185 protein-coding genes, 7 tRNA genes, 9 pseudogenes and 1 riboswitch (2 of these 202 only partly in view) are annotated in these 230,686 nt (G+C 35.4%); of the genes and pseudogenes, 104 read left to right on the top strand and 97 right to left on the bottom strand.

Annotation, left to right across the window (positions count from 1 at the left end):
- Positions 1–261, bottom strand: the start of a protein-coding gene (gene gltX / locus ACFZP3_RS06935; protein ID WP_386086978.1) for a glutamate--tRNA ligase. Its footprint begins 1,170 nt before the window's first position; the window shows 261 of its 1,431 coding nt (coding positions 1–261); it begins with the start codon at positions 259–261; its stop codon lies off the left edge, out of view.
- A 149-nt stretch (positions 262–410) separates the two neighbouring features.
- Here gltX (ACFZP3_RS06935) and ACFZP3_RS06930 point away from each other — a divergent pair, with 149 nt between their 5' ends.
- Together ACFZP3_RS06930 and ACFZP3_RS06925 are read left to right on the top strand one after the other, a co-directional pair.
- Positions 411–1,163, top strand: a complete 753-nt coding sequence (locus tag ACFZP3_RS06930; RefSeq protein WP_253309461.1) for an ankyrin repeat domain-containing protein — start codon at positions 411–413, stop codon at positions 1,161–1,163.
- Between the two features lie 72 nt (positions 1,164–1,235).
- Positions 1,236–3,314, top strand: a complete 2,079-nt coding sequence (locus ACFZP3_RS06925) for an acetyl-CoA carboxylase biotin carboxylase subunit (protein WP_386086979.1) — start codon at positions 1,236–1,238, stop codon at positions 3,312–3,314.
- Here the strand turns inward: ACFZP3_RS06925 and ACFZP3_RS06920 are convergent.
- Genes ACFZP3_RS06920 through ACFZP3_RS06895 form a run of 6 tightly spaced genes read right to left on the bottom strand, consistent with a single transcriptional unit; the run spans position 3,297 to position 7,870 of the window.
- A complete protein-coding gene (locus ACFZP3_RS06920; protein WP_253309463.1) occupies positions 3,297–4,295 on the bottom strand; it encodes a COX15/CtaA family protein in 999 nt (332 codons plus the stop codon). The two genes, ACFZP3_RS06925 and ACFZP3_RS06920, sit on opposite strands and share 18 nt — an antisense overlap.
- A gap of 23 nt (positions 4,296–4,318) precedes the next feature.
- A complete protein-coding gene (locus tag ACFZP3_RS06915) occupies positions 4,319–5,875 on the bottom strand; it encodes a glycosyltransferase family 2 protein (protein ID WP_386087115.1) in 1,557 nt (518 codons plus the stop codon).
- Positions 5,876–5,889: 14 nt separating this feature from the next.
- Positions 5,890–6,366: a hypothetical protein gene (locus ACFZP3_RS06910; protein WP_064125097.1), complete on the bottom strand. Its 477-nt coding sequence runs from the start codon at positions 6,364–6,366 to the stop codon at positions 5,890–5,892.
- Between the two features lie 8 nt (positions 6,367–6,374).
- A complete protein-coding gene (locus ACFZP3_RS06905; protein WP_264688424.1) occupies positions 6,375–6,854 on the bottom strand; it encodes a hypothetical protein in 480 nt (159 codons plus the stop codon).
- A gap of 3 nt (positions 6,855–6,857) precedes the next feature.
- Positions 6,858–7,085, bottom strand: a complete 228-nt coding sequence (locus ACFZP3_RS06900) for a F0F1 ATP synthase subunit C (RefSeq protein ID WP_250294934.1) — start codon at positions 7,083–7,085, stop codon at positions 6,858–6,860.
- A 59-nt stretch (positions 7,086–7,144) separates the two neighbouring features.
- Positions 7,145–7,870, bottom strand: a complete 726-nt coding sequence (locus ACFZP3_RS06895) for a F0F1 ATP synthase subunit A (RefSeq protein ID WP_253309466.1) — start codon at positions 7,868–7,870, stop codon at positions 7,145–7,147.
- A 347-nt stretch (positions 7,871–8,217) separates the two neighbouring features.
- On the opposite strand from ACFZP3_RS06895, the gene ACFZP3_RS06890 reads away from it, so the two are divergent.
- Both ACFZP3_RS06890 and pheT read left to right on the top strand, forming a co-directional pair.
- Positions 8,218–8,388 (top strand): hypothetical protein, encoded by a 171-nt coding sequence (locus ACFZP3_RS06890; RefSeq protein WP_341812316.1) that lies wholly within the window; start codon positions 8,218–8,220, stop codon positions 8,386–8,388.
- 120 nt (positions 8,389–8,508) lie between these two features.
- Entirely contained in the window at positions 8,509–10,905 is a 2,397-nt protein-coding gene (gene pheT, locus ACFZP3_RS06885) for a phenylalanine--tRNA ligase subunit beta (RefSeq protein WP_265016522.1), read from the top strand.
- Here pheT and ACFZP3_RS06880 read toward each other — a convergent pair.
- The 4 genes from ACFZP3_RS06880 to hemJ all read right to left on the bottom strand — a co-directional run bounded on the left by ACFZP3_RS06880 (position 10,899) and on the right by hemJ (position 19,393).
- A complete protein-coding gene (locus tag ACFZP3_RS06880; protein ID WP_253309469.1) occupies positions 10,899–13,586 on the bottom strand; it encodes a hypothetical protein in 2,688 nt (895 codons plus the stop codon). The two genes, pheT and ACFZP3_RS06880, sit on opposite strands and share 7 nt — an antisense overlap.
- A 68-nt stretch (positions 13,587–13,654) precedes the next feature.
- The gene (ileS, locus tag ACFZP3_RS06875; protein WP_386087116.1) at positions 13,655–17,041 is read right to left on the bottom strand and encodes an isoleucine--tRNA ligase; all 3,387 of its coding nucleotides are present in this window, start codon (positions 17,039–17,041) and stop codon (positions 13,655–13,657) included.
- 334 nt (positions 17,042–17,375) lie between these two features.
- Positions 17,376–18,695 (bottom strand): tRNA (N6-isopentenyl adenosine(37)-C2)-methylthiotransferase MiaB, encoded by a 1,320-nt coding sequence (miaB, locus tag ACFZP3_RS06870; RefSeq protein WP_264688421.1) that lies wholly within the window; start codon positions 18,693–18,695, stop codon positions 17,376–17,378.
- 269 nt (positions 18,696–18,964) lie between these two features.
- Positions 18,965–19,393, bottom strand: a complete 429-nt coding sequence (gene hemJ, locus ACFZP3_RS06865) for a protoporphyrinogen oxidase HemJ (protein ID WP_253302778.1) — start codon at positions 19,391–19,393, stop codon at positions 18,965–18,967.
- Positions 19,394–19,458: 65 nt separating this feature from the next.
- Between hemJ and pdhA the strand changes: the two genes are divergently transcribed.
- The 4 genes and pseudogenes from pdhA to ACFZP3_RS06845 all read left to right on the top strand — a co-directional run bounded on the left by pdhA (position 19,459) and on the right by ACFZP3_RS06845 (position 22,579).
- Positions 19,459–20,439 (top strand): pyruvate dehydrogenase (acetyl-transferring) E1 component subunit alpha, encoded by a 981-nt coding sequence (pdhA, locus tag ACFZP3_RS06860; protein WP_386086980.1) that lies wholly within the window; start codon positions 19,459–19,461, stop codon positions 20,437–20,439.
- Between the two features lie 161 nt (positions 20,440–20,600).
- Positions 20,601–20,831 (top strand): hypothetical protein, encoded by a 231-nt coding sequence (locus tag ACFZP3_RS06855; protein WP_264688224.1) that lies wholly within the window; start codon positions 20,601–20,603, stop codon positions 20,829–20,831.
- Positions 20,832–21,135: 304 nt separating this feature from the next.
- Positions 21,136–22,151 (top strand): annotated as a pseudogene (locus tag ACFZP3_RS06850) (IS110 family transposase).
- A 293-nt stretch (positions 22,152–22,444) separates the two neighbouring features.
- Positions 22,445–22,579, top strand: a complete 135-nt coding sequence (locus ACFZP3_RS06845) for a hypothetical protein (RefSeq protein WP_265017381.1) — start codon at positions 22,445–22,447, stop codon at positions 22,577–22,579.
- 545 nt (positions 22,580–23,124) lie between these two features.
- Here ACFZP3_RS06845 and ccmA read toward each other — a convergent pair.
- Both ccmA and ACFZP3_RS06835 read right to left on the bottom strand, forming a co-directional pair.
- Complete coding sequence (ccmA, locus tag ACFZP3_RS06840) at positions 23,125–23,748, bottom strand: heme ABC exporter ATP-binding protein CcmA (protein ID WP_253309471.1); 624 nt, start codon at positions 23,746–23,748, stop codon at positions 23,125–23,127.
- 3 nt (positions 23,749–23,751) lie between these two features.
- Positions 23,752–24,183: a hypothetical protein gene (locus tag ACFZP3_RS06835; protein WP_253309472.1), complete on the bottom strand. Its 432-nt coding sequence runs from the start codon at positions 24,181–24,183 to the stop codon at positions 23,752–23,754.
- A gap of 195 nt (positions 24,184–24,378) precedes the next feature.
- On the opposite strand from ACFZP3_RS06835, the gene aspS reads away from it, so the two are divergent.
- Complete coding sequence (gene aspS / locus ACFZP3_RS06830; protein ID WP_253309964.1) at positions 24,379–26,181, top strand: aspartate--tRNA ligase; 1,803 nt, start codon at positions 24,379–24,381, stop codon at positions 26,179–26,181.
- A gap of 35 nt (positions 26,182–26,216) precedes the next feature.
- Positions 26,217–27,479, top strand: a complete 1,263-nt coding sequence (locus ACFZP3_RS06825) for an MFS transporter (RefSeq protein WP_253309473.1) — start codon at positions 26,217–26,219, stop codon at positions 27,477–27,479.
- Positions 27,480–27,486: 7 nt separating this feature from the next.
- Here the strand turns inward: ACFZP3_RS06825 and ACFZP3_RS06820 are convergent, their stop codons facing one another.
- Positions 27,487–28,446, bottom strand: a complete 960-nt coding sequence (locus ACFZP3_RS06820; RefSeq protein ID WP_253309474.1) for an RluA family pseudouridine synthase — start codon at positions 28,444–28,446, stop codon at positions 27,487–27,489.
- A gap of 175 nt (positions 28,447–28,621) precedes the next feature.
- Here ACFZP3_RS06820 and ACFZP3_RS06815 point away from each other — a divergent pair, with 175 nt between their 5' ends.
- Positions 28,622–29,917 carry a Na+/H+ antiporter NhaC family protein gene (locus ACFZP3_RS06815; protein WP_386086981.1) on the top strand — a complete coding sequence of 432 codons (1,296 nt, stop codon included), beginning with the start codon at positions 28,622–28,624 and terminating at the stop codon, positions 29,915–29,917.
- Positions 29,918–30,957: 1,040 nt separating this feature from the next.
- Here ACFZP3_RS06815 and ppdK read toward each other — a convergent pair.
- Positions 30,958–33,693: a pyruvate, phosphate dikinase gene (ppdK, locus tag ACFZP3_RS06810; RefSeq protein ID WP_386087117.1), complete on the bottom strand. Its 2,736-nt coding sequence runs from the start codon at positions 33,691–33,693 to the stop codon at positions 30,958–30,960.
- A 210-nt stretch (positions 33,694–33,903) separates the two neighbouring features.
- Here ppdK and ACFZP3_RS06805 point away from each other — a divergent pair.
- Positions 33,904–34,754, top strand: a pseudogene (locus tag ACFZP3_RS06805) (Rpn family recombination-promoting nuclease/putative transposase).
- Between the two features lie 106 nt (positions 34,755–34,860).
- On the opposite strand, the gene ACFZP3_RS06800 reads toward ACFZP3_RS06805, so the two are convergent.
- Positions 34,861–36,216, bottom strand: coding sequence for a phosphomannomutase/phosphoglucomutase (locus ACFZP3_RS06800; RefSeq protein ID WP_386086982.1), 1,356 nt, complete (start codon positions 36,214–36,216; stop codon positions 34,861–34,863).
- A 131-nt stretch (positions 36,217–36,347) separates the two neighbouring features.
- On the opposite strand from ACFZP3_RS06800, the gene ACFZP3_RS06795 reads away from it, so the two are divergent.
- The gene (locus ACFZP3_RS06795) at positions 36,348–38,540 is read left to right on the top strand and encodes a hypothetical protein (protein ID WP_386086983.1); all 2,193 of its coding nucleotides are present in this window, start codon (positions 36,348–36,350) and stop codon (positions 38,538–38,540) included.
- Positions 38,541–39,220: 680 nt separating this feature from the next.
- Here ACFZP3_RS06795 and ACFZP3_RS06790 read toward each other — a convergent pair.
- The 6 genes from ACFZP3_RS06790 to ACFZP3_RS06765 form a co-directional block, all read right to left on the bottom strand.
- Complete coding sequence (locus ACFZP3_RS06790) at positions 39,221–40,516, bottom strand: cbb3-type cytochrome c oxidase subunit I (RefSeq protein ID WP_309166004.1); 1,296 nt, start codon at positions 40,514–40,516, stop codon at positions 39,221–39,223.
- Positions 40,517–40,701: 185 nt separating this feature from the next.
- Entirely contained in the window at positions 40,702–43,152 is a 2,451-nt protein-coding gene (lon, locus tag ACFZP3_RS06785; RefSeq protein WP_386086984.1) for an endopeptidase La, read from the bottom strand.
- A gap of 15 nt (positions 43,153–43,167) precedes the next feature.
- Entirely contained in the window at positions 43,168–44,445 is a 1,278-nt protein-coding gene (clpX, locus tag ACFZP3_RS06780) for an ATP-dependent Clp protease ATP-binding subunit ClpX (RefSeq protein ID WP_253309481.1), read from the bottom strand.
- Positions 44,445–45,071 (bottom strand): ATP-dependent Clp endopeptidase proteolytic subunit ClpP, encoded by a 627-nt coding sequence (gene clpP, locus ACFZP3_RS06775; RefSeq protein WP_253309482.1) that lies wholly within the window; start codon positions 45,069–45,071, stop codon positions 44,445–44,447. The genes clpX and clpP overlap by 1 nt, the downstream gene beginning before the upstream one ends.
- 11 nt (positions 45,072–45,082) lie before the next feature.
- Positions 45,083–46,417: a trigger factor gene (tig, locus tag ACFZP3_RS06770; RefSeq protein WP_264688507.1), complete on the bottom strand. Its 1,335-nt coding sequence runs from the start codon at positions 46,415–46,417 to the stop codon at positions 45,083–45,085.
- 158 nt (positions 46,418–46,575) lie between these two features.
- A tRNA-Leu gene (locus tag ACFZP3_RS06765) sits at positions 46,576–46,657 on the bottom strand.
- Positions 46,658–46,797: 140 nt separating this feature from the next.
- On the opposite strand from ACFZP3_RS06765, the gene ACFZP3_RS06760 reads away from it, so the two are divergent.
- From ACFZP3_RS06760 to ACFZP3_RS06735, 6 genes and pseudogenes are all read left to right on the top strand, one after another.
- Entirely contained in the window at positions 46,798–47,388 is a 591-nt protein-coding gene (locus tag ACFZP3_RS06760; RefSeq protein WP_264731345.1) for a BON domain-containing protein, read from the top strand.
- 60 nt (positions 47,389–47,448) lie between these two features.
- On the top strand, positions 47,449–48,378 hold the full coding sequence (gene gshB, locus ACFZP3_RS06755; protein ID WP_264688409.1) for a glutathione synthase: 930 nt from the start codon (positions 47,449–47,451) through the stop codon (positions 48,376–48,378).
- 104 nt (positions 48,379–48,482) lie between these two features.
- Positions 48,483–49,713 (top strand): annotated as a pseudogene (locus tag ACFZP3_RS06750) (IS256-like element ISWpi15 family transposase).
- A gap of 256 nt (positions 49,714–49,969) precedes the next feature.
- Complete coding sequence (gene proS / locus ACFZP3_RS06745) at positions 49,970–51,238, top strand: proline--tRNA ligase (protein WP_264688213.1); 1,269 nt, start codon at positions 49,970–49,972, stop codon at positions 51,236–51,238.
- Entirely contained in the window at positions 51,235–51,606 is a 372-nt protein-coding gene (locus ACFZP3_RS06740) for a holo-[acyl-carrier-protein] synthase (protein WP_386086985.1), read from the top strand. The genes proS and ACFZP3_RS06740 overlap by 4 nt, the downstream gene beginning before the upstream one ends.
- A gap of 449 nt (positions 51,607–52,055) precedes the next feature.
- Positions 52,056–53,552, top strand: a complete 1,497-nt coding sequence (locus tag ACFZP3_RS06735) for a proton-conducting transporter membrane subunit (RefSeq protein WP_386086986.1) — start codon at positions 52,056–52,058, stop codon at positions 53,550–53,552.
- On the opposite strand, the gene ACFZP3_RS06730 is transcribed toward ACFZP3_RS06735, so the two are convergent.
- The 5 genes from ACFZP3_RS06730 to ACFZP3_RS06710 all read right to left on the bottom strand — a co-directional run bounded on the left by ACFZP3_RS06730 (position 53,549) and on the right by ACFZP3_RS06710 (position 57,162).
- On the bottom strand, positions 53,549–54,220 hold the full coding sequence (locus tag ACFZP3_RS06730; protein ID WP_253309488.1) for a VirB8/TrbF family protein: 672 nt from the start codon (positions 54,218–54,220) through the stop codon (positions 53,549–53,551). The genes ACFZP3_RS06735 and ACFZP3_RS06730 overlap by 4 nt on opposite strands.
- A 58-nt stretch (positions 54,221–54,278) precedes the next feature.
- On the bottom strand, positions 54,279–55,073 hold the full coding sequence (locus ACFZP3_RS06725) for a hypothetical protein (protein WP_253309489.1): 795 nt from the start codon (positions 55,071–55,073) through the stop codon (positions 54,279–54,281).
- A gap of 73 nt (positions 55,074–55,146) precedes the next feature.
- Complete coding sequence (locus ACFZP3_RS06720) at positions 55,147–55,968, bottom strand: DNA polymerase III subunit delta' (protein ID WP_253309490.1); 822 nt, start codon at positions 55,966–55,968, stop codon at positions 55,147–55,149.
- A gap of 17 nt (positions 55,969–55,985) precedes the next feature.
- Entirely contained in the window at positions 55,986–56,573 is a 588-nt protein-coding gene (locus tag ACFZP3_RS06715) for an L-threonylcarbamoyladenylate synthase (protein WP_253309491.1), read from the bottom strand.
- A 118-nt stretch (positions 56,574–56,691) separates the two neighbouring features.
- Positions 56,692–57,162 carry a hypothetical protein gene (locus ACFZP3_RS06710; protein WP_386086987.1) on the bottom strand — a complete coding sequence of 157 codons (471 nt, stop codon included), beginning with the start codon at positions 57,160–57,162 and terminating at the stop codon, positions 56,692–56,694.
- Positions 57,163–57,237: 75 nt separating this feature from the next.
- Between ACFZP3_RS06710 and miaA the strand changes: the two genes are divergently transcribed.
- Positions 57,238–58,131: a tRNA (adenosine(37)-N6)-dimethylallyltransferase MiaA gene (gene miaA / locus ACFZP3_RS06705; RefSeq protein ID WP_253309493.1), complete on the top strand. Its 894-nt coding sequence runs from the start codon at positions 57,238–57,240 to the stop codon at positions 58,129–58,131.
- A 3-nt stretch (positions 58,132–58,134) separates the two neighbouring features.
- Here miaA and ACFZP3_RS06700 read toward each other — a convergent pair whose 3' ends face one another.
- The gene (locus ACFZP3_RS06700; protein ID WP_386087118.1) at positions 58,135–59,073 is read right to left on the bottom strand and encodes a hypothetical protein; all 939 of its coding nucleotides are present in this window, start codon (positions 59,071–59,073) and stop codon (positions 58,135–58,137) included.
- 257 nt (positions 59,074–59,330) lie between these two features.
- Here ACFZP3_RS06700 and recG point away from each other — a divergent pair, with 257 nt between their 5' ends.
- Positions 59,331–61,370, top strand: a complete 2,040-nt coding sequence (recG, locus tag ACFZP3_RS06695) for an ATP-dependent DNA helicase RecG (protein WP_386086988.1) — start codon at positions 59,331–59,333, stop codon at positions 61,368–61,370.
- Between the two features lie 112 nt (positions 61,371–61,482).
- Here recG and ACFZP3_RS06690 read toward each other — a convergent pair.
- From ACFZP3_RS06690 to murC, 4 genes are all read right to left on the bottom strand, one after another.
- A protein-coding gene (locus ACFZP3_RS06690; RefSeq protein ID WP_386086489.1) for an IS630 family transposase occupies positions 61,483–62,344 on the bottom strand; the annotation gives its coding sequence in 2 pieces (ribosomal slippage) (positions 61,483–62,020 and positions 62,019–62,344; 864 coding nt in all).
- 585 nt (positions 62,345–62,929) lie between these two features.
- Positions 62,930–63,952, bottom strand: coding sequence for an Obg family GTPase CgtA (gene cgtA / locus ACFZP3_RS06685; RefSeq protein WP_264688220.1), 1,023 nt, complete (start codon positions 63,950–63,952; stop codon positions 62,930–62,932).
- A complete protein-coding gene (eno, locus tag ACFZP3_RS06680) occupies positions 63,940–65,205 on the bottom strand; it encodes a phosphopyruvate hydratase (RefSeq protein WP_253309496.1) in 1,266 nt (421 codons plus the stop codon). The genes cgtA and eno overlap by 13 nt, the downstream gene beginning before the upstream one ends.
- 4 nt (positions 65,206–65,209) lie before the next feature.
- Entirely contained in the window at positions 65,210–66,733 is a 1,524-nt protein-coding gene (murC, locus tag ACFZP3_RS06675; protein ID WP_265016471.1) for a UDP-N-acetylmuramate--L-alanine ligase, read from the bottom strand.
- 26 nt (positions 66,734–66,759) lie between these two features.
- Here murC and ACFZP3_RS06670 point away from each other — a divergent pair, with 26 nt between their 5' ends.
- From ACFZP3_RS06670 to ACFZP3_RS06660, 3 genes are all read left to right on the top strand, one after another.
- Positions 66,760–67,434, top strand: coding sequence for a septal ring lytic transglycosylase RlpA family protein (locus tag ACFZP3_RS06670; RefSeq protein WP_253309498.1), 675 nt, complete (start codon positions 66,760–66,762; stop codon positions 67,432–67,434).
- 363 nt (positions 67,435–67,797) lie between these two features.
- On the top strand, positions 67,798–69,219 hold the full coding sequence (locus tag ACFZP3_RS06665; RefSeq protein WP_386086989.1) for an AAA family ATPase: 1,422 nt from the start codon (positions 67,798–67,800) through the stop codon (positions 69,217–69,219).
- Between the two features lie 265 nt (positions 69,220–69,484).
- Entirely contained in the window at positions 69,485–69,664 is a 180-nt protein-coding gene (locus tag ACFZP3_RS06660) for a hypothetical protein (protein WP_386086990.1), read from the top strand.
- 443 nt (positions 69,665–70,107) lie between these two features.
- On the opposite strand, the gene glyA is transcribed toward ACFZP3_RS06660, so the two are convergent.
- Both glyA and ACFZP3_RS06650 read right to left on the bottom strand, forming a co-directional pair.
- Positions 70,108–71,385: a serine hydroxymethyltransferase gene (gene glyA / locus ACFZP3_RS06655; protein WP_386086991.1), complete on the bottom strand. Its 1,278-nt coding sequence runs from the start codon at positions 71,383–71,385 to the stop codon at positions 70,108–70,110.
- Positions 71,386–71,431: 46 nt separating this feature from the next.
- Positions 71,432–72,637 carry an MFS transporter gene (locus tag ACFZP3_RS06650; protein WP_386087119.1) on the bottom strand — a complete coding sequence of 402 codons (1,206 nt, stop codon included), beginning with the start codon at positions 72,635–72,637 and terminating at the stop codon, positions 71,432–71,434.
- A 488-nt stretch (positions 72,638–73,125) separates the two neighbouring features.
- Between ACFZP3_RS06650 and ACFZP3_RS06645 the strand changes: the two genes are divergently transcribed.
- Together ACFZP3_RS06645 and ACFZP3_RS06640 are read left to right on the top strand one after the other, a co-directional pair.
- Positions 73,126–73,614: a hypothetical protein gene (locus tag ACFZP3_RS06645; RefSeq protein WP_253309502.1), complete on the top strand. Its 489-nt coding sequence runs from the start codon at positions 73,126–73,128 to the stop codon at positions 73,612–73,614.
- Positions 73,615–73,696: 82 nt separating this feature from the next.
- A pseudogene (locus ACFZP3_RS06640) lies at positions 73,697–74,399 on the top strand (transposase); the annotation flags it as partial.
- A gap of 228 nt (positions 74,400–74,627) precedes the next feature.
- On the opposite strand, the pseudogene ACFZP3_RS06635 reads toward ACFZP3_RS06640, so the two are convergent.
- Positions 74,628–75,643: pseudogene (locus ACFZP3_RS06635) on the bottom strand (IS110 family transposase).
- Positions 75,644–75,866: 223 nt separating this feature from the next.
- Between ACFZP3_RS06635 and ACFZP3_RS06630 the strand changes: the two are divergent.
- The 3 genes and pseudogenes from ACFZP3_RS06630 to ACFZP3_RS06620 form a co-directional block, all read left to right on the top strand.
- Positions 75,867–76,070: pseudogene (locus tag ACFZP3_RS06630) on the top strand (transposase); the annotation flags it as partial.
- Positions 76,071–76,135: 65 nt separating this feature from the next.
- A protein-coding gene (locus ACFZP3_RS06625) for an IS630 family transposase (protein WP_386086489.1) occupies positions 76,136–76,997 on the top strand; the annotation gives its coding sequence in 2 pieces (ribosomal slippage) (positions 76,136–76,461 and positions 76,460–76,997; 864 coding nt in all).
- 12 nt (positions 76,998–77,009) lie between these two features.
- Positions 77,010–77,354 (top strand): annotated as a pseudogene (locus ACFZP3_RS06620) (transposase); the annotation flags it as partial.
- 19 nt (positions 77,355–77,373) lie between these two features.
- Here ACFZP3_RS06620 and ACFZP3_RS06615 read toward each other — a convergent pair.
- Positions 77,374–78,657, bottom strand: coding sequence for a M16 family metallopeptidase (locus ACFZP3_RS06615; RefSeq protein WP_253309213.1), 1,284 nt, complete (start codon positions 78,655–78,657; stop codon positions 77,374–77,376).
- A 1-nt stretch (position 78,658) separates the two neighbouring features.
- Positions 78,659–79,267, bottom strand: coding sequence for a superoxide dismutase (locus ACFZP3_RS06610; protein ID WP_386087086.1), 609 nt, complete (start codon positions 79,265–79,267; stop codon positions 78,659–78,661).
- A 958-nt stretch (positions 79,268–80,225) separates the two neighbouring features.
- Between ACFZP3_RS06610 and ACFZP3_RS06605 the strand changes: the two genes are divergently transcribed.
- From ACFZP3_RS06605 to dapA, 11 genes are all read left to right on the top strand, one after another.
- Positions 80,226–80,963: a hypothetical protein gene (locus ACFZP3_RS06605; RefSeq protein ID WP_264735927.1), complete on the top strand. Its 738-nt coding sequence runs from the start codon at positions 80,226–80,228 to the stop codon at positions 80,961–80,963.
- A gap of 191 nt (positions 80,964–81,154) precedes the next feature.
- Positions 81,155–81,445: a GIY-YIG nuclease family protein gene (locus tag ACFZP3_RS06600; RefSeq protein ID WP_253309210.1), complete on the top strand. Its 291-nt coding sequence runs from the start codon at positions 81,155–81,157 to the stop codon at positions 81,443–81,445.
- Positions 81,446–81,679: 234 nt separating this feature from the next.
- Complete coding sequence (gene tsaD, locus ACFZP3_RS06595; protein WP_253309209.1) at positions 81,680–82,687, top strand: tRNA (adenosine(37)-N6)-threonylcarbamoyltransferase complex transferase subunit TsaD; 1,008 nt, start codon at positions 81,680–81,682, stop codon at positions 82,685–82,687.
- A 558-nt stretch (positions 82,688–83,245) separates the two neighbouring features.
- The gene (locus tag ACFZP3_RS06590; protein ID WP_386087085.1) at positions 83,246–84,991 is read left to right on the top strand and encodes a type I secretion system permease/ATPase; all 1,746 of its coding nucleotides are present in this window, start codon (positions 83,246–83,248) and stop codon (positions 84,989–84,991) included.
- Positions 84,984–85,109 carry a hypothetical protein gene (locus tag ACFZP3_RS06585; RefSeq protein WP_264687919.1) on the top strand — a complete coding sequence of 42 codons (126 nt, stop codon included), beginning with the start codon at positions 84,984–84,986 and terminating at the stop codon, positions 85,107–85,109. Before ACFZP3_RS06590 ends, ACFZP3_RS06585 begins: the two co-directional genes overlap by 8 nt.
- A gap of 206 nt (positions 85,110–85,315) precedes the next feature.
- The gene (locus ACFZP3_RS06580; RefSeq protein ID WP_253309206.1) at positions 85,316–86,755 is read left to right on the top strand and encodes a hypothetical protein; all 1,440 of its coding nucleotides are present in this window, start codon (positions 85,316–85,318) and stop codon (positions 86,753–86,755) included.
- Between the two features lie 4 nt (positions 86,756–86,759).
- Positions 86,760–87,368 carry a hypothetical protein gene (locus tag ACFZP3_RS06575; RefSeq protein ID WP_253309205.1) on the top strand — a complete coding sequence of 203 codons (609 nt, stop codon included), beginning with the start codon at positions 86,760–86,762 and terminating at the stop codon, positions 87,366–87,368.
- A gap of 4 nt (positions 87,369–87,372) precedes the next feature.
- Positions 87,373–88,188, top strand: coding sequence for a hypothetical protein (locus tag ACFZP3_RS06570; protein WP_386087084.1), 816 nt, complete (start codon positions 87,373–87,375; stop codon positions 88,186–88,188).
- 110 nt (positions 88,189–88,298) lie between these two features.
- Positions 88,299–88,372, top strand: a tRNA-Arg gene (locus tag ACFZP3_RS06565).
- A gap of 67 nt (positions 88,373–88,439) precedes the next feature.
- Positions 88,440–88,913 (top strand): single-stranded DNA-binding protein, encoded by a 474-nt coding sequence (gene ssb, locus ACFZP3_RS06560; RefSeq protein ID WP_096616007.1) that lies wholly within the window; start codon positions 88,440–88,442, stop codon positions 88,911–88,913.
- Between the two features lie 9 nt (positions 88,914–88,922).
- On the top strand, positions 88,923–89,855 hold the full coding sequence (gene dapA, locus ACFZP3_RS06555) for a 4-hydroxy-tetrahydrodipicolinate synthase (protein ID WP_386087083.1): 933 nt from the start codon (positions 88,923–88,925) through the stop codon (positions 89,853–89,855).
- Here the strand turns inward: dapA and ACFZP3_RS06550 are convergent.
- Positions 89,845–90,390: a hypothetical protein gene (locus ACFZP3_RS06550; protein ID WP_265017317.1), complete on the bottom strand. Its 546-nt coding sequence runs from the start codon at positions 90,388–90,390 to the stop codon at positions 89,845–89,847. The genes dapA and ACFZP3_RS06550 overlap by 11 nt on opposite strands.
- Before the next feature lie 167 nt (positions 90,391–90,557).
- Positions 90,558–91,451, bottom strand: coding sequence for an Rpn family recombination-promoting nuclease/putative transposase (locus ACFZP3_RS06545; RefSeq protein ID WP_386087063.1), 894 nt, complete (start codon positions 91,449–91,451; stop codon positions 90,558–90,560).
- A gap of 388 nt (positions 91,452–91,839) precedes the next feature.
- On the opposite strand from ACFZP3_RS06545, the gene ACFZP3_RS06540 reads away from it, so the two are divergent.
- Positions 91,840–92,701 (top strand): IS630 family transposase gene (locus ACFZP3_RS06540; protein ID WP_386086489.1). Its coding sequence is split into 2 segments (ribosomal slippage): positions 91,840–92,165 and positions 92,164–92,701, totalling 864 coding nucleotides; the frame shifts between segments, so codons are not numbered across the junction.
- A 36-nt stretch (positions 92,702–92,737) separates the two neighbouring features.
- On the opposite strand, the gene ligA is transcribed toward ACFZP3_RS06540, so the two are convergent.
- Positions 92,738–94,735, bottom strand: a complete 1,998-nt coding sequence (gene ligA, locus ACFZP3_RS06535) for an NAD-dependent DNA ligase LigA (protein ID WP_386087082.1) — start codon at positions 94,733–94,735, stop codon at positions 92,738–92,740.
- Between the two features lie 229 nt (positions 94,736–94,964).
- Here ligA and gltX (ACFZP3_RS06530) point away from each other — a divergent pair, with 229 nt between their 5' ends.
- A complete protein-coding gene (gltX, locus tag ACFZP3_RS06530) occupies positions 94,965–96,287 on the top strand; it encodes a glutamate--tRNA ligase (RefSeq protein ID WP_264687925.1) in 1,323 nt (440 codons plus the stop codon).
- A 163-nt stretch (positions 96,288–96,450) separates the two neighbouring features.
- The gene (locus ACFZP3_RS06525) at positions 96,451–97,332 is read left to right on the top strand and encodes an Rpn family recombination-promoting nuclease/putative transposase (RefSeq protein WP_386087081.1); all 882 of its coding nucleotides are present in this window, start codon (positions 96,451–96,453) and stop codon (positions 97,330–97,332) included.
- A 9-nt stretch (positions 97,333–97,341) separates the two neighbouring features.
- Here the strand turns inward: ACFZP3_RS06525 and ACFZP3_RS06520 are convergent, their stop codons facing one another.
- From ACFZP3_RS06520 to ACFZP3_RS06510, 3 genes are read right to left on the bottom strand one after another with little or no spacing between them, the layout of a single operon-like run.
- Positions 97,342–97,737, bottom strand: coding sequence for a cytochrome c-type biogenesis protein CcmH (locus ACFZP3_RS06520; RefSeq protein ID WP_264735675.1), 396 nt, complete (start codon positions 97,735–97,737; stop codon positions 97,342–97,344).
- Positions 97,721–98,761 (bottom strand): hypothetical protein, encoded by a 1,041-nt coding sequence (locus ACFZP3_RS06515; RefSeq protein WP_264687927.1) that lies wholly within the window; start codon positions 98,759–98,761, stop codon positions 97,721–97,723. Before ACFZP3_RS06515 ends, ACFZP3_RS06520 begins: the two co-directional genes overlap by 17 nt.
- A gap of 2 nt (positions 98,762–98,763) precedes the next feature.
- Positions 98,764–99,123 carry a ferredoxin family 2Fe-2S iron-sulfur cluster binding protein gene (locus ACFZP3_RS06510; RefSeq protein WP_064125547.1) on the bottom strand — a complete coding sequence of 120 codons (360 nt, stop codon included), beginning with the start codon at positions 99,121–99,123 and terminating at the stop codon, positions 98,764–98,766.
- A 919-nt stretch (positions 99,124–100,042) separates the two neighbouring features.
- Here ACFZP3_RS06510 and murD point away from each other — a divergent pair.
- From murD to ACFZP3_RS06495, 3 genes are all read left to right on the top strand, one after another.
- On the top strand, positions 100,043–101,449 hold the full coding sequence (gene murD, locus ACFZP3_RS06505; RefSeq protein ID WP_265016666.1) for a UDP-N-acetylmuramoyl-L-alanine--D-glutamate ligase: 1,407 nt from the start codon (positions 100,043–100,045) through the stop codon (positions 101,447–101,449).
- Positions 101,450–101,455: 6 nt separating this feature from the next.
- Positions 101,456–102,055 (top strand): COQ9 family protein, encoded by a 600-nt coding sequence (locus ACFZP3_RS06500; RefSeq protein ID WP_264329272.1) that lies wholly within the window; start codon positions 101,456–101,458, stop codon positions 102,053–102,055.
- 89 nt (positions 102,056–102,144) lie between these two features.
- Positions 102,145–103,503, top strand: coding sequence for a hypothetical protein (locus ACFZP3_RS06495; RefSeq protein ID WP_265016665.1), 1,359 nt, complete (start codon positions 102,145–102,147; stop codon positions 103,501–103,503).
- On the opposite strand, the gene rsmD is transcribed toward ACFZP3_RS06495, so the two are convergent.
- From rsmD to ACFZP3_RS06455, 8 genes are all read right to left on the bottom strand, one after another.
- Positions 103,500–104,048 (bottom strand): 16S rRNA (guanine(966)-N(2))-methyltransferase RsmD, encoded by a 549-nt coding sequence (rsmD, locus tag ACFZP3_RS06490; RefSeq protein ID WP_253309159.1) that lies wholly within the window; start codon positions 104,046–104,048, stop codon positions 103,500–103,502. The genes ACFZP3_RS06495 and rsmD overlap by 4 nt on opposite strands.
- Positions 104,049–104,168: 120 nt before the next feature.
- On the bottom strand, positions 104,169–104,801 hold the full coding sequence (locus ACFZP3_RS06485; RefSeq protein WP_253309160.1) for a hypothetical protein: 633 nt from the start codon (positions 104,799–104,801) through the stop codon (positions 104,169–104,171).
- Positions 104,785–108,159, bottom strand: coding sequence for a type IV secretion system protein (locus ACFZP3_RS06480; RefSeq protein ID WP_386087080.1), 3,375 nt, complete (start codon positions 108,157–108,159; stop codon positions 104,785–104,787). Before ACFZP3_RS06480 ends, ACFZP3_RS06485 begins: the two co-directional genes overlap by 17 nt.
- Before the next feature lie 90 nt (positions 108,160–108,249).
- A complete protein-coding gene (locus ACFZP3_RS06475; RefSeq protein ID WP_386087079.1) occupies positions 108,250–111,243 on the bottom strand; it encodes a type IV secretion system protein in 2,994 nt (997 codons plus the stop codon).
- The gene (locus ACFZP3_RS06470; RefSeq protein WP_253309163.1) at positions 111,240–113,639 is read right to left on the bottom strand and encodes a type IV secretion system protein; all 2,400 of its coding nucleotides are present in this window, start codon (positions 113,637–113,639) and stop codon (positions 111,240–111,242) included. Before ACFZP3_RS06470 ends, ACFZP3_RS06475 begins: the two co-directional genes overlap by 4 nt.
- A 33-nt stretch (positions 113,640–113,672) precedes the next feature.
- Positions 113,673–116,225: a type IV secretion system protein gene (locus tag ACFZP3_RS06465; RefSeq protein WP_386087078.1), complete on the bottom strand. Its 2,553-nt coding sequence runs from the start codon at positions 116,223–116,225 to the stop codon at positions 113,673–113,675.
- Positions 116,218–118,623 (bottom strand): VirB4 family type IV secretion/conjugal transfer ATPase, encoded by a 2,406-nt coding sequence (locus tag ACFZP3_RS06460; RefSeq protein WP_386087125.1) that lies wholly within the window; start codon positions 118,621–118,623, stop codon positions 116,218–116,220. Before ACFZP3_RS06460 ends, ACFZP3_RS06465 begins: the two co-directional genes overlap by 8 nt.
- A gap of 9 nt (positions 118,624–118,632) precedes the next feature.
- The gene (locus ACFZP3_RS06455) at positions 118,633–118,929 is read right to left on the bottom strand and encodes a type IV secretion system protein VirB3 (RefSeq protein ID WP_253307377.1); all 297 of its coding nucleotides are present in this window, start codon (positions 118,927–118,929) and stop codon (positions 118,633–118,635) included.
- A 116-nt stretch (positions 118,930–119,045) separates the two neighbouring features.
- Here ACFZP3_RS06455 and ACFZP3_RS06450 point away from each other — a divergent pair, with 116 nt between their 5' ends.
- Positions 119,046–120,581, top strand: coding sequence for a lysine--tRNA ligase (locus ACFZP3_RS06450; protein ID WP_386087077.1), 1,536 nt, complete (start codon positions 119,046–119,048; stop codon positions 120,579–120,581).
- Between the two features lie 33 nt (positions 120,582–120,614).
- Here ACFZP3_RS06450 and ACFZP3_RS06445 read toward each other — a convergent pair whose 3' ends face one another.
- Together ACFZP3_RS06445 and ACFZP3_RS06440 are read right to left on the bottom strand one after the other, a co-directional pair.
- On the bottom strand, positions 120,615–121,211 hold the full coding sequence (locus ACFZP3_RS06445) for an RDD family protein (protein WP_386087076.1): 597 nt from the start codon (positions 121,209–121,211) through the stop codon (positions 120,615–120,617).
- 24 nt (positions 121,212–121,235) lie between these two features.
- Positions 121,236–121,318, bottom strand: a tRNA-Leu gene (locus tag ACFZP3_RS06440).
- Positions 121,319–121,425: 107 nt separating this feature from the next.
- Here ACFZP3_RS06440 and ACFZP3_RS06435 point away from each other — a divergent pair.
- From ACFZP3_RS06435 to ACFZP3_RS06425, 3 genes are all read left to right on the top strand, one after another.
- Positions 121,426–122,877, top strand: coding sequence for a replicative DNA helicase (locus tag ACFZP3_RS06435; protein WP_253309169.1), 1,452 nt, complete (start codon positions 121,426–121,428; stop codon positions 122,875–122,877).
- A 124-nt stretch (positions 122,878–123,001) separates the two neighbouring features.
- Entirely contained in the window at positions 123,002–123,418 is a 417-nt protein-coding gene (locus ACFZP3_RS06430; RefSeq protein WP_386087075.1) for a hypothetical protein, read from the top strand.
- Positions 123,396–124,487 carry a hypothetical protein gene (locus ACFZP3_RS06425; RefSeq protein ID WP_386087074.1) on the top strand — a complete coding sequence of 364 codons (1,092 nt, stop codon included), beginning with the start codon at positions 123,396–123,398 and terminating at the stop codon, positions 124,485–124,487. Before ACFZP3_RS06430 ends, ACFZP3_RS06425 begins: the two co-directional genes overlap by 23 nt.
- On the opposite strand, the gene metG is transcribed toward ACFZP3_RS06425, so the two are convergent.
- Complete coding sequence (gene metG, locus ACFZP3_RS06420) at positions 124,484–126,061, bottom strand: methionine--tRNA ligase (RefSeq protein WP_386087073.1); 1,578 nt, start codon at positions 126,059–126,061, stop codon at positions 124,484–124,486. The two genes, ACFZP3_RS06425 and metG, sit on opposite strands and share 4 nt — an antisense overlap.
- A 157-nt stretch (positions 126,062–126,218) precedes the next feature.
- Between metG and ACFZP3_RS06415 the strand changes: the two genes are divergently transcribed.
- Positions 126,219–126,671: a TrbC/VirB2 family protein gene (locus tag ACFZP3_RS06415; protein ID WP_386087072.1), complete on the top strand. Its 453-nt coding sequence runs from the start codon at positions 126,219–126,221 to the stop codon at positions 126,669–126,671.
- Between the two features lie 25 nt (positions 126,672–126,696).
- Here ACFZP3_RS06415 and ubiG read toward each other — a convergent pair whose 3' ends face one another.
- Positions 126,697–127,866: a bifunctional 2-polyprenyl-6-hydroxyphenol methylase/3-demethylubiquinol 3-O-methyltransferase UbiG gene (ubiG, locus tag ACFZP3_RS06410; RefSeq protein ID WP_386087071.1), complete on the bottom strand. Its 1,170-nt coding sequence runs from the start codon at positions 127,864–127,866 to the stop codon at positions 126,697–126,699.
- Between the two features lie 175 nt (positions 127,867–128,041).
- On the opposite strand from ubiG, the gene dnaG reads away from it, so the two are divergent.
- Together dnaG and ACFZP3_RS06400 are read left to right on the top strand one after the other, a co-directional pair.
- A complete protein-coding gene (gene dnaG / locus ACFZP3_RS06405) occupies positions 128,042–129,790 on the top strand; it encodes a DNA primase (RefSeq protein ID WP_264735691.1) in 1,749 nt (582 codons plus the stop codon).
- 184 nt (positions 129,791–129,974) lie between these two features.
- A complete protein-coding gene (locus ACFZP3_RS06400) occupies positions 129,975–131,057 on the top strand; it encodes an efflux RND transporter periplasmic adaptor subunit (protein WP_264687940.1) in 1,083 nt (360 codons plus the stop codon).
- Between the two features lie 73 nt (positions 131,058–131,130).
- On the opposite strand, the gene grxD is transcribed toward ACFZP3_RS06400, so the two are convergent.
- The 3 genes from grxD to ACFZP3_RS06385 form a co-directional block, all read right to left on the bottom strand.
- A complete protein-coding gene (grxD, locus tag ACFZP3_RS06395) occupies positions 131,131–131,454 on the bottom strand; it encodes a Grx4 family monothiol glutaredoxin (protein WP_164224629.1) in 324 nt (107 codons plus the stop codon).
- Positions 131,455–131,469: 15 nt separating this feature from the next.
- A complete protein-coding gene (locus ACFZP3_RS06390) occupies positions 131,470–131,688 on the bottom strand; it encodes a BolA/IbaG family iron-sulfur metabolism protein (protein WP_253309175.1) in 219 nt (72 codons plus the stop codon).
- Positions 131,689–131,766: 78 nt separating this feature from the next.
- Entirely contained in the window at positions 131,767–133,089 is a 1,323-nt protein-coding gene (locus tag ACFZP3_RS06385; protein ID WP_386087070.1) for a malic enzyme-like NAD(P)-binding protein, read from the bottom strand.
- 126 nt (positions 133,090–133,215) lie between these two features.
- Between ACFZP3_RS06385 and pgsA the strand changes: the two genes are divergently transcribed.
- The 13 genes from pgsA (at position 133,216) to ACFZP3_RS06320 (ending at position 145,710) form a co-directional block, all read left to right on the top strand.
- Complete coding sequence (gene pgsA / locus ACFZP3_RS06380) at positions 133,216–133,758, top strand: CDP-diacylglycerol--glycerol-3-phosphate 3-phosphatidyltransferase (RefSeq protein WP_253309177.1); 543 nt, start codon at positions 133,216–133,218, stop codon at positions 133,756–133,758.
- A gap of 100 nt (positions 133,759–133,858) precedes the next feature.
- The gene (locus ACFZP3_RS06375) at positions 133,859–134,080 is read left to right on the top strand and encodes a hypothetical protein (protein WP_386087069.1); all 222 of its coding nucleotides are present in this window, start codon (positions 133,859–133,861) and stop codon (positions 134,078–134,080) included.
- A 43-nt stretch (positions 134,081–134,123) separates the two neighbouring features.
- Positions 134,124–134,840, top strand: coding sequence for a hypothetical protein (locus tag ACFZP3_RS06370; protein WP_386087068.1), 717 nt, complete (start codon positions 134,124–134,126; stop codon positions 134,838–134,840).
- Between the two features lie 60 nt (positions 134,841–134,900).
- Positions 134,901–135,608, top strand: a complete 708-nt coding sequence (locus ACFZP3_RS06365) for an outer membrane protein assembly factor BamD (RefSeq protein ID WP_253309179.1) — start codon at positions 134,901–134,903, stop codon at positions 135,606–135,608.
- Between the two features lie 59 nt (positions 135,609–135,667).
- Entirely contained in the window at positions 135,668–136,408 is a 741-nt protein-coding gene (locus ACFZP3_RS06360) for a YebC/PmpR family DNA-binding transcriptional regulator (RefSeq protein ID WP_386087124.1), read from the top strand.
- Positions 136,405–137,343 (top strand): M23 family metallopeptidase, encoded by a 939-nt coding sequence (locus ACFZP3_RS06355; RefSeq protein WP_386087067.1) that lies wholly within the window; start codon positions 136,405–136,407, stop codon positions 137,341–137,343. Before ACFZP3_RS06360 ends, ACFZP3_RS06355 begins: the two co-directional genes overlap by 4 nt.
- 7 nt (positions 137,344–137,350) lie before the next feature.
- Entirely contained in the window at positions 137,351–138,196 is an 846-nt protein-coding gene (locus ACFZP3_RS06350) for an SPFH domain-containing protein (protein WP_264688468.1), read from the top strand.
- 76 nt (positions 138,197–138,272) lie between these two features.
- A riboswitch (TPP riboswitch) is annotated at positions 138,273–138,375 on the top strand.
- Positions 138,364–138,606 carry a SemiSWEET family sugar transporter gene (locus ACFZP3_RS06345; RefSeq protein WP_253309181.1) on the top strand — a complete coding sequence of 81 codons (243 nt, stop codon included), beginning with the start codon at positions 138,364–138,366 and terminating at the stop codon, positions 138,604–138,606. (Overlaps the previous riboswitch by 12 nt.)
- Before the next feature lie 13 nt (positions 138,607–138,619).
- Positions 138,620–139,309 carry a thiamine diphosphokinase gene (locus ACFZP3_RS06340; RefSeq protein WP_253309182.1) on the top strand — a complete coding sequence of 230 codons (690 nt, stop codon included), beginning with the start codon at positions 138,620–138,622 and terminating at the stop codon, positions 139,307–139,309.
- Positions 139,310–140,194: 885 nt separating this feature from the next.
- Positions 140,195–141,598: a malonyl-CoA decarboxylase gene (locus ACFZP3_RS06335; RefSeq protein WP_386087066.1), complete on the top strand. Its 1,404-nt coding sequence runs from the start codon at positions 140,195–140,197 to the stop codon at positions 141,596–141,598.
- Positions 141,599–141,677: 79 nt separating this feature from the next.
- On the top strand, positions 141,678–143,474 hold the full coding sequence (lepA, locus tag ACFZP3_RS06330; protein WP_253309184.1) for a translation elongation factor 4: 1,797 nt from the start codon (positions 141,678–141,680) through the stop codon (positions 143,472–143,474).
- A 477-nt stretch (positions 143,475–143,951) separates the two neighbouring features.
- A protein-coding gene (locus tag ACFZP3_RS06325) for an IS630 family transposase (RefSeq protein ID WP_386086489.1) occupies positions 143,952–144,813 on the top strand; the annotation gives its coding sequence in 2 pieces (ribosomal slippage) (positions 143,952–144,277 and positions 144,276–144,813; 864 coding nt in all).
- A 555-nt stretch (positions 144,814–145,368) separates the two neighbouring features.
- Positions 145,369–145,710, top strand: coding sequence for a TrbC/VirB2 family protein (locus tag ACFZP3_RS06320; RefSeq protein ID WP_386087065.1), 342 nt, complete (start codon positions 145,369–145,371; stop codon positions 145,708–145,710).
- Between the two features lie 43 nt (positions 145,711–145,753).
- Here ACFZP3_RS06320 and ACFZP3_RS06315 read toward each other — a convergent pair whose 3' ends face one another.
- Positions 145,754–146,767 (bottom strand): pyruvate dehydrogenase complex E1 component subunit beta, encoded by a 1,014-nt coding sequence (locus tag ACFZP3_RS06315; protein ID WP_253309186.1) that lies wholly within the window; start codon positions 146,765–146,767, stop codon positions 145,754–145,756.
- Between the two features lie 301 nt (positions 146,768–147,068).
- Complete coding sequence (locus tag ACFZP3_RS06310) at positions 147,069–147,191, bottom strand: hypothetical protein (RefSeq protein WP_264687946.1); 123 nt, start codon at positions 147,189–147,191, stop codon at positions 147,069–147,071.
- 292 nt (positions 147,192–147,483) lie between these two features.
- Here ACFZP3_RS06310 and topA point away from each other — a divergent pair, with 292 nt between their 5' ends.
- Positions 147,484–149,934, top strand: a complete 2,451-nt coding sequence (topA, locus tag ACFZP3_RS06305) for a type I DNA topoisomerase (protein WP_386087064.1) — start codon at positions 147,484–147,486, stop codon at positions 149,932–149,934.
- A 164-nt stretch (positions 149,935–150,098) separates the two neighbouring features.
- Here topA and ACFZP3_RS06300 read toward each other — a convergent pair whose 3' ends face one another.
- On the bottom strand, positions 150,099–150,926 hold the full coding sequence (locus tag ACFZP3_RS06300) for a rhodanese-related sulfurtransferase (protein ID WP_265017441.1): 828 nt from the start codon (positions 150,924–150,926) through the stop codon (positions 150,099–150,101).
- Positions 150,927–151,055: 129 nt separating this feature from the next.
- Here ACFZP3_RS06300 and ACFZP3_RS06295 point away from each other — a divergent pair, with 129 nt between their 5' ends.
- The gene (locus ACFZP3_RS06295) at positions 151,056–152,654 is read left to right on the top strand and encodes an ABC transporter permease (RefSeq protein ID WP_264687949.1); all 1,599 of its coding nucleotides are present in this window, start codon (positions 151,056–151,058) and stop codon (positions 152,652–152,654) included.
- A 10-nt stretch (positions 152,655–152,664) separates the two neighbouring features.
- On the opposite strand, the gene ACFZP3_RS06290 is transcribed toward ACFZP3_RS06295, so the two are convergent.
- Both ACFZP3_RS06290 and apaG read right to left on the bottom strand, forming a co-directional pair.
- Positions 152,665–153,558, bottom strand: coding sequence for an Rpn family recombination-promoting nuclease/putative transposase (locus ACFZP3_RS06290; protein ID WP_386087063.1), 894 nt, complete (start codon positions 153,556–153,558; stop codon positions 152,665–152,667).
- A gap of 331 nt (positions 153,559–153,889) precedes the next feature.
- Positions 153,890–154,291 (bottom strand): Co2+/Mg2+ efflux protein ApaG, encoded by a 402-nt coding sequence (gene apaG / locus ACFZP3_RS06285; RefSeq protein WP_253307374.1) that lies wholly within the window; start codon positions 154,289–154,291, stop codon positions 153,890–153,892.
- Positions 154,292–154,387: 96 nt separating this feature from the next.
- Here apaG and ACFZP3_RS06280 point away from each other — a divergent pair, with 96 nt between their 5' ends.
- Positions 154,388–155,452, top strand: a complete 1,065-nt coding sequence (locus ACFZP3_RS06280) for a 5-(carboxyamino)imidazole ribonucleotide synthase (protein ID WP_386087062.1) — start codon at positions 154,388–154,390, stop codon at positions 155,450–155,452.
- A gap of 535 nt (positions 155,453–155,987) precedes the next feature.
- Here the strand turns inward: ACFZP3_RS06280 and ACFZP3_RS06275 are convergent.
- The 4 genes and pseudogenes from ACFZP3_RS06275 to ACFZP3_RS06260 form a co-directional block, all read right to left on the bottom strand.
- A pseudogene (locus ACFZP3_RS06275) lies at positions 155,988–156,200 on the bottom strand (toprim domain-containing protein); the annotation flags it as partial.
- A gap of 87 nt (positions 156,201–156,287) precedes the next feature.
- Positions 156,288–158,192 (bottom strand): hypothetical protein, encoded by a 1,905-nt coding sequence (locus ACFZP3_RS06270; RefSeq protein WP_386087123.1) that lies wholly within the window; start codon positions 158,190–158,192, stop codon positions 156,288–156,290.
- 72 nt (positions 158,193–158,264) lie between these two features.
- Positions 158,265–158,549, bottom strand: a pseudogene (locus tag ACFZP3_RS06265) (DnaJ domain-containing protein); the annotation flags it as partial.
- 1,426 nt (positions 158,550–159,975) lie between these two features.
- Positions 159,976–161,010: an aspartate-semialdehyde dehydrogenase gene (locus ACFZP3_RS06260; RefSeq protein WP_386087061.1), complete on the bottom strand. Its 1,035-nt coding sequence runs from the start codon at positions 161,008–161,010 to the stop codon at positions 159,976–159,978.
- Between the two features lie 140 nt (positions 161,011–161,150).
- Here ACFZP3_RS06260 and ACFZP3_RS06255 point away from each other — a divergent pair, with 140 nt between their 5' ends.
- Positions 161,151–161,597, top strand: a complete 447-nt coding sequence (locus ACFZP3_RS06255; RefSeq protein ID WP_253307368.1) for a hypothetical protein — start codon at positions 161,151–161,153, stop codon at positions 161,595–161,597.
- 8 nt (positions 161,598–161,605) lie between these two features.
- Here ACFZP3_RS06255 and ACFZP3_RS06250 read toward each other — a convergent pair whose 3' ends face one another.
- Complete coding sequence (locus ACFZP3_RS06250) at positions 161,606–162,883, bottom strand: APC family permease (protein ID WP_253307367.1); 1,278 nt, start codon at positions 162,881–162,883, stop codon at positions 161,606–161,608.
- 122 nt (positions 162,884–163,005) lie between these two features.
- Here ACFZP3_RS06250 and ACFZP3_RS06245 point away from each other — a divergent pair, with 122 nt between their 5' ends.
- Entirely contained in the window at positions 163,006–164,424 is a 1,419-nt protein-coding gene (locus tag ACFZP3_RS06245) for a hypothetical protein (protein ID WP_265017439.1), read from the top strand.
- A 1,035-nt stretch (positions 164,425–165,459) separates the two neighbouring features.
- On the opposite strand, the gene ubiA is transcribed toward ACFZP3_RS06245, so the two are convergent.
- From ubiA to ACFZP3_RS06220, 5 genes are all read right to left on the bottom strand, one after another.
- Positions 165,460–166,317, bottom strand: a complete 858-nt coding sequence (ubiA, locus tag ACFZP3_RS06240; protein ID WP_253307364.1) for a 4-hydroxybenzoate octaprenyltransferase — start codon at positions 166,315–166,317, stop codon at positions 165,460–165,462.
- A 3-nt stretch (positions 166,318–166,320) separates the two neighbouring features.
- Positions 166,321–166,737 carry a ribosome-binding factor A gene (locus ACFZP3_RS06235; protein WP_164225054.1) on the bottom strand — a complete coding sequence of 139 codons (417 nt, stop codon included), beginning with the start codon at positions 166,735–166,737 and terminating at the stop codon, positions 166,321–166,323.
- Between the two features lie 9 nt (positions 166,738–166,746).
- Positions 166,747–169,071 (bottom strand): translation initiation factor IF-2, encoded by a 2,325-nt coding sequence (infB, locus tag ACFZP3_RS06230; RefSeq protein WP_386087060.1) that lies wholly within the window; start codon positions 169,069–169,071, stop codon positions 166,747–166,749.
- Between the two features lie 9 nt (positions 169,072–169,080).
- Positions 169,081–170,643, bottom strand: a complete 1,563-nt coding sequence (gene nusA, locus ACFZP3_RS06225; RefSeq protein ID WP_386087059.1) for a transcription termination factor NusA — start codon at positions 170,641–170,643, stop codon at positions 169,081–169,083.
- A gap of 88 nt (positions 170,644–170,731) precedes the next feature.
- Entirely contained in the window at positions 170,732–173,806 is a 3,075-nt protein-coding gene (locus ACFZP3_RS06220; protein ID WP_386087058.1) for an efflux RND transporter permease subunit, read from the bottom strand.
- A gap of 175 nt (positions 173,807–173,981) precedes the next feature.
- Here ACFZP3_RS06220 and ACFZP3_RS06215 point away from each other — a divergent pair, with 175 nt between their 5' ends.
- Positions 173,982–174,545: a hypothetical protein gene (locus ACFZP3_RS06215; RefSeq protein WP_386087057.1), complete on the top strand. Its 564-nt coding sequence runs from the start codon at positions 173,982–173,984 to the stop codon at positions 174,543–174,545.
- A gap of 3 nt (positions 174,546–174,548) precedes the next feature.
- On the opposite strand, the gene ACFZP3_RS06210 is transcribed toward ACFZP3_RS06215, so the two are convergent.
- Positions 174,549–175,286 (bottom strand): glutamine synthetase, encoded by a 738-nt coding sequence (locus tag ACFZP3_RS06210; RefSeq protein WP_386087056.1) that lies wholly within the window; start codon positions 175,284–175,286, stop codon positions 174,549–174,551.
- Between the two features lie 326 nt (positions 175,287–175,612).
- On the opposite strand from ACFZP3_RS06210, the gene dnaA reads away from it, so the two are divergent.
- Positions 175,613–176,995: a chromosomal replication initiator protein DnaA gene (gene dnaA / locus ACFZP3_RS06205; RefSeq protein ID WP_386087055.1), complete on the top strand. Its 1,383-nt coding sequence runs from the start codon at positions 175,613–175,615 to the stop codon at positions 176,993–176,995.
- A 27-nt stretch (positions 176,996–177,022) separates the two neighbouring features.
- Here dnaA and ACFZP3_RS06200 read toward each other — a convergent pair whose 3' ends face one another.
- A complete protein-coding gene (locus ACFZP3_RS06200; RefSeq protein ID WP_386087054.1) occupies positions 177,023–178,288 on the bottom strand; it encodes a metallophosphoesterase family protein in 1,266 nt (421 codons plus the stop codon).
- Positions 178,289–178,478: 190 nt separating this feature from the next.
- Between ACFZP3_RS06200 and ACFZP3_RS06195 the strand changes: the two genes are divergently transcribed.
- The 8 genes from ACFZP3_RS06195 to ACFZP3_RS06160 all read left to right on the top strand — a co-directional run bounded on the left by ACFZP3_RS06195 (position 178,479) and on the right by ACFZP3_RS06160 (position 186,747).
- A tRNA-Leu gene (locus ACFZP3_RS06195) sits at positions 178,479–178,566 on the top strand.
- 31 nt (positions 178,567–178,597) lie between these two features.
- The gene (locus tag ACFZP3_RS06190; protein WP_386087053.1) at positions 178,598–179,680 is read left to right on the top strand and encodes a GTP cyclohydrolase II; all 1,083 of its coding nucleotides are present in this window, start codon (positions 178,598–178,600) and stop codon (positions 179,678–179,680) included.
- Between the two features lie 72 nt (positions 179,681–179,752).
- Positions 179,753–180,433 (top strand): virB8 family protein, encoded by a 681-nt coding sequence (locus ACFZP3_RS06185; protein ID WP_253309360.1) that lies wholly within the window; start codon positions 179,753–179,755, stop codon positions 180,431–180,433.
- On the top strand, positions 180,420–181,220 hold the full coding sequence (virB9, locus tag ACFZP3_RS06180) for a P-type conjugative transfer protein VirB9 (RefSeq protein ID WP_253309956.1): 801 nt from the start codon (positions 180,420–180,422) through the stop codon (positions 181,218–181,220). The genes ACFZP3_RS06185 and virB9 overlap by 14 nt, the downstream gene beginning before the upstream one ends.
- A gap of 16 nt (positions 181,221–181,236) precedes the next feature.
- The gene (locus tag ACFZP3_RS06175; RefSeq protein WP_253309359.1) at positions 181,237–182,733 is read left to right on the top strand and encodes a TrbI/VirB10 family protein; all 1,497 of its coding nucleotides are present in this window, start codon (positions 181,237–181,239) and stop codon (positions 182,731–182,733) included.
- A 1-nt stretch (position 182,734) separates the two neighbouring features.
- Positions 182,735–183,727, top strand: coding sequence for a P-type DNA transfer ATPase VirB11 (virB11, locus tag ACFZP3_RS06170; protein ID WP_253309358.1), 993 nt, complete (start codon positions 182,735–182,737; stop codon positions 183,725–183,727).
- A 30-nt stretch (positions 183,728–183,757) separates the two neighbouring features.
- Positions 183,758–185,773, top strand: coding sequence for a type IV secretory system conjugative DNA transfer family protein (locus ACFZP3_RS06165; RefSeq protein ID WP_386087052.1), 2,016 nt, complete (start codon positions 183,758–183,760; stop codon positions 185,771–185,773).
- Between the two features lie 122 nt (positions 185,774–185,895).
- Entirely contained in the window at positions 185,896–186,747 is an 852-nt protein-coding gene (locus ACFZP3_RS06160; protein WP_253309356.1) for a P44/Msp2 family outer membrane protein, read from the top strand.
- A gap of 171 nt (positions 186,748–186,918) precedes the next feature.
- On the opposite strand, the gene prmC is transcribed toward ACFZP3_RS06160, so the two are convergent.
- Entirely contained in the window at positions 186,919–187,758 is an 840-nt protein-coding gene (prmC, locus tag ACFZP3_RS06155) for a peptide chain release factor N(5)-glutamine methyltransferase (protein ID WP_386087051.1), read from the bottom strand.
- Positions 187,759–188,354: 596 nt separating this feature from the next.
- Positions 188,355–189,683 carry a 2-C-methyl-D-erythritol 2,4-cyclodiphosphate synthase gene (gene ispF / locus ACFZP3_RS06150; RefSeq protein WP_253309354.1) on the bottom strand — a complete coding sequence of 443 codons (1,329 nt, stop codon included), beginning with the start codon at positions 189,681–189,683 and terminating at the stop codon, positions 188,355–188,357.
- 84 nt (positions 189,684–189,767) lie between these two features.
- Between ispF and ACFZP3_RS06145 the strand changes: the two genes are divergently transcribed.
- The 7 genes from ACFZP3_RS06145 (at position 189,768) to ACFZP3_RS06115 (ending at position 196,357) form a co-directional block, all read left to right on the top strand.
- Entirely contained in the window at positions 189,768–190,676 is a 909-nt protein-coding gene (locus tag ACFZP3_RS06145; protein ID WP_386087050.1) for an alpha/beta hydrolase, read from the top strand.
- A gap of 49 nt (positions 190,677–190,725) precedes the next feature.
- Positions 190,726–191,799 (top strand): AI-2E family transporter, encoded by a 1,074-nt coding sequence (locus ACFZP3_RS06140; protein ID WP_386087049.1) that lies wholly within the window; start codon positions 190,726–190,728, stop codon positions 191,797–191,799.
- 129 nt (positions 191,800–191,928) lie between these two features.
- Positions 191,929–192,564 carry a DnaA ATPase domain-containing protein gene (locus ACFZP3_RS06135; protein WP_253309351.1) on the top strand — a complete coding sequence of 212 codons (636 nt, stop codon included), beginning with the start codon at positions 191,929–191,931 and terminating at the stop codon, positions 192,562–192,564.
- Between the two features lie 373 nt (positions 192,565–192,937).
- Entirely contained in the window at positions 192,938–193,924 is a 987-nt protein-coding gene (locus ACFZP3_RS06130; protein ID WP_386087048.1) for a tyrosine recombinase, read from the top strand.
- A gap of 55 nt (positions 193,925–193,979) precedes the next feature.
- Positions 193,980–194,705: a lysophospholipid acyltransferase family protein gene (locus ACFZP3_RS06125; RefSeq protein ID WP_319604560.1), complete on the top strand. Its 726-nt coding sequence runs from the start codon at positions 193,980–193,982 to the stop codon at positions 194,703–194,705.
- A gap of 51 nt (positions 194,706–194,756) precedes the next feature.
- Positions 194,757–195,026: a 30S ribosomal protein S20 gene (rpsT, locus tag ACFZP3_RS06120; RefSeq protein WP_006279236.1), complete on the top strand. Its 270-nt coding sequence runs from the start codon at positions 194,757–194,759 to the stop codon at positions 195,024–195,026.
- Between the two features lie 80 nt (positions 195,027–195,106).
- Entirely contained in the window at positions 195,107–196,357 is a 1,251-nt protein-coding gene (locus tag ACFZP3_RS06115; RefSeq protein ID WP_386087047.1) for a citrate synthase, read from the top strand.
- A 312-nt stretch (positions 196,358–196,669) separates the two neighbouring features.
- Here ACFZP3_RS06115 and ACFZP3_RS06110 read toward each other — a convergent pair.
- Positions 196,670–197,531, bottom strand: a protein-coding gene (locus tag ACFZP3_RS06110) for an IS630 family transposase (protein WP_386086489.1) whose coding sequence is annotated in 2 segments (ribosomal slippage) — positions 196,670–197,207 and positions 197,206–197,531 — 864 coding nt in all. Because the reading frame shifts where the segments join, the coding sequence is not laid out codon by codon here.
- Positions 197,532–198,424: 893 nt separating this feature from the next.
- Here ACFZP3_RS06110 and ACFZP3_RS06105 point away from each other — a divergent pair.
- Genes ACFZP3_RS06105 through ACFZP3_RS06095 form a run of 3 tightly spaced genes read left to right on the top strand, consistent with a single transcriptional unit; the run spans position 198,425 to position 202,350 of the window.
- Positions 198,425–198,622, top strand: coding sequence for a hypothetical protein (locus tag ACFZP3_RS06105; RefSeq protein WP_386087046.1), 198 nt, complete (start codon positions 198,425–198,427; stop codon positions 198,620–198,622).
- A 36-nt stretch (positions 198,623–198,658) separates the two neighbouring features.
- Complete coding sequence (polA, locus tag ACFZP3_RS06100) at positions 198,659–201,223, top strand: DNA polymerase I (RefSeq protein WP_264687966.1); 2,565 nt, start codon at positions 198,659–198,661, stop codon at positions 201,221–201,223.
- A gap of 59 nt (positions 201,224–201,282) precedes the next feature.
- Positions 201,283–202,350: a hypothetical protein gene (locus ACFZP3_RS06095; protein WP_406719585.1), complete on the top strand. Its 1,068-nt coding sequence runs from the start codon at positions 201,283–201,285 to the stop codon at positions 202,348–202,350.
- Positions 202,351–202,387: 37 nt separating this feature from the next.
- Here ACFZP3_RS06095 and ACFZP3_RS06090 read toward each other — a convergent pair whose 3' ends face one another.
- From ACFZP3_RS06090 to ACFZP3_RS06070, 5 genes are all read right to left on the bottom strand, one after another.
- Positions 202,388–203,167 carry an exodeoxyribonuclease III gene (locus tag ACFZP3_RS06090; RefSeq protein ID WP_386087045.1) on the bottom strand — a complete coding sequence of 260 codons (780 nt, stop codon included), beginning with the start codon at positions 203,165–203,167 and terminating at the stop codon, positions 202,388–202,390.
- Entirely contained in the window at positions 203,167–203,874 is a 708-nt protein-coding gene (locus ACFZP3_RS06085) for a uroporphyrinogen-III synthase (protein WP_386087044.1), read from the bottom strand. The genes ACFZP3_RS06090 and ACFZP3_RS06085 overlap by 1 nt, the downstream gene beginning before the upstream one ends.
- A 152-nt stretch (positions 203,875–204,026) precedes the next feature.
- Complete coding sequence (locus ACFZP3_RS06080) at positions 204,027–204,410, bottom strand: hypothetical protein (protein WP_386087043.1); 384 nt, start codon at positions 204,408–204,410, stop codon at positions 204,027–204,029.
- A gap of 81 nt (positions 204,411–204,491) precedes the next feature.
- The gene (locus ACFZP3_RS06075; protein WP_264688469.1) at positions 204,492–204,965 is read right to left on the bottom strand and encodes a hypothetical protein; all 474 of its coding nucleotides are present in this window, start codon (positions 204,963–204,965) and stop codon (positions 204,492–204,494) included.
- Positions 204,966–205,035: 70 nt separating this feature from the next.
- Positions 205,036–205,120, bottom strand: a tRNA-Leu gene (locus ACFZP3_RS06070).
- 62 nt (positions 205,121–205,182) lie between these two features.
- Here ACFZP3_RS06070 and tldD point away from each other — a divergent pair.
- From tldD to ACFZP3_RS06050, 4 genes are all read left to right on the top strand, one after another.
- Positions 205,183–206,601, top strand: a complete 1,419-nt coding sequence (gene tldD, locus ACFZP3_RS06065; protein ID WP_253309342.1) for a metalloprotease TldD — start codon at positions 205,183–205,185, stop codon at positions 206,599–206,601.
- A 1,111-nt stretch (positions 206,602–207,712) separates the two neighbouring features.
- On the top strand, positions 207,713–208,822 hold the full coding sequence (locus ACFZP3_RS06060; RefSeq protein ID WP_386087042.1) for a PQQ-binding-like beta-propeller repeat protein: 1,110 nt from the start codon (positions 207,713–207,715) through the stop codon (positions 208,820–208,822).
- The gene (lpdA, locus tag ACFZP3_RS06055) at positions 208,815–210,203 is read left to right on the top strand and encodes a dihydrolipoyl dehydrogenase (RefSeq protein ID WP_253309340.1); all 1,389 of its coding nucleotides are present in this window, start codon (positions 208,815–208,817) and stop codon (positions 210,201–210,203) included. The genes ACFZP3_RS06060 and lpdA overlap by 8 nt, the downstream gene beginning before the upstream one ends.
- Positions 210,204–210,205: 2 nt before the next feature.
- Positions 210,206–211,138 (top strand): tyrosine recombinase XerC, encoded by a 933-nt coding sequence (locus tag ACFZP3_RS06050; RefSeq protein ID WP_253309339.1) that lies wholly within the window; start codon positions 210,206–210,208, stop codon positions 211,136–211,138.
- Here the strand turns inward: ACFZP3_RS06050 and ACFZP3_RS06045 are convergent.
- From ACFZP3_RS06045 to ACFZP3_RS06010, 8 genes are all read right to left on the bottom strand, one after another.
- Positions 211,083–211,319: a hypothetical protein gene (locus tag ACFZP3_RS06045; RefSeq protein ID WP_386087041.1), complete on the bottom strand. Its 237-nt coding sequence runs from the start codon at positions 211,317–211,319 to the stop codon at positions 211,083–211,085. The two genes, ACFZP3_RS06050 and ACFZP3_RS06045, sit on opposite strands and share 56 nt — an antisense overlap.
- A gap of 5 nt (positions 211,320–211,324) precedes the next feature.
- Positions 211,325–212,186 (bottom strand): IS630 family transposase gene (locus ACFZP3_RS06040; RefSeq protein ID WP_386086489.1). Its coding sequence is split into 2 segments (ribosomal slippage): positions 211,325–211,862 and positions 211,861–212,186, totalling 864 coding nucleotides; the frame shifts between segments, so codons are not numbered across the junction.
- A 57-nt stretch (positions 212,187–212,243) separates the two neighbouring features.
- The gene (locus ACFZP3_RS06035; RefSeq protein ID WP_386087040.1) at positions 212,244–212,837 is read right to left on the bottom strand and encodes a hypothetical protein; all 594 of its coding nucleotides are present in this window, start codon (positions 212,835–212,837) and stop codon (positions 212,244–212,246) included.
- A 27-nt stretch (positions 212,838–212,864) separates the two neighbouring features.
- On the bottom strand, positions 212,865–213,605 hold the full coding sequence (locus tag ACFZP3_RS06030; protein WP_386087039.1) for an ankyrin repeat domain-containing protein: 741 nt from the start codon (positions 213,603–213,605) through the stop codon (positions 212,865–212,867).
- Between the two features lie 236 nt (positions 213,606–213,841).
- The gene (gene trxB, locus ACFZP3_RS06025; RefSeq protein ID WP_386087038.1) at positions 213,842–214,780 is read right to left on the bottom strand and encodes a thioredoxin-disulfide reductase; all 939 of its coding nucleotides are present in this window, start codon (positions 214,778–214,780) and stop codon (positions 213,842–213,844) included.
- The gene (locus ACFZP3_RS06020) at positions 214,767–215,366 is read right to left on the bottom strand and encodes a peroxiredoxin (RefSeq protein WP_253309335.1); all 600 of its coding nucleotides are present in this window, start codon (positions 215,364–215,366) and stop codon (positions 214,767–214,769) included. The genes trxB and ACFZP3_RS06020 overlap by 14 nt, the downstream gene beginning before the upstream one ends.
- A 616-nt stretch (positions 215,367–215,982) precedes the next feature.
- The gene (locus ACFZP3_RS06015; RefSeq protein WP_264687976.1) at positions 215,983–216,738 is read right to left on the bottom strand and encodes an SDR family oxidoreductase; all 756 of its coding nucleotides are present in this window, start codon (positions 216,736–216,738) and stop codon (positions 215,983–215,985) included.
- Entirely contained in the window at positions 216,725–217,540 is an 816-nt protein-coding gene (locus ACFZP3_RS06010; protein ID WP_253309333.1) for a YihY/virulence factor BrkB family protein, read from the bottom strand. The genes ACFZP3_RS06015 and ACFZP3_RS06010 overlap by 14 nt, the downstream gene beginning before the upstream one ends.
- A gap of 134 nt (positions 217,541–217,674) precedes the next feature.
- On the opposite strand from ACFZP3_RS06010, the gene ACFZP3_RS06005 reads away from it, so the two are divergent.
- Entirely contained in the window at positions 217,675–218,004 is a 330-nt protein-coding gene (locus ACFZP3_RS06005) for a TrbC/VirB2 family protein (RefSeq protein WP_264687977.1), read from the top strand.
- A 329-nt stretch (positions 218,005–218,333) separates the two neighbouring features.
- Here the strand turns inward: ACFZP3_RS06005 and ACFZP3_RS06000 are convergent, their stop codons facing one another.
- From ACFZP3_RS06000 to ACFZP3_RS05985, 4 genes are all read right to left on the bottom strand, one after another.
- Positions 218,334–218,486 (bottom strand): hypothetical protein, encoded by a 153-nt coding sequence (locus ACFZP3_RS06000; protein ID WP_264687978.1) that lies wholly within the window; start codon positions 218,484–218,486, stop codon positions 218,334–218,336.
- Positions 218,487–219,008: 522 nt separating this feature from the next.
- Entirely contained in the window at positions 219,009–219,860 is an 852-nt protein-coding gene (locus ACFZP3_RS05995; protein ID WP_386087037.1) for a ParB/RepB/Spo0J family partition protein, read from the bottom strand.
- Entirely contained in the window at positions 219,857–220,699 is an 843-nt protein-coding gene (locus ACFZP3_RS05990; protein ID WP_264687980.1) for a ParA family protein, read from the bottom strand. The genes ACFZP3_RS05995 and ACFZP3_RS05990 overlap by 4 nt, the downstream gene beginning before the upstream one ends.
- A gap of 90 nt (positions 220,700–220,789) precedes the next feature.
- Positions 220,790–223,270, bottom strand: coding sequence for a response regulator (locus ACFZP3_RS05985; RefSeq protein WP_253309329.1), 2,481 nt, complete (start codon positions 223,268–223,270; stop codon positions 220,790–220,792).
- A 160-nt stretch (positions 223,271–223,430) separates the two neighbouring features.
- Between ACFZP3_RS05985 and hemF the strand changes: the two genes are divergently transcribed.
- From hemF to sucD, 7 genes are all read left to right on the top strand, one after another.
- Positions 223,431–224,255, top strand: a complete 825-nt coding sequence (hemF, locus tag ACFZP3_RS05980; RefSeq protein WP_253309328.1) for an oxygen-dependent coproporphyrinogen oxidase — start codon at positions 223,431–223,433, stop codon at positions 224,253–224,255.
- Between the two features lie 406 nt (positions 224,256–224,661).
- Positions 224,662–224,733: transfer RNA gene (locus ACFZP3_RS05975), tRNA-Glu, on the top strand.
- 28 nt (positions 224,734–224,761) lie between these two features.
- Positions 224,762–225,448 carry a 16S rRNA (uracil(1498)-N(3))-methyltransferase gene (locus tag ACFZP3_RS05970; RefSeq protein ID WP_386087036.1) on the top strand — a complete coding sequence of 229 codons (687 nt, stop codon included), beginning with the start codon at positions 224,762–224,764 and terminating at the stop codon, positions 225,446–225,448.
- A gap of 225 nt (positions 225,449–225,673) precedes the next feature.
- A tRNA-Pro gene (locus ACFZP3_RS05965) sits at positions 225,674–225,747 on the top strand.
- Between the two features lie 155 nt (positions 225,748–225,902).
- A complete protein-coding gene (gene rpsU / locus ACFZP3_RS05960) occupies positions 225,903–226,103 on the top strand; it encodes a 30S ribosomal protein S21 (RefSeq protein WP_064125049.1) in 201 nt (66 codons plus the stop codon).
- A gap of 29 nt (positions 226,104–226,132) precedes the next feature.
- Entirely contained in the window at positions 226,133–227,284 is a 1,152-nt protein-coding gene (sucC, locus tag ACFZP3_RS05955; protein ID WP_264687983.1) for an ADP-forming succinate--CoA ligase subunit beta, read from the top strand.
- Between the two features lie 3 nt (positions 227,285–227,287).
- Positions 227,288–228,160, top strand: a complete 873-nt coding sequence (gene sucD, locus ACFZP3_RS05950) for a succinate--CoA ligase subunit alpha (RefSeq protein ID WP_386087035.1) — start codon at positions 227,288–227,290, stop codon at positions 228,158–228,160.
- Between the two features lie 841 nt (positions 228,161–229,001).
- Here sucD and ACFZP3_RS05945 read toward each other — a convergent pair.
- Positions 229,002–229,478, bottom strand: coding sequence for an RDD family protein (locus ACFZP3_RS05945; protein WP_253309324.1), 477 nt, complete (start codon positions 229,476–229,478; stop codon positions 229,002–229,004).
- Positions 229,479–229,500: 22 nt separating this feature from the next.
- Positions 229,501–229,980 (bottom strand): RDD family protein, encoded by a 480-nt coding sequence (locus ACFZP3_RS05940; protein ID WP_264687985.1) that lies wholly within the window; start codon positions 229,978–229,980, stop codon positions 229,501–229,503.
- Between the two features lie 143 nt (positions 229,981–230,123).
- On the opposite strand from ACFZP3_RS05940, the gene icd reads away from it, so the two are divergent.
- On the top strand, positions 230,124–230,686 hold the beginning of the coding sequence (gene icd / locus ACFZP3_RS05935; protein ID WP_253309322.1) for an isocitrate dehydrogenase. It continues 856 nt past the right edge of the window; 563 of the gene's 1,419 nt are visible here — the first part of the coding sequence; the start codon lies at positions 230,124–230,126; the stop codon falls past the right edge of the window.

The raw sequence follows: 230,686 nt of genomic DNA, 5'->3' as shown, positions 1-230,686 counted from the left end.
TGCTACTTCTTTATGCCGCTCTATTCTTTTTGACTGATATACTATTTCTCCATCATAACTCACACCGAGCCATTTTAGCCCTTCTATAATTGCATCAATTGCTTCTTGTGTTAAACGTTTTCTGTCGGTGTCCTCAATCCTTAGCAAAAACCTGCCACCATGGTGCCTCGCGTAGAGCCAATTAAATAAAGCAGTACGAGCCCCTCCAATGTGTAAAAACCCTGTTGGTGATGGAGCGAATCTAGTGACTACGTCTGGCATATTTGTCTATTACAGTAATGTAAATGATGATAGCTAAAATTTATGCTTGCAACAATGTGGAATTTATTTATTCTGAGAGATAAAATTTACTTGTTTTTCATAAGTTATGTTGTATAATTTATTATTGGTTGAATATAGCGAGGTGAGTTATGGATGGACTTGTAGATATAGCAAAATTGCTTTCAGATAATGAAGCTACTGTCAGTTGGCGTTACACCGGCCCTTTTGATAAAACAAAACAAATAGTACGGGCAGATAATCTCTTGCATCTAGCTGCAAGAATACCAAAAAAAGATAAATTTGTAGACATTTGCAGGAAGAACATTGCTTCTGTAACTGCGCATAATGAATATGGAAATAATCCATTTCATGAAGCAGCAAGGAGTGGGATTTTGCTGCCTGCAGTAAAAGAGATTGTGCATTACTTAGAGACGGAAGCTGATAACAAAATTACAAAAGCAGAAGAAGCTGGAGATCGGAAAGAAGTAAGCAGATTGAAAGAGGAACTCAAATGTAATAAAAAATATATTAAAGATGCGCTCTGCAGTAAAGACCATGCTTTTAATAAGAAAAGGGAAACTCCTCTTTATTACTTAGATGCTGCACAACAGAAAGAAATTAAGCAAATCGCAGACATAAAAGACAGCTTTATATGTAATCAGAAGTTTCACCTGTGTTTATATATAGTAGGGGCTATAGCGTGTATTGCTGCCTTGTGTTTATCTTTATATTTTCTGTATCTATCTTCTCAGACTTTTGCACTAAGCTCGATGGTTGCAATAGCTTCTGGCGGAGTCACATACCTGTCAGTTAAGGCATGTAACGAGATACATGCCTTGCATAACGAAAGCACTTTAGTGGAAACTAATGTACAACTTGCAGGAGAAGGTTTGGGTGTTTGATGAAGCTAGAAATTACTTGCAGGCAATGATATAGAAATTTACTTTCTTAACTTAAGAAAGTATACTGATACGATGACGGAAAAGAAGTACAGTAAGATTTTAATAGCAAACAGAGGAGAGATTACTTGCAGGATTATCAGAACTGCCCATAAGATGGATATATCTTGTGTATGCGTATATTCGGATGCGGATATAAATTCTGTGCATGTAAGGCAAGCAGATGAGTCGAGGTATATTGGCCCTTCGCCATCTTGCCTCAGTTACTTAAACATCGAAAAAATATGCGAGGTAGCAGTTGAAACAGGTGCACAGGCAGTTCATCCTGGTTATGGGTTTTTAGCGGAAAATCCAGATTTTCCACGTGCTCTTCAAAAACATAATATAGACTTCATCGGTCCCAGTGCAGAAACAATAGAAGTTACAGCCAATAAAATAACGGCAAAAGAAGAGGCAAGAAAGGCTAGAGTAAATGTAGTACCAGGATATATGGGCAAGATTAAAGATGTCGCTCATGCAGCCATCGTTGCTGAAGAAATTGGCTTTCCGGTTATGCTTAAAGCTGCATCAGGCGGTGGTGGCAAAGGAATGCGAATTGTAAATTCCAAAAAAGAAATTGAACTAGCGTTCACATCAGCAACAAATGAAGCAGAGAAAAGTTTTAAGGATGGCAGTATCTTTATAGAGAAATATATAGAACTACCAAGACATATTGAAATACAAATCATAGCAGATAAATATGGCAATATAGTGTGTCTTGGAGAAAGAGAATGCTCGATACAAAGGAATAACCAGAAAATAATGGAAGAAACGCCAAGTCCATTCATTAGTGAAGAAGTAAGACAAAAAATGTATGTCCAATGTGTTTCTCTGGCAAAGCAAGTTGGCTATTTTTCAGCAGGCACTGTTGAGTTTGTTGTAGATAAAGACCAAAACTTCTATTTTCTTGAGGTAAATACGAGATTGCAAGTTGAGCATCCAGTAACAGAATTTATAACTGGAATAGACATAGTAGAAGAAATGATTAGAACTTCCTGTGGAGAGAAATTGAGATTCAATCAGGATGATATTAAACTTACTGGTTCTGCAATAGAAAGTAGAATTTGCGCTGAAGACCCATCGAAGAAATTTTTCCCTTCCAGCGGAAGAATAAAATATTACGATAAACCGGATGAAAATGATTATGTAAGAATAGATGATGGAGTTGCTGCAGGTTCAGAAATTAGCACGTTCTATGACTCAATGATTGCAAAAGTTATAACATATGGAAAAGATAGAGTAGAAGCGATCAGTAGAATGCAAAAAGCATTGTCTGAATGCTATATAGAAGGAGTAACAAATAATATAGAATTTCTAGAATCCATCTTCCATCACCCAAATTTTATTGCAGCAAAGCTCCATACGAGATTCATTCCAGACCATTACCCTAGTGGGTTTCACGGCGATTTTGTTACAGAGGAGTATATTAAAATATTTATTTTCACTGCGTTATATGTTCATTTGGAAAATGAAGAAAGGTACCATCATAAAGCAGTGAATGAAACACCTCAGGTGTCATTCCAGTGCGTGACACTGGAATCTAGTAAAAAAGAAGGGGCACCAGTATCAGCTACTCGGATGGCAGGTGACCGTGCAAGAGATTTATTCATAGTGAATATAAATGACAATGAGTACTCCGTAAGTGCAAGATATCAAGATAATATATTAACAACAGTATATAACCACAATACATACTCTGTAGTAGGCAAGTGGAAATCAAGTCATAAGTTACTATATATTACAATTAATGATGATGCTGATATAACATTTAAAGTAGAAAAACAAGGCAGCAAATACTTCATAAGACATGCAGGCATGAAAGCTGAGTGTTGTATATTTAAGCCTCATGTAGCTGAATTAAGTAGGTTAATGCTAAATAATGAAACAGAAGGGATTTCAGCAGATGCTGTAAAATCCCCAATATCTGGCTTATTAGTTAAGTTGCACGTAAATATAGGAGATCAGGTGGAAATAGGACAACCTTTATTTGTGGTGGAGGCAATGAAAATGGAAAATATCATATGTGCTGAAGCATCAATGGTGATAAAAAATATTCTCGTTCAAGAAGGAAAAAATGTGCAGATTGGTGATGTAGTATTAGCTCTGCTTTCTTAAATAACACAAGAAGTATAAACTTGACCCAAACAAGATAAATGAAAACACTTGATGAGCTATGGCAATGGCTATTGGTATGTGCAATAATAGAGTAATTACACCCAAAATGATCTGAATGATAACGGAGAGCAGCATAATATATACCGGTTTTACGCTAGCATTTTTTACTGTGAGTATTACTACCAAAGCTAGTATTAGCAATGCCAGTGCTCGATGTATAAATTGCACTGTTGCTCTGTTCTCAAAGATATTCAGCCATATAGGGTGTAAGAAAAATAAATCTTCTGGAACGATTTGTCCGTCCATTAGTGGAAAGGTATTGTAAATCAAACCAGCATTTAATCCCGCAACAAACGCACCGAAAATTATTTGTATTACAATTAGGGCCAAAATCATCCCTGTGTAGTATATAGTGTCACTACTAATCTTAAGTTTAGTTTGCTTTGGCCTGATTTGGTAATCAAAAAATTGATATGACAATAATGCAAAGACAATTAATGCTAATAATAAGTGAAGTGCAAGCCTATAGTGGCTAACATGAGGTTCAGTTACTAAACCACTTTTAACCATATACCAACCAGCAAAAGCTTGTAAAGCTCCAAATAATAATGCCACAAATAGCCTTATTACTACCTTTTTAGATATTTTTCTTCTTAATGTAAAATATATAAATGGCAGGACAAAAACTAAACCTGTTAGTCTTGCAACCAATCTGTGTACATATTCTATTAAGTATATAGCCTGAAATTCCTCCATACTCATACCATAGTTGAATGCTTTATACTCAGGTGTAGTTTCATATTTTAATTTTTCTTGTAGCCAATCTTGTCCACTCAGTGGTGGCAATGTTCCAGTGATGGGTTTCCACTCCGTGATTGACAATCCTGCTTTTGAAAGTCTGGTAAATCCACCAATCCCCACCATGAGAATTACCATAATACAGCAGAGAAAAAGCCAAATAGCTACAGGTTTTGATTCCATAAACCATGCTGAGTTTTGTTCCATCACTCAGGGTAAAGAATAAATTCCCATAAGGCAAGAAAAGCTGCAACACTATGTAGCAGACTATAGACCGGAAAAAATATCGATACTATATAAAAATAAAAAGGCATCTTTTGCTGTTTGACAGCTATTACCAAAAGAATCAGGTTAGTAACGTATACCACTACAAAGTAGTACAAAAATAATTCATTTAAAACTTTAGTTAATATCAATGAAAGCAGTAAAAATGGAGTAGTAAAAAATATAAAAGCTGCAGAGCCAACAAAAAGATTCAATAGCAAAATTCCCTTAAATCCAGTGTGTTTATAAAGTGACTTTATATTTTTTAAATGAACAATATAAGTTTGCATATAGCCTTTGATCCAGCGCGCTCTTTGCTTAATCCAAGCAAATACAGCAATTGGTGACTCTTCCAATGTTTCTGAGTCAATCATCCTGGTTTTATATCCCATTTGCGCAAGTCTCAAACCAAGGTCAGCATCTTCGGTAACACTATAAGCATCCCAGAAAAACAATTTTTTTAGAATTTTTACTGAAAAATGATTACTGCTACCACCCAAAGGCATTGGCATGTTCATTTTTTGGAATCCAGGCAATAAGTATTGAAACCAGTTCATATACTCCAGAGAAAAGGATTTTGTCAGAAAATTATGATCATAATTATAGTAATTCAACCTTGCCTGTACACAGGCAAGCTTATCGTCGCCCTTATTAAATTCAATCAGTGCTTTTTTTAACTGCAATGGGTCTGGTTTATCATCCGCATCATATATTACTGCATACTTTCCTCTAGCAAAGCTCATAGCATAATTGCATGACTTGGCTTTTGTTCTAGGCAAAGAATGAGGCACTTTTATTACTTCAAAATACTGTGGTAAAGTGTACTTTTCTATAGCTGCTAGCGTTTCCTGGTCATCACTTTCTACCTGAAGCTTCACATCTAATTTCGATTTTGGATAATCCAAACTTTCAATGCTTTCGATCAATTGCTCTATCACTGCACTTTCTTTAAAAGCAGGCAATAAAATAGTATATATAGGAAAATCTTCTTCATTCAGCTTACTATAATCCACTTTTTGGTTGGAGGTTTCACATAAGTTAAAAATTGTAGCTATAAACTTGAATAAATAACTAGAACATCCGATTATAAATATCAACATCAAAGCAAAATATGTATATTTCTCTGTTAGTGTTAAAATTGAAGTTACAATAAAGAAAGAAGCAAAAAATATTGAGCTTAGTTTAATGCTTTTAGCTGAAAAATTAGCATTCTTGTAATATAAGTAGTTGCTTGCAAATTCTGAAATACCAAAGTGCGAGTTAAGAAGATTTAAAATCTGTTCGCTATCCACTTTTATTAATACATAGTCAATACCGTAATGAGCTTCGACCCAACGGTTGATATCTCGGCTTGTGTCTTCAACCATAAAAAAAGTAGTATCATTTAATTTTTGCCAAGGAATTATATTAAATTTATAGTAAAAAAGTTTCTCTTGCTCTTTGCATAAACTAGAATCAAACTTAATTTTTTCTACATTATCAGCTTGAAGTATAGGCAATTGTTGCATTAAACCTAATGCAATTTTTTATTTAAGTCACGTGAAAATGAAGATATGACCTCGCTACTACGCTTATCATCTTTACGTTCATGCATTATTTTTTTTACAGCATCAGCAGCTATATTCGCTGTGTTAGCCTGTAAGTCTCCAAGAGCTTTTTCAACTTGGTCAGTGACTTTCTTCAAGTTAGAATGGGCATTGTCATCTAATGTCTGATCTAGCTGCTGTCTATTGTGCTTAATGATACTATTAGCTTTATCAAGTGCTTCATTCATCATTTTATTAACTTCTGCATCTAATTCTTTGTATTTTTCAGAAGATTTTTTGTAATACTCCAACATATCTTTCCTGAATTTTTCAGTTTCTTCACTTGAAAATTTGCTTTTGTTACGCTTATTGTTAAGCGCATTTTTTATCACTTTCTTTAGCAATTTATACGAAAGGACAAAACTTACCAAGAAGGCAAGACCGATAATCAGTGATGTAGACATAAAAACCCCTAAAATTCTTTGGACACCAAGTCAGCAACAAACTCCTCTTCAATTTCAGAATTGGTCAATTTAGTATAATAAATTAAAGCAATACTAGTAGCCATTTGTTTTAACTGATCAGTATATTCAGATTTAAATTCTGCCACTTTTTCTTCAATAAGCTTGCTCATTTTTTTGTCTTCCTCTTCTAATATATTCTTAACATTAGCTCTCATTTCTTCTACCTGAGCAAGTGCATCATCTATGATCCTTTTTGCCTGTATTCTAGCTTGGTTTAAAGCGGCATTATACTTGGCAATCTGCTCTTCCGTGAGTCTTAAAAGATGAACAGAACTATTAAAAGAATCCAATACTTTTTTACTTCTAGTGCTTATTATTTCATCTAACTTTGGTAAAAATAAACAACTTACTACGAAAAAAAGTGAAGAGAAAAAAATTAAAAACCAAAAAACTTGAGAAAAGAAGTTTGAAACATCAAGCTGTGGCATGTGTTAAGCAACAAATATTAATAATACTGCAAGTAAAAACGCAAGCAATCCCATTATTTCAACCATAGCAGCACCAATATAAACGTAAGTTTTCATTTTACCTTCCGATTCAGGATTCCTCGCAATCCCATTCAGCATAGCAGAAAAGATATTAGCTATACCTAAACCAGCACCGAGCATTCCAAACGCAACTAAACCAATTGCTATAAATTTTAAAGCTACTAAATCCATATATTACCTTTAAACATTTCTTTATAGTATAATTGTAAAATATTCTGCAAGGAAGTCAATTACTTTACTGCATCTGACAAATATACACATGTTAATATAGTAAATATATAAGCTTGTAAAACTGCAACAAATACTTCAAACCCTATCAATGCAATTATGAACAAAAACGGCGCAGGAGTGAGAAATATGTTCATATTTACAATAAACCCTGCTATCACTTTGATAATTGTATGACCCGCAATCATATTTGCTGCAAGCCTTATTGATAGGCTAATCGGCCTTACTAAATAAGCAAACAACTTAATAATAATTATTATAGGTGCAAGCCACGAAGGAGTTCCTTTTGGTAGCAATATGCGTAAAAATTCTACTCCCCTTTCTTTAAATCCAACAATCGTTATATAAATAAAAACCACCATCGATAAAGCGAAGGTGACTATCACATGACTTGTGACCGTGAAACTATAAGGAAGAACACCAACCAAATTACATGATAAAATGAAAATAAACACTGTAAATATCAATGGAATGTGCTGCAAGCCTTTGCTTCCAGTGTTACTTTCTATTATTGAAACAACAAAATCATATACATATTCAACTGCAGCTTGCAAATATCCTGGTATTACTGACCCCTTCTTTATTCCAAAAAGCAAAAAGAGTATCACCAATATCACCGAAATCATCATGAAAAGAGATGAATTGGTAAAGCTTACGTCATACCCAAATAACCTAGGTAACTCTATTATTGTATATACTTTAAACTGTTCCAGTGGATTTAATGCCATTTTAATCTGAACTATAAACAGTAAATAAAGTATGAATTTTATAGGACAAAGTCAAGAATTAAGATAAAGCCCTGTATCATTATAACATTGATACATTAACAAAATATGTAATTAGAGTGTTAATTACAGTCAGCTCTGTATTTTAAAACTTACTAATCTTATTAAATAATTCAATATCTTGACTTAACATCTTATTTTAATTATAATTTAATTTTTAGTGAGGTATTATTACGAACAAAATAGATTTTATTAACACTAATCATCCTTTAAATTTAGAGCAGGAATTTGGTAGTGGATACATTAAACTAACAGATGGCTCCTTTAACGAATATAATGGCCATTATCAAATGGGAAGCGAAATACTAGATAAAAGCCATAATATGATAGGAAACTTAACTATTGATGGTTACATTCATAACTTCCATGAAGATAACCACAATATGAATCTTAAGCTCTCTATGGAGATAGATTTAAAAGGTGATATCGAGAAGATAAATTCTCTCTACAATAATATATAAAATTACAAAAACTTCTGCATCCTTGTTTATGATGTAGAAGTTACCTTTTATTCCATTACAAAAAGCTTTAAAAGCACTACATTTTATATTACAATAACTCTTTTATTTCTTTAAAGGTTCATGAAATTCACATTATCTTGGTTATTAGAACACTTAGAAACCAATGCTAGTTTAGAAGAAATTACCGATAAATTAACTCACATAGGGTTAGAAGTAGAAGATGTGATCGACAATACCAAATTAGCTGGTTTTATTGTTGCAAAAGTATTAGAAGTTGCACCTCATCCAAATGCCGATAAATTAAAATTATGTAAAGTAGATGACAGAAGTAAAACTCTACAAATAGTTTGCGGAGCAAACAATGTTAGAGAAGGTATGAAAACTGTGCTTGCATCTCTTGGTAGCACATTGCCAGAAAGTGATTTCACAATCAAGCCTACAAAAATACGAGGAGTGCTAAGTGAAGGGATGCTCTGCTCTGCTTCTGAACTTGCGCTAGTTCAAGAGGAAAGTGAAGGAATAATCGAGCTTTCCGATGATTATAAAGTAGGGGATAAATTTTTCAATTGTGACCCTGTAATTGATATAAATGTTACTCCAAACCGTGGAGATTGCTTAGGCATTTATGGAATAGCTCGCGACCTTGCTGCAACTGGAATTGGGACATTAAAGACTTTAAGCATTCCACAACTTACCAGCTCCATAAATTCACCAATCGATGTTGAAGTGACTGACGGAGAAAGTTTTATTAGTGGAATATACATCGCCAATGTAAAAAATCAAGAAAGCCCAAAGTGGCTAAAAGATAAATTGGAATCGATAGGAATGCGCTCCATTTCTACAATAGTTGACATTACTAACTATATTATGATATCTTTTAATCGTCCAATGCATGCGTTTGATGCAAACAAAGTAGATGGCAAACTTACAATAAGAAAAGCAAATGATGGAGAAAGCTTCTTTGCTTTAAATGGTAAGGAATATTTACTGGACAATAATATAAACATTTATTCTGATAGTAAAAATATTCATGGAGTTGCTGGAATTATAGGTGGAAAGTGCAGTGAATGTACTCTTGAAACCACCAATATTTTTTTGGAATTAGCTTTGCTCGATCCAATCTCTATCACTAAATCTTCAAGACAGCTCAGCATCTCCACAGACGCTAGTTACAGATTTGCACGTTCAATCGATCCTGGATTTACCCTTGATGGACTCAATCTTGCAGCCAAAATGATTTTGGATTTATGTGGTGGAGAAGTCTCAAGCGTAGTGTCTGCCGGTAATCTAGATAAAGAATACACCTCTGTCATCCAAGTAGCTGACACTGGGATCCAGAAAAAACCATGCCGGAATGATGCTAAGATAAGCCTTGATTACCAAGATATAAACAAGTTTGGAAGTGTATCTGTATCACCTGATGAGACGTTCGATATCTTAACGAAACTAGGGTTTAGTATTGATAAAAAAACCGAAGGCAATTGGAATGTACAAGTACCAAGCTGGAGACCGGACGTGACTATACCTGCTGACCTAATTGAAGAAGTAACAAGAATATACGGCTATGACAAAATAAAAGAAGAACCACTACCAAATAATGTTGAAGAAGTAGATAGTACATACGACAATTTGCGTATTTTGATGACAAACAGAGGGTTTCATGAAGTGCTAACCTGGTCATTTATGAGTGAATCAACAGCTGAAAAATTTGGTTACTCGAATAAGTTATTTATCATCGATAATCCGTTTAACAATAACTTTAATATGATGAGACCAAGTATTATGCCAAATTTATTGCAAGTCACTGCTGATAATATTGCCCATGGAGTATCTGATCTTGCAATCTTCGAAATTGGGCCGATTTACGATGGTGAAGCTCAGTCTAAACATGTCTTAAGTGGAATAAGAACAGGAAATAATTTACCGCGAAACCATTATAATATTGATAGGAAAGTAGATGTTTTTGACGCAAAGGCTGATTGCATAGCAGCTTTGGAGTTTTTTAACGTCAATTGCGATAATTTAACGATAGAGAGAGCAGAAAAAGAACATTACCACCCAGGAAAGTCAGGCACTCTCTCTTTTAAGAATAAAGTAGCAGGTTATTTTGGAGAGTTGCATCCTAATATATTAGATCTTTTTGACATCAAGCAAAAAGTTGTAGGTTTTGAGGTAATACTAGAAAATATTGAAAATTTACCTGTAAGTAGAAAGAAATTTATCGATTATAAATACCAAAGTGTAAAACGTGATTTTGCATTTATTGTAAATAAGGATGTGGAAGTAGGTAACATAATCAATGTGGTAAAAAAAAGCTCAGAGCTCATCACAGAAGTTTTAGTATTTGACGTATACCATGGAAACAATATAGAACCGAATAAGATGTCTATAGCATTGTCAGTTACTTTCTGCTCTCCAATCCACACTTTAACTGAAAAAGAGATCCAAAAAGAATCAAGTGCTATAGTCAATTTGGTATATGAAAATACCGGAGGAACTTTGAGAACTCATCATTGAGTCACAATCATAGTGTTCTGCTTTTGCTGTGTCACACTTACTTCATCCAATCTATTCCCAATCTTGAATTCAACATCCTTAAAAAATCTATTCCACATTCCATGCAAATGCTCTTCTACTTTAGGCCATACATCATTTTTAAATGTTTTCCCATCATCAGAAAATACATCACCTATCAAGGCTCCTACTTCTTCATAACTTGATTCGAAATGTTGAAGAAATGTCTCTATTTCCTTATGAGTATCATGTGCCACACTCAACGCTTTTCCTTCTGTGCTCTTATCTTTGTTTACGGTAGCTGACCATCCAATCACATTATAATTAAAACCAACTTTAAGAGAGTTCCAAATCTTCCACAAACTATTCCCATTATCTTTTGGTACATTATTTATTATGAGGTTCGCTAACCTGTCTACCAGAGGAGACAATAAATCTTGACAAAAATGTTTGATATTATCTTTCGTTTTAATCACAGGATATTTGATGCATCTTTCTGCCAAATAGTACTCAAGTTCCGCTTCCTCTAATAATCTCTTAATTGCTTCTTCGTTAAAAGTTTCATGCTCGAACGCTTTCAGTAAATCATCTTCTATTATTGCAAATTTTATTTTTTCACGAGATTCCAGCTCTTCTCTATAATTATTTTTTGTTTCTTCATTTATCAACAATCCTTCTTTTTTTAACTCTAATTGCTCTAATGCTTCTAAAATTTCTTGGTTATTTCGCAAGCATAACTCTATTAACTCCATACTTGAAGATTTCTCTTCTTTACTATTTTTCTCAACATCCAAATCCTCATTCTGCTTTCCTATTATTTCCTTCAGTCTTGTAGGTTGCGTAAAATATTCTCCAATTTCTTTTCGATAAGAAACAATCTTGTTTACTAGACGTTTTTCATCTTCTCCATTGAATAGCATGTCCTTATTATCTTCTACATTCTTTATACTTTCCCCTTGCTTTTCAAATAACTCTTGAATTCTACATCTTGTTATTTCTAAATACATCTTCTCTACAAAGTCATTCACTTTATCCGAAGTCCTTGTTTCCTTTAATTCACTAAAATCTTCTGCTAAAGATTGCTTTATTTTTTTATCTGACTTACTCAGTAGAGTGTTAATAGTCCTTATTCTCGATTCTATTAGCCTTTCCTCAACTTTTTGATCATCATATTCAAATTTAAAAAGATCTTCTAATTTCCTTTTTAAAGCACCATCTTTTAAGTTACCGTTTTTCCTATTTTTATGCATCTCTTTTAATTTTTCACATATCCCATTATATCTTTTCTGTCCTATTTCTCTTAAATCCTTAATCTCTCTTTCAGCATTATCTAGAGCTTTCTTTGTTTCTTGAGGGTACATATCTTCATAAGTATTAATTATTGTCCTTTCAGCTATTTTCCCTTCTTTTATAAGCTGTTTCCATTTTGCTTTAAACATAGGAAGCCCTCTATCGTCCAAGTCATCTGGTACTTTTGCTCCTGCTTTTTTTAGATCTTCTAGTATCATTTCCTTTTCAGTCGGCAATTCCTTACCTTGGCTTTTCAGTTCTTGCTCCACTAATACCTCTTTCAGTCTTTCTTCTAATGAAAAATCTTCCTTTTCCTCTCTTCTTTTTTGTGCAAATTTAATTGCTTGTATAAAAGCAACTCGATAAGCATTTTGTATTAAGTAATTCACCAGTTTAGAATCTACACTATCCACCACTTTCAGTCTGAATTCGTTCAACAGTTCCTTCAGCTTATCATATGTAATATCTTTTCCTTCTAGCTTCATTAGCTCTTCCATAGTCTTTGCGAATTCCTGAATCGAAATTGCAAGCACATTCTTGATCTCATTACGTAAAGGCCTAAGGCCGTTTTTTAAATTGATATTAGCTGATAATTTCAGTATGGTATTATGTTCTGAATCACGTGCAACATTAAACCAACTACCATCTTTATCTTCATATAAATCTCTAAGTAATTGTTCAAATTGCGGTGGAAACTTAACTTCCATATCCCACTTAATGTCCGACTTACCAGCATCTATTTCACGAAAAGACACTTCAATATTCTGGTGTTCATTCTGATATAACCCATTACTTATTTTTAGAGCAGCAACCAAAGAATGAGATAACTTTCTGTTTGTAAGATAAAAAGTAGCTAAGGCGGGTGTTGCAGGAATAATTAAGGCTATAAGCACAGCTATATCAACAAGAATTGCAATTGCAGCAAGAACGCCATATGCCAATCTTTTTGCTGTACTTACCTCACTCTTTTTTGTTTTACTTTCCTCTGAACTGGTTTGTGTTTTACTGTTTGTTTTATATATAACTAACCCCAATGCAACAGAAGCAACATAAGGAAACATTAAAACTGATAGAGCTGAATTTAATACTTTCTTCTCCAGGCAAGCTCTGTTTATTTCCTTAAATATTTCGCTTGATATATTATACCAGGAAGTAAAAAAATCGGAGCCGTAACCTTTATAATGAAATATACTTAGTGGAATGCTAAAATCAGCACCTATTTTTTTTAAATTACTAACAGATTCTTGCTCTTCCAAAGTAGCAACAGGTCCTTCCTGTTTTTCTGAAGTAGCAAAAGATTCTCTTTGTAAATTAGGTTGTCCATTTAATGCATCTAAATCACCACTATTGTTATTTAAGTCAACAACTTCCTCACAACCTACAACAGCATTCATACCATAACCTTGTCCAATTACCTTAAGTATAGCATAAATACTGACAATCTTGCAACTTTATTAAAAATCTAACGCTCAATGCTAACATTTAAATCCTGATATTCCTTAGAATAAAAGTTAGTTCCAACTTCTGTATTAATGTCCAAAGATAAGGCAAGGGTCTGCTCTTTTATATATTCAATCCACGTATTTATTGCTTCCTTAATTTTCTCATCTTCTGTTTTGATTATTACTCTGATTCTATCGGACATATGAAAATCAGCTTGTTTCCTAGTTTCCTGAATGAGCCTCACTACATCTCTTGCAAGCCCTTCTAGAATCAATTCATCATTTAAAGTAGTGTTTAGGATAACAACCCCTTTGTTGTTATCAAATACAGAGGAGAATTCACTGTTTGCTTTTAATAATAGTTCATATTCGCCTTTTTCTATGATATAATTTTCTGACTCGTCCCCCAAAAATATGAGACCTCTTTCTGTCATTCCAGCGCGTGACGCTGGAATCTGCGTCTGGATCCCAGTGTCAGCTACTCGGATGACACCGGATTCAACTTGTTTCCACTTTCCTTGTTTAACATATTGAACCAGTGTCTTAATCTTCTCCGGAATTCTTTTTCCAAGCACAGGGAAGTTGAGTTTTAACTCTAGTGATGCAATATCTTCAAGTCTGTTTACTAACTTCAGTTTTTTTACATTTACCTCATCTTTTATCATCTCTTGGTACTCATTTGAGTTTTCAGCACACTGGATCCCAGTGTCACGCACTGGGATGACAGAAAACAGCTCACCTTCAAGAAAACTACAGGAAGACTGATGATAAATGATCATACTGCCAAGTGGCTGTCTGATACGTATATTAAAAGTGTTTCTAATAGAGAGTGCAGAGTTACATATCTCTCTCACTAGATCCATTTTGGCAATGAGCTGACTATCAAACTTCTCTAATTGTGGGAAATCAGCCAAATGAACAGATGTTTCTTCATACTTAAGCCCTTGCCATATATTCTCTGTTATAAGTGGCAACAAAGGGGCTGCAGCTCTTAGTATGTAATAAAAAACCGTATATAGAACATTATAAGCATCAGTTTTATCCTGATCCAAATCACTTTTCCAAAAACGCTCGCGACTGCGACGAATATACCAATTATTTAGCACTTCAAAAAAGTTCATCAAAATTTTGCAAGCCTCTTGGGAGTTATAGCTGTTCATAGAAGTTTGGATACTTTCTACAGCTTCAAAACATTTGGAAATCATGTAGCGATCAATAGTACTTTGATAATCCTTACAAACTTCAGCTTTAATTCCATCTGCATTTGCATACATGGTAAAAAAGTGATAACTGTTCCAAATAGGTTTTATTACGTTTTTCAGAACGTCTCGTACTAAATTCCCTTCTTTATCAAGTAGCAAATTACCACCACAAACAATAGATCCAGAAAGCATAAGAAAACGCAGTGCATCAGAACCGTATCTATCAAAAACCTCCATTGGATCTGCATAGTTATTCAAATGCTTGGACAATTTTTGCCCTTTTACATCCAAAACAACACCGTGGCATATGCAGTTCTTAAATGGTTCCCTATCAAACAAAGCAGTGGACAATACAAAGAGCGTATAAAACCACCCCCTGGTTTGCGCTATGTATTCAGTGATAAAATCTGCAGTTTCAAACCACTCCTTATTTTCAAACGGATAGTGGACTTGTGCGAATGGCATCGAGCCAGATTCAAACCAGCAGTCAAATACGTCAGGCACACGACGCATAACTGATTTTCCTGTTGGATCATCAGGATTTGGCCTCGTTAAAGTATCGATAAATGGTCTGTGCAAATCATCTACTTTAACATTAAAATCTCGCTCTAGTTCTTCTATCGAACCATATACATCCACTCTTGGATATCTTGTATCATCTGATTGCCACACAGGAATCGGAGTACCCCAGAATCGATTGCGTGAAATTGACCAGTCGTGTGCCCCTTCAAGCCATTTTCCAAATTGACCATCTCTAATGTGGTTTGGTATCCAATTAACTCTCTTATTTAGCTCTACCATTCTGCTTTTGAATTTTGTAACGGCAACATACCAAGAAGGCATAGTGCGATAGATCAAAGGAGTGTCAGTTCTCCAGCAGTGTGGATAATTGTGAATATATTGTTCAGTTTTGAACCAGTTTCCTTGTTCTTTCAATTTTTTTATTACTGTATCATTGGTATCAAAAACATGAACCCCTGCCAAATCTGAAACTTCAGCAGTAAATTTTCCACTGTTATCAATTGGACAAATAACTGGAATATCATGGCTTTGGCAAAGGTAAAAATCTTCCTCACCAAATCCAGGAGCAGTGTGTACAACGCCAGTACCATCTTCTCCTGTAACATAATCAGCAACAAAAACACGGAATGCATTCTTTGTATCTTTAAAGTAATCAAACAGCGGCTTATAGGAAAGGCCTGCAAGATCATTCGCTTTAAGTTTTATATTGCAGTTTTCATATGGAATATTGTTTTGTTCAGAGTGGCTGATAAATTTTTCTAGGTAGCTTTCAGCGAAAATATAAATTTCACTCTTCACTGAACTCCTTTCATTAACTTCTGTCATCCCAGTGCTTCGACACTGGGATCCAGAAATAGATTCCAGCGTCACGCGCTGGGATGACACCAAAGAGTGGACTGACACTGCACAATACTTGATGTCCTTTCCTATCGCCAATGCCAGATTGCTAGGAAGAGTCCAAGGAGTTGTAGTCCAAGCAAGTAATTTACATTTTTGTTTAACACTTTTAAACTGCTGTGGGTTTTCTAAAAGCTCAAATGCAACAGTTACAGCTTTGCTAGTCTTTTCTCTATATGCGTTATCAAGCCTTGTTTCAAAATTGGATAATGGAGTTTCGCACGCCCAGCTATATGGAACAACGCGTACTGATTCATACACTAGACCCTTATCATAAAGCTGTTTAAATGCCCACATGACCGACTCCATGAATGATTTATCCATGGTTTTATAGTCATTATGAAAATCCACCCACCTTGCCTGCCTATTGACATATTTTTCCCACTCTGATGAAAATCTCATTACAGAAGTACGACAATGGTTATTGAATTTTTCAATGCCGAATTTTTCTATCTCAGTTCTACCAGATATTCCAAGTTCTTTTTCTGCACCCATCTCAGCCGGTAATCCATGGCAATCCCAACCAAATCTACGTTCAACCCTTTTTTGAAGCATAGTTTGATATCTTGCAAATGCGTCTTTGATGAAACCAGTGAGTAAATGTCCATAATGTGGAAGTCCATTTGCAAACGGAGGCCCATCATAAAACACAAAACAATTATCCTTGGAACGTTCTCCAACTGACCGCTCAAAAACTTTATTTTCCTGCCAAAATTTTATGATTTCTTTTTCTAACGACGAAAAATCAGGACTACTTACTGTATCAGGATAATGCTTTGACTTCATGTTCATTTTGACCGGATAAAGCCAAAGAATACAGGGCTTTCTAGAAAATTACAAATGCAAAAAGAAACAAACTTATTCCTGCACCCCACACCCTATAGCTAACACAATCCCACGTCATACCGCGATTCATTCGCGGTATCTCAGCTTAACCGTCATATCGTCACGGTATCTCTAGATCCCGCTAACAAGTAGCGGGATGACGGTTGTCGGTAAACCTAAATTACTTTAGCTATAGTTGATAAACTTGAAATAAACTACGTGAAGTACTTCTATCTTGTTCTATAGGGGTACTTTCTCTCAATCAAAATAATTCTCTGACGGATGTCCAACAGAGCTATCCTGCACCACACCCCAACAAACTATTCTGCCGAGCTTCCAATACCTTCACATTTACTATTTTATCTCTATACTTCCCTTCAGGATCATCAATGCACACTGATTGCATATATGGGCTTTTACCAATAATTTGGTTTTGGTGTTTGCCTTTTTTATCACTGAACAAAGCAGGTATAGTTTTGCCTACCATACTCTGGTTAAACTCAAGTTGTTGCTTACTAATTAATTTCTGTAAACGAAGAAGGCGTTCTGTTTTAACCTCTTCTGGTACTTGATCTTTTCTTTCTGCTCCTGGTGTACCTGGTCTTGGGCTATATTTAAAGCTATAAGCCTGAGCATATCTAATTTTTTCTACTAATTTTACAGTTTCTTCAAAATCTTTTTCGGTTTCTCCAGGAAAACCAACAATAAAATCAGAAGAAAATTCGATTTCAGGTTTCAATTTGCGAAATCTGTCTATTATTTCCAAATACTCCTCTGCAGTGTGCTTTCTGTTCATCGCGTGCAATATTTTATTCGAACCTGACTGCACAGGCAGGTGAATAAATGGCATGAGTTTTGGCTCTTCCGCATGTGCCAAGTAGAGAGATTCATGCATATCTCTTGGATGAGAAGTTGTATAACGAATCCTCTCTAGCTTTTCAATTTTAGCAATATGACTAACTAATTTGCCTAAATCCCACACTTCCCCTTCGCATTTCCCATGGTAAGCATTGACATTCTGACCAAGCAAATTGATTTCCTTCGCCCCATTTGCAACTAATTTCAATGCTTCACGAAATATTTCATTCACTGGCCGTGAATACTCAGCTCCACGAGTATATGGTACTACACAAAACGTACAAAATTTATCACAACCTTCTTGTATGGCAAGAAACGCAGAAGACCCCTGGCTATTGCCATAGCATTCATCTGGCAATTTATCAAACTTTGCAACTTCAGGAAAATCAGTGTTTATTACATGACCTTTACTTCTGCTTGCTTTGACTATCAGCTCCGGTAAGGTAGCGATACTCTGCGGACCAACAACAATATCAACAAAAGGAGCCCTTCTGAATACTTCTTCTCCCTCTGCTTGCGCTACACATCCAGCCACCACTATAGTAATTTCTTTTCGTGACGAATGAATCTTCCCGAGCTCAGAATAAAGCTTTTCTGCTGCCTTCTCTCTAATGTGACAAGTGTTCAGTATCACCAAATCAGCTTTTTCTGCATCACTAACAACGTTGAACCCCAAAGGTTTAATTATATTTTCCATTAAAACGGAGTCATAAACGTTCATCTGACAGCCGTAAGTTTTAATATATAGGCCTTTCATATTTGGTATGTCTTTTTCAAAACCCTACATATAATCACATTAAATGTCCAACAGACCAGCGCGTGACGCTAGTGAACTTGCTAGCACAATAGATTTTTATAAAATTGGATCCCAATGTCAAGCACACAGCTATTGCAACTCGACTTCACCAGTATCCCTGTAAAAATCATTGGTAAACCTCAGTAACTTTAGCTTATGTTATTTTCAAAAAAGTCAAAAATGAAAATAGAAGAGTAGCTGAGCTTTCTGCTTTTTCTGGGTAAGGTCAGTCAAAAAGGTTTTACAACAACCATAATAACTATAACTATTATCAATACTGTAACTGCTTCATTTAAAACACGAAAATAAACGTGTTTTTTTTCATTTGAACCCATTGCAAAATTTTTCCTATATTTTGCAAGTAGCATATGAATAATTAACATCAAAAGTATTGCAAATGCTTTTACATGAAACCATCCTTCACGATATGCTTCCCTAATAACCATTAATGTGATTCCAAGACCAAGTGAGAAAAGCATTGCAGGGTTTATGATATATCTAAGTAGCCTCTTTTCCATTGTTTGAAGCAAGCTATCATTTTCCGATCCCGGTTTTACAGTTGCGTGGTAGACATAAAGCCTGGGTAAATAAAGCATACCTGCCATCCACATAATGGCGGAGATAACGTGAAAAGCTTCAAGCCAGTGGTAGTAATCCATTGAGATTTATTACAAAATGTTAAAAATTTCTGATATTATTTTAGTTTAATGAAAAAGAAATCGATATGAAAGCAGAAAATTTCACTAAAGAACAGATAATTGGATTCTACATGAAAATGCTACTCATACGCAGATTTGAAGAAAAAGCAGGACAATTATATGGAATGGGATTAATAGGTGGGTTCTGTCACCTATCAATAGGGCAAGAAGCAGTTGCAGTTGGAACTCAAGCTGCATCAAAATTAGGTGACGCTTTTATCACAAGTTATAGAGACCATGGCTTAATGCTCGCATGTAATTCTGATCCAAATGTTGTAATGGCAGAACTCACTGGCAAAGAAACAGGATGCTCGAAAGGTAAAGGTGGTTCGATGCACGTATTTGACGTTGCAAAAAAATTCTTCGGCGGACATGGAATAGTGGGGGCACAAGTTCCAATTGGCACAGGAATAGCATTTGCTAATAAATATAAGAAAAGAGACAACGTGGTATTCACGTATTTTGGTGACGGTGCTGTAAATCAAGGGCAAACATATGAATCATTTAATATGGCAGCTTTATGGAAGTTACCTGTAGTTTATATTATAGAGAATAACGGATATGCAATGGGTACTTCTGTAGAAAGATCCACTTTGGTAACTGAGCTATATAAAAAAGGAGAAAGTTTTGGTATTCCTGGAAAACAAGTTGATGGAATGGATTTTTTCTCTGTTTATGCGGCTACAAGCGAAGCAGCGGAACACACACGCAGCGGAAAAGGGCCTATCCTGCTTGAAATGAAGACATATCGATATCGCGGCCATTCGATGTCAGATCCTGCTACTTATCGCTTAAAAGAAGAAGTTGAAGATATGAAGCAAAATCATGACCCTATAGGCACTTTAAAGAAATACATGATAGATAATAAAATTGCTTCAGAAGAAGAATGTAAAGTAATTGATAAGGAAGTACGTGATTTAGTAAAAAAGTCGGAAGATTTTGCCAAAAATAGTAAAGAACCAAGCGTTGATGAGTTGTATACTGATGTTTATAAATTTGTTAGCTAAGTAGGCTTCTTTTTTTTTATCCAGGTGGCAACTAACTGTACGAACATTGTATAGTAAACGATGTCATTCAAGTAGCTCCTTCTCCCGTCATCTAAGTAGCCTTCTTCTTGTCATCCGAGTAGCTGAAACTGATTCCTTTATGACGGCCCAGTGCCCTCTTCTTGTCATCCCAGTGCCCTGACTACTTGGATCCAGGAAAAAGAATGGTGTCATCCCAGTGCCCCGACACTGGGATCCAGAAAAGTTTGCTTGTAAGCAAGCAAACTAGCATAGAAAGTGGTTACAACATTTTCGATGAGATTATATGGAAAACTGGATCCCAGTGTCTGGGCACTGGGATGACAGCAGTCCTACGTCATACCGCGATTCATTCGCGGTATCTCTTAACATAGATCCCGCTAACAAGAAGCGGGATGACGGTTGTCAGGGTGTCATCCGAGTAGCCTCTTTCTTGTTATCCGAGTAGCCCCTTCTTGTATCTTGTCAAAAGCATCTAATGTTTTAAGCTTAAGCATTAGGTGGAGAAGGGAGGAACTCTGTGCTTCTTCTTAGATATAAAATCTGTAGAGGAGATAAGAATTCCCTTCTCAAAAGTATAGGCTGGAAGGTATCGTAGAAAGACCTGAATGGTTCTAATTCTGTATTCACAAGACTAGCCTTACTTTTCATTTTTAATGGTAACGTATGGGGTTATATATGATCAACAACTTTTTGGGCATAGATATATCAAAAGATCGCTTTGATGTTTTTCTCTCATTTATAAGCAAAAAAGGAAAGCGTGAAACTAGAAAAAGAAGCTTTAAGAACGATGGTTTCAAAGTCTACTGAATTTTCTACACAAACATAATGTAGAAAAAGTAAAAACCTGCATGGAATCTACTGGTTGTTATAGCGAAGCACTGGCTGAATTTCTACACAATGCTGGACATTTTGTAAGTGTTGTAAATCCTTATTGCATAAAATCTTATGCAAGGAGTAAGCTGATACGACAAAAGAATGATCAGACCGATGCAGAAGTTATTGCTGATTATTGCCAAAGACAGGAACCTTCTAGTTGGACACCACCTTCTCCTGAAATGAAAAAATTAAAACATCTTTATCGTTGCTCAGTTGCGTTAAAAGATGAGTTAACATTAGTAAATAACCACTTAGAAAAAAAAGAGAGACTGCCTAAAGAAGTTGCAAATGCTTGGGAAGACCTTGCAATGAATATAGCTCAAAAAATAGAAACAATAAAAAACTCCGTACGTGAACTATTAAATCAACACAAAGAATTGTTGGAAAATTTTCAACTTCTATTGACTATTCCAGGCATAGGAGAAGAATCAGCAATAGCTATTTTAGCTGAAGTTTCTGATATAGAGGTTTTTAGAGATGCCAGGCAATTGGCAGCATATACAGGAGTTATACCACGAAATATGACGTCAGGTTCCTCTGTATATGCCAAACCCAGATTAAGTAAATCCGGTTCACAAACATTACGTAAGGCACTTTTCTTTCCTGCCATAGTAGCTAAGAATCACAATCCTATCATTATGAGCTTTTGCCAAAGATTAAAGGAAAAGGGTAAGCATAATATGGCCATCGTTGGTGCTGCAATGCGTAAGCTACTCCATATCATTTTCGGTATTCTGACATCCAAAAGTGCTTTTGATCCTAACCATATCAAAAACTACAGGGCTAGGAGGTTGACTGAAGGTTTAGTACTTTAAAATCAAAAATGCTTCCTATCTATCTTATGTAAAGTGGTATCTTACACAAATTTATTGAATGTTGTTGGTTAGTGGATATGTTGATAAGTAAACTTCATCTGTTTTGTGCGTATAAAACTAATTTACTTATCAACATATCCACTAACTATAATCTGTGTACTGTTACACAATTGGAAGTATTTTTTGATTTTATGATGCAACTTGGGAAATTTTTATAATTTTTTTGTTGACTAACAAGACGGTATCTCCTGTCATCCCAGTGCTCTTTTTTTGTCATCCGAGTAGTCCCTTTTTTGTCATCCCAGTGCCCCGACACTGGGATCCAGAAAAGTTTGCTTGTAAGCAAGCAAACTAGCATAGAAAGTGGTTACAACATTTTCGATGAGATTATATGGAAAACTGGATCCCAGTGTCAAGCACTGGGATGACAGCAGTCCTACGTCATACCGCGATTCATTCGCGGTATCTCTTAACATAGATCCCGCTAACAAGCAGCGAGATGAAGATTATCGTTTAGCTATAAATATTTAAGAAATTTACCAAACGAAAAAAAAGGCAAAAGAAGCCCTAGTCATTGTCTATTTTCAGTATTTGGCGTTTTTTAAGTCTTAAACACTGCAACTAACCTACGCTGCAAATGTTTAAGAAATTTACTAAGCAGAAAAAAAGGCAAAAGAAACCCCGTGTTAGCTAGTTGTCACTCTCTAATCCTGCAAATTGGCGTACTATACTGTCTTAAACGACTTATAAGCGCGTTTCAGCTTATATAGGTAAAAACCCAGAAATGTTGTGAAGAAATAAGGTGCACATAGTGCAAAAAATTAAAAATAAGACGCCAACTACGTTGTTTTCTTGCTGTTTAATCTGCACAGATGAAGATAACTGAATACCTTCACTATCATGATAAGGGGGATGGCGGAGTTTGTCAAGGAAGTTTTTTCGTTTCTAACGGTTCTTAACGTGCTGCCAAAAACTATGCAAGAAGTCTATTGAAATCGCGTATATCAATCGTTGTAAAATCACACAATTGCTCTGTAGAGCTATGCCCTGTAATAATTACTATACCATTTTGCTCAGAGCGTATTGAGATTAGGTTCAGCACTAATTCACACGTTGCACTATCAAGATTACAAAATGGTTCATCTATCAGCCAAACGTTTGCATTAGAAATCAAGAGGCGAGCAAGTGCAACTCTTCTTCTCCAGCCTGCAGAAAGTTCGCCATATCTAATATTAATTACAGGCTGCAACTGCAAGCAACAAATAGCTGCCACAATCAATTCCCTAGTATTTCGTATTCCTGCCCAGAATTCTATGTTTTGGGCAACAGTTAAGCTATCTTTACAGGCATTCTTATGCCCTACGTAGACCATAGAAGGTATATAGGATTTTGGATCATCATATATGTCTTTTCCGCAGTACCTTATATTGCCTGATACCGGCGGTAAAAGTCCAGATAAACTTCTAATTAAGCTGGTTTTACCACTACCATTTGGACCAGTGATTAGAATCTTTGATTTTGGCTCAGCTTTAAAACTGAGATGTTTAAATAATACTTTGTTATTACGAGCGCAGGATAAATTTTCACATTCGAGCATGAATTATCTGCCCTTCCCCTTATGTTTACCTTGAGTTGAAGCCTGAGCTTTTACAAATAGCTCCCAAAATCCTTTCTTTCCGCCTTCTCTATGTATCAATTGTGCAAAACGCTGCATTAAACCATTACCCATCATAACCATCTTTGTCCATTTACCTACCGGTTTTGCTATGTCAACTATTTCTAGATCTTCTTTATAAACCTGTATATCTTTTTGCTTTTCGCGTAGCATTTCCTGTTGTTTCATCAACTCTTTTTGCTTATTTTTTTGATATAATTCGTTGAATTTTCTGTCTTCTTCCCACTCTTCTTTAAAAACTTTTCTAGGAAATATGATTTTTCTAATGCGATTTTTGTATATTTTTCTCAAAAAGAGAAATACTGCAGCTACAGCAAGTAATGTTACGCTATATAATATGATCTGTGTAAGTGGCATTTCCTGTATCTAATTCATTAAAAATACCCTTACTATTATACCATAATTATAGAAATTGTGCAATTTCTTTGCGGGTAAAGACAGTATAAAAGTAATACTGCTCTATTTCGTAAATTGGACAAATATCTGAGAATGGGCTTGTATGTAGTAAGGTTTATTTCTATACTTTTTAAAGAATTTAGAAGTAAAACAAATATGAACTGCTATAAAACTCACACGTGTGAAGAATTAAGGAAGAACGACGTAGAAAAGGAAGTTACCCTCTCTGGATGGTTATATCGTAAGCGCGATCACGGTAACTTAATTTTTGTTGATTTAAGAGACTTCTATGGAATCACTCAACTAGTATTTAATAATGATAAAGACTTTTTTGATGAGACATCAAATTTAAAATTGGAGAGTATAATTACTGTTACAGGAATAGTTGAAGCTAGAACTGAAGATACGGTAAACAGCTCTATCGCAACCGGAGAAATTGAGGTTGTAGTTAGCAATTTACACGTTGAATCAGAAGTTGAGTTCCACTGTGATGAAGAAATAGCAAAAGAAGAAAGAAGTATATTAGCGAGCATTGCTGGCGAACAAGAATACCCAGAAAATATGAGATTTAAATATCGTTTTCTTGATTTAAGGCGAGAAAACACCCGCAACAATATTATTCTGCGCTCACAAATTATTGCAGAACTCCGCAAGCTCATGATAGAGCAAGGGTTTTTGGAAATTCAGACTCCAATACTTACTGCTTCGTCCCCTGAAGGTGCACGTGATTATTTGGTGCCAAGCAGACTAAATCTTGGTAAATTTTATGCATTGCCGCAAGCTCCACAGATTTTTAAGCAATTGCTCATGGTTTCAGGGTTTGATAAATATTTTCAAATTGCACCGTGTTTCCGTGACGAAGACGCAAGGGCTGACCGTTCTCCGGGGGAGTTTTATCAACTAGATCTTGAAATGTCTTTTGTGACTCAAGAAGACATCTTTCAGATTATTGAGTCTACCTTATATAAAGTGTTTGCCAAATTTTCTTGCAAATCAGTTGATAAAGATTTTCCGCGCATTACATACAAAGACGCAATGCTCAAATATGGATCTGATAAGCCAGATCTGCGCAATCCATTATTAGTCAGCGATGTTACAGAAATTTTCCGTGATTCAGAGTTCAATATTTTCAAAAGCAATATTGAGCGCGGTATGGTAGTGAGAGCCATCCCTGCTCCTAAAACAGCAGAAGAACCACGCAGCTTCTTTGATAAAAAAATAGAACATGCGCAAAAAGAATTCGGCGCTAAGGGGCTTGGGTATATAACATTTGATAAGGACGGCATCGCAAAAGGGCCAATTGCTAAATTCCTTGATGAAAACAGGCTAAATTCTATAAAAGAAATAACGGATGTAAAGCCTGGAGATAGTGTATTTTTTGCTTCTGATAAGGAAAATGAAGCAGCAACAATTGCAGGGAAAGTGCGCACTCTTTTAGGGTCAGAACTCAGTCTTATAGATGATAATATCTTCAAGTTTTGTTGGATCATTGATTTTCCCTATTTTGTATATGACGATAAAAGTAAAAAAATCGATTTCTTTCATAACCCATTCTCCATGCCACATGGTGGCTTGAAAGATTTAGAGGACAAAAATCCACTGGATATCCTTGCTTACCAATATGATCTTGTTTGCAATGGAATAGAACTGTCAAGCGGGGCGATTCGTAGTAACAAGCTGGATATCATGTATAAGGCCTTTGCCATTGCAGGCTACAGCAAAGAAGAAGTTGATACAAAATTCGGTGCGCTCGTGCGTGCATTCAGGTTCGGAGTGCCGCCTCACGGCGGTATAGCACCAGGGGTTGACAGAATGGTTATGCTGCTTGCTGATGAGCCAAATATTCGTGAAGTAATCTGTTTTCCTATGAACCAGCAAGGTGAAGATGTTCTAATGGGTGCTCCTTCTGAAGTGGACAATAAACATTTACGTGAATTATCCTTAAAGGTTATTGAATAAAAATTTTTATAGCGGAGTGTGGTAAACCGAAAATCATGAACGATATTCAAAAAGCAATACTATCAAGCATAATCTGCAATATGATTATATGGTATGAAGTAACTCTATTTGGAGTTTTAACACATATAATAAGCAATGTTTTTTTTCCTTCAGAAAGCGATTATTTAAGCACAATCAAATTTCTTGGTAGTTTTGCAATTGGATTTGGATTTAGACCGCTTGGTGCGTTTATTTTTGGTTGCATTGGAGATAAGTACGGTAGGAGGAAAGTTTTGCTGACTTCCGTAATATTAGCTTCGATATCATCTACTGCAATTGCGGTCATACCAGGATTTAAAGAAATAGGAATATTTTCTCCTATATTACTTCTGCTTTGTAGAATAATACAAGGAATGGCAACAGGAGGGGAAACGAGTATCAATTCAGCCTTTTTAATAGAGCATTCAAGCGATAAAAAAAATCTAGGCTTTTTAGGTAGCATGAAAGCTTTTAGTGGTGCTCTTGGTTCTATTACATGTTTTGTAATGATAGCTATTTGCAAAAAATTTACAGGTGAAAATTATGAAATTTGGGGCTGGAGGTTGCTCTTCTATTTCTGCTTTATTATGGGCATAATAGGCTTCTTAATAAGATACATAATGGAAGAGAGCCTAGCATATAAAATTCATGATCAAAATAGAAGCTTATCTGATTCTCCATTTTTAGAATTAATCAGGGACTATAAAAAGGCATTTGTGCTAGCAATTGGGCTTGGCGTTGCCCAAAATGCAATCGTTTATTCAGCAATCATGTTTTACAACATATCTGTAAAAGAACTTATTCTCTCAGGCATCAATATTAAAAATGTAGTAAGGATTATAGTTGAAATTACATTTGGAGCGTCTGCAGTGCTGTTTGCAATACTGTCTGATAAAGTTGGAAGAAAAAATGTAATGATTCCTACATTAGTAGCTCTAGCTTGCGCCGGTTTGCCGGTACTTTCGCTATTATCGTATGATAATCACTATGTTATAACGCCCACTTATTGGCTAATAACCATACCAATAAGTGCATCTTTTGGAATATATAATTCTCTTGCTTGCGAGTTATTTCCAACGAAAGTTAGGTGCACGGGCTTTAGCCTCGCACATAACATATCTGCAGGAATATTTGGTGGCCTTTCTCCATCCATATGCATGTGGCTTATAGAAAAAACCGAAACAAAACTTGCAGCAGGCATTTATCTTACTGCCTGCGCATTAATTAGCCTAATATCTGTGCTTCAAATTAAAGCCAAAGACAGAAAAGTTGATTGGTGAAATCGTTTCAGTCGAAAAATAGCGCTTCAATGGATTTTTCGATGTGTTTAGTGATAGGAGCGGTGATAGTGATTTCTTTATTGTTTGGCAGTTTTAAAGATAAAGAATGCGAATGAAGGTGAATTTTATTTGCTATCCCATCAATAAAAGCTTTTTTACCACCATATTTACCGTCACCAAGAATAGGGCAATTTATATGAGCTAAATGTGCACGTAACTGATGGGTTCTGCCGGTAATTGGTTGTAATTTTAAATAAGCAACATTGTGTTTGGATTTTGCTATAATTGAAAAATGCGTAGTGGCATTCTGAGGTGAATTTTCATCAACGACCACTTTTTCTTGACCTGAAACATATTTTTTCACCAATGGATAGTCTATTGTTCCACTATCCTTGCTCGGTATGCCAGAAGTTAATGCTAAATAAGTTTTTTTTACTCTTCGTCCTTTAAATTCTTCCATAAGGTATCTGGCAACATTAGCGTTGCGTGCGAATATTATCACTCCACTCGTATCTCTATCTAGCCTATGGACAATTTTAAATGTTTCTCCCTCTCTTATTTGGTCAAGCAAATCACTCATGCTAATCTTTACTTTTACGCCACCTTGAACGATGACCCCTGCGGGCTTGTTTATAGCTAGTATATATTCGTCTTCATATAATATGTTCTCTCTTAGTAGATTCACTAACTTTTCATTATATTTGCGATCAGAATTAGCGTTCTCAATATAATTCAAGTGCTTCAGCGTTATAGTTTGTCCAGAATTTACTCTATCACTAGACTTTGCTTTGCAATCATCAACTTTGATTAACCCTTTCCTTAAAGATTTTTCAATTACAGATTGCTTTAGATCAGGAAAGATTCTTCTGATATACCTATCCAGCCTAACGTTATCGTCTTTTACTGATATGGTTTTTATATTCTCCATTACTTTATTTGGATGTATGCTAATATCAACTGTTTGCATGACATAAAATAAAGTATAGCACAAGATATAAACCCTTCGGCTACATGTGCTATTTATTTAGTAGATTAAATATGAAGTTTAAAACTCTGCTGTCAACTTCCTGCAAAACTAGTGAAAACCAAACTTGCTTAAAACCACTTAATTAGTTATAGTCGTAAGTTTGAGGTACAGTAAAATGACAGCTTTTGTCCCTTTGATTGTTTTTTTAATCTTGTACCTTGGAAGTGGTGCTTATTTTTCTTTTATCGGAACTGATAATCCACTTCATCAGGTTTCACCAGTAATCTGCTTGTTACCAGCGCTATTTTTTGCTGTCTCACGTGGTACAAATAAAATTCAGCATAACATCGATACTGTTATCAAGGGCATGGGTGACAAAAATACCCTTACTATGTGTTTAATTTTTTTATTTTCTGGAGCATTTTCTGCGGTTACTCAATCAATTGGTAGCGCAGACACTGTTGCTAATTTAATTCTTAATTTCCTTCCAGCAAGATTAATGCTGCCTGGAGTATTTTTGGCTTCTGCTTTTATTTCAACTGCAATTGGTACATCTATGGGAGTTGTTGCGCTGATGGTACCTATAGCTGTTAATCTGGCAAAAAGTGGAGCTTTTGGCCTTGAAATAGGAACTGCAACTGTAGTAGGTGGTGCCGTGTTTGGTGACAACCTCTCAATGATATCTGATACCACCATTGCATCTGTTTCTTCACAGGGAGCTTCAGCAAAAGATAAACTTAAAATAAACTCTAAGGTTGCATTTACTGCAGGTATTATAACACTCACCTATCTGGCAGTGATTTCAAGTAGTACAAAAATTATTTCTATATCAAATTTAGATTATTATTCTATAATAAAAATTATTCCTTATATTTCTTTAATAATCATGGGGCTGCTTGAAGTCACCACTTTAGTAACAATAACTGTAAACATAATTATTGCTGGTGTGCTAGGAATAGCTTTTTTTGATTATGCCATCGTTCAATTTCCTCATGACGTGTACGACGGTTTCAAAAAAGTAAACGAAATAGTAATATTTGCTCTATTTATCGGTGGGTTGAGCCATATCATGTACAAACAAGGTCAAAAAGCGTTGCATAAACTCATCGATGAAAGCAATATCACAAAAACTAAAGCTGAATTTTTGATAGCAGGAATTGCGTCTATGTTTACTACCTTAGTTGCCAATAATACCATTGCTATTTTACTAAGTGGTGGCATTGCAAAAAGACTCGCACAGAAACACGATATTGTACCATACCGCAGTGCATACTTATTAGATATTTTTGCTTGTGCTACAAAAGGCATCTTACCTTATGGTTCTCAACTATTGCTGGCAGGTAGCATCGCCTTTGTATCACCTGTTTCTTTATTAACACAGGTATATTACTGCTTTATTTTAGCAGCAGTTACAATAGGCGAAATAATCATCAACAGCAGAAAAGAGAAACATCGTGCGGCTGCAACTTAGAGTTTCTCTTTTTTTTACCCATAAGGAACGGAATTACTTGACAAACTCCGCCAGCCCCCTTATCATGAAACTGAACGTATTCAGTTATCTTCATCTGTGCAGATTAAACAGCAAGAAAACAACGTAGTTGGCGTCTTATTTTTAATTTTTTGCACTATGTGCACTCTATGTCTTCACAACATTTCTGGGTTTTTACCTATATAAGCTGAAACGCGCTTATAAGTCGTTTAAGACAGTATAGTACGCCAATTTGCAGGATTAGAGAGTGACAACTAGCTAACACGGGGTTTCTTTTGCCTTTTTTTCTGCTTAGTAAATTTCTTAAACATTTGCAGCGTAGGTTAGTTGCAATTAAAAGCAGCTAAATTGCAGTGTTTAAGACTTAAAAAACGCCAAATACTGAAAATAGACAATGACTAGGGCTTCTTTTGCCTTTTTTTTTCATTTGGTAAATTTCTTAAATATTTATGGCTAAACGACAACCGTCATCCCGCTACGTGTTAGCGGGATCTCTTGTTAGCGGCTGAGATACCGCGAATGAATCGCGGTATGACGGTTAAGTATCCCGCTACGTGTTAGCGGCTAAGAGATACCGCGGCGGTATGACGGTGTAGATAGTAATTCGTCATCCCGCTACTTGTTAGCGGGATCTCTTGTTAGCGGCTGAGATACCGCGAATGAATCGCGGTATGACGGTTAAGTAGGGTGTCATCCCAGTCTGGAATCTAGTCTTGATTATGCAGCCACTTATTTAAAGTTAAGTTTCCTGGATCCCATTGTCTGGGCACTGGGATGACGAGAAAGGAGCACTGGGATGACAGAAGAAGGAGGCTACTTACATGACATCATTCTTTTTCCTGGATCCAAGTAGTCTGGGCACTGGGATGACATCATAGAGGCGCTGGCCCTGACAATCGTCATCCCGCTACGTGTTAGCGCCGCGGCGGTATAACGGTTAAGTAGGGTGTCATTCCAGTGCTTGACACAGTTGTCTAAGTGAGGAAAGTCACCAGTGGTTATATTATTGCTATATTTCTCACTTACCCAACAAACTTAGATTTTACACTAAACTGTGCTGCCACTAACTTTGCAACCGGTACTCTATAGGGTGAGCATGAAACATAATCCACCCCTGATTCGATGAGAAACTCTATAGATTTTGGATCTGCTCCATGCTCTCCACATATACCTAGTTTTATTTCTTTTCGGGTTTTTTTGCCTCTTTCAATGGCTATCTTGATTAACTCCCCTACCCCTTCGATGTCCAGCACTTCAAATGGATCATTGTCAAATATATTGCTTTCCTTATAAGAATCGAGGAAATTAACTGAATCATCTCTTGAAAGTCCCATGGTTGTTTGCGTTAAATCATTAGTGCCAAAACTAAAAAACTCTGCATGTTTTGCTAACTTATCAGCAATCAGTGCTGCTCTTGGTAGTTCTATCATCGTTCCAATTGAATAAGCCTTGTCTGATGTCATTCCAGCGCGTGACGCTGGAATCTGCGTCTGGATTCCAGCTGAGATGACAGAGGATTCTTTCTTTGCTAGCTCGCATATCAGAATAAATTCTTTCTCATTCATTATAAAAGGGATCATGATCTCAGGCTTGATTTCTACACTTTTTTCCTTTTTTAGCTCATTTGCAGCACTAAGTATTGCCCTAATCTGCATGCTATATATTTCAGGATGAGAAATGGCAAGTCTACAACCTCGATGGCCAAGCATTGGGTTCTTTTCTGACAACTGTGCTATTTTATTTTTTACTGATTCAACTGACTTACTAAGTGATTTGGCGATTTTTTCTATAGTAGACTGATTATTGGGTAAAAATTCATGTAAGGGTGGATCAAGCAACCGTATAGTGACTTCCCTACCCTCCATAATAGAAAATATTTCTTTGAAATCAGACTTTTGCATTTCTTCCAGTTTAATGAGCGCATTTGCCCTTTCATTTTCATCGTCAGCTATTATCAACTTTTGAATGAATTCGATTCTATCACTAACGAAAAACATATGTTCTGTGCGACATAAGCCTATACCTTCTGCACCGAATTCTTTTGCAATTTTTGCATCTTTTGGAGTATCAGCGTTCGCTCTCACTTTGACCGTTTTGATTTCATCTATCCAGTTGATTATCGTTTTGAATTCTTGCGATAATTCAGGTGAAATTGTAGGAAGAATGCCAAGCATAATCTCCCCTGTTCCTCCGTTGATGGTAATTGGTTCACCTTTATTTACTTTTGTATCCCCCACAGAAAAGAAAGTTCCATCTTTATCGATATAAAGTCCACTTACACTGCAAATGCATGGCTTACCCATTCCACGGGTTACAACAGCAGCATGCGAGGTCATCCCTCCCCGTGCTGTTACTATGCCACTTGCAGCATTTATTCCATTAATATCTTCAGGACTCGTTTCTGACCTTACTAAAATCACTTTTTTACCCTGCTCTGCAGCTTTTTCAGCATCACTTGCACTAAACACTACATATCCAGAAGCAACCCCTGGAGAAGCCGGCAGTCCCTTCCCTATTACTTTTTGGTCACTCTTAACGTCAAGAACTGGATGCAATAAATTGTCAAAAGTTTTTGGATCAATTCTCAATATTCCTTCTTCTTTTGTAATCGTTCCTTCGTTTACCATATCAACTATTATGCGAATAGCAGCTTCAGCCGTGCGCTTGCCAGATCTAGTCTGCAAAATCCATAACTTACCGTCCTGCACAGTAAATTCGATATCCTGCATGTCTTTATAATGCCTTTCAAGTTTTTCACATACCACACATAATTCTCGGTAGACACTTGGCAGCAACTTCTCCATGGTGTTTTCTTGCTCTCCGTCAATTGGCATAGGAGTATAAACACCAGAAACCACATCCTCACCCTGAGCATTAACCAAAAACTCACCAAAAAGCTTTTTTTCTCCAGTTGAAGGATTTCGTGTAAATATCACACCAGTTGCAGAATTATCATTTAAATTACCGAAAACCATTGCTTGCACGTTGACCGCTGTTCCAAGGTTTTCAGGAATGTTATGTATTCTTCTATAGGAAACAGCCCTATCATTTTTCCAAGAGGTAAATACTGCATTAACTGAGTTTAACAATTGCTCTTCAACGTTCTGCGGAAAATGTTTTCCTGTTTTTTCATGTACTATCCTTTTGAAATTGTTAACAATTCTCTTTAAAACATCAACATCAAGATCAGCTAAGCTTTTTGCTCCACTCTTTTGCTGCTTATTATCAACAACATCTTGAAATAGGTGATGGTCAAGCTGTAGTACAACATTGGAGTACATCATAATGAAGCGGCAGTAGCTATCGTAAGCAAAACGTTCGCCACTTTTTTTTGCAAGCCCAACAACGGTTTCATCATTTAGACCAACATTTAAAATAGTATCAAGCATGCCCGGCATTGAACTAACACTACCAGAGCGTATTGAAACTAATAAGGGATTATTTAAATCCCCAAACTTACAACCGATGTCATTTTCGAGCATCGCCATGTAGTTTTTGATTTCACTACATATGTCATTCCAGTGCGTGACCACATTTTTTTCTGGATCCGAGTAGTCAGCTACTTGGATGACAGAAGATCTATTGTCTTGATAATAGACTTTGCAAGCAGAGGTGGAAATTGTGAAACCAGGTGGAACAGGAATGCCAACATTGCACATTTCTGCTAAATTTGCCCCCTTTCCTCCCAGCAGATTTTTCATTTCTGCATTGCCTTCGCATTTACCCTGGCTAAAGTAATGTATTAACTTTTCCCCCATCATTTTCTCCGGATTTTCACTGATAAACACATTGTACATATAGTTCCAATAAACCTGTGAAGACTTGAAACCTTAGGATAATAAATTTTACAAAATTTTGCAACAACGTTCCTTCTGGCAACATCAGTAAAGTCAACAAAAAAGATGACAAATTATTGAATTATTATCAATAAGAATATATAATATAAAGATACATTTAAAAATTTTTTTATGGCTCTTTCTAAATTTCTCGACCCAAGAATGATGTTGCGTTCCGGCGTATTTTTGGTACTGAAAAAAATAAAGACATCCTCATTCACTTTCTCAATGATATTTTGGGGTTCACTGGCAAAGATGAAATAAAAGAAATAGAATTCCTCAGCACTATTCAAGATGCTGAAATTGCCTCTAAAAAACAAAGTATCGTTGATGTACTCTGCAGGGATGAAAATGGGGTGCAAGTAATAGTCGAAATGCAAGTTGCCAAAACTAAAGGCTTTGAAAAACGCGCTCAATATTACGCTGCTAAAGCTTATTCAAGGCAAGCTGATAAAGGTGATCAATATCATAATCTTAAAGAAATTATCTTTATTGCTATTGCTGATTGTATTCTCTTTCCTAATAAATCTGAGTATAAGTCAGATCATGTAATGTTAGACAAAGATAGCTATGAACATGATTTAAAAGATTTTTATTTTACATTTATTGAGTTACCAAAATTTCCTAAAACTAAAGAAGACCAATTGGAGAGTATAGTTGAAAAATGGATCTATTATTTTAAATATGCAGATGAAACTAGCGAAGAAGAATTGGAAAAGATAATAGGTAGTGATGTAATAATTAAAAAGGCATATGAAGAACTAAATAGATTCAACTGGTCAGAGAAAGAATTTATTGCCTACGAACAGGAAATAAAACGTATTCGTGATGAACGGGCTGTTCTTGAACAAAAACTTGATGATGCTAAAAAGGAAGGAAAAATTGAAGTTGCAAAAACAATGCTGGCTAATAATGTTGATGTCACCACTATTGTTAAGTTTACTGGCCTCTCCATGAGTGAGATCAAAGAATTGCAGAATTAAGTGGACCCGCAAACGGTTACACGAAATAATGCTGCAGCCTGACCAGGTGATAAGTACATTTAGCCTATTTATCTTTATACTTTCATGCCAATTTTATAAATCAAATTTATTTCTGTGAATAGCTACAATTTAAAGACCTTGCTTCATCAATGTAATGGAACAAAACCTTTTTAGTAAGTTCAAAACCTTCTAAAGTCTCTCCTTCGCATCTTGCTGTAATGCAGTTTTGCGTATTTGATACCCTAAGAAGCCACCAACCTTTATTATCGGTTACTTTAACACCATCAAGATCTGAAAATACAATATTTTGCTTCTCCAGTATTTTCTTTATTGATTCAATTATTTGAAATTTTTTCTCATCTTTCACTACAATCTTTACTTCATGAGTGATATATAACCTCGGTAAATCCTCAATTACCTGAGATAGGCTTTGGTTTTTCTTAAGCAAAATGTCAACTGCTTTAACAGCAGAATATAGCCCATCATCAAAACCTAGCTCAGAAAAGAAGAAGTGCCCGCTTAATTCACCAGCAAACTTTGCCTCTTCCTCTACCATCTTCTTCTTAACTAGTGAATGTCCAGTAGCGCAGGTAATAACTTGCCCTCCTAACTTACTAACAAAATCATGCACTTTCATACTCATTTTTACGTTGGCAATAACTTTGCTTTCTGGATATTCCTCCAACACTTCACGTGCAAAAATTATAAATAAATGGTCATTGGAAACAACACTGCCTTTATTATCAATTAAGCGCACCCTATCGCTATCGCCATCTAGCGCAATGCCAAGATCACATCCATATTCCTTCACAATGTCAATTAATTGAGCGAGATTTTTTTCCTCTATGGGATCTGGATCATGCAGTGGAAATGCCCCATCTATAGAGTTATTGGTTACGATGTGTGTATGAACAGGCAAGATCTTTTCAATATACCTTATAATTCCACTTGCTGGACTATTTCCACAATCCCAGGCTATTTTTAATTTCTGTGTAGTATCGTTCTTCACTGCACTTTTTAATATGCGAATGTACTCACTATATATATTTATGTTAATTAAGCTTCCAATCCTTGTACTGTCTTTAATTGGATTGCTTATAATTTCCTTTATCTCTTGATCTGAGAAGACTTTTTTATTACTAAAAAATTTAAAGCCATTGTATTCACTTGGGTTATGAGAAGCGGTTATTACAATACCAAGATCCGCCTGCGTGATTTGTGTTGCAGCGTAGAGCATAGGTGAAGAGCATAGTCCAACGCGTATAACATTTGCACCGGATAAAGTTAAGCCCCTAATTAATTCTCTTTCTATACCTGGTGAATCTATTCTGCTGTCGTAGCCGACACAAACACTAGCTACGGTTTGGCCAAACTTTCTACCTATCTCGTACCCATCATTAATCTGCAAATCTTTGCCTACTATACCTCTAATATCGTATTTTCTTATAATGGTATTGTCCATACTGCACTGCTTAAGGAGTAACTACTATATAACATAATGGACAAGTGCTCAAGTTTATTTACTCAACGATTAGTTGATTTTTTAAAAAAAATCTGTTAATATTATAGTATACTTTTTAAAGATGCAAAATTATGCCACAGGAAAACGAAAATGTATTTATAGCTGAGAATCAAAGTCTAAATGTAGATGAACAGAAGAAAAATGATATTCTAAGTGTCATTGAATCTTGCAACGATCTTCAGGATTTTATTAAAAGACTGGAGGAAGAAAATTTAATCTGGTACTTTATTGGTCCTTTACGCAAAGATGAGGACATTACAGGACAGATAAATTTAAAGTGGGAAAAGGAGTTCCAAAAATTTGAGCAATCAATAAACACAATGCATAAAGAACTTAAGTCGTCTCTGCCTGGTCAAAATTTCTTAGCGTATTCAACAAAAGATAACGACTTCAAAATTAGATTTGAAAATGAAGAAAAACCAATAGAAATTAGCAATATTTTAAGAGCCAGCAGAGAAGGTAAGGTTTATAACATATCTTTAGAGAAAGATAGTCAAATAACTGCGACCAAAAAAGGCAGCGAAAGGCACTATGATTTTACTGGTTCAAGCTCATGTGAAATGACCATTAACTGGCAGGCTAAAGATTCTGAAGGTAACAGCATAGACTGTAGCATGATCGTAAAATTGGATTCTAGTGGTATACAAAGTGTCATTGGTGAGCCAAAGTTTGGTGATTTAAAGTTCACACCAGAGGAAATAAAAGATAAAATATTAAAATTAGTTGAGCAGAATAAAGAAGTTTTTATCAATGGAAAAACTCTGCATCAAGCTTTTACTGACATGTCCAGGAGTGTAGACGATCAGCAAGTACCAGCAGAGGAAATATTTACAAAAGATCCACATATATCACCACAGTCACCTACACCAAGCAGCAGTGGGTATTCCTCTCCTAGCACACCTTCTTCACGTAGAAGTTCTTTCTCTAGTGTTAGTGAATTTAGTGATGAAGATGAAATACTTGAGGATGATATGTCTAGTGATGAAGAAGAGCATGAACAAGAAGGAGCAAAAGGTGAAGTAGACGAAATTGAGGAATTAGAGAAAGAAAAAGAAACATTTGCTAAATATTTTGCAGCGCAGGCAAAGCAGCTTGAGGATCTAAGATTAGAACGTGACTTCTTGAGAGATGAAGTTAATGAACAACGGCAAGTTATATCTGAAAAAAATCAAAGAATAAAGGAACAAGGTACTTTAATTGAGTCGCTTATGAGTAAAGAGCAATTAAAGAATCAAGAGTTAGTTAAGGAATTAAATCAACTGTACAAAGAAAAAGAAGATTTAGAAATGGCAATTCAGCAATCTGGTATAGGTAAAAAGTCTCTTGCAGATGAGATAGAAGAAGTGGAGAAAAATGAGAAAATAGAGAGTTTGAGAAAAGAAATTAAGCAGAAGGATGAAAAGATACAGCAGATAGTAAGAGAGAGCCAGAAATTAGAAGGAAAGCTTCAAGATTTAAGGGCAAAGTATTCGGAAGTAAAAAACGAAGATAGTGAGTATATTGAAAATTTAACCCGTAAACTAAAACAAGCTGAGATTGAATTTATCGATAATAAAGATAAGCTGACTGAGCAAATAGAAAAATTGGCAGAAGAAAAGGAAAATTTATTTAGACAATTAAGAGCAAAAAGTACAGATTCAACATCGTTCAGAAAGCAACAATCAGAAATAGATAAGCTTAAACAACAGCTTAAGGAAAAGGAAGGGATGTTAACGTGTACACAGGAAGAGCTGGCATCTGTCAAAGAGAGTCTAGAGCAACTGCAGAACATATTACAGCAGGAAAAAGGTCAGGCAACTCAAACTGAAGTTGAATATGAAAGTAGAGGAACAAGCATGCAGCAGCAAGACCAAGGTACACAAGCTGTAAACAACAACTCAAGCAGAATAGCTAGTGGGTTAAGACAAGAAAACAAAAAATTGACTAGAGACAAACTAACTATATCTGAACAATTAAAACAAAAAATAAGAGAGATTGACGAGTTAAAGAAAAATTTAAAGCAATTACAAGAAGAAAATAAACAACTAAAACAAGAAGTTACTAAAAATGCAGGAGTTGATACACCATCTTCAACAGGTCAAAAAGAAGCTAAAGAAGCAGAAGTTATACCGCAAAACATTATGGATTGGCCTGTTCCAATTCCAGACGATAAACCGGAAGAGCAGAAAACTCCATTAGAGCCAATCAAGGTAAATACAGAATTATCAGATCCAAAATCAATCCCCGCTGAGGATCCAGAAAAATCTCCTCCTCTTTCAAAATGATGAGTTTTGCTTCTATTGTTAACTATAGCTAAGACGTCATACCGCCACGGCGCTAACGAGTAGCGGAATGACGAGGTTATCGTCATTCCGCCGCGAACCGTCACACTGCCGCGGTATCTCACATAGATCCCGCTAACAAGCAGCGGGATGACAGCAATCCTACGTCATACCGCGATTCATTCGCGGTATCTCATCCGCTAACACGTAGCAGGATGACGATTGTCAAGGTGTCATCCGAGTAGCTTGACTACTTGGATCCAGAAAACTTAACTTTAAATAAGTGGCTGCATAATAAAGACTAGATTCCAGCTTCACGCGCTGGAATGACACCATTTTCGGTCTCTTAAATTGCTTTAGCTACAAACATTAAGAAATTTACCAAGCGGAAAAAAAGGCAAAAGAAGCCCCGTGGTGCGAGTTTTGACTCTATATTACTGTAAGTGGCGCTGTAATAATGTGCTAACGCTTAAAATAAGCGCGATTTGGCTGAATGTAGAAAAAATTTAAAAGACATGCAGCCGCTATAATTTTATGTAATCCGCCAATAAATACCTGAGTTTTTTACTGAATTTTGTCATTGAGCCTGCAGGTCAAAAACAAGTTTTGAGTCATAAATACCCTTATTGTCATAATAAGGGGGCTGGCGGAGTTTGTCAAGTAAGTTTTTTCGTTTCTATGGGTTAGTTGGTACGCGCTTTGCGTTTTAACAGATGTAAAAGCACAATTATTACGAACAACATTCCACCAATAACTGATATAGCTCCACCCGCAATAAAACAAGCACGTGCCAACATTGATGAAATACTTGGCAGATCTGCAACTTTTCTTAAGGCACCATATCCACCAAGCCATACAAGTCCAGTAATATGGAGAAAATGCCCCACACTGTAAGCATAAATCTGTAATCTTACCATGGAACTTTTTACCTCTTTAAAGTTTAATTTAGGTAACAGCCAATAAATGAAATTCATAAAAGCTATAGTGATCCCAACTACAGAACCATGATAATGAGCGGGAATGGTGACATTTCCTTCAATAGTCAGCACTCCAAGCACATCTCCATAAATGAACAATAAAAATGAATGTAATAAATAGTTGCTTTTATCATTAGTAAAAGTCCTGATGTTGCAGCACACTAATATTATCAAAAAGCACGGCAAAACTGCTCCAGCAATTCTCATATGCCAAGTAAAAAACTGTATTAACTTGGCGCTATCAATTGGATAAACAAAATATATAAACGATGCACCCATAGCCAAAATTGTGTTTATAAATAGTGGTAAAATAGTAATTTTATTGCTTGAAGCTAAACTAGCATCGCTTAACATTATTAAATAGACTAAAAACATTCCTTGAGTAAAAGCAAACTGCAATAAATGTCCGCCTCCCCAAAAGAGATATTCGTAAAACAAATTCTTATCTGAGTGATATAGACCTGGAGGCATATTTTGATATGCTAAAACAAAGCAAAGAAATGACGAAACAAGTGTAATAACCAGCCCAACTTGCCCCACAGAGAGAAATGAAACCTCTTTTTTTGATGTGTATGCTAGCATTGCATTTACTAATATACTGGTGGTAAACAAACCAAGACCAAATAAGAATAATTTGTTTTGTAACACGGGAATATAGTTACTTTTGATAACTTCAGTGTTTGGAACGAATGCAGATACAAACATCAGCAGCATCGAAAGGGTTGATAGAACCCATGAAAAGTTAAACCAACTATTGGTATTTTGTAGGTTTATGATAAAGAGCAGAGATATTATAGAGCACATCCACACCAAAATTGACAAATTCACGTGTATCACCAGCGCATTATCAAAGATATATTGTGCAGAAGGAACGAGAGAGGAGATAAAAGGCAATCGTAAAAAAATAACAATTATTGACAGTAACCCAGAGCAAGCAAGAGCACATACTGCTAAGAATATCCACTGTTTGCAAAGTGTAGCGTTATTTTGTATGTTGAGCACGGTCATTTTCTCTTTTTATTTTTGATTGATAAAGTATTATAATATAAAGCGCTATAAATTTTTCAAATTAATTGGCATTTATGAATAATATCACAGCAAAGCAGGTCATATCCTTATGGAATGCGCAAGTTGGTGGGTTTTTGCCGGACAAAAGAGAAATGGAGATTGTATAATATCTTCTTAATCTAATGCTTCAATGTTTCCGACATAGGAAAAGTATCATCTTTATTTTCTATAGAGGAAGGCACACTATTTTGATTATCACTATCAATTGGAGTAGTAGGGTGCATTAAAGCAACTTTCATAACTTTATCAATATTCTTAGCAAAAACTACGTTGATCCCCTCTTTGATGCTTGCCGGAATCTCTTGCATATCTTTCTCATTTTCACTTGGTATAATCACAGTTTTGATTGATCCTCTGAGCGCTGCAAGCAATTTTTCTCTTAAGCCCCCAATAGCTAAAACTCTACCACGCAATGTCACTTCGCCTGTCATAGCAACATTTTTGTTAACTGGTATATTCGTCATAAGAGAAACAATAGACGTACATACCGCGCCGCCAGCAGAAGGGCCATCTTTTGGTACCGCACCCTCAGGTACATGTAAATGTATATCATTATTTTGGAATTTTTCGGGCTTTATACCAAAAAACAAACAATTTGATCGAATATAACTATACGCAGCTTTTATAGATTCTTGCATAACCTCTCCAAGCTTTCCTGTGTATTTTATTTCTCCCTTGCCCGGAATTAGGACTGATTCTATCATCAAAATATCACCACCTGTTTCAGTATAGGCAAGCCCAGTTACTACTCCCACTAAACTCTCATTTTCTGCAATACCAAAGGTATATTTACGTACCCCTAAATAATCTTGTAAATTGTCAACCCCTACGGATATTTTCTTATTTTTATCAGTCAATATTTCTTTAACTGCCTTTCTCATGAGCTTTGCAAGCTCCCTTTCCATACTCCGCACACCACTTTCACGTGTATATAAACGTATCAACTTGTATAACGCCTCATTAGTTATGTCCCATTCCTTCTGATACAAACCATGCTCCTTCTTTAACTTCGGAATAAGGTGGTGTGTAGCAATACTGATTTTTTCATCTTCAGTATACCCGGACAATTGTATAATTTCCATCCTATCACGCAAAGGATGTGGCAAATTTAAGCTGTTTGCCGTAGCTACAAACATTACACTTGAAAGATCAAACTCAACTTCCAAGTAATGATCCGTAAAGTGTTTATTGTGCTCAGTATCTAAAACCTCAAGTAATGCAGATGCAGGATCGCCACGCGAATCAGAACCCATCTTATCTATTTCATCAAGCAGAAAAAGCGGGTTGCATGAATTAGCTTTTTTCATATGTTGAATAATTTTACCAGGCATTGAGCCAATATAAGTTTTCCTATGCCCTCGTATCTCGGACTCATCACGCACACCACCAAGAGCTATGCGAACAAAATCTCTTCCTACTGCTCCTGCCATAGACTTAGCTAAAGAAGTTTTACCAACACCTGGCGGTCCAACCAAGCAAAGTATAGGACCTTTTATCTCTTTTACTCTTTTTAATACTGCTAAAAATTCTATTATCCTATCTTTTACTTTCTCTATGCCATAATGATTTTCATCTAAGATTTTCTTAGCTGCATTTAAGTTAATTTTTGCATCTTTGTACTTTCCCCACGGCAAATCAAGTAACCAATGCAAGTAACTAGATATAACTGTAGCTTCAGGAGAAATGGGATTCATTTTCTTGTATCTCTTCAAATCAGTTATAGCTTTCTCTCTTGCTTCCTGAGAAAGCTTTGTTTCATTTATCTTTTTTTCAAATTCATTGAGTATATTCCCTTCATCACCATTCTCAAATTCGTCTAATTCTTTCTGTATAGCTTTCAATTGCTCGTTAAGGTAGTAAACTTTCTGAGCGCTTTCAACTTGCGATTTAATTGTCTTATATAAACGGTTTTGTGCGTTCAAAATACTTATTTCTCCCTCAATAAAAGCAAAAGCTTTTTTTAAACGCTCTTTTGGGTCATAAGCCTCAAGTATGCTTTGTTTATCCGATACTTTTATATTTAAATGTGAAGCTACCGTGTCTACAAGTTGATCAACTTCTTTGATTTGATCAATGGGGTTAATGGCAACTTCAGGCTGATTTTTCTTGTTTAGCTTACACCAGCTATCGAACGCGTCTATAACAGATCGCCTTAAAGCTTCTAAATCAATATTGTCTTCATCTTCTTTATAATGATTGTCTAACTCTACCCTGGCTTGTAATAAAGTATGAGAGCTAATATATTCTACAACTCTTCCCCTTCTTATCCCCCGGATTATAACTTTTACTGCATTGTCAGGCAATTTTATTAATGGTTGTATAATGTTTGCTAACACACCTACTTCATAAAGATCTTCAGGCTCTGGATTATCAACAGAGCCACATTTCTGTGCTACAAGAAAAATCTCATTTTGGTAACTACTACTACTTGTTGCATATTCTAGTGCATTAACAGATTTTTCTCTGCCTATGAATAAAGGCACCATTATATTTGGAAAAATTACTACATCTCTTAAAGGTAATACTGGCAATGCAGTAAAACTAGAGCTCACAGCACGTTCAATGTTCATAATATATGCCTCAAATTAATCATTAACCGTTATAACATTGCCATTATTATTATGATTAACCGTTGCTTTTCCTAATTCTACCATTTTCTTAGTGATTACTATAGTGCTACCTTCAAAATCTCCGTTTCCAGCTGTATACATAACGTCAAGCAAAAGTGACTCCAAGATAGCACGTAACATTCTTGCACCTGTTTTATAGCTTATAGCCTTTTTAGCAATAGCTGATATTGCTTCATCTGAAAACTCAAGGTTTACTTTGCTAAACGCAAGCAATGCTTTGTACTGTTTTATTAGTGCATTCCTTGGCTCTGTCAACACATGTATTAAATCTTCATGATCCAACTCATCTAAAACAGCAGTTATTGGAACCCGCCCTACAAATTCGGGTATTAAACCGAATTTGATTAAATCTTCAGGTTGAACATCATGTAAAGCATTCTTTTTCTTTTGCTCTTTAGACTGACTTATATCTGCTCCAAAGCCAACTGACGTTCCCTTTTTTCTCGCTTCAATAATCTTATCGAGGCCTTCAAAAGCTCCTCCACAAATAAATAGTATGTTACTAGTATCCACTTGTATAAACTCTTGTTGTGGGTGTTTTCGCCCTCCTTGTGGCGGAACATAAGCAACTGTACCCTCCATAATCTTAAGCAGAGCTTGCTGGACCCCTTCACCTGAAACGTCACGGGTTATTGAAGTGCTTTCAGATTTTCTTGTAATCTTGTCTATTTCATCTATAAACACTATACCACGCTGTGCTTTTGCAACGTCATAATTTGCAGCTTGTAATAAACGCGACAACACGCTTTCTACATCATCACCCACATAACCTGCCTCAGTTAAAGTTGTCGCATCAGCCATGGCAAATGGCACATCTGAAACTTTAGCAAGTGTTTTGGCTAGCAAAGTCTTACCAGAACCAGTGGGACCAATAAGCATTATATTTGACTTCTCGATTTCAATATCACTTATAGCATGAAATTGTACCATGGATTGACAATGGTTATACATAGCTACAGATAAAACGTGTTGCGCGTGTTCTTGACCTACAACATGCTTGCTGAGAAAATTTTTTATATCCTCAGGTTTCTTTAGTAATAGCTTCATATCAGATATACGATCTGAATTAAAAGATCTATCTTTCTTTTGACTTATTGCTTTATGGGATAATTCTATGCACTCATTACAAATAAACACCTTTAAACCATCCGAGGAGTTAGTAATCAATTTATCTACTTCATCTTGCGCCTTGTTGCAAAAAGAACAGTAGTGTAAATCATTATTGTTATCCATTAACCCACCTTTTGTTTAACTTTAATATTTTCAATTTCAATATCTGTACGCTCAGCTATCACCCTGTCAATTAAGCCAATTTTCCTTGCTTCTTCAGGATCCATGAATTTATCTCTTTCCATCATTCCTTCAATTTTCTTCAGTGAATTTCCAGTATGTTTTTCATAAATTTGATTTAGTTTTTTCTTAACTCGCAAAATTTCATTAGCATGTATTTCTATATCAGTTGCTTGACCATGATAACCACCAGATGGCTGATGTATCATAATTCTTGAATGAGGTAGAGAGTAGCGCTTACCTTTTGTACCAGATGCAAGCAATAAGGAACCCATAGACGCAGCTTGACCTATACATAAAGTTGAAACGTCTGGGTTTATATACTGCATTGTATCGTAGATCGACAAACCAGCAGTTACAATACCACCTGGTGAGTTGATGTACATACAAATGTCTTTATCGGGATTTTCCGATTCTAAAAATAAAAGCTGTGCTACTATTACACTGGCCATGTTGTCCTCAATAGGACCTGTTACGAAAATTATTCTTTCTTTCACTAGTCTTGAATATATGTCATAAGCGCGCTCACCGCGACTAGTTTGTTCAACTACAATTGGTATAAGAGTCATACCTTTTCCTATTAAATATTACCAAACAATTCCTTTAATTCTTTCACAGAAATAATCTGCTCTTCTTTACTAACTTTTTCTATTATATAATCTGTCACTTTATACTCAAGCGCTTGCCCTCTAACTAATTCTTGAAATTGTTTATTTGATTCAAAATGCTTAAGTACTCTGTCAAACGGTACATCCTTACTGACATATTGATTTACAATAACATTCAAAACATCATTTTGAGTTAATGATATTTTATTTTCTGCACTAAATTTCATAAATAACATAGCAAGCTTTACACGTTTTTCAGCTTCTTTACAAGAATCATTTTGAGCACCCAGTTCTCCTTCCATTCTTTGTTGCTCCTGTTTTACTATGTCTGTGGGTAAATCAAAACTATAATTAGCATCCAAATAATCAAATAGCTCCTTTTTAATTAAGAGATTTCTCATTTCGGTGCACTGATCACCAATCATTTTTTTTGCATGACTTATTAGCAAAGAATAATCTTTAAAACCAATACTCCTAGCTATTTCATCATCATTTTCAAAATCTTTGGCAATTTGAATCTCATTAACTCGCACAGAAAAATCAGCTTCCTGTCCTGCAAGTGAAATGGCTTGGTAATTTTCAGGAAATTGCAACTTAAAGTCCTTTGTTTCTCCCTTTTTCATACCAGTTAATTGATCTTCAAAACCATTAATAAATGTGCCAGACCCTAAATTAACGGCAAAATTTTTGCTACTTCCACCCTGAAAGAGCTTATTCCTAATCCGCCCTTCAAAATCAATTATCAATTTATCCCCATCTTTCGCTTGATAAGAAGCATCATCAACAGAGGCGAAATTGGGGAACTTTGTTTTAATAGAATCAATAAATTCTTTTATATCTTCCTCTTCAATCTTTGCTTCAATTTTCTTTAAGTTTATTTTGTCAAGATCTATCATCGGTACTTCAGGCATCGACTCAAAAGATAGCTTGTATACAAAATTGCCCTCCTCATTTTCTTTGCCCAGATCTGGTAATGATATAACATCAACCTTAGGATAAATGTGAGACTTGACTTCAATTTTTTTCATCAAATCACTTGAGCAATAATCAATTGTATTATTTATCACATATTCCAAAGCTTCGTTTTTATAATTTGCAACAACAAGGTCATAGGGCATCTTTCCAGCCCTAAACCCAGGTGATTTTGCATTTTCTGCTATCTCTTGCAACCTGGAATTTACCTTTTGTTTTATATAATCACTACCAACTGTGATTTCATACTCATACTTTAGTTTATCTATACTAAGCTCTTTGTAGGTATATACGCTACTTACTTCGACTGTATTTTGAGGTATATTATTAGACATCATAATTCATTTATTAACATTTTAATTCATATCTTAATAGAGTCATTTTACCAGAATTTAAGTTAAACACAATCCTTAAGAACAGGTTTTTATACAAACAAAAGTGTATTCAGTGATTATAAATTTTCCCTTAAAACCTAAGTTACATGACTTTAAAGTGCGGATAGAGGGACTTGAACCCCCACAAGCAAGCTCACCAGGACCTAAACCTGGCACGTCTACCAATTCCGCCATATCCGCAAGAAATTTTCAGTACCCTATTATAGGTATTCCATTAAAAATATTCAAGGTTTAAAGTCTTACTTAATTTATAGTATTTACACAATCAAAAAAGCTTATTAACATTTCTTAATGAAAGCTCTAAATCCTGAAAATCAATAATGAGATTAATAACAAGCTTCTTACTTGCAATTTTTTTGATTACACAAAGTGGTTGCACAACCCTTATAATAGGTGGTGTGGTGGCTACAGCGACAGCAATAACAATGCAGGACAAATCCTTGGGAAATATCATTGATGATACGACTATGGTCATCAGAATTAATAAGGGGCTCTTAAAACATGGGCTATTTTCATCCATAAAAGTTAAAGTAAGTGAAGGAAGAGTATTGCTCATTGGAAGTGTTGACACTCCTGAAAAACAACTTACAGCAGAAAAAATAGCTTGGCAGCAAAAAGAAATTAAAGAAGTGATAAATGAAATAAGAGTAATACCAATTCAAATGGCTTCCATGCTAGACACTACTGTAGATGGCATGATAACAGCGGAAATAAGAACAAGACTTCTGGGGAAAAGAAATATTAAATCAATTAATTATAGCGTTAATACGGTTGATAGAGTTGTTTATTTGATGGGTATAGCCCAAAATAAAGCGGAATTAAAAGCTGTAATATCAATTGCAAGAAAAGTAAAGGGAGTAAAACAAGTTGTAAGTTATGTACGATATAAGTACAGTAAATTACGCCATTAGGCAAAAATCGCCTTCAAATTATAACATTTGTACAGTTGTGACAATAGGTAGAGAACATAAATGAAAGTTGCCTTTCAGATGGATGAAAATATAAATTTTGAAACTGACACTACATTCGTGCTAATAAAGGAAGCACAAAGGAGGAAGCACGAAGTTTTTGTCTATGCTCCTAACAATTTAGCACTAAAGCTAAACCATCCAATTGCTCTTGCTCAGAAAGTCAGCGTTGATGATTTTAGTTTTATCTCTAAAGAGGATGTAGCAATCAACTTGAATGAAATGGACATCATATTTATCAGACAGGATCCACCCTTTGATATGCGCTACATTACAACAACCTATATCTTAGAAAAAACCAGCGCATTGGTAATTAACAATCCAACAGAAATAAGAAATTGTCCTGAAAAATTGATAACTTCATTATTTCCAGAGCTAATTCCGCCGACTTTGATCACTGAAAATATATCGATGATTAGAGATTTCTACCACAACTATCAAGATATTATTCTGAAGCCGTTGTATAGTTATGGAGGAAACGATGTAATAAGAATACGAGATGAAAACAGCATTCAAGTGGTAGTGGATCTCATGATAGCAAAATATGAATGTCCTGTAATTGCGCAATCATTTTGTAAAAACATAGATAAAGATAAAAGAATATTGCTACTTTATGGTCAACCAATTGGAGTAATGAAACGAGTTCCAAAAATCAGTGGAGAGATCAGAACAAACATGCGACTTGGAGCAAGTTTTGAGCCCGCTCAAATGAACGATAGAGACAATGAAATATGTAACAAAATTGGTCCTGAATTAAAGAAAAGGGGGCTAATATTTGTTGGTATTGATATTATAGATGACTTCCTGCTCGAAATTAACACAACTTCACCCACGGGAGTGGTTTATATCAATAAATTATATAATATATCGCTAGAAAAAGACCTTTGGGATGTGTTTGAAGAAAAAGCAAGCAGCCATCAACTAAACCTGTGAACAATTACCTTAACAAACTCAGTAGTCCCATTGGGAGTGTTAAATAAACTGTGTCAAACCGAAAAAAAAGTAATAAATTGATATAAAAAAATGGAGGTTTGACAATGAGTCAGAAAGTAGTAAACAGAACTACCGGTTTGGTAGATTATAAAGAATTAGAAACAAATATCCTGTCGTCTATACGAGAAGGAAGACCGTTGACAGGAAGAGATGGAGCATTAACACCGTTTATAAAAAAGTTGCTGGAGGTAAGCCTGGAAGGTGAAATAGAAAACCACTTGTCGGCTGAAAGCGAAGAGAATAATCGAAGAAATGGGAGGAATGCAAAGACTTTACGTACAAGCGCAGGGTCATTTGAGCTTTTGACGCCAAGAGATAGGGAAGGAAGTTTCGAACCACAAATAGTCAAAAAAAGGCAAACAAACTTACATCCAGAGCTTGAAACGAAGATTTTGAGCACATTTGCCAGTGGTATGGGCTATAGAGATATAGTGTCACATGTTGAGGAAATTTATGATCACAAAATATCGGTGGCAGAGATATCAAGTATTACTGACAAATTGCTACCAGTAATCAACGAATGGCGTAGTCGCCCGCTGCAGTCTGTATATCCGATAGTTTTCATGGTTTTTTAAAGTCAAAGAGGACGGGCATTGCGTAAGTAAATGCATGTATAACATATTAGGCATAGATCAAAATGGCAAAAAAGAAGTATTAGGTTTTTATTTGGCTGAAAGTGAAGGAGCTAACTTCTGGTTGGGAGTGCTAAATGACCTCAAAGAAAGAGGAGTAGAAGATATCCTTATTGCCTGCGTTGATGGGCTGAAAAGCTTTCCTGCAGCTATAAACAGTGTCTTTCCTAATGCGGAAGTGCAGATGTGTATAGTGCATCAGATACGCAACTCACTGAAGTATGTGGCCAGTAAAGATGCGAAGAGTTTTTTGAGCGATTTAAAGAAGGTATATCAAGCTTCAAGCAAGGAAATTGCCGAGAATTATCTGTTGGAATTGGATGAAAAATGGGGCACAAAGTACCCTATGGTTATAAAATCTTGGCAGAATAATTGGGAAAACTTGTCTGGTTATTTTAAGTATTCTGGTCCAGTTAGGAGGATAATCTACACCACCAATCCCATAGAGGGGCTACATAGGCAAATTAGGAAATTCACTAAGACCAAAGGCTCATTTACCAGCATAAATGCCTTGTATAAGCAGGTATATTGTGCTATAAAGAAGGCAGAGGAAAAGTGGACGATGCCTGTACATGATTGGGCATTAACTATCTCTCAACTTGGTGTTTTCTTTCCTGGCAGATTGAAAATTGAGTTGAACTAAAAATGCGGTTTGACACAGTTTATTTAACACTCCCGTCTAAGGTGTCTGGGCACTGGGATGACATCATAGGGGCGCTGGGATGACACCCTGACAATCGTCATCCCGCTACTTGTTAGCGGGATGAAAATGTTGTACCAAGACCACGGTAGCTATAAAATTATCAAGGGAAGTACCACACACTTCCCTTCTTTTTTAAAATAAGTTTACCTACAGGTCTGATTGTATTAAGATTACTTAATACAATCAGGTCTATTATATGCGTTTATCCAAATATTACCTACCAACTCTAAAGGAAAAGCCTACCCATGCTAAAATTATCTCCCATCAATATTCTTTACGTGCAGGTTTAATAAAGCAGATAGCATCTGGCATCTATACGTGGTTGCCGCTTGGTCTGCGCGTGCTTAAGAATATTGAAGATATTATCAGAGATGAAATGGATAAATCTGGTGCAATTGAAGCATTAATGCCTTGTGTGCAACCAGCAAATCTTTGGCGAGAATCGGGACGTTACGATGATTACGGTAAGGAAATGCTACGTATAAGGGATAGGCATGAGGAAGATATGCTTTTCGGTCCAACGCATGAGGAGGTAGCAACTGATCTAATTAGAGATGTGGTAAAAAGTTACAAAGATTTGCCACTTTGTTTGTATCATATCCAGTGGAAATTCCGTGATGAGGTAAGACCACGTTATGGTGTTATGAGGGGTAGGGAATTTCTGATGAAGGATGCATACAGTTTTGATGTAGATTACGAAGGTGCACTGAATTCATATAATTTGATGTACAAAACTTACATAAAAATCTTCAAACGCATGGGACTTACTCCAATTGGAGTGAGAGCGGACACTGGGCCAATTGGAGGAAATTTGAGCCACGAGTTTCATATATTGGCAAACACTGGTGAGAGCACTTTATATTATGACAATAAATTTTCTGAACTACTGGAAAGTGAAGATGTTGAAAGTTTGAAGAATATATATGCAGTTGCAGATGATATGCACGACCCTAAAACTTGCCTTGTGCCGCAAGAGCAGTTAAATGTTAGTAAAGGTATTGAAATAGGGCATATTTTTTATTTTGGCGACAAATACTCAAAGCCTATGAAGGCAAGTGTTACTTCTCAAGATGGAAAAAATGTCAACATGCATATGGGTTCGTATGGCATTGGGGTTTCAAGGCTTGTCGGTGCAATAATAGAAGCTTTTCATGATGATAAGGGAATTATCTGGCCAGAAGCGGTAGCTCCTTTCAGAATTGGTTTAATCAATTTACAAACGAAAGTAACGGAGGCTGCAGATAAAATATACAAAGCTTTGAAAAGTGATGAAGTGCTTTACGATGATACGGAAAGAAGTATAGGAGTAAAATTTTCTAGAATGGATCTGATAGGCTTGCCGTGGCAAATAATTGTTGGAAAAAAGGCAATAGATGAAAATATAGTTGAAGTAAAAAATAGAGCAACTGGAGAGGTAAAAGAAATGCAGATTGAGGAAGCAATAAATCGCTTTAGCACAAAATGATATGCGGTATCGGCACTGACATAGTATATATACCAAGAGTATTGAGAATATTACAAAAATACGGGGAAAAATTTCTCAATAGAATCTACACTGAAAAAGAAATAGAGCTAAGTAGAAAGTATAATAGTCAAGAAATGCGAGCAAGGTATTTTGCCAAACGCTTTGCAGCAAAAGAAGCTTTTGTTAAAGCACGAGGTACTGGATTTAGCCAGGGCATTATAATGAAAGATATAGAAATATACAGCGATGTAAGAGGAAAACCATATATTGCTGTCAGAAAGGATTTCATCTCAAAGGACTACAAGATTCATCTTTCTCTGAGTGAAGATGGAGATTACGCTACTGCATTTGTTATAATTTGCGTCTAGCAGATATTGTTTCAATTTATGCAGTTGACTTTATGCTATCTATATAGCTAAACTGACTTAGGTTTACCGACAATTTGAAAAACCGTCATTCCGCTACTAGTTAGCGCCGCGGCGGTATGACGGTTCGCGGTGGCATGACGATAAGCTTGTCATACCGCTACGTGTTAGCGGATGAGATGCCGCGAATGAATCACGGTATGACGTAACGACAAGTTCGTCATACCGCTACGTGTTAGCGGGATCTATGCTAAGAGATACCGTGAATAAATCACGGTATGACGGTTCGCAGCGGTATGATGATAACCTCATATCCCGCTACGTGTTAGCGGGATCTAGAGATACCGCGGCGGTATAGCTATAGCATACACAAACAACTAGTTTGCCAAAAAAACATGGCGGTTTTTCTATGATTTGAGTATAATTCTAGCTTTACCTAAACAGAAAATTTAATGGACTATATCTTAATGTATCTTTCCTTACCATTTTCAATTACTGAGAATTACTTATTAATTACTGCGTTGATTCCGCTTTTAAGTGCTTTTGTTATCTTTTTTACTGGTAAATGGCCCGGAGTGAACAATAGTATTACTGTCATTTCTTCTGTACTTCTGTTTACGTATACGTGTCTTTGCACTTTATATTGGGTATATGGTGATCATTCTCAATTTATTCTCATGGATTTTGGTAATAATTTGCACATTAGTTTAAAGCTAGAGTCTACCGGAGTAATATTCAGTTTATTAATATCGTTTTTATGGATACTAACCAGTATATATGCAATATGTTATATGCAGAATAACTATGCTGATGGCAATCACTCAAGTTTTCTATGCTTTTTTTCAATATCGATTAGCTGTGCAATGTTTATTGCTTTTTCTGGAGATTTGCTCACTACATTTGTTTTTTATGAGCTTCTAACTATTAGTACATACCCTCTGGTTACTTACAACTCAACAAATGAATCAATGATTGCAGGGCGCTATTACTTTGGCGTGCTATTTTTCTCTTCTTTAGTATTATTTTTTCCTGCAATAGGCCTTTTATATAATGAATTTCATACTTTAGACTTTGTAAGTGGTGGAATATTCAAATTTGATACTTCACTCATCACTTTCATTGCAGTGTGTTTTGCTATGCTGATTTATGGAATAGGAAAAGCTGCATTAATGCCAATGCATTTTTGGTTACCAAAAGCAATGGTTGCACCAACTCCTGTGAGTGCACTATTACATGCTGTTGCTGTTGTGAAATCCGGAGTTTTCATCATCATAAAAGTTATATTATACACTTTCGGCGTCGATAACATACAACGTTTTGTGCAGCAAAATTGGTTTGCTGGAGGGTGGCTTCCGTACGCTGCTGGATTTACTATTATTACTGCATCATTGATTGCATTAAAGCAAAAAGAATTAAAGAAATTGCTTGCTTACTCTACCATCTCTCAATTGTCGTATATTATATTATTTGCTTCAATTTTTAGTGAGCTCAGCATGAGGGTTGCAATTTTTCAATTAGTTTGCCACGCATTTGCAAAAATCACTTTGTTTTTCATTGCCGGAGCAATAATAACGAAAACAGGTGAGAAATATATAGATAAGATTCACGGTATAGGACGCAGTATGCCAATTAACATGACAGCATTTGCTATAGGTGCATTGTCTATGATAGGGGTGCCGCCTGCTCCGACTTTTTGGGGTAAATTTCTCATTTTTCAAGCTGTTTTCAACTCTGGCAATGTAATACTTTCTGTGTTTGTAACTCTAGTGTTAATTGTTAGTACTATACTTAACGCTCTGTACTTTTTACCGATAATTTACAATGCCTTTTTCTTAAAACCTTCTCAGAATTACTTTATTAAAAAAACGCCAATTCTTCTAGTTTTACCTCCAGTTATTACTGCTACATGCACTTTAGTTATTTTTTTTAGCTACCAAATAATATTTTAAAATCTGTATTTATAACCATTAACAATAAATTTAAATGGTATTATACCAGCCAGAGTTGCTTTTATACTCGACAAAGTGAAGCTAATCTCCACAGTATGATCTTTCACCTCCTTATTTTGCTCGGTTGTAAAAACTACAGTAGCATTTCCAGCAAATGTAACTAAGTCCTTGGTCGATCGATCAATAGATAATGTTATTACATTTATGTTGGCAGTTTTTCTTTTGGATGAAGGTGAACTAACAGCTTCATTGTTCGTTTTTTCCTGAAAGCCTTGATAGATTTTATGTATAGAATTGTTTCTTATAAAATTTTCTTGGTACTTCGGTTCAACGATCTTAATGGACTCGTATATTTCAATGTATTTACTTATTAAGTACCTCGCTGTGGAAGTGTATTCATCTTCCTTTTTACTGAAACTAAGCTTATGCATTGCAGAGAACTCATCTTCTGTGTGGTTCATGTACTTCACAAAATTTAAATCTTTTTTAACAGGAAATAACAGGTATATGTTTAATATTAATAAACATAAGCATACTAGGAGAAGCGATACTATTAATGCCATCCAAGATCTTTCTGCTACACAAAACAGATACCTATGGCAGTACCATTCGACTGCTTTACTGAAATAACTTTTGTTTTTTACTGATTCAAGCAATTTATCTTCCATAACACAATGCTACCAAACCCAATTATAATAACAATAAGATTAGATACTCTAAAAAACTTTAAAATATGTCTAAATTTTCCAAAATAGGATGAATGATTATATCACCTTGTTCCGCAATAAGGTAGAATTTATCGATTTTGCTCACATCTACATTGATCATTTTTACACTGAAATTTTCAGGATTGTAAATATTACTTTCAGCACTTTTGTGATAATTATAATAATGTAATTTATTTTGATCATCAAAATAACCAAATTCATCAGCGAGGGTTCCCACTTTGCTACCTTTACCACTTTTGACTAGCTCAAATAGATCAATTGCATGGTTTTGAGATCCAGGCTCAATAGGCCCTTCTGCAGCAAAAAACTTAGGTGCATGACCAACGTATTCCTTAAATTTTAGATTATGAGTCTTTTTTACACTACCAAAATCCACAAACTTATATTCATCTGAAACGCCAGAATATTGTGGATCATACTTTTTATATTCAAAGAACTCATTACCTAAAAAATTACAAAACGTTAATTTATAATCATCATGATCGGATTTAACGACTTTAAGGTAATGAAAATCTCTAGGAATCTTTACTTCCTCTTCCGTGATATGATTACGTACAACAAGCTCACCATTTAGCATATGATAGCCAATTTTTGGCAAAGTAGCTATATTGATTGCCTTGTTTAGCTTAAAATTTGCTTCATAAATGCCGCTTAACAACTCCTTTCCTTTTTCTAAGGTGACGTCCTGGTCTAAAGCTATATTCTTGATTGAACTTAATTCTTTCTGCATGTTTAGTATGGCTTTCGTCAAAACTTCTATTGATTGCCATACAGTTAATTTATTATCAGTCAAATTATATACTTCGAGTATTAAATTAACAGAATTTTATCATGAATTTATGTTAAAAGTATTATACTTTGTAAACTTATGTCATGATATTAACTACATTAGCTAAAACATGCTTTTTATCTAAGTGAAGTTGCTTAGCAACAACGAAAAGTTCATCTATTTTTTTCCACTGACCTAGTAAAATTTCAACACCATTTACCTCTCTCTTTATGCTTTCTAAAATGAAGGCCTGAATTATATATGATGCTAGTTCTAGTTCGATTTCGCTATTAATTACTTTATTAATCATATTGGGATTCTTTAAATCATGAAGAAATTTATAAAAGCATTTGTATGCTTCATAAGCATCACTACTTATTGCATTTATTATCATTCCTGGCATTCCAGGAAATAAAGTAATCATTTCGTCAAACGTTTGATCATCAAATTTACATTGAGATGAAGCAACTTGCTTTGTTTCGTCATAAGTTAATGGAAGTAAATTTAGCTGAAAGCACCTACACTGGATAGTAGTTTGTATATCATATGGCTTATGGCTAATTATAAATATCTTAGAATTTTTTGGCGGCTCTTCTAATATTTTCAATATTGCGTTTTTAGCGTTATTAGTCATTGCCTCTAAGCTATCTATTATAGCTATTTTGTGTTCTGATTGAATGGGACTTAAGTGTAGAAAGTTTTTCATTTCTCTGACTTTTTCTATTCCGATAGTATCACCTTCAACAATGTGTAAGTCCAATGCTACTTCATTATAGCTTTTTATGAGTAACCAATTGGAGAAGGATTTTGCAAGTGTTGCTTTTCCTATACCTTTTTTACCACAGATCAGCCAAGACTGAACAGATAAGTTGTTCATTAATTTTTTTTTGGCCTGGTTGTGACCTATTACTTTTTTCATTCTTTCTCCTATAAATCTTAGTTTGAAAATGCATTGGTTACTGTTTGTAATAAAATTGCACCTTCCCTTAAAACCTTAATCTTATCTTCGGTTAAGTCAATAATAGTAGATTCTATACCAGAAACTAATTCATCATCTTCAATCACTGCAGATAAATGTTGCTTAATGGATTGTGGTATATCGTCTGCCTTACATACACTTTTTTCTCCTGAAATATTTATACTAGTTGCAACTATTGGAACTTTCAGTTTGTTTAGTATTGAAATTGCAATAGGATGCTCAGGGATTCTGATGCCTATACTATCTTTAAAGAATTCGTTTGGCAATATATTATTGTTTTTAAGTGGTAAAATATAGGTAATCGGTCCAGGAGAAAAGTGATTTACTAAACCAATATACTTTTTCTCTAGCTTTGCTATTCTCATCAAGCTGCAAATATCACTAACAAATATAGACAGTGGTTTATTTTGAGAGCGTTTCTTTATCTGATATATTTTTCCTATAGATTCATTATTTAATGCATTACAAGCAAGAGCATACACTGTTTCTGTTGGAAAACACACTAACAAGTTGTTCTGTATTGCATTTATTATTTTAGATACCATATAGCTAAAAACTTATTCATAACAACTAGATCAGTTTTGTTGCATTGTATCTTATATAGTAACTGCTAGTTTTTGTGAACGCAATGCAACGCAGCTTACCATTTGTTATGCAGACTTGCTACAACCCAAACTCTTCATTGACTTTATCAACTATTGCCTGTGGTGGATCCTCTCCCCATCCTGAATACAAAATCTCTCCATAGTCTGCAACATCTATAGAGCCAGTTCTGCTTTTTGCTAGAAACATTTCTCTTTTCTCTTTATCAACTAATACATAATGCCACGCTGATTTTCCATGATCTTTACCACGGACTAAATATATAAGATCTGACCTACTTCTTTTTGTTGCATCAGCAAAAGATCTTTCATTGACAGTTCTGCTTTTACTTTTTATGCCGCCACTTTCAGAAAAAGCTTCCTTGGATTCGGTTTTTTTGTTTGCTAATTCAGAAATTCCCCCTTTTTCCCCTAATGCCCGTTCTTTGGTGTTTTGAGACGAATACTTACTGGAAAAACCTTCCCCTGTACCGCCAGGAGTCCTGTTTGTGAAACGCTTAATAAATGAATTATTGTTGTTGTTTTCTGCCATAAAAATCTCCAAACTTTAGATTGTAGGACCCAAATTTTTACTACACTCTATCATATGTTAATTAAATTAATATAAATGAAAAATAATATAGTAATTATTACAGGAATTACAGCTTCAGGTAAATCAGAATTGTGTGATAACCTGATAAAAAAATATAATAATATCAGCATAATAAATTGTGATTCAAAGCAGGTATATGAAGAAATTCCCATAATTACTGCTCAACCACTAAAGCAAGAAGAATTTTATAAATTATATGGTTATGTTTCAGCAAAAGAAAATTATTCCGTGGGTCTATGGTTAGAGGATTTAGAAAAAGAAGTTAATCACGCATTAGAAAATGCTCAAATACCTATCATCACTGGAGGAAGCGGGCTTTACATCAGCAGTTTAATCAAAGGCTTATCATCAATGCCACAAATAAGTCAGAAAGTAAGGAAAAATGTAAGCGAATTAAGGAAAAATTTAAGTAAAGAGGAGTTTTACAAATTAGTGCTAAGCAAAGATCCAAGGATTCAAGGTAAAGTATTCATGAATGACTCGCACCGCCTTTCAAGGGCACTTGAAGTTATCACTGAAACTGGTAAGACAATCTTTGTATGGCAAGAAAATAGACAGCCTCCTTTATTCGATAATTTTAAGATATATACAATTTTGCCTAAACGTGAGGATGTATACCAAAAAATAAATTCTCGTTTTATCAAAATGATCGAAAATGGAGCAATTGATGAAGTAAAAAAGCTACTTAGTATGAACTTAGCTCCACATTTGCCAGCTATGAAAGCACATGGAGTGCCAGAAATTGTAAAGTATTTGAAAGGTGAGATTACTTTAGACGAAGCGATACAGATTGCTCAAACAAACACAAGACACTACGCAAAACGCCAGTACACTTGGTTTAAAAACCAGTTCCCAAGTTCTGAAGTAATTGATTGTGCAAATGAGCTAACAGCGCTTGAAATATTTTAATTGTTATTTTCCAGGTGTATTTCCATGCTCATTGCTATGAATGGGCGGTTCCATATTTTCCAGATGGCTGTTTACTTCTAGTGGATTACCTAAACTATGTTCTATCTCTGCTTCAAACTTAAATCCTAACTTCTCGCAAAATTTCTGGAAATACTCTTTAATAATATCAAATAAATTTTTGCCATCAATTTTGTAATTTTTCAGTTCTCGAGGAGCAGTAAGTAACAATTTACCATCTTTATATGTTACATCATTTTTCTCATCTTGGAATGCAAGTGTAAACTCTAATGAGCTATTTATCTGACAAACTTCTTCTTCTGGATTATCAGATTTTACCGTAGGCACTGCCATCTCAGATTTGACTTTTACATGATTTGGATCAGTGCAATCAATAACTATTGTTTTTTGAGGACTTAGTAGCGTAAATTCGGACTGGCGAAATGCTTGAAAGAGAACATCAGTGAATAAAGTGCCTTCATACCCTGCTTGATTACAATTAGTAATTAGCTCTTCTAGAATAGAATCACTTGGAACTTTTGCTTCAGCATATTTAAACATTTCCTTAAAAACTTCTTTTGCAAACGGGCGATAATTTCTGGCTTCTTCCTTTAGTAATAGGTGAGCATACTCCTTGCCTAAATTGTAAAATCTCTCAAATTCCTTTTCATACTGGTCAGTTTTTTTATGATCAGGAGTATTGTCATTTTCACAATATTCGCTCCAAATTTTATCGAATTCACGTTGCTTAGCTCCTTCCATCAACGCACTAGTTAAAGTTTGGTCTATACTTTTACCATTAATAACAAAATCCATTCTATTGATGTCTTTATACATCTGTTCACCAGAGTTTGCTTCAGCATTATCTTTACCAGCTCTTAATTTGCCAAAATCAAACTCTTCTGCTTGAGCCCTTAATGTAACTACTGGATTGGTACTATTCATTTCTATCATAGACCTATTAACATCATAATTAATTATATCACAAATTATTAATAATTCAATAAAATACCTGCTATAAGCCCTATGATAGCAAATATAGTTAGGGGTAACTTAGGCTTACCGACAACCGTCATCCCGCTGCTTGTTAGCACCGCGGTGGTATGATATTAGAGAGCTGTGCTAGCTATAGTGCATACCTGACCATAAGGTGACAAGATTTTAAAAAGGCTCTATTATTGATAAACAGTTTTTACACATGTATGAATCTCAATGAGCAATTAGATGTGCTGGCTTTTCTAAATGGCAAGCTGGAAAATATGCTTAAGTTCCATTCCGCAATATTAACTAAACTCTGTGGTGGGAACAAAGTGGTGGACCTGCTGTTTTATAGGCCGCTTGGTTATATAGATAGAAGTAAGTCACTACTTGATACTCAAGTTGGAGAATTTACAACTTTCATGGCAAAAGTTTATGAGCATCAGTCGCCCACTTTTAGAGGTAGACCATATAAAATAGTCGTTGAAAGTGAGAGTCAGTATATATTCATAGTCTTTTTTAATCACTCAGTTAAGTATTTATATAAACTATTTCCAGTTGGAGCCTATGTAATCATCAGTGGCAAACTCGAAAAATTTGCTGAGCATTGGCAGATTACTCATCCAGATTACGTGTCGCTTGACATCAACCAATTTAAAGAAATAGCTCGCATAGAGCCAGTCTACCAATTATGCCGTGGCATTACCAATAAGAGCATTGGGAACATAATAAGCTCTAACCTGAAAGAATTGCCTGATTTGCCAGAGTGGATAGATGATACATTAATCAAGCAAAAAAAATGGCTAAGTTGGAGGGAAAGCATCATAAAGTTGCACAGACCAAGCTCATTGGCGGAAGCCGAGGTTTGTAGAAAAAGGCTTGCTTATGATGAATTGTTTGCGTATCAGCTAGCACTGAAACTTGCAAGAGAAAATCATGTAAAAAAAAGGGGAAGAGAATTTATAGTATTGAATAAATATAAAGAGCAAGTTTTAAATGAATTATCGTTTCAATTAACAAACGATCAAATTCGTGCAATAGATGAAATTTCAGAGAGGCAAAAATCCAAGTATCGCATGATGAGCTTGCTGCAAGGTGATGTTGGTAGTGGCAAAACCGTAGTTGCACTTTTTGCGATGCTAAATGTGGTAGAAAACAACATGCAGGTAGCTCTAATGGCACCGACTACTATCTTGGCGGAGCAACATTATAATTGGATTGAGGAAGTTTTATCCTGTACCGATATAAAAGTTGCGCTGCTTACTGGTAAAACTTCGCGCAAGGAAAGAAAGATTATCATGAACGAACTTGCAAGTGGTGTTTTAAATATAGTGATTGGCACCCACGCGTTATTTCAAGCTAACGTTACATTTAAAAATTTAGGGCTTGCAGTCATAGACGAGCAACAGCGATTTGGAGTGATGCAGAGAAATCGCTTGGTAGGAAAAGGAGAAAATGCCGATATACTTTTCGTTACTGCAACTCCCATTCCAAGAACCTTGCAGCAAGCTATGTATGGTGACGTTGAATGTTCAATTTTGAGAGAAAAACCAAAATCCAGATTGCCAATAAAAACTGTAACTATGAACATTAGTAGGGTGCCAGATGTTATTGAAAAGCTAAAAGGTGCTATAAACAGGGGCGAAAAAGCATATTGGATTTGTCCATATATAGAAGAAAACGAAGAGACCAATATTGCTGCAGCAGAGATGCGTTTTCAGGAATTACAAAAAACATTTTTTGATAGAGTCGGGATAATACACGGAAAATTGACTCAGGAGCAGAAAGATCAAGTTATGTTTTCCTTCAAAAGAAATGAACTTTCTTTGCTTGTTGCAACCACTGTGATAGAAGTTGGTATAGATGTGCCAGATGCAACCATTATGATTATAGAAAATGCAGAGCAATTTGGGTTATCGCAATTACATCAGTTAAGAGGCAGAGTAGGGCGAGGAAACAAGCCATCTTTTTGTGTATTATTATACGATAATTTAAGTAAAAGCTCATCTTCAAAGTTAAAGATCATGTGTGAGTCACAGGACGGATTTTACATTGCTGAAAGGGATATGATGCTAAGAGGCAGTGGAGATATTTTAGGCACAAAACAATCAGGATGTATGGAATTTAAATTTGCTGATTTATATCAGGACAAAGAGCTGCTCAATCTCGCGTATAATAACGCAAAAGGCGCAATGGCTAATTTTGAATTACTGCTTGATATATTTGAATATAGAAGTAGATTACATTTTTCAAAATTTCAGTAGGAAAACCAGGTAGCTCGCAGAAACGAATTAAATGCAAAAATTCCTTGACAAACTCCGCCAGCCCCCTTATCATGATAGTGAAGGTATTCAGTTATAGCTCTTCTCATAATAGTCAGAATAAAAAAGCAGAATCAACAGCTTGACGGAAAGACTTAAAAATAGGGATATTTTTTCTAGCTCTATTCTTTATAGCAAACCAATTATGCTCAATTTCGTTAAAGTCTGGAGAATATGGAGGAAGATAAAGAATTTCAGCACCAACTCCTCTAGCAAGATTATCTATTTTTTTAGATTTATGGAATGTAGCGTTATCAAGAATTACAGTTTGGCCAGACCTTAAAATTGGAGTTAAAAACTGCTCAAACCAAGCCTCGAAAACATCCTTATTGCAGTATCCTTCAAAGGTCAATGGAGCAATGATCTTCCTTTTATTTAGAGCTGCAATCATACTGACACGCTGAGTTTTTTTACCTGATTTTAATGAATGAAACCTCTCTCCTTTTCTGCAATATCCGTATGGGTAGTCTTCTGTATTATCTATTCCAGATTCATCAATATATACAAGATTTTCATGACGTTTTGTTGCTATAACCTTTAAAAATTGAGCTCGCTTTCCTTCATTTCTTTCTTTATATCCGTAGGTCTTTTTTTCTTGTAAATCCAATATTTTTAAGTGCGCGGTGAATCGTTTGTCGACTGATATTACCCCAGAGTTTAGCCATCTCTGACTGAGTTTTGCCACCATGGTTTTTTGCAAATTTGGTAAAAACATTCCAGTCAGTAATTTTATGGTTATATCCTACGCTTCCAGGCTTTTTTGACTGAAAATCTCCCGTTTCCTTACGCCTTTTCTGCCACTCATATAGAGTCGTTTTTCCAATTTTAAATCTCTCTGCAACAGTTGCTCTACTTTCTCCTTCATCCAATGCCTCCATTGCTTTTTTCCTTAAATCGTAACTATACGCTGCTGGCATACAAACCCCACTACCATAAATCCATATCTTAACTTGTTTGGATTATTATGAGAAGAGCTATATCTTCATCTGTACAGATTAAACAGCAAGAAAACAACGTAGTTGGCGTCTTATTTTTAATTTTTTGCACTATGTGCACCTTATGTCTTCACAACATTTCTGGGTTTTTACCTATATAAGCTGAAACGCGCTTATAAGTCGTTTAAGACAGTATAGTACGCCAATTTGCAGGATTAGAGAGTGACAACTAGCTAACACGGGATTTCTTTTGCCTTTTTTTCTGCTTAGTAAATTTCTTAAACATTTAAACTAAGGTTAGTTGCATTAAAAAGCAGCTGAGTCGCGGTTATTAGACGTTTAAAACATAAAAAAACGCCAATACTGAAAATAGACAATGACTAGGGCTTCTTTTGCCTTTTTTTTCGTTTGGTAAATTTCTTAAATATTTATAGCTAACATGAACTGGGCAGTGCGTCACGCGCTGACCATTTACTGTGCAAATCACCTTCAAAAACAAACGTTCGTACACATATATTCTAGTTATATGATAAAATAAATGAAAAACATCAATTATCTAAATGAAATTCACATCTTAAAAGGATCATATACATCGATTTCCTTAGAATTACTCTTTTTCAATTTTTCACTTAATAATCTTAAAATAGGCTGTAAATCACCATTAATTGATAAGCACAGCACTTCTTTATTGAGATAATTAGCTAGGTGATTCTTCTTTTCCAGAATTTCTGCTTCCCTCAATAAGTCGCATTTGTTTAATACTACAATCTCTTCTTTTTCAACAAGATCACTATTGTAAAGTTCCAATTCATTATGGATACAACTATAAGCCGAAACAACGTCATCGTGAGTTACATCGATTAAATGAAGTAAAATTTGACACCTTTCTATGTGCTTTAAAAATTTATGCCCGAGCCCAACTCCAAGGTGAGCATCAGTAATTATTCCAGGAATATCTGCTATTACAACTTCGCTATCATCCACTTTTGTCACACCTAAGTGGGGTCTTACGGTGGTAAATGGATAATCGCCTACTTTTGTATCGGAATTTGAGCAGCGAGTCAAAAATTTTGATTTACCTGCGTTTGGCATGCCAATAATTCCAACATCTGATAAAACTTTTAGTTTTAATAATACATGTTTTTCTTCGCCAGGCTGACCGTAAGTAAAATGTCTTGGTGCCTTATTAGTAGAAGATTTAAAATTAGTATTTCCAAGTCCACCTTTTCCACCCTGTGCTACTTGAAATTCCATACCAGGCTTGTCAAGATCTACTATTATCTCTTCACTTTCTTCATCAATTATTTGTGCACCGACTGGAACTCGAAGTATAACGTCTTTCCCTGCTGTGCCAGATCTATCCCTGCCTGCACCATTTTTCCCATTATCTGCTTTAATGTGTCTTCTATAACGAAAATGAAGCAAAGTGTTGAGATTAGCGTCGCTGATGAAAACTATGTTTCCACCCTTTCCTCCATTACCACCATTTGGACCACCAAATTCAACGAACTTTTCTCGACGAAAACTTGCACAACCGTCACCACCATCACCGGCTTTTAAGTACAATTTTACTTCGTCTATAAAACCCATGCTAACCCATGATAATATTTAGCATCTTTTCCTAATGTGCCTTCTATTCTCATTAGCTCGTTATACTTCGCGAGCCTATCAGAACGCGACAGCGACCCGGTTTTTATTTGCCCGCAATTTGATGCAACTGCTATATGAGATATTGTTGTGTCTTCTGTTTCACCTGAGCGGTGAGAAATAACAGCTTTGTAGTTGTTTGATTTTGCCATTTCAATAGCAGCAAAAGTTTCTGTTAACGTCCCTATTTGATTTGGCTTGATCAGTACAGCATTTGCCATTTTTTCTTCTATTCCTTTGCCTATTAGTTCACAATTTGTAACAAATAAATCATCCCCAACCAATTGAATTTTACTCCCCAATTTTGCAGTAAGTAATTTCCAACCTTCGTAATCGTCTTCACTCATTGCATCTTCTATAGAAATTATTGGATATCTTTCCACAAGACTACAATAATATTCAGTCAATTCTTTTGAAGTAAGCTCTTTATTTTCAAATTTGTAAATTCCATCTTCATAAAAAGTAGATGAAGCAACATCAAGGCCTAGTGCAAAATCACTTTGCGCTGAATAACCTGCTGATTCTATAGCGTATATGATCAAGTCAAGTGCTTCTTCAGTACTTTCAATATTTGGTGCAAAACCGCCTTCATCTCCTACGTTTGTGCTATAACCCTTTTTCTTAAGAATGCTACGTAAGTTGTGGAACACCTCCGCAGATATTCTGATTGCTTCACTGAAAGTCTCAGCACCGACCGGAAGAATCATGAATTCTTGGAAATCGAGCTTATTGTCTGCATGTACTCCACCATTAATTATGTTAATGAGTGGAACCGGCATCTGCTCTCCTCCCAAATATCTATACAACGGTATTTTGAAACTGTTTGCTGCTGCTTTTGCAACCGCAAGAGACACACCCAAAGTTGCATTTGCTCCAAGTTTAGATTTATTTTTTGTTCCATCTAGTTCAATTAATGCTTTATCAATTGCACTTTGGTTTGTTGCATCCATGCCAATGATTTCATTTGCTATCACTCCATTTACAGCTTGAACAGCTTTCAGCACTCCTTTACCACAATACCTTTTCTCATCTTGGTCTCTGAGTTCCAAGGCTTCTAATTTACCAGTTGAAGCTCCAGAAGGTACAGAGGCCCTACCTATTGCTCCATCACAGAGTTCAATTTCCACCTCAACAGTGGGGTAACCCCTGCTATCTAAAATTTCTCTTGCAAATACGTTGTTGATTATCTTATTCATCGCATTAAACCTTAACTTCCGCAATAAGTGCTGCAGTTTCCTTTGCCAATTTAGCTATATTACTACCAGCACCAATAAATAATACTATATCACCTGGACTTGTCGAATCACTAATAAAATGTGAAATGAGTAGAGCATCATTCATAATCTTTACATCATTAAACCCATTACTGATTAAAGCTTTTTGTATATCATCAATCCCACAACCAGGAATAGGCTTGTCTTCTGGGGGATGAATAGGAGTAAGGATTACATAGTCAAACATCATAAAGATCCTTATGAATTCACCAAAAAAATTACGAACGCGAGCAAAACGAAGTGGTTCGATAATTCCTATTACTTTTCCTTTAGTAATCGAACGTGCAGCCGTTAAAGTTGCATATATTTCATTTGGATGATGGGCATAATCCTCAATTAACTTAACACCTTTAATATTGGCAATCAAAGAGAATCTTCTTGCTACTCCTTGAAATTCCAAAAGGCCTTTTTTAATCTCTGCATTGCTAATCCCGAGCTTTATCGCAACTGATATTGCAGCCAAGGCGTTACTCATTTTGTGAATACCTATTGCGTTTGATAGTACTATGTTTTTTAAAGGGCTGGATCCCAGTGTCACGCACTGGGATGACAGAGGGTGATGGGATGACAGAAGGTGATGGGATGACACCTGCTTTTTTGTCATGCAAGTAGCTGATGCTGGAATCCAGTTGTTCAACACGTCAAATTCTATGCTGTTAGCATGCTGTTTAATGTTGCTGGCTCTTATGCTACCATTCTCAAACCCAAACGTTATAGAATTACTCGCATCATAATTAATGCCTACAGAATCAGGCAAAACTGCAAAACCTGCTTTGCTTATAAACTGAGAAAACGCATTTTTAATATCGTCGAATGTACCATAATGATCCATATGATCGTCGTTAATACTCGTTATGACAGCAATATTTGCAGGAATTTTTAGCATGGTTCCATCAGACTCATCAGCTTCGATTAAAAAAATGTCACTCTTTCCAAGTCTTGAATTACTCTGATACGAATTTAGTATTCCTCCTACAATTACAGTCGCATCAATGCCAGAATGATCAAAAATAGAAGCAATCATAGCCGTTGTTGTCGTCTTTCCACTTGAACCTGAAACTGCTATCACATATTTATCTTTCATAATTTCAGCAAGTATGTCTGATCTATGCAAAATGGTTTTATTGTTATTTCTCGCTGTTACTAACTCCACATTATCAGATTCTATCGCAGAAGAATGTACAACTATTTGAGCTTGGCTTATATTATTAGCATTGTGACCAATAAAAACCTCTATGCCCAGCCTTTGTAATCTATCTACATTGTTGTTTGATTGTGCATCACTGCCTTGAACTTTGTAATTGGAATTGTGAAGAATTTCAGCAATGGCACTCATTCCGATTCCACCTATACCAATTATATGTATTATTCTTTTTTGAGTTTTGTTAATATTTAGCAGTAGATGTTTACTCATTACTAAATTTATTATAGTATAATTTAAAATCCTCATAGTATCGAACCCTCTTACCGAATACAATGATAAAAAACCTAGCCTTCCTATGTCTAATATTTGTTTTGATAAGTAGTTGCAGTTTTAGCAACAGGTTTAATTGCACTGCAGGTCATTATAAAATTGGCTGCAGCTACACAATAAATGGTATAACTTATTATCCAAAAAACTGTAAACACTATGAAGAGATAGGGATAGCGTCGTGGTATGGAATAGAAGATCATGGCACGCTTACAGCAAATGGTGAAGTGTTTAACCGTCACTTGATCTCTGCAGCGCATAAGACTTTGCCCCTACCCTGCTTTGCTCTTGTCACTAATTTAGAAAATGGAAGAAAGCTTGTTGTAAGGATTAACGATAGAGGGCCTTTTATTGAAGGCAGAATAATAGACTTATCAGAAAAAGCAGCTCAAGTCTTAGGATTTCATAAAGTAGGGCTTGCAAAGGTAAAAGTCCAATACCTAAGAAAGATGTCAGAACAATTGATACAAAATACTCCTCATTACAGAAAGCAATATGAAAAAGAAATGCAGAAACGTCACCCGAAACAAGACAGTGCAGAAAGTAAGGGATATGTTGCATTTTTTAAAAGTGCTCAGGCTGCTAAATCAGCTGCATCAAAGCTTCGCAATCAAGGAATAAAAAATGTTAGATTGCTTTTTAAGAACGATCAATATTGCGTGAAAGTGAGTTATAGGTAGTGGTGAGTGCAGAATTCGAAAGATTTGGTTAATGTAAGAAACGCTGGCTAACTATTATAAGTTAAAAATGTGATATAAAAAAGATATCAACAATTTATAGCTATACCGCCGCGGCGCTAACACGTAGCGGAATGACGAGTTACTATACCACCGCGAACCGTCATACCGCCGCGAACCGTCATACCGCGATTCATTCGCGGTATCGCAGCATAGATTCCGCTAACACGTAGCGGAATGACGGTTTTTCAAATTGTCGTAAGTCAGTTTAGCTATAGCACTATAGAGACAAAGATCGAAATTTACTTATTTACGTCTCCAATTTTATTGTGTATAATGGAGACAAAGATTTATATTTTGTATTTTATGTCTCCATCATTTATTGGTAGGCAAACCGAGTTGAAGCAACTGCTGGAGCTTACGGAAAAAAACACTGCATCTTTTGTAGTAGTCAAAGGAAGGCGTCGTATAGGAAAAAGTCGTTTAATTCAAGAGTTTGGTAAACATTTCGAACAACATTACTCATTTGCAGGTTTGCCACCAGAAAAGCATACTACAACATCCCACCAACTTAATGAATTTTCTAGACAAGTTGCTAGACAATTTAATACATCTTTTGCTAGATATGACGACTGGAGTGACTTACTATGGGCAGTTGGTGAACGTTTACTATCTGGCAAAATATTATTGCTCCTTGATAAAATTTCTTGGATGGGCTCAAAAGATCCAACTTTTTTAGGCAAAATAAAGAATTTTTGGGATACACAGCTAAAAAATAATAACAAGCTAATTTTTGTTGTCTGTGGATCAGCTTCATCCTGGATTGAAAAAAATATACTTAGTAGTACTGGTTTTGTAGGAAGAATATCGTTGACTTTAACACTCGGGGAGTTATCACTTTCTGATTGCAATGAATTTTGGCCAAAAAATATTTCAGCATACGAAAAGTTTAAGGTGCTTGCAGTAACCGGTGGAATTCCAAAATATTTAGAAGAGGTAAATTTTAAACATGGTACTGAAGAAAATATTAAAAAGCTTTGTTTTACAAAAGGTGGGTTTTTAGTTGAGGAGTTTGACCAAATATTTTCAGATCTATTCATGCGAAAAACAGCTTTTTATAAGCAAGTAGTGAGAGCTCTTTCTACTGGAGCTAAAGAACAGGAAGAAATTTGTACTGCTTTAAATATTGCAAGACACGGACGCATTTCTGAGTATCTATATGAGCTCGAGCTTGCCGGTTTTATTGCAAAGGATCACACTTGGGATATAAAAACGGGTACTGATTCACGACTCAGGAAGTACAGACTTCAAGATAATTATTTAAGGTTTTATCTAAAATATATTGAAAAAAATCTAGGAAAAATTAATCGCGACACCTACTCTATAGGGTTACTTACATCTCTACCAGAGTGGCATACAATTATTGGACTTCAGTTTGAAAATTTGGTGCTTAACAATAGAAAGAGCATACATAATATCTTGAGAATTGATGGAATAGTAAGCGAAAATCCATTTTTTCAGAGGAAGACAGGTGCTGGTTGTCAAATTGATTACATGATTCAAACAAGGTTTAACACTCTCTACATTTGCGAAATCAAATTTTCAAAAAATAAAATCGGTCATTCAATAATACAAGAAGTACAAAAGAAAATAGATACACTAAAGCGTCCAAAAGGCTTTTCATGTCGTCCAGTCCTTATTCACGTTAACGGTGTGAGTGATGACGTTATAGATAGTGATTACTTTTCAAACATAATTGATTTTGGAGAATTATTGAATTGTAAGTAATTCTTGCTCTACTTTTTCAACTTTGTGTTGTTTAACATTGGAACAAGATTCCAGATGACATCTTTCATGAACTCTTATTATAACAATGTTCATACAGATGTGTGCCACGCGCTGGAATGACATGGTGAGGTGTCATCCTGCTGCTCCTTTCTTGTCATCTCGCGCGGAATAATTAACCGTCATACCGCCGCGGTATCTCACATAGATCCCGCTAACAAGCAGCGGGATGACGATTGTCAGGGTGTCATCCAAGTAGCCCCTTTTTTTGTCATCCCAGTGCCCAGACTACTTGGATCCAGGAAAAAGAATGGTGTCATCCCAGTGCCCCGACACTGGGATCCAGAAAAGTTTGCTTGTAAGCAAGCAAACTAGCATAGAAAGTGGTTACAACATTTTCGATGAGATTATATGGAAAACTGGATCCCAGTGTCAAGCACTGGGATGACAGCAGTCCTAGGTCATACCGCGATTCATTCGCGGTATCTCTTAACATAGATCCCGCTAACAAGCAGCGGGATGACACCTCTCTTGGGCTCTTTTAGCTATAAACATTAAGAAATTTACTAAATGAAAAAAAAGGCAAAGAACTCCCGTGGTGCGAGTTTTGACTCTATATTACTGTAAGTGGCGCTGTAATAATGTGCTAACGCTTAAAATAAGCGCGGTTTGGCTGAATGTAGAAAAAATTTAAAAGACATGCAGCCGCTATAATTTTATGTAATCCGCCAAAAAATACCCTGAGTTTTTTACTGAATTTTGTCATTGAGCCTGCAGGTCAAAAACAAGTTTTGAGTCATAAATACCCTTATCGTCATAATAAGGGGGCTGGCGGAGTTTGTCAAGTAAGTTTTTTCGTTTCTACCAGCTACTTGGATGACACCACATAAATTAATAAATAGGAAAATTACTACAAATCTTTTCAACTTTAGTTTTTACTGCTTTTTCGACACTTGAGCTATTTCCGCTGATTAATCCCTGAACCACTTCATTTACTAGGCTGGCTATCTCTTTAAAATTTTCTGCCTCAAGTCCGCGTGTTGTCTCAGCAGCGGTGCCAAAACGGAGCCCTGAAGTGATGGTTGGCTTTTCTGTATCAAATGGTACAGAGTTTTTATTGCAGGTAATGCCAGCCCTCTCAAGGCTATCTACAACGTCTTTTCCAGTTAATTTCTGCGATCTTAAGTCAACTAGCACTATATGAGAGTCAGTGCCACCGGTTATAATGTCGAGTCCATGCTTTTGCAATTCTTGAGCTAGTACTTTCGCATTTTCCACGATTTTCTTGCTATAAGTCTTAAACTCTGGCGCTAATGCTTCTTTAAATGCAACAGCTTTTGCAGCTATTACATGCATAAGTGGCCCGCCCTGCAATTCTGGAAAAACTGCAGATTGAATTTTTTTGTGTAATATTTCATCATTGGTCATCACTATTCCACCACGAGGACCACGCAAAGTTTTGTGAGTCGTGGAAGTCATAACATGTGCATATTCAGCAGGAGATGGATATTCGCCCGCTGCAATAAGCCCTGCATAGTGAGCAATGTCTGCAAGCAAATAAGCACCAACTTTATCTGCAATTTCGCGAAAGCGTTTGAAGTCCATTTTTCTCGGATAAGCAGAAGCACCAGCTATGATCAATTTTGGTTTATGCTCCAGCGCCAGCTTTTCTATCTCATCCATATTGAGCAGATAAGTGTCTTTGTTAACTGTATACTGAATTGACTTAAACCATTTACCAGAAAAGCTTGGTGCCGCACCATGAGTTAGATGTCCACCGCAACTCAGTGATAATCCAAGTATTGTATCGCCTGGAGTAAGCAGTGAAGCAAATACCGCCTGATTTGCCTGAGAACCAGAGTGAGGTTGAACGTTTGCAAATTTAACACCGAACAGCTTACAAAGTCTTTCTATAGCTAGACTTTCAACTTTGTCCACATGCTCACAACCACAGTAATACCTTTTGCCTGGATAGCCTTCTGCATATTTATTAGTCAGAAAAGAGCCTTGTGCTTCCATTACTGCTTTACTTGCAAAATTCTCTGATGCAATTAATTGCAATTGTGACTTTTGACGTTGTAACTCTTTTTCTATAAACTGATAAACCTCGTTATCAAAAGACTTTAAACTATTTTTAGAGCCACAGATTTTTTTTAAAACACTCATCATAGATCAAACCTCGCTTTAATTTTAAGATGCACAAGCAATTTTAAGACTACTTATCCTGCTTTTTTAACCATAAGAGCCCAAAAACAGCTATTAGCAAACATACAGGAATAATAGATGTTGCTTTTATCAGCAATTCAGCACTATACACAGGATTTCCTTGTATTACTGTTCTATCCCAACACAAATTTATTATTTTTGCGATTCCAGTGTGAAAAAAATAGCCAAAACCCATGACTATCATGTTTGACACAGCTGTAGCTAAGCCTACTAAGTTATTATTTACATAACTTAGTGCTTTATAAATTGTAACTACTTGATATCCAGATGCAAAGCCGATAATAAAAAGCGTAGGTAATACAACATACAAGCCACCAATCTGAGTAAAAAGTAATAGAAAACCGGCGATCATTGCAAATGAGCATGAAATTATTACTTCATAATGCTTATTTTTATACTTTTCCAATAAATAAGCCAAAGAGAATGATCCTGTTAACATTCCTATCAATATTACGGAAGAGAGAGAAGATGCCAAGCCTTCATTCATTTCATATACTTCAAAAAAGAATGCTTTCGCCCAACCATCAGCAAAACCTTGCATTGGACCGACCATGAGTCCACCAAAAAAGCTAATTAGAATAATATGCTTGTTGAAAAGTATGTTTTTCAAGTCTCTAATGCTAATTTTTTCCTGTTGAGCATTGCTTTCAGGCGTTACTAAGAACAGTAACAGAGCAAGTAAACACCCGAATGCTGAGAAGGTATAGATAACATAATTCCAGCCAAATTTATTGAGTAAGAAGTCTAACGGTAATCCGCCACATATCCCCCCCAAAGTTCCTATAATTATGGATAAACTAGCCATTCTTGCTGATTTTTCTTGCGCAAAATACATGCTTGCAACTTTAAAAAGCCCAATTGCTGAAGCGGACGACCCAATTCCAACGACTATTCTGCCAAGTATTGAATAATACCACTCATCAAAACATATAAGCGGTAATGTTCCGGTAAATGTTAAAACAATACAAGCAGGCAAAACAAATTTTGGCCCAAATCTATCAAGGAAAAGACCAACAGGTATATGAGCTAGCGTATAGCCTACATAGTATAACCCACCAAACTGGCCAACATCTGTAATACTTATGTTAAATTTTGTTATCAATCCAGGCGCAATTATGTTTGGAATTACGCGTAATATATATTGGTACGCATAAAACAGTGACGCCAACAACCAGATTAAAAAATTCCTCTGCAGTACTTTACCCCAAAGCTAGTATTATAGATACTCTGTTTATAGAAAACAATATTTTTATGAATACTTATTTTAATTTACCGGAATTTTATACAGTTGAACTCATAGCCAACATAAGTAGTTTATGCATTAACTAAATTTTCCAGGTTCAAGTTTGGATGATGGAAAAAGTTCACTTTTTCTATTTTTAAAAGAGACCTTTTATTTTACTTATAATTTTTTCTACCATATCTACAACTGGCTCATGAATAAGGTATATGAAAAAAATTACACCACAAATGACAAGTATATTTATGATTTTGCCCTTATTCATCTTTATCTTGAGCTTCACTTTTGTTACAAGATCCATTTTATTTATGTTTTTATTTCATGCTAACAATTATATATTAAATACTATAATTTTCAGTAAAATTTGACTTCAGAAGTACCCTATTAACTCAATATTAACCTTTCTACATGTAAAATAGTTAATATAACATTGAGGTAGGTTGATGAACATAAGCACAATAGACAACACACTGCAAAATTACATAACAAAATACATTGAACAAACATTCGCTACACATGTGTCAGGCAATAGATATGACAAATTGTATAGGGAACTTCTAAGTGGTATAGAAGAGATAATAAAACTCACTATAAACGAAGCAAAACATTATGACAAAAGTTTGGAAAATCTATATAACGATTCAAGATTTAATAAGAAATTTATTCAAGCTGTTGCTAAACATCAGGTGTCGGAATTTTTAAATACTCACCCGAAAAGAAAAGAAATTGTTGCAGAATTTTACAATGAACATCACATTAACGAAAGTGATTTAAAGACTCTGGAGAAAGGGAAAGATTTAGTAAATAAAATAAATAACATTAACTTACTGCAACGAAATGAAAAAAATGAGGAATTCAATATTAGAAAGACACTTGCTCACTCAATAAAAATGCCTTCCATAGAAAAATACAAGTTAGAACATTCAAGATAACCTTAGTGAAGGGAGTGTTAAATAAACTGTGTCAAACCGAAAAAAAAGTAATAAATTGATATAAAAAAATGGAGGTTTGACAATGAGTCAGAAAGTAGTAAACAGAACTACCGGTTTGGTAGATTATAAAGAATTAGAAACAAATATCCTGTCGTCTATACGAGAAGGAAGACCGTTGACAGGAAGAGATGGAGCATTAACACCGTTTATAAAAAAGTTGCTGGAGGTAAGCCTGGAAGGTGAAATAGAAAACCACTTGTCGGCTGAAAGCGAAGAGAATAATCGAAGAAATGGGAGGAATGCAAAGACTTTACGTACAAGCGCAGGGTCATTTGAGCTTTTGACGCCAAGAGATAGGGAAGGAAGTTTCGAACCACAAATAGTCAAAAAAAGGCAAACAAACTTACATCCAGAGCTTGAAACGAAGATTTTGAGCACATTTGCCAGTGGTATGGGCTATAGAGATATAGTGTCACATGTTGAGGAAATTTATGATCACAAAATATCGGTGGCAGAGATATCAAGTATTACTGACAAATTGCTACCAGTAATCAACGAATGGCGTAGTCGCCCGCTGCAGTCTGTATATCCGATAGTTTTCATGGTTTTTTAAAGTCAAAGAGGACGGGCATTGCGTAAGTAAATGCATGTATAACATATTAGGCATAGATCAAAATGGCAAAAAAGAAGTATTAGGTTTTTATTTGGCTGAAAGTGAAGGAGCTAACTTCTGGTTGGGAGTGCTAAATGACCTCAAAGAAAGAGGAGATACCGTCTTGTTAGTCAACAAAAAAATTATAAAAATTTCCCAAGTTGCATCATAAAATCAAAAAATACTTCCAATTGTGTAACAGTACACAGATTATAGTTAGTGGATATGTTGATAAGTAAATTAGTTTTATACGCACAAAACAGATGAAGTTTACTTATCAACATATCCACTAACCAACAACATTCAATAAATTTGTGTAAGATACCACTTTACATAAGATAGATAGGAAGCATTTTTGATTTTAAAGTACTAAACCTTCAGTCAACCTCCTAGCCCTGTAGTTTTTGATATGGTTAGGATCAAAAGCACTTTTGGATGTCAGAATACCGAAAATGATATGGAGTAGCTTACGCATTGCAGCACCAACGATGGCCATATTATGCTTACCCTTTTCCTTTAATCTTTGGCAAAAGCTCATAATGATAGGATTGTGATTCTTAGCTACTATGGCAGGAAAGAAAAGTGCCTTACGTAATGTTTGTGAACCGGATTTACTTAATCTGGGTTTGGCATATACAGAGGAACCTGACGTCATATTTCGTGGTATAACTCCTGTATATGCTGCCAATTGCCTGGCATCTCTAAAAACCTCTATATCAGAAACTTCAGCTAAAATAGCTATTGCTGATTCTTCTCCTATGCCTGGAATAGTCAATAGAAGTTGAAAATTTTCCAACAATTCTTTGTGTTGATTTAATAGTTCACGTACGGAGTTTTTTATTGTTTCTATTTTTTGAGCTATATTCATTGCAAGGTCTTCCCAAGCATTTGCAACTTCTTTAGGCAGTCTCTCTTTTTTTTCTAAGTGGTTATTTACTAATGTTAACTCATCTTTTAACGCAACTGAGCAACGATAAAGATGTTTTAATTTTTTCATTTCAGGAGAAGGTGGTGTCCAACTAGAAGGTTCCTGTCTTTGGCAATAATCAGCAATAACTTCTGCATCGGTCTGATCATTCTTTTGTCGTATCAGCTTACTCCTTGCATAAGATTTTATGCAATAAGGATTTACAACACTTACAAAATGTCCAGCATTGTGTAGAAATTCAGCCAGTGCTTCGCTATAACAACCAGTAGATTCCATGCAGGTTTTTACTTTTTCTACATTATGTTTGTGTAGAAAATTCAGTAGACTTTGAAACCATCGTTCTTAAAGCTTCTTTTTCTAGTTTCACGCTTTCCTTTTTTGCTTATAAATGAGAGAAAAACATCAAAGCGATCTTTTGATATATCTATGCCCAAAAAGTTGTTGATCATATATAACCCCATACGTTACCATTAAAAATGAAAAGTAAGGCTAGTCTTGTGAATACAGAATTAGAACCATTCAGGTCTTTCTACGATACCTTCCAGCCTATACTTTTGAGAAGGGAATTCTTATCTCCTCTACAGATTTTATATCTAAGAAGAAGCACAGAGTTCCTCCCTTCTCCACCTAATGCTTAAGCTTAAAACATTAGATGCTTTTGACAAGATACAAGTAGAAGATATCCTTATTGCCTGCGTTGATGGGCTGAAAAGCTTTCCTGCAGCTATAAACAGTGTCTTTCCTAATGCGGAAGTGCAGATGTGTATAGTGCATCAGATACGCAACTCACTGAAGTATGTGGCCAGTAAAGATGCGAAGAGTTTTTTGAGCGATTTAAAGAAGGTATATCAAGCTTCAAGCAAGGAAATTGCCGAGAATTATAGCTCTTCTCATAATAATCCAAACAAGTTAAGATATGGATTTATGGTAGTGGGGTTTGTATGCCAGCAGCGTATAGTTACGATTTAAGGAAAAAAGCAATGGAGGCATTGGATGAAGGAGAAAGTAGAGCAACTGTTGCAGAGAGATTTAAAATTGGAAAAACGACTCTATATGAGTGGCAGAAAAGGCGTAAGGAAACGGGAGATTTTCAGTCAAAAAAGCCTGGAAGCGTAGGATATAACCATAAAATTACTGACTGGAATGTTTTTACCAAATTTGCAAAAAACCATGGTGGCAAAACTCAGTCAGAGATGGCTAAACTCTGGGGTAATATCAGTCGACAAACGATTCACCGCGCACTTAAAAATATTGGATTTACAAGAAAAAAAGACCTACGGATATAAAGAAAGAAATGAAGGAAAGCGAGCTCAATTTTTAAAGGTTATAGCAACAAAACGTCATGAAAATCTTGTATATATTGATGAATCTGGAATAGATAATACAGAAGACTACCCATACGGATATTGCAGAAAAGGAGAGAGGTTTCATTCATTAAAATCAGGTAAAAAAACTCAGCGTGTCAGTATGATTGCAGCTCTAAATAAAAGGAAGATCATTGCTCCATTGACCTTTGAAGGATACTGCAATAAGGATGTTTTCGAGGCTTGGTTTGAGCAGTTTTTAACTCCAATTTTAAGGTCTGGCCAAACTGTAATTCTTGATAACGCTACATTCCATAAATCTAAAAAAATAGATAATCTTGCTAGAGGAGTTGGTGCTGAAATTCTTTATCTTCCTCCATATTCTCCAGACTTTAACGAAATTGAGCATAATTGGTTTGCTATAAAGAATAGAGCTAGAAAAAATATCCCTATTTTTAAGTCTTTCCGTCAAGCTGTTGATTCTGCTTTTTTATTCTGACTATTATGAGAAGAGCTATATCTGTTGGAATTGGATGAAAAATGGGGCACAAAGTACCCTATGGTTATAAAATCTTGGCAGAATAATTGGGAAAACTTGTCTGGTTATTTTAAGTATTCTGGTCCAGTTAGGAGGATAATCTACACCACCAATCCCATAGAGGGGCTACATAGGCAAATTAGGAAATTCACTAAGACCAAAGGCTCATTTACCAGCATAAATGCCTTGTATAAGCAGGTATATTGTGCTATAAAGAAGGCAGAGGAAAAGTGGACGATGCCTGTACATGATTGGGCATTAACTATCTCTCAACTTGATGTTTTATTTCCTGGCAGATTGAAAATTGAGTTGAACTAAAAATGCGGTTTGACACAGTTTATTTAACACTCCCTTTAAGCATAGAAACCACTTTATCGTAACTTGGCAATGATTTAATTTCTCCAATTGCAGCTAGAGTGGTTTTTTCATGCTGAGATAACAATTCTTTTGCTGCTTTTTTTACGTTAGCAGTGGTAACTGCACTAATTTTTTCTATTAATTCATTTTTACTGATGTACCTATTATAGTTACCATAGTAGTGCCCCAATGTTTCAGCGCGTGAGCTAACACTTTCGCGTGACATTAAAATTTGGGATTTTATTCGCTCTTTCACTCTATTTACTTCTTCTTCCCTCAGATTATCTGTAGACAGCTTCTTCAACTCTGTCGTCATAGATTTTAAAAGCTTATCTAAGTTACTACTATCTGTGCCAGCAAAAATGGAAAACATCCCTGTATCAGTGTAGCTGGAATTAAATGAATAAACAGAGTAAGCTAATCCCTGCTTTTCCCTTACTTCCTGGAACAGACGTGATGACATTCCGCTCCCTAATATAGAATCAAGCACTTGAAACGTGTGATATTTATCGTCATAACGAGAAACGCTAGGTAGACCAATTAGCAAGTGCACCTGATCTAATTTACGATGTTCTAAATACTCACCACCAGTGTAGCTCGTCGCATTTTGGCTTTTTTTCAGCTTTTTAGAATGAATCTTTGAGAGAAAATCTTTGGTTAATGCAACAACTTCTTCATGTTCAACATTTCCTGCAACGGCAAATAGCATATTCTCGCCAAAGTAATGCTCATTTATGTAGTTATTTAGATCTTCTCGAGTAAAAGATTTTACAGTATCTTGCGTGCCTAAGATTGACCTGCCGAAAGGTTGATCTTCATAAGCTGCCTCAAAATATTTATCGAAAACAATGTCACTTGGTGAATCATTAGTTTGAAAAATCTCTTGTATTACAACGCCCTTCTCACGTTCCAATTCATCTTCTGGAAATGTTGAATTCATCAATATATCTATTAATATATCAATACCAGTTTTTATGTCTTTCTTGAGGACTTTTGCATAATAGGTGGTGCTTTCCCTACCGGTGCTGGCGTTGAAAACCCCACCTATGTCGTCAAAAGCTTTTGCAATTTCAAACGCAGTTCTTGTCTTCGTTCCTTTGAAAGCCATGTGTTCTAGAAAATGGGATATTCCATTTTGATTTGCACTTTCCGCTCTACTGCCAACACCAACTCGTATGCTTAAAGCTACGGAATCAACATCACGCACCTGCTCAGTTATTATGCGCAGACCATTATCTAATTTTGTTACCTGAGGTGTATTCATCTTATGTATTCTTTTTGAAATTTTCTTCTGCAAAATCCCAATTAATCAAATGGTCAAGGAAAACTTTTATGTAGTCAATTCTACGGTTTTGACAATCTAAATAATAGGCGTGCTCCCAGACATCCATAGTGAGTAATGGAACTTGGCCATAAATTAATGGCAAATCTGCATTTGGAGTTTTGGTGATTTTGAGCTTTCCTTTTTCGAGCACTAACCATACCCATCCACTACCAAATTGGCTTACTCCATAATTGGCAAATTCCCCACAAAACTTATCAAAACCACCGATATCATCTTGAATTTTTTTTGCCAGAAAACCATCATCTTTAGGTTTACCACCACCATTCTTCTTCATTGAATTCCAATAAAAAGTGTGGTTCCAAACTTGCGCTGCGTTATTAAATATGGGAACTTTATCGCTATTACCATGCACTTTTGTTATTAATTCCTCAATTTTCACATGTTGATAATCTGTATTTTCAAATAGCTCGTTGAGTTTATTTAAATATCCTTTATGGTGCTTATCATAATGAAAATCTAAGGTTTTTGCAGATATGTAAGGCTCCAAAGCTGTTTTATCATATGGTAATTCAGGTAAAGTAAAACTCATGACAATCTCCTTATTTTTGACCTACTTGGATGGTATTGTAATATGTGCTCTTGTGCAACATATAATTAATAGCTAAAACATTAGGTATCTATTGCATTATTCTAAGTTTTATATCACAATAATGATTATTATATAAGCCATAGAAACGGATTAAATACAAAAACTTCCTTGACAAACTCCGCCAGCCCCCTTATCATGGTATTGAAGGTATTCAGTTATCTTCATCTGTGCAGATTAAACAGCAAAAAAACAACGTACTTGGCGTCTTATTTTTAATTTTTCGCACTATGTGCACCTTATGTCTTCACAATATTTCTAGGTTTTTACCTACACAAGCTGAAACGCGCTTATAAGTCGTTTAAGACAGTATAGTACGCCAATTTGCAGGATTAGAGAGTGACAACTAGCTAACGCGGGGTTTCTTTTGCCTTTTTTTCTGCTTAGTAAATTTCTTAAACATTTAAACTAAGGTGAGTTGCATTTAAAAGCAGCTAAATTGCAGTGTTTAAGACTTAAAAAACGCCAAATACTGAAAATAGATAATGACCAGGGCTTCTTTTGCCTTTTTTCTTCGTTTAGTAAATTTCTTAATGTTTATAGCTAAAGTAACTTAGGTTCATCGACAATCGTCATCCCGCTACTTGTTAGCGGGATCTATGCTAAGAGATACCGCGAATGAATCGCGGTATGACGGTTCGTGACGGTATGACGGTTTGCGGTGGCATCTCGTCATCCCGCTACGTGTTAGCGGGATCTATGCTAAGAGATACCGCGAATGAATCGCGGTATGACGGTTCGTGACGGTATGACGGTTCGCGGTGGCATCTCGTCATCCCGCTACGTGTTAGCGGTATGACGGTTGTCAGTAAACCTGAATTACTTTAGCTATGCAATGAGATTTCCTAAAAAACACTTTATAGCTCTTGAGTATAAAAAAAAATTCCTTTAATAATAAGGCATGCTAATCAGGAATTTAATCAAACAAGCGACTAAAGTAGGAAGCAGTGAAAATGCAATACGATATATTGAGTATCTCTATCAATTTGAGAAGTTTAGAAACACATTAAACCTCACTTTATCACTAATAAAGCAAAATAAGCTTTCGTTTGAAATATACCAAGAGGGATTAGTGGATATGGAAGAAGGGGTGTGTAAGACAATCAGGTCTTCCGGTGTAAATAGGTATGTTATTGTGCTGAGAAGGTCAAATCCATACATTATAGTGCATGAACTTTCACATATGGTTGAAAATGAGCTTAACTTGAGCCTAGAGCAGGAATTTCTCCATAAGGTTTACCAGGATATTGAGCAGAATTTAAGGCAAGCAAATGTTCTTGTGCAGAAAATTATTAGCCAAGTTATATTTAAGGAGATACAAGCTTATCAAACTGCAAAGTCACGCGCATCTGAATTGTTTGCACGCTATTTTGAGCTATTTGCTTGGGCACAAGAGGTTTATCCTAAGGATAAAGAATACTTAATTCGCACTCAAGATTTAAACAAAGTGTTCCTTGCTACTGATCAATGGAAAAAGAGCTGCCTGGATCCACAAATGATGGATAGAATAGATAAGGAAATCAAGGAATACAGCAATAAAACCGCCACTAAAGACGTAACCAAAGTGCAAAGCAGTTGGACTAATAAATTTTCTCCTGGGGGCAAAAAAATTAGCTCCATATTTGGAGATGATGATTAGCTTATAGTGCAGGTTTTCCTACGTCATACCGCAATTCATTCCACGACTGTACGAACGTCTAGTTTAGTGATAAAATGTATATAATTATTGATGTCATTCAAGCATTTACATTTGTTACATCAGCACTCACATTTGTCATCTCAGTCTCCTCTTCCTGTCATCCCAGTGCGTGACACTGGGATCTAAATTTTATGAAAAACTATTATATTTATATACTTGCAAGTAGACACAATAAGGCTCTATGTATAGGTGTTACGTCGAATTTAATTAAACGAATTTGGGAGCATAAGAACAAGGTTATTCCCGGTTTTACGTCGAAATATAATGTACAAAAATTAGTTTATTTTGAAGAATTTCAAGACGTAGATTCGGCTCTTGATAGAGAAAAACTTCTAAAAAGTTGGAGAAGGGAATGGAAAATCAATTTAGTTGCAAGAAAAAACCCAAATTGGTATGATTTATATTACGAAATTACTAAGTGAGATCCCAGTGTCACGCACTGGGATGACGAGAGAGGAGACCTGGAATAACAAGAAAGTGCTCCATCTCAATAGCGCAATGTTCATACGATTGTAGATTCATTCGCGGTATCTCATCAGCTAACAAGCAGCGGAATGACGGTTGTCGGTAAATCTTTTAGCTATAGAAGTTAACTTTGCAGTTAACTTCTACAGCGTTTCAAGGTATAGTTTTTATAATAAAGTGCTCGAATATACATGAAAACCATTTTAGCTGTTGAAACAAGCTGCGATGAAACTGCAGTAGCGATTGTAAATAGTGACAAGCAAGTCCTTGCTCACGAAATTCTCTCCCAAGCAGAACACAAAAAACGCGGTGGGGTGATCCCTGAAATAGCCTCACGTGCTCATATGGAGCATTTAAGTGGTCTAATAAAAAGCGCCGTGGAAAAATCTAACCTTAACTTTTGTGATCTCAATGCAATTGCAGCAACATCAGGACCAGGACTCATAGGTGGATTAATAGTTGGTACAATGATGGCTAAAGCAATTGCGCATGTAGCACAAAAACCGTTCATTGCAGTGAATCACTTAGAAGCGCATGCATTAGTTATTAGGTTACTGCATGAGGTGAAATTTCCGTTTTTAGTTCTATTAATATCAGGTGGTCACTGTCAATTTTTAATTGCACAGGATGTAGGTAAATATATTAAACTCGGGGAGACACTTGATGACTCGTTAGGAGAAGCATTTGATAAAGTTGCTAAGATGCTGGGTTTAAGCTATCCCGGAGGGCCATTAATTGAAAAGTTAGCTAAAAAAGGCAATGGTGCAAGATTTAAACTGCCAAGGGCGATGATAAAACGTTCTGGATGTAACTTTTCGTTTTCTGGAATCAAGACAGCAGTAAAAAACTTAGTGCAGAAACTCGAAATGAGCGAGCAAGATGTGTGTGATGTGTGTGCTTCGTTTCAAGAGTGTATTAGTGACATACTGCTGGACAGGGTTAGTAATGCGATTATTATGGCCGAATCTTTAAATATCAAAATCAATGACTTTGTGATTACCGGCGGAGTTGCAGCAAATAATTTTTTGAGAGAAAAACTGAAAGAACACATAAACTTAAACATATTTTTCCCCCCTAATAATCTATGTACAGACAATGCAGTAATGGTTGGATGGGCAGGAATTGAAAGGTTACAGAAGAATTATATAGATCCACTTAATTTTGCACCAAGACCTAAGTGGGAGTTAGAAAGTTATTAAAAACTCTCAATTCTGAATTATAGCTAAAGTGACTTAGGTTTACCGACGATTTGAAAAACGACAAATTCGTCATTCCGCTACGTGTTAGCGGAATCTACGCCGCGAATGAATCTATAGCTGTACGAACATTGTGATTTGAGAACAATTTCCACAAGGGATGACAGCTACCCTGACAACCGTCATCCCGCTACGTGTTAGCGGGATCTCTTGTTAGCGCCGTGGCGGTATGACGTAGGATTGCTGTCATTCCGCTGCTTGTTAGCGGATGAGATACCGCGAATAAATCGCGGTATGACGGTTTGCGGCTGCATGACGATGGTTTATACCTCGTCATCCCGCTGCTTGTTAGCGGGATCTCTTGTTAGCGCCGCGGCGGTATGACGTAGCTCAGCTATAGGCAATGAAGGAAATATTAACTATACTTCTTTTTACCATTGTTTATATTTCCTATTCACATATATTAATATTTTACTCACTTAAAGCAGGCTAACTGCCGTTATTAATATTTTTGTAATAAAAATTGTATATGGTGCATGTAATTAAATTAAGAGGAAGATTGTGGAAATTACGCCATCAATAAAAAAAGAATTGAAGCAAAGTACTCTATATATTTGCCTAGAAAAATGCAAAAGTGCATTTTGGTTTATCTTTTGGTTTAGTGCGGGAATCAATTTATTAATATTATTTCTACCACTTTATACCTCTCAAGTGCTTGATCGGGTGATATCAAGCGAAAGTGTATCAACACTAACTATGCTGACAATTATCACTTTATCTGCATTTGCATGTTCTGCAATGCTTGAAACTTGTCGATATTTAGCCATGGCAAAAATAGGTGATTGGATCGATAAAACTGCAACACCAGATCTGATAGTAAGGTCAATCAGGCTAACGTCAGTGCAGAGCTCAACTTCAAGTGGTGAAGCAATACGAGATCTCGGGGTAATAAAAAATTTCATTACAGGAAATGGTATATTCTCACTGTTTGATACTCCATGGTCGTTAATTTACCTTGTTGTGATTTTCATGATACACACCTCCACGGGGTTTATAGTTATTGCTGGAATCATTATATTAGTCTCTATGGCAATATGGAATGAACTTGCCACTAAACGAATATTACAAGAAACCAACGAAGAAACTATACGGAATATCAATGCTATAGATGTTGCAACAAGAAATGCAGAAGTAGTTGAAGCTATGGGCATGTCAGAATTCATAGTCTCTGATTGGTGTAAACGAAATGATCAGAATCGAGCAATGCAAATTAAAGCACAAAATCGCTCTAATGTAATTACTGGAATCACTAAGTTTTTGCGCTCAACTCTGCAAATATCAGTAATTGGAACAGGTGCATTACTTGCAATTACAGCTCATAAAACTGCTGGTAGCATCATCGCTGCTTCAATTTTAATGGGTAGAGTATTAGCACCATTTGACGCTGCGGTTCATACTTGGAAGTTTTTAAATCAGGCTAGAATGTCATATGGAAGGCTACAAAGACTTATATTAACATCACCAAAAAGAGAGCAAACGATGGCTCTACCAGAACCTGAAGGAAAATTGGAATTTGATAGAGTATTTTTTACTCCTTATGGAAGCAATAAGCCAACAGTAAAAGGAATATCATTTATTATAGAACCAGGGGACGTAGTAGGTGTGATTGGTGCAAGTGCTTCTGGTAAATCCACTATCGCAAAATTAACTGTTGGTGTATGGAAGCCAATATCTGGTGTAGTCAGACTAGATGGCGCTGATGTATATACTTGGAATCGAGAAAATTTTGGTAATTATGTTGGCTACTTACCTCAAGATATTGAGTTATTTAACACTAGTGTCAAAGCTAATATTGCTCGCATGAGACCAGATCCAAATCCTGAAGAAATAATCAAAGCAGCAAAAATTGCAGGAATACATGAACTAATACTAAGCTTACCAAATGGATATGATACAACAATAGGAGGTCCTGGAGGAGTAACGCTCTCTGGCGGCCAAAAACAGCTTCTTGGACTTGCCAGAGCTTTTTATGGTCACACAAAACTTTTAGTACTTGATGAACCAAACGCTAACTTAGATAGCAATGGAGAGGCATGCTTAATTAATGCAATTGGCATTGCAAGAAAGCAAAATACTACTACTGTTATCATCACTCACAAGCTACCGTTATTGTCCGTAGTTGATAAGGTGATCCTCATGTCAGATGGTGTCATTTACGCTATGGGACCAAAAGATGAGATTTTGAGCAAATTAGTTGCTCCATCATCAAATACCAAAGAAGATGAGCGCTCTTCAGCAAATGGTTAGTTTACTTACACTAAATTCTGTATCTGAAATAACAACTGTTCCAGTATTACTAGAAATGTTTACCATTAGAAATAATATTACAAGAATAGTAAATAGATTAATAACTCCTATTAATTAAAGTTAATCGGCAGATAGTGTATATTTCTAATTAATGAGTTTTCTTAATTTATTAATTAAATAGCTTAATATTAGTAGTGATTTTATAAAAAAAATTATAATATAAATAATGTTGCTGCGAAAATTTATAACAATATTTCCCTCTAACGTTTAATGAATTTCAATAAATTGCCTTTTTAATTCTAGATAAGTATATGCTTTGTTAATATGTTTAGTTCAAAATCCAAAAGTAAGTTTATGCTTTCTATTGGAGAAGAAGGCATAATGTTACTATATTTTAAAAATAATACTTTAAATAAAAGGTATTTTGTTAAGGGCAAAAACGATAAAGCAGTTTCCGATTTAATTTCATGTCTTTCATCAGACAAAAAAGCACCTTTATACCTGGTGCTTAATCATGCAGATCAAAATTACTCGCTACAGTTTATTACAAGGGCAAACAAGATTAGTGCCTATCTATCAGCAAAAACAAAGATGGAGCATTTTTCTCGTAATAATGACATAAGTTCAGTTTTTTTGGTTGAGAAGCCAAACAAATTCAATCAAAACTGGTGCTATCTTCTTGTTTCATCAAAAGCAAAGCATTTAGTAGAATATTGGTTGAATGTGTTTATTGAGATAGGCTCCAACTTTAAGGGAATATTAATGTTTCCTATAGAAATAAGTAATATAACAAAAAAGATTCTACATAAAGATCCTAATAATTGGAAAATTATAGTTGCTGCAACTAAAACGGGAGGCTATAGACAAGTGGTTCTTAAAGAGAATAAAATGATATTTACGCGTTTAGTACCATTTACTAATGATAATTTACCAGGAATTATTGCTGGTGGAATATATCAGGAAGTGCAAGATACTATTCGATCCTTAACTAAGTTTGGGTTTGAAAAAAATAACCCTATCGACCTTTGCATCATAGTGTCAGAAGATATTAAAGCTAGTTTATCAGTCATAAATTTTTCAGAGAACAGTGTGAACATATTAACTCCATATGAGTTAGGCAAACTATTAGGAGCAGAACTAGCTATAAGTGAAAAAGATAACTTTTGCGATACCATAATTTTGTTTCACAGCTTTAAGAATAAATTAGCAGCTATTTTTAATACAAAGGAAACTAAAGAATTTTATCTATTCAATTATCTTTATTTAAACTCTCCTCAAATTTTTCTATACTTCGCTTTGGTTTTAGTCGTAATTAACGCCCTTTGTTTGCTAAATTTGTATTCAAACTTCAGTGTCGCTGATAATTTATCCGCAAAGCAGAGCACCTTAAATAACCAATTAACAAAACTTAGCCAAAGCTATAATGTAAAAAAAATAGATGAAATTTATGATTTTATTAATATCAATAATATTTTATCAAAAATAGAATACTCTCCTCTTACACAAGTTAAGTATGTAGAAAAGTTAAAAGTACCAGGTATAGAGCTTCGATCATTTGAATGGAATTATAATGAGGCAAAAAGTTATATTACCACAACTTTAAGGTTTAATTTTCGATCCGGTAAAAATATTTCCTATCAATACGAGAAACTACGAAAAAATTTAAACGATAATTTTCGTACCTATGACATTAATATTTCTAACTTACCTGCTGCTAAAGGGCAAAATCTATCTATTGATGTTGAAATAGGAGAGGCAATGTAGATTAATGACTATCTCTCAATTAAAAAGAAAAGCTACAATTCAGTTTATATCGTGTTTGTTATTATCTGTTGGATTAATAGGGTTATTAACATATGTTGTTATCTATAACGAAAAGGTTTATAATAAAAACCAAATTGCGATTGATAAAATACGTTCTATTAATTTACAGATTACTGGAATTCAAAAAAAGGAAGTTGTTCTAAATAAAAACCTAGATTTATGGAAAAAAATTTCTTCTTCAAATTTACACAGTAGCAGATACATTGCAAATTTAAATTTCGAGCTTAGCAGGTTATATAAAAAGTACTATATATTAGAACCTGAAATATCAATTTCTATACCCGAAGAAGTTGAGCTCCACAACAAAAGTGAACGCACAAAAGTAATAAAAAGTGAAGTGGTCCTAAATTTAAGTTCAATCAGCGATAAGCATATTTTTTTATTTCTACAGTCTATTCCAAATCTGCCCGGTTATGTTATGATCAAATCTCTTATTTTAAACAAGCAGAGAAATATTGATGCTGCAACTATGAATCAAATTTTGAATGGTAATATGATAGAGATAGTGAGAGTTAATATAGTCTTTGATTGGTATACTATATTAAGTAGATAAGGTGATGAACATAAAGCTGTTTTTTATTTTTACGCTACTCATTTCCAATGTTAATGCATATTGCAGTTGTGAAGATATCATAGAAAGCATAGAAATTTGTAATGAGTATTCTTGCCGACAATATATTGGCAATGAAGATTTTATTGAGCATAAAATATTAGGATTAAATAGTGGAAATTTATGCGTATATATAGAAAAACAAGGTGATGATGAAATGGTTTGTCATCATTCTCAGTATGGAATGATGATAGAAAAAAGATATTTTGAAAGTATTCTTAAAGTTGGCAATCAAGAAATCGATGATTTTATTGATATAGCAAATTTGCGTGCAAAAGAGTGTTTCTTTATTAACAATCAAAAACTAAGCTATACAGATCGGGACGATATAATAAGAGAAGCAGTGGAAAGTGACTTTGACGTTTTGTCACAATATAGTAACGTAAAAAGCATTTTTTTTGATGAAGAGCCAGTTAATAGAATGGTCAATGAAATGGAAAAGTTCAATTTACGGTCTTCAAGAGCTGCAAAAGAGGAGGTATCAGATAATTTCAACTGTAAGGTAGTGAGTTTAGACTCAATTTTATATCTTTCTTCCGATACATGGAAAATATGGGTAAATGGAAAGCTGTTTATAAATACTAAGGACTTAAAGGTGCACTCAGTCACTGAAAATTGTGTGACTTTTGTATGGGCCGTAGATCAAAAAGCAATAAAAAAGCATGCGAATGATTCTCAAAATGTATATCTTGGACATGGGAGTGTTATGTTTACGCTTTATCCAAAACAAAAATTTGACTTGGATAGCTTATCTATTAAATAATTTAGTATATAGCCAAAGTGACTTAGGTTTACCGACAATTTGAAAAACCGTCATCCCGCTGCTCGTTAGCGGGATCTCAACATAGATACCGCGGGTGGGTAGCTATATATGCGCTTGTAGCTCAGTTGGATAGAGCGTTGCCCTCCGGAGGCAAAGGCCGTGGGTTCGAATCCCTCCAAGCGCACTTTTAATTAAATTTGACAATAGTACTTTCACATAAGATAATAAAGGGATTTATTTAGAGCATAATTATGTCTGGTGGTACCATAAACAAAGTCATATTAGTTGGTAATTTAGGAAAAGATCCTGAAATTAGGACTACACAAAATGGAAAAGAGATGGCAAGTTTTTCAATAGCCACGTCTGAAAGTTGGACTGACAAACTTTCCGGTATGCGCTCTGAAAAGACAGAATGGCATAATATTGTAATTTTTAGTGAAGGATTAGTAAAAATCGTCAAAGATTTTGCACGCAAAGGCAGTAAAGTTTATGTTGAAGGTTCTTTGAGAACTAGAAAATGGACTGACCAAAACGGTAGTGAAAGATACACAACAGAGGTGGTTCTATATAATTTTAATAGCGCTCTTACTCTCTTGGATTCGCGACCAAATTCCGATTACAAGCCAAGTGAATACAAGCAAAATGAAACAGAACAAAAAAATAAGCACGAAAGTTTTGACAACGATATAAAAGATGAACTAATCGATGATGAAATACCATTTTAACAATTTAAATTGAAATTTATATTTTTATGGACTGCTTGTGTTACTCCTTTTAATTGCAATGGGGATGACATAGATTACCGCAGTTTGCAGCGTTTACTTACAATACAAGCTGAAGCTGAAAATGGCGTAGTGTTACTGGGTAGCACAGGTGAAGGCCTATCGCTTACTGATTCTGAAAAGCGTACATTAGTTGAATTTGTATGTAAGCTAAAATTAAATACGAAAATTATAATTGGTGTACCAGGAGTGAATCTATATCAAACTCTTGAATGGCTTGATTTTTGCAAGGGTATGCCTATTCATGGCTATCTAATGACAACTCCCATTTATGCAAAGCCCGGAATTATGGGGCAGACTTTATGGTTTGAAAAGCTGCTTGAGAAAGCACATGTGCCGGCTATGTTTTACAATATTCCATCGAGAGCAGGAGTGAGTCTTCACGCTGAAACTGTACGCAACTTATCCAGCCACGAAAAATTTTGGGCTATCAAAGATTCAAGTGGCACCGTTGATACTTTAGCTCAGTATAAGAAAGTTGCTCCAAATATTGAGGTCTTTTACGGAGATGATAATATGATATCCGATATGGCCGCTTATGGTGCGGCTGGTCTGGTTTCCGTTGCTTCCAATGTTTGGCCACATGTAGCACATGAATATGTTAAGCAATGCCTACTGTCATTCCAGCACGTAACTAGAAAAAAAACAACTCCTCAAATGACAGGAAATGACATAAAAAGTTCAACAGATATCTGGCAACAAGCTTGCAAAGCTCTATTTATTGCCAGCAACCCAATACCCACTAAAGCACTTTTGCATGATATTGGTCTTATAGAACATCAAACTGTCCGCCTACCACTCAGCACAGAAGACTTGCCTTCTGTTGAAAAATTGAGGCAAGCCAATAAAATGATTCTTGGATGGAAAGAACTGACTAATGACTAGGGCTAGGAACACAACCTGCACTAGCACCATTAACTTTCACACCGCTGTCAACCGAGCTACCTGGTGGTGTTGGTGGAGAAGAAGAGCGTTCAGTTATTGCACTAAAAAGTGACATAATAACTTTGCATGCTACTGCAGCTAAGACGGCTATAGCTAGGGGCGATTCAAGGCCAAGGGCAGCTAAACCTGCTCCAACTCCAAAAGAAACAACAGCCCCTGCTATAAGAGGTAAAACACACTTACTCAATTTATCAAACAATTCAGCTTTTTCATTTATCTTTTTTTGGTCATATATATTACCGTATATTTTATCGAGAGAGCTTCTATCTATAAGCAATAAAATGCCAACAAGCGTACACGCAACTAGCGGGAGCATAGAGCCAATCATCCCCCCTGCGATCAAAGGCGGTAAACTAGGACAATATTTAAGAGCTGTGATACTAGCTATAAGCCCTACAGACCCTATGGCTATTGCTGCATATGATGCAAACTTTTTTAGGTTTACCGACGATTTGAAAAACGACAAATTCGTCATTCCGCTACTAGTTAGTGGAATCTATGCCGAGATACCGCGAATGAATCGCGGTATGACGTGTTGCTTGGGTCAGCTATAGGACCTGTACCAGCACCATGACCTTACCCAGAAAAAATGGAGAGAAAGAAAGGAGTTTTTTTGTGGTAATCCAATCAATCCGTAACCGTTCACAGATTTCCACTTAATTCTTCAATCTCACTAATAGAAAGGCCAGTAAACTTGACAATAGTGTTGACATCAACATTATTAGCCAGCATTGCTTTTGCGACTTCAATTTTCCCTTCAATTTTTCCTTTCTCTATACCTTTTTGTATACCTTTCTCTTCAGCAAGATCAAGTCTGTATTCAAGAATGGCTTCTTCTTTCCGTAGATCCATTATTCTTTCTTCGTAAGCTACTAAATCTTTTTCGTTCCAACGAAACTTGTCTAATTCATCATATGCTAGCTTTATTATTGGCGCTTTTTCTGCAATTTTCTTTAGATCTTCATCTGTCGTTTCTTCAGCATATTTAAAGAAAAATAGCCAACGATCTACTATGCTTTCTAGCTGTTCTACTTTGCTTTTTGTAAATTTAGGTAACTCAATAAAGACAAATTGAAAATCTTTTAAGTAATGGCCGTTGGTTTTTATATCACGTATATTATGAGTAGAGATATAACCAACTTCTTCAAGAAGTAAGTTACAATTGGAAATAGCAATAAAGAAGACTTTCTTTAAATCAATGTAGTTGCCAGATTTATCTAATTGTCTTGAGTAGGCTTTAGCGGCATATAATTGAGCGCGTTTTTCGAAGCCCTTGTCTCTAGCGAGCTGCATTTCTGCTATATATCTATTTCCATGAGAATCCTTGCAGAGAACATCAACAATACTTTGTTTATCAGAGGCAACTTCGGGATCCATAATAGTGCTAAGAAACTCAACTTCTTGTATTGCATTTATCTCAGTAAACCCTAAAATATCGTTCAAAAAGTGGATCAGGATATTCTTATTTTTTTCCGTTCCAAAGATTTTTTTGAAACACAAATCATTGCGAGGATCGAGAAATTTTGAAAGAGCCATGGCAAAAATGCTTGAAAATATTAATAATTATACACTATTATTAACAATTATTCAACCATATTTTTGAAGATAGCTATAGCTAAAGTGACTTAGGTTTACCGATAATTTGAAAAACAAAAATTCGTCATTCCGCTACTTGTTAGCGGAATCTATGCTGAGATACTGCGAATAAATCGCGGTATGACGTGTTGCTTGGGTCAGCTATAGGACCTGTACCAGCACCATGACCTTACCCAGAAAAAATGGAGAGAAAGAAAGGAGTTTTTTTGTGGTAATCCAATCAATCCAATTAACAGCTTGCTCATTATAGTCTTGCAACTTTGATTTATAGCTCTTCTCATAATAATCCAAACAAGTTAAGATATGGATTTATGGTAGTGGGGTTTGTATGCCAGCAGCGTATAGTTACGATTTAAGGAAAAAAGCAATGGAGGCATTGGATGAAGGAGAAAGTAGAGCAACTGTTGCAGAGAGATTTAAAATTGGAAAAACGACTCTATATGAGTGGCAGAAAAGGCGTAAGGAAACGGGAGATTTTCAGTCAAAAAAGCCTGGAAGCGTAGGATATAACCATAAAATTACTGACTGGAATGTTTTTACCAAATTTGCAAAAAACCATGGTGGCAAAACTCAGTCAGAGATGGCTAAACTCTGGGGTAATATCAGTCGACAAACGATTCACCGCGCACTTAAAAATATTGGATTTACAAGAAAAAAAGACCTACGGATATAAAGAAAGAAATGAAGGAAAGCGAGCTCAATTTTTAAAGGTTATAGCAACAAAACGTCATGAAAATCTTGTATATATTGATGAATCTGGAATAGATAATACAGAAGACTACCCATACGGATATTGCAGAAAAGGAGAGAGGTTTCATTCATTAAAATCAGGTAAAAAAACTCAGCGTGTCAGTATGATTGCAGCTCTAAATAAAAGGAAGATCATTGCTCCATTGACCTTTGAAGGATACTGCAATAAGGATGTTTTCGAGGCTTGGTTTGAGCAGTTTTTAACTCCAATTTTAAGGTCTGGCCAAACTGTAATTCTTGATAACGCTACATTCCATAAATCTAAAAAAATAGATAATCTTGCTAGAGGAGTTGGTGCTGAAATTCTTTATCTTCCTCCATATTCTCCAGACTTTAACGAAATTGAGCATAATTGGTTTGCTATAAAGAATAGAGCTAGAAAAAATATCCCTATTTTTAAGTCTTTCCGTCAAGCTGTTGATTCTGCTTTTTTATTCTGACTATTATGAGAAGAGCTATAATATACAATCCAAATGTTATTTGAACACTCCCAAACTTATCACTTTATGCCACTGGTCTTCATCTAAAATTTCTACACCTAATTCCACTGCCTTTTTATATTTGGATCCTGGTTTTTCTCCTGCAATTAGGTAGTCAGTTTTAGCAGAAAGATGTGAGCTGACCTTTGCTCCTAGAGTTTTGGCTCTTACTTTTGCCTCTCCTCTACTCATAGCAAGTAGCTTACCAGTAAACACTATAATTTTATTATTTAAAACAGAGTCACTAGAGTTGGAGTTCACAGGAAGAATTTGAAGACAAGCAGTAAGATCATTTAACATTTTGATGTTATGTTCCTTAGAAAAAAATGATTCCAAAGATTCAGCCCCTTTTTTTCCTATGCCGTCTATACCGACTAGCTCAGTATTATCTGATGACAGTTCAATCATCGAATTATACCAATTATCATAAGAAACATAATAATCTGCAAGCAATTCTGCTGCAACTTGGCCAATAAATCTAATACCTAAAGAAAATATAAACCTATCTAGAGTTATTACCCTTCTGCTTTGTATAGAATTTAACAAATTAGCTATAGATTTCTCGCCCCAGCCAGACTGTCCTTCCAGATTAAATTCATCCAATTTTTCTTCTAAAGTAAAAATATCATGGATTTGTTTTATCAGATCAAGGTCGTAAAAAAACTCTATCTGCTTATCACCAAGGCCAACAATGTCAAATGCATCTTTCGATACAAAATGCTTTAGTTTTTCTATTATTTGAGCTTTACAGGCAAATTCCTCAGGACATCTTACTGCCGCCTCTCCCTCAACCTGACGTACTTTACTACCACATTCAGGGCATACTCCAGGAAACACAAATTCAGGTGTATTTGGAAGACGAGAATCTCTGCTTACTTCAACGATCTGGGGAATTACATCTCCTGCCCTTTTGATTGTTACAATATCTCCCTCTCTTATGTCTTTACGTTTTATCTCATCTTGGTTATGCAGACTTGCTCTACTAACTAGCACCCCACCAATATTGACTGGCACTAAATCTGCAACTGGAGTTAAAACCCCTGTTCTGCCCACCTGTATAAATATCTTATTTAACTTTGTTTTTGCATAAACCGCAGAAAACTTGTATGCAAGTGCTGAGCGCGGTGCTTTGTGAGTATTCCCTAGACGATTTTGTAGTACCAAATCATTTACTTTATAGACTATTCCATCAATATCATAATCCAAGTTATAGCGACAATTATAGACCTCGTTATAGAACTTCAGCATTCCATCCAAACTACTCGTTAAGGACTGATGCTCATTTACGCAAAAACCAAGTGCCTCAAGCTTATTTAGTATTTCACTTTGACTTTTCTCTGCTCCACCAATCAAAGAATAAGCAAAATATCTAAGTGGTCTACTTGCTGTAATGTTTGCATCCAATTGCTTTAGAGAACCAGCAGCTGCATTTCGAGGATTGGCAAATTCATCGTTTTCATTTAACTTTAAAAAGTCGCTGTTACTGATGTATATTTCACCTCTTACTTCTAGTCTTCCTTGCACGCCTTGCAAAAACTTAGGAAAGCCTTTTATTGTTGCAACATTGTGAGTGACATCTTCCCCTAAAAAACCGTCACCTCGAGTTGCAGCTTTAACAAATCTCCCATCCTCATAAATTGCAGAAAACGACAACCCATCAATTTTTGGCTCACATAATATCTCTATTTTGTCCTCAATTAAAAACCTCTTTATTTTAGACAAAAATTTCTCTACATCTTGTTCATCATAAGCATTCTCAAGAGAAAGCATAGGTTCTTGATGTTCCACCTTAGAAAACCTCTCATCATGTGGAGCACCAACACTATCTTGTGTTGCATAAATTTCTGGAAATTGTGCCTCTATTTCAGCTAACTTTTTCTTCAGTTCATCATATTCAGCATCACTTATTTCTGGCTTATTTTTTTGGTGATACAAAACATTATGATAATTTATTTGATCTTGCAGTTTTTCTCTCATCTTTTCTAAGTTAGTCATGATATCAATATGATGCTACATTAGCCTTTGTCGTCAAGTTGTGAATTTTCTTGAATTTATCATATGGTCTTAATCCATCAAATATCAAAGGTGCCACAATGCTATAGCCATACTTATTCTTCTCTTGCTCAATTGTATTAGCAGATCTCACTTGCTTTAGCCGTATATTTATATAAAATTAAAATAAATTAGAGTAAATAAGTTATTATTTTACAATATTGCTATTTAAATGCTAACAAGATTCGCTCCAAGCCCAACTGGCTATCTCCACGTAGGAAACGTACGGACTGCTTTGGTTTGTTGGATGTACACACGTAATCAAAATGGAAAATTTCTACTCCGTTTTGATGATACTGACCTTCAGCGTTCAGATGTCAAATATATAAATAATATCATAGAAGACCTAAAATGGATTGGCATAGATTGGGATGCAAGTTTTAAGCAATCAGAGCGCTTTGAGCGTTACAATGAGGTGTTTTTGCAGTTAATAAAAGAAGGGCATGTTTATGCATGCTATGAAACAAGAGAAGAGTTAGACATTAAACGAAAATTGCAGTTAAAACAAGGACTTCCCCCGGTATATGACAGAAGCGCGTTACTTCTAACTGAGCAAGAGAAAATTCATTATGAGCAAGAAGGAAGAAGACCACATTTCAGGTTTAAATTGGATAGAAATGAAGTTGTTAAATGGAATGATGAAGTTAAAGGTGAAATAAATATTGCAACAAGTCACATCAGCGATCCTGTGGTAAAAAGAGAAGATGGAATTTATACATACATGCTACCTTCTGTTATTGATGACGTTGACTTTAATGTAACCCATGTTGTACGTGGGGAAGATCATGTAACTAATACCGCAGTTCAGATCCAAATGATTAAAGCATTAAAAGCGAAAATTCCTATATTTGCTCACCTTTCTCTACTACATTTTGATGATAGCAAGATATCGAAACGGAAAGGCGGGCTGGATATCAAGTCCATAAGAGAAGATGAGACTGAACCAATGGCGCTAGTTAGTTATTTAGTGAAGCTCGGAACATCCAATCCAATTGAAGCTTGCGCCTGTATGCAATCTTTGATTGACTCATTTGACATTAAAAAATTTAGCTCAGCATCTGTACAATTCAGCTTGAGTGAAGTATACAAGCTAAATAGCAAAGTGCTGCAACAAATGTCATTTGAAATTGTACAAGAACGTTTAAATCAAATTGGAGTGGGCTCCTCAGAGTTTTGGTATTTTATAAGGAACAATATAGAAAGGTTTTCTGAGGTGGCCAAGTGGTGGAAAATATGCAAATCTGATATAGAGCCTGTGATTCTTGATAAGGAGCTTATAAAAATTGCGTTCAATGCATTGCCTCAAGGCGATTGTAACGAAAACACATTATCAGAGTGGGTAAAAGCTATTCGACAGACAGTGGATATAAAGGCAAAAGACTTATTTATGCAGTTGCGTTCAGCTTTAACAGGAACAGAAACAGGACCAGAGCTCGCTAAATTATTAATTTTTATCGGCAAAGAAAATATCATTGCAAGGTTAAAAAAAAAGTGAAAATCAAAAAATTATATAGTAACCAGACTGCATTCTGTGAAAAACACGATCTTTCATTTGAGCTTTCTTCAATTTAAAGTAAATACAGAAACTAGCTATCTTCAAAAATATAGTTGAATAATTGTTAATAATAGTGTATAATTATTAATATTTTCCAAGCATTATGGCTCTTTCAAAATTTCTCGATCCTCGCAATGATTTGTGTTTCAAAAAAATCTTTGGAACGGAAAAAAATAAGAATATCCTTATTCACTTTTTGAACGATATTTTAGGATTTGCTGAGGCAAGTGCAATACAAGAAGTAGAATTCTTAAGTACTATCATGGATCCCGAAATTGCCTCTGATAAACAAAGTATTGTTGATGTTCTCTGCAAGGATTCTATTGGTAATAGGTTTGTGATTGAGATGCAACTGGCTCGTGATAAAGGTTTTGAGAAACGCGCTCAACTATATGCTGCTAAGGCTTACTCAAGACAATTAGATAAATCTGGCAACTACATTGATTTAAAGAAAGTCTTCTTTATTGCTATTTCCAATTGTAACTTACTTCCTGAAGAAGTTGGTTATATCTCTACTCATAATATACGTGATATAAAAACCAACGGCCATTACTTAAAAGATTTTCAATTTGTCTTTATTGAGTTACCTAAATTTACAAAAAGCAAAGTAGAACAGCTAGAAAGCATAGTAGATCGTTGGCTATTTTTCTTTAAATATGCTGAAGAAACGACAGATGAAGATCTAAAGAAAATTGCAGAAAAGGCACCAATAATAAAGCTAGCATATGATGAGTTAGATAAGTTTCGTTGGAACGAAAAAGATTTAGTAGCTTACGAAGAAAGAATAATGGATCTACGCAAAGAAGAAGCCATTCTTGAATACAGACTTGATCTTGCTGAAGAGAAAGGTATAGAAAAAGGTATAGAGAAAGGAAAAATTGAAGTCGCAAAAGCAATGCTGGCTAATAATGTTGATGTCAACACTATTGTCAAGTTTACTGGCCTTTCTATTAGTGAGATTGAAGAATTAAGTGGAAATATGTGAACGGTTACATTACATAAAAGGTTTAAATATACTGGACATACTGATATACTTTCGTATTAAAAAACACCCAATAAGCAGAGTTGTGAGTGGAATAAACCACAAAATGTAAGTGCTAGGTGGGGTAGTTATAATTGAATTGCCGTAAGAATTTTTTAACTCTGAGATTATCTCTTCATCTGTGTATCCATCATTGATTTTTTTACGAATTGCTTCTCGCATATCATACGCAATCTGAGATCCAGATTCAGACAATGATTCGCCAGAACATATTGGACACCTTATTATTTCAAATAAACTGGTTGCTCGTTTTTCCATGCTTTTATCTCTGAGTTTATTATCCAGAGTAAAAGCGTTTACGCCTGAGTGAAATATCAATATGAAAAGTAAACTAACTACTGCTCTCATCCTTGGTTAATTGGGTTATTTTACTGAGTTGGTTCATAAAATCAGTGGTGGATAACTTTCCAATAAAGCTTGACCCTACATCATCATCGTACTTTATTGAAAATTGAACGCTGTCATCAGTTGTTTTTTCTGATAAGGAAGACATTAATTTTTCAAACGCATCTGAAGTTTTTGAGTCACCAATCATAAACGAGATTAATTCTTTATAATTTGATATAGCCACGTTGATTTTGTCTTTAAATGAAGACGTAACCAAATTATAATTTTGCATTCCACCATCTGCAGCAAGAGAAAAATTATTACTTTGAATTAAAAATTTCTCTATGTTGAAATTAACTCTGGAAGCTGAGATGTGGTTTACAAATTCGTAATCAAATTTAGTGTCGATACTAAGGTAACTTTCAGGACTTGCAGTATTTTTATACCGATAAGTATAAAAATCAAATCCTAGTTTAGTATTTCCACTTGGTTCTTTATCGAGGTGAAATTGAATGTAATTGCTTTTATCATTCACTTCAGTTATAACACTTTGCTGATTTTCTGAAACATCACATTTTAATCCATAATCTGCGTAACGAAGTGTATCTATATAGTCTATCACGGTACTATTTCTGTTGAATCGCAATGAAGATGGTAAATCATTTAGTCTAACAACAAAGTGGCTGCTATCGTTTGTGTGGCATTTTATATTCTTTTTCTCATCACCATGAACAACAATGTTGACTTCATTGCTTGGTATGTAGATATATACTGATTTATCAAACAATCTATTTTTTATCAATAAAGCATCAGATGAGATGGTTAATTGCTTATTGGAAAATTTTGGGTTTGTCACACGGAAAATTAGGTTAGAAGGAAGTCCACTGAAATCATGTGAAATATCAAACTTTTCGTCGTTAATGTATAGTATTGCTTCAGCTAAAAGATTTTTTACCTTACATGCAGAAAAATACCAAAAACCACCATACGCTACAGGAATAAACAAAAGTAAAGAGATGATAATATAGATAAAAATCTTACGCATAGCTAATTATTCCCCTGTTTATCCAATGATATATTTCTTGTACCCCTTGGTATGGTTACACACAAACCGTCGATATCTTTTGTGATTTTTATTTGGCACCCAAGTCTTGATGTCTCTGTTAAGCCGAAGGCTAGATCTAACATATCGTTTTCCTCATCAGATATGGGATTATGCGTTTCTACAGCATCATAAAATTCTGGATCAACAATCACGTGGCATGTAGAACAAGCAAGAGAGCCTTCACATGCACCTTCAAGCAGATCTGGATCACTTCTGTGGGCTAAATTAAGCAGAGTTTCTCCCTCTGCAGCTTCATAGCTTTTCTTACTCCCATCAGGTAAAACAAAAGTAACAGATGGCATATTATTCCTATTAAAATCCTTACTAATTTCTCTGTATTCTACAGGTAATAACTAATATTTGCAAACTCTTTGCAATTCCAGTGCCTATTTTTTGTCATCCAAGTACCCCTTTCTTGTCATTCAAGTAGCTGACTACTTGGATCCAGATTGGATACTGAGTTGGTGAGTATAAAAGTATAGCTTCTACGTCATACCGCCACGAACCGTCATACCGTGATTTATTCACGGTATCTCATCCGCTAACACGCAGCAGGATGACGAGGTTATCGTCATGCCGCCGCGAACCGTCATACCGCCGCAGACCGTCATACCGACGCGGTATCTCTAGATCCCGCTAACAAGTAGCGGGATGACGAATTACTTAACCGTCATACCGTGATTTATTCACGGTATCTCACATAGATCCCGCTAACAAGCAGCGGGATGACGAGGTTATCGTCATGTCACCACGAACCGTCATACCGCCGCAGACCGTCATACCGCCGCGGTATCTCCAGATCCCGCTAACACGTAGCGGGATGACGGTTGTCGTTTAGCTATAAATATTTAAGAAATTTACCAAACGAAAAAAAGGCAAAAGAAGCCCCGAGTAGCGAGTTTTGACTCTATATTACTGTAAGTGGCGCTGTAATAATGTGCTGACGCTTAGTTTAAGCGCGATTTGGCTGAATGTAGAAAAAATTTAAAAGACATGCAGCCGCTATAATTTTATGTAATCCGCCAATAAATACCTGAGTTTTTTTACTGAATTTTGTTGTTGAGCCCGCGCGGATCAAAAACAAGTTTTGAGTCATAAATACCCTTAATACTACAATAAGGGGGCTGGCGGAGTTTGTCAAGGAAGTTTTTTCGTTTCTACTGAATGACAGTTGTGACCTATGCAAGAAGTCTGTTGTAGTTTGTACGATATCTTTATAAAATGGTTCGCATAAGTTATCTAGCAGTGCAACTAAACAAATACAAAAATCAAAACGTCGCGGTTTTTGGTCTTGGTAAAACTGGTTTATCCGCCATTAACGCTCTAATAAAGAGTGGTGCAAGAATATATGCATGGGATGATCATGAAGAGCAAATAGCAAATGCAAAAATGATGTATAAAAAATGTAATTTTATTCATCCCAAGGAATACAATTGGCATGAGATCAGTGCATTGGTTTTAAGCCCTGGAGTGCCAACAGAGCCACATTGGATAGTAAAACTTGCAAGGAGATTTGATTGCAAAATAAAATCAGACATTGAGCTATTTCTTGAAGCTAAAACTACGAACCAGAAGGTAATAGGCATCACAGGAACAAATGGTAAATCAACCACTACATCACTAATAGGGCACATATTAAAATCTGCAGGGAAAAAAGTAGCTATTGGTGGAAATTTAGGCGTTCCTGTTTTGGATCTAGAAAGAGATGCAGAAATTTATGTAATTGAATTTTCCTCTTTTCAATTGGAGTTGATGAATGAAATTAACGTGGACATTTCAGCACTGCTCAATATTACACCAGATCACATAGATAGGCATGGAAGTATGGAGAACTACATAGCAACTAAATTAAAACTGATAAACGGTAGTGAGGTTGCCGTAATAGGATGTGACAATGAGATTACTGCTGACATATTCAACAAATTCACTGGAAACAAAATTCCAATCTCAGCTTCGATGTCATCCTCTTTGTCATTCCAGCCACTTCTTTTGTCATCCCAGTGCTTGACTACTCGGATCCAGAAGATCTCGTTAAAACTAGAGAGTCATAGCTTATCAGTAAGCGACGTGAAAATAAACCTAATATCCAACGCAGAAAACATAGCAGCCGCATATGCCGTATGTAAGCTACTTGGAGTAGATAGCAACACTATTATCAATGGAATCAAGTCCTTTTCAGGACTGAGGCATAGGAATGAACTGCTTGGCAAAATAAGAAATGTGTTTTTCGTGAACGATAGCAAAGCAACTAATGCAAAGTCGAGCGAAAAGGCGATCTTATCTTATGAAAACATAAATTGGATCGTTGGTGGAAGAAGCAAAAAAGGTGGAATAGAATCATTAAGCAAGCATTTCACGAGGATTAGAAAAGCTTTTCTTATTGGAGAATCAACCGAAGCCTTTGCAAACACTATGGAGAATAAAGTAGATTATGTTAGATGTTGCAATCTAGAAGATGCATTCAGATTGGCTTTTGAAGAGGCCTTAAATAGCGCAGAAGAAGTAACTATATTACTTTCTCCCGCGTGTGCTTCTTTTGATCAATGGAAAAATTTCGAGGAACGTGGTGAAGCATTTTGTAGAATGTTTGAAAATCTCAGGTACAATCACACATGCTGTTTAGTATAATGTTGCGTGGAACAAGATGAAATAAAGTTAATAATAGATAAGCTAATTAGGGTTATTCCATTTGAAGGGATAAGCGATGAAACCCTATTAAAAATTTGCACAGACCTTAATCTAGCTAATAGCTTTTGCAAATTTCAGAATGGAATATATAGCGCTTTGGAGCACATAGCAGAGGACTTAAATAGCTCAATGGAAGCTGAACTAAGAAATTCCAATTTAGAAGATATGAAAGTGCGAGAGCGGGTAAAATTAGCTATTCAAATACGCCTTTCAAACTACGCTAAGCTACCGAATTATAGAGAACTTTTAAAAAATGTTTTATCATTCTCCGTATCACCAAAAAATACATATTTTTCTAGTAAACTTTTATACAGAACTATTAGCGCGATTTGGTATGGCATTCATGACCAATCAACAGATTTTAACTACTATACAAAAAGAGCAATATTAGCTGGAGTGTACTTAAGTACGATACTTTTTTTTATCAATGATTATTCAGAAGATTTTGCGGATACTTTATCGTTTCTTGATAACCGTATCAACAATGTCATGACATTTCAAAAATTCAAAACTCGCTTAAAAGGAATCATAGGAAATTTCTTATAAGCTTTTCATCATACTGGTTATTCATATTTATATTCTCTTGTTTTTTTTGATCTTTATGTTAAAATAACTAAATATTCATTAACGATAAAATGAAAGTTATTTATCATACCAATAGTGATATCAAGCCAGAAAAAAATACAAAACACGTGATAAACTTTTTTGGAGTACTTGGGTGTATTAAGGTTAATGCTCGTGGTAAAAATCCACTTAAGGGACAAGAAAGTAAGTTAGTTAAGCATTATTTTGACTATCCCTATTTCTCTAGAATTGTTAATCCAAGATTCTTTCAAGAAGAATTAAATGCTGAAGAAAAAAAATTCAATAGGAGAATAATCTCACTATGGTTATGTTCTGCTATATTGTCCACTGCTTCTATTGTGTCGTTATACTTGGCATACCAGAATCAAAAATCAAAAAAGGTACTTACAGGGTTAGCTTTTGCATCAGTAGTGCTATCAATTTTGGCTACCATATGTTTTATCGTACTTTGCCTATGGATGCTTTTTGACTTTATTAAGAAGAGATTTGTAGTACACAGAATTAAAAGCTTTTTAGAAAATGAAGTCAGCCCTGAGTGGATAAAGCGTTATAAAAAAGAACTTATAGATAAAGATTCGAAAAGAGATGCAGAAGCTTGTGATCAAGAGTTGGAAAAAGATATAGAGGATATTATAGAGTTCCTCTTGGAAAGAAAGAAAATTGTAGCGCTATATGAATTTCTAACAAACGGTGAAAAGTTAGTTCAAGCTGGAATGGCAATGGTAAACATGTTACTTGTAAAAGGTGTGCATCCAAACAATATAATTTTGGATACTAACTCTCTTGGAGGAGGAATTGCAGCAGAAGTTTTAAAAAGATTTGAAAAACAAGGTATCTATTTAACATTAATTCATAGTAATTCTTATAGCTCACTTAAGGATGCAACTAATAACTTTCCTCATGGGATAGGGAATTTTTTCATGAGACGGCTTCCTGCAAAATTCTTGAATTTTTGGTTTAATCGTTGCGGATTGGAATTTAATTCACGAGAGATTATAGAGAATACAAAATGCCCTGTATTAATTGCTGGCAGGAAAGGCGATACTGTAATTCCACAGGAAGCACAACTCGTTGGTAAACTTCCAGATTCATCCACATCTGACACATCTGAATGGTTTAGATGGAATATAGTACTTGAACACGATCCTCAAAACACGGAGTGTAAGAGCAAAAATATTCATGCTGATCATAAAGAACATTTAGTTTATCGTGAGGATAATGATGATATAACAAAATACACCAGTTACGAAGAAAAAGAAAATAAATTTATTGAAAAAGCACATAAGTATTTGTTGAAAGGTAAATTTAATAGAAATTTTAAGCTAAAAGACTACTGTAAAAGTAGTATCTTTGGAAGCTTGACGGAAATAGAACTGAAACCCATCAATGAAAAGCATATACAAGTTTAAGTTAATAGAGAAAGAAAAATTATTCTTGCTATACCGTAGGTACGTTCCAAGATTATACTGAAGTTTTTATTGCACTCAAAACCTTCGTTTTTCCTAATCTCTAGAATTATCAATGCATCATCACTTAACCAGCCTGAGTGAGCTAGTCCATTCAACGTTGATTCAACTAGATTGCTATTGTAAGGTGGGTCTATAAAAACTACATCGCACTTTGAAATAGGTTGTGGCAATTTGTTAGCACTGCAACAAATTAGCGTGACATTGTTCGTAATTCCAAAATCTTCTGCTGTTTTTTTAGGCAGTTGCAAATTGTAATAATCTGAATCCACCATGAATGCATGTTTAGCGCCGCGAGAAAGTGCTTCAAATGAAAAAGAGCCACTTCCGCAGAATAAATCAAGTACATTCAAGTTATAAATAGGTTTTCTTGAGGAAAGTATACTAAATATTGCTTCTCGGACAACACTCATAGTTGGTCGTGCAGCTAAATGCTTACCTGTAGTTATTTTTCTTCCGCGATATTTGCCTGCAATGATGCGTAGCATACTAAATAAGCTCCAAAATAACTAATTATTTAATACTATATGATTAATGTCAATATGGCTTTAGCAGTTTAATAGAGAGAAGCTATCGAGTCGCTTGTAAGAAAAACACAAACACAAAACTCATCCGTTATTTTTTTCTGATTTGCCTACTGCATTAATTGCTTGACCAATCTCATCTTGTAAACCACCATAATCATTTCTTTCATCATGATTTATCCCTTCAATTCTGCTTTCTAACTCCAGCTTAATTATAGTATTAATTTTATCTATGTTATCGAGAAAGCTTTTACATTCTTCATCACTATACTCTTCGCCAGATGCTTTTTTTTCAACAAATAGGTTTTTAAATCCTACTAAATTGGAATTCTGATCGGTATTCAGTACAACATTTCTCTCTACGAAGCTAAGATCTGATAGTAATAAACTAACCTCTAATAGATCTTCACTTTTAATGTTTGCAAGATTATCAAGATTGTCTAAAATATTAAACACCTTAAGCCTTTCTTGTGCAATCTCTTTGTCTTCCTTATCAAATTCAGACAATAAACTATGATTATCTACAAATTTCTCACTCAAAGCTTTATTTAATTTAGTGAGGTCGATATTGTTGTCTAGTGTGTTGTCTAATAGTAGATCTACTCTTGCCCTACGCGCATTTAAAATGTCATCGTAGTCATTTAACTTTATATTACCATCACCGTCTTGCTGCAGACCATAATAATTTAATCCTTTAAAGTTATGATTCTTCGTCATTATCACCCCTGTTATCAGCCCTTTCATTATTCTCACGTTCTGTATCTTCTCCAAAAAGTAATGAGGTGTCGTAATTTTCGCCTTCTTGATCTCTTTCTTTTTTTCTTCTAGCTCTTTCAGCACGTTTTTCTATATCTTCCGGAGTATTAGTGTATTTTTCTGTGCCTAACTCTCGTGCTAATTCATTTGATTGATCAGACTTATTTTCCTTTAGTGGTTGATCAAGCTTGTCTTTTTCTGGTCCTCTCTTACGTCCGATAGTGTAATCATGAAGTTTTTCTAAGAAATCTCGCCTATGCGATTTTGCTCTACAGAGCAGATTACCTTGGTAACCATCTTTTTCTCCTGTACGGTGGCTAACTCCTATAGAATCAAGGCCATGCTCCCAAGTAAACTTCATAGCATCTTCTATTGTATAGCCCAAATGTGACCCTACATATCCTTTATAATAATCTAAATATTTACCAATCCTTCTATGTGTAATATCTTCTTTATCAACTCCAAATGCCCTGTAAATTTTTTCCTCAAGCTTATCAATGTCATTTTCAGGCGATGTCACAAATTTTGTTGCTTCAATAGTAGCATTTACAAGTTTACGTGGCGCATCAATAGCATGTTTCAGTACACCTCCAACTCTTGGTATCCTACCCAGTAGATTAGCTGTACCTCCGGCTAATCTGTCTGGTAAATGAGTAGCCCAACTGCCTAAAGACTCTAGTTTTCCACCAGCAAAATCTTGCCACTTCTGCTTTAATCCTTCTGCTACACCAGCTAAAGGTGACGCATGATACATGCTAGATATGCTGTAAACGCTGTATCCACCACCGGCAATACTTGAGCCCATTTGTTGCACAAACTCACGTAAGGAGAACATTAAGAATGAGAGCAAGAATAATACAAAGATTTCCCCCGCATTGATTAAATAGCCCCTCTGTATGTCTTGCACCCTTTGGTAATCGCTATTTTCTTGATAATTTTTGCAATCCTCACAATCTTTACATTTCTGACAGTATTCACTGTTGGGATCCCTATATAATTTGTGCAAATCCTGTAATTGGCAATGTGGCTCTCGTCTAATAACATCCTGCACCAAAGACTTTATCTCTCTTTTAAGATCTGGTCTTATGGTACCTTTTCTGTAGTCATCCACTATTTTCCTATAATTTTTACATTTTTCTTCATCTTGCTGAGGTTGACAGTAAAGCTCTGTTATTTTACTATTCATACCACCTATCTTTTTGTCTATATTGTTGATCAGTAATATAATGTTAGCCCTCTCTGATGCATGAGATAAACTATTTGTTAAGCGTACTAGATCCTTTGCACTACAGTTATTATCCACTACTATATCACTTTCCGCAATATAGTGGTCTGCTGGATTCCTTTTAGTACCAGGAATTGGATTAAAGAAAGGATAATCTATATAACGAAAACCTTTTTCAATGTAATCCGGTGGAAGCAGGATATATCCAGCGCCTCCAGTAAATTTTATTGTACCACCTTCTCTGCTTATCTTTTCTATACCTTCTATGTTCTTATCTACGTTCAGCGGAGAAGCTTCTCCAAGAGTGTAAGGTACGAAAATTTGCCCTGGGGTCCAACCAAAGTACTGCTTATCAACGATACAAAAACCGCCAAACACCCATTTTGGAGCACATAACCTTACCTCAAACCATTTATTGTAGCATACAGTAAAACCTAACTGCCTATAAAAGGTATTCATTATAATGGAAGCCAGTAATGACAAGAGAGCAAATATCATAATCGACTGTAAACAAAAGCTGATGCAGAATTTTATCCAACCTTCAAACAGACTTTTCAGCGGTGAAAATAAAATAGAGATCAGGAACAATGGCATGATAGCTATAAGAAAAGCTATACCCATAAAACAAGAGAGAAATATTATGTAAGCATATAAGCACAGCAAGAAATATAAAACTATCCCTATGAAAATTGCTGGTATCATAAGTAAGCTTGCCCACATTTGGTAATGTAAAAACGCTGCAAACTTTTTCCAAACAGAATAAGCAAAAAACTTATTGAACATGTCCTCCATGAACTTAAACAACTTAGCTTCATCTCCTTGAGCAATACTTCCGGTGTTCATGTTGGGAGCAAAATTAGTAATTATACTTATCAGTTGTTCAAGACCTTTAACGAATAGAACGAGAAAATGATCATAGAAAAATCTAAAACTTCCAGGAGATATAAGCACTATTACTAGAGTGATTTTCATCATTCTGATGAGCATATCATGCTTAGTTTCTCGTATCATGCCAAAAAGATAAAGAAGCGATGAAATCATTACAAATAGAACAAGCAAGGAAAGAACAAAATTGTGAAAACTTGAACCTTTTTTAACTATATTCTCAAACATAGTTTGCGCAGCCGCACACTCACTACCTTTACAATCTTTATTAGGTGAGATCAATAAAGTGTCTTTTAGATAATGATAAACTTCATTGAAAAATCCAAAGGTACCTGGTTTTTGTACTCCATACAAAAACTCAAAAGAGTAGCCACCTACATTATCTAAGTAATATCTATCTAATATTTTTACATATATTTTCCATCCCTTTTCTAACTTCAACTCATTACAATTTCTGTCCTTTAATTCAGTGCTATCTCTGTCTAAAGTAAAAAGTCCATTGGCGCCCTCTGCTGTGGAGTTATAACCTAGATGTACAGTAGGATATTGAGGATCGCGCATTAACTTTAGATTTTCGTTAGGATCATCTTTCCCCGTTTGAAACAAAAGATAAGCACCATGACCATTGGTAAACCAGCATGGAGCACCACGTGATACTGTATTTGCGCTATCATCTTCATTAATGCACTTGCAATTTACAGTGCAACTTGCATTAGGCTTACTTGAAAATTTTTGTATGCTAGGTTTATAATCATTACAAACTAAGTGAAAGTCAGGTAGACTATTATCACCTGACTTGCCTTCAAATTTAGTTGCATATTTTAACTGCTCCAAGCTTTGTAAGGTATAACTGCCTTTTTTAGATTCCTTCTTGTTATTATTGCTCCAAGATGTCCATGCACCATTAACTCGCACTCTTAAACTATCTCCATTGGTTTCGAGTCCGGTATCCTCCCACTTCACCACTTGGTTATGGTGAAAACCATAATTAATTTCGCCAGTTTCAGGATCAATAACTTCTCCATCTTCTGGAATAAACGCATCGTGATCGTTTGTAAAATGAGCGCTTACTGCAATAGGTTCAGGACCAAAATAATCGGCAGATATGCACCTTGGGAAAGGCATATCGTTCTTACTACAACCTGTGATCAGCACATAAGCTGCAAGAAGTAATACCCTAAACCAACATTTGCCTAAGCGTGATTGCATATCTAAACTTTTTCCAAATATAGAAATAAATTTCTAAAACTTTACTTAAAATATCTTTTTAATTAGTTACTCCATAACATCATTCATATCTTACTTCTCTCCATTTCCTTCCTTGTTTTTAGCTTTATCACTAGGATCACTTCTTATTGTTTCATCAGGATTTTTTTGCTGACCTGATTGTTTTGGTGCTTCAGGTTTAGAGCTCCCCCTCTCCTTTTTATCAGGACCTTCTTGCTTACCTGATTGTTCTGGTATTTCAGATTTAGGGCTCATGGAATTATCCTTCACGTCAACTTCCGTCCGATCTTTACCCACTTGTTGCCTAATGTTCTGTATCATACCTTGGGTGTTATTATCAAGGCCAACAGTTGACAGTATAGCTTGTGATGCGCTTGTGGCAACTTGACGAACACTGCCAGCAACTCCCCAACCAGAGCTGAATAGTGCTTGTGCCATAGTTTCTGATATAGTAACAAAAGCTTCCATTGCATTAGCAATAATTAAGTACATAAATGCTTGGATCAGATCTATGGGCAACGCTGCAAAGTGCCCACCAGCCCTTTCTCCGGTACTGAGTGCAACATCAACATTAGTGCCAGGACTGTATCCAAGAGGCAGTATTGATTTCATCAAGCACAGATCATACGATAAGAAATTTACGCTAATTAAACATTGATAGCATGCAGAAAAATTTGTGAGATTGTATAGAACTGAATACATCAACTGATTTAAAAGAGATAAAGATGAAAATAAAATAACTGGTTGTACTGCAACGTGAGCCAGCGTTTTTATCCAGTTATCAAACAAGGGTTTAGTCTGTTGAAATAAAATAAACACGATAAACAAAGGTGTTAATGACAGTAAAAACGCTACTAGAACAGTAGATATTACATATTTAAACGTAGCGCTAATAATGCATTTTAAAAACGCAAAAGTAGCGTAGAGTATTGCCAAAAATGCAATAAAGCCAAAAGGACCAGAGAGCATCAACGATAAAAACTTTAACCAAGTTTCTGCTGTGAATAATATTCCTGCTGTCAAGTCTAAGAATGCAAATTTTCTCCCCCCTTCCCCTATATAGCCAGAAAAGCTATCAACTAAATAAGTGCTACCATCTATAAAAAGTCTGGATAAAGTTGTACCAAAAAGTTCCCAGCTTCTATCGCTAAAGGCAAAAGCTATAAATGCTATCTTGAACATTCTTACAATGAAATCAAATTTACTTAGCTGTATTGTTCCAAGCATATAGCCAACGACAGTAAATATAACGTATAGAGTAAGCAAAGCTCTTACTCCTTGAAGAAGACCTCTTGCATATCCTTTGTATGAATCTTTAACGCTGTCACCAATTACTTCTTTTTTCATAAAACCAAATATCTTGTTTATATTTGATGAAATAAAATCATTAATTTTTCTTTTGACAAATAAAGTTACACTATACTTATTGTTTTCGTAATATTTGCCATTTTTGTCCGTAATGTCATCTCTCTCTACGTTGCTTACATCAATACCAAAATATATCTTCTTAGATTCTTCGTTCTGAAAGTGTTTTCCGCTTATTACATCTAATATAGTGTACTCATCTTTTCCGTCTACTCTTTCTCTCACTCCTACCACTTTGAAATCATTAGTTCCCACACCATGCAAATCTTTAGGTGGCTCATCACCCAAATACACATACAGTTTTTCGCCATTAATATATTCACATGATCTAGTCACTTTAACATGGTACCCACCCCTATTAGCTCCATAATGATCATAATCTGCAATGGCAAGCATCACACTGCTACCAGGTGTTACACTTCCTATTGGATAGTCATGATTTAATTTCAGAGAAAAATCTCCAAATTCATCTTTAATTTGTGAACACACATTATCCCCTTTTGCACCCCTTTCCTTTGGAAGACATTGAATACCTTTAGCAGTATCTTGATCACCAAGATCACCAATTTTTGCAACAAGAGCCTCAGCCCATGAGATATCTTCTTCAGTGTTTGATGTAAAATCAACGTTAATCTGCATGGTACCCCCTTTATTTTCTTCTATCCTCTTAAGCTTATCTTCAACTCCTTTAAGGTGAGAATACATGTCACATTTATTTCCTTTATCATATTTGCTATACCTTATAGAAGAGACACAGTTCCGTTCTTTGTCTTTATATGTATAATTCCATATACCCTTCTCGGTATAGCACACGTTCTGATAGTAACAATTAAGCTCATAAGAGCTGTACTTTTTCACCTCGTTAGAATCGCAGTTTTTTCCATCACATAATTCGTTCAATCCTATTTTAGCGCGGCGTAAATCGAGTAGCGAGCCATATATCCATGGTTCGTTGTCTTGAATATAACCTTTATTAAAATGTACCTTATTATCATATGGGGTGTAACCATTGCCAACTAGCACTTTGCTTTCCTTTGCTTTTGTTTTATCAAGAGGTAAAAATTGTATTTCATTTTTTGTACCATCTTTACCATCACAAAAAAACTCTCCCCCCTGATGTACTTCACTCACTGTAGCTTTCTTATATACAGTTTCCTTACGGTCATTTTCTACAGCTTTATAACAATTATCATCAAAATTGATGCCTTTCCCTTCTGGATTGTCATAATCAATTGTTATTTTTCTGGGAACTAAGCTAAAGCTTAACCTGTCACCAGGACTTACTTTTATTCCAGTGTCTACATAACGTCTATTGCTGCCAAATTCTTTACCGCCGCACAATTCGTTTTCATTTACGCCATAATTATTAGGCACATCGTTAATATTTGCAGCTTTACTATAATTTGGTTCTGAGCCATCAGCACAAAAGCTAGCTGGCACAAGTACTTTCCTTGGATTTTTGTCTTCTTTAAAAGGGCAAAAATTTACTGATCCATCGAGGGTGAATTTGATTTCCTCACCCTTGCTAATTATCTGACCAGAATCAACCCAATGAATTTTAACTCCTTCATCTGCTTTATGAACTGGAACATCCACATTAACGCTGGTGTTTCTGCTCTGCAACCCAGGCTCAACACACTCCATAGTACAACCAGTGATTGCAAGACACAGTATCAATAATAGTGATCTTTTACTTATCATTGCTGTCTTCCTGGTTGTGGTATCTGAGGCGTTGACCTTTGAGTCCCTTGTGGTATTTGAGGTCTTGACGCACCTGACTGTTGAAAAGTACCTCCTCCTCTTCTTTGAACGCTTTGTTCATCTAACCCTACTGTTCCCATTAAGCTTTGTTGATATTCTTTTCCAGGTTCGTTTTGCACATAAGCACCAAACAACGAGTCAGATATTGCCGAAGAAGCTTTAACTAAAGCTTTCATAGCGTGTCCCAAAATAACAAAAGCCATCATAGCGGTAATATTAGGTGTATATTTGGAAGCATAACCATAGAAGATACAAGGGTTAAAAATCTTTAGGTTAATACTAAGTATACACGTAGAGCAGACTTCAAAATCAAATACTGAATATATGATATAATCCATAACCTGACTTATCAGTGATATAAAAATTAAAAGCACTACTGGATGAATCGCAAATCTTGCTAAATTTTTAACCCAGTTGTGAAACATCTGCCTAGTATACGCAAATAAAAGACAAATAATAAAAATAGGTGCTAAAGAAAGCAATAACGCAACTATTGCTATAGATGTAATAAAAGAAAATAAGGCATTAAAAATAGATAAGCTCACTGTGATTAAACCCCAAATCACCAAGCAAAAAGATACAATGCCCAAAGGGCCAGAAAATATAAGAGATACTATTAACAATACTGAATGCGATGACAGAAATCTATTTAACGGCAAATCAAGAAACTCAAAAACATTTGAAGTAGTGCCTCTGAAATTTGCTATTTCTATTAACTGTTTTGGGGTGTTAATAAAAATAGAAAATGCATTGTTATAAAAAAAATTCCAACTGTTGTCCTGCAGCAGCTGGGTAATAACTCCTATCTTTACGCATATAATTAGAAACTCATATATAGAAATATGAGTTAATCCAAAAAAGTAGTAAAGGGTATATAAGATTATGTATAATACTAACAGCGATATTATCGTAGATCTAATGATATTTGTTTTGCTTGATTTTAGAAAACTTTCGTAAAGATGCTTTACAGGACTAGTATCAGAGTGAATCGCGTTGGAGTCTTTATAGCTGGAACCAAAAAATGCAGTTTTTACTTTTTCGTCAAAAAAATTATAGATTGCACTAAAAGTTCTTGTAGGTGGCTCTTTAGTTGTTAGGTTAATGCTAAACTGACCTTCATTTTTGTAATCGCAGCCATGGTCTCTTATTCCGTAATATATGGTGCCTGTTTTGTCTTTTAACTTTTCTTTTAAGCTTTCCATATATTGAACGTCATGAACTTGGCTAATATCCACAGATATATCCGCTTGGTCTTCACCAGGCTTATGGTCAGGGAATTTATCAGAAACACGTATATATAAGTTATTTTTTAGGCTATGGTTCTTTGTTACTCTTATGTTGAAACCACCTTTGTCATTTCTATCGTAGCAGTGCTCGTCATTTCTACTACATAAACTAAAAGTTAAACTTGGTGTTCGATGGTATTTTTCTATCTTATAATCACAGTTAGTACATATGCCACCTGTTGGAATGTATTCAAAATCTTCACCATCCATGTGAATTTTCAAAAGTGTAATGCCAGTTTTTATCTGTTTTTCTTTTAGTATTTTACTAATAGCTTCAACATCAGACCGGGATATCTCACCTTCTACACTATTGTATTCAATATATGCGCAACCTTTGTTTCCGCTGCCGGAAGGAAATTTACATATACGTCCGCAGAGTAAATTCAAAATGCGCGTATCTATTTCGCTTGCGCTGCTATCTGAAAGGCTCCTACAGTCTATATTTTCTCCTTGTTTTATAGAATTGATGATATTTTTAATCTTTTTTTCATCTTGATCTAACTTCGAAAACCAGTACTCTTTTCCATTCAACCATTGTGCATCGCCTATTATATATTTATTAGGACATATTCCATCTTGAATACTACCTTGACATTCTTCTTGATTTAAAACATGTGCAAAATGTTCCGTTTCTTGCTCGCTACACTTTTCATCGATTTTCACATACCTGATTTTTGTCTCACTCTCTTTATCTTTACACACTTTACTTCCAATAACACTAAAGCTTATCGTATCGTCTTTTTTAAGTGCAAATGGTAATGTAACGTCATTTCTCCCAGGCCTAATTGCAAAATCTGCATACTGCTTAGGACAAAAATTAACCTTACTAGGCACTATATTAATCTCTGTTACGCTTCTTATCCCATCTGAGATGTAAACACCAGAATCAACCCACTTCTGCTCTGTTGACACTATATCTAGTTTTTCACGCAAACCTGATAAATTTTCTGGCTTAATACAGTGATCCTCCCCGCATCCAGACAATAAAAAAAGTACCACAAAACTTATGCATAGCTTACCCAAGTTTTGGTTACTTAAACGTTTAAGCATCTGTTACTTACCTTAACTAGCATCACCGCCACCTTAGTTAATCTTTTCGCTGTAACCTTTACCACTATCTCCACCTCCTCCACCAGCACCACCTCTTGCCTTCTTGACAGCCGCAGCAGCAGCTTGACCAACACCTCCAGCAGCGGCTTTGACAGCAGATAAAGCTTTGCCCACCATTTGTCCAGGTGTACTACCAGAACCGAGTAATGCTCTATGGTTACCAGCAAGTTCAGCAGCCATGTTAGGAAGAATGTTTAAAAAGTGGTAAAAGAGGAATAACACTAGACACAACTTTAATAACTCTCCGATGAGAGAGCTGCCAAACTCCATGTATTTAAAGTATAATAGACCAAGTATGTTGCTCTTTTTAAAGCTATAATTTTGCATCATACATGCAAGAGTAGTTTCATTTTTATCACATTCACCATCCTTCAATTTGAACCACTGTTTTTTCTTACTATCTGAGGTTTCTGCTTGTTTCTTTTCATATAGCTTATCCGATTCAAATTTCAAATTTTTAAAATATATTTTATCACATGCTATGAACATAAAGGACAAAAACGCAAAAAGGATAACCGGGTATAAGCTATAGGTAATCAACTCTTTCACCCAGCCGTCAAAATATCCTTTGGTGTGTTGGAATAAAACCATAGGAATAAACAAAGGTGATAGAATAACAATTACACTTAAAGCAACTAGAGATAAAATAAATACATAGCACAGCCACAAAATAACCATCATCATCAGAACGGCCATAAATATACAGACAAGAGCTACTAAAATTTGTCCACCAGCGAAAATAATACCAATCACCGAACCTGCAACTAACAAGACAGGAGCAGCACCAAGCAAGACTGCTAACGTTGCAACACCTCCAGTACCAATTTTGCCACTAATTCCATCTAAAGGGGCACCTAAATAAAATAAAATTCTACAATCAAGCCTATCCCAAGGTGCAAGATAACTGTAAGATACCTTCTTTCCTTCACGAGTATATTCATAATCTGTACCTGCTTTATAATTACATATGCCTTTACTTTCAGATGACGCTTTTAGCACTATCTCTGACAAACCATTTGAGAGACGAGTTAATTCTCCATAATAATGAGACATGGTACTGCCTGTTGTGAAGTAAATCACTAAAGCGAATTTAATAATCAACATGTACATTTCTTGTGGGCTGCGAACTCCACCAGACATAGCTTTTATAGAGAACAGTATTAAAGCTAAAACCAAAACAGCAGTTACAGTGTTTTTCAACCTCTTTTGTGCTACAGATAAGAAACTGCCCTTGTTATGTCCATCTTTATCTTTAAGTGGGCTGCCACTTGAATCAATACCTGCAACTAAATTATCTAACGATTCCTTAATGCATTGCACTATCATAGAAGTGATGGGAATAGGAGCTAATGATTTACTTCCTGCCTGATTATAGCAAGCTTTAGAGACATACGAGCTAAAACAGCCAGCATTATCATAACCTACAAAAATTTTCCCCCCTTGTCCGTTGAGTCCTTTTTCTTTAGATCTGATAATAGTTTTATAGTCATCATTATTACCAATAGAAACTTTTTCCTCTCCTGTACCATCTTTATTTTTGAATGTCATCATAGATTTTTCACACATAGGAGCAAGTGGGTCAGGTGGCAATTCCGTGCACCCCATATCAACCCCTTGCGGCCAAGGAGTCATTTCGATACCAAGCATGCTCACACTTCCCAGCTCCACACACAACCTGCCCATTTTTCTTACTGCTTTAAATGTTGACCCATGTATGGTTTCGCTTTGCCCAGCTTTAAGAACTTTACATTTCAGCTCACCATCGACCGTCGGGGACCATGACCCATCTACATATCCAGTATCTTTTTCCCTTACATCAAAGTCTATGTATCCAGGTTTTTCTCTGGAATCAAAGTCTTTCTTGTTAAAAAGATTACCAAAAGTTAAAGGATTTCGATGACATATTTCTATATATTCACTGTATTGCACACCGTTTTTTGGCCAGTAATAACTTTCTGTACTCTCCTGAACGTTAGAATTTAAGGCTTCTTTTTCTGCTCTTTTCCCGTCATAGTCTTTTTTGTTCACGTCTTCCCGAGCTTTATCTTGCAAACAAGAAAAATATTCATCTTCTGTTTGGTAATTTTTATTGGTGCAGCCACTATAACCTGTGTCTTCTTTAAAATTTTTGTATTTTCCATCATGACCACGTGCAACTGGGTGTTTAACAAAACTATGTTCACAAACAACAAGCCCCCCTATTGCTTTCCAGACTCCAACAATTGCAGCTATCATTCCAACAATAACAAGAGCGGTAAACAAACCAGCAGAAGAGACGATTAAGACAATGCCAGTAAATATTGCGCCAACAGCAATCGCTATTCCAGCAAGTGCTGCAGCTGTTTTAAACGCCCCACAATCAGGATTAGAGGCACGACTGAAGCTGCCAGTGGAATTAAATCTGCTAACAAATTCTGTCTTGTCAGTACCACTTACTCCATCTGCAAGCACTGGATATGAGAGTAAAAAGTCTATATTTAGTAAAAATATCGCAATTAATAGCAATGACAGCTTAGTCTTAAACATTTTTTACCTTCTGATAAAATATAGGCAACCATACTTTTGGGTTGTCCCCAACTTCATTTAATATATCGTGTAACAATAGAACACTTTCTGCACGTCCGGATAATACGTTGATTATATCATCTAAGTCTTTTAAGTCTATTCTAGCTACCACAGCATTAACTCCTTGTTTCACCAAAAAGAATCTAGTACTCGGATCTGTGTGCTTAATTAATATATATTCACGTTCAGTTAACATAAAAACATCCCGATAGACACTAGTAGCTTTCAGATTTGGTAAAAAAATCTGTGTTGCTGTTTGTTGTACAAGCGTATCGCTAATAGCACTTTTACTTGCATCCTCAACACTCTGAGTAGCAAAAATCACAAAAGCATTTAGTTTTCTCAGTACCTTCAACCAGTCTTTTATCTTGGGTGCAAAAACTGGATTATCTATTAATGCCCATGCCTCATCAAGAACGATAATAGATGGAGTGCCATCAAGAGATATACTAATCCTATGAAATAAATAAATCAATACTGGTCCAAGGGCAACAGGATCTTTGAGCAAGCTAGCCATCTCAAAACCAAATACTCTTGCTCGTGAAAAATCTAGCAAATCTTCTTTATTGTCAAATATTGCAGCATGAGAACCATTATCATGCCACATAGATATTGCCCCAGCTAGAGTATCAGGACCTGCAAGTCCTAAAAACGGTACAAGGTTTCTCAAGAACCTGTCTTCTTTTCTTAATTTAAAATTTCCTTCAATTGCATCATTAATTCGTGCAATATCTTCTGAAGTAAATTTATCATTATATACCGAAATTAAAGACTTTATCCACTCCATTAAAAATGTTCTATTATCAGAGGTGTCATCAAGTTGCAAAGGATTAAAATTTGTTTTAGTTCTTGGTTCTATTACAGTATAGATACCACCAAGTGCTCTTAAGAAAATCTCTGCACCGCGATCTTTGTCAAAAAAGAATATCCTTGGAGAAAATTTTATCGCTTGAGCACATAAGAAATTCATTAAAACAGTTTTACCAGCACCAGTTGGGCCAATTATCATAGTGTGTCCAACATCCCTTATATGAAAGTTGAAAAAAAATGGAGTACCAGATGTCGTGTCGAAAACTGTAACGGCATCTCCCCAGTGGTTATTGAATTTATTACCATTAGGATAATTATGTTGAGATGCAAATCCAGCCAAATTAAGACTACTTATTGTAGCTTTTCTCACTATATAATCGAAATTACCAGGAATTTGCGCCCAAAATGCTGGTTCAAGGTTAACTCTCTCACGGACAGGGTAAACACCGCAATTAGAAAGCTCTGATTCTACCAACGACAGAGCGTTATCCAATGATTTAGGACTTTTTTCTATACATAAAATAGTCAGGTGATGTTGACCAAATGCAATCTTACCACTCATTGCGTCATCAAGCGCTTGAGAAATTTCTGCTATTTGAGAAATAGCTTTATCTGCAGACTGTATCATTCGATTTTGCTGTATCTGCATTTTTCCAATCGCCATTTGCCTGTTTATAAATTGAAAAGATTGCGTAATTATAAACTCGTAAGGAAGTTGTAAAAACGAATCAAGCATTCCTGCAGAAGTATGATTTCCATATTCTTTGATACTAACTACTCCAGCATATTTACTCTCATTATGAGTCACAACCTGTATCATCTTACGGCCAAAGAATAACCTATGTACTGGTAAGTATCTTGATATTTCAGTTCTTAGCGGAAAAAGCGTATTTGTAACGAAGCCACAATTTACGATTCTAGATAGAAACTCCATTATTTCGCAGAACAAACCATCTGGAGTTTCTTTTACTCCAAGAATTTTAGGCGAATAATTTCTAAGGCTTGTCACTACACGATTTGTCGTTTCCTCTAAATCTTCATACGTGGCACGCATATCACTTTCCCAAGCATGTTTTGAAGTTACATGTCCGAATTTTTTTAGTAGATATGACAAAAATTCTACTCCTTTTGTGTCTGCTCTACGGATAATCGTAATGTATAGGTCATTAATAAATGATTGCCTTGTTGCGTGTTTTTCTCTCCATTTTAGATTTACGTGATTAGCGAAAAAATTCGGCAAACCTTGACTTGCAAATTCATCAGAAAAAATATTTTTTTTACGTCTGATAGTATGAAAATACAAACTAAATGCCGGAGATGAAATGCTTCTGAGCATCTGATTCCTGATATTATTTTGTATTACTAAATCCTCGTCATCGGCGGTTTCAAATGCAAAGCCACTTAGTTTTATAACCTTAACCAACCAATTTTCTTTTGTCATCAAGGTTGTGCTATTCCAATAGCAAGAATAAGGAATAAATTCAGCAGCGTGAACTTCCCTGCTCAGAGTAGATTTACTCTTTGATTGAATAGCCCTAAACCTCAGCATCACACAACATTAAGCAATATCATAAGAATTGGCTCCATGATAAAAACGATTTAAACATTTCGAGCACTTTCCTAATTTTACCATAAATAATTCAATAAACAAAGGTTCTTTTGCAGAAGCTATATAGCCAAGTCCATGTATACCTGGTAACATTAAAAGAATCACTCTCAAATCATTTGAATTAATGAAAATTAGCAGGCAAATCAGGACGTTTAATATTGCAAACATATAACTCACACCAAAGAGCATTGCAGGTCTTGTAAGACCTTTAAATAATTGATCTGTTTGTATACTACCTGTGGACATATCTTTAACCTTCTAATAATAGCTCTAACACTAATACTATATCATTATATTAAAAATCCATTGAAACTAGTAGCACTTTAAGTTAAGATACATTGATTAATAATTTAACCCAGATAATGACAAGTTGGCCATTTCAAGAAGCAGAAAAAATATTGCAAGAGTTTCCTAATAAAAAAGAAATAATATTTGAAACTGGTTATGGACCCTCTGGTTTACCCCACATAGGAACCTTTGGAGAGGTTTTCCGCACTACAGTTGTTGTAAATGCATTAAAAAAAATAGCTCCTGGTATAAAAACCAAAATCATTGCAGTTTCAGATGATATGGATGGTTTGCGAAAAATACCAGATAATGTGCCAAATCAAGAGATGCTAAGGGAGCACTTAAATAAACCATTGACTATGATACCCGATCCATTTGGCACTCATGAGAGTTATGGTCATCACATGAATTCGTTGTTGTGTAAATTTCTTGATTTGTTTGAATTTGAATACGAATTTAGGAGTGCAACAGAGTGTTATAAATCTGGCGTTTACGATGAAAAACTTTTACTCCTGCTGAAAAATTATGATAAAGTGATGGACGTAATGCTTCCATCATTTCGGGAAGAAAGGCAGCAGACTTACAGTCCATTCTTGCCGATATGCCCAAAAACTTCCCAAGTTTTACAAGTTCCAGTAATTGAAACAAATACAGATAAAGGAACAATCACGTATGAAGACCCAAACGGGGAAAAAATAGAAGTTCCAGTGACAAAAGGAAAATGTAAACTGCAATGGAAACCTGATTGGGGAATGAGGTGGGCCGCATTTGGAGTAAATTATGAAGCTCACGGAAAAGATTTAACTCCATCTGCTGTGCTTTCAAGTCAAATATGTGAAATACTTGGAGAAAAGCCACCACTCCTGTTTTGCTACGAGCTTTTCCTTGATAAAGAAGGAAAGAAAATATCAAAATCAAGAGGAAATGGCATTTCGATTGAAGAGTGGCTAACTTACGCACCAACGGAGAGTTTATCACTGTATATTTTTCAGAGTCCTAAAAAAGCTAAACGTTTATATTTTGATGTGATACCAAAATCAACCGATGAGTATCTAGAGTTTGTAAGGTGCTATAATGAGAGTAAAGAAAAAGATATAAATAATCCTGCATGGCATATTCATCAAGGTGAAGTTCCCAGTATAGAAACTTCAGGTATAAATTTTACGCTACTTTTAAACCTAGCGGCGGCTTGTAACGCTGAAAACAAAGAGATTCTCTGGGGTTTTATATCCACTTATGCACCAAGCGTCACACCAGAAAATAATAAAATGCTTGATAGACTTTCAGACTTTGCAGTAAAGTATTACCACGATTTTATCAAACCAACAAAATCATATAAAACTCCAAATGCAAAAGAGAAAGAAGCGTTACTAGATTTGAAGGACACTTTACATTCTCTATCTACAACTGTTACTGCTGAAGAAATTCAATCTCAGGTATTTTCTATTGGAAAAAAATATGATTATACCAACTTACGTGACTGGTTTCAGCTATTATATGAAACGTTACTTGGCCAAAAACCCGGTCCAAGAATGGGATCTTTCATAAAGCTTTATGGAATAGATAATACGATTTCTCTCATAGAAAGCGCTACTAAATGTATACTGTAGAGTTTACCTTCTTTCATTTGAGCTCTTTAGTTTTTAGTTCTGCCTTCTAAGGCTTTTACTCGTGACAACCACTGTGCCTGCGATCTTGTCGTGCCAAGTTTGACAGCGTTTGTTGAAATTTGACCATAAAAAGCCCAAGAATAATGGTGCAGCTGACAATATAAAGGAAAAAAATCTCTTTGTTGCTTGTCTTAGGGTCATCTTTTCGAAAGTTTGTGCATCCACAACTCTAAGCCCAAGTAATAGTTTTCCAGGTGTAGCAGCAAACCTTACCCACATATATGTTACATAGCAAAAGAGCATAATGCATTGGACTATTTGATTTAGGATTTGTAATTTTATAAGTCTACTCTGCGTTGTCTTTTCTTCTGCAGACAGTGGCGCTTGCATTTGGTATTTTGCAGCAATTTGACTTAATATTTTGCTATCCTCTGAGTTCATAAAGAGCTTATTTAAGTCTTGGCTGCAAAACTGCAAGAACAAAACGATAATAATCAAATCAAGCAATACTGATATATAGCGCCTAAGTCCTGTTACATAACATATCCCATTTTCATCTTTCTTTACCTTTTGAATAACATTTATAGAAGAAAAAATAGAAAATAAACGATTAAAAAATTTATGTAACATATATATACTTTCCAATATTTAACGTGCCCCTGGCCGGACTTGAACCAGCATGCTTTTGCAAGCAACAGATTTTGAGTCTGCCGTGTCTACCATTCCACCACAGGGGCATTAAGTTTTAATGCTATAGGCAACACGGAATTAGTCAAATTTTATATGTCTTTCAAATGAGGACTAAATATTCTACAATAATCAACAGTTACTCTCAAAACTTAAAATGAATGAATTAGCTAGTCTCCTCAGTTCAAGAAGTGTAGATAAGGAAATATGTAAATTACCGCATAATTTAGAAGCTGAACAGATGCTTATTGGTGCAATGATTCGTGATAATAGAATCTGTGATGCAGTTGAAGACACAATCACAGCAGAAAATTTCTATGATCCATTACATCAAAGTATTTTTACGCAGATATCCAAAACCAGGAAACACGGTATAGTTGCCAATGAACTAAGCCTCAAAATGTTTTTTGAGAACGACCAAGCGTTTACCGAGTGTGGTGGGGTAGAGTACTTAGCAAAGCTTGCAGCAAAGGCAAGTATTGCACTTGATATCTATAGTTTGACTAGAATAATCCGTGATACTTACTTAAGGAGATGTTTAATTAAGCTCGGGCAAGAAATAGTTGGTGATAGCTACAACTACGATATTGAAAATCCTGCACAGGCGCAAATTGAACAAGCAATGACAAAATTGTTCAACTTAGCAGTAAAAAAACAAGGTGAGAAAACATATATAAAACTTGCAAGTTCAATTAAAGACGTAGTTGAGAAGATCAGCACACTGAAAAATAATCCAGAAGCGCTGGGCGTTACAACCGGACTTCAAGATCTAAATCAGCTTCTTGGTGGCCTACAAAAATCTGATTTATTAATTTTAGCTGCAAGGCCTTCTATGGGTAAAACAGCACTGGCGCTAAACATCGCACTTAATGCTTGTAAGATGTTGCAAAAAAGAGCAGATAAACAACATTATGTAGCGTTTTTCTCACTTGAAATGTCAGCAGAACAATTAACCGCAAGGCTGATCACTATAGATTCAGGGATTAGTTATTATAAGGCATTAACCGGGAGAATTAGTGATTTTGAATTGCATGAATTTATCAATGCTAGTACAGAATTATCTGAACTGCCTTTCATCATAGATGACACCCCTGCGCTATCAATTAGTGCCCTTCGCACCAGAATACGCTTGCTGTATCAATTATATAATGTAGAAGTGGTATTCATTGATTATTTGCAGCTAATCAGAGGAACAACAAAAAGAAGTAATGAAAATAGAGTACAAGAAATCTCGGAAGTGACGCAGGGTTTGAAAGCAATTGCAAAAGAGCTGAATATTCCCGTTGTTGCACTATCTCAGCTCTCTCGTTCTGTTGAGCAGAGAGACGACAAAAAACCACAACTTTCTGATTTGCGTGATTCAGGAAGCATAGAGCAGGATGCAGATATAGTGATGTTCCTCTATAGAGAGGAATATTATGAATTGAGAAAGCAACCAAGTGAAGGAAGCAATAAACATCGAGAGTGGCAAGAAAAAATGGAAAAAATTAGAAATATTGCAGAGCTTGTTATTGCAAAGCAGAGAAATGGGCCAATTGGCAGTGTGAAGCTATATTTTGACTCTAACAGAGGTTCGTTTAAAGATTACACGGAGAGGCATAGTGTGTAGCTTGGCAGCAATCTTCTTGTTCCCAAGTTCATCAATTGTTTTTTTATGTAAAAAGTTAGCTTGACAACTTCCTTTAAATCCTTTTATATGGTATTATATTTTACAATACGTGAGGAATAATCGTATGAGTAAAAACAATTTACCCTATTATATAGCTGGAACTCTGGCTGCTTTAACTTTATTAGCATCTGGAGTGTTTGCTGCAGCTCCTTATATTGGTTTCTTAGCTCCTGTTGCAGCATTAAGTGTTGGCCTGCCATTTATTATTGGTGGTGCTGTATTTTCTGCTGTAGCTATGGCACTTTCGTATAAAGCAATTAGTAAGAATAAAACTATTTCTGAGAAAGATGTTCAACTGACTGAGAAAGTAGAAGAAATATCTAAAAAAGATGCTCAACTAGCTAAAGAAGAAGATAAAGTACAGGCTCAAAAGCAAACAATTTCTGGGCAAAATGACCAACTGACTAAAAAAGAAGCGGAAGTAAAAGCTAAAGAGGAGGAAAATTCTAAGCAAAAAATTGAAATTAATAAAAAAAAATGAGGAGATTGATAATCAAAAAAAAGAAATAGAAGAACTTAAACACAAGAAAACTTTTGTTCCGCAAGCAATGAAGAATATCAAAGAAGCATCTCAAGAAGTATTTGCATATGTAGCAGAAGCCTACAGTAGTGGGCGCGTTCATAGTACTATTAAGCAGCGCCGTAGTGATGTTGCGAATGACTTAAAAAATGTCGTAGGTAGTGCGAAAAATGCTTATGGCACATCAGTTGAGTATGTAAAAGGGAAATTTAATAGTGCTGGAAATAAATTAAAAAATGTTTATGGTACATCAGTTGAGTATACAAAAGGAGCACTTAACAGCGTTGGAAGCAGCTTTTACAGTAGATTTCATGGTACTAAGGTTTCTAGTTCGGAAGAGCAGTTTAAGCGTGAAGATGGATCTAAACCTAGTATGCAAGAACTAACTAGTTTGGATTACTTAGATCTTGCAGTTTCTTCCAGTGAGCAAAAGCAACGAGCTAATAGTTTGGATTATTTAAATATTGATAACGACGTTCCTAAGCAACCTGATCATTTAAGTATTGATGCTGCTAAAAGGTATTTAATGAGTCTTTCTGAGGATCAGGAGATATTTTATGATGCAGAATCTGGTGGTGAAAAAGATACTGAGACTTCTAGCCTGAAAGAGCAGTTAGATGAAAACAGTAAAGCAAAAGTTCCGTCAAGAATTTCTGATTTATGTGAGTCAGTAAAAGGAAAGTTTACCAGCTTTTGGAGTGGGGTACAAAGTATTTATAGTAAGAATGTTTATAATAGTTGTGCACTAGGTACTGATCTGTTGCATGCTCAACATAAAAACACCTTGGCTAATGTACCACAAGAAGAGGTTGTAAATAAAGAAGCTCAAAAGCTAGAAGAGCAAGCAGACCAAAAGCCAAATCTTCAAAGGGACAACAGCATAAACAATACGGAAGAAGGCGGTAAAAATAAAAGGAGTGGAGCCGCAAGAAGAAAAAGAAAACAAGCACGAGTAGAACAACCTATAGTGTATACAGTTACAACAAGTAATAAATATGATGTGTTGCTACCTGAATGCTTCCTTAGTTAAACATCAACCCTCAAAAAAACCGGCGTAGGTTTAGGCAGCGTAATGCCTGAACTTACGCACGTATCGCACAAAGATTTTAAACCTCGTTGCTCTTTCGGAATTTGCAATTGATCGAGTATCATTTCCGCTGACCTCGGGACAATTGGCTGCAATAAAATGCCAATTATCCTGATGTATTCCAGTAGCTTATAAATTACTAAGTTCATGCGCTCTCTGTCAGTTTTGCTTAGTGTCCAGGGTGCACTTTTATCTATATAAGCATTGGCTTCAGAAGAGATGTTGATGATTAGAAGTATGATATGGTTAAACTCATACTTTGATAGGTGATTCATCACCTGATCGAGTATAGCTTTGCAACCTGGAAGACTTTTTTCACCTTTAAGTAGGCTTTGATCGATTGTTGGTACAATTCCAGAACATTGCTTGTGTAAAAATGAAATTGTTCTTTGTACTAAATTGCCTATATTGTTTGCAAGTTCTGAGTTTATGCGGCTGATCATGTTTTTCTTACTAAAGTTGCCATCCTGGCCAAAACTTGCTTCTCGAAGGAGAAAATAGCGTAGTTGATCAACACCAAACTCTTGAGCGAGGCCAATTGGATCTATGACATTACCAAGAGACTTGGATATTTTTTCTCCTTCGTTTAGCCACCAACCATGAACTGCAATTTGTTTTGGCAGTGGCAAATCTGCTGCAAGGAGAATCGCTGGCCAATACACAGCATGAAAGCGCAATATGTCTTTGCCGATTACATGAACGTTGAAAGAGTTGTCAGCTAGGTTTGCAGTGCTTGACACTGGAATCTGTATTTCTGGTTCTGCCCAAAACTTCTTATATTCTTCACCTTCAGTACTAGGGAAACCTATTGATGTAAGATAATTGGTTAATGCATCTATCCAGACATAGATTACGTGTTTGTCATTACCTGGTACTTTTATTCCCCAGTTAAAACTAGTGCGAGAGATTGAGAGGTCAATGAGCCCTGATCTTACAAACGATACCACTTCATTTTTTCTGCTCTCAGGAAAGATAAAATTTGGCTGATTTTCATATAGTTCTAGTAATTTATCCTGCCAATTCGACAAACGAAAAAAGTAGCTCTCTTCTTTTACCCATTCAACCTCAGCACCTGTTGGTGCTTTGCCATCTATCAGCTCTGATTCCTGATAAAATGCTTCATCACGAACTGAATACCAACCCGAATAGGAATCCAAATATATTTGTCCTCTCTCTTCAAGCCTATTCCATAAAGCTACCACTGCTTTTTCATGACGTTCCTCCGTAGTGCGAATAAAATCGTCATACTCAAAATTCATGAACTTAGCTAATTCTTTAAATGAAACACTCACTTCATCTGTAAATTCTTTTGGCTGCATTTCCTTTGCTTTAGCTGCTTTTTCTATTTTTTGTCCATGTTCATCTGTACCGGTGGTAAATTTGACATTTTTCCCAGCTAGTTTCATGAACCTTGCCACCACGTCACACAAGAGAGAAGTGTATGCATGACCGATATGCGGCTTATCGTTTACGTAATATATTGGCGTGGTGATGTAAAAACTCTCAAATCGATCCATGGTTTAGCATTTTGATAAAAATCAACTGAGTTAATTATAGTATTAAAAAGGCAGTAATAAATAAATATTGATTGGGTTAAGCATAATTTTTGAAAAAAGCTATTTACTGAAATTTTATTAAAATAAGAAACAATCAGGTATGATTATTGAAAGAACAATGGGAAATTTTCTTGTAATTCTATTTATAGTTTTCTATGCATTTGATGCACACGCTGATGGAGCAACAGATGTAATGTGTAATGTAATAGGTTACGTTCATGGAATAGGTGGACCAATGATTACAGTAGTAGTAATTGGTACAAGCTTGCTTGCAATATTTGGAAGAATGCCTTGGCCTTCACTTTTCTCACTTGGTATGTTTGTTGCTGTGTTTTTTGGTGCACCTAAAATTGCAACAGCGATAACAGAAAAAAACGTTTGTAATTTTCTTGAAGATCAAATGCCGGTTCGTTGTCCTTATAAAGGTCAAACGTTGGTTCAAGGAAAGTGTGTTGCTGCTCCTGGATATGAACGTGTAGGTACAAGTTATTCTTGTCGTCGCGGTTGGGCGCTAACTAATAAAGGCTACTGTATAAAAGCTGGCCAAGATCCTTCAAAGTATTGGAAGTGAAAATGGTGCTTTTATAGAGTTAAATCTAACTACTCATCAAACCACAAAGTATATAATTAATATCCACACCTTTAGTTAAATTCCACTCACGCTTTATTACGTTGTACTCCATGCCAGACATGTTTTGCAGCGTTACATTATTTTCTCTTAAGTGATTTGCAATTTCTGACGGCTTGAGAAATTTATTCCAATTATGCGTACCCTTAGGCAGCCAATTTAATATGTACTCTGCGCCGACTATTGCAAGACAGAAGGATTTGATAGTTCTATTTATTGTGGATATAAAGATTAGCCCTTCTGGTTTCAGCAATTCTATTGCTCTTCTCATAAAGAATTCTAAATTATCTACATGCTCGACTACTTCCATCAGCAGAACCACGTCGTACTTCTTGTCATTGCTTAGCTCTTCAATGCTGGTGTGCATATATTCTACATTAAGCCCTACTTTTTTCGCATGTGACTGTGCCACTTTGATGTTTTCTTCACATACATCTATTCCCACAACGTTAATGCCAACGCGTGCCATTGACTCTGACAAAATGCCACCACCGCATCCAACATCAAGCAATGATAATTCTTTCAAATTGCATTTTTTTAACTCTTTTATTTTCTCAATAATGTAAGATACTCTAACAGGATTCATCATGTGCAATGGTTTGAATTTGCCGTTCTCATCCCACCACTGGCCTGCCATTTTAGCGAATTTTGATATTTCATCTTCGTTATAAGTTTTTGTTTTTTTTTTCTTAGAGGTTATATTACTGAGTTTATCAAGGCGTTTTTTATGTCTGCTTTCTTTTGAAAATTCTGTTTCGAGGAATTGTTTGACTATGTCTTTTGCTAATCCACTCGCAGTAAACCCTGCACCAAGACACAGTACATTTGCGTTGCCATGCTCGCGAGCTAATTTTGCGATCTCAACACTGTTACATAAAGCAGCGTAGATTCCTTCAAAACGATTTGCCACAGTACTCATGCCCAAACCTGTACCACAAATTAATATCCCATAATTTGCTTTTTTGCTTGTTATATCTTCTACAACTTTAACAGCATAGTCTGGGTAATCTACACACTTTTGCTTAGCAGTGCAGCCTTGATTTACCGCTGTGTAACCCAGGGTTTCCAGGTAGGATTTTATTTCTGATTTTAATTCATAACCAGCATGATCTGAGGCAATTGATATTATATCTGACATATAAAAAGTTGATCTTGCATAACTTAAGGATATTTATATGGGTAATTTATTTTGATCTTTCTGTCAAGCCGTTTTAATACTCCTGATCTTTCGGGAGTCCTAAAGCTTGAAATAAATTTCGAGTCAGATGTGTATAAATTCTATATAATTTTTATCCTACTACTAATTCAATAAGATGGATCACATAGATATTATAAAATCAAAATTATTATTATCTGACATAGTAGGTAAAAAAGTCAGGCTAATAAAAAGAGGAGATAGTTTTGTTGGGCTCTGTCCATTTCATAACGAAAAAACCCCATCTTTTTCGGTGAGCAATACTAAGGGGTTATATTACTGTTTTGGTTGTTCAGCTAGTGGTGATGCATTTGAATTTATTTCACAAACTGAAGGATTAAGCTTTAAAGAAGCATTGGAAAGATTAGCATCGGTTACAGGTGTTGAACTGCCCAAAAGTCTTAGTATTACAAAAGGGGACAATAAACTATTTTTAGCGCTTGATTTAGCTGCAAATTGGTTTGCACAAAAAAATCAGGGCATTGTAGATTATTTAAAGCAGCGCAAGATTTTACCTGAAATCATAGATAAATTTAAGATAGGTTATGCACCAAGCTCTGGTTTGAAAGAGTATTTAAACTCTTCAGGTATTGAAGACAAAATTTTAATTGATATTGGATTAGTAAACAAAAATTTTCATGATTATTTTTATGACCGGCTGATATTTCCTATATACAACATTGCAGGAAGAGTTATTGGTTTTGGCGGACGTGCGCTGAGTTCTGAGCAACAGCCAAAATATTTAAATAGCCCAGAGAGTCAGCTCTTCAAGAAGAGGGAGAATTTATACGGATTAAACTTTGCTTTAAGCGAAATACGTAAAAAACAGCACATATTTGTTGTTGAAGGATATATGGACACTATAGCGCTACATCAAGCGGGAATTAGTAATGCAGTTGCTCCACTTGGTACCGCAATTTCTGCAGAACAGATAAAAAACCTGTGGAGATTTGCTAAAGAAATCTCCATCTGTATGGATGGCGATAATGCCGGATATCGTGCTGCTACACGAGTTGCGGAACTTGCTCTGCCAATATTAGAGCCTGGATACACGTTAAAGTTTGTGACTTTGCCGAGTAATAAAGATCCATACGATATATGTAACGAACTGGCATACAAGAAAGAAGACGTGTTGACTGCTCTTGACCATTCAACAAAACTGCATTCTGAATATTTATGGCGTCACATAATCGATAGCAACTTTCAAAATTATGAAAAACTTGCTCCGGAAAAATATTCAATTCTTGAGCACAAGTTCATGGAATATGTAAATACTATTAGCAACAGCAGTATTAGAAGGTATTATAGAGATTATTTTTATAATAAGGCTAGTGAACTAAGAAGTAGCTTCAAAAAACAGATTTTTAATAGTAAAACTAGAGCAACAAAAGGTGAGTATCTTCATAACAAATCTCCAGAGCTAATTGAGGCAGAGCAAAATCAGGCCATAATTTTGCGTATAGCCGTAGAATTTCCTGAAATCTTGAACCGTCCTATATTTTTTGAGCAATTTTCTCATTTTGAATTTACTAATGAGATGAAAAGATTACAACAGCGTGTAATTGATGTAATAAGTAACAAAAGCAAACTTGGTAAAGAGGCTTTGTTACAAGAATTGAAACAGTTTGACGTTATAAAGTATGTATTTGAAAAAACTAGTGTACTAAATAGCCAACTGAACGAGAGAAAATCTGCAGAAATTGTGTGGAATAATATAGTGTTACTAAAAGAATTAAATGCGTTACGAAAAGAAAGAACCGAAGCGAGGCTGAGCGGTAATCTTGACTTAGAGGAAAGGTTGATAGAACAAATAGAGCAAATAGAAAGTAATATACAAGAAATGCAAATGGAGTTTATTGAAAAGTAGGCTGCTACAGTTAATTATTTTTAGGTTGTTTGTCATTCTGCTGCTTTTTAACGGAATTTATACTGCCTCTTAGCAATAAAAAACTTACTTATTGTAGGAAAATCTTGTGTTTGTTCTCATATAAAACTATTTATGGAGTGACAATGGTGCATGTATTATACTTACATTTTTGATTCGAAAATTTATGCAGTTGTTTCTAACAAAATTAGTCAACAAATTCTATTGTTTAAAGATGAGAAATAAAGTAATCATCATTTCTAGTATTGCTTTTATTCTACTGTTTTTTATCAGCAGTGCATTTTTAAAAAAAGATCAGGCGGTTCATAGTGATAATGCAACTAGTAGCTTTTCAGTAAAAACTCAAGAATGTGCGCCGCAAAACCGCACTATATATTTAAATTTTTCTGGTACAGTAAATCCCTTACATAGAGCTAGCCTTGTCTCAAAAATAAGTGGTAAGATTATTGCTATTTATTTACCTGATGGTGAAAAGGTAAAAAGAGATGATGTAGTGTTAAAGATAGAAGATTATGACAGGATTGAGCAATCTCAGAAAGCCAAAGCTTTATTAAAGCAGCGTGAAATTGAGTATGATTCCTCTCACAAACTGAATAAAACAGGCTATGGAGCACAAATACAAGTAGAAGCAGCTTTTACTGCGTTACAAAGTGCAAAAGCTGACCTAAAAAGGCTAGAATTGGATTTAGAAAATACTGCAGTCAAATCTCCTATAGATGGTTATATTGATAAAATCAATGCAAACGAAGGGGATTTTGTTAATGCTGGGCAAAAAATAGCTGACGTGGTTGATTTCGATCAAATTCTTGTGGTGTTATACGTTTCGGAAAATGAAGTAAATAAAATAGAGCTAGGCAGCACAGCTCAAATTAGTTTACTGGACGGAAAAGAATTGGCAGGTGAAGTAAGTTTTATTAGTAAAATTGCTGAGCCTAAAACTGGGTCTTATAGGGTAGAGGTAAAGGTAATTAATAATAAAATGATATCCTTGCAGGGACTAACTGCCAACGTAAGACTACCTTCAGGCGAAAGATTTGCATATAAAGTTCCTTCTTCAGCCCTGAGCTTAAGTGACGAGGGTGCTCTTGGAATAAAGATTGTTGATGACAATAATTATGTAATATTTGTACCAATAGAAATTGTTGATCATGAGAGCGATGGGGTTTGGATAGTAGCAAATAACGAAGGTAAACCCATAAAGTTAATAGTATTGGGCCACCTATTTGTTAAGCCTGGTGATAAGGTTTAAGACATAAGATCCTTTTTCATAGCTTATACTACGTTATACCAATCCCAGCGTCTGGGCACTGGTTTCTTGGTACTTATTCCGCAATAATTTTTTTTTCCTTCAATAAATTTTGCAGTTCGCCTTTTTCGTACATCTCGCGAGTGATGTCGCAACCACCGATAAACTCTTCCTTTATATATAATTGTGGAATTGTTGGCCAATCAGAAAACTTTTTTATAGATTCACGTATTTCATCATTCTCCAACACGTTAATATACTTAAACTTCACGTTCAATTTTTTTAGGATTGACACGACGAGTCCAGAGAATCCGCATTGAGGAAAATCAGAAGTGCCTTTCATGTACAACACCACATCATTTTCCGCTATATCTTTTTTTATTTGTTCAAAACTGCTCATAAATTCACCTTATTTTTAAGTATTAGTTTCCAGTTGCAAGGCGTGTATAGACTGACCTTCCAGAGCTTTATATACCATTTTATGCTGTTCTATTTTTGTCTTTCCAAGAAAGCGCTTGGAGGTTATTTTTAAATGATAATGATCATCATCTCCAGCAAGGTCCTGAACCTTTATATCAGCGTCGGGGAACGATTGTTTGATGATCCTTTCTAATTCGTGAATTGCAATAGTCATTGATTTGCTTTAAATTACAATACTTTCATTATAAATCTAAAACGACTGGGTGCAATTGAATTATTGATTATATGGTTACTAATATTGTGAAGACAGTAGATTCAGCGTGTTAAGTGTACTAGCAAGGCGAGATTTCAATTGATTTTCATATTTACTCCAATCTTGTATTGCCTTTCTTGCAATACCTGAATCAACTGCGGCTTTTGCAACAGCAGGAGATACTATAGAAATTAATCTTGGGTCAAATGGAGTAGGTATTATATATTCACGTCCATAGCTCATTTTACGACCGCCATAGGCTGCAGATATCTCGTCAGACACTGGCTCACGGGCAAGCTTTGCTATTGCATCTGCAGCTGCAATTTTCATCTCATCATTTATTGTTGTTGCATGTACATCAAGCGCTCCTCTGAATATATAAGGAAATCCCATTACGTTGTTGACTTGATTGTTGTAATCTGACCTGCCAGTTGCAATTATTGCATCTGGCCTCACAGATTTTGCAAACTCAGGCCTTACTTCTGGATCGGGGTTGGCGAGAGCGAAAATAATCGGGTCTTTGCCCATACTCTTTAACATCTCTTCATTTAACACATCTTTTGCAGATAATCCGATGAATACATCAGCGCCTTTTATTGTATCAAGTAGAGAACGTTCGGAAGTATCAATTGCATATTTTTCCTTCCACTCATTCATGTCCTCGTTTCTACCTTTGTATATTACTCCTTGCTTATCACACAGCACTATATTTTTAGCGCCCATGGACTTTAGTATTTCTAAACATGCAATACCGGCTGCTCCAGCACCATTCATAATGATCTTAACGTCCTCTAATTTCTTTCCGACAATATCAAGAGCATTTTTTATACCAGCTGCAACAACCACTGCAGTTCCATGCTGGTCATCATGGAACACTGGAATATCCATCAGTTCATTCAGACGTTTCTCTATTATAAAACAATCGGGAGATCTTATATCCTCTAAATTTATCCCCCCCCAACTTGGCCCAAGGTACCTTACTGCATTGATGAAATCTTCTATATTTTCTGTACCAACTTCTATATCAACTGCATCAATATCAGCAAAACGCTTAAATAAAACAGCTTTGCCTTCCATGACAGGTTTTGCAGCAAGAGGACCGATATTACCAAGCCCAAGCACTGCAGTGCCATTTGAAATGACAGCTACAAAATTGCTTTTTGCCGTATAATCATAAACAATCTCAGGATTTTTAGCTATTTCAAGGCACGGAGCTGCAACGCCAGGAGAATAAGCAAGTGACAAATCATACTGGATAGATAAAGGTTTTGTTGGCATGATTGAAATTTTACCAGGTTTACCACCTCTACTGTGATACTTAAGTGCCTCTTGTTTTGTGGTATTATCTAAATCATCGTTCATTCTTATATTTTAAGCTTGTAATTTTTAAGTATATGGAGTTTTTATAAATGTTCAATTGTAAACTATTAGCTTGTGAACTCTGTTGTACTTCTGTATAAGTTTACCTATTACGTAAGATGATATTACATGCTTAAGAAAAACGTGCCTAATTTGCTTACAATTTCTCGTGCACTTGCAATACCAGCAATAATATTAAGTTTTTATATAGAAAATAAATATGCAGGCCTGATAACAATATCAATCTTTGTGTTTGCGTGCATTACGGATTTTTTTGATGGTTACTTGGCGCGTGCGTGGAAAGTCCAATCAAAGTTTGGCAAGCTATTTGATCCAATTGCTGATAAATTAATAGTGGTTTCAACGATAATTATGCTAGTTTATAAGCAGAAGATAAATGATTTTACAATAGTACCATCGATTATCATCATCTGTAGGGAAATATTAGTTTCGGGTTTACGGGAGTTCCTTATAGCTATAAATGTTAGTCTACCTGTAAGCAAAGCTGGCAAAATTAAAACATTTTTGCAGATGGTTGCTGTAGTAGCGCTAATAATGAACGATTACGACACAACTCAATATATAGGTGCAATTTGTTTATGGGTTGCAGCTATTATAACTATGTGGTCAGGATATAATTATATCCTAGCCGGCATCAAACAGGTTGACTGAATTTCTTGAGAAACAGTTAATATACAAAAGTAGTTAATACTTTCATAATATTGACTGAATAGTTAAAATCCTGTATAATATATTAGTTAATAGGGTTTATATGACTGATAACTTTAAGACTACGTTTTCTCCTGAAGATTTTTTTGGGGATTTTTGGCTGACAGTTGATAAGGAAGTCAAAAAAGAAAGGTCAGAACAAGAGTCATTAACACTAAAAGAAGAAGCTAGAACAGGAGTTATTAATGCTAAAAGTAGGAGAAGCAGAAAAAAAGAAGAAGCTAGAACAAGAGCTATTAACACTAAAAAAAAGAGAGCTATATAGACAATGTGTATCATTGGTAACAATGGTTCCATTTGCATTATTTATGGCTATTGAACTGGAAAAAATATGTAGCGATCAGGTATTACTTGGCGTGATAAGTGGCGCGCTAAGCCACACTATATTACCTTCTATGGTCCTATCTCTTATTTGTATGCTATATTTAATTTACAATAATAGGAAAATAGCACAAAAAGAACGAGAGTTGGAGAATATTGAAAATGGAGAGGAAGTAAAGGAAAAAGAGCACAATATTTCTGATATAGGTCAGTGTTTGATCTATATTGAGGCTATAACAACTGCACTGATTATTGTAGGTATGATAATGGGTGAAACATCTTCACTTGAAGCAGCAGAGGATGCAATTTTATTTCTTGCCAATGCAATTGCTTTTCTTGTAACTCTTGTTTCTTATATTGATGAGCATGAAAAAAATAAGAAAAAGGAAACAGAAAAATCTAATCTTGATGAAAAATCTAGCAAGAAAACTAGCAATATGTCTGTAGCCGGATTGGCGCTTGCTGGTTCTTCTATATTTTTAATAAGAAGGATAATGTTAATGGCATTAGCATCGTCCTTAAATCCTGCTGTTGGGCCTACTTTAGGCTTGATAGGTATTGCACTTTTTATGGTTGTACAGATATTAACTACACATTCCTACAGCAAAACGCTGAAAGATCCAAAAGTGGAAGGACAAGGTAAATCGAGGAATGCAGGTAGTTCTGACCGTAGTTATAAAGAGGAAGGGCCGGCTATTGCCTAAGAAATTTATTTATTTAAGTAATATTTAGGTCTATACTTTATTTTGATCGAAAAAAATCTTATGTATAAGACTTTAATCACGTGCTTTATTTTCCTAATTTGCTCCTTTACACAATCGTATGCGGATGATCTTGAAAAAACTGAAGCTGAACTATATGAGGAAGCAGTTGAACTTTTTGACCAGAAAAAATATAAACAAGCTATTAGGGCATTTCAAAAGATAGAAGATTTGTACCCTTTCTCTTATTGGGCAAGGAAAGCAAAATTATTATCTGGGGTTTCTCACTATAATATGGGTAACTACAGTAGTGCTGCAAGTGATATGGATGATTATATATACGTTTATTCAAATGGTGAAGATTTGCCATATGTGTATTACTTAAGAGTACTATCTTATTACATGCAAATTAACAAAGTGCAGCTCGGGCAACAAGTTGCATATAAAACTTTAGAGCTAGCTACAGAGTACATTAATCTCTTTCCAGGCAGCGAATATGTAGACGAGATGAAGGAAAAAGCAAAGCTGATCACAGAGCATATATCAACAAAAGAGTACTCTATCGGTAAGTTTTACTTGAGGCGTGGTGAATATTTAGCAGCAATTAAGCGTTTCCAGAATATAGCAAGCTATAAGGATTCTAAATATTTTTCTAAGTCTATTAACTATTTAATAGCAGCCCATTCAGCTCTTGGCCTTGACTTAGAAGCTGAGCAGTATGAAAGTATGTTATTAGCAGAAAACCTGCAAGATGCCAAGCCAGAGGCTTGAAAATTTGCTTTAGCTTTTTCTATGCTTTGATATATAATTAGGTTTTTAACTATTTGAATATGGCTGGTCATTCACAATTTTCAAATATAAAACATCGGAAAGGCACTCAGGATGCAAAGCGCTCTCAAAAATTTACGAAGCTGATTAGAGAAATAACAGTTGCTGCAAAGCAAGGGCTACCCGATCCCGAATTCAACCCGCGCCTTCGCTCTGCTATATTTGCTGCACGCAAGGAAAATCTACCAAAAGATAAAATAGAAACAGCAATAAAAAATGCAACTGGTAACGTTGCTGGAGAAAATTATGAGGAAATCCAATATGAAGGTCATGGGCCTTCTGGCACTGCACTTATTGTCCATGCCTTGACTAATAACCGCAACCGTACTGCTTCTGAGGTACGTTATATATTTTCTCGCAAGGGTGGAAACTTGGGAGAAACAGGAAGTGTTAGTTACCTTTTCGATCATGTAGGCTTAATCGTCTATAAAGCAGAGGGTGTGAATTTTGATGATTTATTTAATTATGGGATCGAGTTAGAAGTATTGAATGTTGAGGAAAATGACAAAGAAGGATTACACGTTATAACTTGTGAAATAAAAGATTTTGGTAAAGTACGCGATGCCTTTTATGCAAAATTCGGAGAACCAGAACTTGCTCGTCTTTCGTGGCAACCAAAGGATCTAGTTGAAATTAGCGATAAAGAGTTGATCGATAAATTATCCACATTGGTTGAAGAATTAGAAGATAATGATGATGTACAGTATGTTGAAGGTAATTTTACTTTTGTTGATAAGCTATGAGGCTGGTAATATTTGTATTGCTTTGTATTTTACCAGCATATGCTACTGAAACATCAACAGATCTTGCACAGCCATTCCAGCATGGAATCAGAAAAAAAAAAGCTACTTTGACGACAGAAAGTGATGGAAAGTTGTTATTCATATCTAGTGACATAAAATCCTCTTTTTTTGACACGGAAGGGTTGGCGCCAAATACAGTGGTAAAATTGATCAACATATATAAAGATTTTGGTGTTGATTTTAAAAAAGACATTGTGCCGAAGAGTAAATTGGAGGTTCTTTTTGAGAGATCGCTCAGTAATCAGAAGACTGAAGAAAAGATTTTATATGCTTCACTGACAATAAACAAGAAAGCTATTAGTTTATATCATTATAAATCGCAAGACGGCAAAGAAAGGTATTTTAATAAAGAAGGAATAAGCTTAAAAAATGGCGAAATTTTTGCAAATCCTTTAAATGGAGATTATCGCATATCCTCAAAATTTGGCAATAGAAAGCATCCTGTTCGCGGTAAAATTTCTTTTCACAAAGGAGTGGATTATGCAGCTAAGCTTGGCACTCCCATATACGCTGCTGCAGAGGGTGTGGTAGAATATATAGGAAAGAATGGTGGCTATGGAAATTACATCAAAATAAAACACAAAAATGAATATTCAACCTGTTATGCGCATATAAGTAGATTTAGTGGCGATATAAAGTTAGGCTCTAAAGTAAAACAGGGGCAGGTCATTGCCTATGTTGGTAGCACTGGTGTTGCAACAGGACCCCATTTACATTACGAAGTTATATATAACGGCAAACACATCGATCCGCTTACGATAGCGCATGAAACTGAAGTAAAATTGCCTGATCATGAATTAAGAGAGTTTAAACTATTTGTAAATAAGATAAATAAAACGATCAACAGAGAGGGTTCAAGTGAAAAAGAAGTTTAAAGACAATATGGATAAGAATACGATAAACGATAGAAATTTAAGTCAACTCCGGTTTTTTCCTGTACTAATAGCGCTAGGATTAATTTTATCGCTGCTTTTTTTTGCATATGACAGCACAATTGCGCTTGGAGTTGCTGCTGTTTCAATTTTGACTTTTCTTCAAGGATTTTTTATTAATGACCCTAATGAAGCAAGAGTGATAGAGTTTTTTGGTCATTATATTGGAACTTATTTTAAGTCTGGAATATGTGTAACGCTTCCCTTTTCAAGCAAATATATAGTTTCCCTAAAATTTCAAAATATCAACACAGAAAAAATAAAAGTGAATGATGCAAATGGAAGTCCAATAGAGATTTCTGCAGTAATTGTTTGGAGAGTAAACAGCCCTGCAAAGGCGTATTATAATGTTAACAACTATCACGAATTTGTTTTTGTACAAAGTGACTCAGTAATAAGAGAATTAGCAAGCAATTATCCGTATGATAGCGAAAGCGATGAGGAATCTTTACGTAAAAATTCTGATAAAATTTCAGATGAATTGCGGTCAATGTTACAACAAAGATTAGATATTGCAGGAATTGAGATTACAGAAGCAAGAATATCGCATTTGGCGTATTCGTCCGAGATTGCACAAGCAATGTTAAGGCGTCAACAAGCACATGCTATCACTTCGGCAAGAAGGCATATAGTGCAAAATGCAATAGGAATTGTCGAGGAAGTAATAGCTCATTTTGAAAAAAACAAAAGCTTACAATTAGATGGCAAGCAAAAGGTTCAATTGATAAATAATTTGTTGGTTGCCCTAATCTCTGAGCAAGATGCACAACCGACGATTAGTTTGGATAATAATTAGCATAGAAGCCGATTGGGTTTCATGAATGCAAGTCACTATTAATTTCTTGATTAATAGACTAAATGATGTTATAAATTACACGCATTAGGGGTGCTCTAGAAAAGCTGAGAGTACATAAAGTACAACCCTTTGAACCTGATATTGTTAAAGCAAGCGTAGGAAAATGTATGTATATAAATATTGAAGAATGCTTCGGCTTCATTGCGTTAATTGCATCTCTAATTGGATTATCACCTCAAGTATATAAAGCATATATCACTAAAGTTACTCGTGATGTATCGATGCTAATGTTAGTAAACTATCTTATTTGTTCATTGTCTTGGATTGGCTATGGTCTTTACCAGAGCTCAATTTTTGTGGTGCTTAGCAATATTGCTGGATTAGTGATTAGCATAATATCAATTATTTAAAAATGTTACTACGATGCAAAACCTGCACCATGATCATGTGCTGCACTGCAGTACACAACAACAATATCGTTCTATTGTAGTGCTAAATGGAGAAATACCGAGCTCATCGTTTTTTAAACGAGATATACCTATTATTGCTGTAGATGGAGGAGCAAACAAGCTTCTATCAATTGGCGTAAAACCTGATCTTGTAGTAGGAGATTTGGATAGCGTAAATCTGGATTTACGTGCTAATTTGAATACGATATATCTACCTGATCAAGATTATTGCGACTTTTCTAAAGCAATGGCTCACTTAAAAACAGTAAAGTTATTGCCATCAATAGTAACGGGTATTACTGGAGGAGCAATTGATCACATACTACAGAATATTAACATTTTTCTAAGTACGGGCAGTATCTTTTACACACCTTCACCTCCCATGGTAGGTTACATCCTACAAAAAAGTATTACCCATTTTTCTTTGCCGAAAGATACTAAAATATCTTTACTTGGTATACCGAGAGCTCAAATATCAACCAAAGGATTAAAATGGGAACTGCATCTTAGCAACCTTGCTTTTCCAGGAAAGAATTCTTGCTTTAATCGAAGTTTAGGCAGTAAGTTATCTATAGAAGTACACAGTGGTATATGTTTGGCGATGGTTTATTTAGAAGCAGTAGATGATGCTGCAAGACATCATGTGCGTCAAGTTAAGAAGTAAATAGACTTCTTGCATAACCCAAACTAAGTAGAAAAAAGGTATCATCCAAGTAGCTAACACTGGTTCCTTTATGACGTGTCATTCCAGTGTCAGCTACTTGAATGACAGCAGTCCTACGTCATACCGCCGCGGTATCTCTAGATCCCGCTAACAAGCAGCGGGATGACGAATTGCTTAACCGTCATTCCGCCGCGAACCGTCATTCCGCCGCAGACCGTCATTCCGCGATTCATTCGCGGTATCTCATCCGCTAACACGTAGCGGGATACTTGACCTTTACAGGGATGACGGTTGTCGTTCAGCTACAAATATTAAGAAATTTACCAAGCGGAAAAAAAGGCAAAAGAAGCCCCGTGGTGCGAGTTTTGACTCTATATTACTGTAAGTGGCGCTGTAATAATGTGCTAACGCTTAAAATAAGCGCGATTTGGCTGAATGTAGAAAAAATTTAAAAGACATGCAGCCGCTATAATTTTATGTAATCCGCCAAAAAATACCCTAAGTTTTTTACTGAATTTTGTCATTGAGCCTGCAGGTCAAAAACAAGTTTTGAGTCATAAATACCCTTATTATCATAATAAGGGGGCTGGCGGAGTTTGTCAAGGAAGTTTTTTGTTTCTACTGAATGACAGTTGTGGCTTGGGAGGTAGTGCAAGAAGTCTATTGTATTACTGAATTATTAATAATTCAGTAATAGTGCCTGCTATGTAGCTAAAATTTTCCTTTAACTTAAGCTATATGTAGCTAAAATAACTTGGGTTTACCGACGATTTGACAAACGACAAATTCGTCATCACGCTGCTTGTTAGCGGGATCTAGAGATACCGCGGCGGTATGACGTAGGGAAACCTGACTTGCATTAGCCATGTATAATAAAGGGAATCTATGACAAAAGAATCATTGGTAAAAACTGATATAGTGAAAGTTGAAGACAAAAAAGCGGTAAGAAGCTTTTTTAAAATACTAGGTGGAGTGGCAGATGCTGTAAGATCGTGGATTGGTAACATCGGTCCTGATTTAAGCAACAGTCGCGATATCGATAGTTTAGTCTTGAAGATGAACGAGTGCTTAAACCCAAAGGGAGGAGAGGTTTCAGCACGTAAGAACGCTGTATCTCTTGGTAACCTGTACTTGAGCTTATCAGAGAAAGGTAAAATAAAATTTCTACAAACCCTGGCAGAAAAATTTAATCCGAATAAAGCGGAAATAGATGAGAAAATTAAAGAGTATAAGAAAAACCAAGATCCCGAGTTAAACTATAAATTTGAACAGGATTTAATAAAAATTCTTGAATCACCGCGTTCTAAAATATTGAAGCAATTTATTTCTCTACCAGAAGGCCTCAAGTTTATTGTTGATATGCGTTCTGATGTGCTTAAGCTAAAGAACCAATATAGAAGCTTGAATCCACTAGAGAATGAATTAAAAAATATACTCTATACTTGGGTTGATGTTGATCTACTCGATCTTCGTCAAATCACCTGGGATTCACCTGCATCATTGCTAGAAAAACTTATAAAATATGAAGCTGTGCATAAAATTTCCTCTTGGGATGACTTAAAAAACAGACTAGATTCTGATCGTCTCTGTTTTGCTTTCTTTCATTACAAAATACCAAACGAACCTCTAATTTTTGTAGAGGTTGCATTGGTGAATAAGATTGCAGATAGCATTCAACACCTTTTAGATGAATCAGTACCTTCAAGTGATCCAAGTAGTGCAAGCACTGCTATATTCTACTCAATATCAAATACTAAAGCAGGGTTATCTGGAATCAGCCTTGGTAATTTTTTGATCAAAAGGGTTGTAGAAAAGCTATCGCAAGAGTTTAAAAGTATAAAAACATACGCAACTCTTTCTCCAATACCTGGCTTTACGAAATGGCTAAAAAACAATCTAAACCAAGATGTCACTTTATTGGGCAAACTAAATATAAAACAATCTAGTGCAGAAATTTTAGAAAGTGCAGAGCAATTAAAAACTAACGTTGAATGTACAAATGAAACTAAACAATGCATGCTTAAACTGTGTACATATTATTTACTAAAAGTGAATAATAGTAATGGAAATGCTTATGATCCGGTGGCACATTTTCATTTAAGCAATGGCGCATCAATAAAACAATTAAACTGGATGGCGGATACTTCTGAAAAGGGTATTAGTCAGTCGGCTGGAATGATGGTGAATTATCTGTATGAGTTGCCTAAAATAGATAACAATCATGAAAACTATATGGTTAATAAAGTGATTTCCTGCTCGAAAAAAGTGTCGTCTATGTTGAAGGAGTAAATAGTCTCTTAATAAATAATTGCCCTCACAACACTTAAAATGTAAAATAGTTTTACTAATTAAGTATAGTAGGCCATAAATGAACAACATAAGAAATTTTGCAATAATAGCGCATATAGACCACGGTAAGTCAACGCTTGCTGACCGTTTAATAGAGAAATGTAACGGCCTTGAAGCAAGAGAAATGATCAATCAAATACTCGATTCAATGGATATAGAGCGTGAACGTGGCATTACAATTAAAGCACAGACGGTAAAACTCAATTATACGGCAAACGACGGTAATCAATATTGCCTAAATCTCATGGACACCCCAGGTCACGTTGATTTTTCTTATGAGGTAAGTCGAAGCTTAGCTGCATGTGAAGGTTCACTTTTAGTGGTAGATAGTAGCCAGGGTGTTGAAGCTCAGACTCTTGCAAATGTATATAAAGCTATTGACAACAATCATGAAATAATAGTTGTACTCAATAAAGTTGATCTCCCTGCTGCAGATCCAGAAAAGGTAAAACTCCAGGTTGAGGAAGTAATTGGCATTGACGCAAGTGAGTCAGTTTTAATATCAGCCAAGACTGGTCTTGGAATAAGGGATGTATTAGAAGCTATAGTGACAAAACTTCCAGCTCCTCAAGGTGATGTGAATGCTCCACTACAGGCAATTTTAGTTGATAGTTGGTATGACACTTATTTGGGAGTAGTAATTTTAGTACGAATTAAAAATGGAGTGCTAAAAAAGGGCATGAAGATTGTTATGATGTCTAATAACTCTACATACCAAGTGGACAATATCGGTATTTTTACTCCTAAAAAAGTAATGACAGGTGAACTCTCAGCAGGTGAAGTTGGTTTTATCACTGCTTCAATGAAGGAAGTTGCAGACTGTAGAGTGGGAGACACTATTACTGAAGAGAAAAGACCGTGCAGCAAGGCATTGCCTGGTTTTAAAGAAGTGCACCCTGTGGTATTTTGTAGTATTTTTCCTAATAAAACGGACGACTTTAAATATTTAAGAGAAGCACTGGAAAAATTACATTTGAATGATGCAAGTTTTACTTTTGAAGCAGAAACTTCAAATGCGCTAGGCTATGGATTTCGTTGTGGTTTTTTGGGAATGTTGCATCTTGAAGTTATTCAAGAAAGGCTCGAGAGAGAATTTGATTTAGATCTAACAGCAACTGCACCGAGTGTTATATATAAGGTTACAACGCAAGGTGGTGAAGTTCTGAGCATTCATAATCCTAGTGACATGCCAGATCCAACAAAGATTGAAATGGTAGAAGAGCCGTGGATTACTGCAACTATAATGGTCCCTGACCAATATTTAGGTGAGATTCTATCATTATGTGAAGAGAGGAGGGGAGAACAGGAAGATTTATCTTACATTGGTAACACAACAACAGCATTGTTAAGATATAAGTTACCACTGTCTGAAGTTGTTTTTGACTTTTATGATCGATTAAAATCAATTTCCAAGGGGTATGCAAGTTTGGATTGGGAAATTTCCAGCTATCTGGTAAGCCAAATAGATAAATTAAGCTTTTTAATTAATGGAGAGCCCGTAGATGCACTGGCTTGTATCGCTCACAAAAGCAGAGCAGAAAAAAGGGGGCGTGAAATATGCGCACGCTTGAAGGATCTAATACCACGTCAGCAATATAAAATCGCGATTCAAGCGGCAGTGGGCGGGAAAATTATTGCCAGAGAAACGATTAATCCATATAGAAAAGATGTAACAGCTAAACTCTATGGTGGAGATGTAACGCGAAGAATGAAACTACTTGAAAAGCAAAAGAAGGGTAAAAAAAGGTTGCATTCTATAGGGAACGTAAATATTCCACAGAATGCTTTTATTCAAGCTTTGAAGATAAGTGATTGATCTTAAAAGACTTCTTGTATAGTTTTTGGCAACAACCGTTAGAAACGAAAAAACTTACTTGACAAACTCCGCCAGCCCCCTTATCATGGTACTGGAGGTATTCAGTTATCTTCATCTGTGCAGATTAAACAGCAAGAAAACAACGTAGTTGGCGTCTTATTTTTAATTTTTTGCACTATGTGCACCTTATGTCTTCACAACATTTCTGGGTTTTTACCTATATAAGCTGAAACGCGCTTATAAGTCGTTTAAGACAGTATAGTACGCCAATTTGCAGGATTAGAGAGTGACAACTAGCTAACACGGGGTTTCTTTTGCCTTTTTTTCTGCTTAGTAAATTTCTTAACGTTTACAATTTTGTTATAAAAGTAGCTAAATTGGAGCGTTGAGAGTAAAAAACGCCAATTTATAAAGTTATAGCTCTTCTCATAATAATCCAAACAAGTTAAGATATGGATTTATGGTAGTGGGGTTTGTATGCCAGCAGCGTATAGTTACGATTTAAGGAAAAAAGCAATGGAGGCATTGGATGAAGGAGAAAGTAGAGCAACTGTTGCAGAGAGATTTAAAATTGGAAAAACGACTCTATATGAGTGGCAGAAAAGGCGTAAGGAAACGGGAGATTTTCAGTCAAAAAAGCCTGGAAGCGTAGGATATAACCATAAAATTACTGACTGGAATGTTTTTACCAAATTTGCAAAAAACCATGGTGGCAAAACTCAGTCAGAGATGGCTAAACTCTGGGGTAATATCAGTCGACAAACGATTCACCGCGCACTTAAAAATATTGGATTTACAAGAAAAAAAGACCTACGGATATAAAGAAAGAAATGAAGGAAAGCGAGCTCAATTTTTAAAGGTTATAGCAACAAAACGTCATGAAAATCTTGTATATATTGATGAATCTGGAATAGATAATACAGAAGACTACCCATACGGATATTGCAGAAAAGGAGAGAGGTTTCATTCATTAAAATCAGGTAAAAAAACTCAGCGTGTCAGTATGATTGCAGCTCTAAATAAAAGGAAGATCATTGCTCCATTGACCTTTGAAGGATACTGCAATAAGGATGTTTTCGAGGCTTGGTTTGAGCAGTTTTTAACTCCAATTTTAAGGTCTGGCCAAACTGTAATTCTTGATAACGCTACATTCCATAAATCTAAAAAAATAGATAATCTTGCTAGAGGAGTTGGTGCTGAAATTCTTTATCTTCCTCCATATTCTCCAGACTTTAACGAAATTGAGCATAATTGGTTTGCTATAAAGAATAGAGCTAGAAAAAATATCCCTATTTTTAAGTCTTTCCGTCAAGCTGTTGATTCTGCTTTTTTATTCTGACTATTATGAGAAGAGCTATAATATAGATAATTAGCCAACCATGGGGTTCCTTTTGCCTTTTTTTTCGTTTGGTAAATTTCTCAAACATTTATGGCTAAAGTAATTTAGGTTCACCGACAACCGTCATCCCGCTACGTGTTAGCGGCTAAGAGATACCGTGAATAAATCACGGTATGACGTAGGATTGCTGTCATCCTGCTGCGTGTTAGCGGATGAGATACCGCGGCGGTATGACGGTTCGTGGCGGTATTACGGTTAAGCAATTCGTCATCCCGCTACTTGTTAGCGGGATCTAGAGATACCGCGGCGGTATGACATAGGACTGCTGTCATTCCAGCGCGTGACGCTGGAATCTAGAAAAAAGAAAACGGATCCCAGTGTCTGGGCACTGGGATGACATCGTTTACTATGTGATATCGTGCCATATTACAATGTTCGTGCAGTTGTGTGTCAACTACTTTTGTGGCACCGTTTGTTATTCAATCTTTATGCTAGCTTTACTAAAAATTATAATATTTTAGGTATAATTGCAATATCTAAATTTAAGGTATAGGGATGAACCCTAGGAAAGTTTTTAATATTCTTTTTATAGTATTATTTATTTCTTTTTCTCATGTTGGGAGTGCTGCCGCTGACACTAATGCTGATACAACTGCTCAAGTAATATGTAATATTATTGGCTACGTTTGGGGAATAGGTGGACCGCTTATGACCGTAGTGATAATAGGTGCAGCTTTGCTTGCGATATTTGGTAGAATGCCATGGCCAGCTCTTTTTGCACTCGGTATATTTTATGCTGTATTTTTCGGTGCTAAAACTATTGTGACAAAAGTAATGGGTGGTATAGGTGGAAATACTTCTTTGATGGACCAATGTGGAGTGGACAAACAGAAATAAATTCCGATAACATTTTGCCAGTAAATTGCTTTTATATATTGTATTAGAAGTTAAAAATTATTTTTTTTCTAAAACAGACCTGATGCACGGCTTCAACTATATCTTCCACTTGTGGTAATGCTTTTTTTTCTAGATTTGCAGCGTAAGGTAAGGGGATGTCCTTGCCAGTTACGCGCATAACTGGAGCATCAAGGTAGTCAAATCCTTGTTCCATAACAACGGCTGACAGCTCTGCTCCTATTCCTGCAAATGGCCATCCTTCTTCTACACTAACTAACCTATTAGTCTTCTGAATAGAGTTAATAACAGTTTGAGTGTCAAGTGGTCTTAAGGTTCTGAGGTCAATAACTTCAGCTTCTATACCTTCACCTGAAAGTAAATCTGCTGCGTTTAAAGCATCCATTAATTTCAGTGAGAAAGCAGTGATAGTTACATCCTTTCCTTCCCGTATAACAGCAGCCTTGCCTATCTCAAGTAGATAATCTTTATTTGACAGCTCAGAGTCAGAAACTTCATGTTCATGTCCGTAAGCTATTTCGTTTTCTAGAAATATTACCGGACTCAGGTCACGAATTGCAGCTTTAAGCAGACCTCTGCAATCGGAGGCAAAGTAAGGTGCTATCACTTTTAATCCCGGTATATGCGAATACCAAGATGCAAAGCATTGAGAGTGTTGTGCAGCAACTCTTGCTGCAGCACCATTTGGCCCACGAAATACTATGGGGCATCCAAGTTGTCCACCTGACATATAATTTGTTTTTGCTGCAGAATTCACGATTTGGTCGATAGCCTGCATAGAAAAATTAAAAGTCATAAATTCGACAATTGGCTTTAATCCAGCGAATGCTGCTCCAACAGCAAGGCCAGCAAATCCATGTTCGGTAATAGGCGTATCAACCACTCTATTTTCTCCAAACTCTTTCAGTAATCCTTTTGTTACTTTATAGGCACCATCATACTCTGCAACTTCTTCACCGATGATCAACACGTCAGGGTCGTTTTGCATTTCTTCTCTGATCGCTGTGCATAAAGCTTCTCTTACACTTAAGGTTGCCATTTATAAACTTTTATAGACTTTAACTAAAGTAACTATATCAGAATTACTAGGAAGCGTACAAATTAAGTTTTACAAACTGACCTTACCCAGATGATATGAATAAGTATTACTTGGTTGAAAGCAAGAGAAGATAATAACTTCTCAGAGTGGATAGGTGGCAGTTCTTTTGAGGCACTGTCTGCTCTTACATGGAGTGTAGGAAGAAGACCTCGTGACCCAGATTCTGCCACCGATGAGGCTCAGTCACCTTTTGATAGCCTGAAGATGGCTTTATGTTTCCTGTTTCTTTTTTCCTTTTCCTCTATAAATATATTGTTTTTATATTCAGTTTAAATATTTCACTAATTCTTTTTATCGTCATTGTTTTTTCATCAACTGCTTTGAGAACTCGTTCTCTGAGGTCTTCACTATATGGGCTTGGCATTTTTCATCTCTTTAATATGCCATTATAACCTATTCTATCCTTCAGGTAAACCTTTCTTGGGTTAGCTATAGCAGTGGGAATAGCAGTTGGAGCTTATTGTCTGGTTGCTGCTGCAATCATATACTATTGTAATAGACCTTCAAATTCACTTGAAAATAGCAAGGTCTAAGGGTTTTCTGGAAACCATGAACAACCTACTCTGTAAAATTCACAAGACCTATTAAAATATTTTTTTACTTTTCATCGTATATTTCTCAACATATTATCTTTAAATACTAAAATAATTAACAATATGGCATTATTAATAGTTGAATCACCTGCGAAAGCAAAGACAATAGGCAAATATTTAAGTAAAGAGTTCAAAGTAGCTGCATCCTTTGGACATGTGAGGGATCTTCCAGCAAAAAACGGTTCTGTCGATCCGGATAATGATTTTGCTATAAAGTATGAAACCATTGAAAAAGCAGAAAAGTATATAAAAGAGTTAGTAAAAGCAGCGAGTAAAGCATCAGATATATATCTTGCAACAGACCCAGACAGAGAAGGGGAAGCAATGGCTTGGCATGTGATAGAGACATTAAAAGAAAAGAAAGCAATCAGTAATGAAAACAACATTTATAGAGTAGTCTTTAATGAGATAACAAAGAGAGCAGTTCAAGAAGCAATAAAGAATCCACGTGAAATTAATATGGACTTAGTGCGCGCACAGCAAACACGCAGAGCTTTGGATTATCTAGTTGGATTTAGCTTGTCACCGCTGCTGTGGACAAAATTGTCGGGAAGCAAATCTGCGGGGCGAGTTCAATCTGTTGCATTAAAGCTTATATGCGAACGAGAAGATGAAATCAGTAAGTTTATAACACAGGAGTATTGGAGCATAAAGGCAGAAATGCAAAATAGCAAAGATGAGGCTTTTTTTGCTATGCTGAGTCACTATGACAATAAGAAGCTAGAAAAATTTGATATTAAAAATGAAGAAGAAGCAAAGAACTTAGTCAGGGAGATTGAATCAAGGCAATATGCTGTAAGCACAGTAGAACGCAAGCAAGTTAAGAGAAATCCGCTTCCTCCATTTATTACCTCTACTCTACAGCAAGATGCAGTGAATAAGCTGTATTTTAATGTGAAAAATGTTATGCGCATAGCGCAAAATTTATATGAAGGTATCGATATTGGTGGTGAAACTGTAGGGTTGATAACTTACATGCGTACAGATGGGTTTCATATTGCAGATGAGGCTATAAACTCAATTAGAGGGTCAATTAAGTCGTTATATGGTGATAAATATTTACCACAGTCTCCTCGTAAATATGTAAAAAAGGTCAAAAATGCTCAAGAAGCACATGAAGCAATTCGTCCAACTGATATCAATAGAACGCCGGGTAGTATTAAGGATTACTTAACGCCAGAGCAATTTAAATTGTACGATTTAATCTGGAAAAGAACCATTGCAAGTCAAATGGAATCGGCGATTCTTGATCAAGTGGTAGTTGAAATTAGTTCTACTGATCAGAAAGTGATTCTGCGAGCAAGTGGATCAAGTATATTCTTTGATGGTTTTTATAAAGTCTATCAAGATAACATGGAAGCCGAAAATGAAGGCCTGCTACCTGCCATGAAGGAAGGGGAAGCGTGTAAGCTGATTTCAGTTGAGCCAAAACAGCATTTCACTCAACCGCCACCTCGTTATAGTGAAGCAAGTATCGTTAAAAAAATGGAGGAAATCGGTATAGGCCGTCCATCAACTTATGCGACAATTATTTCGGTATTGCAGGATCGTGAGTATGTTACACTGGATAATAAAAGATTTATTCCAAGCAGTCGTGGTAAGATCGTTACCATATTTTTAGAAACTTTTTTTCAGCGTTGTGTAGAGTATGATTTCACAGCACAAATGGAAGAAAAGCTTGATTTAATCTCAAATGGACATGCAGATTGGAAAAAAGAATTGAGCCACTTTTGGGTGCCATTTTTTGGTCATGTAAATTCTGTCAAGCAAATGACACATGATGAAGTTTTCAGCGGCATTCACGATTTGGTAGTTAATTGGTTTTGTTCAGAGGAAGGAAAAGAAGAAATAGGTAAGAAATGCCCTGCTTGCTCTGATGGTATATTAAAATTGAACTTTGGGCGAGCAGGAGTGTTCCTTGGATGCTCTAACTATCCTGAATGCAACCATACAAAAGAAATTACAGGTAGTAATGACAATTTAGAATATCCAAAAAGTTTAGGTGTAGATGATATAACAGGCCAAGAGGTAGTAATTAAAAAAGGTCCTTTTGGGCTTTACCTTGAGTTTAATAGTGAGTCCAAAAAGAAAAAAACAGTTTCCATACCAAAGGATCTAAATGTTAATGATATTGATCTGAATACCGCTACTCAGTTACTTTCCTTGCCAAAAGTAATCGGAGAACACCCTGAGACCGGAAAGGAAATAAAAATAGGCCTTGGACGATTTGGGTACTATATTTTTTATGATGGTAGATATTTTTCTCTTAAAAAAAGCTCTAAAGAGGTGCTGAATACAGAATTGAGCGAAGCTGTACAAATTATTGCAAACAGTCCATGCAAAGAGTTAAAATCTCTCGGGGTTAATGAAAAAGGAAAAGAAGTTTTCATCTGCAACGGTAGGTACGGATTCTATATAAAATGCGATAGAACAAACGTTGCTTTGGGTAAGAATGCAGATATTGAAAGCATAGATTTGAAGAAGGCTTTAGAGTTGATTAAGGGTAAGAAATAGACTTCTTGCATAACCATATGCTCTTTATTGTCATTCCAGCGCGCGACGCTGGAATCTAGAAAAAAAGAACCTGGATGCCAGTGTCTGGGCACTGGCATGACACCCTTTCTGGTAGAGGTTGCTCTCAAATCACAACGTGCATACAACTGCAGCGGCATGATGTTTTATTTATTATAGCTATAACACTGAAGTTTACAATCAGAACAAACCACTTGGCCACGTGGAACTGACTTCAGCTTGTCCGTTGAAACTTGATTTGAGCAGAATATACATTTTATTGTGTTGCTTGGAGTAAGTGAGTTGTCAACAGTAATTCTATCATCAAAAACAAAACACTCACCTTCCCAATTACCATTTTTATTATAAGTTTTTTCAAGGTAAGAAAGAATGCCGCCTTTCAGGTGGTATACATTGTTAAATCCAAGATTTTTCATGTACGCTGTTGATTTTTCGCATCTAATCCCACCAGTGCAGTACATAGCTACTTTCAGGTCTTTACTCTCAGAGAAAGACTTTGCCCACTCAGGAAAATCGCGAAAACGCTGAGTATGTGGATTGATTGCATTTTTAAACTTGCCTAATTTCACTTCATACTCATTTCGTGTATCTATTACTAAAACGTCAGGTTGAGAAGTAAAATCATCCCAATGCTCTGGATCAACATATTTACCCTTAAGGGAAATATCAAGATTGCCTACACCAAGATTCACAATCTCTCTTTTTAATTTTACCTTCATCTTGCTAAATGGTTGATATTCTGCTGCACTCTCTTTCCATGTAAGGTCCCTTAGCCTATAATCAGAACGTAGAAAATCGAATATTTTATCAATCGCGTTTCTTTCACCAGATACGGTTGCATTAATACCCTCTTCTGCAAGGAGTATAGTACCCTTTAATTCAATGTTGTCGCATGCAGTTTTTATTTCGTCTTTCATGTCATAATAATTAGAGAGTTCTACAAAGTGATAGAAAGTTGCAATGACGAAGCTCATGATTATTCACTTATCAACTAAAAACATGATATACAAAATTATAAAGATATTCAATAGTACGGCTGTTAATTACTGGATATCTTCAGTTTTTACATATAACATTTTAATATCAAATATAGATCCAAATTAATGTTTTTGAGAGTATTTAAAAATATATTCTTATTTTTAGTAAGTATATTATTCGTCTGTCCTATACTATCGTTAATATCGATTCTATTTACAGAATCAGCAAATTCTGGATGGGTAATCAGCACACTTTTCCCTGAATATATACTGAGTACGCTAATTTTGATGATAGGAGTGGGGGGGATATCCTTCATATTTGGAGTGATTCCAGCATGGCTCACCACATTTTTTTCATTTCCTGGAAGTAAAATTTTTGAGATTGCTTTGTTCTTTCCGATATCGATTCCTGGATATATAGTAGCGTTCGTCTATGTAAATACACTAGAATTTTCAGGTCCGGTGCAGAGCTCATTAAGAGACATTTTAGAGTGGAGCAAAGGTGACTATTGGTTTCCTGAAATAAAATCCCTAGGTGGTGGAATATTAGTAATGGGATTTAGTTTATATCCATACGTTTATATGCTAGTCCGCTCAAGTCTAAAGAATGTTAGTAACTCAGTCACTATTGCGTCAACACTTGGGTTCTCCTCATTACAGAGCCTGTTTTCTGTCATCATACCTTCCATACGTCCATCAATTATAGCTGGGTTGTCCTTGGTACTAATGGAGGTAATTACGGATTTCGGCACACCACAGTTTCTTGCTATCGATACTTTTACGACAGGAATATATCGCACCTGGTTTTTACTGCATGATAAATATTCAACTACTGTTTTAGCAGTTGCAGAATTGATTTTCGTTGCAACACTAATAGCTATCGAAAAGAAACTACAAAAAAAAGGAATATCTTACTCTTCAATCAACGCTAATGCAGATTATCACAACAAACGGAGTGTAAGTGGCACTATACCATTGATCTTTGCTTATCTTATGTGTGTATTGCCGATATTAATAGGTTTTATTTTGCCAATGATTCCGCTCATATATTGGAGCATAGAGAAGGGGTTTTTCATATACGAAGCAAGGTTCTATAATATAATAGCAAATAGCGTTAGTTTATCATTTATCACCGCATTAATCTCAATTAGCATTGCAATAATGATTGGATATACGGCGCGTAAAAGTAAGGTAATCAATAATGTAGCACGTCTCATTTCTTTAGGCTACGCAATTCCAAATGCAATTATCGCAATTAGCATAATAATATTTTTAAGCAGAATATCTTCTTTCATTACTCAATATATTGTGGAAATTAGCTTGGTAGGAACTATTGGCGCATTAGTTTACTCATATTTATTTCGTTTTTTTGCTATATCTTTCAAGGCAGTAGAATCAGGGCTCAAAAAAACACCAAATGAAATTGAGTGGACTGCATATACCATGGGTCATGGGCCTATTTCCACATGTTTGAATGTTCATATCCCTCTCATCAAGAAGAGTATATTATCGGGATTTTTGCTCGTATTTATGGATACTATCAAGGAGCTCACAGCAACACTCATTATAAGACCATTTAGTTTTGAAACTATATCAACTAGAATATATGAACTTGTAAGCGATGAGCGCTATAGAGAAGCTGCCCCATTTTCGTTGATAATAGTTATAATAGGCTTAATCTCTACAATAACCTTATTTACACTTGATGATAAGGATAAAAAATAAACGTAACCGTTCACAGATTTCCACTTAATTCTTCAATCTCACTAATAGAAAGGCCAGTAAACTTGACAATAGTGTTGACATCAACATTATTAGCCAGCATTGCTTTTGCGACTTCAATTTTCCCTTCAATTTTTCCTTTCTCTATACCTTTTTGTATACCTTTCTCTTCAGCAAGATCAAGTCTGTATTCAAGAATGGCTTCTTCTTTCCGTAGATCCATTATTCTTTCTTCGTAAGCTACTAAATCTTTTTCGTTCCAACGAAACTTGTCTAATTCATCATATGCTAGCTTTATTATTGGCGCTTTTTCTGCAATTTTCTTTAGATCTTCATCTGTCGTTTCTTCAGCATATTTAAAGAAAAATAGCCAACGATCTACTATGCTTTCTAGCTGTTCTACTTTGCTTTTTGTAAATTTAGGTAACTCAATAAAGACAAATTGAAAATCTTTTAAGTAATGGCCGTTGGTTTTTATATCACGTATATTATGAGTAGAGATATAACCAACTTCTTCAAGAAGTAAGTTACAATTGGAAATAGCAATAAAGAAGACTTTCTTTAAATCAATGTAGTTGCCAGATTTATCTAATTGTCTTGAGTAGGCTTTAGCGGCATATAATTGAGCGCGTTTTTCGAAGCCCTTGTCTCTAGCGAGCTGCATTTCTGCTATATATCTATTTCCATGAGAATCCTTGCAGAGAACATCAACAATACTTTGTTTATCAGAGGCAACTTCGGGATCCATAATAGTGCTAAGAAACTCAACTTCTTGTATTGCATTTATCTCAGTAAACCCTAAAATATCGTTCAAAAAGTGGATCAGGATATTCTTATTTTTTTCCGTTCCAAAGATTTTTTTGAAACACAAATCATTGCGAGGATCGAGAAATTTTGAAAGAGCCATGGCAAAAATGCTTGAAAATATTAATAATTATACACTATTATTAACAATTATTCAACCATATTTTTGAAGATAGCTATAGCTATGCTGCCGCGGTATCTCTTAGCATAGATCCCGCTAACAAGTAGCGGGATGACGAGGTTATCGTCATCCCGCCGCGGCGCTAACTAGTAGCGGAATGACGGTTTTTCAAATTGTCGGTAAATCTAAGTCAGTTTAGCTATAGGCAGCAATTTTCTGTATTTATTTTAAATTGAAGAAAGCTCAAATGAAAGATCATGTTTTGCTAAAAATCACAGAATGCAGTCTGGTTACAAATAAACTATTTTGATAGTTAATGGGGTCTAGTTTTGACGTATGGACTATCCAAAGAAAAGGGTGGTATCATAACCTCAAAAATTTTTATGCTTTCTTCATTCAGAAATTCATACTTACCCTGCATTATTCCTGACGGTGCATTTAAGTATGTTCCACTTGTGTATTTAAATACCTCTCCAGATTTTATCACAGGTTGTTCTCCGATAACACCAACTCCGGCAATTTCATTTATTTTTCCCTTATAATCTATTATTTGCCAATGACGACTTAATAATTGAATAGTTGATTGGCTTTTGTTTTTTATCTTAACGTTATACATCCATATATAGCAATTTTCATAAGGAATGGATTGCTCTTCAATATAAATTGGTAAAACTGTAACTTCAACAAAGTTGGTAGTTAGTGTGTACTCTATCATTATAGAATATTCATGATAAAAAGATAGTATTTTAATTATATACTTTTTTCATAGATTTTTCAAGTATACTTTAATTAGGAAATATCAATTTATAGTATGAACGAACCAGATGCGCTTAGCAAAAAAGTAATAGGAATAATAGGTGGTGGACAATTAGGTAAAATGACTGCTATCGCTGCAACAAAACTTGGACAAAAAACACATGTTTTTGCCAGTGCTAAGGACGATCCGGCTTTCTCTGTTGCTGATGATTTCACAATAGCAGATTTCTCTGATAAGAAAGCGCTTGAATCTTTTGCACAGAGTGTGGATTTGGTCACTATTGAGTCTGAAAATATTCCATGTAGTGCAATTGATATCGATGTAAATTTTTATCCGGGTAAAAAAGCGTTACACATTGCGCAAAATAGGCTTAGAGAGAAAGATTTCATTAGAAGCTTGAGTATAAAAACTGCTGAATACAAAAGTATACAAAATTATAATGAGCTACTGAAAAGCAGTAGAACTTTTGGCTATCCAACAAGGCTGAAAACAACAGAAATGGGTTACGATGGAAAAGGGCAATATGTGCTTGAGAATGATTCTGAAGTGAAGCAATTTGCTTCCTTTGATTGGAATACAGAGTACATTCTTGAAGCAAGTGTTGATTTACTGAAAGAGGTTTCAATAGTCATTGCAAGAGATAAAAACGGTAAAGTAGCTTTTTTTCCTATAGCAGAAAATTACCACGTTGATGGAATACTTGATACTTCAACAGTGCCAGCTAAAATAGATAGCAAATTAACTCAAGAGGTACAACGAGCTGCAAAGAAAATAGCAAATGCGCTCGATGTAATAGGAATTCTGGCTATTGAATTTTTTGTTACTAAAGATAACGAATTGTTAGTTAATGAACTAGCTCCAAGACCTCACAATTCTTGCCACTGGAGCTTGGATGCATGTAACGTTAGTCAATTTGAACAGCTGGTTAGGATAATATGCGGGCTACCTATGCAGGAAGTAGTATTACGCTTTCCTTGTATGACGAAAAATATAATAGGTAACGATATATATGATTCTCATAAGTATTTGAGCAACGAAAAAGCTAGTTTAACCATATATGGAAAAAAAGAGGTTAGAGATAAGCGTAAAATGGGACATGTCAATATAGATTTAAGTTAATAGTTTTTCTACGTCATTCTGCCACAACTGTACGAACATTGTGATATGATGAGATGTTACATAGTAAACGGTGTCACTCTAGCACGTATTTGTACGAACATTGTTATTTGAGCACACCAGGAAGGATGTCATTCAAGTAGCCCCTTTGTTGTCATCTGAGTAGCCCCTTTCTCGTCATCCCGCTACGTGTTAGCGGGATCTCATTTCACTTTATGAGGGTGTCATCCAAGTAGCTGACACTGGTTTCCATCCAAGTAGCCCCTCTTGTCATCCCAGTGTCAAGCACTTGGATCCAAGATTGGATACTGAGTTGGTGAGTATAAAAGTGTTGTGTTATGGCTAACGCTGACTCTACGTTATACCGTCACGGTATCTCTAGATCCCGCTAACACGTAGCGGGATGACGGTTGTCAAGGTTTCATCCCAGTGTCAAGCACTGCCTTTGTGTTTGTACGAACATTGAGATATAAGAGTCAAGAAAAAAGATGTCATCCCAGTGCCCAGACACTGGGATGGATCTGTTGCAAGGTGATGTTTTACTCGCTTGCTTTGCCAGCTCTTTTACATATTTTTCTGCTTTCTCAATAATCTCATACTTTATGGCAAAATCATTATCTGGATCAACAGAGCCGTTTTTTGCTGGAAGATCTCTCACATGTCCAAAGGATGCAGCTACTTTGAACTCTTTACTTAAATATTTGCCTATTGTCTTTGCTTTCGCAGGTGATTCAACTATTAATAACGCCATATTGTTAATTATTTTAGTACTTAAAGATAATATGTTGAGAAATATACGATGAAAAGTAAAAAAATATTTTAATAGGTCTTGTGAATTTTACAGAGTAGGTTGTTCATGGTTTCCAGAAAACCCTTGGACCTTGCTATTTTCAAGTGACTTTGAAGGCTGATTACAACAATATATGATTGCAGCAGCAATAAGACAACAAACTCCAACCGCTACTCCAACCGCCAACATTTCTAAGTAAACTGCAATAGTTATTCCTAAAGCAACTCCAGCTATTGCCAGTACAGAAGCAGCTATAATAGTTCTCTTTTCACTTCGTGGAGCAGCAGCATTTGGTTTACTTGGTTGTTGATTATTGTTTTGAATACCAATTTTTTGATCTGAAACTTCAAGCTGCTCCTGTTCAGGAGTTTTTTCTTCTTCTAGGTTACTTGGCAGTACATCATCGTCTTGATTTACTTGATCCAAAACTTCAGGCTGCTCCTGTTCAGGAGTTTTTTCTTTTTCTGGGTTGCTTAGCTGTACACCATCGCCTTGAGTATTATTTGCTTGATCTGAAACTGGTATTTCAGGTTGGCTTAGCTGCTCCTGCTTATTTCCTGGTGTTTTTTCTTCTTCTAGGTTACTTGGCAGTACATCATCGTCTTGATTTACTTGATCCAAAACTTCAGGCTGCTCCTGTTCAGGAGTTTTTTCTTCTTCTTGTTTTATTCCCAAAACTTCTAATGAATTTTTAAGAGCAGCAGATTTTTCCTCAGCAGAACAATTAATATCTTCCTTCATATTTTTACCTCTTTCTACCAATAGGTCTATTGGGGACTTGTCATTATTGTCCTTAGCATCAATTTTTGCCCCACCTTTTATTAATGCTTCTAATTTGGGATAAAAACGTTTATTTACTTCTTCAAGCTGAAAACTCTGACCTACCTCCTCAACGCTGTTGCAATATTCTGAAACAACGTAATGCAGCAAGGTTTGCCCTAAAGAATCAGGAGTATTTAGATCTACTCCATTTTCAATTAAAGATTCTATAGTAGAAACATCACAACATCCTTTAACTAATGCGTTTTTGCCACTGCTATCCTCTTCCATTAAGTCAATGTTTGCTTTATTTTCGACGTGTGGATAAATATTATGCTCTACAATCTTGTGTGATATAGGAATACCGTTTGCATCCTTTAATCCTATAATTCCTTTCTCAACAAAAACATTCATCATTGAATAGTATGCTTTCTCTGTTTCCACGCGATCATAATAAAAGATGTAATCAGTCCATAAACTCTTTCTATGATTATCTACAAACTGGTCAATACACACATCAAGTGAAGTTACGTGTTCACTATTTGAAATATCGTAACGTACACCTTTATCTATAAGTGAGTGAAAAAAGGAAACAGCATTCTTAAGAGATATAATTACACTCTCTCTTGCACAACCTTCCCTAAATTCCATTGAGTTCATTTTTGACTGGCATTGATCAAAAAGCTTAATTATATTTTTATAGAGAGGACTTGTATTACAATTGATGTTATTATCTTGTGTATCTTTCTGAACATTAGGGTTACTACTATTTTCGGAAGAAGACTTCTTAGAAGAAGGTTGACCAAAATTAAAAGCATCAAAGTTAAATAACGTCTTTTTTAGAACAAAATCATCAGAATTAGGGTTATTAAAATACTTAAAGAAATCATGGAAAATCGTATTCCCGTCACTATCTTGCACATTAATATCGTCCACATCTAACTTCCCTAACAGCAAGCCTGCGGTTTTATAAGAATTTAATTTGATAGCAAGACGTAAAGCGTCAATAAGAGATACTTTTGCTCCTTTGCTAATCAAATAATCAACAATTTGCTCATGATCTTCTTTAATTGCATAATTAATCGGAGTAATACCAATATATATGCAATCATACTTAATATTAATATCGACACTGAACTTTTCTACTACTGTGCATACAGATTCTAGATCACCTGCAAGAATTGATTGGTACAAAAAGTGGTATGGTTGCTTCCTTATATAATCTGCAAATAAATCATCAGATTTTGCTGTATTTTTCTCTTCACAACCACTTTTATCATATTCTTTTCTTTTTTTCTCGTTGGATAACACTTCATATGCCTTTTGAACCTCTAGAAATGGCATTACAAGATCTTGCATTTCTTTCGATTCGGACTCAGATAAAATACCACCACCACGTTGCTTTTCTGACAATTCTCGATATCTTTCTTTTTTTTTAGGTGGGAGTTTATCAGGATGATATTTCAGTGCTAATTTTTTATAAGCTTTGTTTATTTCTTCCGGAGTAGCATCTTTATTTACTTCTAGTATTTCATAGTAGTTCCTAGCCATATATACCCCAACTCACAAATAATATATATTAGCATCATATGACATAAAAATCAAGTGAACTCACCCAGGAAAAGTAGAGATGTAGACAATGCTGGAATTTCTATATACTATAGCTTCCTACTTCATACCGCCACGGCGCTAACAAGCAGCGGGATGACGGTTGTCAGGCTAGTACCTTCTCCTGTCATCCCAGTGCCTTCTTCTGTCATCCAAGTAGCTAACACTGGGATCTCATTTTACTTTATGACGGTGTCGTCCTAATACCTTCCCCTGTCATCCAAGTAGCTAACACTGGGATCTCATTTTACTTTATGATGATGTTATGAAAGTAGCTGACACTGGGATCCAGAAGACTTAATTTCAACCAAATAATAAAGGCTAGATCCCAGTGTCACGCACTGGGATGACAAAAAAAGGAGCACTGGTTCACCTTATGACGGTGTCGTCCTAATACCTTCCCCTGTCATCCAAGTAGCTAACACTGGGATCTCATTTTACTTTATGATGATGTTATGAAAGTAGCTGACACTGGGATCCAGAAGACTTAATTTCAACCAAATAATAAAGGCTAGATCCCAGTGTCACGCACTGGGATGACAAAAAAAGGAGCACTGGTTCACCTTATGACGGTGTCATCCAAATACCTTCCCCTGTCATCCAAGTAGCTAACACTGGGATCTCATTTTACTTTATGATGATGTCATGAAAGTAGCTGACACTGGGATCCAGAAGACTTAATTTCAACCAAATAATAAAGGCTAGATCCCAGTGTCTAGGCACTGGGATGACACCTGTAGCCCTACGTCATACCGCGATTCATTCGCGGTATCTCTTAACATAGATCCCGCTAACACGTAGCGGGATGACGGTTGTCGGTGAACCTAAGTTACTTTAGCTATAAACATTAAGAAATTTACCAAACGAAAAAAAAGGCAAAAGAAGCCCTAGTCATTGTCTATTTTCAGTATTGGCGTTTTTTAAGTCTTAAACACTGCAATTTAGCTGCTTTTAAATGCAACTCACCTACACCGCAAGTGTTTAAGAAATTTACCAAGCAGGAAAAAAGGCAAAGAAAACCCAGAGTAGCTAGTATTCAAATTCTCCCTTGTCAATTTGACGTTTTTTGCTGTCTTAAACGCTTTGTAAGCGCGTTTCAGCTTATATAGGTAAAAACCTAAAATTTTTAAAGACATGCGATGCACGTAGTGCGAAAAATTAAACATGAGACGCCAAATACCCTAAGTTTTTTGTCATTAACCTGCACAGATTGCGAAGATAAATAAATAGCTTCACTATCATGATAAGGGGGCTGGCGAAGGGTGTCAAGTAAGTTTTCGTAGCTCTCATGGTTTAAAAAGCTGGATTCCAGCGTCACGCGCTGCCATGTGGTATACAAATTTCCTTCGAATTACAACGTACGTGCACTCTATATGCACTTGATTGACAAATGCTCTCTTATCAAAATCTCAAGAATCTGCACTATATTTAGTGCTGCACCTTTGCGCAGGTTATCAGCCACTATCCACATATTTAATCCGTGCTCAACAGTATTGTCTCGTCTAATACGCGATACATATACAGCATTCTCCTGTACAACATCAATTTGAGTTATGTATTCACTGTCTTCACGCCTGTTGTATACTAAAACTCCACTACCTTCGGCTTCACTTAGCACTTCACGAGCTTGTTCTTCAGTGATATGTTGACCAAATTCCACATTTACTGCCATAGCGTGGCCGATAAAGACGGGTACCCTTACACAAGTTGCAGTAACTTTTATATCTTCCTCTAAAATTTTTTTTGTCTCCTCTTGCATTTTCCATTCCTCTTCTGTAGAACCATTCTCCATGAATTTCCCTACATGGGGAATGCAATTAAACGCTATTTGCTTGGGGAATATCTCGGGCTTTTTAGTCTCATTCATGAAGATTTTTTTTGTCTGGTCATAGAGCTCATCCATTGCTGCTTTGCCTGCGCCAGAAGTTGATTGATAAGTTGAAGCAACGATTCTCTTTATTTTTGCTTTCTGGTGTAATAGATGTAGTACTAGCAGCATCTGTATTGTAGTACAGTTTGGGTTGGATATTATGTTGTGGTTTTTATATTCCATAATTTTTTCTTTATTAATCTCCGGAATAATGAGTGGCACACCCTCTTTCATTCTAAAATGGGAAGTGTTATCTATTACGATGCACCCAGCCTCAATTGCAGTCGGTACGTGTTTCTCAGAAACATGAGATCCGGCACAGAAAATGGCTATATTAACTCCAACGAAGTCATAATTCTCAAGGCACAAGACAGTTAATTCTTCATTACCGAAACTCACCTTCTTCCCTTCTGATTTTTTCGACGCAAGTGCAATAACAGAATCTATTGCCTCATCTTGAAACTCAGCAAGCGTGCTTAATACCTCACGCCCTACTCTTCCGGTTGCTCCAATAACAGCAATTTTGTATCCCATATAGATGAACCTCTAACTTTAAAGTTCTATTATATTTTTACTGACAAAATTTACAATTGTTTTAATATTTTTACCTTGCAATTAATTGTAATTTAGCTATTATTATTCAATATTAGTAATATTACATAATAAAGTGAAAGATGAATAAAGAATACAATGAAACTAAGGTTAAACCTGCAATGTCTACACCTCAAGAGCCTGAAAGAACCAATGGATTAAAGGCTCAAAATGTTCTTTCGAAAAAAAGAAAGCCTGCAATAAATTTTGATGATAAAAAGTATGGTGTAAAAAACCTTAAAATAGACCAACAGTTCCTAAATAAAAGACAAGAATCTTCAAAGCTAAGAGATTTCTTAAGATCAATACCAATAATAGGGAGATTTTTAGCAAGGATTTTCACACCTGAAAAAATAGAAATCATCAGTAACCCTATATATGACAACATGGAAGCATATGAAAAATCGCAAGCAGGTCACTCCAGTAAGATAAAAGATGAGACTAGTGTAGATGATGAACACGCAAAAGAAGTAGATAGTAAACTTGAGAAGGGTAATGTTGAACAAGTGGACAATAAGAAAAGTCGTTAAACTCTATTTTATTGTGCAGGAGCTCTGCAGTACCAAAATAAATAAATGGGTATGCCACTTGCGGTGAATAAGCTTGCGATCAGCAAGGTATTCACAGAAGTTTCAAATATTACCCAGCAGCAAAAGGTTGTTGCTATACTGCCAATTAAAAATTTGTAATAGTTTTTCTCCTTTATAATAACCTTGAGAAAAGCAAGACTGCATGCAAGGTAAACAAATAAAAATGAAACTACAGAAAAGTCGATAATTGATGTGATCTGTTTAGCAAAATTGTTGCTTGAAGTGAGAATTAGTAGAACTGAAGTGCCAACGGAGCTGATTGTTATGCCCCAGAAAGGAGAACCGTGCTTGTTTCTTTTAGCAAAGAACTGTGGCATCAGTTTATCTTCTGCAAGGCCAAGGGCCACTTGTCCACTAGCTAGTACCCAAGCATTTAAACTGCCAACACAAACAATAAAAGCAACAATAGAAATGATCAAATGCCAATTACCAGGAAACATAATTTTTATTGCGTCAACATACGGCGCTTTTGAATTAACTAGATCATTGCCGTTTATCAATCCCATGATTGCAAGGCTATTAATGAAATATATAACTGCAACAGAGATTGTGCCAAGTACTATGGCTCTTGGTATAGTCTTTGCTGGATCATTGACTGATCCTGCAGGTGCTGTTGCTGATTCAAGTCCAATAAAACACCATAGAGTGAGTAGTGTAGAGCGAGCAAGGACTTGAGACATCGTGAGGGTTGATATTTCCTCACTTATGATAAAATTATTCCTATCAAAGAAAAACAACGCTGTTACTGGTATAGCAAGCAGTGCGGTAATTTTGACAGTCATCAATAAAAGCTCAACACATCCAGCAGCAGTGACACCTCTTAAATTTATTAGTGTAATGATCGTAAATAATAGTATTTCTAAAAATAAGCGTATATTTTGAATATCTCCATGAAAAAGCGAAGTAAGATAGCCAATACTTGCAACGATTACTGCTGTCGTGCTAACCCATGAAATTACCCAATATGTCCAACCAACAAAGAAAGCTGCAGCAGGGCCAAAAGCATGCTTTACATAAACGTGAGGACCACCCGTTTCTGGAAATTTTGCACAGAGTAAGGCAAAAACCAAAGCAAGAGATATAGCACCAAGCCCTGATATCACCCAGCTTACAAGGCTGTACATGCCATATGGAGCAAGGCTAATTGGAAGCATAAAAATTCCAGAGCCAATTTGGCTACTAATCACTAAGGCAAAAATAGCCCAAAAACCTATTTTATTTGACACAATAATTTTTATCTAAATAGACTAACGATATAACTGAAGCTCAGAAATTTCAATCGATCTTTATAAAAACTTGCATTTTTTAAATTTATGCATATAATGAAATAGATTATTAGGAGAAGGCTATGAATCCGAGGTTAAAAACATTTTTGGTTGTTTGTGGGTATGTTTTATTAATTGGTGCTGCTATTGGAACATTATTTTATCATGATTCTCTGCTTAAGATCTTTATTAATGCGCTTTATGCATTCCTTCTTGCCAAAACTTCAAGTGAGGTATTAGCTGCTTTTGGAACACTTGCAATTTCTCTTGCTGCCTGTGTTGCATGCTATGGCATACATAAGCTCTGTTCTATCTTTACAGAAAAAATTACAAGCAACTATCAGTCTTTCAAAAATAAAAACAGTGATGATAGTATTTTTTCTGAAGTATATAACGACCCAACAATAGGGTTGAAAGATAAGATTCTATTTTTCTCTATATATTTAATATATTACATTCAATTACCATTTTTGTACTGTGCATCGAAAATATCTGCCCTTAATGGGTGGCTGCTACTGAGTACTAGAAGAGAAATACCAAGTAATCACATATTTCTTGTGCTTATAAATGCTGTATTATTAATTCCAGTAGCACTTCTTGAATTGATAAAGTATCCATTAGTGAGGCTTTTCTCACCTTTGGGTTTGAATGTAAAGCAGCTAAGCTTTTTGTTTAATGTAAGTGATGTGGGCACTGGCAGTCAAAGTGTTCACACGAGTAGTTTTGAACATAGTATTTTCCAATGCGCTCAAGAGTTAAAACAGAAATTTGGAGCTCAACCAAATGTACTCAATAAAGAGTTTGAAGACTACATAAATAATTCAGATGAGCTTACAACTGAGCAAAAAGAGCAATTAAAACTTTATCTTAACTTTAATGGTTCCAATGGAGCAGCTTATAGAGAATCAAAAACTAGCCTTACTCTCACGCAAGCTGCAAATTTAGTTTTGACTGCAGCTAAGGATCAAAAGTCAGATATAGATTTTCTAAAGTGCATGTTACTGATACGTTTCAAAGAGGGAAATGGTAAGTGCAATCTAGGAATGTTCAATCGTATTATTTATTCACTCAGTTGTCTTGAAGCTAAAAATAACTTTACAGTTGAGGTAAACGCTCAAGTGTATGAGAGAATGCCAAGCATTACAGAAAAATTCCTGAGAAGCTGTAACAATAAAAAAATTACAGTTTTAAAGGACAATTTTGATAATTTTTATTCTGATGGTGATATGGATCCTCAAATAAAAAGCAACATCAGTAAACTGATAGAAGAAGCAAAACAATCTGTCTTTAATGAATTATATGTGGATTATTACAATAGGTATGGGCAAGATGTTGGAAGAGGCCCTATAAAGCATAAATTAAAAGAGTTAATTACAAGCGATGATGTAAAAGAAGCAATAAGCGCTGTTATAGATGGTATAGAAATTCCTCCAGTACCACCTACTTATCTTGAAAGAGTAAAAGCATTTTTTGGAGGTCATGCAAGGTCTTCTGCTGCTTAGTAGTGCTATAGCAGAAAACTTTTTTATTTTAACTAAAAAAATTACTTCTGCATATTCAAAGCCTTATTATAATGACAATTAGAGATATTTAGAGAGCTCAAAATCTATCTCCGTCTGCAGACTTTTCATCTAAATTTCAGTTAAAAATGTGGCGTATCTTCTTCAGCGTGTATACATATACTTAATCTCTGCCCAATGTACGTTGCATTTTTTCTGAATCTTGTTCATATGGGGGATTCTATGTCTAAAATTCCAGACACTTGACTTTAGCTAAAAACCATCTGGCGCCTATGGTTTTTTATAGTTTTGTCTTCCCTTTTCTGAATGGTTTGCAAGCTGCTGTAGCTAACCAAGAAAGGTTTCCCTACGTCATACCGCCGCGGTATCTCTAGATCCCGCTAACAAGCAGCGGGATGACGAAGTTATCGTCATGCCACCGCGAACCGTCATATCGCCGCAGACCGTCATACCGCCGCGGTATCTCTTAGCATAGATCCCGCTAACACGTAGCGGGATGACGATTCTTCAAATCGTCAAGGTGTCATCCGAGTAGCTTGACTACTTGGATCCAGAAAACTTAACTTTAAATAAGTGGCTGCATAATAAAGACTAGATTCCAGCGTCACACGCTGGAATGACACCATTTTCGGTCTCTTAAATTGCTTTAGCTACAAACATTAAGAAATCTACCAAACGAAAAAAAGGCAAAAGAAGCCCCGTGGTGCGAGTTTTGACTCTATATTACTGTAAGTGGCGCTGTAATAATGTGCTAACGCTTAAAATAAGCGCGATTTGGCTGAATGTAGAAAAAATTTAAAAGACATGCAGCCGCTATAATTTTATGTAATCCGCCAAAAAATACCCTAAGTTTTTTACTGAATTTTGTTATTGAGCCTGCAGGTCAAAAACAAGTTTTGAGTCATGAATACCCTTGTTATCATAATAAGGGGGCTGGCGGAGTTTGTCAAGGAAGTTTTTTCGTTTCTGCGAGCTACCTGAGTTTATTGACTTCATTAGAGCCAAAACTCTTGAGACCTAGGTGATAATTCTATCTAAAAGGATGCCAAAAAAGAGAAGCAACCCTACGTAGGAATTATTTTTAAATATGGACATGCATTGACTGGGATCGTCAGGATTGAAATTTTTGTATTGGCGGTGAAATATGAACCCTACAGCAAGTAGAGCAATATAAAAGATGTTATTTAATGATGATAAGATACCAGCATATAGCCACGTCATAAGAGATATTAAATAAAATCTTTTCAACCAAGATTTTGTTGTATCACCAAAATATAATGCGGTAGATTTCATTCCGAGTTTTTCATCATCTTTTTTATCTTGATGAGCGTATATGGTGTCATAGCTAAGTGTCCAAAAGACGCATCCTATATAAAACAGCAAGGATTCTATACTGATCTGGTTTATTATTGCTGCTGAGCCCATGAGCGATCCCATATTGAAGGTAAACCCTAAGAACAATTGTGGCCACCAAACATACCGCTTTAATAAAGGGTAAGTAGCTATCATACACATTGAGATTATTCCAAGTATGAGTGTGGTTTTATTAGTTAACAATAAAATTACCAAGGCGATAGATAGTAGCAGTGAGAGTAAAACCAAAGCCTGCTTTATGTTTAATGCACCACTTGCAAGTGGCCTATATTTTGTTCGTTCAACGTGCGCATCTATTTCCCTATCGAAAATGTCATTGATTATGCACCCTGCAGGTCTCATTAAAAATGCACCTATAGTAAATAAAACAAGGAGAAAAAGAGCCTGATACGATAGAGAAGTTGAGGCTAAAAGAATACCGCTCAAACTGGGAAATAGCACAAGCCACAAACCTGTTAAACTGTGCAGTCTCATTAATGAAAAGTAACGGTTGAAATACATTAATTAAGTGTGATTATGTAATATTTTGCTTACATTAACAAAATTATCGAACGCTAAATCAGGCTTGAAAACTAACTCAGGTATAAATCGCAAATCAACATAACACAATATAGATTTACGTATTGACCATGCAGATTGGTTCATTTCATTAACAACAGTGTTAATATCACAATTATCCTCAGAAGGATCTCCAGTGCGTGATGCTGAAATCCATGTACTTTTTTCTGAATCTGAGTAGTCAGCTACTTGGATATTCAATGAAGATAACACAATATATACATCTGCTTTTTTCAAATCTTTACTTAATTTTACGTCAGATACCGCTACATTTTTATTGAACACCTTACCTTCCATTAGGACTCTTGATATTGCTCTATGCAATACCGATGCTATTTTTAGGTTTCTAATTTCCTTTTTCATATCCATCTACTATAACACCCTTTCTTCTTGCACTAATTGATAAGCTTCCAAAATATCTCCAACTTTAATATCGATATTACCCTCTAGTGATACTCCGCATTCAAAGTTTACACCTACTTCTTTAACATCATCTTTAAATCTACGTAGTGCTTTTAACTTTCCTTCATGCACCAATTTGCCACCACGCACTACCTTAATTAAAGAATCTTTTCTTATGACTCCATCACTTACGTAACATCCAATGATATTACCAGCTTTAGATACGTTAAATATTTGCCTCACAGATGCAGAACCAACACGAACCTCTCGTGTAACAGGCTTTAACATTTTAGTTAAATACATTCTCATGTCGTCAATGAGCTCGTATATTATGTTATAAATATGTATTTCTACACCTTTTTGTTTTGCCAAGTCCCTTATTTTTGAGTCCACTTTTACATTAAAAGCTAAAATTACTGCACTTGATGCTTCTGCAAGCAGCACATCTGAATCTGTTATCCCTCCTACTGCTTTGTGTAGGATATTTAATTTCACTTGGTCTTTACCGAGTTTATCAATTGAACTTGATATCGCTTCAATAGAACCAGTTACATCGCACTTTAAAACTACAGATAGTTCTTCTGTTTCACTGTTATTACGACTGAATATATCTAAATTATTGTCGTCTAAATCTTCTTTCTTTTTCTTGATCAACTCTAGCCTGTATTCAACAATTTCACGCGCCTGCTTTTCAGAATTTACAACAACAAATTTATCTCCAGCATTTGGCACACCATTTAGACCAGTAATTTCAATTGGAGCGGAGGGTAGTGCTGCTTTTTCTCTTTGACCAAGGTGATTAACCATACTACGTACTTTGCTGTATGTTGCACCAACTACCAATATATCACCAACCTTTAACGTTCCTTCCTCAACTATCAATGTAGCTGATATTCCTTTCGCTTTATCTATTTTGGATTCTATTACCCATCCAAGTGCTCGACAATCTTCTATTGCTTCTAGCTTCATTAATTCAGCGATTAACAAAATCGCCTCTTCTAGTTTATCTAAATTAGTTTTCTTTTTTGCTGATACTGGCACAATCATAATATCACCACCAAGCTCTTCAGAGATGAGATCATATTGAGGCAAACTATTAATTATTTTTTCTACATCACCAGGTTCAGATTTATCAATTTTATTAATAGCAACTATAATAGAAACATTTGCTGCTTTTGCATGATTTATTGCTTCAACTGTTTGTTTCATGATTCCATCGTCAGCTGCAACTACTATTACAACTATATTAGTAATATTGGCACCACGTGCACGCATCGCAGTGAACGCTTCATGTCCTGGTGTATCAATAAAAGTAATTTTTTTCTTATCTTTTGTCGTTATTTGATAAGCACCTATGTGTTGAGTTATGCCACCTGACTCTCTTTCTGCAACATTAGATTCACGAAATGCATCGAGCAATGAGGTTTTACCATGATCAACGTGTCCCATAAAAGTGACGACTGGTGGTTTAGGTTCTTTAGACAAGCTTTCCCTGTCTTCTATGAAAAATAAATCCTTTTCTCTGTTGGTATCGCTCACTCGTTTAGCCGTATGATTGAATTTTTCCACTATTTCATATGCTATATCTGGATCCACCAGATCATCTACTCTATAACTCTCACCGACTTCTTCTTTGAACATTTTTAGCACACTCTTGCTATCTTCTGCCATACGAACAGATAACTCCCTGATAGTTATTTTGTCTGGTATAATAACTTCTCTTGATATATTTTTACCCTTAGTAAACTTTGACTTTCTACTTCTTATACCAAATCTTTGCTTAAATACAGGGGGTTGTTCAGTTTTTTCATCTATTGCCTGTGCAATTACCAGTTTAGAATGCTTAGAATATATATCTTTGTTGACTTTAGAAGACTTTTTATCGTCGCTCTCATAGTCAATATTATCTTCTCTTAGTTCAACTAAGTGAGTATTACTTAAAACTTTCTTATTTATTTCTTTAGATAAAGTGTCCGCTTCATTTTTCTCGTCAATCTCTTTATTGCTGTCTTCTTTTGCTGTTTTCTCTTTTTCTTCTCTCTGATTTCTTTCTTTCAGCAAAGCAGCATTCTGCACAGCATTAATGCGGAAAATTTGTTCTTTCTCTGTTAAAGAACCTAATTTACTCTCGTCAAATAAATTATGTTCTTCTGCATCATGAGATTTTTTTCTTCTTTTTTTTACTATTGTAGCTCCAGTACTTGGGCTAGCTGAAGAGTTTAAATTGAGGTCTAATTTAAGCTTGCTTAAGCCTTGGAGCGTTAATTTTTTATTACTGATATCTTCATTATTCATATTATTTTATTATATTAACCCAAGCTTTTTACGTGCTTCTATGATTATTGAGTCTACTGTATCTTTTAGATTTTCTTTACTATCAGCTGAGGAAGAGAGTATGCTGCAAAACTCATAACTTGATAAATCTGCTATGTCCTCTAAAGTCTTAATATCATGTTTACTAAGAGCAATTTTATTGTCTATTGATAAAGTTAAATTGATTACATCATCTTCCATACCTAGACTTTTTAGCTCTTCTATTTTTCTATCATTTTCTGCTTTCAGGTGCTTGTTTGCTCTGTTATGAAGTTCGTTTGCAATATCCTCATTAAAGCCCTCTATTGAAGAAAGCTCTTTAATTGAAGCGTTGGATATATCTTCTACGCTTGAAAAACCTTCTGTTACCAATAGCTGACCCATAATCTCTTCTAAGTTTAAAGCTTCAGCAAATAAAGCTGAACATTGACTAAGTTCTTTACTTCGCCTTTCTGATTCTTGCTGAGTGCTTAATATCTCAATTTTCCATCCAACAAGCTCTGAAGCTAATCTTACATTCTGGCCCTTTTTTCCTATAGCTAAACTCAATTGATCTTCAGCAACTATTAACTCTATGCAATTTTCATTTTCATCAATAATAACCTTCGATACTTCTGCAGGAGTAATGGCTTTAATAACAAATTGACCCAAATCTGAGGAGTAATTTATAACGTCAATTTTTTCACCATTTAATTCGTGTATAATAGTTTTTATTCTATCTCCCTTAACTCCAACACAAGCACCTACTGGATCAATGTTCTTGTCAGGAGAGAAAACAGCAACCTTAGACCTTGAGCCGGCGTCTCTAGCTATACCTTTAATTGTTACTAACCCGTCAGCAATTTCTGGTATTTCTTGATTTAATAATGCCTCTAAAAAGCCTTCATGAGTCCTAGAAAGAATAATTTGACGTCCATCATCAGAGCGCTTAACGGTCTGTATGTAAGTTTTAACCTTATCGCCTTCAGGAAATGATTCACCACCGGTCAAATTTCGCAATGGAAGATATGCCCTAGTGCCATTTATGTCTATAATAAGATCTGAATATTCTACTTGTTTAACAATACCATACCTTATTTCTCCCACCTTATCTTTAAATTCCTCATATTGCTTTTTTGACTCTTCATCTTTAATTATTTGAGCAATCTTTTGCTGGGCAATCCTTGCTGAAGCAAGATCAGTGTTAAGAGAGAGCAATTCACTAACAGTATCTCCAACTTTTGCATCTCCTTTTATTAATTTAGCTTGTGTCAGCGTAATTGATTCATACTCAGTGTTCTCTTCTTCATTTGATTCGTCATCAATAACTTTTAGTTTTCTGTATGAAGTAACTTTGCCTGTATTTCTATCTATATTAACTACAATTTTACTTTTGCTACCATACTTTTGATAAGCCACTGCTTCTATAGCACTTTCTAGTGCCTTTATTACAACATTAAAATCTAAACCTTTTTGAAGTGAAAGTTCTCCTGCTGTTTTTATTACATCAAGGCTTCCAACTATGTTATTCTTGTTACTTTTCTGCTTAACACTGCTTTTACGATTAGCAATCATAATAAATAAATCCAATGTAATTAGTTATAATTATAGCTTCAACGGGCAAAGAACGCTATCTTAAATGTTAAATGATTGCTAATTTAAGTCAAGTTTTTTCATGTCTTTGTATGACAAGCAACGCCGGAGTAAAGAATAAAGTTAAGACCGTTGCAGCCAATATTCCACTTGCTATGGTTGTTGAAATGTCAACCCACCACTGGCTTGATGGAGCATCATATGTGATTTGTAGCGTAAAAAAATTGATATTTAACCTGGTAATCATCGGTATTAAACCAAGAACTGTGGTTGCAACGGTAAGCAATATTGGCCTAACGCGAGAAATTGCAGCGTTTATTACACATCGCTTGATGTCATTTTTGTGTACCTTAATTTGGTGATGAAAGGCATCAAGCAATAGTATGTTATTATTTACTATAATTCCTGCCAAAGCAATTATCCCCACTCCACACATAACAACTACGAAAACTTGTTGGATAAGAAAGAAAACAAAAAACACACATGTTGTGGATAAAAACACTGCTGTCATTACGATAAATGTATGGTATACATTATTAAACTGTGTCACTAATACCAATATCATTAGTGTAATTGCTAATATAAAAGCCTTTAACAAAAATGTTCCTGATTTTTGTTGATCTTCTTTGTCGCCTTTAAAATCAATTTTTACTCCCTTGTCCCAATCCTGGGCAATAGAATTCTGAATGAACTTTACTCTTTCATTAACAAGATAGCCTGTATCCACATCAGCGGAAATTGTCACTGTACGTAATCCATCAATCCTATTTAGTTTGTTTACCTTTTTTTCGGGAGCATATTTTACTATGTTGCTCATAGGATGCGGGCCATTAACTGTATTGATAAAAAGATTATCTATAGTCTTCATGTTGCGGTCCCTTCTGGGGAAACGGAGTACAATATCGATTTCTTCATCCGTGTTATTTGGTCTATATTTTCCAATCAACACTCCATTTGTAACCATCTTTATAAAATCGCCAATGGTTGCAACACTTACTCCAGAACTTGTAGCCTTACTCTTATTAACACTCATATTCCACTCTATTTCAGGTGCTGATCTGCTATCTTGAATATTTATAAACCCGGATGAAGGTTGGTCCATAATTTTTAGAATTTTCTCTGCTGCTAAATTCAGATTGGATGCACTTCCGCTGAGGTTAATTTGTATTGGCTTGTCAGCCGACGGTCCTGACTTTTCCTCTTGAACATTAATTATTACTCCTTTCATGTCTTGCACACTGCTCCTTATATCGTTTAATATGTGCTTAGCTTTGCGCCTGAAGCGCCAATCCATAAGTTCTAGTTGAATTCTGGCGATAACGTTGTCTGAAAATGCTCCTGATCTAGCATAAGAAACATGAATTTCTTTTTCAACGCTCAAAATGCGTTCTTCCACTTCTTTGAGTATCAGATCTCGTTCTTTGGCTGATAAGCTTTCTTTTGCTTTAACACTGATTAAAATATTATCTGAATCCACTTTCGGAAAAAACTTCACTCCAGGACCAAAGGTAAAGTACAGCACACTAAATGAAAACAGGACGAATACAGTAGCACATATGAATTTTTTAGGATGATCTAAAACCTTCTCTAGCATGCGTATGTAAGCTCTTATTATAGACCCAGCATTTTTTATCTCACCACTTTCTATAGCACTCATTTTTTTTATTTCTTTTTTTGAAGTTATTGAAGGCTTACCAAATATTGCACCAAGTGTTGGTATAAAAACCAAAGCCATAATGAGCGATCCAGTCAAAGTTAGAATTATTGTAATTGATATGTACTGCATGAATTTACCAACAGTATCATGCCAGAATAATAGAGGAAAAAACACTGCTAATTTAGTTAACGTCGATGATAGAACCGGATAAAACATATCACGAACTGAAGTGTGAAAGGCTTCTACTTTGTCCATTCCGCAGATCATCTTTCTATCGGCATATTCGCTGATCACAATTGCATCATCAACCAGCATGCCAACAGCCATGATTAAACTGAAGAGCACAACGATATTTAAGGTTATGCCCATAAAGTAAAGAGCTATTATCCCAATGAGAAAGGAACCGGGTATCGAGAGTGCCACAAGAATAGCAATCCTTGTTCCCATAGAAAGCATCATTATGATCAATATTAACAACACAGCGAATATTATGCCGTTTTCCAAGTCATCAAGCACATCGCGGACGTTTTTTGACTGGTCATTTAAGTACACCACTTTTAAATTTTCAGGTAATTGATCTTTTGCCTTATCCATTAAGTATTTTACTTGATTTACTGTGTCTATTATGTTTTTTCCGTTACGTTTTGAAATTTCTAGCACGACACTAGGTAATCCATTAATGCGAGCAAACCCTTGGTGATCCTCAAACCTAGGGTATACTTTTGCTATATCTTTGATTCTCAAAACTGCATCGCCTTGAGATCTAATAGGAATATTCATAATATCTTCTATATCTTTTAATAACCCTGATATTTTAATCGAATATTTACCGGTATCATTTTCCAGTGACCCAGCTCCCACTAGTCTATTATTGCTTGATATAGCTTGGAATATTTCGTTTGATTGAATGTTATATTTTGTTAGAACTGTGGGCTCAATTATAACTTCCACTGTTTCTTTACGCATACCTGCCACTTCAACTTTGAGAACATTTGGCAGAGATTCTATTTCTTTCTTTAGCTTGCGTGCTATTTCAGTTAAGGCTCTTTCTGGCAAATTACCAATTAAGCCGACATTGAGTATCGGAAATAAGCTCAAGTTTATTTCATTGATTATCGGAGATTCCGCTTCAACAGGTAACTTCGATTTTATGTTTGAAAGCTTTGAACGGACATTATCGAGCACTTCTTTATTATCATACTCTGTTCCAAATTCGAGTATCATGTGAGCACCATCATTAGTTGCAAAAGCTCTCAATTCTCTTACACCTTCGATGGATCTTAGTTCATTTTCTATAGGCAGCACTAATAGCTTTTCACTATCTTGAGCAGAAATCCCAGGAAGTCCAACAAACACGCTGATTATAGGAATCTGTATATCAGGGTTACTTTCCCTTGGCATTTTTACATAAACGTATGAACCGAAGATAAAAATTACTATAAGTAATAATACCACCGCCCTGTTTCGCTCTATGAGTAAGCTCTGCATGTTGAATGTTAACTAAATATGTGTGTTTGTACAATATTATAGTCGAGATACGTTGCATATTAATTAATCCTTGTATAGCTTTAAAACTTTACGCAAATAATTAAAATTTTCGCAAAATTGCAAGTATAAGAAAATTTCTGTATAATAATTCTAGAACAGTATTTGAGAGGTTATTATGGTGGCAATTTTAAATGTAACAAAAGGCAAGAGAAAAGTTATTGTGTCTGGATTAGCTGGAGCTTTATCAGCTTTAATATTTTTAACAGCAATCCACATTGCCGCAAAGATAGCCATTATCGTTTCTGCTGCTGCAGTTACTTACTTATTACTTTTGCTGATTCATAAAATAAGAACTAAAGCTGAAATTACTCGTGTTTCAGAAGATGAAGGTGAAGAAAAAGATACGGAAATATCCGTAAAAGAACCAAAAAGAACTGAAACTGAGCTAGCAGAAGAATTAAAAAATAAAAGAGTACAAGAAGAAATGAAAAATGGACTACCTGAACATATGGATTTCAAAGGTAATTCACTTTCTAAAAGCACTAACGCTGATGATACAAGTCGGACTAAATACGCAACGAACTATATGGACTTAATGCGATCCCCTCCTATGCATATGAATGGATATGACAAAAAAATCAAAGAACTTACCAATGCTCCGAGGACTTTTTTCAGTGATAACTTAATGAGAATGCCAGAGCGGCTAACTATGGAAGATATTGTTAACCAACGTGGTTAGAGTTTATATCAAACTCTTCATCTTATATTGAGAATCAGATGCAATGCCGTAGACCCTATTTGGCGGAGCAATTTTGTTCTCTATACCAAAAACTATACCTTCAATTATTGCTGTGAGTACTTTTTCAAGGTTACAGTCTGCTCCAGGAACACGGTGCTCTAGGCGGCATCTTTTGGAATCGTTGCCAAAATAGGGAATTCTTATCGCAGCAGTTCTGTTATTTACTCCCCAACTAATCGTAGTTGGAGTGTGAATATCCGGGTACTGAAATCTTAAATATGAATCATCATTTGGAACAAAAAACAACATATGTTTTTTCATCATTGCACATAATCCGCCAATACTATGAATCAAATAATCACTATACTTTTGCTCATTGATATAAAATAAGTTATCGTTATTTGAATTCACGAGATTAACATGCACATTTAATGCACTGCCTGCTCTATCCAAATAAGGCTTTGCTTTAAAAGAAACGTTCCCACCAAGTTTTTGTACTACTTCAGTAAGTAATTGTTTTGCTAACTCAAAATGCTTAATTAAATTGTCGGAGTTCGTATAACAACCACTTTTTATCTCATATTGATGTGTAGAATTCTCCTTCTCGCAGGAAAATTCAAGAAATGCTATTTTATTTTTGATGCTATTCAGAAATAAATATTCTTTTTCTATTCCTTCAATGTAAAACTCTAGTTCAATACCGAATACAGCATGACAACTCAAATTACTTAATATAATCATAAATTTGCTTCAGTAAATCTATATTAGGTTAGCTATATTTATATGAATACTTTACTTATTTGCCAGTAAATTTAACATCTTATTTATACATAATGTATTACTATTTTTAATAGCATGCTTCTAATCCTCGATACAAGCGACATTTACAAATTTTTCATTTTTTTGAAATAAAAATGATCAATTTTAGTGTTTTTATACCCTTTACAACTCATCAAAAAATCACCATAATTTTTAGTATGTATTAAGTAGTATTAGCTTTTCATTTTGCAGTAAGCTATTGATTATCTTATATTTTTCTAATTGTTGCTTTTTTCTTGGTATGGTATATGAACTTAACTAGCCCTAAGGTTTCTACTGTGTTTTTTGATCAGATTATTACAGTAACGGATCACAATGTTACTTGGGAAAAAATCCAAAATTGTCTTTATAATCTTTATGGAGAAGCAACATATAACAGCTGGCTGAGTTCGCTAAAATTTGTCAGTAGCAGAAATGGGGAAGTTCTTTTATCCGTGTCAACAAGGTTTATAAAAGAGTGGATTACAGTTCATTACATGAAAAAAATATTATCATTATGGCAAAGCGAAGATAAAAGCATACGTTCTATTGATATTCAAGTAATTGAGGAAAGGAATTCAAATTTTAATGTTATACTAAAAAACAGAGAGGAAAGTAATCATAATCTTGGTTCGCCGCTGGATCCAAGGTTCACCTTTGATAATTTTGTAGTGGGAAAGCCAAATGAATTAGCATTTACGGCGGCAAAGCGTGTGGCAGAATCTATAGATCCAATATTAGGCAGCAATCCTTTGTTTCTATATGGTGGAGTGGGACTTGGTAAAACACATCTAATGCATGCTATAGCCTGGCACATAGTCAATTCCCCATCAGAAAAAAGAAAAGTAGTATATTTATCAGCAGAGAAATTCATGTACCAATATATTACAGCGCTGCGAAGCAAAGATATTATGTTATTTAAAGAGCAATTTAGATCAGTAGATGTATTGATGGTAGATGATGTGCAATTTATCAGTGGTAAAGATAGTACACAAGAAGAATTTTTTCACACTTTCAATGCATTGATAGACCAAAATAAGCAATTGGTTATATCAGCTGATAGGTCTCCTAGTGATCTTGATGGAGTGGAAGAAAGAATAAGATCACGACTCGGTTGGGGGTTGGTGGCAGATATTAATGAAACAACTTTTGAATTAAGGCTTGGTATATTGCAGGCAAAAGTGGAGCAGATGAATATGTATGTTCCGAAAGATGTCCTAGAGTTTTTAGCAAGGAACATAAAATCTAATATAAGAGAATTAGAAGGAGCATTAAATAAGGTTACCCATACCTCATTAATTGGAAGAAGTATGACGGTAGAATCAGCTAGTGAAACCCTAATCGATCTTCTTAGGTCAAATCATAGGTCAATCACAATAGAAGAAATACAAAAGAAAGTAGCTGAATTTTTCAATATAAAGGTTGCAGATATGCAATCCAATAGAAGACTTCGCAGTCTTGCAAGGCCAAGACAAATAGCTATGTATTTTGCCAAAAAATTTACGCAAAAAAGCCTACCAGATATTGGGAGAAACTTTGGTGGCAGAGACCATGCTACCGTTATACATGCAGTAAAACAAGTAGAAAATTTTATAAAGACCGACTCAAAATTTGCTGATGAAATCAATCGATTAAAAAAAATGTTTAAGTAGCGTTGTTAAAATAGCTAATAACAAGTCCTAAAATGAATCGACTATAGTTTTAATCCGTTCAAGTTTAAAATCTTCTGTTAGCTTCGCAGAATACATTTCCTTATTGTGTTGATTATAGAAGGTAAATTTGTGATCATCTAAGTTTAGTATTGCAAAGCCAAAACCGAAAAAGTTTCTAACCTCGTGTGCTAAGTAGTTTCTACCATTTGAATAGTCAAATTCTACATTTTGATAAACAGGCTCTTGATCTTGAGCGTGTAATAATGCACCACCGTTTCCAACTATAATCTGGTCTGGAACATTATCCATTAATAAAATCTGGGCTATATGAATGTGGCCAGAAACTATGGTAGTGACATTGCTTGGAAATTTATCTCCAAAAGCTTCAATTTGTGTAAGATTACCATGGCTTTTTAATGTCAAAAATTCTTTTTTTGGAGATCTCCAAAGCGGTTTATGAGTTAAAAAACACGTGGGCTTATCTTGTATCAATTTATCAAATTGCCTTTCAAAAGCATCAATTGTGCTTTGGGTTGTAAAAATATCCTCACCGGATGAAGAGTCGAAGATAAAAAATTTCATCGGTCCAGCATCTAAGGACCAACTAGAAACGAAGTTTCCACATTTTTCAGACGAAAAGGGGTATGAATCTAGATACCTGAACCATCCTTCATAAGCTCTATTACAACTCTCATGGTTTCCACGAACAAAAAGGAAAGGGGATTGTAATGAAATATCCTTTGCAGGCTCAAACCAATCAGCGTACCAAGCTTTTTTATTATATCCATAAATATCGCCACACTTTTTTGTATTTCTACATTTTGTTTGTCTATAATGATAATCACCAACATGGATAATTAAATCTGGTTTATGAAGGGCGATTGAATCTAAATTTTTTTTTAAAGGCCAGCTATCTACCGAATTACATTCCTGCTGAAATAACATATTTATTCTACAACCCGTGTCACCAATAAAAGCAATTTTATTAACCTTTTCTGGTAATATAGGAACTCGTAGATCCTCAATACTAATGTTTTTGGCACTTGTTTGTACTGTCAGTTCACAAACTGTTTCGTTATGATCACCATTGTTAATTGAGCTGCGATTCAGCATTTCTATTTCCTCGCCATCGACATAAACAATGGGACACATGTCATTGTCTGTAATTGCACGTATGCTTAATTTATTTTCTGGGATAACTTGAGACCATGTGTATAATATCTGTGCATGGACGAAATGAAAGCTAGTTATAAGAGAGAGAGCTAAAAAAATAAAGATATTAGCTACATTCATTTGTATAAAAACCTAAGTTAAAAATTAGTAGTAAGGTTGTCTTAAATGATTAAAATTTATAATCACAAAATTCATAATCAAATTATACAAGTAATTTCTAAATTATTCTAGTATCAGATTGACACTCTAGATGAAAAATTCTAAAATGATTAAACAATTTAAAATAATTATATAAAAACTAGAATATAGTGCGGCCGTGGTGGAATTGGTAGACACGCAGCGTTGAGGTCGCTGTGGCTCATAAGGCCTTGGAAGTTCAAGTCTTCTCGGCCGCACCAGTTTTTTCATAGCTGCTTAATATGGGTAAAAATGTTTATAGGAAATCAGAGTAGCAATAAGGTAGAAAGAGCTATCAGCGAAATCAGGCGCGGCCGGCCAATTGTAATATATGATAAAAGTAATTACCTATTGTTCGCTGCTGCTGAGGCTTTAGAAAGAGATTTATTTAATCAATACAAGCTTATATCAAGTAATGTATATGTTACTTTAACTTCAAGTAAGGTAAAATACATATCTCAGAATAAAGAACATAACAGCAAACGTCTGTTGGTGAATAATTTTGATGAACTGCTCCATTTAATAAACTTTTCAAAGGAAGATTGCATAAGAGAGTTGCAATGCTCAAAGACAATAGATGAATGTGCTATTGCCTTGCTTAAGTTCTCAGAATTATTGCCATACGCGTTAGTGGCTGATATGACTTTTGAGAATAACCATGAAATGCGAAATTGGTGCGAGAAAAATGACGTTATTGCACTGGACACGTCATTCATAAATAATTTTCAAGAAAATCAGGATGTATATGAAGTGTGCAAAACATCATTATTTTTAAAACAGACTCAAGAAGTAAATATCATATCTTATAGAACAGAAAGTGGTGGAAGAGAACATCATGCAATTATCATTGGCAATCCAGATAAAGATGGCGAACCATTAGTAAGAATTCATTCTTCGTGCTATACGGGTGACTTGTTAGATAGCTTATCATGCGATTGCAGAAGTCAGTTACATCAAGCAATTCAAATGATAGCTGACTCTGGAAGTGGTATTATATTGTATTTGATGCAAGATGGAAGAGGCATTGGTTTAACTAATAAGTTAAGAGCTTACAGTGTGCAAAGAGGACATAATCTTGATACTGTTGATGCAAACAGAATATTAGGTTTTGAAGATGATGAAAGGAGTTTTGCTGTTGCAGCTAAAATGCTTAATAAATTGAACATTAACAAAATCCAATTACTTACAAACAATGATAGGAAATTGTCAGAATTGGAAAGTAGTGGTATAGGAGTTACAAAGTGTCTACCACTTATTGTGGAACGTAATAAATATAACGATTCATATATGGAGACAAAGTTTGGTAAGCTAGGCCATAGATTAAGAGTTTTTTAGCTTTTTTGTTGTAACTACTTTGTTAATTTGCTATGTTTATTAACATAAGTTAAGATTTTTAGGAATACTAAAATGCTAAGATTTTTTAAGCGAGAAAAAAATACTGAATCCTTAGATAAGGATATAGATTGGAATTCAAACCGCTACAGCACAGTTATTGCTCAAAGGAATATTCTACTTTTATTTGCATTAATATTATTAGCAACGATCTCTATCAGCATATTAGTCATATTTAAAATTAGCACAAGTAGCACTATTGAGCCATTTGTTATAGAAATTGACAAGAAATCAGGAATAGTGCAATTGGTTGATCCTGTCACAGTAAAACAATATTCTGCAAATGAAGCGCTAAACGTTTATTTTATTTCAGAGTATATAAAAGCAAGGGAGGTTTTTGATCCATATCATTATAATTATAACTATTATACAAAGGTGAGGTTGTTTTCCTCACCTAATGTGTATAATGAATTTAGAAATTATGTAGGATCACAGAATATGGATGATCTTTTTAATTTGTACTCAGATACCAAAAGTGAATTTAAAATTCGCTCAATTCAAAAATTGGGTAACGATGCTCTTCAGGTGAGGTTTTTTGTGGAATTTATACGGAAAGATGGAAGTTCCACAAGAAAAAATAAGATAGTTATTATGTCATATAGATATGCATCGCTTGAAATGGATGATCAGCAAAGATATATTAACCCATTAGGATTTCAAGTTATTTCATATAGAGTAGATGATGAATATGTATAGGATATTATTAGTTTTAGCTTTACTTGTAAGTGGCAATTTAAACGCATCCATTAATTATAATGAGCCTATTTCTGTAGATAGTAGAATAAAGACTTTTGTGTATAGCCCTAATGAAGTATTTACGGTGGTTTTTAGTCAGGGTTACTATTCTTATATTGAATTTGCGGAAGGAGAAAAAGTTAAAAATATCGCTGTTGGTGATGCATCAAGTTGGAAAATTAATCCTTATGACAATAAATTGCTTATCATGCCATTTGAAGTTAGTAGTCGCACTAACATGATTATTACAACAACTAAAAAAAGAAATTACATTTTTGATTTAATCTCAAGGCCAAACTACGATAAATACCCAGATACTGATGCTAAGAAAGTGGGTCACGATTATTCTGCTGAAAAGGATATATCTTACGTAGTACGTTTTTATTATCCTCAAGAAGAAGGTGAATTTGATCTTGATTTAGATGAGGTTTCTTTACCTACTCAAATGCAATACACTACAGACAAGCCAGAAAAAATAATACAAGAAAATGATACGAAGTACAATTATACATATATTGATGAAGGTGGTAATGCGGATATAGTTCCGATTGAGCTATTTGATGATGGTTATTTAACCTATTTAAAATTTAGAAATAATAATAAAATACCTCAGATTTTTGTAGAAGAGGAGGATAAACCTTGTAAAAGGCTGTTATTTGATGATTATGTTATAATAAAAGGAGTACATAAAAAGCTATTTATGCGTTATGAAGATGGTGAAGTTGAAATTATAAATAGGTCACTTTAGCTGTGGTATATGCAATATGAATAAAGAAAGGCGTAACAATTCAGAAGATGAATCAGAAATAGAGAACAAGGTAGTAACAGTTGGCTCTAATCAAGGTCATAGGGCATTGATGGTCATTATTTTAGTGCTTCTGGTTGGTGGAGTGTATTATCTCTATTTTAGTCCTTCTCATAAAGAGGGTTCAGAAGTTATTAAAAAAGAGGAAACAAAGCAAAATGTTCAAGAATTGAAGGGAAAGTTGGAACAAGTTCCAGATAATGTAATGGTTCCTGAAAGAATAATAACTGATCCCTTACCACCCTTACCTCCTCTTCCTACACCACCAATCATACCAGAAATAAAACAAATTAGAAAAGAAGAAGAGAAACCAAAAGAAACTCCTGTGTCAAATATACCTATTTTGCCAAAGCAAAATTTTCCTTCTAGTAATGTTATGGGCAATTTACCTACCTCGTTTCCTACAATAGGGGGTAGCGGTTATCCTAGAGACAGACGTAGTGCACAAATGTTAACAATTTCAAGTGATGGTGGAGAGAATAAGGCTGCTGATGCTATTTTATCTGACACTTCAGCACAATCGAGCAAAGCTACCAGAGTAGGAAAGCTTGGTTTAATGGTTACTCAAGGTAAAATTATTGATGCTGTTCTTGAAACTGCAATAAACTCTGATCTGCAAGGAATGCTGCGTGCTATGGTGAGTAGAGATGTTTATGCAGAAACTGGTGATACAGTTTTAATACCTAAAGGCTCAAGATTGATAGGCAGTTATTCATTTGACTCGAATGTCGCAAGAGCTCGTGTAAATATAAACTGGAGTAGGGTCATTCTTCCTCATGGAATAGATATTGCTATTTCATCACTTGGTACGGATGAACTTGGCAGAGCAGGAATAGCTGGAATAGTTGATAATAAAATAGTAAGTGCATTATTCTCTTCAGTGGCACTTGCTGGTGTTTCAATTGGTTCGGCTGTTATAGGGCAAAAGGCCTCTAATCTTATTGATACGCTAACTGCTATGGATGCGGTGAGATCCATCACTGCAACTGAAATAGATATCTCTTCTCTCAAAGGGGCTATTGTTGAGAGATTGGAGGATGCTATAAAAACTGAAGTTGGGAGGGTAGGAGACGAAAAATGGAAATTGGGTCTTAGGGCTATTGAAAAAATTCGGAATGCTAAAAGTGATCAGGATTTACTGAGAATAATAAAGGAAGAAATAGTAAGTGTGATAAAAAGTTCTGGAGCTAGTGGAGTTGATGCAATTACTAGTGACAATATCGGTATAACTTTAGACGATGTACGTCAACTGTTGAGGCAAACTCAGAAAAGAAGCAAGTCTGTTTATGATAAAGCAATCGGGAAATCAATCGAGGATTTTTCTAAAGATATGCGGGATATAGTAGGCAGATACACAGATAAAAAACCAACTATTTATGTTGATCAAGGCACCGCGTTGAAAGTATTTGTTAACCAAGATATAGTATTTCCTCCACAGGCAATATTAAATCAATGAAATGAATTATGCTGCACTTGATACATATTTGGAGCCATTACAAGGCATATTTCAAGAAGAAGGCGTAAATGAAATATCAATAAATAAGCCAAAGGAAGTATGGATTGAAAATCGCGGTGAAATAAGGTGTGAAAAATTAGAAGTATTCGATCTTAACCATTTGAAATCTCTTGGCAGACTGATTGCTCAAGCTACAGAACAAAAACTTAGCGAAGAAGCACCTTTACTTTCGGCAACATTACCAAATGGTTATCGTATACAGATAGTATTTCCACCAGCATGTGAACCTGATAAAGTAGTCATGTCGATTCGTAAGCCTTCTAGCATGCAATTAGCACTCGATGATTACGAAAAAATGGGGGCTTTTTCTGAAACTGTTACAGAAGCAACTGATAATCCAGTTGACCGTCATTTGGATTTACTGTTAAGGCAAAAAAAAATAAAAGAGTTTTTAGAATACGCTGTAATAAGTAAGAAAAATATTATAATTAGCGGTGGAACTTCCACTGGTAAGACTACTTTTACTAATGCTACTTTGCGTGCTATTCCAACTGAGGAAAGAATTATTACTGTTGAGGATGCAAGGGAAATCGTTTTGAACGATCATCCAAATAGAGTGCATCTGATTGCCTCCAAAGGAGGGCAGGGCAGAGCAAAAGTAACCACTCAAGATTTGATAGAGGCGTGCTTACGTTTAAGGCCAGACAGAATAATAGTTGGTGAGCTCCGTGGAGCGGAAGCTTTTAGTTTTCTTAGGGCGATAAATACTGGTCACCCTGGATCAATATCAACCCTTCATGCGGATAGTCCAACAATGGCCCTTGAGCAAATAAAATTGATGGTTATGCAGGCAAATCTTGGCATTCCTCCAGACCAAATTATACCATACATTAGAAATGTGATTGATATTGTTATTCAGCTAAAAAGAACCGGTGGGGGCAAAAGAAGCATTTCTGAGATATTATTTACTAGATCTGCAAGCGAAAATGCTTAAATTTATACATAAGTTAAAAAAGAGTAGTTTATGAGTAATGGAAATCACCTACGTAATATTCTCATAGGAGGTGTAGTAGCTTTTAGCGTACTTGAGTTTTGCTTCTATCTATCTGGTATATTGTTCTTTCTATTAGTTGACGGTCCGGATGCTGTGGATTTTAAGGCAATTAATCCTAGTTTGACGCCTTTCCCTCAAGCTCTTTGGCCAACGATTTTTGATCATATACAATATTGTTGGCACCACCCAGAGTTATATAGCCTTGAGCTCAAATTAAAATTAATTCTATCTTCTACAATGCCTATTGTTGTTTTAATGATTATCTTATGGAATTTAAGAGAAAGGATAATTGAGTGGCGACCATTTAAAAAGAAAGAATCACTTCATGGAGACTCGCAGTGGGCATCAGAGAAAGACATACGAAAAGCAGGATTAAGAAGCAAAAAGGGATTATTGCTTGGTAAAGATAAAAGAGGATACTTTATTGCTGATGGGTTTCAGCATGCATTGTTATTTGCACCTACAGGTTCTGGTAAGGGTGTTGGCTTTGTAATTCCTAATTTATTATTTTGGACTGACTCGGTAATTGTACACGACATAAAATTAGAAAACTATGAAATAACAAGTGGTTGGCGAGAACGACAAGGACAAAAAGTATACGTATGGAATCCAGCGCAGCCAGATGGAATAAGTCACTGTTACAATCCATTACAATGGATTAGTAAAAAACCTGGGCAGATGGTTGACGATGTGCAAAAAATAGCTAACCTCATCATGCCTGAACAAGACTTTTGGCAAAATGAAGCAAGAAGCTTATTTGTTGGAGTGGTATTATACTTACTTGCTGCACCAGAGAAAGTTAAATCTTTTGGTGAAGTTGTGCGTACGATGCGTAGTGATGACGTAGTTTATAATCTTGCTGTTGCTCTTGATACAATGGGTAAAATACTACACCCTGTAGCATATATGAATATTGCAGCTTTTTTACAAAAAGCTGATAAAGAAAGGTCGGGTGTTGTATCAACTATGAACTCATCGCTTGAATTGTGGGCAAACCCATTGATTGATACTGCAACTGCGTCAAGTGATTTTAATATTTTAGATTTTAAAAAGAAGAAAACTACAGTTTATGTTGGTTTAACTCCTGACAACTTGACTAGGCTCAGGCCTTTAATGCAGGTTTTTTACCAACAGGCAACTGAGTTTTTATGTAGAAAATTGCCATCGGATGACGAGCCTTATGGCGTATTGTTTTTAATGGATGAGTTTCCTACACTTGGAAAAATGGAGCAATTTCAAACAGGTATTGCATATTTTCGTGGTTATCGAGTTAGGTTATTCTTAATTATTCAAGATACTGAGCAGCTCAAAGGAATATACGAAGAAGCAGGAATGAACTCCTTTTTGTCAAACTCGACTTACAGAATAACTTTTGCAGCCAATAATATTGAAACAGCTAATTTAATATCGCAACTTATAGGAAACAAAACTGTACAACAAGAATCGTTGAATAAGCCTAAATTTTTAGATTTAAATCCTGCTTCAAGGTCGTTGCATATCTCTGAAACACAGAGGGCATTGCTATTGCCTCAAGAAGTTATTATGTTGCCACGCGACGATCAGATAATTTTAATAGAGTCAACTTACCCAATTAAATCAAAGAAAATTTTGTACTATAGTGATAGCACCTTCACAAAAAGACTGCTCAAGCAAACTCGTGTGCCTACACAAGAACCATATGACCCAAACAAAGTTCTTTCTGCTGCTGCGAGCAAAGATAAGGTTAATAACGAGGGGAATAATGCTCTTGAGGGGCCTAGCGCTGCTGATTATCCTGCTGAAACTAAAACAGAGGATGCAGTGTATGATGAATCAGATGAATTTGCAGACGAAGATATTGATGATGAAGATATTGACGATAAGTTTGAAGATGATGATGACGGGTTTGATGACGAGAGGAGCGATGATGGGTTTGATGACGAAGACGAGGAGGATGAATTTGAAGATGAGGATATTGACGATAAATTAAAAAATGATCAAAAATAAAGGTTAACTTTGCCTATTTTTAGCTCAGAAAAGTGCAAGTTATGCAAATAATTAGGTTTTTCATATTAAGCCATTTTTAATTAATTAGTATTAGATTAGCTATTTTAACTAGGGGAGTAGTAATGATTAGTAAAAAAACATTAGCGGTTACAGCACTTGCTTTGCTGTTGTCACAACAATCTTTTGCAAGTGAAACAGAAGGGTTTTACTTTGGCAGTGGGTATTACGGTCAATATTTAAATTACATGGGTGAGTTGAAAGCAAAAATTGGAGATACTGCTGCTACAGCTGCCAATAATGTATCTGTAAATGACAGGAGTGCTCAGAATACAGAAGGTCAATCACTAAGTAAGTATAAAGGAGATTATAATCCACCTTTTGCTGCAAATGTGGCACTTGGTTATACAGGGGAATTGAATGGCAATAGCTACAGAGCTGAATTGGAAGGAATGTATTCTTCTGTAAAAGTGGATAATATTGGTTTAGCAAGCAGCCAGATAACAATATCCTACATAAAGGATAAAGCTAACCCAGAAGAGAGATATGGAGCAATAGTCAATCATGACCAGATAGAAAACGCGTCTTTAATGGCAAATGTTTATCATCATTGGAAAAGTGACCGTTTCTCTTTTTCTCCTTACGTTGGTATTGGAGTCGGTGCAACAAGAATGAAAATGTTTGAAAAATCGTCAATAAGACCCGCAGGTCAATTAAAAGCTGGCCTTGATTATCGCATAAACGAAGATGTAAATATGCATATTGGATATAGAGGTTTTGGTGCTATTGGTAGCAGTGAGTTCAAACTAGAAACCTCAAAGTGGGATCCCAATTTTAATAATGGCGCAGGTAAGCCAAAAGGTAAAATGGTTGAACAAACAGGTGATAATCAAGTATCTACTACCATACAGAATGGCTTTTTTCATACACACGGCATAGAGGCTGGCCTTACTTTCCACTTTGCCAGCAAAGCTTAAACATGTTGCCCTTTTAAAAAATGCATAAAACCGTTCCTGTCATCCTATGGCTTGACCATAGGATCTAGTTAAATATAGATCCCAGTGTCACGCACTGGGATGACGAGGTAGAGGGTACTGGAATGACATAGGATAATATGGGATGAAGGAGATAATACAAGAAAACATTAGCTATGTTTTTTGCACAACAATGCACCTCTTCATTCCTGCCAAATCATGTACATATTCCTGAAAAGCTAATTTGTATGAGGGTATTATTTTGTCAATATCATTTTGATCTTCACCTATCTCCAATATCGCAAACCCATTTTTTTTAATACACCTCCTTAATATTGAAAAAATACTCAAGTAACAGTTTAAACCATCAATTCCACCATCAAGAGCAATTCTTGGTTCCTTTTGCACTTCGGCTTGCAGGTCTTTCAATTTGCTTCTTTTAATATATGGAGGATTACTGATTATAAGATCGAATGAACCTCTGCACTCTGTCCATGAGCTTGGAAATATTTTGGCTCTGCTGAGAAGATTATGTTTCTTTGTGTTCTGATAGGCAACTTTGTATGCTTCCAAGCTTTTTTCAAAACCGATCCCAACGGCATTTTCATACTCACTAAGTACGGATATCAATAAACAACCTGTGCCTGTACCAAAATCTGCAATTTTTAGTCTCTGCTTTTTATTTGGGTAATATTTTAACACTGCTAGGATTATTGTTTCACTATCTGGTCTTGGATCCAAAACATGCTGGTTAACTATAAAATTTTTACTCCAGAATTCACGATTACCTATTATTTGCGATATTGGATATCTTTCCGCTCTTTTTTTTGTTAATTTCCAAAATAAAAGTTCTTTCTCCATCGGCACTTGATCAGCATGGTTCATAATTATGAATGATCTTTCCACTCCAAGTACGTGCTGAATGATGATTTCACAATCTAAATGTGGTGATTCAACTTTATGTGACGATAATAACTCCGATCCTTCTTGAATTAAAGTGCTGATTGTTTTCATTATTCTAAAAATGTGTTCCTTTCAGCCAAGAATAGCAATTCCAATTTAGGGTAGCTGCACTAAATCCAAGTGTCAAGCATGGGTTCTTGCATAACCTAAACAGAAAAAAGATACAAGGTATTATTTTAGATATAAGCTATAAATATTTAAGAAATTTACCAAATGAAAAAAAAGGCAAAAGAAGCCCCGTGGTTGGCTAATTACTTACATTATACTTTCAAGTATGGCGTTTTTTAAGTCTTAAACACTGCAATTTAGCTGCTTTTAAATGCAACTCACCTTAGTTTAAATGTTTAAGAAATTTACTAAGCAGAAAAAAAGGCAAAAGAAATCCCGTGTTAGCTAGTTGTCACTCTCTAATCCTGCAAATTGGCGTACTATACTGTCTTAAACGACTTATAAGCGCGTTTCAGCTTATATAGGTAAAAACCCAGAAATGTTGTGAAGACATAAGGTGCACATAGTGCAAAAAATTAAAAATAAGACGCCAACTACGTTGTTTTCTTGCTGTTTAATCTGCACAGATGAAGATAACTGAATACCTTCAGTTTCATGATAAGGGGTTGGCGGAGTTTGTCAAGGAAGTTTTTTCGTTTCTATTCCCAATAAAAGTTTGTATGCAATAACACAGAAGCATATGCTGCTATTCCTTCATTTCTTCCAAGAGAACCTAATTTTTCTGCAGTGGTTGCTTTGACATTTACGAATTCATCATCAATCTCTAATGCTTTTGATATGAATTTCTTCATTTCTACTTTGTAAGGCGATATTTTAGGCTCCTCACAAACTATAGTAATATCTAAATTAGACACGCTGTACCCTTTTTCCTTTGCTTTTTTAGCAGCAAAGTCAAGAAAGTGAGATGAATTGCAATCTTTCCATTCAGAGGAACTAGGAGGAAAGTGCTCTCCTATGTCGCCACATCCCAGTGCTCCGAGTATTGCATCAACGATTGCATGTATTGCAACATCACCATCAGAGTGCGCTTCTATTGCCATGTTGTGTTCAATTTTCACACCGCAAATTTTTATAAAGCTCTCAGCACCATTTTGAACTTTAATGAACTTATGTATATCATAACCAGTTCCGACACGAAATTTTGGCTCTTCAAAGAGAAGCTTTGCCATATTGATATCCTCTTTTGTGGTTAACTTAAAATTGCTTTTCTCACCTTTAATAATCGCAACATGTTTTTTGTGCTCTACCATTAGTGATGAATCGTCAGTAAATTCTTTGTCTGATTGATGGCACGATAATAATTCTTTGAAATTAAAAATTTGAGGAGTTTGTATGGCTCTGAGTTTTCCTCTTGAAATCGTAGATTCAACGAAATTATTACCCACCAATGACATAGTGTCTTCGACTTCTATTGCTGGTACTACTCCTGTATATTGATCATTAATCATGGACTGAGCCAAGTTATCTATCAGAACATCTGACACAAAAGGCCTACAAGCATCGTGTATAACTACAAAATCTGGGTTAATTTTTTGTAAGCTTTCAAGCCCTAGTTTAACTGAATTTTGCCTGTTTTCTCCTCCATATATTGGACTTAGTAATTTAGTATCTACACCTCCTGTCATCCAAGTAGCTTGACTACTTGGATCCATACTTTCTTTTTTTCTAGATTCCAGCGTCACGCGCTGGAAGGAGTGTACTGCTGATTTTTCACTTAAATAATGGTTGGATAAGAGATCCATTGCTTCCCTATAAAAACTTTCATGGTCTCTATTAATTGCTATTCTTATGTAATCTATATATTGGTTAGCCAGAAATCTTTTAATTGCATGAAATAAAACAGATTTACCTGCAAGTTTTGTATACTGCTTAGGAATTGTGTTACTGCATCTACTGCCTACTCCTGCTGCAACTATTAATGCTGCTATTTTGTATTTCTTAAGTCTGTTAGTGTGCATATTTATCATTTTCAGCGTAAGTGTATAGTAACAAGTTATTTACAGTTTTAAAAAAAGAGTGTATTATCTTATAAGATATAATACGATGCTAGAATGCACATTACTAAGTGTAATAAAGAAAATGAGATACACCTTATATTCTTTCATGGAATAGGGGATAATCATAAAAATGCTCAACAATGCTTACAGCATTTATGTGGCAGAAATAGGCTAAAAGCTATTTCTCATACACATAAATATCCGGCTATATTCCAAAACTACATAACTTATGCTGCAGTTAGCTTTTTGTTCCTCGTGGCATCTGTATCAGCGCCCATTGCAATATTACTACTTATAAGCCCCATAACAGCTGGAGTAGTTGGTTTAGCAAGCTTAGCTGCTCTAACTTGCATTTTTTTATCCGTAATGCTTATTATTATTCCCTTTATAAATAGAGATCAAAGTTTGCTTAAGCCCTCGATAGAAGAAATCAATGAATTAATGGACAAGGGTGTGAGGCCTGAAAACATTATACTTTTTGGCCATTCCTTTGGAGGAGCAGTTGCATCGGCAGTTTTGAAGCACTTTGCAGACGAAAACGTTAAACTTGGAAGTGTTATTTTTACTAGCACTTTCAGCTCTTTTCATACAGCAATAGGGCATTTTCCGATCCCTCAAGCAAAAATTTTAAGTATGTTGCCCTCATCCATTTTTAAAAAATTGCTAAAGGCTTTAGATCTAGATTTTGATTTAGTGAACGATATACGAAAGTTGCGAGATGAGGGAAAATTGAATATGCCAATAATAGTTATTAATAGCAAAAGAGATTACTTAATACCACAACCTGCACAATTGGCGCACGCAATAGAAAATGATGTATTGCTACGTAGAAAATTGATCAAGATTGTTAATTCGAAAAGGTATGAAGATGATCCACATAACGGAGTTTTATCTAGTTGGGAATTGGGTGAAAATTTGATTGACCTAATACTTAATAAAATTGATAAAACAATGAATAGATAGTATTTACAATAAACTGTATATTTTTCAGTAAATTGACTATGCTAAACGCATGCAAAAACGTCATATAACTATTTGTTTTATACTGCTTTTTATAATAGGGATGTTATTCCTGATGCGTCCTATGATTTTTCCATGTTTAATGTCTATTGTTATTGCATATTTGTTTAATCCGCTAGTAGTCAAGTTTGAAAAGTATAGAATACCGCGTTCATGTTCTGTAATTTTTATAATACTTGTTTTATTAATAGCTTTTATACTAGTTATAACATTTGTTTTACCTATTATATATGTTCAAATTACTTCAATATTAAATTTCTTAGTGAGTAAAGTGCCTTCATTAAAACTTAAAGTAATCCCCTCTGTATCAGAATTTCTTAATATAAAAATCGAGGATAGCTTATTTGATCACTTATCTAAAAATCTAGCAGAAAATTACAGCGACTATGTATCTTATTTCATAAATGCTCTTGATATTGCTAGTAACTTTATAATCCAAGTGTTAAGTTCAAGCTTTAGCTTGATTCACACGGTATCATTAATGGTGATTACTCCTGTAGTGTTTTTCTATATATTACGTGATTGGCCTTTAATTATAGAAAAAGCTAATAAATTAATTCCTGTTTCTTATAGAGAAAAAGTTGCAAATTATTTTTCCAAAGTGGATTTCATCATATCTAATTATCTAAAGGGGCAGGTAAATGTATGTATTGTCATGATGGTCTTTTACTCTGTGAGCCTGAGCATAATCGGATTGAAACACTCTATTGTTATTGGAATTTTATCAGGAATATTAACGTTCATACCTTACGTAGGACCATTATTATATACCATTATTGGGTTTTTGAGCGCTATTACTCAATTTAGTGAATGGTTTGAAAGTGCTGCCGTTTTGCTATTATTTGGTGTTGGACAATTAATAGATTCAAACATATTAGTTCCTTTATTAATAGGAAAAAAAGTTCATATACATCCAACTGTAATTATTCTGGGAATTACTATATGCGCTTCATATTTTGGATTTACAGGTATATTACTTTTTATTCCAATAATAGCAATGTTCAATGTATCAGTAGAATATGCAATCAATAAATATTTTAAAAGTGAGCTTTATAAAAACGGCTAACAGACCTTTTGCATAATCAATTTATGGTAAGAGGAGAAATGAGCCCAGAATACCTGAGATATTTGAGGAGCGTAAGTAAATTTCTGCGCAAAAATTACTACCAGAAAGAGGTTACGTAAGAGGTTTAATGTGCAATTAAATTTATTTAACAACAATCAAGCTGATTATAGTCGGCAAAATTACATCATCTTAGATGAAAATAAGCACATATATAATTCAGTAATTGAGGATTTATCTTGGAAATCTCTCATTCTTTTTGGACCTAAAAGCTCTGGTAAAACTCATCTTGCTCATATTTGGCAGTCAATAAACGATGCAATTTTTATCAATGTGAATAACTTTGTAAGCGAGATTAGGTATAGCGATGCTTTTATTTTAGAAGACGTACAAAACATTAAAGATGAAGAAATGTTATTACATTGTTACAATTACATGAAAGAAAATGATAAGAAGCTGCTAATCACTTCTTCAATTTCGCCAAAAAAACTTAACTTCAAACTAAGAGATTTAAGTTCTCGAATATTATCAACTATCAGCGTAAAAATTTTGCCTGCAAGCGAAGAATTATTAAGAATCATGCTAATAAAACGATTTTCAGATAAACAGTTAAAAATTGATTTAAAAGTGATTAATTATATTTTAGCAAGAATAGAACGTTCTTTCTATAGCATTGATAAAATTATAGAGAAGATAGATAATGAATCTATAGGGTCAAATGTGACCGTTCCTTTTATTAGCACTTTATTTAAAAAAGATGCCATTTGATTTCTTCTTTTGTAAAGTACTCATTGTATATATTAAAAATTTATTAACACCCATAACACTAACGTAATTGAAATCTCTATCTGTCCATGTTAGAATTATAATAAATGTTATGTTATAATAAATATAGATAGATACAGCTAAGAAGTATTCTATATTTATAGTAGAGCTCACTTTATAAGGTGTTTTTTATAGATTTGACGTTATAATTTAACTATGATAAGAGTAAGATTAAATTTAAAAAAAAGGTTAAAGCAAAGGTTTGTGATGTTCACTCTATTGATAAATGCCTTATTTGTCTCATATTTTCTCATAAGACACATAGGAAACACTTCCAATCAAATTATAGCCAAAGAAATAAATATAGGAGCTGATAATGAAAAATAAACAGTCGCAAAATAAAAAAGAAAATCTTTACATAACATATTACATAGATGCTTTGGCTTCAGAGAGGTCCGCTACACAAAATACTCTGGAAAGTTATCGTTCGGATTTACACCAGTTTGAAGAATTTTTATTAGAAAGCGGCACTACCTTGGTTGGCGTAAACAAAACCAATATTAAAGATTATGTGAAATATCTATGTACACAAAAAAAATATAAAAGTAGCTCTATATCAAGAAAAATATCCGCTATGAAAAATTTCTATAAGTGTCTATTTAATGACGGAATAATAGATTTTAATCCAGCACCGGCTAATGATGCTGAATTAAAGAATCCAAAAGTTTCTCGTCCTTTGCCTAAGTATTTAAGTGTCGAAGAAATATTTTTGCTAATGGACGCAGTGAGAAAATCAGCAAGCGAATCGAATAAAGAGATAAGCAGTAAAAGGCTATGTGCGATTTTAGATATCCTTTACTCTTCTGGAATGCGTGTTTCTGAACTAATTGATATGAAGTTATGTGAAGTGTCACATTTAATAAACAGTAATAACAAAGAATGCTATATAATAATAAAAGGAAAAAGTGGTAGAGAGAGGCAAATTCTTTTTAATGAACAAGCATTGCAGAGCCTTAGAAATTATTTATCAGTTCGTGACAATCTGATCCCTAACGAAAAGGAATCCGATTGGCTATTCCCAGGTAATAAACCTAATAAACCAATTACAAGGCAGAGGGTCGGTCAATTAATGAAGGAGTTAGCAAGAAAATGCAATATTGATGAAAATAAGATCTCTCCACACGTGATTAGGCATTCTTTTGCTACCCATCTACTGGATAGCGGAGCAAATATTGTGTTGATACAGAAAGTTCTTGGCCATACTAACCTTTCTACAACACAAATATATACTCATATTGCTAACGAAAAGTTAAAGGACAAATTAGCTGATTCGCATCCTATTACTCAGATGATCAATAATTAAACTTATTGCTTTTAATTTGTAGTAAAGTTAAATTCAAATAAGTTTATGTGAGTTTGTGATTTCAAGTTTATTGTTTAATTTCTTCCTTATATTATGGGAAGTATTCTATACTTTAATTGCTCTCCCTGTAATTTTCTTTCCTGAGTATGTAATAACCATTTTCCTCGTCTGTTCGGTGAGAGTTGTATTATTCATGCTGCGTTTATTATGTGGCATTAAATATGAAGTGAGGGGAATGGAAAACATTCCTAAGCAACCTTTTATCATTGCATCTAAACACCAATCTCCATTTGAAACATTTATTTTTATACTACTATTTAGAAAAGCGGTTTTTATTTTAAAACGTGAATTGAAATGGATTCCATTCATTGGTTTACATCTTATAGCGCTGAAAATGATTTTTATTAACCGTTCAGATGGTATCAGTTCTATACGCCATATAATTAAACTAGCAAAAATGCGTATAAAAGAAAATAGAAGCATAATAATATTTCCTGAAGGTACAAGAACGACTATAAACCAAAATATAAAATATCAACCAGGTATTGCTGCTTTATATAGCGTATTATCTGTTCCTGTGTTACCGGTTGCTTTAAACACTGGTTTGTTTTGGCCAAAAAGCATACTTTCTCTGAGAAAGAATCCCGGAAAGGCAGTAATAGAAATATTGCCCCCAATATATCCTGGGTTAAACAAAAATGAATTCTTGCAAAGTTTAGAAAAAATTATTGAAGAGAGAAGCAGTAGATTAACCATAGAAAAAACTGATATTGCAAATTAACAAAAAAACTTTATAATTAAAAAAAAAGTACAGTATTTTAGGTATTAATATATGGCAAATCATAAGAGTGCTAAAAAAATGATAAAGGTAATAGCAAAGCGCACTTTAATAAATAAGATGCGGAAAAGTAAAACTCGCACCGCTATTAGAAAATTGGTTGATATAATCAAGTCTGGCGACAAAGAAAATGTTGTTCTGGCATTTCGGAATGCTGAATCTAATTTACACAAGTGTGTGAATAAAGGTGTTATTCATAGGAATACTGCTGCGCGTAAAATAAGTCGCTTAAATGCAAAAGTAAAAGCATTGATGACCGCTTAATACGGTTAATGTAAAGTTAACTGTATTAATATATACTCTTCAGTTTGTATATTCTGTATAAAATTTAAGTAGCTTAAGTGATGGATAAAAAAGTGCTATTAGAACTAAGTAATGGATTAAAAATTGAGCTACCCATATTAAGTGGAACAATAGGTCCTGACGTGTTAAATATCAAGGATTTATATAAGACGACAGGATTATTCACTTATGATCCGGGGTTTGTTTCCACAGCTTCATGTTCTTCTTCGATTACATTTATTGATGGAGATGAAGGAGTTCTTAAATATAGGGGACATGATATAGCTGATTTGGCAGAGAATAATAGTTTTACTGCTGTGATTTATTTATTACTCTATGGTGAACTACCCAGTTCAGAGCAACACAAAAAATTTCTTCTCAAAATACAAGAATCATCCAAAGTATCAGAGCAAGTTACAAATGTAATCAAAGCATTTCCAAAAACTGCTCACCCTATGTCGATTTTAGTTGCATGTTTTGCAAATTTGTCAGCATCTTACCATGAAACACATAGCAACAATGTCAATGGTGAAGATTTAGATTTTGGAATTTCTGCAATAGCACAAGTTCCTGCAATTGTTGCAATGATTTATAGGCATATCAACAATCAGGAATTCATAAATGCTAACAATGAATTAAGTTACAGTGAAAATTTCTTAAAGATGATATTTGGCGATGCTGTTGATAATGATAAAAGCGCCCTTTTTGCAAAAGCTCTGGATAAAATATTTACTCTCCATGCTGATCATGAACAGAATGCTTCTACGGCGGCTGTCAGATTGGTGGGATCGGCTGGCTCTAATCTGTTTGCAAGCCTCTCTGCAGGAGTTGCTACACTTTGGGGACCAGCACATGGTGGAGCTAATGAAGCAGTTATAAATATGCTAAAAGAGATAGAGCAAAGTGAAGATATAGATAAATTCATCGAAAAAGCTAAAGATGATAAAGATCCATTTAAATTGATGGGATTTGGACATCGTGTTTATAAAAATTATGATCCGCGCGCGCGGATATTGAAAGACGCTTGTCATGAGGTTCTAAGTAAACTAGAACAAAATAATGAATTGCTCAAAATTGCAAAAAAACTTGAAGAAATAGCTTTAAAGGATGAATATTTTATCGTGCGTAAGTTATATCCAAATGTTGATTTTTACTCAGGTATAATAATGAATGCTATCGATATTCCCTCAAATATGTTCACGCCTATTTTTGCACTTGCAAGAACCACTGGTTGGGTTACTCAGTGGTATGAAATGATAAATGATAAAGAAACTAAGATCTGTAGACCAAGGCAACTCTATTTTGGTAAATAAATTTATTTTCACTTCATTAGACTTCTTGTATAACCCAAGCTAAGTAGAAAAAAGGTATAGCTAACACGTCATACCGTGATTTATTCATGGTATCTCTAGATCCCGCTAACAAGTAGCGGGATGACGAGATGCCACCGCGAACCTTCATACTGCCGCAGACCGTCATACCGCGATTCATTCGCGGTATCTCATCCGCTAACACGTAGCAGGATGACGAGGTTATCGTCATACCACCGCGAACCGTCATACCGCCGCGGTATCTCACCTGCTAACAAGTAGCGGGATGACGAGTTATAGCTCTTCTCATAATAGTCAGAATAAAAAAGCAGAATCAACAGCTTGACGGAAAGACTTAAAAATAGGGATATTTTTTCTAGCTCTATTCTTTATAGCAAACCAATTATGCTCAATTTCGTTAAAGTCTGGAGAATATGGAGGAAGATAAAGAATTTCAGCACCAACTCCTCTAGCAAGATTATCTATTTTTTTAGATTTATGGAATGTAGCGTTATCAAGAATTACAGTTTGGCCAGACCTTAAAATTGGAGTTAAAAACTGCTCAAACCAAGCCTCGAAAACATCCTTATTGCAGTATCCTTCAAAGGTCAATGGAGCAATGATCTTCCTTTTATTTAGAGCTGCAATCATACTGACACGCTGAGTTTTTTTACCTGATTTTAATGAATGAAACCTCTCTCCTTTTCTGCAATATCCGTATGGGTAGTCTTCTGTATTATCTATTCCAGATTCATCAATATATACAAGATTTTCATGACGTTTTGTTGCTATAACCTTTAAAAATTGAGCTCGCTTTCCTTCATTTCTTTCTTTATATCCGTAGGTCTTTTTTTCTTGTAAATCCAATATTTTTAAGTGCGCGGTGAATCGTTTGTCGACTGATATTACCCCAGAGTTTAGCCATCTCTGACTGAGTTTTGCCACCATGGTTTTTTGCAAATTTGGTAAAAACATTCCAGTCAGTAATTTTATGGTTATATCCTACGCTTCCAGGCTTTTTTGACTGAAAATCTCCCGTTTCCTTACGCCTTTTCTGCCACTCATATAGAGTCGTTTTTCCAATTTTAAATCTCTCTGCAACAGTTGCTCTACTTTCTCCTTCATCCAATGCCTCCATTGCTTTTTTCCTTAAATCGTAACTATACGCTGCTGGCATACAAACCCCACTACCATAAATCCATATCTTAACTTGTTTGGATTATTATGAGAAGAGCTATACTATACTACCGCGAACCGTCATACCGCGATTCATTCATCGTCATACCGCGATTCATTCGCGGTATCTCTTAGCATAGATCCCGCTAACAAGTAGCGGGATGACGAGTTACTATACCGCCGTGAACCGTCATACCGCCGCGGTATCTCTAGATCCCGCTAACAAGCAGCGGGATGACGAATTACTTAACCATCATCTACACCGTCATACCGCCGCGGTATCTCTTAGCCGCTAACAAGTAGCGGGATGACGAATTACTTAACCATCATCTACACCGTCATACCGCCGCGGTATCTCTTAGCCGCTAACAAGTAGCGGGATGACGAGATGCCACCGCGAACCGTCATGCCACCGCGAACCGTCATGCCGCCGCAGACCGTCATACCACCGCGAACCGTCATACCGCCGCGGTATCTCTAGATCCCGCTAACAAGCAGCGGGATGACGATTGTCGTTTAGCCACAAATATTAAGAAATTTACCAAATAAAAAAAAAGGCAAAAGAAGCCCCGATTAATATCTATTTAAAAACATTGGCGTTTTTTAAGTCTTAAACACTGCAATTTAGCTGCTTTTAAATACAACTTACCTTAGCTAAAATGTTTAAGAAATTTACTAAGCAGAAAAAAAGGCAAAAGAAACCCCGTGTTAGCTAGTTGTCACTCTCTAATCCTGCAAATTGGCGTACTATACTGTCTTAAACGACTTATAAGCGCGTTTCAGCTTATATAGGCAAAAACCTAGAAATGTTGTGAAGACATAAGGTGCATATAGTGCAAAAAATTAAAAATAAGACGCCAACTACGTTGTTTTCTTGCTGTTTAATCTGCACAGATGAAGATAACTGAATACCTTCAGTTTCATGATAAGGGGGCTGGCGGAGTTTGTCAAGTAGCTTTTTCGTTTCTATTCCCAATGTTATATGGTTATGCAAGAAGTCTAATTGGTATAACCATGCATGAATGCTATTTTCGGCAGAATCTCTTACAATGCTCAAAAGCAGAAAAACAAAAACTTGATTTTCGCAGCTAAATAGTGGACCATCAAAAGCACGCATAAATATCTACAATGAAAGAAAAAACTTTCACAATCATCGATGGCTATGGTTTTCTTTTCAGAGCTTACTATGTACTACCTCACTTAATTACCACAACAGGAATGCCAATAGGTGGTGTATATGGCTTTCTGAATATGGTTCTTAAGTACATTGCCCATTCGGACTACTTAACTATAGCACTTGATGCAGGAAAAAAGAATTTTAGGCACAATTTATATCCTGAATACAAAGCAAACAGAGTAACGCCTCCTGAGGATCTAATTCCACAGTTCACCATACTGAGGGAAGCGGTAGAAGCTTTTAACCTCAGCTATGAAGAAATTGAAGGTTATGAAGCAGATGACATAATCGCAACACTAGCTGCAAAATACGCCAACCACCAAGACTTTAAAGTGGTAGTCGTTTCATCAGATAAAGATTTATTTCAACTCTTGAACCACAATATTTTAATATTCGACCCCATTAAAAATATATATATAGATGAAAAACAAGTAATAGAAAAATTTGGTGTAAACTCACACAAGCTTCTTGATTTATTTTCTCTAACTGGTGATGCATCTGACAACATTCCAGGCGTTCCGGGAATAGGTCCGAAGACTGCAGCTAAATTACTAGATGAATTTGATTCATTGAATAATATTATAGAGAACATTGATAACATCGAGCAAACGAGGATTCGTAATATTCTTGCTGAACATAAGGAAAAAGCGCTAATTTCAAGAGAACTTTTATCACTATGCGAAAAAGTAGACCTTCAACATGATATTGCAAAATGTGAAGTTCGCCCTCCAAATATGGAAAAACTATTATCCTTTTTAAAGAAGTATGAATTCAATTCCTTAATAGGTAAAATAGAAAAGCTTTTTTCCTATAATGGATCTAGCACAAAAGAGAAAATAGAATATAGTAGTGAAGAGTTAGAGAAATTTTTGGAGCATTGTAGATATGAAGGCAAAATTGCAATTCATTACCACCTTGAAAACAATGTATTAAGTCTATCTTATAGCGAAAGTAATATTTTTTGTATAGAGCAAGATAGCATACAAAATGCACTCATTACAATCAACTCAACTTTACTCTCAAATGGGGTGCTTAAAATAATACATAACATTAAAGAGATGAGGAAAATCTTCCCTGCAGTGGAGAAGATGCTAGATTCAGTTGATGATTTGATGATAATGTCGTATAGCTTGGATACAGGAAAACATGATCACAGTATTCCAAACATAGTTGCGCATAATTTGAGTGAAAATGCAGAAATTTTCTCGGCAAAAACTTTAATAGCAATTCATGAAAAGCTAAAGCAAAGGTTATTTCAGGAAAAATTGTTCACAATTTACGAGCGCTTCGATAAGCCACTTATGAAAGTGATATTTAATATGGAGAAAAATGGAATATTGCTAAATATTCAAAAATTACAGGAGCTGTCCGATAAATTTCAGCAGGTAATTGCTGTACTTGAAAGTGAGATATATAATTTGGCAGGGGAGAAATTCAACATTGCGTCACCAAAACAATTAAGTGATGTTTTATTTAATAAAATGGGGCTTAATAAAAAGAAAAAGTCAAAATCTGGATCGTATAGCACCAATTATGAAGTTCTAGAGGCACTCGAAGAAGAAGGGGTAGAAATTGCAGGTAAAATTTTAAGTTGGCGACATTCAAGTAAATTGAAGAGTACCTACACTGATGCATTAATAAAACAGGTTGATCCGCTCGATGATAGAATACACACAAGCTTTTCAATAACTGCAACTGCAACTGGAAGGCTGAGCTCCAGCAATCCTAATTTACAGAATATTCCTATCAGAAGCGAAGAGGGAAATCTTATCAGACAAGCATTTATTGTGCCAAAAGGGTGCAAGATAATCTCTGCTGACTATTCGCAAATAGAATTGAGGCTCCTGGCACACGTTGCAAACGTTGCAGCATTTAAAGAAGCTTTTGCAAACGGACAAGATATTCACGATATCACCGCTAGGCAAGTTTTTGGAGTGCAAGAAATAGATGAGCAATTAAGACGCAAAGCAAAATCCATTAATTTTGGAATTATATATGGAATCAGCCCGTTTGGCCTTGCAAAACGGCTTGGAATTACCATTGCGGAAGCTGCTGAATACATTAATTACTATTTTTCCTGTTACCCAGAAATAAAGGCCTATATGGAAAAAGCAGTGTCTATCGCAAGATTGCATGGTTATGTAGAAACTTTGTTTGGCAGGAGATGCTTTGTAAGAGACATAAACAATACAATTCCTTATGTAAGACAATTTGCAGAAAGGGCAGCGATAAATGCACCACTGCAAGGAACTGCTGCTGATATAATAAAACGTGCGACGATTCAGCTTTTTGATCAGTTAAAAGTAGGTAAAATAATCCTCCAAGTTCACGATGAACTACTGGTTGAAGTAGAAGACGAAAAGGTACAAGAAACAGCAAAACTTATGAAAGACGTAATGGAAAATGCAATAGAAATTTCTATACCACTTGAAGTAGAAATAAAAATTGGCGACAACTGGGCTCTTAATTATGACTTAAACATGGCGGATTCTAAGAGTATAGATTATTTGAATTAATATGAAAAATATGCTACAATTAAAGTATAGTAAATGTGAGTAACTCAGTTATGACAAAAATATTAACTCCACAAACAAAGAATTTGGAGCCTTCAAATCAGGTAACTAACAAAGATGAGAAAGTTTTTAAATTTAAAAACGAGGAGCACCAGTTAATCTATCGTGCTTTCCTAGATACTTTAGAAAATCCAGAAACTCTAGAAAATCTAAAAAAGCAAACGAAACAGGAAATAGAAAAGAAGGAACAGAAATTGAAAGAAGAACTTCCAGATCGAGAAAAACAAGAATTACAGGATGATCTGAAGTCATTAGATGAACGATTAGAGCGATTACAGAATGGAAATGAAAAGAAAATTTTTACTTTTATATCAAAAAATCATGAAGGTATATTCAATAATATTAATCAAGAAGATATAAAGTTACTAAGTGAAGAAAACTTTTGTCAGCTTTTACTTTCCGTATTTGAAAAAATTAGAGAAAAAAATTTAGCTAGTGAAGAGAATTTAAAGAATGACAAAATAAAGCAAGAAGTAGCTGAATGTGTAGCTGATATACGCGGTACAGAAGCTAAAGATTCACTCATAAAGCTTGCTGGGTGGCCGCTTGGAATAAAGATAGACCCAAAAAATATTTCCAGCTCTTTTATGAATGGGGTGAAAGAAAAAATACCATTCTTAGGTAAAGATAAAAAAGAAGAGGATGAACCACCACTCAGTGATGAAGAGATGGCAACAGCATTCTTACGTAAGATTTTTCTTCCTATTTCTTTTTCCATTGCTTCAATATTAATTTTTGGTCCTACTACACTCGCGATAGTTGCTGCCGTTATTGGTACAATATTCGCCATAAAAGGGGGAGTGGAGGTTCTTTTTTCAAATGACAAAAAAGGTACTTTATATAACCCTCATTCACGAGATGAAAAGAAAAAAGAAGGATGGGATGGGAAAATTCTTGATGGTATTAGTAAAATTTTAGGATCCAAAGTTAATGAAACTGGGCAGGGTAATCAACCTGCTGTAACAACTGAGGAGCAACTTACTCAAAAGAGTGAGCAGTCTACTGTGCTTGAACAAGTTACTTTAGATCAGCAAAAAACCACAGGGCAGCAACCAAGTAAGACTACCTGAGTTTGCCAATAAAGTGAGTTGTGTAAGAGGTCTACTATTATTCTATAACGCATACAACAGGAGTATGATCAGACGGGTTTTCTAGCTTACGCAATCTATCATCTACGTAGCATGTTTCCAATTTATCTACAGCTCGTGGCGATAATAGCATATAATCTATTCGCATTCCTTGATTGTTTCTGAGTGAATTGCCTTGATAATGCCACCAAGTGAATTGTTGCAAATTGGGGTGGGATATTCTAAACGTGTCTTTAAACCCAAGATTCAAGATTGCTCTTAACTTCTCACGTTCTTTTATATGAAAGCACACTTGGCCATTCAATAAATTTGAATCAAAAACATCAATTTCATCCAGTGCAACATTATAATCGCCAGCTATAATAGTTAACTCTTCATTTTTCAACAAAGTGCTCATCCTTTCATATAGGTTATCAAAAAACTTGAGTTTATACTCAAACATATGAGAGTCTGGGCTTTGACCATTTGGAACGTATACACTTCCTACCCTTACCTTATGATTGGTGTGTTTTATCACACATTCTATATAACGTGCTTCTTGATGACTCTCTACAACATCAATTTTTAATTTTTCCAGTATCGGATATTTAGATAAAACACAAACGCCATTTCTTGCAACTTGTCCATAGATAGCATATTCATATCCTAACTTTTCTATCTCTACATAAGGAAATTGCTCTTCCGTACATTTTATCTCTTGCAGCAAAACTATATCTATCTGACTGTCAACTATAAAACTACAAAGTTGGTTAACTCTTTTACGTATGGAGTTTACATTCCAAGTTGCAATCTTTAGCATCAACAATCCTTATTAATTATATCAATTAAACTCTCCCCAGTAGGCAACCTCGATGTTATAATTTTTTTCCATTTGATTAACCTTAAACTATCAGAAATGTTTTTACTCATGGTATATGCAACTGTATTATTCATCACATGAGATAGCCCACTTTTTAGAACTAATGAACAAAATACCCTTGCTGTCTGTGAGGAAAAAAAAGCAACACTATCAATTTTACCATCCAACAGTAAATTTTTACACCTATTAGTTAGACTCCTTTTTATAATTGTTTTATAGAGTACAACTTCTCTTACATTAAAATCTTCTTCAGATAATCTCTTTTTTAGGTCACATGATACTTCTTGTCCCCTTATATACAAGAACTTTATTGCGTTTGAATAATGAGCTTTTATGAATGATATCAGACCATCAACGTTGCTGTCTGCTGAGATTATATCAGAAAATCCCAAATTTTTTGCAGCCTGCATGGTTGAATTACCAACTGTAATAATCGGAAAGTCATCCTCTTTGCATATTTGACTAAAAGCCTTTACACTGTTTTTACTTGTAGATATCACAACATCAAATTCGTACGCAGATATATCAGGATTTAAGTACTTTATTGTGAATACTGGTTCTATAAAAACTTTGTATCCATACTTTCTCAATATATTTCTTGTATTGAACGAATCCAATAAAGGCCTCGTTAATAAAATAGACTTCATTCTGATTTATTTCACTACTAGTAAAATAGTACCCTTTATACACAAATTACTGAATAAAAATTTTTATTTTGATGGCTTGAGCAACTATTCAAGTAATTGATGTTGAAATAAGGATACTCAGTCCCCTATTTACCACTAAGCTTTAAATTCACTTATACTTTTCTAATGCTAATTACATTGAACTCTGTTGAATCATTCCATTTACCTGGAGTTATATTGAATACTAATTCTCTCTCACCTAAAGATAAAGTTCCATTATCTATCTTATAGTTATTTGTATAACACTGTTCGATTCTGCTATCTTCTATCCTCTCTTCTATTTGTAAAGATTTTGGATTAAGCATTATATCTTTATGTACGTTTCCATCGGAACGTATATATGTATATAAGTTTTTGAATACCAAATTCTCATATGCATCACGTTCTACTACATATGTACTAAGATCTGTAAGATCTCGATTATCCGTATTATATTCAGATATTATATAATAAGCATTATCCTCAAAAAAATCTGGGTGACTGTTTAAAAAATCCATATACTAACCTCTTTTATTATTAAACTATTAATATTATAGCTAATATTCCTATACAAGTCAAATAAGTTAACTTGTTGACACTTAAACTGCTTTTACAGATGGAGAGAGGGTATCAGTAGGTTTTTCTGCCTGTGGTTTGCTGATCAAAGTCCGAACGATATTAGCTGCCATAAAGGTACAGCCTAGAATAAAAAAGGCAGTAGAAACAAAAGGAATGATAGGAGATTCGAGAGGCAATATAGATGCAATTCCTCCTATTAAAAACGAAACGTTAGATGTAATATCAAGACAGATCTTTGTTAGTTTTTTTTGTCCTGCTACACCAAGTTGCTTCTGCTGTAGGAAATGATCCTTTAATGACCATATATTTAAAGCAAACGAAAGTACACTTAATATAGTGCCGGCAATACTAAAATACAGACTTAAGACAGGAATACTAAAGGCTAATGCTGCTATATATCCAATAAAAGAAGCAGTAGATAGTGTAGTAACTAAGCGTTTCGAGTAAGTTCGTACCTTCTTTCTGTAGGCTAACTTATCTTTTTCACCATACATAGCATAAATATTACCTAATACGTTATATTGTAGCATTAATTAATTCAACAAGCAATATGGAAGCTAAAAGTGCCCGAGAGAAGACTTGAACTTCCACAACTTAAAAAGTTACTAGCACCTGAAGCTAGCGCGTCTACCAATTCCGCCACCCGGGCTTTTTATAGTTTACTATGTTAAAGTTAAATAATATACTTAAACAATTTTTAGTTCAAAGGTAATGCCAAATCTAGATCAAATATTTTTCGCTCAAAACAATGTTAATATTAATAACGTATATAAAATAGTCAATAACGCTTTGAGCAATAGCGATGGTGGTGAGCTGTTTCTAGAATTTTGCCAGTCGGAGTCCCTGATTTTCGATGATAACATATTAAAACACGTGGATTTGAATACCAGAAGGGGATTTGGTTTAAGGTCTTTTTGTGAGGATAGTACATCTTTCGTTTGTTCTTCTGAGATTAGCGAAAAAGAAATTAGTAATGCTGCTTCTATGGTAAAAAGCTCAGTGTCTTTAAACAAGACAAATTCAATAAATTTAAACGAAGAGACAAAAAGCCTATATTCGAGGATTAACCCTACAAATGAAATGGATCTGAATTCAAAGATTAAACTACTCAATGAGGTTAATGAGTATGTAAGGTCCAAAAATAACTGCGTGAAGCAAGTAAAAATAACTCTAAGTGGAGAATGGCAAGTCGTACAAATAATAAAGGGTGATCACAGATTAAGCGATATCAGGCCTCTGGTACGTTTTAATGTGCTAGTCATTGTAGAAAAGGATGGCCGTACCGAGAGAGGCTCCGCAGGACACGGTGGAAGGGATTCTTATAGTAAGTTTATTTCTGAGAAAAAGTGGAAAGAAGTTGCAAACCAGGCTTTGGAACAAGCACTGGTAAATCTTGAAGCAATTCCAACTCCAGCCGGAGAAATGACAGTTATTCTAGGTCCGGGCTGGCCGGGAGTATTGTTGCATGAAGCTGTGGGTCATGGACTCGAAGGCGATTTTAATCGTAAAGGAGTCTCAGCATTTTCAAATTCTATTGGTAAACAAGTAGCAGCTAGTGGCATCACAGTAGTTGATGATGGAACTCTGCCTAATTTGCGTGGTTCTATTAGCATAGATGATGAAGGTACTCCACCCAGTTATAATGTGTTGATAGAGGATGGAATTCTCAAAGGCTACATGCAGGATCATATGAATGCTAAACTCATGGGTGTGAATCCAACTGGTAATGGTAGAAGAGAAAGTTATAAAGAAGTTACTATGCCGCGCATGACAAACACCTATATGTTACCAGGGAAACATACGCCGGAAGAAATAATATCTAGCGTAAAGAAAGGTCTTTATGCAGTAAATTTCGGTGGTGGGCAAGTTGATATAACGTCAGGGAAATTTGTTTTTTCATCTTCAGAAGCTTACTTAATAGAAAATGGTAAAATTACACAGCCAGTCAAAGGAGCAACACTAATTGGTGATGGGCCAACAGTGCTAAAAAAAGTATCCATGGTTGGCAACGACTTAAAGTTGGACCCCGGTGTTGGCACATGCTCAAAAGATGGACAAAATGTGCCCGTTGGAGTTGGTCAACCAACACTCAAAGTCGACGCAATAACTGTTGGTGGAACTGAGATATAGATAAGGGCTAAAACGGGTTCCAGCGCATGACGAACAATTGTACAAACATTGTAGCCGTTATTCAAGTAGCCCGCAGAAACGAAAAAACTTACTTGACAAACTTCGCCAGCCTCCTTATTATGACAATAAGGGTATTTATGACTCAAAACTTGTTTTTGACCTGCAGGCTCAATGACAAAATTCAGTAAAAAACTTAGGGTATTTTTTGGCGGATTACATAAAATTATAGCGGCTGCATGTCTTTTAAATTTTTTCTACATTCAGCCAAATCGCGCTTATTTTAAGCGTTAGCACATTATTACAGCGCCACTTACAGTAATATAGAGTCAAAACTCGCACCACGGGGCTTCTTTTGCCTTTTTTTCCGCTTGGTAAATTTCTTAATGTTTGTAGCTAAAGCAATTTAAGAGACCGAAAATGGTGTCATTCCAGCGCGTGACGCTGTAATCTAGTCTTTATTATGCAGCCACTTATTTAAAGTTAAGTTTTCTGGATCCAAGTAGTCAAGCTACTCGGATGACAGCTACCCTGAAAACCTTCATCCCGCTACGTGTTAGCGGGATCTATGCTAAGAGATACCGCGAATGAATCGCGGTATGACGGTCTGCGGCGATATGACGGTTCGTGGTGGCATGACGATAACCTCGTCATCCCGCTGCTTGTTAGCGGGATCTATGCTAAGAGATACCGCGAATGAATCGCGGTATGACGATCTGCGGCAGTATGACGGTTCGCGGCGGCATGACGTAGGATTGCTGTCATCCCGCTATGTGTTAGCGGCTGAGATACCGCAAATTAATCACGGTATGACGCAGAGCTCGCGTTAGCTATACTTTTATACTCCAACTCAGTATCCAATCTGGATCCAAGTAGTCAAGCTACTTGGATGACATCTTTCTTCTTGGTATAAATTACTTTTATATCTCAATGTTCATACAGCTATGCACGTTGCCGCATAGTGGATGAGGTGTATTACCTCTAAGAGTATGATTTTTACATAATAATATAATATTCTGTTCATAAATCAATGTTTCAACGTACAACAAGAACATTTTCATTGTGATTAAGATTTCTAGTATGTATATTAATAAATCTTGTTCTCAACTAAGTAATGAAAGTAATAATTGTTATAATAATGTTATTGTGTAGCAGTTACACAATGGCAAGCGAGCGAATAAGTCTAGTGGATAAAAAACTATCTCAAGGATATGTAGCTCCAGTGCTTACAGAAGATAGCGTTATTTTATCAGACAAGCACGGCGCTTTATATTCCTTTGATATTGATAACTCAAAGGCTATGAATTGGAAATTACACCTCTCACGTAGGAAAAAAATTGGTAACATGAGCCTATCGCATTATGAAAAAAATGTTTTCTTTATAGTGGATAACACTTTACACGCAATAGATGCAAAAACTGGCAAGATTGAGTGGGAAAAAGAATTGAGAGCTCCAGTAAGAGGGAAAGCAGCAGTAATAAATAATAAATTGGTAGTATTGACTATTGATAATTATCTGTACGTGTTTGATATAAAAGATGGCAGCTCCGTTTGGGCTTATCAAAACGGTATCAATGAGGTTCGAGGTTTGTATTCCATATCGCCAACAATTTCTAACGATAAAATAATAGCACCATTTTCAAATGGTGAGTTAATAGCTTTTAATGAAGACGGTAAAAAATTGTGGAGCCAAAAATTGGCTACAAACCTTTTGGATACACAGCTCACAGATGTAACTACTACACCGAGAGTGCTTGGCGATACTTTAATAGCTACAAACAATTCTTATATTTATGGTATTGACGTGAAATCAGGAAATATTTTGTGGTCAAAGTCACTGCAAGTAAAAAGTGTATCAGACATTGAGTCATATTATAGTCCTCTTATTCCTGCAGAGAAACAAAAAGAAGGCGGAAGAATTTCTATAGTAACTGAAGATAATAAAATAATCGGCCTGGATATAAAAAATGGAGAAACAGTCTGGGCATCTGATTTAATAGAAAATACGCAATTGTTTGCTCCAATTGTGCATGCCCATACACTGTGGGTGACAAGCAATAAAGGTTCAATGCTTGCTTTTCCTGGATCTGAAAGTGCAGGAAAGGTAATCAAAGTACCTGGTAATGTGTTTCACACTCCAGTGTTTACTCACGATAAAATATATGTAACAACTGAGGGAAATGGTGTTTATTCTTTAGAAAATAGGTTTGTTCTTTATGATTGATTATGACCTGATTGTTATAGGTGGTGGTCCAGGCGGTTATAAGTGTGCTATCGCTGCTGCAAAACTTGGATTGAAAGTTGTCTGCATAGATAAAAATAGCATTTTTGGTGGTACATGCTTGCGAGTTGGGTGCATACCTTCCAAAGCACTACTTCATTCTTCCTATCAGTATGCTCACACGAAAAATGATCTGTCGAAGCTTGGCATAAAAATTAAGGATGCAAGTTTCGATTTAAAAGAAATGCTAGGCTATAAGGACGCCAGAGTTCAGGAACTTGGAAAAGGTATAGAATATCTGTTTAACCTTCACAAAATCACTAAAATCAATGGACTTGGGAAAATTACTTCTTTTGACCAAGGTAATCTTGAAGTTTCAGTTGAAGATAAGGTGCTGAAGACAAAAAATATAGTAATTGCAACCGGTTCTGACGTTATTTCTTTGCCAGGAATTAATATCGATGAGAAAAGTATTATTTCATCAACTGGTGCATTGTCTTTAACTGAAGTACCAAAAAAACTTGTCGTAATCGGAGCCGGGGCAATAGGGCTTGAAATGTCTTCTGTATGGAGGAGGCTAGGGTCTGAAGTCACTGTAGTAGAATTTTTTGACAGAATCGCTGCAGCAATGGATGGAGAATTAAGTAAGTCTCTACTTTCTAGTCTACAAAAACAAGGAATAAAATTTTTACTTAGCACTAAAGTTGAGGGAATAAAACAAAGTAGTAACTCTTTGAGTGTGAAAGTTTGCTCTGTAAAAGATAATCAAACAAACACTATAGAGGCGGATAAGGTATTGGTGGCAGCAGGACGCAAACCATGCACTGAGAATCTTAGTATTGATGAAAAAATAGAAAAAGATAATCGCGGTTTCGTTCAAGTTAACAACAGATATGAAACTAATGTGAAAGGAATATTTGCTATTGGTGATGTGATTGGTGGAGCAATGCTTGCTCATAAAGCAGAGGAAGAAGGAGTGGCAGTTGCAGAGATAATAGCAGGACAGTCACCTCACGTTGATTATGAAATTATACCATCTGTCATTTACACTCACCCTGCGGTTTCTTCGATCGGTAAAGCCGAAGAGGAACTCAAAAATGCTGGCTATAAGTACAAAGTTGGTAAATGTCAATTTGCTGCAAACGGCAGAGCAAAAATCACTGATGATGCTGAAGGATTCGTGAAAGTGCTGACTTGTAGCAGAGCAGATACAATACTAGGTGTGCATATCATAGGAGCATACGCTGATACGCTAATCAACGAAGCAGCGGTTGCAATGGCATATGGCGCAGCAGCAGAGGATATATACAGAATTTGTCATTCTCATCCTGATATAAATGAAGCCTTTCGAGATGCGTGCATCGATGCTTTCTTTAAAAAATAATTGTGGACCTCGGTTCAATCATTGAAAAATGGTATGAGTGGCTGAGGTGCAACAGATCTTATTCACCAAACACTTTAGAGTCATACATGAGGGACTTGAAGGATCTTATAAGTTTCCTAAATACTCACATTGGTGGAGAAGTAAATGTTGGTACTCTGAAAAATTTAAGTATACCTGAGTTAAGAAGTTGGCTTACCTCTCGTTATGCAAGAGGTGTGAATGCAAGATCTAACGCTCGTGCATTGTCAGTAATCAGAAATTTCTTCAAGTACATAAAAAACAACTACAATATAGACAATGAAGCTGTATTTTCCTTATCAAGGCCAATTCAGAGAAGAACTCTGCCCAAAGCATTATCAATACCTGATATAAAAACTTTGGTGAAAGAAATGAAATTATCTGACTTGAGCGAACCTTGGGTGGTAAAAAGAGAAATTGCAATTATCGTCCTGCTATATGGTACAGGCTTAAGAATCAGTGAAGCGTTGAACCTTGGGGTTAGTGATATTAACAATGAAAGTTTAATAGTAACAGGTAAGGGAGATAAACAAAGGCAGGTATTCATTCTTCCGGTAGTAAAAAAGTGTATACAGGAATATGTAAAAGCCTGTCCTTATCTTGGCATTAATAATGAAACACAATATCTTTTTTTGGGAGTAAGAGGAAAAAAATTGGGAAGAACTTATGTGGCTAATCGTTTGCAGAAAATAAGGAGAATATTAAATCTGCCAGAAATCTTATCTCCACATGCATTTCGTCATAGTTTTGCTACTCATTTGCTTCAAGAAGATATTGACATAAGATCAATACAACAACTGCTTGGCCACTCAAGCCTGGAAACCACCCAGGTTTACACTCACCTCAATTATCAAGATGTTTTTAACATGTACAAAAATTTTCAGCAGGGCCTGGAGAAGAAATCAAAACCTTTGTAACTTGAGGATTGTCGGTGGTACCACCAGGTCCTATATCTCGTTCATCCGCTTTACATAAATAATATCCTACTAAAAAAAGAACCAGTGCAACTGCTGTAAGACAAGCACCTATTACTAGATAATCGTATAAAATTGCTAAACCTACACAACCAGTCAATGCTCCAGATATAGCTCTTCTCATAATAGTCAGAATAAAAAAGCAGAATCAACAGCTTGACGGAAAGACTTAAAAATAGGGATATTTTTTCTAGCTCTATTCTTTATAGCAAACCAATTATGCTCAATTTCGTTAAAGTCTGGAGAATATGGAGGAAGATAAAGAATTTCAGCACCAACTCCTCTAGCAAGATTATCTATTTTTTTAGATTTATGGAATGTAGCGTTATCAAGAATTACAGTTTGGCCAGACCTTAAAATTGGAGTTAAAAACTGCTCAAACCAAGCCTCGAAAACATCCTTATTGCAGTATCCTTCAAAGGTCAATGGAGCAATGATCTTCCTTTTATTTAGAGCTGCAATCATACTGACACGCTGAGTTTTTTTACCTGATTTTAATGAATGAAACCTCTCTCCTTTTCTGCAATATCCGTATGGGTAGTCTTCTGTATTATCTATTCCAGATTCATCAATATATACAAGATTTTCATGACGTTTTGTTGCTATAACCTTTAAAAATTGAGCTCGCTTTCCTTCATTTCTTTCTTTATATCCGTAGGTCTTTTTTTCTTGTAAATCCAATATTTTTAAGTGCGCGGTGAATCGTTTGTCGACTGATATTACCCCAGAGTTTAGCCATCTCTGACTGAGTTTTGCCACCATGGTTTTTTGCAAATTTGGTAAAAACATTCCAGTCAGTAATTTTATGGTTATATCCTACGCTTCCAGGCTTTTTTGACTGAAAATCTCCCGTTTCCTTACGCCTTTTCTGCCACTCATATAGAGTCGTTTTTCCAATTTTAAATCTCTCTGCAACAGTTGCTCTACTTTCTCCTTCATCCAATGCCTCCATTGCTTTTTTCCTTAAATCGTAACTATACGCTGCTGGCATACAAACCCCACTACCATAAATCCATATCTTAACTTGTTTGGATTATTATGAGAAGAGCTATAATATAAAAAATGCATAAGCATAGTTGCTTTGTTTTTTACCAGGAGAAATTGCCTCCGAGGATTTTTCGTTTTTATTACTCAGACTTTTAGTACGGAGCAGTATATTTTCTGATGAAAGCCTATCTCTTTCTTCCCTTACTTGTTTCAAATCTCTTTCTAATTGTGAAATTTTGCTAGTTTCGCTCGTTTTTTCACGCACAACCTTATCCAGCTTTTGCTCTGTTTCTGCAAGTTGAGCTTTTGTCTTTTCAAGTTCATCTACAAGTTTTTGTGCAAACTCCTCAAAACCTGCTGGTATATTATTCGTATTTGCTACAGGTTGCTCTGCACTTGTAGGGAATTTTTCATTTAGATAATTTCTGATACGTTCAATACTTTCAAATGCAGCAGTAACAATTGCACGATTTATGAAACAATTATCCTCTACTAACTTTTCTACATCATCTAAATCTTTTCTATTAATAGCATCAGTTAATCGCTCTGTAATAGCTTGTTCAATTATTTTCTTCAACCGTGAATTTTGCTCTATAGCTCGTATTGGCTTTATTTGACTAAAATCTAGGTCTTTATGTTTTAAAAGTTTAATCAATACTTCTTCGTTATCTTGTGTTATTCCTTATAAACATATTAAGCTCAGGGGTGTTTCTATTTCTCCATTTTGGTTTCTTTTCCAGCAATTAGGATTAAGCTCTTGAGCCAACAGTGTTTTTGCTCGGTTAATATTTCCATTAAAAAGAGCATCTAATAATTTTTTTCCTTTTTGTGCTTTTGTTATTTCCATTGTAAGATGCGAAAAGTCCTTTTTTTGTATTCGCCCTATTTTTTCAATATATTCCTTAGAAGTATAAAAAAAACATTGGTTGTACTCTGCATGTTCTATAAGATATGCTCTGGTACGATCATGTTCAGGCTCAAGATATTTATCCTGAAGAAGAAAAACTTTGTTTTTACTGTTTGTATTAATGCTAGGATGTCTAAGTAACATCCGTATAAAATTCTTATTTTCCATGTGAAAGGCTAGATGTAGAGCTGTATTACATTTTTTAGTTTCTTGAGCATTAATATTTAAATTTTGATGTTGTAAAAGCAACATCATCATTTTTAAGCATATAGGGCTGTCATCACCATTCATGATAATAGTCATTAGTGGTGTATATCTCTCATCAAACGCATTAACATCCGCACCTTCTACTAGAGCTTGTTTAAAATTCTCTAGGTTTTCATCATCAATAGCTTTAAATAACTGTTTTGTTGATTCACTTAGCTGTCTTAAAGTTGTCGAATTTCGAGCTTGCGATGCCGTGTTATCACCACCTCCATAAGCTCCATAATATGTTACACCGTTTCTATAAGGCATACTAAACCCTCTTTATTAATGATTTACTAATATAATTATGTAAAAAAAAAGGAAAATTGCAAGCGATTTATCTATAGCTAACCCAAGAAAGGTTTTCCTACGTCATACCGCGATTTATTCGCGGTATCTCAGCATAGATTCCGCTAACAAGTAGCGGAATGACGAATTTTTGTTTTTAAAATTATCGATGAACTTAAGTCACTTTAGCTATAAAATCCTAATTCTGAGTTAATTAATTACGACTCTAAAAACTTCTCTGCATCAAGTGCAGCCATGCACCCTGTTCCTGCGGCAACTACTGCCTGGCGATATACCTTATCTTGAACATCACCTGCAGCAAATACTCCTGCTTTACTAGTTAAAGTTGTTCCAGGTTTTGTAATTATGTAACCCTGTTCATCCATTTCAACAAAGCCTTTAAAAATACCTGTATTTGGTGCATGCCCAATTGCAATGAACACTCCATCGACTTTCAATTCTTGAGCTTCCGTTGATTTAACTATAATACCAGTAACTTTTTTCGGATTTTCTTCTCCAAGAATCTGCTCTACGGTATGGTTCCACATTACTTTTATTTTATCATTTTTAAAGAGCCTATCTTGCATTACCTTTTCCGCTCTCAATTTATCACGCCTGTGTATTAATATCACTTCTTTGGCAAATCGAGTTAAAAATATTGCTTCTTCAACAGCGGTATTTCCACCACCAATCACGGCTACAACTTTATTCCTAAAAAATGCACCATCACAAGTTGCACAAGCCGAAACTCCGTAACCTTGAAATTCCTTTTCACTCTTGAGACCAAGCCACTTCGCTTGCGCACCAGATGCAATTATAATTGCATCTGAATAGTAGTCATTAGTATTACCAGAAGATCTAAACCTATACTCATTAGAATCCTCAAGTTGTTCAATGCTTTTTATCTCATCATCTATTATTTTTGCTCCAACCTGTTCTGCATGCAACCTCATTTGCTCCATTAGTTCTGGACCCTGTATTGAAACAAAACCAGGATAGTTTTCAACATCTGTAGTAATTGTAAGCTGACCACCAGGCTGCATTCCCGTTACTACAATTGGCTCTAAGTTTGCACGTGCTGCATATATAGCAGCAGCATAACCCGCTGCTCCAGATCCAATAATAAGAACTTTTGTACTAAATCTATAATTCTTCACTGTATGAATTTAGATAATCAGCTACTCCTTCATCGCTTGCCTGCATTGCTGGCTTACCTTTTTTCCACCCTGCTGGACATACTTCACCATGCTCCTCATTATGTTTAATTGCATCAATGATTCTAACGAATTCATCGATATTACGCCCTAAAGGCAAATCATTTATCGATTGATGACGTACAATAAATTTATCATCAATAACGAAAGTTGCTCTCAGCGCAATTGAGTCATCATATAAGACCCCATAGTCTCTTGATATAGACTTTTTGATATCAGACACTAAAGTGTAGCTAACCTCTCCAATACCACCATCATTAACTGGAGTGTTTCGCCATTTATAATGTGAAAATTTTGAATCTACACTTATTCCTATCACTTCAATACCACGCTTTGCAAACTCATTTATTCTATTATTGAGCGATATCAATTCAGTTGGGCAAACAAAAGTAAAATCAAGTGGATAGAAAAAAAGGACAGCATACTTATTTTTTATGTGCTTACTCAGACAAAAATCATCAACAATTTCTCCGCCGGAGAGAACAGCTGAAGCAGTAAAATCGATAGCAGATTTTGTTACAAGATTCATAATTGACCTATTCTTTTAAAACAACTCTAATTTTACACTTGATGAACTTATATGCAAGTTTTCTTTAGTTTTAGCCCTATAAAAACTTCCTAAAATAGCTCTTCTTTTTTACCGATAAGATACAATCCAGATTGGACACTGAGTTGGTGAGTATAAAATTCTACGTCATTCCACCATGAACCGTCATACCGCCGCGGTATCTCTAGATCCCGCTAACAAGCAGCGGGATCCAGGATTTTGATTGGGTTGGTAAGCATAAAAGTATAGCTTCTACGTCATACCGTGATTTATTCAAGGTATCTCACATAGATCCCGCTAACAAGCAGCGGGATGACGAGCTTATCGTCATTCCACCACGAACCGTCATACCGCCGCGGTATCTCTAGATCCCGCTAACAAGCAGCGGGATGACGATTGTCAGGCTAGCTGTCATCCCAGTTTGGAATCCAGGAAAAAGAATGGTGTCATCCCAGTGCCCAGACACTGGGATCCAGGAAACTTTGATTGTAAACTAATTTGGTAAGCATAAAAGTAAAACACAACGTTCTTGATTATGTTAAATTAAAAACTAGATCCCAGTGTCTGGGCACTGGGATGACATCCTTTCTAGTGTAATTTATTCGGGAGATTTGCTAAGCGGTAAGATTTTTCCTGATACGCTGCAATCGTTAGAAGCTAACTCCACAAATTTGTCTGTTAGTTTATCAGGTGACACCAATTCAGATCCAGGAAATGCCTGCTCACTACCCACAGGTCCTTTCGTGTATACAGCATTTACACATAATTTTGTATGTTTTGTCTCAGATGCATATATCTGCACCATTATTTCTAGTGCAACTTTACTTGCAGCATACGGCATCCAATATGGATAAGAGGAAGGAGAAAGTGTCACCTCTGAGGTCATGAATATCACTCTTCCAGCATTAGACTTCTTTAGCATTGGATCTAAGTTTTTTAGTAAGTACCAATTGGCAGTAAAATTTGTATTCATTACGTTCTGTAGCTCTTCAATCTCACAGTCGTGAATAGGGTTCAATTTGCCTAAAATTCCAGTACATGCAACTAATATATCAAGTGCTCCAGATTCTGATAATTTCAGGCTTTCTATCATGTTTGTCAGTATCTTTACATTCTCAAAGTCTAAAAGATCAAGCTGAATTAGTTTCACAGAGCCTTCTTTAAATTCTTCAAGCTCTTCAATTTCATTATATAGTGGCTTGAGATTATCAAGAGATCTTGAAATCAGAATTACACATGCACCTTCTTTTACAAATCTTTTTGCAACAGCAGAGCCTATTTCACCTGAAGCTCCGGTGATTAAAGCTACTTTACCTTCTAACTTACTCATTTCTTTCTCCTTAGCGAGATTCATTGAAATATTTTAGCTGAAAATTAAATTTTGCTCCATATATAAAAATCAAACTTAGCATATAAAAAAATAGTAATGACACTACCATACCACCTAAACTTCCATATATCAAATTCAGTTGATCAAAGGAAGCTTTTAAGTATTGCTTGAAAGCTGAAGCAGAAATTGTCCAAAGAATCACAGCCACACAAGATCCAGGAAAGACGTCTGATAAATTTTGTTTTATGTTTGGCAACATAAAATATAGCCAAGAGACTACTGTGAAAAGTACAAATTCAATGAGGAGATATTTAGTATAACTAATCCCCTGATAGGAAAAATCAATTAGCATTGGCACTAATGTAGAGAACACTATAGTTAGAGTTATAATAAGCGTGATCACTAAAAATTGTAGTATACTTAACAACCTTCTTAATATATAAGGTGGCGAAACCGGAACTTTATAAGCTTTGTTCAATATTGTTCTTAGCCCTTCAATTGTTGACGAGGCGGTCCAAACAGCGCCTACAATTGCTAAAGTTAGTAAGCTTTGCGGCGGGCCTGATATTATCTCTCTGATACGCGGCATCAAAGATGATAAAATATCCTGTGGCATGTTATCAATGATAAATACCCAGCCAATGTTATACTGGTCTAAGAAATTTGCGAATGTTGACGCCACAGCCATTAAAACGATGAGAAAAGGGAATATTGATAACAGGATTAAAAATGATAGATACCCTGCATGCTCCACTCCATCATTATGAATTGTGTCAATCAAAGCACGATAAAGGCAATAAACGATGCTGTAAAATTTCTGTAGCATGTAATATAAACGAACCAAGAAAAGTATTCTAAATGAAATAAAGGATACTTTTAAGCAAAAAATCCTCACCATTTACTTAAACTTAATCAATGTGATAGATAATCAAATATGAAACAGAAATTATAGGAGGCGTAATGAAAAATTTTCTTCTACTTGTAGCTTTAATTCTCTCCTTTGCATTTGATGCAAATGCTGATACTAGTCCTACTTTTGTTGATCAAAATGATACAACATCATTAGTGATATGCAAGATAATAGGCTATACTCATGGCATAGGTGGACCAATGATCACAATAGTGATAATTGGTGCAGCGTTGCTTGCAATATTCGGCAGAATGCCGTGGCCAGCGCTTTTTGCACTCGGTGCATTTACTGCTGTGTTTTTTGGCGCTCCTGTAGTCGTTTCAAAAATAACACCAAGCGGTGTGATTTGTAAAGACGGTGCAGTAGCGGTTCATCCATAGAAATTATTGGAGGCACAAAACGTAGTTTTCTTTACTTGAAAGTGGTAAGTTTTACTACTTTCAGTGTCTATGACTACCTAATAAATTCTCTTTCTGTAATCATATCAGTTAAAGTCTGGATTCCAGCGTCACGCGCTGGAATGACAAGGTTATCGTCATGCTGCCGCATACCGTCACGGTATCTCTAGATACCGGCTAACAAGCAGCGGGATGACGAAGTTATCGTCATGCCACCGCGAACCGTCATATCGCCGCAGACCGTCATACCGCGATTCATTCGCGGTATCTCTTAGCATAGATCCCGCTAACACGTAGCGGGATGACGATTGTCAAGGTGTCATCCGAGTAGCTTGACTACTTGGATCTAGAAAACTTAACTTTAAATAAGTGGCTGCATAATAAAGACTAGATTCCAGCGTCACGCGCTGGAATGACATCATAGGGGCTACTCGGATGACGAGAAAGGAGCACTGGGATGACACCTTCCTGCCCAGTTCATGTTAGCTATAAACATTAAGAAATTTACCAAACGAAAAAAAAGGCAAAAGAAGCCCTAGTCATTGTCTATTTTCAGTATTTGGCGTTTTTTAAGTCTTAAACACTGCAATTTAGCTGCTTTTAAATGCAACTCACCTTAGTTTAAATGTTTAAGAAATTTACTAAGCAGAAAAAAAGGCAAAAGAAACCCCGTGTTAGCTAGTTGTCACTCTCTAATCCTGCAAATTGGCGTACTATACTGTCTTAAACGACTTATAAGCGCGTTTCAGCTTATATAGGTAAAAACCCAGAAATGTTGTGAAGACATAAGGTGCACATAGTGCAAAAAATTAAAAATAAGACGCCAACTACGTTGTTTTCTTGCTGTTTAATCTGCACAGATGAAGATAACTGAATACCTTCAGTTTCATGATAAGGGGGCTGGCAGAGTTTGTCAAGTGATTTTTGTCTCTCCATGCTACTTGGGTGACACCAACAGTTGTATTTTATATTATCTTTTTGCTCTACTAGCACTCAAGTTTCCTATTTAAAATTTTTAATATTAAATTCAATTCATTTGGATTATTATACCGTATCATAACTTTACCCTTAGAATTACTGTCATTAATTTTGATCTTTAAACCAAGTTGAGAAGATATAGCACCTTCTAGTGCTGCCATATCTTGATTTTTGGTATATCTCTGCTCTTTTTGGTTGTTACTTTGATGTAAGTCTTTTATCAATTTTTCAGTTTGCCTAACGCTTAAGCCTTGGGAAATTATTTTTTCTGCAATACTTTCCGCATTTTCAACATTAATCAACGCTCTTGCATGGCCCATAGATAGCTTTTTTTCGTTGATCATTGTTTTTACTCCATCAGGAAGTGACAACATCCGAATCATATTGGTTATGTGACTGCGGCTTTTGCCTACAGTTGAAGCTAATTCTTCATGTGTATAGGAAAACTCATCTATCAGTCTCTTATACGCTTCACCTTCTTCTATTGGATTAATATCTTGCCTTTGTATGTTTTCAATAATGGATACTTCCAAGCATTCCTTGTCGCTCAGATCTTTTATGATAACGGGTGCACTATCAAGATTTGCAATCTTGCTTGCTCGCCAACGACGTTCCCCAGCTATTATTTCGTAACCATCATCATTTGAATCTTTGCGTACCACGATAGGCTGTATAATGCCACTTTTCTTTATCGAATTTGCAAGTTCTCTTAATGACTCCTCGTCAAAATGTTTCCTCGGTTGAAATTTGCTTGGGTGCAGTAATGAAATAGGCAAATACTCTTGTCGATCTTCTTTATTATCATAATTATCGCCTATGAGGCCGGCAAGACCTCTGCCGAGGCGTCTATCATCCTTCATACCACGCCCTCACTCACTAGCTTCTTCTCCTTACAACTGCTCGCGTGCTTTTTTAAAATTTCTCTTGCCAAACTTATATATGCTTGTGCACCAGGACACTTAAGATCATACACAATAGCGGGTTTTCCATGAGAAGGCGCTTCTGATAACCGTACGTTACGTGGAATAACAGTCTCATACAATGGGATGATAGTTTTGTATACTTTATCATTTAAATACTGGCAAATATCGTTTTTAATCTGTTCACTGAGTTTGTTGCGCCTGTCATACATTGTTAACACGATCCCTTCTATTGCCAAAAAAGGGTTTAGGTTATTCCTTTTTATCAGTTCTACAGTTTTAACTAAATGGCTTAATCCTTCCAGAGCAAAAAACTCACACTGAAGAGGAACAATAATAGAATTAGCAGCAGTCAAAGCATTTATGGTTAGAAGCCCAAGTGATGGAGGGCAATCGATGATTATATACTCATAATTATCGCGTATCTTCTCTAATGCGCTTTTTAGCACAAATTTTCCTCGCTCAAGTTGCGATAATTCAATTTCTGCAGCTGACAGATCAACTACTGACGAAATTAGTGATAAATTTGGAATTTCCTTTATATTGAAAATTGCCGATTCTATCAATTTATTTTCTCTGCTCAGTAGTATTTTGTATATATTTTTTTCTTCCCTACTACGATAAGAAATCCCGAGTCCGGTGCTAGCATTTCCTTGAGGATCAAGATCTACCAATAAAGTGCTTTTTCCCACAGCAGCAAAGGCTGTCGATAAATTTATACTAGTTGTGGTTTTGCCAACTCCACCCTTTTGATTTACTATTGCAATAATCTTGCTCACGCCTTTTATCTTATGTATAAAATAATTCTATTGTATATATGCAAGAAACTTTTGCATTAGAAAATTTTTTTGTTGCTAATCACACTAAAATTAGACTGTCTTTTTTGCTTTGTGTAACACACTTTGAACCTTGTTTCCTAATTCATTCAGAGTGAATGGTTTTGGCAAAAAGTGAAAATCTTCTATATTGATGTCATCACTCTTTAAAAAAGCATCTTCTGCATACCCAGAAATAAAAATAACGTTGATATTTGGCCTATGGATCAATGCTTCTTTAACTATTTCTGGACCACTCACCTCTGGCATGATTACATCAGTGATTATTAGATCTATGTGTTGATTTTTTTTACTGATTATTTCTAGCGCCTCGCTGCCTATGCTCGCTTCTATTACATCAAATCCTTTTCTTTTGAGTGCTTTAGAGATGAATTCCCTTACTGAATTTTCATCTTCAATCAATAAAATTATACCATTACCTTTAATTTCACTTACTACCGGTCTTTCTATTTCTTCACTATCTTCCTCTATCAGATTTTCATCTGATATGTAAACCATGGGCAAAAATATGCTAAATTTAGTTCCATGATTTACTTTGCTAGCAACATAGATGTATCCTTCAGTTTGTTTAATAATGCCATATACAGTAGAGAGGCCAAGACCTGTACCAGAGGTAATATCTTTGGTAGAAAAAAATGGGTCAAATGCCTTTTCAATTGTATCACTTGTCATTCCACATCCAGTATCAATTACTTCAATCACAACATAATTTCCATGTTCGATCGTTTCCTTGTCTGGAGAAAACATGTCCTGAGATGTAGAATTTAATGAGTCAATCTTTTGATTAAAGGTTCGTATAGTTAATTCTCCGCCCTTTTCCATAGCAGCACTAGCATTGACTGCTAAGTTAAGTATAACTTGCTCTAATTGCCCTTGATCAGCCCTAACAGCACCCAAGTCTCTACCATAATAAATATTAAACTTTATATTTTCACCTATTAATCTTTTTATCATTTCATAAAGATTAGCTATAGTACTATTTACATCAATAATTTTTGGCTGCAAGGTCTGTCTTCTTGAAAAAGCAAGCAATTGTCTTACTAAATTTGATCCACGCTTTGCATTTTGCTGTATCTGTATTATATCTCCAAAAGATGGATCACCAGCTGAATGTTGGAGTAAAAGCAAATCGCAAAATCCTATTATCCCAGTCAATATATTGTTGAAATCATGCGCAATACCACCTGCTAACTGCCCTATAGCTTGCATCTTTTGATAATGCTCAAGCTTTATCTCTAGGTTTTTGTGTTCAGTATTGTCAATAAAATAACAAAGTATGAAGATCATTTTATTATGAAGAAACTTATTGAAATATATTTTTATGTTATTATCGCCGTTGAGCTGTACATCAAAGGACGCATTATTTATTCTATTACTCGAAAAATATTCACGTATTTTCACATGATAACTATCTAATATCAATGTAAAGATTGAATTATTATCTGACCCTGCAAGCTTTATTAGTGCCGTATTTTTCTTTACAAAGTTGCCGTTTATGTCACATTGTGCAATAGCAATTGATGAATTTGCAAAACAAGGGTGTAATTGATAATCAACAATATTTGATTCGGTTGGTGTTATAAAGCCATATATATAGCTATGGTTGTATTTATCACAAAATATAGCAGTGCTCATATAAGCCTTGAATGGAATACCACTTATAGTAAAAAACAAAATTTCATTATCGGTTGTTGTATTGTTATATTTAGATTGAGATATAAAATCACTGATTGAGCTACCTTTTTCCAGTTTTTTCAGTTCAAATATATCTAAAAATCTTTTATTTACAGATAAAATCACCCCTTTGGCATTTGCAATGTAAGTTCCTATACTGTGTTTTTCTATTAACTCTTCATATATCTGCTCCTTGTTTATCTGTGTTGCTTTTAACACAAAATACCCATCTGGCCTTGCTATTGGCACTAATGATAAATTTAAAATCTTATTACTATTTATAGCAATTTGGGGATTATCTGGTATCGGCTCAAAGAGCAAAAGAAAGTTAGATACTCTATTCTTCTTGTTTAAGGAAATGCATACTTGTACAGAAGAGTTATTTTTTAGTGCATGATAGAGTACTTTTTTGTCTTCTTCTGAAACATCTCCTATTTCAAAAATCTTGCCTAACGTAATGTCATCATCTATATGATCTTTAAACCTTTCGTAGAACCTTGCATCAGCATAAATAATACCCTCATCTCTATGTAAAATAAGGCAAAATTCTGTATTATGATTTAGTGCATTTGCAAATATTGCATTTTGAAATTCTATAGTATTAAGTAGGTGTCTGTAGCGTTTTACATTATATATCATAAAGAGAGTTGTTAGAATGCTCACTAATAAATTAATCTCTATATTAATATGCTGACTATATATATCAAAAAAGTAGAGTATCGATATTGCTACTGGAGGTAAGAGCATAATAACTGCCATCACAACAATTGACATTCCATAATTTCTTAGTATGAAGTCAACCCTGTTCTCTTTCTTGTTATCTATGTATCTTTTATTCATTATTGCTATTTGGCATTGTTGTATATACGAAAATGTTTTATTATATTGATTTAATTATTATAGATTTATTAACGTCTTTGATAGATAATTATCATCCAAATCTAATTAAGTTCCTTAAATATCAGATATAACAATGTTAATAAGCTAGCAAGAGGACATTATGGAAAAACAAAAAACACAAGCATTTAAGTGGTTCTGTGCACTAAGAGATAAGATCATAGAATCTTTCTTATTAATTGAAAAACAATCATCCACAGAGCCAAAGATTGAAAAAAGAAAGTGGGATCGCCCAGGTGGTGGAGGTGGTGAATCTACAATTATTTTTGGCAATGTTTTTGAAAAAGTTGGAGTAAACGTTTCAAAAGTACACGGAAAATTTGCAGATTCAGCCATTAATGAAATTCCTGGTGCAAGTGAAAGTAACGGAGAGTTTTGGGCAAGCGGTACATCTTTAGTGTCTCATATGCAATCGCCCCTTATCCCTGCAGCACATATGAACACAAGGCTGATATATACTTCAAAACAATGGTTTGGTGGAGGGATGGATTTTACGCCAATATATAAAAATGAAGAAGATTGCAAGTATATTCATGAATCAATCAAAATGACATGTGATAGATTTGACACCGGATATTATCCAAAATTTAAAGAGCAATGTGACAACTATTTTTTCTTACCACATAGAAAAGAGCCGCGTGGCATTGGTGGTATTTTCTATGATAATCTGAGTTCTGGCAATTGGAGAAATGATTTTGAGTTCACAAAAGCAGTAGGTGAAGCCTTTTTGGAAATTTATTTGCACATCATACGTAAACATATACAAAAATCTTGGACAAAAGAACAACGAGAAAATCAATTAATAAAACGTGGCAGATATGTAGAATTCAATCTGTTATACGATCGTGGCACAAGGTTTGGTTTAATGACTGACGGCAATCCAGATGCAATTATGATGTCAATGCCACCACTTGTTAAGTGGTTATAGAGAGCTGCTATTAGCAGAAAATAAATCATCATAGTTTAAAGTTGTACCATGATAGTGAGCTTTTATATAGGGGGTATAATCATGGGTATAATAGATAATTTTTTAATTAAATCTGTCAAAAACAATGACATAAAAGGTGTTAAACTGACTCTAAGTCTCTACAATGCACTAAAAGGCTGGCTTTAGTGTAGAAGAAATAAAGCAGAAATATGAGCGTAGAGATTCTGGCTACGATTCTGGCTATGATTCCGATACAAAAGTTGAACAACAATTAGAATTAGGATCTAAAACTCCTAAATCTGAAATAAATTCAGTGAATATTAAATATGGAATAGAGAAAGACGTTTGCGCCATAAAATAATTGACTTTATGTGCATAATCAATATAACTTGAGTTAATTCGCATTGACTCTTTCGTCTAGTGGTTAGGACACCACCCTTTCACGGTGGTAACACGGGTTCAAATCCCGTAAGAGTCACTCAAGTAGAATATAATTAAAGTTTTGAATGGGAAAAATTAGGCTTTATTTTGAAGAAGCTTTATCACAAGGCGTGAGTTTAGCACTTAATCCACAACAAAGTCACTATATTTGCAATGTAATGCGGCTTAAGAAGTATGATAATCTCTCTCTTTTTAATGGAAAGGATGGAGAATGGTTAGGAGAAGTAGTTAATATATCGCGTAAATTAACAAAAGTTACACTCAAAGAATGCACTAAACAACAGCAATATGAGGAAAATTTATACTTATATTGTGCCATGGTAAAAAGTGGTGCTTTAGGCAACATAGTAAGACAGGCAACTGAAATGGGAGTAACCTGCATTCAATTTATTTCAACGGAACGTACAGTAGTAAAAAACATTAACCTAAGTAGAGCAAAATTACAGGCAATCGAAGCTGCGGAACAATCCGGTAGGATGAGTATACCAGAGATTTTGCCTCCTATTAACTTTTGTGAGTTACCTGATTCCCAGAGTAAAAATTTTGTTTTATGTGATGAAACAGGTAAAGCTGATAAAGTGCTGAAAGGTAAGAAAAATGTTGCTATTATTGTTGGCCCTGAAGGTGGTTTTTCATCTTATGAACTTGATCTTGCCGATAAGTTTTGTCAAAAATTGAGTCTAGGAAAAGGAATTTTAAGGGTCGATACTGCTGTGGTTGCTGCACTAACTTTCACCAATTGGTGTAGCTAGATTTTTAAATATGGCTAAGGTTTGGGCCATAGAGAAATCTGATTCAGTGTTGCACGCGCTAACTGTACAAACTCTATAGGCCGCCTGCGAAGCAGTTTGCTACTAAAGAGGAGCTAATAAAAAACATATTCTAAAATAATATTAAATCTTATATTATATTTTTTCTAAAATAAACAAATGAATCTTGCATTTTGCCTGAGTTATTGATACTCTGAGTAAAGAAGTCGGGGCGTAGCGCAGCCTGGTAGCGCATTTGGTTTGGGACCAAAGGGTCGGGAGTTCAAATCTCTCCGCCCCGATGCTAGCAGAAGTTTTAACGCTTTTAATAGTTAGAGCTTTTAAAGGCATTTCGTTCATATTGCAGTTTAACGCTCAAGTTTATAAAATAATTGACAATGTTAATTTTCTAATTTATAAATAAATTTTGAAATGATTACCGAAGGAGGTATAGAGTTTGATTGAAGTATCAGTCCATTATGGTGATGTAGACAGAGCTCTTCCAGTATTGAAAAAAACAATTCAAAAGGAAGGAAGAGGGTTGAAAATGAAAAAACAATATCATGAAAAAAAATCAGAAAAAAGAGCTAAAAAGAAAGCTGAAGCGAGAAAAAAGAGGCACCAGCAAGAATGCAGAAGGCAGCGTTACGGTTGGTAATTTTTTAATAGTTTATCATTGGTTGTTTTATGAATATTCATGAATATCAAGCAAAAGAGATTTTGCATAAATTTAATGTCTCGGTGCCAAAAGGTTTTGTCACTATATCTGCAGAAGGAGTAAAGACTCAAGTAAGTCAATTAAAATCTGACGTGTTTGTGGTTAAAGCTCAAATTCATGCAGGTGGTAGGGGTAAAGCCGGTGGCGTAAAGCTAGCAAAGTCAGCTGAAGAAGCTCAACAGTTTGTAAAAGACATGATTGGTATGACTTTAGTTACTCATCAAACAGGGCCAAGCGGGCAGCAAGTAAGAAGAGTATATATTGAAGAAGGCTCAAGCATTAAGAAAGAGTATTACTTAAGCCTGGTAATTGACCCGAAGCTCAGTAGGCCAATATTCATATTTTCCTCAGAAGGTGGAATGGACATCGAAGAAGTGGCGAAAAATTCTCCCGCAAAAATTGTGAAATTTGATATTGATCTTGCTACAAGTTTTGATAGCAGCAAGTTAAGCAGCAGTTTTAATTTGAGTTCAGAACAAATAGAAAAAATAACAAATGTTGCAAAAAATATATATGATGCGTTTATTGCAACTGATGCGAGCCAAATTGAAATTAATCCACTGGTTGAAACAAGTTCTGGAGACTTTATTGCGCTCGATGCGAAAATTAATTTTGATGACAATGCTTTATATCGTCACCCAGAAATTATGGAACTTCGTGATTATGATGAAGAAGTGAAAGAAGAGATAGAGGCTTCAAAGTATGGGCTCAGTTACATCAAAATGGATGGCAGTATTGGTTGCATGGTAAATGGTGCAGGTCTTGCTATGGCAACAATGGATATAATAAAATACTACGGAGCAGAGCCTGCTAACTTTTTGGATGTTGGTGGTGGAGCGAGTAAAGAAACTGTAACTGAAGCATTTAAAATCATATTGTCTGATAGCAACGTAAGAGGAATTTTGGTTAACATATTTGGTGGTATAATGCGTTGCGATATTATCGCAAGTGGAATTGTTGCGGCTGTAAAAGAAATGAGCATTAAAGTTCCTCTAGTGGTTAGATTATCAGGCACTAATTTCGAAGAAGGAAAAAGAATTTTAGAAGAGTCAGGATTAAATATTATTGCTGCAGATGAACTGGGCGATGCTGCGCAGAAAATAGTACAAGAGGTGAAATAGAGTATGTCCGTTTTAGTAAACAAAGATACAAGGTTAATATGCCAGGGTTTTACTGGTGCGCAAGGTACATTTCATTCAGAGCAAGCAGTTAGCTACGGAACAAAAATGGTTGGTGGTGTAACTCCTGGCAAGGGTGGTAGCACTCACCTTAACTTACCAGTTTTTAATACTGTAGCAGAAGCCAAAGAAAAAACTGATGCGAATGCCACGGTAATATATGTACCTGCTAAGTTTGCAGCTAATGCAATACTTGAAGCAATAGATGCAGAGATAGAGCTAATAGTTTGCATTACAGAGGGCATTCCTATACTTGACATGGTAAAGGTGAAGCATGCTCTTGCTCGTTCAAAAAGTCGATTGATTGGTCCTAACTGCCCGGGAATTATTACGCCCGAAGAGTGCAAAATAGGGATTATGCCTGGCCATATCCATAAGCGTGGACATATAGGGATTATGTCTCGTTCTGGAACTTTAACTTACGAGGCAGTAGCACAAACGACCGCTGTTGGTCTTGGTCAATCCACGTGTATCGGAATTGGGGGGGATCCAGTTCATGGTATGACATTTGTCGACTGTATGGAGCTCTTTTTAAAAGATGACGATACTCATGGTATTGTAGTTATTGGTGAAATAGGTGGAAACGAAGAAGAAGATGTATCACATTTTGTGAAAACAGAAAAAACTAAAAAGCCAATCGTTGGTTTTGTAGCAGGTCAAACAGCACCTCCAGGAAGATGTATGGGACACGCTGGAGCAATCATCTCTTCCAGTGGTGGAAGTGCTGGTGCAAAACTAGAAGTTATGCGGAGCGCCGGGATTGCAATTGCTGAAACCCCTGCAGTGATTGGTAAGAAGGTATTGGAAGTAATGCATTAGTGCCTAATCTAAAACGCAGCTGTACGAACGTTGTGATTTGAGGAGCAGTTTCTGCTAGAAAGGGTGTCACTCAAGTAGCTGACACTGGTTCACTCTATAATGGTGTCATCCGAGTAGCTTGACTACTTGGATCCAGGAAAGTTTGCTTGTAAGCAAGCAAACTGATTTGGTGAGTATAAAAGTATAGCTAACGCTGACTCTACGTCATACCGCGATTCATTCGCGGTATCTCATCCGCTAACACGTAGCGGGATACTTGACCTTTACAGGGATGACGGTTGTCGGTAGGCCTAAATTACTTTAGTCATAAATATTAAGAAATTTACCAAACAAAAAAAAGGCAAAAGAAGCCCCATGGTTGGCTAGTTATTTATATGTACTTCAAAATATTGGCGTTTTTTATTCTAAACGCTGCAATTTAGCTGCTTTTAAATGCGACTAACCTAAATTATAAACGTTAAGAAATTTACTGAGCGGAAAAAAAGGCAAAGAAACCCTAGGGTAGCTAGTATTCAAATTCTCCCTTGTCTATTTGACGTCTTTTACTGTCTTAAACGCTTTATAAGCGCGTTTCAGCTTATATAGGTAGAAACCTAGAAGTTTTATAAAGACATGAGGTGCACATAGTGCAAAAATTAAGCATGATTTACGCCAAATACATTAAGTTTTTTGTCATTAATCCACTGCAGAGATTGCGAAGATAAATAAATAGCTTCAGTGTTATGATAAGGGGGCTGGCGGAGTTTGTAAAGTAATTTTTTGTAGCTCTCATGGTTTTTGGATTCTAACTAACGTCACGCGCTGGAATAACACCCTTGGTGGTAACAACTAAAGAAAAATATCAACTAGGTTTATAATCTATCACTACCGTGTTTGCAATTTTGTCATGAAAAGCTTGTTTATGTTCATCATCTACTGCACATACTAAAACTAGGATTAGTATAGCTAAAAGTAAAATAGGATTATAAAGCGATATACAGTAAATTATGAAAAAAGCGATGGTTCTTTTTATTGCTTGTATTAGAGTGATCTGCTCAAGTGTATCTTTGTCTCTTACACGCATGCTAAATAACAAGTGCCCTAGAGTGCCGCCAAATTTTACTAGCATGAATATATGAAATATACATGGTATCATTAAAAATAAAGAAAATACAATCGTGGTGATTACAATTATTGCACCCATGATCCCTTGTATTACGTGTGTAAGTGAGAAACCTACCGCCATTAAAGCAAATGGTATTGCGATAAATAAAATACAATCAACTATAAATGCTAGAATACGCCTTGTCATTTTTGAGTAGTTTACGTTTTTATCCATACACTGCCTATAAAGAAAAATATCAACTAGGTTTATAGTCTATTACCACTGTTTTTGCAATTTTATCATAAAAGGTCTGTTTACGTTGGTCAAATATTGCAAACATTAAAACTAAAGTTAGTATAATAAAAAGGCATCCAGAAACATAGCCAGGCAGAAGATAAGACAGAAAATTATAAATAACCCAAATGCCTTCCCTAAAAATGTATCTTATTGTTGCTTGCATTAGAGTAACGTTTTTAAATGTATTTGCATCTTTTATACGTACGCCGCACAGTAGTCTTCCTGGAGTGCAACCGTACTTCGTTATTGTTAATATATTAAATACTATATATGTTATAAGCAGTGTTGCCATAAGGATTATCCTATGGGTAGATATATCATCTACATCGTAATTTAGAAAAAGGAGTGAAACAAGTGCTATTATCATCCATAAAACACCGTCGATCGCACATGCTGAAACTCGCCTCAGAATCCCTGCATAACTTACTTTAGTATCCATACTCTGCCCATGTTCTACTGTGACATAACTAGTATAAAAATATGTTATTAAATAACCGTAAATATACTAATTTGGATAATACTAGCTACTTGTGCCACTCTGTTATTTGAATTAATATTAAATCATTTATAACTAGGAAAGTTATGTCAACACCAATCACAGTTGCATATGGTGATGGTATCGGACCAGAAATCATGGAAGCGGTGCTGTCGATATTGCGCAAAGCGGAAGCAAAAATCTCAATAGATATTATTGAAATAGGTGAGCGTGTTTATAGTAAGGAATGGTCTCACGGAATTTCTCCAAGTGGTTGGGAATCAATTGAAAGGACAAAAATATTATTAAAATCTCCAACAACAACTCCTCAAGGTAAAGGCCACAAGAGCTTAAATGTTGCACTCAGAAAAAATCTAGGGTTGTATGCAAATATCAGACCATGCGTTTCATATCATCCTGTTATAGAAAATAAATTCGATAAGTTTGATATCGTAGTGATACGCGAAAATGAAGAGGACGTTTACACCGGAATAGAGCATAGGCTCACTGGTGATTCTTACCAATGCACTAAAATTATTACTAGATCTGGCTCAGAGAAGATATGCAGGTATGCTTTTGAATACGCGAAAAAACACAACAGAAAAAAAGTAACTTGCCTGACTAAAGACAACATAATGAAAATGACTGACGGAACTTTCCATGCAGCGTT

The organism is Wolbachia endosymbiont (group A) of Norellia spinipes (assembly GCF_964273535.1).
This window is presented reverse-complemented; position numbering and strand designations above follow the sequence as displayed.

Bases quoted from the DNA above. Each gene is read 5' to 3' on its own strand.
- ACFZP3_RS06930 (WP_253309461.1), top strand. From the start codon at position 411: ATGGATGGACTTGTAGATATAGCAAAATTGCTTTCAGATAATGAAGCT.
- ACFZP3_RS06925 (WP_386086979.1), top strand. From the start codon at position 1,236: ATGACGGAAAAGAAGTACAGTAAGATTTTAATAGCAAACAGAGGAGAG.
- ACFZP3_RS06920 (WP_253309463.1), bottom strand. From the start codon at position 4,295: ATGGAATCAAAACCTGTAGCTATTTGGCTTTTTCTCTGCTGTATTATG.
- ACFZP3_RS06910 (WP_064125097.1), bottom strand. From the start codon at position 6,366: ATGTCTACATCACTGATTATCGGTCTTGCCTTCTTGGTAAGTTTTGTC.
- ACFZP3_RS06905 (WP_264688424.1), bottom strand. From the start codon at position 6,854: ATGCCACAGCTTGATGTTTCAAACTTCTTTTCTCAAGTTTTTTGGTTT.
- ACFZP3_RS06900 (WP_250294934.1), bottom strand. From the start codon at position 7,085: ATGGATTTAGTAGCTTTAAAATTTATAGCAATTGGTTTAGTTGCGTTT.
- ACFZP3_RS06895 (WP_253309466.1), bottom strand. From the start codon at position 7,870: ATGGCATTAAATCCACTGGAACAGTTTAAAGTATATACAATAATAGAG.
- ACFZP3_RS06890 (WP_341812316.1), top strand. From the start codon at position 8,218: ATGGGAAGCGAAATACTAGATAAAAGCCATAATATGATAGGAAACTTA.
- pheT (WP_265016522.1), top strand. From the start codon at position 8,509: ATGAAATTCACATTATCTTGGTTATTAGAACACTTAGAAACCAATGCT.
- ACFZP3_RS06880 (WP_253309469.1), bottom strand. From the start codon at position 13,586: ATGAATGCTGTTGTAGGTTGTGAGGAAGTTGTTGACTTAAATAACAAT.
- ileS (WP_386087116.1), bottom strand. From the start codon at position 17,041: ATGAAGTCAAAGCATTATCCTGATACAGTAAGTAGTCCTGATTTTTCG.
- miaB (WP_264688421.1), bottom strand. From the start codon at position 18,695: ATGAAAGGCCTATATATTAAAACTTACGGCTGTCAGATGAACGTTTAT.
- hemJ (WP_253302778.1), bottom strand. From the start codon at position 19,393: ATGGATTACTACCACTGGCTTGAAGCTTTTCACGTTATCTCCGCCATT.
- pdhA (WP_386086980.1), top strand. From the start codon at position 19,459: ATGAAAGCAGAAAATTTCACTAAAGAACAGATAATTGGATTCTACATG.
- ccmA (WP_253309471.1), bottom strand. From the start codon at position 23,748: ATGCTCGAATGTGAAAATTTATCCTGCGCTCGTAATAACAAAGTATTA.
- ACFZP3_RS06835 (WP_253309472.1), bottom strand. From the start codon at position 24,183: ATGCCACTTACACAGATCATATTATATAGCGTAACATTACTTGCTGTA.
- aspS (WP_253309964.1), top strand. From the start codon at position 24,379: ATGAACTGCTATAAAACTCACACGTGTGAAGAATTAAGGAAGAACGAC.
- ACFZP3_RS06825 (WP_253309473.1), top strand. From the start codon at position 26,217: ATGAACGATATTCAAAAAGCAATACTATCAAGCATAATCTGCAATATG.
- ACFZP3_RS06820 (WP_253309474.1), bottom strand. From the start codon at position 28,446: ATGCAAACAGTTGATATTAGCATACATCCAAATAAAGTAATGGAGAAT.
- ACFZP3_RS06815 (WP_386086981.1), top strand. From the start codon at position 28,622: ATGACAGCTTTTGTCCCTTTGATTGTTTTTTTAATCTTGTACCTTGGA.
- ppdK (WP_386087117.1), bottom strand. From the start codon at position 33,693: ATGGGGGAAAAGTTAATACATTACTTTAGCCAGGGTAAATGCGAAGGC.
- ACFZP3_RS06800 (WP_386086982.1), bottom strand. From the start codon at position 36,216: ATGGACAATACCATTATAAGAAAATACGATATTAGAGGTATAGTAGGC.
- ACFZP3_RS06795 (WP_386086983.1), top strand. From the start codon at position 36,348: ATGCCACAGGAAAACGAAAATGTATTTATAGCTGAGAATCAAAGTCTA.
- lon (WP_386086984.1), bottom strand. From the start codon at position 43,152: ATGAACATTGAACGTGCTGTGAGCTCTAGTTTTACTGCATTGCCAGTA.
- clpX (WP_253309481.1), bottom strand. From the start codon at position 44,445: ATGGATAACAATAATGATTTACACTACTGTTCTTTTTGCAACAAGGCG.
- clpP (WP_253309482.1), bottom strand. From the start codon at position 45,071: ATGACTCTTATACCAATTGTAGTTGAACAAACTAGTCGCGGTGAGCGC.
- tig (WP_264688507.1), bottom strand. From the start codon at position 46,417: ATGTCTAATAATATACCTCAAAATACAGTCGAAGTAAGTAGCGTATAT.
- ACFZP3_RS06760 (WP_264731345.1), top strand. From the start codon at position 46,798: ATGAGATTAATAACAAGCTTCTTACTTGCAATTTTTTTGATTACACAA.
- gshB (WP_264688409.1), top strand. From the start codon at position 47,449: ATGAAAGTTGCCTTTCAGATGGATGAAAATATAAATTTTGAAACTGAC.
- proS (WP_264688213.1), top strand. From the start codon at position 49,970: ATGCGTTTATCCAAATATTACCTACCAACTCTAAAGGAAAAGCCTACC.
- ACFZP3_RS06740 (WP_386086985.1), top strand. From the start codon at position 51,235: ATGATATGCGGTATCGGCACTGACATAGTATATATACCAAGAGTATTG.
- ACFZP3_RS06735 (WP_386086986.1), top strand. From the start codon at position 52,056: ATGGACTATATCTTAATGTATCTTTCCTTACCATTTTCAATTACTGAG.
- ACFZP3_RS06730 (WP_253309488.1), bottom strand. From the start codon at position 54,220: ATGGAAGATAAATTGCTTGAATCAGTAAAAAACAAAAGTTATTTCAGT.
- ACFZP3_RS06720 (WP_253309490.1), bottom strand. From the start codon at position 55,968: ATGAAAAAAGTAATAGGTCACAACCAGGCCAAAAAAAAATTAATGAAC.
- ACFZP3_RS06715 (WP_253309491.1), bottom strand. From the start codon at position 56,573: ATGGTATCTAAAATAATAAATGCAATACAGAACAACTTGTTAGTGTGT.
- ACFZP3_RS06710 (WP_386086987.1), bottom strand. From the start codon at position 57,162: ATGGCAGAAAACAACAACAATAATTCATTTATTAAGCGTTTCACAAAC.
- miaA (WP_253309493.1), top strand. From the start codon at position 57,238: ATGAAAAATAATATAGTAATTATTACAGGAATTACAGCTTCAGGTAAA.
- ACFZP3_RS06700 (WP_386087118.1), bottom strand. From the start codon at position 59,073: ATGAATAGTACCAATCCAGTAGTTACATTAAGGGCTCAAGCAGAAGAG.
- recG (WP_386086988.1), top strand. From the start codon at position 59,331: ATGAATCTCAATGAGCAATTAGATGTGCTGGCTTTTCTAAATGGCAAG.
- cgtA (WP_264688220.1), bottom strand. From the start codon at position 63,952: ATGGGTTTTATAGACGAAGTAAAATTGTACTTAAAAGCCGGTGATGGT.
- eno (WP_253309496.1), bottom strand. From the start codon at position 65,205: ATGAATAAGATAATCAACAACGTATTTGCAAGAGAAATTTTAGATAGC.
- murC (WP_265016471.1), bottom strand. From the start codon at position 66,733: ATGAGGATTTTAAATTATACTATAATAAATTTAGTAATGAGTAAACAT.
- ACFZP3_RS06670 (WP_253309498.1), top strand. From the start codon at position 66,760: ATGATAAAAAACCTAGCCTTCCTATGTCTAATATTTGTTTTGATAAGT.
- ACFZP3_RS06665 (WP_386086989.1), top strand. From the start codon at position 67,798: ATGTCTCCATCATTTATTGGTAGGCAAACCGAGTTGAAGCAACTGCTG.
- glyA (WP_386086991.1), bottom strand. From the start codon at position 71,385: ATGATGAGTGTTTTAAAAAAAATCTGTGGCTCTAAAAATAGTTTAAAG.
- ACFZP3_RS06645 (WP_253309502.1), top strand. From the start codon at position 73,126: ATGAACATAAGCACAATAGACAACACACTGCAAAATTACATAACAAAA.
- ACFZP3_RS06615 (WP_253309213.1), bottom strand. From the start codon at position 78,657: ATGAATACACCTCAGGTAACAAAATTAGATAATGGTCTGCGCATAATA.
- ACFZP3_RS06610 (WP_386087086.1), bottom strand. From the start codon at position 79,267: ATGAGTTTTACTTTACCTGAATTACCATATGATAAAACAGCTTTGGAG.
- ACFZP3_RS06605 (WP_264735927.1), top strand. From the start codon at position 80,226: ATGCTAATCAGGAATTTAATCAAACAAGCGACTAAAGTAGGAAGCAGT.
- ACFZP3_RS06600 (WP_253309210.1), top strand. From the start codon at position 81,155: ATGAAAAACTATTATATTTATATACTTGCAAGTAGACACAATAAGGCT.
- tsaD (WP_253309209.1), top strand. From the start codon at position 81,680: ATGAAAACCATTTTAGCTGTTGAAACAAGCTGCGATGAAACTGCAGTA.
- ACFZP3_RS06585 (WP_264687919.1), top strand. From the start codon at position 84,984: ATGGTTAGTTTACTTACACTAAATTCTGTATCTGAAATAACAACTGTT.
- ACFZP3_RS06580 (WP_253309206.1), top strand. From the start codon at position 85,316: ATGTTTAGTTCAAAATCCAAAAGTAAGTTTATGCTTTCTATTGGAGAA.
- ACFZP3_RS06575 (WP_253309205.1), top strand. From the start codon at position 86,760: ATGACTATCTCTCAATTAAAAAGAAAAGCTACAATTCAGTTTATATCG.
- ACFZP3_RS06570 (WP_386087084.1), top strand. From the start codon at position 87,373: ATGAACATAAAGCTGTTTTTTATTTTTACGCTACTCATTTCCAATGTT.
- ssb (WP_096616007.1), top strand. From the start codon at position 88,440: ATGTCTGGTGGTACCATAAACAAAGTCATATTAGTTGGTAATTTAGGA.
- ACFZP3_RS06550 (WP_265017317.1), bottom strand. From the start codon at position 90,390: ATGACGAATTTGTCGTTTTTCAAATCGTCGGTAAACCTAAAAAAGTTT.
- ACFZP3_RS06545 (WP_386087063.1), bottom strand. From the start codon at position 91,451: ATGGCTCTTTCAAAATTTCTCGATCCTCGCAATGATTTGTGTTTCAAA.
- ligA (WP_386087082.1), bottom strand. From the start codon at position 94,735: ATGACTAACTTAGAAAAGATGAGAGAAAAACTGCAAGATCAAATAAAT.
- gltX (WP_264687925.1), top strand. From the start codon at position 94,965: ATGCTAACAAGATTCGCTCCAAGCCCAACTGGCTATCTCCACGTAGGA.
- ACFZP3_RS06525 (WP_386087081.1), top strand. From the start codon at position 96,451: ATGGCTCTTTCAAAATTTCTCGATCCTCGCAATGATTTGTGTTTCAAA.
- ACFZP3_RS06520 (WP_264735675.1), bottom strand. From the start codon at position 97,737: ATGAGAGCAGTAGTTAGTTTACTTTTCATATTGATATTTCACTCAGGC.
- ACFZP3_RS06515 (WP_264687927.1), bottom strand. From the start codon at position 98,761: ATGCGTAAGATTTTTATCTATATTATCATCTCTTTACTTTTGTTTATT.
- ACFZP3_RS06510 (WP_064125547.1), bottom strand. From the start codon at position 99,123: ATGCCATCTGTTACTTTTGTTTTACCTGATGGGAGTAAGAAAAGCTAT.
- murD (WP_265016666.1), top strand. From the start codon at position 100,043: ATGGTTCGCATAAGTTATCTAGCAGTGCAACTAAACAAATACAAAAAT.
- ACFZP3_RS06495 (WP_265016665.1), top strand. From the start codon at position 102,145: ATGAAAGTTATTTATCATACCAATAGTGATATCAAGCCAGAAAAAAAT.
- rsmD (WP_253309159.1), bottom strand. From the start codon at position 104,048: ATGCTACGCATCATTGCAGGCAAATATCGCGGAAGAAAAATAACTACA.
- ACFZP3_RS06485 (WP_253309160.1), bottom strand. From the start codon at position 104,801: ATGACGAAGAATCATAACTTTAAAGGATTAAATTATTATGGTCTGCAG.
- ACFZP3_RS06480 (WP_386087080.1), bottom strand. From the start codon at position 108,159: ATGCAATCACGCTTAGGCAAATGTTGGTTTAGGGTATTACTTCTTGCA.
- ACFZP3_RS06475 (WP_386087079.1), bottom strand. From the start codon at position 111,243: ATGATAAGTAAAAGATCACTATTATTGATACTGTGTCTTGCAATCACT.
- ACFZP3_RS06470 (WP_253309163.1), bottom strand. From the start codon at position 113,639: ATGCTTAAACGTTTAAGTAACCAAAACTTGGGTAAGCTATGCATAAGT.
- ACFZP3_RS06465 (WP_386087078.1), bottom strand. From the start codon at position 116,225: ATGTTTAAGACTAAGCTGTCATTGCTATTAATTGCGATATTTTTACTA.
- ACFZP3_RS06460 (WP_386087125.1), bottom strand. From the start codon at position 118,623: ATGCTGAGGTTTAGGGCTATTCAATCAAAGAGTAAATCTACTCTGAGC.
- ACFZP3_RS06455 (WP_253307377.1), bottom strand. From the start codon at position 118,929: ATGTCCACAGGTAGTATACAAACAGATCAATTATTTAAAGGTCTTACA.
- ACFZP3_RS06450 (WP_386087077.1), top strand. From the start codon at position 119,046: ATGACAAGTTGGCCATTTCAAGAAGCAGAAAAAATATTGCAAGAGTTT.
- ACFZP3_RS06445 (WP_386087076.1), bottom strand. From the start codon at position 121,211: ATGTTACATAAATTTTTTAATCGTTTATTTTCTATTTTTTCTTCTATA.
- ACFZP3_RS06435 (WP_253309169.1), top strand. From the start codon at position 121,426: ATGAATGAATTAGCTAGTCTCCTCAGTTCAAGAAGTGTAGATAAGGAA.
- ACFZP3_RS06430 (WP_386087075.1), top strand. From the start codon at position 123,002: ATGAGTAAAAACAATTTACCCTATTATATAGCTGGAACTCTGGCTGCT.
- metG (WP_386087073.1), bottom strand. From the start codon at position 126,061: ATGGATCGATTTGAGAGTTTTTACATCACCACGCCAATATATTACGTA.
- ACFZP3_RS06415 (WP_386087072.1), top strand. From the start codon at position 126,219: ATGGGAAATTTTCTTGTAATTCTATTTATAGTTTTCTATGCATTTGAT.
- ubiG (WP_386087071.1), bottom strand. From the start codon at position 127,866: ATGTCAGATATAATATCAATTGCCTCAGATCATGCTGGTTATGAATTA.
- dnaG (WP_264735691.1), top strand. From the start codon at position 128,042: ATGGATCACATAGATATTATAAAATCAAAATTATTATTATCTGACATA.
- ACFZP3_RS06400 (WP_264687940.1), top strand. From the start codon at position 129,975: ATGCAGTTGTTTCTAACAAAATTAGTCAACAAATTCTATTGTTTAAAG.
- grxD (WP_164224629.1), bottom strand. From the start codon at position 131,454: ATGAGCAGTTTTGAACAAATAAAAAAAGATATAGCGGAAAATGATGTG.
- ACFZP3_RS06390 (WP_253309175.1), bottom strand. From the start codon at position 131,688: ATGACTATTGCAATTCACGAATTAGAAAGGATCATCAAACAATCGTTC.
- ACFZP3_RS06385 (WP_386087070.1), bottom strand. From the start codon at position 133,089: ATGAACGATGATTTAGATAATACCACAAAACAAGAGGCACTTAAGTAT.
- pgsA (WP_253309177.1), top strand. From the start codon at position 133,216: ATGCTTAAGAAAAACGTGCCTAATTTGCTTACAATTTCTCGTGCACTT.
- ACFZP3_RS06375 (WP_386087069.1), top strand. From the start codon at position 133,859: ATGACTGATAACTTTAAGACTACGTTTTCTCCTGAAGATTTTTTTGGG.
- ACFZP3_RS06370 (WP_386087068.1), top strand. From the start codon at position 134,124: ATGGCTATTGAACTGGAAAAAATATGTAGCGATCAGGTATTACTTGGC.
- ACFZP3_RS06365 (WP_253309179.1), top strand. From the start codon at position 134,901: ATGTATAAGACTTTAATCACGTGCTTTATTTTCCTAATTTGCTCCTTT.
- ACFZP3_RS06360 (WP_386087124.1), top strand. From the start codon at position 135,668: ATGGCTGGTCATTCACAATTTTCAAATATAAAACATCGGAAAGGCACT.
- ACFZP3_RS06355 (WP_386087067.1), top strand. From the start codon at position 136,405: ATGAGGCTGGTAATATTTGTATTGCTTTGTATTTTACCAGCATATGCT.
- ACFZP3_RS06350 (WP_264688468.1), top strand. From the start codon at position 137,351: ATGGATAAGAATACGATAAACGATAGAAATTTAAGTCAACTCCGGTTT.
- ACFZP3_RS06345 (WP_253309181.1), top strand. From the start codon at position 138,364: ATGTATATAAATATTGAAGAATGCTTCGGCTTCATTGCGTTAATTGCA.
- ACFZP3_RS06340 (WP_253309182.1), top strand. From the start codon at position 138,620: ATGCAAAACCTGCACCATGATCATGTGCTGCACTGCAGTACACAACAA.
- ACFZP3_RS06335 (WP_386087066.1), top strand. From the start codon at position 140,195: ATGACAAAAGAATCATTGGTAAAAACTGATATAGTGAAAGTTGAAGAC.
- lepA (WP_253309184.1), top strand. From the start codon at position 141,678: ATGAACAACATAAGAAATTTTGCAATAATAGCGCATATAGACCACGGT.
- ACFZP3_RS06320 (WP_386087065.1), top strand. From the start codon at position 145,369: ATGAACCCTAGGAAAGTTTTTAATATTCTTTTTATAGTATTATTTATT.
- ACFZP3_RS06315 (WP_253309186.1), bottom strand. From the start codon at position 146,767: ATGGCAACCTTAAGTGTAAGAGAAGCTTTATGCACAGCGATCAGAGAA.
- ACFZP3_RS06310 (WP_264687946.1), bottom strand. From the start codon at position 147,191: ATGCCAAGCCCATATAGTGAAGACCTCAGAGAACGAGTTCTCAAAGCA.
- topA (WP_386087064.1), top strand. From the start codon at position 147,484: ATGGCATTATTAATAGTTGAATCACCTGCGAAAGCAAAGACAATAGGC.
- ACFZP3_RS06300 (WP_265017441.1), bottom strand. From the start codon at position 150,926: ATGAGCTTCGTCATTGCAACTTTCTATCACTTTGTAGAACTCTCTAAT.
- ACFZP3_RS06295 (WP_264687949.1), top strand. From the start codon at position 151,056: ATGTTTTTGAGAGTATTTAAAAATATATTCTTATTTTTAGTAAGTATA.
- ACFZP3_RS06290 (WP_386087063.1), bottom strand. From the start codon at position 153,558: ATGGCTCTTTCAAAATTTCTCGATCCTCGCAATGATTTGTGTTTCAAA.
- apaG (WP_253307374.1), bottom strand. From the start codon at position 154,291: ATGATAGAGTACACACTAACTACCAACTTTGTTGAAGTTACAGTTTTA.
- ACFZP3_RS06280 (WP_386087062.1), top strand. From the start codon at position 154,388: ATGAACGAACCAGATGCGCTTAGCAAAAAAGTAATAGGAATAATAGGT.
- ACFZP3_RS06260 (WP_386087061.1), bottom strand. From the start codon at position 161,010: ATGGGATACAAAATTGCTGTTATTGGAGCAACCGGAAGAGTAGGGCGT.
- ACFZP3_RS06255 (WP_253307368.1), top strand. From the start codon at position 161,151: ATGAATAAAGAATACAATGAAACTAAGGTTAAACCTGCAATGTCTACA.
- ACFZP3_RS06245 (WP_265017439.1), top strand. From the start codon at position 163,006: ATGAATCCGAGGTTAAAAACATTTTTGGTTGTTTGTGGGTATGTTTTA.
- ubiA (WP_253307364.1), bottom strand. From the start codon at position 166,317: ATGTATTTCAACCGTTACTTTTCATTAATGAGACTGCACAGTTTAACA.
- ACFZP3_RS06235 (WP_164225054.1), bottom strand. From the start codon at position 166,737: ATGAAAAAGGAAATTAGAAACCTAAAAATAGCATCGGTATTGCATAGA.
- infB (WP_386087060.1), bottom strand. From the start codon at position 169,071: ATGAATAATGAAGATATCAGTAATAAAAAATTAACGCTCCAAGGCTTA.
- nusA (WP_386087059.1), bottom strand. From the start codon at position 170,643: ATGATTGCTAATCGTAAAAGCAGTGTTAAGCAGAAAAGTAACAAGAAT.
- ACFZP3_RS06220 (WP_386087058.1), bottom strand. From the start codon at position 173,806: ATGCAGAGCTTACTCATAGAGCGAAACAGGGCGGTGGTATTATTACTT.
- ACFZP3_RS06215 (WP_386087057.1), top strand. From the start codon at position 173,982: ATGGTGGCAATTTTAAATGTAACAAAAGGCAAGAGAAAAGTTATTGTG.
- ACFZP3_RS06210 (WP_386087056.1), bottom strand. From the start codon at position 175,286: ATGATTATATTAAGTAATTTGAGTTGTCATGCTGTATTCGGTATTGAA.
- dnaA (WP_386087055.1), top strand. From the start codon at position 175,613: ATGAACTTAACTAGCCCTAAGGTTTCTACTGTGTTTTTTGATCAGATT.
- ACFZP3_RS06200 (WP_386087054.1), bottom strand. From the start codon at position 178,288: ATGAATGTAGCTAATATCTTTATTTTTTTAGCTCTCTCTCTTATAACT.
- ACFZP3_RS06190 (WP_386087053.1), top strand. From the start codon at position 178,598: ATGTTTATAGGAAATCAGAGTAGCAATAAGGTAGAAAGAGCTATCAGC.
- ACFZP3_RS06185 (WP_253309360.1), top strand. From the start codon at position 179,753: ATGCTAAGATTTTTTAAGCGAGAAAAAAATACTGAATCCTTAGATAAG.
- virB9 (WP_253309956.1), top strand. From the start codon at position 180,420: ATGAATATGTATAGGATATTATTAGTTTTAGCTTTACTTGTAAGTGGC.
- ACFZP3_RS06175 (WP_253309359.1), top strand. From the start codon at position 181,237: ATGAATAAAGAAAGGCGTAACAATTCAGAAGATGAATCAGAAATAGAG.
- virB11 (WP_253309358.1), top strand. From the start codon at position 182,735: ATGAATTATGCTGCACTTGATACATATTTGGAGCCATTACAAGGCATA.
- ACFZP3_RS06165 (WP_386087052.1), top strand. From the start codon at position 183,758: ATGAGTAATGGAAATCACCTACGTAATATTCTCATAGGAGGTGTAGTA.
- ACFZP3_RS06160 (WP_253309356.1), top strand. From the start codon at position 185,896: ATGATTAGTAAAAAAACATTAGCGGTTACAGCACTTGCTTTGCTGTTG.
- prmC (WP_386087051.1), bottom strand. From the start codon at position 187,758: ATGAAAACAATCAGCACTTTAATTCAAGAAGGATCGGAGTTATTATCG.
- ispF (WP_253309354.1), bottom strand. From the start codon at position 189,683: ATGATAAATATGCACACTAACAGACTTAAGAAATACAAAATAGCAGCA.
- ACFZP3_RS06145 (WP_386087050.1), top strand. From the start codon at position 189,768: ATGCACATTACTAAGTGTAATAAAGAAAATGAGATACACCTTATATTC.
- ACFZP3_RS06140 (WP_386087049.1), top strand. From the start codon at position 190,726: ATGCAAAAACGTCATATAACTATTTGTTTTATACTGCTTTTTATAATA.
- ACFZP3_RS06130 (WP_386087048.1), top strand. From the start codon at position 192,938: ATGAAAAATAAACAGTCGCAAAATAAAAAAGAAAATCTTTACATAACA.
- rpsT (WP_006279236.1), top strand. From the start codon at position 194,757: ATGGCAAATCATAAGAGTGCTAAAAAAATGATAAAGGTAATAGCAAAG.
- ACFZP3_RS06115 (WP_386087047.1), top strand. From the start codon at position 195,107: ATGGATAAAAAAGTGCTATTAGAACTAAGTAATGGATTAAAAATTGAG.
- ACFZP3_RS06105 (WP_386087046.1), top strand. From the start codon at position 198,425: ATGAAGATAACTGAATACCTTCAGTTTCATGATAAGGGGGCTGGCGGA.
- polA (WP_264687966.1), top strand. From the start codon at position 198,659: ATGAAAGAAAAAACTTTCACAATCATCGATGGCTATGGTTTTCTTTTC.
- ACFZP3_RS06090 (WP_386087045.1), bottom strand. From the start codon at position 203,167: ATGCTAAAGATTGCAACTTGGAATGTAAACTCCATACGTAAAAGAGTT.
- ACFZP3_RS06085 (WP_386087044.1), bottom strand. From the start codon at position 203,874: ATGAAGTCTATTTTATTAACGAGGCCTTTATTGGATTCGTTCAATACA.
- ACFZP3_RS06080 (WP_386087043.1), bottom strand. From the start codon at position 204,410: ATGGATTTTTTAAACAGTCACCCAGATTTTTTTGAGGATAATGCTTAT.
- ACFZP3_RS06075 (WP_264688469.1), bottom strand. From the start codon at position 204,965: ATGTATGGTGAAAAAGATAAGTTAGCCTACAGAAAGAAGGTACGAACT.
- tldD (WP_253309342.1), top strand. From the start codon at position 205,183: ATGCCAAATCTAGATCAAATATTTTTCGCTCAAAACAATGTTAATATT.
- ACFZP3_RS06060 (WP_386087042.1), top strand. From the start codon at position 207,713: ATGAAAGTAATAATTGTTATAATAATGTTATTGTGTAGCAGTTACACA.
- lpdA (WP_253309340.1), top strand. From the start codon at position 208,815: ATGATTGATTATGACCTGATTGTTATAGGTGGTGGTCCAGGCGGTTAT.
- ACFZP3_RS06045 (WP_386087041.1), bottom strand. From the start codon at position 211,319: ATGAGAAGAGCTATATCTGGAGCATTGACTGGTTGTGTAGGTTTAGCA.
- ACFZP3_RS06030 (WP_386087039.1), bottom strand. From the start codon at position 213,605: ATGCCTTATAGAAACGGTGTAACATATTATGGAGCTTATGGAGGTGGT.
- ACFZP3_RS06020 (WP_253309335.1), bottom strand. From the start codon at position 215,366: ATGAATCTTGTAACAAAATCTGCTATCGATTTTACTGCTTCAGCTGTT.
- ACFZP3_RS06015 (WP_264687976.1), bottom strand. From the start codon at position 216,738: ATGAATCTCGCTAAGGAGAAAGAAATGAGTAAGTTAGAAGGTAAAGTA.
- ACFZP3_RS06010 (WP_253309333.1), bottom strand. From the start codon at position 217,540: ATGCTACAGAAATTTTACAGCATCGTTTATTGCCTTTATCGTGCTTTG.
- ACFZP3_RS06005 (WP_264687977.1), top strand. From the start codon at position 217,675: ATGAAAAATTTTCTTCTACTTGTAGCTTTAATTCTCTCCTTTGCATTT.
- ACFZP3_RS05995 (WP_386087037.1), bottom strand. From the start codon at position 219,860: ATGAAGGATGATAGACGCCTCGGCAGAGGTCTTGCCGGCCTCATAGGC.
- ACFZP3_RS05985 (WP_253309329.1), bottom strand. From the start codon at position 223,270: ATGAATAAAAGATACATAGATAACAAGAAAGAGAACAGGGTTGACTTC.
- hemF (WP_253309328.1), top strand. From the start codon at position 223,431: ATGGAAAAACAAAAAACACAAGCATTTAAGTGGTTCTGTGCACTAAGA.
- ACFZP3_RS05970 (WP_386087036.1), top strand. From the start codon at position 224,762: ATGGGAAAAATTAGGCTTTATTTTGAAGAAGCTTTATCACAAGGCGTG.
- sucC (WP_264687983.1), top strand. From the start codon at position 226,133: ATGAATATTCATGAATATCAAGCAAAAGAGATTTTGCATAAATTTAAT.
- sucD (WP_386087035.1), top strand. From the start codon at position 227,288: ATGTCCGTTTTAGTAAACAAAGATACAAGGTTAATATGCCAGGGTTTT.
- ACFZP3_RS05945 (WP_253309324.1), bottom strand. From the start codon at position 229,478: ATGGATAAAAACGTAAACTACTCAAAAATGACAAGGCGTATTCTAGCA.
- ACFZP3_RS05940 (WP_264687985.1), bottom strand. From the start codon at position 229,980: ATGGATACTAAAGTAAGTTATGCAGGGATTCTGAGGCGAGTTTCAGCA.